Genomic DNA, 230,686 nt, shown 5'->3' on the forward strand with positions numbered 1-230,686 from the left:
GCCGCAGACGACGGCGGCATCGGGCTCGTGCTCGGCGCCGGCAACATCACCTCGATCCCCGTGCTCGACGTGCTGTACGAACTGCTGGCACACGACCGGGTCGTGCTGCTCAAGGTCAACCCGACCCAGGACGCGCTCGTGCCGGTGTTCGAGAAGGCCCTGGCGCCGCTCATCGCCCCCGGCCTCCTGCGGATCGTCCGCGGCGCCGGCGACGTCGGCGCGTTCCTCACCGCGCACGACGCCTTCGCACACGTGCACATCACCGGATCCGCCCCGACCTTCGATGCGGTCGTCTGGGGCACGGGGCCGCAGGGCAAGCGCCGCAAGCGGGAGAACCGCCCGCGGCTGAAGAAGCCGATCACCGCCGAGCTCGGCGGCGTCTCCCCGATCATCGTCGTGCCGGGCGAGTGGAGCGCCGAGGATCTGCGCTTCCAGGCGGAGCACGTCGCCACGATGCGGCTGCAGAACTGCGGACACAACTGCATCGCGGGCCAGGTCGTGATCCTGTCCGGCGACTGGGCGCAGAAGGACCAGTTCCTGATCGAGCTGCGCCGCGCCTACGCGCTCGCACCGGAGCGGCCGATCTGGTACCCGCGTTCGGACGAGCGGATGGCGCAGGCGGCCGAAGCGTACCCCGACGCCCTCGTACTCGCGGACCGGCTGCTCGTCGAGATCGGTGAGGGCGACGACCCGACCGCCCTGGAGCAGACCGAGTACTTCGCCCCGGTGCTGGGTGTCGAGCAGCTGCCCGGCACGGGCCAGGCGTTCCTGGACGCCGCCGTCGCGCACGCCAACGAGAAGCTGCAGGGCACGCTCGGCGCGAACGTGCTGATCGCCCCCGCCACGGAGGCGTCGCTCGGCGCCGGCTTCGAGCGGGCGATCACCGCACTGCGCTACGGCTCGATCGCGATCAACACCTGGACCGCATTCGGGTTCATCACCCCCACCGTGACCTGGGGCGCCTTCCCTGGTAACACGCTCTCCGATGTGGGCAGCGGGCTCGGCGTCGTGCACAACGCGCTGTTGCTGGCCGACGTCGAGCGCTCCGTGGTGCGCGGGCCGTTCCGCCCCTTCCCCCGGGCGGCGTCGATCGTGCGCGACGGCGGCCGGTTCACGATCCTGCCGAAGCCGCCGTGGTTCGCCTCCTCGCGGACCGCGGCCGAGGTCAGCGAGGGTCTCACCCGGTTCCGCGCCCAGGGCGGCGTGCTCGCGCTCGTGCGCACGCTCGTGCAGGCGATGCGGGCCTAGTCAACCGAGGCGCGGGCGCCGCCCCTCTTGGACGTCGAGCGACGACGTCCTCCCCTTGGACGTTGAGCGACGACGCCGCAGGCGACGGAGACGAAACGCGGTGACCTCGCGAGAGCACCGCGTTTCGTCTCGCTCGACCTGCGGTCGTGCTCGCTCAACGACCCCGGCGGGAGGCTACGGCGTGGCCACCGCGAACGTGTCGCACTGGCCCAGGCCGTTCTTGTAGCCGGTCGCGAACCAGTAGTCGCGCTGCTTGCTGGATCCGTGCGTCCAGCTCTCCGGGTTCGTGTATCCGGCCGACTGCTGCTGGATGTGGTCATCGCCGACGGCCGCAGCGGCGTTCAGCGCGTCCTTGATCTGAGCGTCGGTCGGCTTCTTCATGTAGGCGACGCCGTTCTTGTCCTTCTCCTGCGTCATGTCGGCGATGAAGGCGCCCGCATAGCAGTCGGCCTGCAGTTCCGTGCGCACGCCGTTGCTGGTGGGGCCGGTGCCGTTGTTCGGGTACTTGTTCATCGTGCCGGTGATGTTCTGGATGTGGTGCCCGTACTCATGCGCCACGACGTACACCTGGGCCAGGTCGCCCGCCTCGGCGCCGAACTGCTGCTTGAGCAGCTGGAAGAACGTGGGGTCGATGTAGACGGTCTGATCCGAGGGGCAGTAGAACGGGCCGACGTCGTTCGACGCGGTGCCGCACGGTGTCGAGGTTGCGCCGTCGACGTTGATCTGGCCCGGCTCGACATAGCCCTTCACGTGCTTCGCCCAGTAGTCGTTCAACACCAGCGACACCGCGGCGACCCGGCAGTCGACACTGTTGTTGGCATCCGTGCCGGTGTTGCAGCTCTGCACGGATCCCTCGGTCGATCCGGCGCCCTGCTGCTGGCTCTGGGAGGTGCCGGTCCCGCCCCCGAGGAGACCGGAGAGGTCGACGCCCGTGAACGCGCTGATCAGCAGCACCACGACCGCGCCGAGTCCGACCACGCCGCCGCCGGCGATCGCCGCCGTGCGGCCGCCGCTGCGCCGTTTGACCTTGTTGTCCGAGACATCGGCATCCGGGTTGAACGTCATGAGCACAGTTTTCCACGGTCCGCGCCCCGACGGCGAGGCATAGGCTCGCAGTGTGCGTCGCAATCGCGACCGAAGGGAGCCGAAAGTGACCACCACGGTGACTCTGACCGGCGCGGGCGGGCAGATCGGCTACGCGCTGCTGTTCCGGATCGCGGCCGGCGACATGCTCGGCCCTGAGGAGAAGGTGCGGCTGCGGCTGCTGGAGATCCCGGCCGGGATCGCCGCCGCCGAGGGGGCCGCGCTCGAGCTGCAGGACGGCGCGTTCGGGCTCCTCGAGCACGTCGAGGTGACCGACGATCCCGCGGTGGGCTTCGACGGCGCCGACCACGCCCTGCTCGTCGGCGCGCGCCCGCGCGGCCCCGGCATGGAGCGCGGCGACCTGCTCGCCGCCAACGGCTCGATCTTCGGTCCGCAGGGTTCCGCGATCGCCGCGCACGCCGCCGCGGGCGTGCGCGTCACGGTCGTGGGCAACCCCGCGAACACGAACGCGCTGATCGCCGCGGCCGCCGCCGACGGCGTCCCCGCGGAGCGGTTCAGCGCCCTCACCCGGCTCGACGAGAACCGCGCCCGCGGGCAGCTCGCCGCAGCACTCGACGCGCCCGTCGCAGACATCGCCGGCGTCACCATCTGGGGCAACCACTCGGCCACGCAGTTCCCCGACGTGGCGCACGCGACCGTCGCCGGGCGCTCGGTGCCGGAGGCGCTGGCCGCACGCGTCGGCGATGTGCGCGCCTGGCTCGACGACACCTTCATCCCCCGCGTGGCGAAGCGCGGCGCCGAGATCATCCAGGTGCGCGGTTCCTCGTCCGTCGCCTCCGCGGCGAGCGCGACCATCGACCACGTGCGCGACTGGGCGCTCGGCACCGGCGAGCGGCGCACCAGCGCCGCCGTCGTCTCGCACGGCGAGTACGGCGTGCCGGAGGGCCTGATCAGCTCGTTCCCGGTGCGCGCCGTCGGCGGCGAATGGCGGATCGTCGAGGGCCTGGATCCTGATCCGTGGGCGCGCGAGCGCATCGACCGCTCGGTCGCCGAACTCGTCGAGGAGCGCGACGCGGTCCGCGCGCTCGGCCTGATCTGACTCGTCGAGGGCGCCGCGTCTCGTCTCGCGACGGCTTCGCCGGTGCTCGCTCAACGACCAGCCTTCGAGGTCGTTGAGCGAGGACGCCGCAGGCGACCGAGACGAAACGCGGCCCCGAGCGAGCGTGCGACCGTCAGATCGTCGCGGCGTCGATCACGAAGCGGAACTTGACGTCCGAGGCGAGCACGCGCGTGTAGGCGTCGTTGATGCCGGCGGCGTCGATGAGCTCGATCTCGGCAGCGATGCCGTGCTCGGCGCAGAAGTCGAGCATCTCCTGGGTCTCCCTGATGCCGCCGATCGCGGATCCGGCCAGCGAACGGCGGCGTCCGAGCAACTGATTGATCGAGACGGACATCGGCTCCGGCGGTGCGCCGACGCAGACGAGCGTGCCGTTGGTGTCGAGCAGACGCAGGTAGTCGTCGAGCGGCAGCGGCGCGCTCACCGTGTTCAGGATCAGATCGAAGGCGAGGCGGTTGCCGGAGAACGTCTCCGGATCCGACGTGGCCAGATAGCGGTCGGCACCGAGACGGATGCCCTCGTCCTTCTTGCGCAGCGACTGCGAGAGCACGGTGACCTCGGCGCCCAGGGCGTGTGCGATCTGCACGGCCATGTGCCCGAGCCCGCCCAGGCCCACGACGGCGACGCGCGACCCTGGCGCCACGTTCCAGTGCCGCAGCGGGGAGTAGGTCGTGATGCCGGCGCACAGCAGGGGAGCCGCGCGGTCGAGCGGGATGGCATCGGGGATCCGCAGCACGAAGTCCTCCGTCACGACGACCTGACGCGAGTAGCCGCCCTGGGTGACGGTGCCGTCGCGGTCGATCGCGCCGTAGGTGCCGACCGCTCCCCCGGTGCAGTACTGCTCCTCGCCGCGCAGACAGGCGGCGCACTCGCGGCAGGAGTTGACCAGGCATCCCACGCCGACCCGGTCGCCGACGGCGAACCGCGTGACGTCGGATCCGATCGCCGACACCGTCCCCGCGATCTCGTGCCCGGGTGCCAGCGGATAGCGCTGCGGCCCCCAATCACCCTGCACGGTGTGGATGTCGGAGTGGCAGATGCCCGCGAAAGCGATGTCGATGACCACGTCGTGGGGGCCCGGCTCCCGCCGCTCGATCGTGGTCGGCGCGAGGGGAGCACCCTCGCTCGGTGCGGCGTAGGCGGCGACGACGGGCATGGCGCTCCTCGGGGTTCGGGGTGACGGACAGGGCGAGCGTACTCCGCCCGGTGATGGCGCAGCTCCATCCGCGCAGCTCCATCCGCACCGACGGCGGGCGCCGATGTCCGTGGGAGAAGGCACAATAGACACGGAGAGGCGGATCACATGGAAGCGACCACGCACGCGCACGGCGATGCGGACGGCACCACGGGTGCTCCGCTCGACGCCGCCCTCACCAGTCCACTGCACCTCCCGCACGCGGCTGCGGAGTGCCCCAAGTGCTTCACCGAGCTGCAGCAGAACCGCGACTGGTGGTCGGCCAAGCCCGACGGATCCCGTCTGGTCGGCCTCGTCGTCGCCCGCGACGGGATGCCTTCCGTGGTGCAGCAGCGCGACGACCTCACCCGCTTCGGCGTCCCGATCGAGGGCTTCCGCCACCCCGCGCCCGACATCCTGGAGAGCTGGACGGATCGCATCGGCCGGCTCATCGACACCCTCCGACCGGGTGATGTGCTGGTCGTGGCGAACATCCACGCCCTCGGCCGCGACATCGACGAAGAGGCGCGCACCGTCGCGGCTCTGCGCAAGCACGGCGTGATGGTGAAGGTGCTCAGCCACGACGCGCGCCACCTCGCCGACGCCGGGCGCTGACGCCGGATCAGGCGGGGGTGGCGGCCCCCGCGGGCACCCACGCCAGGCTGGACACGCACAGGTCGAACAGCGTGCGCATGGCCACCATCGGCGGATCATCCGCCGGCACGTCGACCGGCCGCATGATCACGAGCACGAGGCGCAGCGCCCTGCGTCGCTGCGATCCGGGGATCGGCGTCAGGTACATCACGGTCGTGACGGCGACCCGCTCCCCCTCCAGGGTCTGCACCTCGTCGGTCTCCATGCGCAGGAAGCGCTTGTCCTCGAGCAGCGCGGTCGCGCCGCGCTCGGCGATCGCCTCCCGCACCAGGTCGTCGAGGTTCTCGCCCGCCGGCGCACGTTGAATGCTGGCGGTCAGCGATGCCGGCAGGTACAGCGCCTCGGAGGCATCGGCGGACGGCACGAACATCGCCACGGCCTCGACGCGGCGCATCTGTGTGAACGCCTCGCGCAGCAGCCGGTCCATCTGCGCGTACAGGTCGGGGCGGTGCGCCTGCATCAGACGGCCGCGCATCGCGCCGAGCATGTCCTTCTCGACAGCCCCGTCGACGCTCCTGCGAGTCCATCCCGGGGGCAGCACGAGCGTGAAGTCCGGATCGGGGGCGCCGCCCAGCTGCGCACGCAGGCTGATCCGCTCCGTCGGTCCCTCGGGGGCGTCCATACGATCTCCTTCCCGGCCCGTGCCGGCGTCGGTCATGACGACATCCTCTGCGCGAGGAAGCCGGGTTCCGCCTCCAGCGCATGCTGCGCATCCGCCGGGGAGACGATCCCGCGCCGGCGCAGGATCCCGATCGCGTCGGCGAGCTCTGAGCGGATCCGCTCCCGCTCCCCCGCAGGGATCGCAGCGATCGCGGCGCGACGTCGCGCCACCGCATCGGAATCGGCTGCCGCCTCGGCCGTGGAAGTCCCGCGACGCCCGTCCGTCTGCGAGCGCCGCGTGCCGCGCCGGCCGCGCCGGGCCAGCGCCGCGACGGCCGCACCGAGCGCAGCCGCGAGCACGGCGACGGCGCCCCAGACCGGCCAGCCCGGCACCTGGTCGGCTGCTCCCCTCGCTCCGATCATCACGGCCGCGACGACGCCGACGACCGCGGCGATCCAGCCGCCGGCCTCCGACTCCGCGATGCTGCCGCCGAGCAGCCCGCGGACCAGCGTCACGGCCTGCCACGCAGCGGAGGCGAGCATCAGCCAGCCGGCCACGGAGATGGCGACGGCGGAGTCGGCGAGGACGAGCCCGAAGTCGCTGCCGCCGAGCGCCGTGAAGGCGAGCACCGGCAGCAGGACGAGCGCCAGCACGGGAAGCACGGCGAGGATCATCGCCAGCAGGAACCACGGGCTTCGCGCCTGTTCGCCGCGCCGCTGGAACGCCCCGGCGCCGCCGAGTTCGGCGAGCACCCCGGGTCGCCCGCGGAACACCCGCGCCTCGAGCTCCGCCCACGGCACCCGCGCCCCGGCGGGCAGGTCGTTCGCCCACGCGGTCGCGCTGCGGTCCGGCTTCATGCGCCCGCCCCCGGCCACGACTCGTCGGCCATGACCAGGCCGCGGTTCAGATCGCCGCCCTGCCACGGCTCGCCGTCCACGAGGATCCGCAGGTCGTCCACGAGCGCGGCGACGTGCGGCGTCGCGAGCAGGAACGCGTCGGCGAGCACCGGCTCCAGCGTCACGACGGTCATGACGGCGTCGTCGGCGAACACCGCCTGCCATCCTCGTGTCGCGATCTGCGCGGATCCGGGTGCCTCACCGTCGAAGATCCACTGGCACCCGCTGCCGAGATGCTCGGAGGCGGCGACCGCACGCCACGCCCCCGCGCCCTCGCGGATGCTGCGACGGACCTCCTCCAGTCCGGGGGACTCGTGCACGGAGACGCGGACGACGAACGGGAAGCCGTCCTCCGGCCAGAGCTGCAGCGCCAGCACGTCGTGCGGCGTCACGCTCGTGGCGGCGTGCGCGATGAACTCGGCGCGCAGCTCGGCCGGCATCGACGCGATGCCCTCGGCCTCGCCGAGACGCCCGGCCGCGGTCGCCACCCAGTCCGTGCCGCTGCGCCCGGTGAGCACCACCACGCGCCTCTCGTCGATCCCGACCTCGGCCACCGCTCTCATCCGCACCCCTCCGCCACCAGCATGTCATCCCGGCCGCGGCGCGGCGGACGCGCGCCCGGCGACGTCACTTGTCGCCGGCGATGGCGTGCACGATCGCGGAGTTGATGGATCCGCCGGATCCGGGGATGTTCCCGACGATCGTGTTGGCACGGGAGTACATGGTCCATCCCACGCTGATCAGGATGTCCGGCGCGCTGGACATGTTGCTCAGCGCGGTGGCGCCCTTGCCGGTGAAGAGCCGTGCGATCGAGTCGACGGCTCGGCCGTCCACACCGTGGTTCTGCAGCAGCGTGCCGAAGAAGTTGCGGGCTCCGGCGCCGAAGGATCCGGTGAACTTGAAGGCGGCGGTGCCGCTGCCGAAGACTCGGGCGAGCTCCTGACGGATGGGCGCGCGGCCGGCTCCGGTGAGCAGCCCGCCGAGCGCGCTGTCGGCGAAGCCGCGCAGGCCCTTCATCCCGCCGAACAGCTTGCCCATGCTGCCGAAGGGGATGACGCCGATCGCGGCGATGAGGACGTCCGTCAGCCCCGCGTCTCCGCGCGTCGCCTGGTAGATCGTGAGCGCCAGCGTCGCGATCGCGGCGATCGCTGCCAGGGCGCCGATGATCGGCCCTCCGATGATGATCGCGGCGACGGTGAGGATCAGGCCGACGACCTTCAGCACCTCCAGCGCCACGGCGACGTATCCGTCGACGTTGTCCCAGAAGCCGTCCTTGATCTTGCCGCTGGTCGCCGTGCTGATGCCGTCGACCGCCGTGTCGAAGGCGGTCTCCCAGGTGTCGTACTCGGAATCGAAGATGCGCGCCTCGGCGACGAACTCGTCGTGCTTCTGCTTCTTCGACGCGTCGTCGGCGGCGTTCTCGGTCGCTTCGTCCGAGCCTTCCTTGGGCGGCACGGCCCAGGACGGCCGGTCGCCCGGCATGTATCCCGGCAGCCCGGCGAAGGTCGTCCAGAGCTCCTCGCAGGTCTTCACCGCCGCATTGAGCCGGGGCTGGACCTGCGAGAGCGTCGCCGCGTACGAGACCAGCACCGGGCCGGTCGGCCGGTACAGCTCCCCGGCGAGCTTGAGCTGCTCGTGGGTGTCCCCCACGATCTCCTGCAGCTTCTCGATCGCCTCGCCCTTCTGCCCGGAGCTCTTGTCGTGCAGCGATTTCAGGAACGCCGCGCTCTCGCCCATCGCGTCGCCGAGCGAGGTGATCTCCGCGCCGCGCTTCGAGATCGTGTCCGCATTGCCCTTGAGGCGCTCGATGTGGCGCCCCTTGGGCGAACGTTCCATGTACATCAGGGGGTTCCGATCTTCCGCGGCGGGTTCTGTCCGGTGGCGTCGACTTCCATGCTCTTCGCCGTGTCCTCGTCCCACTTCTTGCAGCCGTCGAGCACACCCTGCACGTGCTCCTGGACCTTCCCGATGTCGCGGGCCAGGTCGCGGCGCTTGTCGTCCCAGCGCGACTCGAAGTCGCCGACCTCGTCCTTGAGCCTCGACCGACCGAACGGCGAGTCGATCGCGTCCTGCACGGCATCGGTGCGGGAGGACGCATCGCCCAGCTCCGTCACGATGTCCTTGAGCTTGAGGCTCACCGCGCTCAGCTCCTCGTACTTGATCCAGATGGCCTCGGCCATGCGATCCTCCCCCTCCAGTCCGACGACTCCAACCTATGGAATGTCGCCGCGCGCGTCGATGGGGAGCACTCCCCATGCGGATCCGCGACCCGCATCCACGACAGAGGGACCGGCGCCCGAAGCGGCCGGTCCCTCGAGATCGTGTGTGCGGTGTCAGCCGCCGGCGAGCTGCGTGTCGAGATCCTGAATCGCACGCATCATCCCCAGCAGCGACTCCGACATGTCATTGATGCCATCCACCGCCTGCTTCAGACCCGTCGTCAGCTCCCCATAACCCTCACCGAACTTCCCCGACGCATGCTGCGTCTTGAAATCCTCACCCAACAGGTTGTCCACCTGCCCCTTCAGAGTGTCCAACTGACCCTGAATATCATCACGAGCCTGCGACAACGACGACGCCACCTGCTCCATCTCCGCATAAGACGCACCGAAATCGGCCATCATCCACCTCCGGTAGAAAACGATTGGACCGGACCCCACCGGCCCGACAACCACAACCCTACGAAACCCCACCACACCCGTCGATGGGGACAACTACCCATCGCGCCGCACCAACGCCAGACCACCGGATCACCGGACCGGATCACTCCGCGTCAGCCGGATCCACCTCCGCGACATCCAGCAGCACGGTCGGCGCGTCCCTCTCGAGACCGCCGCCACCTCACTCAGGCCAGCGTCTCCCCCTCCACGAGCGGCAGCTGCACGATCACCTGGCGGCCGGCCTGCACGAAGATGCCGCGTCCCTCGGGGAAGTCGGTGCGCTTGACCTTCGGGAAGGGCACCTTGAACACGGCGTCGCCGTCGAAGGCGTCGGGCTTGAGCACGATGCCCTTGCGGCCGGCCTTGAAGTCGCCGATGTAGCCGAAGCCGCTCGTCGCCTGGGTCACGTCGAGATCGCCGATCAGCAGGTGGTCGCTGCGGTTGATCGCCTGGAACAAGGCCTTCATGTCGCGCTCCGCCGGGGTGTCCGCGAACTGCGGCACGTCCTCGACGACGACGAGCAGCCGCACCGGCATCGATTCGTCACCGGCGAGCTCTGCGAGCTCTGCGGCGAGCTCCTTGGCGGCCTCCGGCGTGGTGGCGCTGCGGGTCCAGTCGGCGTAGTCCTTGAGGACGGATCGACGTCCGCCGAAGTGGAACAGCTTGACCCCGGGATCGAAGCGGCGCATCGACGTGATGATGCCCTTGAGCGCGGTGGTCTTGCCCGAGAGCGGCGGCCCCGCCACGAGGAACGTCCCGATCGGGTCGAAGTCGCGCGCGGACAGCGTGTCCTCCGCCACGCCCAGCACCGGGAACTCCCCGATGCGGTCCGGCAGCGACGAGGGTGCGAGCCGGGTCGGCAGCGAGCCGATCTCGGCGACCTCGCGCGCCCCGGCGGCGCGGAGAGCCCCCGCCATCGCCTCCAGCAGCTTGGTCTGCTCGGCGACGTTCGGAGTGCCGCCGAGAGTCGCGATCTGCGTCTCCAGACCGTCCACGATCGCGCGTCCCGGCGCCGAGCGCTCGTCGAGCACGTCCTTCGGGGCGTTCAGCATGGCGTAGCCGGACTCGTCGCTCAGGCGCAGCACGACCTTGCGCGACACGTTCGCGCTGACCGCGGTGGGGACGGATCCGGAGCGGTCGGCGGTCGCGATCACGTGCACGCCGAGCGGGCGCCCCTCGCCGAGAATGCGCATGAAGGTCTGGTAGAACGGCATCCGCGCCGTGGTCGACTCCCATTCGCTGCGGAACTGCGGGAAGCCGTCGAGCAGGAACAGGATCCGCGGCTCGTCGATACCGGTGAGCTCGCGGTACTCGGTGAGGCTCGCGGCGTTCGCGGCGCTGAACCGCTTGCCGCGGTCGTCGAGCACCCGGGCGAGCGAGCGCAGGATCCGCTGCACCCGCTCGGCGTCGTCTCCCGAGATGACGGATCCGACCTGCGGCAGGATCTCCAGGCTCTTGAGCGCGCCCGAACCGAAGTCCAGCGCGTACACCTCGACGTTCGTGGCCGCGTCCGACCCCGCCGCGATCGCGAGGGTGCGCAGCACGGTCGACTTGCCCGCACCGCTCGTGCCGTAGACGAGCAGGGATCCGTCCCGGTCCGGCACGAAATAGGTGGGCTCCTGCAGCTGGCGGGACGGCACATCTGTCTTGCCGAGCAGGATCTGGCCGTCGCCGAGCGTCGGCAGGTCGCGGATGTCGACCGCGTGCTCGAGGTCGTCGAGCCACGGCCGGCGCGGCGCGGGGATGCCGGCGTGCGTCGCCGCGGCGACGAGCGTCGCCACGATGCGCTTCTGGTCGTTGGGCCCGAGGTCCTCGTCGTGGCTGTCGGATTCGGGCTCCTGATCCGGCTCCCAGAGCTGCGTGGATCCGAACCGCAGTTCGGCCACGCGCACATCTGCGACCTGCACCTCGTCGGTGGACCAGCCTCCCGCGTACGCCGACTGGAACGGCACGAGGCGCCCCGGGCCGGTCTTGGCGATGCCGCGGCCGGGGATCGACGGCGGGAACGAGGCGGCGACCGCGTCGTCCACCACGTCCTTGGAGTCGGACTCGTCGGCCATGCGCAGCGCCACGCGCAGGTTGGTGTTGGCGCGCAGGTTGTCCTTGATGACGCCGGCGGGGCGCTGCGTCGCCATGATCAGGTGGATGCCGAGCGAGCGGCCGCGCTGGGCGATGTCGACCACGCCGTCGACGAACTCCGGCACCTCGCCGGCGAGCGCGGCGAACTCGTCGATCACGAGCACGAGCGCGGGCGGGGTGTCCGGGTCGCGGCGCTTCTCGAGCTCGAGCAGGTCCTTGGCCTTCTTGCGGTTGAAGAGGTGCTCGCGATGGTGCAACTCGGCGCGGAGACTGGTGAGCGCGCGCCGTACCAGGTGCGGGCTGAGGTCGGTGACCAGGCCGACGGTGTGCGGGAGGTCGACGCAATCGGCGAACGCGGATCCGCCCTTGTAGTCGACGAACAGGAACGTCACCCGGTCGGGGCTGTGCGCGGCGGCCATGCCGAGCACCCACGCCTGCAGGAACTCGCTCTTGCCCGCGCCGGTGGTGCCGCCGACGAGGGCGTGCGGGCCCTGGGTGCGCAGGTCGAGGGTCATCGCGTCGGTCTGCGACTGGCCGATGATGGCGCGCAGGTTGCCCGCCTTCTTCAGCCGCGACTGGGGCGCGCCGGAGCGGTCGATGATCGTGTTGTTCTGCCGCCAGCGGTCGATCACGGAGGTCGGATCCGACGCCGTCTCGGATCCGACCAGCGACAGGAACATGACCGAGTTCGGGATGTCGGAGGAGTCCTCCACGACGGTGGAGGCGTCGACGACCGGGGCCAGGCGCTTCGCGAACATGGTCATGTAGGCGTGCGACACGCCCTCGACCTTCACGTCGGGGTAGCTCACGCCGTTGCGGACCGTGCCGACCCTGGCGTGCTCGAGGCCGGCCGACACGTCGATGAAGCTGCGGCAGGCGGCCGGCAGCGCCTCGACGACGGGCGCGACGAACAGGGCGTAGACGCCGACGTCGGCGCCGCGCTCGAGGATCTGGGTGAGCCGGGCGCGATCGACGGGGGCGTCGTTCGTGACGATGACGACCACCGCCGCCTGCCCCTCGAAGGTCGACTCCTCGGCGGCGCGCTTGACGTCGGTGCCGTAGCGCATCGGATCCCAGTCGTCGCCGTAGGGCAGCCGCTGCGACGCCGCGGCCTTGGAGCGGCGCATCACGATCTCCTCGAGGCCGTTCAGCAGCGCGGTGCCCGTGGATGCGGAGTCGGCCAGCGCCATCTCCTTGAACGGGTTGCGCTCGCTCGACGTGTGCGGCAGCCAGGTCAGCCAGTCCAGTTCGTTCGCCCATCCGGGCTCGGTGAGCGCGACGGCGACCAGCTCGTTCGGAGAGTGCATGCCGAACAGCTGCACGGCCAGTCCCCGCAGCGCATCGCCCGCGACCGAGGTCGGGCCGGCGACGCCGATGGATCCCACGCTCTGCAGCGACTCCAGGATCGGCACGTCCTCGATGATGCGGTAGCGCTCCTCGAGCCTGTCGACGCGCTCGACGAACTCGGGCAGCGCCTCGGCCGCCTCGGTGCGGGTGATCGTCGTGCGGGACAGATCGGAGCAGGTGCCCAGGCGCACCGCGAGGAAGTTCCAGTGCTCGGGACGGCGCGTCCACAGCAGGGGTCCGAGCTTCATGGCCTCGTCGAACACGACCGCGACCGCCGGTACCTCGTTGTTGCGGACCGCATGCTCGCGCGGACGCGCGTGGTACAGCTTCTCCTCGAGCCGCTCGAACTGGTCCTCGAAGATCTCGGCCTCCTTGCGCAGGCGCTGACCGAGATTGGTCTTCTGGGAGATGAAGTTGCCGAACATCATCATCGGGCTCGCGGCCGCCATGAGCAGCGAAAGGCTGCGCCCGGTGAACGCCCACATCGTCACGGCCAGCAGGATCGGCGCGACCAGCATGGGCCAGGGGAACAGCCGCTGCACCTGGTCCCGCGGGTAGCGCGGCTCGTCGACATCCTCGCCGGCGAAGCGCTCCTCGACCCTCGGGCTGCGATTGAACAGCAGCGCGCCGCCGCGCTCGAGCACCGGATCCTGGTCCGCGGCGCTGCCGTCGAAGTCGCTGACGACACGCACCACGATCTCGCTGTCGCCGAGCGTGAACGGCTGGCCGGGGATCACCCGCAGGCGCTGCACCAGCCCGCCGTCGACGAGGATACCGTTCGCCGAGTTCAGGTCGACGAGCTCGACGAACGTCCCCGCGACCTCGATGCGGGCGTGCTTCTTGGAGACGAGAGGGTCGGCGAGGTGCACGTCGGCGGAGACCTCGCGGCCGATCACGAAATGACCGATCGGCAGGGAGAACTCCTGGCCTGCGGCGGGGCCCGCGACCACGCGCAGGTGCGCGGCGGGACGGGCTCCTGCGGTGCCGGTCGCGATCCGGTCGGCGCCGAGATTCACGATCTCGGCGAGGAAGCCGGATCCGACCGGGGCATCGCCGATCGCGAGGTCGGGGTTGAGGGTCACCAGACGCTCGCTCGTGGGCGGCGCGACCGAGAGCGTGAGCGTCTCGCCATGCGCGGCCCGAACCGAGCGCAGCGGATCCGTCGTGGCGATGTGGTGTGCGACGTCGGCGACCGTGGCGGTGGAGTCGGCGGTGACGACGATGTCGGTGAGCGGTGCACCGGGGCGGCGCAGGGTGAGCTTGACCTTCATCGGTGATCCTCCGGGCGGCGCTCGCGCGCCGTCGTGTCTGTGGCGGCCGCGCGGGCGCCGGGGGTCATGCCTGCTCCACGCGCAGGCTGCGGTCGCCGAAGCGCAGCACATCGCCGGCGCGCAGCTCGGCGGGGTGCCCGGGAGTCAGCGGATGCTCCGCCCCCTCGCGGACGATCGAGCTGCCGTTGGTGGAGCCGCGGTCGACGGCGACCACGCCGCGACGGGAGAGCAGGATCGCGACGTGGGTCTTGGAGACCGAGCGTGTCTCGTCGGGCACGCGCACGAGCTGCGCCTCGCCCTCGCCGTCGCCGACTGCCGGCGCCCGCCCGATGAGCGTGGCGGCGCGCACCTCGACCCGCTCGCCGTTGTCGATCACGAGGACGGCGCGCGGGCCGTCGGGCGCCGGTGCCGCCGCCGGCTGCGGTGCGGACGCGGGGGCTGTCGGCTCGGCGGGTGCCTGTGCCGCGGCGGGTGCGGATGCGGAAGCCAGTGCCGGCACGGGTGCGGGTGCCTGCGCCTGGGCCTGGGCCGGGGCCGGGGCCTGGGCCTGTGTGACAGGAGCCGCCGCCGGAGCGACCGGAGCGATCGTCGGCGGCTGCCAGGGGGCGGCGGCGGGCTCTGCAGGCGGCGCGAAACGCTCTGCCGGAGCAGGGTCCGCGGGCGCGGGCGCCGCCGACACCGGAGCCATCGGCGCCGGGCCGGCGGGCGGTGTGGCCAGCGACAGCGCACCCATGACGGGAGCGGCGGGCGCAGCAGGTGCCGCGGGCGCCGGAGCAGTGGCGCGGTGAGCCCCCACGACACCGCCGGAGAAGCGTCCGGTCGGGACGTACACCGCGGGGGCGTCGCGGTCGGTGGGCGTGGCCAGCGACGGCAGCACCGGAGCGGCCTCGTGCACCTCGGTGGTGATCTGCTTGCGGGCGATGCGCATGCGCTTGCCGTCGTACGGGTTCAGGCCCCGACGCACATCCACGAGCCAGGTGGCCGCGACCCGGTCGGGCCAGCCTCTTCCCCGCCGCTCTGCGTCGAACAGCGGCGACAGCGCGATCACGAGCAGGGGGCCGATCAGCAGCACCAGGAAGGATACGGCGAGGATCAGGTAGCGCACCACGGCGCCGCGCCAGAAACCCGGCTTCTCCAGCGTGCGCACGTTGACGGTGCGGATGCCGAAGACGGCTTTGCCGAGCGTCACGCCCTTGAGACCGTGCAGGATGAGCTGCACGAGTGTGAAGACCAGCATGAGCACGTACGAGACGATCAGCGGGAGCAGGATCCAGATCAGATCCTTGCGAGCCAGAAGACCGGCCGGATCCGCCGCACTCGACAGGACCAGGTTCGTGCTGGCGATCGTTCCCGGGATGGCGATCACGAGGGCCACGACCAGTTCGAGGAGGGTCGACAGCACCCGCATGCCGGCGCGGGCCGGGACAAGGCCGATCGCCTGCGCGTAGGCCGGATCAGGGCGCCCCTGCGCGTCCAGACCCTCGATGTCGGTGATCTGGGCCGGAATCTCCCAGATGTCGTTCGACAGGCTCATATCCCCCCACGTTATCAATCCGGTATGCCGGATCCGAACGAAGCCGAGGGGCCGGTGTCGCGCACCAGCCCCTCGAGATCGTGTGTGCGGTATCAGCCGCCGGCGAGCTGCGTGTCGAGATCCTGAATCGCACGCATCATCCCCAGCAGCGACTCCGACATGTCATTGATGCCATCCACCGCCTGCTTCAGACCCGTCGTCAGCTCCCCATAACCCTCACCGAACTTCCCCGACGCATGCTGCGTCTTGAAATCCTCACCCAACAGGTTGTCCACCTGCCCCTTCAGAGTGTCCAACTGACCCTGAATATCATCACGAGCCTGCGACAACGACGACGCCACCTGCTCCATCTCCGCATAAGACGCACCGAAATCGGCCATCATCCACCTCCGGTAGAAAACGATTGGACCGGACCCCACCGGCCCGACAACCACAACCCTACGAAACCCCACCACACCCGTCGATGGGGACAACTACCCATCGCGCCGCGATCAGGTCCGGGCCGTGTGCGTCAGCCGCGATGCGGACGTCTGCTTACAGAACCCCCGGATGAACCCCGGGAGATCAGCCGACGGGGTCGTCACCCGAGGGAGCCGCCGGCAGCACGGGCTCCTCCCGCTCGCGCTCCCAGGTGAAGGTGGAGATCATGGCGTCGCTGAGCAGCTCCAGGGAGTCGACGACCTCGCCCGGCACGACGTCGCCGTCCGGGATCACGATCGTCGTCGTGAAGACGAGGGCCTTGCGCCGCTGGGTGCCCGGTGCCGGGATGACGTAGGTGAGGGTGCGGCCGCTCACCCCCTCGATCCGGCGCGCGTTCGCCGGCCGCTGCGGCTCGGACCGCCAGCGCACGATGTGCTGGGCATCATCGTCGAGGAACTGCGCGCCCTTGGTGCGGAACGCGTCCGACACCCAGCCATCGAGGTTCTCGCCGTCCGCCGCGCTGAGCGCCGACGCCGTGATCGACATCGGCAGCAGCTCGTCCATCTCCACTTGCTCCTGGCGGTAGATCGCGAACACCTTGGTGCGCGCCATCGCCTGGTTGGTCTGCGCCATCAGACCGCGGAACTCCGCATCCAGATCCGGACGGTTCGCCTGCCGGAAGATCGCACTGGCCCGCTTGACGTCGTCCTCCTGAGCGACGTTCGTCGGCACGTGCTGCACCCAACCGGGCGGCAGCACGAACCGGAACGCGGGAATGCCGAACCGCAGCTCGATCCCGAGATCGTTCATCGTTCCCATGTCAGTTCCCCCGTCGTCGATCCGTCGCCCGGATCATCTCACTCCACGCGGGCTGTGCCATGCCGAGGATGCGCGCGGTCTCGTCACGAAGTCCGGTCGCGCGCCGCAGGTGTCGACCCTCTTCGTCCGCCCGTGCCCCAGCCACGGCCTCGAGTCCAGGGACGGCGACGCCGAGATCAGCCGGTGATGTCACGATCGCCCTTCAGCGCGAGCGCCGCCAGTGCGGCGGCGCCGAGCCCGAGCTTGTCGGCACGTCGCCCTTCTGGGGGCAGGCTGGTCTGCAACGCCTTCGCCGTCAGCGCGGCCAGCTGCGACCAGCGCTCGGACGGCAGATCACCCGCAGCCGATATGAGAAGACGTCGGCCGGACCGCCGCAGCCGGCGCAATGCCCGACCGCCACGCGCGCGCTTCGATGCGACATCCGCGAACGGCGTCTCGCTGCGCAGTCCGATCTGCTTCTGCTGGCGCGCCTCCGCATCGACGAGGATCTCCTCGACCCGGGCGCGGTACTCCGGAACCATCGCCAGCAGCCGCAGCTCCTCGGCGCTCCACCGCCGCACCACGAGCTCCCCGCACTCGATGCACAGTCCCCTGCCGATGACTCCGCTCTCGGCATAGCCGCACCCGCAGTCGATGAACGCTCGATTCGGCACAGCAGGCCGGAAGCCCCACCTGTCACGGAGCAGGACGGCGCCAGCGGCGCTGCTGCGCACCTCGTCGACGAGGAGGCCGCGACCGGACCGCGTCAGCCCCTCGTCCACGAGCGCCCCCCATCGCGCGGCGTCGGCGGAATCGATGGATGCCGCGGCGCGACCGGCATAGTCCCGCAGAAGCGCGAACACTTCCGCCTCCAGGATCGCCTGCCGCATGCCGGACGACGATGTGATGCCCCGCCAGGGCGACGGCGCGCGCAACGCCGCCGCGTCCTTCAGCCGTGCTGCACCCGACGTCTGAACCAGACCATGCAGCTCGGCGAGCGACGCATTGCGTGCGAGGAGGTCGCGTTCGAACTCGGCCGCCGCCTCGAACCAGGGGGCGACGCTCATGGTGCGATGTCTGTGGGCAGCGTGATGCCGGCCAGTAGGCGCGGCAGGTGCTGCTCGAGGGCGGCGAAGGTCTCGAGCGTGGATCCCATGGCCTCCACGATAGTGACCCATTCGTCCTTTCGAAGGACCACGGTCCAATTCGCGACGGGCACCGCCGTATCGTCCACCATCGCCGCAGACGTGCGGCGCACCAGCACGCCGCTGCCGAGATTGTCGATGTCGACCCCGATCATGTCCGACGCGGTGGCATCGGGGAGCGAGCCGATCTCCGCGAGAAGCTGATCTGGATCCAGCCCTTCGACATCGCCGACCGTGATCCCGATCAGCACGTCGCTGTAGGCGCCGGATGGGACGAACCAGAGCTGCGTCGCCGCCGAATCGACCATGGCCAGCAGCCCTCGCGCCGTGAGGGCGAGCGCTTCACGGTCTCCCTCGGTCAGCGGGACGCGGTCGGCGTAGTGCGCGAGCACCCCATCCACCCACGCATCCTCGACGGTCGGATCCAGACGCAGTTTCTCGGGCGCAGGGAGGGGAAGGAACCACTCAGAGTCGTACGCCAGGTCCCAGGAGGCGGAGTCCGGCGTGCGCGTGACGATCGGAGTCATCCCACCAAGCCGTTCAGGATCTTCGCCGGCGACAGTCCACCCGACGGCTTCCCGTTCGACAACGCCACTCCCTTGTCCGCCCATTTGTAGACGTTCCAGGCCTTCTCCCAGGTCGACGGGGCCGAACCCTTCGCAAGGTCCTTCAGGGCGGTGGGAAGCTGGTTGACGAGCTGCTTGCCGTACCCCGTGCCCGCCTGCGCGGCGTCTTGGAAGGCGACCGTGAACGAACGGTTCGCTCCCCCGAGGAAACGCTGACCGAGGCCCGCCAGAGTGAACGGGCCAGTCATCTTCGTCTTGGAGACCTTGGTGACGAAGGCGGCGAAATTCGCCTTCGATCCCGCCTTCCATCCACCCTTCGCGACAGCGGTGATGCCACGAATGTTGCGGATCTGACCGAGCGGTCCGGTGAGCTGCTTGGGGATCGCCTTGAAGAATTTGCCGAAGCCCTGTCCGAGCTTGCCTATGGGCAGGACGCCGACGATCGCCCAGGCGAGATCGCCCCAGCCCTTCCTGCCGTCGAACATGAGCGCCACCGTCAGGGCGAGGGCGATGACGCCGACGACGAGAGCCGCGATCGCGAAGAACGGCCCGCCGATGATGAGCCCCAGGACGGCGATCGCCAGACCGATCCAGGAGACCCACTCCGAGATCACCGCGAGCACGCCCGCGATGTTCTCCCAGGTGCTGTCCTTGCCGATCTTGTTGGCGTCGCCGAGCCCGTTCACGGCGTGCTCGTAAGCCTCATGCCAGGTGTCGTACGCGGTGTCGAAGCGGTGCAGGTTGGCGTCGTGCTCCTTGTTCGCAGCGCCGAGCGTCGACTGCGCGGAGGTGGCGGCGCCGGAGAGGTTCTCCCCGGTCTTCTTGGAAGACGCCTCCTGATCCGGGGTCGGCGGGTGATCCGCCACCGCCGTCTCGTGCACGGCGAGCGCGTGGCTCGCCTGATCGGCATCCGTCTGCGCCGTGCTCAGAGCCTTCTCGCTCTTCTCACAGTCCGCGACGATCGTGTTCATCTGCGACTGGACCGTCGCCAGTACGTGGGCGTACTTCGACAGCGTCTCCCCCGCAGGCTTGTAGCGCCGCCCGGCCTCGTCCAGGTCGCCGTGAACGTCGCCGATGACGTCCTTGATCTTGTCCATCGCGTAGCCCTTGCCGACGAGCTTGCCGCTCTTGATGTCCTGCAGGGTCGACGCCGCCGTCGTCATCTGCGTGGCGAGCGTCGTGATGGTCGTGCCGCGATCGCCGATCGCCGCGGAGTCGCCCTCGATGACGGCGACCTCATGCCCCTTGTGCGTCTTCATCCCGCTCCCCCTCAGTTCGCCACGGCCCGGCCGTGGCCCCCGCCGGTGCCCTGGCCGGACTGCTGCATCGAGCCAGCCATGTCGGTGTCGGTCTTGGTGACCTCGTCGACGGTGCCCTTCACCCGGTCCGAGATCTCCTTGAGCTTGGAGAGCAGCTTGTCGCGGCTGTCATCCCAGTTGCCCTCGAAGTCGTGCACCCGATTCTTCAGGCGGTCGTCGCCGTCCGGGCGGCCCACCGCATGCTCGAGATCGTCCCGCCGCTTCGACGCCGCCTCGAACTCGTCGACGATCGCGATCAGCTGCGCGCTGGTCGTCTTCAGATCATCGATCGGGTAGAGAACCCCATCCCCCGCCATGTCCTGCCCTCCGTGTCATCGCCCTGCGGGCGCCTGCTGCGTCGCGGCCTGCGAACGCAGCGGGGGCGCCGTGCGGAGCGGATCCGACGCGGCGCCTCCTGGCTGCGTGATGCGTTGTGGTTCAGCCGCCGGCGAGCTGCGTGTCCAGATCCTGAATCGCACGCATCATCCCCAGCAGCGACTCCGACATGTCATTGATGCCATCCACCGCCTGCTTCAGACCCGTCGTCAACTCCCCATAACCCTCACCGAACTTCCCCGACGCATGCTGCGTCTTGAAATCCTCACCCAACAGGTTGTCCACCTGCCCCTTCAGAGTGTCCAACTGACCCTGAATATCATCACGAGCCTGCGACAACGACGACGCCACCTGCTCCATCTCCGCATAAGACGCACCGAAATCGGCCATCATCCACCTCCGGTAGAAAACGATTGGACCGGACCCCACCGGCCCGACAACCACAACCCTACGAAACCCCACCACACCCGTCGATGGGGACAACTACCCATCCCCCGCACCAACGCCAGACCACCCCACCGGATCACTCCACGTCAGCCGGATCCACCTCCGCGACATCCAGCAGCGCGAGGTCCGCCTTGGCGACCAGTCGTGAGGCGATCACGTGCTCGACGAGGCGCGCACGCCGGTTCGTGGCGGATCCGCCCGCGCCGCCGCGCATGCCCGGCACGCCGATGCGGTCGAACTTGTCGCACACGTTGTCGAGCTTGCGGTTGAAGCGCGTCACCGTCCAGCCCAGGCGCGCGGCGGCGTCGGCGCTGGAAGGGATGGCGCTCATGCCGGTGCCGTCGCGGCGCAGCAACGGCTCGGCGAGCGCGAGCAGGAGCTGCTTCTGACTGAGCGTGAGCGGAACCTCGCCGATCGTGGAGTCGCCGTCGACCTCGCGCTCGCGCCGGGTCTCCCGGAACGTGGGCTCCGAGGAGTGGATCGTGAACTCGTACGTCGTCGGTCCTGCCGAGAACACGACGCTCGTGGTCGCGAACACCAGCGGCAGTCGCGCGCCCGGCGCGAGCCAGGCCTGCACGCCACCGGTCGCATCCGTCACGGTCGCCTGCAGCCGCGCGCCGATGTTGGCCAGCCACCAGAGACCGCCGGATTCGGCGATCTCCAGGAAGTGCCGGTGCAGGAACAGGTTGTCGTCGATGGCGAGGTCGCCCTCACGCCCCACGACGAAGCGGCCGCCCTGCTGCAGCGGGAAGTACTCCCCTGCGAATTCGACCGTCACGCGCGCACGGGACGGGTCCTGCGTGATCTCGGGATCCTGCGTCATGGCTTCGTGCACCCCCGCACCGGCGATGATCCGGAGCCGTTCTCACGGCGCAGCACGACGTCGACGCAGGTCTGACCGCCGGCCTGCGCCGGAACCGTGATCTCAGGGTTGTCGACCTTCGTGGTCTCGCCGTCGCCGGCGAGGGTGATCACCGTCACGAGGTAGGAGTCGCGATCCTGCGGCTTCGGGTTGGTCCAGGTGAAGTGCACGCCGCCGGCGCCGTCGGGTGTCCCGGCCACGTCCTTCGGCGCCGCCGTCATGTCCCCGAGCGGATCCTGCGGATCGGCGGTCTCGAGCGCCGTCGGCTTGGGCTTCGGCGGATTCGTGTTGAGCAGGTTGACCGTCACGACGGATCCGCCGATGAGGACGACCGCGGCCACGGCGGCGACAAGGCCCCAGAGCAGTCCCTTGCGGGATCCCCGCGCGACGGGGGTCTGGGTCGCCGGGGTCTCGGCCGTGCCGTGGACCGGCGCCACGGGGACCCTGGACACGAGCGCGGGGCCGGCGTCGGGCGCCGCGGGGGCGCCGGACAGCGGGCTGACCGTGCGCGGAGCCCGCAGCAGGGTCGGGGCGTCGTCGCTCTGTTCCGCGGCAGACAGGGGAACCGGGGGCGCGATCGGGGCGGACGGAGCAGGCGGCGTCACGGCGTCCTGGGGCACCCGGATCATGGTCTGATCGGTGACGGACGGATCCCCCGCCGGAGCGGCGTCGAAGCGCGGGCCGGGGGCCGGCACGCCCGCGGGCGGCAGCACCGGGCTCGTCGTCGCCGACGGCCGGGTGGCGGTGTGGCTGGGGTCGATGCTGACGACCTCGCGCACCCGGGTCAGGCCGTCGTCGTCATCGTCGCGGTCTGGCTCCGGCTGGTGGTCGTCGACGATGTCGATCGGGGTGACCGAGTGACTCAGCTCGATCTGGATCTTCTGCAGAGCACGGGCGAACGCCACCGCGCTGCCGAAGCGGTCGTCGGGGTTCTTCGCCATGCCCCGATCGAGCACGCGGCCCAGGCTCTCCGGCACGTCGGCACGGCCGAGGGGCGGCAGCGGCTCCGATTCGATCCGCGCGATGAGATCGGCGCCGCTGTTGCGCTGGCCCGGCTTCTCGAACGGGCTTCGCCCCGTGAGCAGCGTGTACAGCGTCGCGGCGAGCGCATACACGTCGGAGCGCACTCCGCCCTGCGGCGGGTCGCCGAAGGACTCCGGCGGCGACCACGGGATCGACATGCCGGCGGCCTCGCTCACCGCACCCGTGGTCGAGGCGATGCCGAAGTCGGTCAGGGCGGGCCGGTTGTAGGCCGTGACCAGGATGTTCGCGGGCTTGATGTCGCGATGCAGCACGCCGGCGCGGTGCGCGGTCTCCACCGCTCCCGCGACCTGCACGCCGACGCGCAGGGCCTCGGCGACGCTGAACGGCTCCTTGCGGGCGCGCTGCTGCAGGTTCGGCCGCGGGCAGTACTCCATGACGAGGTACGGGCGCCCGTCGGCGGCGACGCCGGTCTGATAGATCGTGACGATGGCCGGATGCGTGGACAGCATCGCCATGACGTTGGCCTCGTCGGCGAACTCCTGGGCCGCGCCCGACGCCAGCCGGTCGGCGAGCAGCACCTTCACCGCGACGCGACGGCGCGGCTGCTGCTGCTCGTACAGGAAGACGTCGGCGAAGCCACCGGTGCCGAGCGGCTCGACGTAGTCGAAGCCGTCCAGCTGCGGCGGCGGGGACGGCGGACGACTCACGGCAGCTCCTCGAAGGCGACCGTGACGCCGTCGCCGAGATCGATCACGTCGCCGGTGACGACGATGGTCTGCTCGCCGGGGTGGAGCCGCACCGGGTCGGATCCGGGACGCAGCAGGGTGGATCCGTTCGTGGTGTGCAGGTCGAGGACGACGACCGCGTCCGCCTCGGGCCGGATCTCGAGGTGGCTGCGGGAGATGTCCTGCTGCGGGCTGTCCACCGCGACGAGGTGCGGCAGCGTGGCTCCGCTGGAGCGGGTCGCGCGCGGGCGGCGGCCGATCACGACCGTGCGGTCGAGGGCGAGGACCTGCCCGGAGGACAGCCGGATCCGCGGTCCTGTCCCGAGGTCCGGCGGCCGCACGGCGACCGGGTCCTCGGTGATGCCGGGGACCGACGAGACCGGCGCCGACGACACCGGCACGGCCGAGACCGGCTCCGGGACGTCTGCCGCGATCGTCGCGGGCTGCGCCGCGGCCGGAAGGTCGGCCACGAGGTCGCCGCGCATCGCACGGGCCTGGGCGAGGGAGATCGTGGCGCCGTCGTGGTCGCCATCGTCCGCGGCGATCGCCTGCGCGATCGACGGAGCGGGGACCGGCGCGGGCGAGAAGTCGAGCGTGTGCCCGCCGAGCGGGGCCGCGATGGTGTCGGCCGGCGGGAGGATCGTCTCGAGCGCGGCGGGCGGGCTGAGCACGGTGTCGTCGACGTCGTCGAGGTCGGCCGAGGACGGCACCGGATCCTGCGTCGTGGTCCCCACGAGAGCCTCGACAGGCTGGGAGGCCTCGGGCTGCGGTTCGGCCTCGGGCTGCGGCTCGGCTTCCGGTTCCGGCGCCGGCTCGGCTTCCGGTTCGGGCTCGGGCTCGGGGACGGCGACGGGCTCGGGCTGCTCCGCGACGTGCGGCGTTTCGTCTCGGTCGCCTGCGGCGTCCTCGCTCGACGACACCGGAAGGGCGGCGTCCTCACTCGACGCCCCCGGAAGAGCAGCGTCCTCGCTCGACGACCCCGACGCGGCGGCGCCGAGCGCGATGCTCGCAGCCCGGACGACGCCGGCGAGGATCGGCAGGGCCGGATCCTCACCCCCGTCCTCGACGCGGAACTCGATCCCGGTCATCGCGGGCACGAAACGCTCGCTCCACGTGGTGACCTCCGCACCGGTGATCTCGCGCTCGTCGTCGGCGGTGAGCACCCGGGCGAGCACGCGTCCGCGCACGGCGATGCGGGCGTTGTCGCCCTCTCGCACGACCGCGGCGAACGGCGGGATGGCGGAGAAGGACCCTCCTCCGGCCGCCGTGAGCACGTCGACCACGTCCGAGAACGCGACCTCGGAGGCGGCGATCTGCTGCCACAGCCGCTCCACGAGAGCGGCGCCGGAGTCCGGCGGCAGCGCCACCACTGCCTCCGGGCCGATCAGAGCGAACCAGGACCCTGCGCGGTAGACGGTGTTCATCAGCGCATCCCTCCCATGGCCTCGGCACGCGGTCGCGTGTCGGAGTCGATGTCCTCGTCGTCGATGCCGGTCGTGCCGTCGCTCCCGGGACGGGTGCTGACGTGGATCGCGTCCACGACGACCGCGGTCACGTTGTCGCGGCCGCCGTGATCCAGCGCACGGTCGACCAGGCGCTCGGCGGCGGTCTGCGGATCCTCGTGCACGGTGAGCAGGGTGCGGATCTCGTCGTCGCCCACCTCGCTGCTCAGCCCGTCCGAGCAGACCAGGATCCGGTCGCCGACGCGGGCGGGGATCATCCAGTAGTCGGCTTCCCCCGTGCTGCCGGCCCCGATCGCGCGGGTGATGATGTTGCGACGGCGGTCCTTCGGGGCGTCCGTCGCGAGCAGCTCGCCGGAGTCGATGAGCTCCTGCACCACGGAGTGGTCGACGGAGATCTGCTCCAGCACACCGCCGGAGAGCCGGTAGGTGCGCGAGTCGCCGATGTTCATCGCGAGCCAGTAGCCGACGCCGTCCACCGCCGCGATCGTCACGCCGCTGAGCGTGGTGCCCGCCTTCGAGATCCCCCCGTTCGAGAGGGGGACGCCGGCGATGGCGTCGACCGCCGCGCGCACGCGGGCCAGCGTGAAGCTGACGTCGTCGACGGTGAGCGCCGGACGGCCGTGCAGGGCGGCGAAGCCCTCGATCACGGTGCCGCTGGCGACATCGCCGGCCTGATGCCCGCCCATGCCGTCGGCGACGAGGAACAGCGGCGCGTGCGCGAGATGAGCGTCCTCGTTGAGGGCGCGGCGCAGCCCCGTGTGCGTGGCTGCGCCCGCGCGGGCGACGATGGGTCCGATCACGCGTAGCCTCCGACGGTCACGATCCGGTCGCCGATCTCGATGGCGTCGCCGAGGCGGATACGCACCCGCTCGCCCGGCGGGCAGGCGATCCGCACGCCGTCGCGCACGATCGTCATCCCGTTGGTGGAATGCCGGTCCATGACCCAGCCGCCGGCTGCCTCGGCCGCGGCCTCGAAATGCGTCTTGGACAGGGAGAGGGTCTCGTCCCGGACGACCACGACGATCGCGCCGGCCTCGGGGGCCGGATTGCGGCCGAACAGCGTGCGCCCCGAGACCGTGGCGCGGGCGCCGTCGTCCCAGACGAACTGCAGTCGATGACCCGGGATCGAGATCCGGGTCTCCTCGAGGTCTTCGTCCTCAGCGGGCTGCGCCACCGGCGGAATCGCCATCGCGGCCTCGACCGAGGCGGGTGGGGCCGCGGGAACCGGAGGCCGCGCCGGTGCCACCGTCTCCGGCCCCGAGACAGGAGCAGGCGCGGGGGCGGGCACGGACGGGCTGACGCCCGGCACCACGGTGATCATGGCGCCCTCGTGCGCGGCGTCGGCCGCGGCCTGCGCTGCGGGCGACAGCACGGTGGCGTCGTGCGGGTCGACTTCGGCCGGCACGGGAGGGCCGGACGGGACGCGTCCCGCAACGACCGGCTCGGATCCGGACGCGGCGGTGGCCGTCGGCGCTGCGCTCGGCGCGGGCGGCAGTGTGAAGCCCGTGTGCCCGTCCTGCGGGCCGACGGGCGCCACCGACGGCGGGAACAGGGCCCCGGGCTCGCGCGCCGGGAACAGGGCATCGGGCTGGGGCGGCGCGAAGGATGCGGGGGCAGCCGGGGCGGCGGTGGCCGGGGCGAAGGCGCCGACCGCTGCGTCGGGTGCGGGAGCAGCTCCGGGAGCGGGCGGCGCAGCCGGAGTCGCGGCCGGCGCGCCCGCCGCGGGCATCGGAGCCGACAGACCCCGGACGTCGCGCATGAGTGCGCCGGCGGCGCGATCGTGCCAGCCCTGGAACCGGCCGGATCCGTCGAACAGCGGCGTGAAGTAGCCGACGACGATCGCCGCGCTCAGCCCGAACACGATGTTGCGCAGCAGCGCCCGGCCGAGCCCCAGGGGCGCTTCGCTGCCGTCGCGCACGAGCCGCAGCTTCATGATGCGCATGCCGACGGATCCGCCGGACCCCTGCAGGAAGCTGCAGACGAGCAACCACGCGAGGGCCACCAGGCCGGTGAGGCCGAGACCCACCGCCATCGCGGCGAACGTCGCGGACAGGCCCTGGCCGTCTGCGGTCGCGGCGGCGACGACCGACGATGTCACCACGCCGATGCCGACCAGCAGCGACGCGATCGCGGCATCGATCACGTAGGCGATCGCGCGCCGCGGGATCGGTGCGACAGGCGCGGCGGCCGCACCTGCCCCGCTCGGGGCGTTCGTCATGGAGTCTCGCTCTCGGATCCGGGGCGTGCGGTTCGGGTGCCGCCCGTCTTGGCTGCAGTGCTCTCGATCGTGCCAGTTGCGCCGCCCGCGGCGCCAGAGCCGTTGCCGGGACGCCGGATGCGCTCGGCCGCCGCGTCGCGCAGACCCTGCACTCCCGCGGACAGGCGCGAGTCGCCGAGCAGCGAGCGCAGACTGAGGCGTGCGAGCATGCGCCGCCGCCAGCTGGACTGGCTGCCCAGCCCCGCGACGATGCCGTCGACCTCGCGCCAGAACGCATCCACGTCCTCCGCAGTGGGCTCGGTCGGGCCGAACACCTGCGCGTCGGCATGGTCGGCCAGAGCGGTCACGGCGGGCACGGTGAGGGCCGTCGCCACCGTCTGGGCCTCCTCGGCCCTGGTGCCCCCCGCGGGGATGCGGGCCCCGTAGTCCACGGCACGGTCGGTGAGCTCGTCCCAGCCGCCGCTGATGCGGTCGGCGGCGAGCGCCGCCGCACGACGCCGGCGCCGGCGGGCGGCCTTCCACGCGCCGATCACGATGAAGGGCGCGGCGAGGATGGCGAGCACCACCAGCACGCCACCGCCGATCGCCAGAATCGTGCCGAGGATGCTCCACAGGTTGTCCGGCCCGTCCTGGTTGCCGCGCTGGTCCGGCACGCTCGGCGGCAGGTCCACCGGCGCCTGCGGTGGGGGCGGCGGCTGCAGCACCTGCGGCTTGGGCACGACCTTCGGCTTGGTGATCTGGTCCTGCGGGACCTTGTCCTTCGGCGGAGTCGGGTCGAAGGCCACCCAGCCCGCCTTCTCGAAGTTCACCTCGACCCAGGCATGCAGGTTGTCGCCGTTGGCGGAGAACGTGCCCTTCTGGCCCTTGTCGGGGTAGAAGCCCATCACGACGCGGACCGGGATCCCCAGCGAGCGCGCCGCGAGCGCCATCGCGACGGCGTACTGCTCATCGTCGCCGATCATCTGCTCTCCGCCGATCAGCGTGGAGATGCGCTCCTCGGTGTGGCCGGCGCGGCTCAGCGCCTCGCCGTCCAGACCGTGACTGAAGAAGCCCTCCTCGGAGAACTTCTTGACCAGCGCCCGCACCTGGGCGATCGGGGTCTTCGCGTCGGCCACCGTGTCCGAGGCGAGCGCGGCGAGCTTCTCGGGCGCCTCCGCCTGCTTCGGAATGGCGACCGTCCCGAAGTCGAGACCCTCGAGCTGCTTATCGGTCCAGGTCTTCGGGATCGTCGTGTCGACGGTGTACGTGTCGCCCTTCTTCAGCTTCGTCGTCGCGACGGCTGTGCCGGTGGACTCGTTGTAGAAGGTGCCGCGACGCAGCGCGTCGGCGTCGGATCCGGCGAACGTGATGCTGCTCACCTCGCCCGCGTCGGGCACCCAGACCCCGGTGTACTGATCCATCGTGACGTCCAGCGTCGCCGGAGATCCGCTCGCGTCGGCCGACATGTTGTCGCGGATCGGGCTGAAGGCGCCGGACGAGCCGATGCCCTTGTCCGACACGTCGTAGACGACGCCGTTGTACGCGTCCATCGTGCCGACCCGGATCCTGGCGCCCTCCGGCAGCCCCTTCACCGTGAACAGGGTGTCCTTGCGGTGGTCCTTCACGTACCCGCGGTACGACTGCAGCGGGCTGGCGTACTGGTGCACGTCGAAGGGCGGCAGCACCACGTCCCGGAACACGTGCCGGGGCTCCGCGAGCGTGGTCGCGGCAGCGACGCCGGTGCCGGCCAGTCCCGCCACGACGAGCACGGCGGTGCCGGCCAGGATGCGACGGCGGCGCAGCGCGGAGGAGTGGGATCCGTCGGCCGCGACCGACACGGCCGCGTCGGCGCTCTCGCCGATCCCCCGCAGGGCGAGCCAGGCCACGGCGACGAGCGCGAACACGACGCCCTGCGCGATCGGCGCCGCCGGATCCGGCACACCCATCGCGATCACGAGCATCAGGTGCAGCGCGGCGGGGATGAGCGCCCACGCGACCCGGCGCAGCCGCAGCGCGAGCGCACCCGCGACCACGCTCGCCACGAGGGCGGACAGGAACGGCACCAGCGCATAGCCGTCGCCGACCGCGACGGGGGCGACCGTGGTGAGCATCGCCTTCCAGCTCGTGACGGCGCCGGCCGACAGTGCGCCGAGGGTCTCGCCGGTGGGCACGACGCCGAGCAGCGTCGTCTGCGGGAGGGCAAGAGCGCCCCCGAAGAGGAAGTACCCGAGCAGCGTGAGCCCGGCGGTGGGCAGAATGCCCCATCCGCGCCAGGCGCAGAGCAGCGCGACGCCGAGACCGAGCACCAGGCCGCCGATCGCGGCGGGCAGGTAGGAACCGCCGGCGAAGGAGGGCCACCAGCCCACGATGCCGACCCCGATGAGCAGGGCGACCGCGACGAGGTCGATCAGCACACGGCGCGGCGAGAGCCGGGCGCGCGGCGCCTTCGGAGCCTGGGCCTCCTTTGGGGCCTTCACCCGCCGGCCGGAGCGGGTCTCTGCGGGCGCGGTCATGCGAGCACCTTCCCGAGGGCGAGGGGCAGCTGCTCGAGAGCCCCCACGGTGATCACGTCGGCCTCGCCGATGCGGCGCAGCGAAGGCGCCTCACCGAGGTCGGCGACGATGGCGAGCACGCGCGAGCCGAACGGCAGCCGGGCGCATGCGGCGCGCAGCTCCTCCGGGGAGGTGCGGCTGCCGCCGACGAGCACCACCACGCTGGACAACGGCATGTGCGCGGCGACCGTGCCGGCCAGCGTCGCCAGTCCGCCGTCCTTGGCACGCCCCTCCTCGACGCCGGCGAGCGAGTCGAGCAGCTGCTTGCCCGTGCTCGACGGCAGAGCTCGTCCCTGCACGCGCAGGTCGACGTGCTGCGAGTCGCGGATCGCGCGCAGGCCGATGGATCCGGCCAGCGAGATCGCCAGCTCGAACTCATCCGGCTCGGCGTACTCGACTGCGTTGCGGCTCAACCCGATCACGAAGTGGGAGCGACGGGTCTCCTCGTACTGCCGCACCATGAGCACCCCGGTGCGAGCGGAGGAGCGCCAGTGCACGCGGCGCAGATCGTCGCCGGGCTGGTACTCGTTCAGCGCGTGGAAGGAGACGTCGTCGCGGGACAGATCCGAGGCCGGAAGGCCCTCGAGGTCGCGCAGGAATCCGAGCGACTGCCCGTCGAACACGATCGTGCGCGGATGCACGAACAGGTCGATCGGTTCGTCCCGTCGATGCGCGCGCTCGAAGAGCCCGAGCGGGTCACCGCGCACGACGCTGACGGGTCCGACTGAGACGACGCCCCGACGGTGGGTGGGGATCGCGAAGAGCTCCTCCGCTTCCTCGCCCGGGGCCAGCCGCTTGATGCCGAACTCGCCGCGCCCTGCGCCCACCGGCAGCACGACGCGGGAGGGCAGGATCGCCCGCGAGCCGCGGTTCGCGAGGGTGAGCGCCCCCACCGCGCGCTCCCCGACGACGACCCGGGTGCGGGCGAGGTCGAGGGTGACGTCGTAGGCGGTGCGCCCGATCAGGAACACGGCGCACAGGGCGAGCACCACGGCGATCACCAGCGCGATCACGACGACCTCGATCCAGCCCAGTGGCAGGGCGATCATGAGGCATCCCAGCGCGATCGCCCCGAGTACCCAGGCCAGGGGCCGCACCGCGGACGCGATCAGGCGCAGCCGCGCGCCGATGCGCGCGATCACCAGTGCGGCGATGTCGCGCCAGCCGGCCTCGCGGTCGGTGCCGCGCGCCTGGGCGGTCGTGGTCATGAATGCTCTTTCGGGGTCAGGTCGGTTGCGTGTCCGTGCGCGGGGTTCGCGCGGAGGGATCCGGAGGGGACCGCTCAGGCGGCGGCGCGCGCCTGAGGAGCGGCGATCTTCTCCACCACGCGGGCGATGACGGTCTCGGCGGTGGTGCCTGCGAACTCGGCCTCGGGGTCGAGCAGCAGCCGGTGCAGCCACACCGGGCGGGCGAGCGCCTTCACGTCGTCGGGCAGCACGTAGTGACGTCCGTGCGCGGCCGCCCACACCTTCGCGATGCGGACCATCGCCAGGGCGCCGCGCACCGAGACGCCGAGGCGGATCGCGGTGTCGGCGCGGGTCGCCTCGACGAGTTCGGCGATGTAGCGCAGCACGGCCGGCTCCACATGCACCGCGGCGGCGAGGTCGGCCATGTCGGCGACCGCGCTCGTCGTGATGACCGGCGAGAGCTTGGACGAGGGGTTGCGGTCGGCGGCTCCCGCGAGGATCGATGCGGTGACGTCGAGGTCGGGATAGCCGATCGAGGTCTTGATGAGGAAGCGGTCCAGCTGCGCCTCGGGCAGCTTGTAGGTGCCCGCCTGCTCGATCGGGTTCTGCGTCGCGATGACGAGGAACGGGCGGCCCGCCTCGTGCGCGACGCCGTCGACCGTGACGCGCGACTCCTCCATCACCTCGAGCAGTGCCGACTGCGTCTTCGGCGAGGCGCGGTTGATCTCGTCCGCGAGCACGATCGAGGCGAACACCGGACCGCGGTGGAACTCGAACGTGTGCGTGTTCTGGTCGTAGATCGTCACGCCCGTCACATCCGACGGCAGCAGGTCGGGCGTGAACTGGATCCGGGTGCTGGTGCCCTGCACGGTGGCGGCGAGCGCCTTGGCGAGGCTCGTCTTGCCCGTGCCGGGGGCGTCCTCCAGGAGCACGTGGCCCTCGGCCAGCATCGAGGCGAGCACGAGGCTCACCACGTCGCGCTTGCCCTGCACCGCCCGATCGACATTGTCGGCGAGGCGGGTGAAGGTGCCCTGGAACCAGGCCGCCTGTTCGGGGGTCATCGTCATCTCTTGTCGTTCCTCTGATCTGTGTTCGTCTGCAGTGCTGCGTGGCCGGGACCGAGCCCGGCTACGGTTTCGGCCAGAAGCTCTTCTCGGTGTCCACGCCGCCGCCCCAGCCGACGATGTCGACCCAGACGTCCACACCGTCGCGGCCCTTCCAGCAGGAGAGCTGCTGGCTGCCGGAGCCGTTGAAGTTGACGGTGTGGTTGCCGCCGATCTGGCCGTCGACGCTGGAGTGGCAGGTCACGGTGTAGTTGCCGATGTTCAGGTTCTGCCAGTTCACGACCATCAGACGGCAGCCGTTCACGCAGCCGCTGCCGGCGGCGGCGCCCTGCGTCACCCATACGCGAGGCGGCGGCGGGCTGTCGGTCTTGGCCCGATCCGAGACGACGTTCGACTGCTGCGTGTCCGTGAAGGCCTGAGCGTCGATCGTGTGCGTCTGGTCGTAACCGTTGCCGACGATGGTGGACCCGTTGTTCCCGACCGACTGCCAACCTCCGCCGTCAACCTTGATCTTCATCGTGACGGGCCGACCGTTCTCCGGCGGGGCGTTCCACGTCAGCGTGACGCTCTGGCCGTTGTTGCGGGCGTTGACCGCGGGATTGCCGATCGGGCCGAACGGCCGCAGACCGCCCTTCGAGCCGGCGGTACCCGGCTGGGATTCCTGCCCGCCGACCACGGAGTACGCGTGCACCGATACCGTGTAGGTGCCGTTGTTCGCCGCCGGGATGTTGTGTCCGTCCCAGTTGCGGTTCCAGCCGCCGCCGGTCGAGTACTCGTAGTGGATCTCAGACGCGCTTGCGCCGTTGGCGTCCGCAAGCGAGTACTCGACGTAGATGTTGTTGTTGCCCTCATCGGCGCGAGTGATCGTCGTCGCACCAGGCTGCCCGAACGCCCGCTGTGCATTCGAGACTCCCGACCATGCGCCCGGCGACGGAGACTTGTTCTTGCCCCGCACCTGGAACGTGTAGTCCGAGGTCGAGTTGCCCACCGTCACTGCCTGGCTGAGCGTGGTGCCCGCGACGGTGATCGTACGCACCACGGATCCGCCCTGCATCACCTGCAGCTCGTAACTGGAGATCGCATCTCCGTTCGGCCCTGCCGCCGTCCAGCTCACGTTCATCTGGGACTGGCTGCCCACCGACGGCGCGCTCTGCGCCTGCGGGGTGCCGGGCGCGGTCGGCGGGCCGGCCGGGATCTCCGAGGCGGACCAGCCCGACCAGCTGGAGGGCTCGGGGGCGCGGTTCACCGCCTGCACGCGCACCTGGTAGTTCGCGCCGTTCTCCAGACCGTCCCACTTCAGGCTGTTGCCGGTGACGCCGGTCTTCGTCGCCACTCCGCTGGGCGGGGCGGGCGAGATCTCCAGGTTGTACGACGACACCGGGGATCCGGGCGTCGTCGGCGTGGTCCACGACACGTCCAGCGATTTGTCGCCGAACTTCAGGGTCGGCGGGTTCGGGGTGTCCGGACGCGCGTCGGGGCGTGCGACGGCCGACGTCGGCGACGGCTTGCCCTCGCCCACCCGGTTCGTGGCGGTCACCGCGAACGTGTACTCGACGTTGTTGGTCAGCCCGTCCAGCGTGCACGTCGTCGACGTGCACGGCTTGGTGTAGCTGCCGCCGCTCGTCGCGCGCACGGTGTACCCGCTGATCTCGGCGCCGTTGTTCGACGGCGGGCTCCAGTTCAGCACCACGGTGCGGTCCTGCACGCTGGTCACCTGCGGGGCTCCCGGTGCATCGGGCACGCCCTGCACCGTGACGACGATGCGGCCGTCGACCTCGCGATCCGGATCCTTCGTCGCGTCCTGCACCCGGTAGGTCGCCACGACCTGCCCGACGAACTTGCCGTCGGGCGTGACCACGATCTTGTCGCCCTGCACGGACGCGTTCGCGTCTCCGGTCTGCACGCTCACGGAGCGGATCTTCAGCGGCTTGTCCGGGAACGGGTTGACGTCGTTCTCCAGCACGGGGATGGTCACGGCCTTGCCCTGGTCCGCCTGCGGCACCGTGTCCTCGTTCGCGACCGCGAGCGGTCGCGTGGACGCGGCGACCGTCACGGCGACCGTGCCGGAGACGGGATCCGTCTTGCCGTCGGTGATGCTCAGCTGCACCGTGGAGCCACTGCCCTTGGGAGTCGACGAATCCGCCTCGACCTTCAGCGTCGAGCCGTCCAGGCTGGCCTTGATGCCGTTCTCCGGCTGGCCGGTGATCTTGTAGCTGATCTTCTTCGCGTCGCCCGGATCCGGATCCTTCGTCAGCGCCGCGAGGTCGACCTTCTGCGCCTCCTCGCCCGGCGCGACCGACACCTGCGCGTTCGTGAACGCCGGCGGCTGGTTGTCCGGCGGCAGCACCGTGATCGGCAGGCTCAGCGTGCTCTTGCGCCCCTTGGGGTCGTCGGGTCCGGTGCCGTCGGTCACCTCGAAGGTGAGCGCGTCGTCGCCGAAGTAGCCCTGCTTCGAGGTGTACACGAGGGTGTGCTCGTCCTTCAGCAGCGGGGACCCGTTGCTGTTGACGGCGCTGACCTTGCCGGCCTCGGTGATCCGCACCTCTCCGCCGCCGGCGACGGCGACGTACTTCGAGAGCGGGATGTCGATGGTCTCGCCACTCTTCACCTCGACCGGCTTGGTCGAGCGGAGAGTCGGCGCGAGCTCGGAGAGCGCGGGCACGAAGATGAACGCCGAGGCGGTCTGATCGTCCTGATCGGTGACCGAGTACTGCACCAGCTGGCGCTGCTCCGTGACCGTGACCTGGATCTTGCGATCGGGCAGCACCTTCGCGCTGGGGTCGGAGACGCCGAGCTTCAGAGCATCGACCGTGCCGTCCGGATCCTCGTCGTTGTCCAGCACCGGCACCTCGACCTGCAGGCTCTCCCCCTTCACGTCGGAGGCCTGGATGCGGTCGTCGCGTGCGATCGGCGCCACGAGCGGGACGTCCTCGGCGACCGTGATCTGCACCGGCGCCGTGGCCGTCGCACCCTTCGAGTCGGCCACGGTGTACTGCACCGAGGTCTGCACGGGTTTGTTCGGCGCCGTGATGAGCACGCGGTCACCGGAGACGGTGGCCTTGAGCCCGTCGACCCCCGGGGGCACCTCGATCCCGTTCTTGACGAGGCCGATCGTGTCGCCGTCCGGATCCGAATCGTTCGTCAGCACCGCGACGGCGACCGTACGACCGGGCCGCATGACGATCGAGTCCTTGACCGCGTACGGCGCCTGGTTGATGTTGGCCCCGGGGGCGATGCCGACCCGGACCGTCGCGGTCGCCTCCTTGCCGAGCCGGTCGCGCACCTTGTACGTGAAGGTGTCGATGCCGCTGGCCTTGTCGAAGGCCTGGTACGTGAGGAAGTTGGCGCCGACCTCGGTGACCTGGCCCTGCTTCGGCGCGGAGTCGAGGCCCACCAGCTCGACCGAGTCGCCCTCGGCGTCCAGCCCGTCCAGCGGCACCGCGATGCGCACGCTGGTGCCGCTCAACGCTCGCACGGTGAGATCGTGCGGACGGGGCGCGGTGTTGGTCTTCTCGTCCACCGGCAGGATCTGGATCGTGATGTACCCGGCGGCCTTCTGCCCGTTCGAGTCCACCGCCTCGTACGTCGCGTAGACGGTGCGCGGAGTGTCCCCGGCACGGAACCGCACGGTGTCCTGCGAGACGAACGCCTCACCGAACTTCGGGTCCACCAGGGGGTCGATCAGCTTCGGCGCCACATGCAGGGTCGTGCCGGGCGCGTGCTTGTCGTTGTCCAGCACGGGGATCGTCACGACGTCACCGGCACGGACGACGGCCGTGTCGTCGTTCGCGGTCGGCGGGTCCAGCTTGGCGGGCGCCGGGATCGGGATCACGATCACGTCGCCGTCGGCGGACTTGGATCCGTTCGAGATGCGGTACTTGATCCGCACCTCCTGGTCGAGGTTGCCCTGATCCGTGATCCGCAGCGTCTCATGGTTGAGCACCGACACCGCCACGCCGCTGTGCGGCGGCACGGTGACCGACTGCACGACGAGGATGCCGCCGGCGGGATCCTCGTCGTTGTTCAGCACGCCCACCAGCACGTCGCCGCCGCTCGGCAGCAGCGCCACGTCGCGCACCGCGATCGGCGGCGCCGCCTCGGCGGACTTGTCCAGCACGTCCACGCGGACGAGGCCCGGCACGGCGTTCGGCCCCGCGCTCACGAGGTACTGCATGTAATAGGTGCCGGGCAGCTCGGCCTGGAACGTGAAGGTGCCCTCGCCGAAGTTCGGTGTGATCACGGCGCCCGGGGTCTCGTCCACCCGGGTGAGACGCAGCGGCTCCTTGCCGGAGCTGGAGTCGTTCCGCAGCGGCGACACGGTGACCTGCTCGCCGGCACGGGTCTGATAGTGGTCGGCGTTGGTCTTCGGCGCCGTGGTGCCGGCCGGACGGATGTCAAGACGGATGACACCACTCGTGAGCTCACCCATCGCATCGGCGACCTGGATCCGGATCTCCTTGCGGCCGGGCAGGCTGGCGACCGCGCGGTAGGTGAGCTGGCCGTCGGGGGTGAAGTCGACCTCGTCGCCCGGGGCCGCCTCGACGTCCTTCAGATACACGTCGTCGCCGTCGGGGTCGATCCAGTCGGGCAGCGCGTTGTAGCTCACGGCGCCGCCCGCCTCGACGAGCAGGCCGGGCGTGCGCTTCTGCTTCGGCGCGGCGTTCACGCTCCAGTCGTGCACGCTGACCGCGACGTTCGCGGTGGCCTTGCCGCCGCGGCCGTCGTCGGCCTGGTACTGGAACGCGGCGGATCCGGTGGCGTCGTCCGCCACCGCGATCTGCAGCGCGCCGCCGTTGTTGATGGGCTGCACGTCGCCGAGCGCGGGCTGCTCCTGCGCGAGCGATGCGACCAGCACGTCGCCGTCGGCGTCGGTGTCGTTGTCGAGCACGGGCAGCATCGTGGTGCGGCCGGGACGCACCCCGAACTCGTCGTCGTGCGCGATGGGCGGGGTGTTCTCGGGGGTGCGCTTGGGCAGCGTCGTCTCGACCTGGTCGTCGCTGGTCTCGTCCTGCTTCTCGGTGTCGCCCTCGGGCGGCACGATGTCCTGCCAGTTGTCCACGCGCTGCAGGTTGTCGGTGGCCATCCACGCCGCGCCGCTCGCGGTGTCGTTGAGCACGACCACGTCGCGGTTGACCCGGAACACGAGGGTGGTGCTGCTCTCGGCGCCCTCGATCGAGGACTTCAGGTCATTGGCGGATCCGATGCAGTCGCGGAGGAACTTCGCGGATCCGCCCCAGGCGCCGTAGGTGCAGCCGTTCAGGAAGACGGGCGCCGCGGGGGCGCCGGTGCCGCCGGCCTCCTGCGCCGAGGGCGCGGATCCGTCCAGCGGCACGGAGATCAGGGCATCGGCGGTCGCCAGGACAGCGGAGCCGTTCTCCGCCGACGGCTGCTGCAGCACGGCCGCGTCGAGGTTCTTCACCTCGGAGCCGCTGAGCTCGGTGCGATGCCCGGCCGCGAACACGGTCTTCGCGTCGGCGTCGAGCACGACGGGGGTCGTGCCGACGACGGTGATCGTGGGCTTCGCGTTCTCCGCGAGTTCGATCTTCTCGGTGGACGGCGGCTGCGGGTCGCCCTGCCCGTCCACGTGCACGGTGACGATGCTGCGGTCCTTGGCGGAGACGGCGTAGACGGTGCCGTCCTTGCCCACCGTGACGTCGGCTCCGGCGCCGAGGGTGGCGGAGGGCTTCGTACCCGCGGGCTTGAACCCGCTCAGGGACGAGGCCGCGCGCACCCAGAGCTTGCCCTCCTTGGGATCGAGGATCGCGACAGTGGTGCCGCCGAGCGCCGACTTCGCGCCGCCGGGGATGAGCACGGCGTCGCTGAGCACGACGCGCGCCGGATCCACGCTGGTCAGGGTGGAGGCCGAGCGGTCGTCGACGAGCACTGTGCCGCCGGACTGCAGCACGTCGTAGTTCTCGCTGCCGGTGCGCAGACCGCCGTCCAGCACGCGGGACTCGTTGTTGAAGTGTCCGACCATCAGGCTGGACGTCTTGGTGAGCCAGACTCCGCCGTCGTGCAGGTCGACCTCCGCGGTCGGGTTGCCTTCGTAGGCGAAGGCCATCCCGGCGACGGCGACGGCCGCGGCGGTGACGCCGGCAGCGGACGCGAGGGTCTTCGGTCGCATCCGCAACCACGCGAACGACTTCACCACGAATTCCCCCCGGATGCCTCACACAGCTGTCCCATGCGCATTTGCCAGGGGACTGTAAGAGTGTATGTCGCGATCCTGGGAGCCGCGATGGGGAGGAATCCCCATCCTGTCGTGCCGCCGGGCTCCCCAGATCGGGGTCGTTGAGCGAGGACGGCGAAGCCGACCGAGACGAAACGCGGTGGCCGCGCGGAGAGGCCCTGCGGGGCTCTCGCGAGGGAGCGCCACGGGTCGACACGCTCTCGCTGCGCTCGGTGCTCGCGCAGGTGAGTAACCGGTGGTCAGGCGATGTGTTCGGTGCGCGCTCTGCCGCCGAGGCGGGGTGGCGCCCCGGTGCCGGGTGGGGGCAGGAACCAGACTCTCGCGCGGATGCCGGTGCCGTCGACACGGATGTTCCAGCCGTTGTCGTGGATGAGGTGGTGGCAGGTCTCGCAGAGCAGCACACCGTTGGACAGGTCTGTTTTGCCGTGGTCGCGTTTCCACCAGTCGATGTGGTGGGCTTTGGTCATTCCGGGTGGGAGTCCGCAGAACGCGCACCCCCCGTCGCGTTCGGTGAGGGCGTGGCGTTGGGCGCGGGTGAAAAGGCGCCGGTCGCGTCCCCAGTTCAAGACCTCCCCGTCGTCCCCGCACACCCAGCTGGTCATGCCGCCCCCGCCTGCCATGCGGCGGACGGTGTCGATGCTGACCGGCTGCTCGATCCCGTCGATCAGCCCGAACCCGGTGCCGTGCTCCAGGTCGGTCGCGTTGACGCGGACGATCACGGTCGCCCCGTTCAACGTCTTGTTCCGCTGACAGGTGAGGGCATGTTCGGCGAAATGGACGAGAGCGTCGGCCTGGACCTCCTGCACGGTGCGCCGATCCGCATCCGGGGCGGCCGGGTCCCGGCCCTCACGTTTCGCGGCGAACTCGGCAGACACGAACCCCTCGATCGCCGTCTTCACCGCCGCCGCCCGTTCCGGATCCAGCACCGCGCTTAGGTGCAGCATCCCGTCCCGTTCGAACAGGGTCAGCGATGCCCGCGACCGCAACTCGTCCTCCCGCGGAGCGACACCATCCGGATCCAGATGCGCCTCCAACCGGGTCACCGCCCGTCGCACCTCGTCCAAAGACAGACCAGGAGCGAGCCCGGCGAGAACATGCTCTGCCTCTGCTGCGCGCTCGCGGCCGACCTTCGGGATCATCCGGTCCAGGAAGGAGATGATCATGGACGTCGCAGCCGCCCCGATCCGGCCCGCCACCAGCGCCTCACGCATCGCAGGGAACTTCGCCGGCAACTCCTCGCCGATCAGGTTCGAGCGCGGCGCGGTGGCCTCCCCCACCTTCATCAACCGGGCCGCGTCGCCCGTCGACGAACCCGTCGTGGTCGCGATCAGTTGCGCGGCGCCACGATAGCCCTGCTGCTTGGCCAGCGACTCGGGTCCGAGCTCGCGTCGCGACTCCCGAGCGATGCCGGCTGCGACTTCCGCGTGCACGGCGTCCGCCGCGCGCTTGAGCTGCCCGATCGCCGCGTTGGCGGCGACCAGACGAGCCCGGGACAGGCCGGCACCGGAATCGGCTCCGCCCCACACCTGCGCCAGAAGCCGGGTGGCTTCCAGGAGCGGATCAAGGGTGCCGGACATGCTCCGATCCTACCAAGGTTCGAAGATATGTTCCAACTTTGTCCACAGCAAATCCCTCTTCTGACCTGGGAATAGCCTGAGCCCGGCCGACGGATCCGGCGCCGCGTTTCCTCTCGCTCCTCGCTGCGCTCGGTGCTCGCTCAACGACCCCACGGAGTTACGCACGGGGCTTGCTCGACGACGCCGAAGGCCGTTCCCCTCCCTCCACCCTTCGATCGATTTCCCTGCGGACGGGCCAGGATCCGGCCGTCCGCACAGGCCATGGCCGTACTCTCAGGAGCATGTTCCTCGACCCCGTGCTGCGCCGTGTTGAGCCGCTGCTGCTGCGTGTGGACCGTCTCGCCGGCGGCCGCAACGCGCACGAGAAGATCGTCGAATCGGACCGCGACCACCACCGCACGGTCCGTGCGTTCCGCTGGGTGTTCTGGCTGCTCGCCGTGGAGCTGCTGATCGGCATCGCCGCGGTCGTCGTCGCCGTCGTGATCGCGGTGCAGGCCGGCTCGATCACCGCCGTGCCGTTCGCCGTGTGGATGCGCGCGCTGATCGTGCTCGCGATGACGGTCACGCTCTTCTACTTCGCGTGGCGCGCGGCACTGGGGTGGCGCTGGGCGTATCAGCGGCTGCGGCTGTTCGCGCAGATCTTCCCCGTCATCACCCTCGTGATGGCCGCGATCCCCGGGTTGTATCCGGCGTGGATGGTGACCGAGCAGATCGTGTTCAGCCTCATCATGATCGGTGTCGCCGACTTCCTCACCAGCGACCACATGCGCCAGGCGTTCCGCAAGCCGGATGCGGCAGCGGATCCCGGCTCCGCGCCAGCGGATCCGGCGTCCTGACGCCGACAGCGCCCGCGGCTCTCACGCCGCGCGCCAGCACCCCTCGAGGTGGTCGTCGACCATGCCGGCGGACTGCATGAGCGCGTACATCGTCGTGGGGCCGACGAAGCGGAATCCCCGCTTGCGCAGAGCCTTGCTCATCGCCTCGGACTCGGCGGTCACCGCGGGGACCTCGGACATGGTCCGCGGGCGCGCACCGATGCCCGCCGCCGGGGCGAACGACCACATGAGCGCGTCGAGCTCGCCGTCGGCCATCTCCCGCACGAGCGCGGCGTTGCCGATCGTCGCCTCGATCTTCGCGCGATTGCGGATGATGCCGGCGTCCGCCATGAGCCGGGCGATGTCGTCCTCGCCGAACTCCGCGACCACGTCGGGCTCGAAGCCCGCGAACACCTCGCGGAATCGCGGGCGCTTGCGCAGGATCGTGATCCAGCTCAATCCCGCCTGGAACCCCTCCAGCGCCATCTTCTCGAACAGCGCACGGTCGCCGTGCAGCGGCCGGCCCCACTCCTCGTCGTGGTAGCGACGGTACTCGGGATCGTCCCCCGCCCAGGCGCAGCGCGGACGGTCGTCATCGGCGAGGGGGGTCGTCATGGATCCAGGGTAGGCGCGGGCGCCGACACCGGGGCTCACTCGGCGGGCAGGTACTCCCCGAGCGCGGCGAGCAGCGGCTGCGACCGCGGATCCGCGACGGCGGCGGCACCCACCGCACAGGCCGCCGACAGGGCGCGCTGCGGAGCGATGCCGGAGGCGAGCCCGATCGTGAGGGCCGCGCAGAACGCGTCGCCGGCGCCGACGCTGTTCACGACCGTGGTCTTCACCGCGGGCGCCGAAGCGACGAGCTCCCCGTGCTCGAACAGCTTCGCCCCCTCTCCGCCGTAGGTCACGGCGACTCTGCGGGCGGTGCGCAGCACGGGCAGCAGCGCGTACTCCGTCTCGTTCACGATGATGAGGTCGGCACGCTCGACGACCGCGGCGGGCAGGTCGAGCGCCGGCGCGGCGTTGACCGCCAGATACCCGGGCGCGGTCGCGGCGAGCGCGGCGACCACGCCCATCGAGATCTCCAGCTGCGCGAGCACCGCCTCGTCGGATCCGAACACGACGCCGTCCAGGCTCACCTCGCCGTTGGCGCCCTCGCACACGGCGATCTGGTTCTCGCCCTCCGCGTCCACGACGATGAGCGCGACGCCGGTGGGCTCCGCGCCGCGGCGCACCGCGTGCGTGTCGACGCCCGCGGCCGCGAGCTCGTCGATCATCCAGGACCCGTCGGCGTCGGAGCCGACAGCGCCGACCATCCGCACCGCAGCGCCGAGGCGCGCGGCCGCGGCGGCCTGATTGGCGCCCTTGCCGCCGGCCTCGCGCGACAGCCGTCCGCCGCCGATCGTCTCGCCCGGCTCCGGCAGCCGGGTGGTGCGAGCAGTGAGATCGACGTTGATGCTGCCGACGACGGCGAGCGCGAGCGGTGCGGTCATGAGGACTCCACTTCCTGAGGGGCGGGGACGAGGCAGTGCGTCACTGCGCGGTCTGCACGACCGAGAGGACGCCCGCCTTGACGGAGACGATGCACTTGGCGAGGTAGACGGGGAGGCCCCCCGAGGAGACGGTCTGGGTGAGGATGAGCACGGGGTCGCCCGGTTTGAGTCCGAGCAGCACACCGCGGGTGCGGCCGACGACGTTGACCGTGATCTCGCACACGCCCGTCCCGAAGCCGACGCCGCGGGCCGCGAGCGCCGTCATGAGGCTCGTCGGGTCGCCGGTCGCCTCCTCGAGCACGGCCGCGATCTGCGGGCTCGCGTCGGTCAGGTAGCGTCCCGCGGGCAGGTGCTCCTGCAGGATGGCGATCGGCTCGCCGGCCCGCTCGATCACGCTCTCCCGGAACCAGGTGTTCGCCGCGTCGTCGAGACCCAGATGCCCCGACACGTAATCCGTGGTGGGCTGCACGACGAACTCGAGCTGCCGGACACCGACGTCCTCGCCGCCCTCGGCGAGCGCCGCTTCGAGGGGGCGCAGCTCTTCGAGACCGACGGTGGGGAGATCCTCCGCGACGAAGCGCCCGATCCCGCGGCGGGTGAGGATCAGCCCGTCCTCCTCGAGCAGCATGAGCGCTTCGCGGACGACCGTGCGCGACACTCCCAGCGAGACGCCGAGCTCGGTCTCACGAGGCAACGCGGATCCCAGGGAGAAGACACCGGACCGGATCCCCTCAGCCAGGCGGGAGTAGACGGCCACCCGCAGGGGCTGACCCACGGGGGCGGTCAGCGGCCGGGCCAGGAACTGCTCGACATCCGTCATCGGGTCTCCTCCACCGCCTGCCGGGCCTCCGGATTCGGCCGCGCTCGCCGATCATTCAAGCACGGAAGCGATCATTTGCAGATGTTCTACCTCAGAGGTATAACATCATATAACCCGAGGGAGCGATGCTCCCTTCCTTGACGAAGGAGTCACTGTGCAGCTCTCCCCCGCCCCCGCGGCGCTCGATCGCCCCGCGCCGATCCGCGGCGGCCGCTCCGTCCTGCTCGTGGCGACCCTGATCCTCACGGTCGTCGCCTTCCAGCTGAACTCGAGCATGATCAGCCCCGCCCTGCCCGACATCGCGAAGCAGCTGGGCGCCCCCATGGACGCGGTCTCGCAGGTCTCGTCGCTGTTCTTCCTCGCCGGAGCCGTCGGCGGCATCGTGCTCGCGCGCTGGAGCGACTTCATCGGCCGCAAGCGCGCCCTGCTGATCGTGCTCGCCCTCATCGGGCTCGGCACGGTGCTCTGCCTCGTCTCCCCGAACCTCCCCGTGCTGCTGCTGGGACGGGTGCTGCAGGGCGCGTCGAGCGCGGCGTTCCAGATCTCCTACGTGATCCTCGCCGAGACCCTGCCTGCTGCCGTGTTCCCGACCGTGCTCGGGATCCTCACCGCGATCAACGGCGGCGTGGGCGGCGTGGACGGCTGGATCGGAGGCCTCCTGGCCGACGCGTACGGATTCCGCTCGCTGTTCGTCGTGATCCTCGCGGTCGCCGTGATCGCGATCGTGAGCGTGGCCCTCGCCGTGCCGCGCGACGGCGCACCCTCCTCGACCGGGCGCATGGACTGGTGGGGCGCCGCCGCGCTCTCGATCGGTCTGATCTGCCTCACCTACTTCGTGTCGACCGGATCCGGCCAGGGCTGGTTCGCCCCGCTCACTCTGCTCTTCCTCGCCGGTACGATCGTCGCGCTGGTCGCCTTCGTGGCCATCGAGAAGCGCCGCCGCACGCCGCTCGTCGCCGTGCAGCACCTGCGTTCGCGCCAGGTGTGGCCGGTCATCGCCGTCACCGTGCTGACCCTGTCGAGCGTGTTCGCCGTGATCAACTTCACGATCGTGATCCTCAGCCAGAACCAGGCGGTCGGCTACGGTCTCAACGCGTCGACCTCCGCTCTGCTCTACCTCACCCCGCCCGCACTGATCGGCCTGGCCGCCGCCCCGCTGTCCGGCTGGCTCGCGGGCCGTTTCGGCTGGATCCGGATGCTGCGCCTCGGCCTCGTGCTCTCGATCGGGGCGCTCATCGTGGTCGCGCTGTTCCCGTTCAGCCCTTGGACCGTGTTCGCGATGTTCGCGGCGCTCGGCGTCGCGTACAACGGGGTCGTGCTCACGACCACGAACGGCCTCGGGGTGCTGCAGTCGCCGAGCGAGGCGCCCGCGATCCTGCCGAGCATGAACGGCACCGCCTTCGGCTTCGGCGCGAGCCTCGGCATCGCGATCGTCGCGCCGTTCGTCATGTCGGGCGACTTCGTCCTGGCACTCTGGATCTCGGTGGGGATCAGCGTGCTCGCGCTCGTCGCGAGCCTGTTCCTGATGCCCAAGACCGACTGACCGTCCCGCGGGCCGCACGGCCCGCGGTTCCCCGCCCCTGCGTCCGCATCCCGAGGAGGATCCGATGACCGACACCCCCGCCCCGCTGTACTTCGACTGCGACACGGGCATCGATGACTCACTCGCCCTGGCGTACCTGCTGGCTTCGCCCGAGATCGTGCTCGCCGGGATCGGCACGGTCAGCGGCAACACCTCCTCGGCACAGGCCGCGCGCAACACGCTGGGCCTGCTCGCCCTCGCCGAGCGCGACGAGGTGCCCGTCGCCGTCGGGCGCCACGACTTCCTCACCCACGGGTACGACGGCGGCGCACCGCACGTGCACGGCGACGACGGCGTGGGCGGGGTCGCGCTTCCCGAACCCTCTCACGCGGTCGAGGACGGCACGGCGGCCGACCTGCTCATCCGGCTCTCGCACGAGCACGCCGGATCCCTGGAGGTGCTCGCGGTCGGACCGCTCACGAACCTCGCCGCCGCGCTCGAGCAGGATCCGACCCTCCCCTCGCGGGTGGCGCGGGTGACCCTCATGGGCGGGGCGGCGCTCGTGCCGGGCAACATCACGGCGCTCGCCGAGGCGAACATCGGCAACGACCCCGAAGCGGCCGCCGCCGTGTTCGTCGCCGGCTGGCCGGTCGTGGTCGTGCCGCTGGACGTGACCATGGAGAACGTGTTCGAGGAGGCGCACCGCGACCTGCTGGCCGCGTCGGATTCCCCCGTGGCGCGTGCGGTCGCGGCGATGCTCGACTTCTACATGGAGTTCTACCGCGCGACCTACGGCCGCCGGTGCAGCGCCCTGCACGATCCGCTCGCCGCGGCGATCGCGGTCGGCCGCGTGCTCCCGACAGTCGCGCCCGCGGTGCCCGCCCTGGTCGACACGACCGACGGCCCCGGGCGCGGACAGACGGTCTTCGACCTGCGCGGCCAGCGCCTCGGCGCCCGCGACCACGACGGCGCCACCGTGCGCGTGGTGCTCGGCACCGACGCGCCGCTCGCGGACCACCTGGCGCAGCGCGTCGCCGGAGCCTGACGCGAAGGGGTCGTTGAGCGACGACGCCGAAGGCGATGAAGACGAAACGCGGTGCTCTCTCACAAGGGCACCGCATTTCGTCTCGCTCCTCGCTGCGCTCAGTGCTCGCTCAACGACCCCGAGCGGGAGTTACAGCTGGCGGGCCTTCTTCAGGGCCTTCTCGTCGACGGGCGCCTCGCCCGACGCCCGGAGGTCGGCGTAGTAGGCGCGGGCCTCGTCCTGACGGATCTGCTCCGCGCCCGAGGCGAGGGGTGCACGCAGGTGCTCGGGCTCGTAGCCGAACGCCTTCACCAGGTCGAGCGCGTGCGGACGCAGGCGGGCGCAGAGCCGGTCGATGTAACGAGAGACCGAGGCGGCGCGCTGCGCCGAGAGCCGGCCGTTGATGAGGTACCAGGCGAGGTGCTTCTCGACGAGCTGCAGACCGAACAGGTCGCGCAGCCAGGTCAGCACCGTCTTGCTGTCCTCGTCCTCGATGCGGCCCAGGGCGTCGGTGAACGCCTCCCACTGCAGCAGTTCGCCGTGTGCGCGCGCCGCCTCGATGAGCTCGGCCTGGTTCTCGTTGAACAGCTTCTCGCCGAGCACCTTGTCCTTGCCGGCCGCGCGCAGGCGTCCCGCGATGTCCGCGACCATCTGCTGCACGCGATCGGTCAACAGCTCGTGCTGCTGCTCGGCGCGCAGGCCGTTCTCGACCGATCGCGCCGTGGATCCGAGATCCGCGACGGCCTGCCCGAACTGGCGCAGACCCGCGCCGTGGAACACCCGACCCGCGGTCTGTCCGACGGCGTACTTCGCGAGCGTCTTGGCGTCGGCGCCCTTGAACTGCCGGGCGAAGTCGGTGAGCAGGCGCTTGCCGACCAGCTGCAGCAGGATGTTGTTGTCGCCCTCGAAGGTGACGTAGATGTCGAGGTCGGCGCGGAGGCCCACGAAGCGGTTCTCGAACATGAATCCCGCACCGCCGCACGCCTCGCGGCACTCCTGCAGCGTGTCCAGGGCGTGCCAGGTCGAGAGCGGCTTGAGCGCCGCGGCGAGGGTCTCCAGGTCCTCTCGGTCCTGCGGGGTGTCGGTGCGTCCGGAGAAGACGCCGTCGAACTTCTGCAGGAACTCGTCGTGCGCGAACAGCTGCGCGTACGTGGTGGCGAGGCGGGGCAGCAGGCGGCGCTGGTGCTTGCCGTAGTCGAGCAGCGTGGTCTCCTCGCCGCTGACGCCGTTGAACTGGCGGCGCTGGGTGGCGTAGGTGATCGCGATGTCCAGGCCGAGCGCCGAGGCCCACGACGCGGCGCCGTCGAGCGAGACCCGGCCCTGCACCAGCGTGCCGAGCATCGTGAAGAAGCGGCGGCCGGGGCTGTCGATGGCGCTGGAGTAGGTGCCGTCGGCCGCGACGTCGCCGTAGCGGTTCAGCAGGTTGGTGCGCGGGATCCGCACGTGGTCGAAGCTGAGCCGGCCGTTGTCGATGCCGTTCAGGCCGCCCTTGAGGCCGTCGTCCTCGCGGCCGATGCCGGGCAGATCCACCCCGTCCTCGCCGCGCAGCGGGACGTAGAAGCAGTGCACGCCGTGGTTCACGCCGTTCGTGATCAGCTGCGCGAACACGGTCGCCGCGATGCCGTGCAGCGCCGCGTTGCCGAGGTACTCCTTGGTCGCCGCGCGGAACGGCGTGTTGATTACGAACTCCTCGGCCTCCGGGTCGTAGGTCGCCGTGGTTCCGATCGAGGCGACATCGGATCCGTGCCCGATCTCGGTCATCGCGAACGCGCCGGGGATCTCCAGGCTCATGATCCCGGGCAGCCAGCGGTCGTGGTGCTCGGCGGTGCCGAGCTGCAGCACGGCGGATCCGAACAGCCCCCACTGCACGCCCGACTTGATCTGCAGGCTGGGGTCGGCCGACACGAGCTCCTCGAACCCGGCGATGTTGCCGCCGTTGTTCTCCTCGCCGCCGAGGCGCTTGGGGAACGCGCGGTGCACGGCCTTGTTCTGCACCAGGAGGTGCATCTGGCTCAGCACGCGCTCGCGGTGCTCATCCTTGCCGAGCGAGTCATCGCGCCAGAACGCCGGATCCTTGATCATCTCCCGCGCCTCGCGGCGGGTGTCCGCCCAGGTACCGAGCAGCAGATCGCCGACCGCGTCGACGTCGATGCGCGTCGTGGTGTCGTCCGAGCTGTTGTCAGCGCTGTTCGCGGCGTTCGTCCGAAGGGCGGCGTCGACCATGAGGATCCTCTCGTGAGGTTTCGGGGATGCCTTCATGGTAGATCTGTCACAACGTGGAGCGAAGGCGGCTGTGGACTTCCCCCAAGGCATCCTCGCCACGAGGGCCCACCCGCTTGTGGCGATGCCACAGCCGCACGGACGCAGCCCCGGACGGGCAGCCGCTACGAGCCCCCGCCCGTCAGGTCTCAGCGGATCAGGCGGTAGCCGCGGGCAGCGTCGTAGCCGTGGATCTCCCGGGTGTCGAGCGCGGCCATGAAGTCGAGCACCTCCGCCGTGACGATCTGCCCCGGTACGAGCACCGGGAAGCCGGGAGGGTACGGCGTCACGAAGCCCGCCGAGACCGGTCGCTCCCCGCGCGCGACCCGCTCGCGCAGCTCCTCGGGCGTCGCATACTCGATCAGGCCCCGCCGCTGTCCGTCGTAGAACGCCCCGCGCAGATCGCCGTCGGGCAGTCCCGAGGGATGCGCATAGGCGGGCGCGAACGCGCTGAAGTCCGGCAGCGGCGGCATCGCATCGTCGTCGGTGCGGGCCTCCGGAAGCCCGCGCGTCGCACGATCCCGCTCGAACCGCTCGGCGAGCTTGACGAGCACTTCGATCAGATACGCGATCGCGCTGCGCGAGGTGCCGATGTTCGTCATGAACAGCACCGTGTTGCGGCTGGTCTTGTTGACCTGGATCCCGTACTGATCCATGAGGTGCGTGTGCTTGAAGGTGTCGCCGTCGACGCCCGTGCGCGTGATCTCGATCGTGACCCGGCTCGGGTCGATCACGAACTCGTCGTCGCGCCACGCCCGCCACATCGCGGCGAGGCCGTCCCGCAGCGGCATCGGCCGGGTGCTGCGGCGATAGTCCGCCGGGATCAGGTCGCGCATCGTGAGCACGCGGAAGGTGCGACGCAGCAACGGATGCCGCGCGACGGACTGGGCGAGGCTGGTCGCGAGGTCGAGCTGGCGCTGCACGAGCTCGAAGCCCTCGAGCTCGACCTGGCGCCGACCGAGGTCGAGCGAGGCGAGGATCTGGTAGTTCGGCGAGGTCGAGGTGTGCGTCATGAACGCCTCGTGGAACGCGTACTCCGCCTCGAGCGCCCAGTCCTGGTCGTAGACGTGGATCATGGAGCCCTGGCGGAGCGCGGTCAGCGTCTTGTGCGTCGACTGGGTCGCATAGACCCTGATGCGCGCGTCGGGCGAGGGGATCAGCTCCTCCCGCATCCACGCCTCGTCGTCCTGCGGCTCCCCCGAGTCCGCATCGAACAGCCGCGCCCGCTGCGCACGGTACGCCGCCGCGTGCGCGGACGAGCGCAGCCGCTCCTCGAGGCGCTTGGCCGACGCCATCGCGGTGCGCTGCCGGGTCACCGGGTGGAACGCCGCGAACGCGAACCAGGCCTCGTCCCAGAGGAACACCAGGTCGGGCTTGATCGCGAGGCACTCCGACATCACCCGGTCCGGGTCGTACACGATGCCGTCGAACGTGCAGTTCGTCAGCGTGATCATGTGCACCTCGTGCAGTCGGCCCGCGGCACGGTAGTCGAGGAGCAGCCGCTTGATCCGCTCCAGCGGCACCGCCCCGTAGAACGCGAAGTCGTCGAGCGGGTACGCCTCGAGATAGGCGGTGCGCCCACCGGTCAGCATGAGCGCATGATGGTGCGACTTGTGGCAGTTGCGGTCGACGAGCACGACGTCGTCCGGCTCCACCAGCGCCTGATGCACGATCTTGTTCGCCGTGGACGTGCCGTTGGTGACGAGAAAGGTGCGCTGCGCCCCGAAGGCCCGAGCCGCCAGATCCTGCGCCTTCTTGATCGCCCCGGTCGGCGCGAGCAGCGAGTCCAGCCCGCCGGACGTCGCCGACGTCTCGGCGAGCAGGAGGTTCATGCCGTAGAAGTCGGCGAGGTCGCGGATCCACTTCGAGGTGACGACGGATCCGCCTCGTCCCACCGGCAGGGCGTGGAACACACCGACCGGGCGGCGGGCGTGGTTCTGGATCGCCGCGAAGAACGGCGCGTCGTAGAGGTGCGAGACCCGGCGCAGCAGCGACAGATGCAGCTCGAGCTGATCCTCGCGTCGGAACACCCGCCGGAACCGATGGGTCAGCGCCCCCGCCAGGTCCTCGATGTGCGCGCCCGCGACCAGGTACAGATCGACCTCCGGCCGCAGGGCGTGCAGGGTGTCGGCGAGGCGCAGTACGCGCTGCACCGAGGGGATCGAGCTGCGCGCCGCCGCGGGCGCCGTCGCCGCCTGATCGTGCGCGAGCGCGATCGTCTCGCGCAGGTCGCCGCTGAGCACCTGGTGGCTGCGATCGCTGAATCCGGGGCGCACGATGCAGGCGAGGATGTTCGGGTTCGTGAGCAGCGCCGCGATCGCGTCGTCGGCCGACGGCACGATCACGAAGTCGTAGATGAAGTCGTCCGCGTCGGTGCGCAGCCGTCGTCCCTCGGACACGATCGCGTCGCGATCCGCCGGGGTGGTCTCGTCGATCAGCAGCACCTCGAACCGCGTGCGCGGATCCGCATCGTCCTGCAGCTCGGCGAGGTCGGCCTCGTCGACGACCGGATCGGACCCGCCCGGGACGGACGTGCCACGGAGACGATGCACGACCCGCCCGATGCGCTCCAGCGCGGTGGTGGCGTCGTCCTGTTCGATCAGCTCCCGGATGTGCCGCACGTAGCGCTGCCCGAAACCGGCCCAGTACAGCTCGATCGTCTCCAGCGCCCGCAGCGAGCGCCGGATCTCGTCACGGTTGGCGACGGCGTCACGGGCGTCGGCCTCGACCGCGAGCCGCTTGACGGCGAAGCGCAGGAACTCCCAGGCGTCGCTGCGCAGCCGCCAGGTGCTCGCCGGCATGCCCGGTGCGTGCGCGGTGTCGATCGTGCTTGTCATCGGCGGATTCCCTTCCAGCGGGAGCGCCGAGGGCGGCGCGTGCATCGGCTGGCTCGGGCGCTGAGGTCGTCAGTGCACCGGCTGCCAGGGTCCCGCCGGGATATGGCGAGCCGTCGCGATCGGCGTCGATCGCGACGTGTGGAGCGGGCGGGTTCCGTCTCGCGGGCCCCGCCGGACTCCCATCGTGCCACTCCGCGGGCGGATCCGATCGCCTCGTGTCGGACCGCTCGTCTGGGATCCGAGATGGCGGACACGCGGGTCGCGCGCGCCGCGACACCGCGCACGGACCGCACCGGACGTGAGGATCAGCCCGCGGCGGCGATGACGTCGAGCACGGCCGCGCCGTACGCCTCGCGCTTCTTCTCACCGATGCCGCTGATGCCGACCAGATCCGAGGCCTGCGCGGGGCGATGCTCGGCGAGCGCGCGCAGCGTGGCGTCGCCGAACACGACGTACGCGGGCACGCCCTGCTCGCGTGCGGTCTGCGCCCGCCACGCCCGCAGCGCCTCGAACAGGTCGCGATCGCCCTCGGCGAGTGCCTCCGCGGCGCTCCTCTTCGCGGAGCGCCCACCCCCGGAGGATCCCGCACGGGTGACCACGTCGTGCCTCAGCTTCACAGGCGTCGTCCCCGCCAGCACCCCGCCGCTCGCCTCGCTGACCGCGAGCGTGCCGTACTCGCCCTGCGCCTGCATGAGCCCCTGTGCGAGAAGCTGCCGCACGACGGAGCGCCACTGCGCGTCGGCGAGATCGGATCCGATCCCGTACGTCGCGAGCTCGTCGTGCCGGAACTTGCGGATCTTCTCCGTGGAGGCGCCGCGGAGGATGTCGATGAGATGGCCCGCGCCGAACGACTGCCGGCGCTCGCGCTGCAGCCGCACGATCGTGGACAGCAGCTTCTGCGCGGGGACGAGTCCGTCCCAGCTGTCCGGCGGGGTGAGGCAGGCGTCGCAATTGCCGCACGGCCCGGAGGCCTGGCCGAAGTAGCCGAGCAGGTTCTGCCGGCGGCAGTCGACGGTCTCGCACAGCGCGAGCATCGCGTCGAGGTGCTGATTCTGCCGCTGCTTGATCGCACGGTCGCCCTCGCCCTGCTGGATGAAGCGGCGCTGCTGCACCACGTCGCCCAGGCCGTAGGCCATCCATGCCACCGAGGGGTCGCCATCGCGACCCGCGCGACCGGTCTCCTGGTAATAGCCCTCCACGGACTTCGGCAGATCGACGTGCGCGACGAAGCGCACATCCGGCTTGTCGATGCCCATGCCGAACGCGATCGTGGCGACGACGATCACGCCGTCCTCGCGGAGGAACCGGGACTGGTGCGCCGCCCGCATGCCCGCGTCGAGCCCGGCGTGGTACGGGATCGCGTCGAGGCCCTGCGCGCTGAGGTACTCGGCCGTCTGCTCCACGGAGGAGCGGCTGAGCGCATAGACGATGCCGGCCGACCCCTCCGGCTGCGAGCGGATGAAGGCCACCAGCTGCTTGCGGACGTCGACCTTGGGCTCGATGCGGTACTGGATGTTGGGCCGGTCGAAGCTCGCGACGAAGTGCTTCGCCTGTGGCAGCTGCAGTCGCTCGGTGATCTCGCGGTGCGTCTCGCGGGTGGCGGTGGCCGTGAGCGCGATGCGGGGCACGCCCGGGAAGCGCTCGGCGAGCCCGCCGAGGGCGAGGTAGTCCGGGCGGAAGTCGTGCCCCCACTGCGACACGCAGTGCGCCTCGTCGATCGCGATCACGCTGAGGGTTCCGCGCTGCAGCAGCCCCAGGGTCTGCGCGTTCGAGAGCCGCTCGGGGGCGACGTAGAGGAGATCGAGATCGCCCGCGAGGTACGCCCGCTCGACGTCGGCCCGATCGGCGGACGTCTGCGTGGAGTTCAGGTACGCGGCGCGCACGCCGTTGGCGCGCAGCGCGTCGACCTGGTCATGCATGAGCGCGATGAGCGGGCTGACCACGAGCCCCGTGCCGGCACGGACGAGCGCGGGGATCTGGTAGCAGAGGCTCTTGCCGCCACCCGTGGGCATGAGCACGACGGCGTCGCCACCGCCCACGATCTGATCGATGATCGCGGCCTGGTCTCCGCGGAACGCGTCGTAGCCGTAGACCGCGGTGAGCGCGGCCAGGGGCGTGGGGTACTTGCTCGGTGCCGGAGCGCCCGTCGCCGCCGGAACGGGGAAGCTCCCCTGCGGAACAGCCCCCGGCGTACCCGCCCACTCGCCCTCCTCGGGCGGGGGTGCCGCTTCCCAGGGCTCGTCCGCGTACGGCACGTCGGCGTACGGGTCGTCCAGCGGCGCATCGGACCACGGCAGATCCGCATACGGGTCGCGCGGATCGTTCTGGGGCATGCGTCCAGCGTAACGAGCGGAGCCGACACCGGAGGCCGCTGTCCACAGGCCGCGACCTCGCGAGGGCACAGCGTTTCGTCTCGGTCGCGCTGCGCGCGTCCTCGCTCAACGACCCGGGGATGGGACGCTCTCTCGCGCTGCGCGCGTCCTCGCTCCACGGCCCCCGGGCGCGCTCCGCCCCGGCGCGCGCGTCCGGGCGTAGGTTGGATCCGAACCGCCGCACCGCACGAAGGAGCACGATGCCCGAGATCGCCGTGAGCTTGAACGAGGCCGAGTCGCGCTACGAGATCACCAGCGACGGCGCGCTCGCGGGGTTCGCCGAGTTCCAGCGCCGCCCCGGGATGATCCTGTTCATCCACACGGAGGTGGATCCGGCGTTCCAGGGCCAGGGTCTCGCGTCGCAGCTCGCCGCCGGCGCGCTGGCCGATGCGGTCGCCACCGGCGACACGATCGTGCCGTACTGCCCCTACATCAACAAGTACCTCCGCACGCATGATGTCCCGGGCGCGAAGGTGCGTTTCCCGACGGCCCCGGACGGGTCGGCATGAGCGTGCACGGTCCGCGCGCGGCCGTGCTCGAGGCGCGCGAGGTTCCGCTCGGCGGCGTGCGCGCGATGAACGTGCTGCGCGTGCTGCCCAGCAAGGACGTGCCCACGATCGGCGCCTGGTGCTTCCTGGACCGGTTCGGCCCCGCCGAGGTGCGCATGCGCGTGGAGCCGCATCCGCACATCGGCCTGCAGACCGTGACCTGGCCGCTGGTCGGCGAGATCCGGCATCGCGACACGATCGACAGCGATGTCGTGCTGCGCCGCGGGCAGCTGAATCTCATGACCGCCGGGCGGGGCATCGCGCATTCCGAGTACTCGGTGGGCGAGGAGGCCGGCCCGCTCGACGCGCTGCAGCTCTGGGTGGTGCTGCCCGACGGCGCCGCCACCGGTGCGCCCGGCTTCGAACAGCACCTGTCGCTGCCGGGTCTGACGCTTCCCGCCGAGACCGGATCCGACGTCGACGTCACCGTGGTGATGGGCTCCTATGCGGGCGTCGACTCCCCCGCGACGGCCTATACGCCGATCGTGGGTGCGGAGATCCGCCTCGAGCGCGTCACATCCGTCGTGCTGCCGTTCGATCCGGCCTGGGAGCACGGTCTGCTGCTCGTCGAGGGCGACGCCCGTGTCTCCGGATCCGACCTGGCCGAGACCGCGCTCTCCACGGACGACGTGCTGTTCCTCGGCGACTCCCGCGAGGGCGTCACCGTGTCGAGCGAGAGCGGGGCGCTGTTCTTCCTCCTCGGCGGCGAGCCCTTCGAACAGGACCTCGTGATGTGGTGGAACTTCGCCGCCCGCAGCCACGAGGAGATCGCGCAGGCGCGCGAGGACTGGGAAGCCGGATCCGACCGGTTCGGTCACGTCGTCGGTCACGGCGACGAGCGGGTGCCTGCTCCGCCGATCCCGCCCGTGCACCTCATGCCACGGCGCCGGAGGATCTGACCGGGAGCGCTCCCGGCCGATCCGCCCGGGAGCGCCGGTACGCTGGACGGGTGCCCGCCCGCTCCCCGCTGCCCACGCGGATCCTGCTCGTCTGCGCCGCCATCGGGGTCGCCACGGGCCTGCTCGGCGCCGCGGCCGGCTGGGTGACGATCCCCGTGATCGCCGGCGCGCCGTTCGCCTACGGCCTGGTTCTGGGCTCCCATGTGCTGCCGGGGATCATCGCGCAGGAGGTGCTGCGCCGGCCGCTGGTCGCACTCCTCACGCATGTGCTCGCCGCGCTCGTCGCGAGCGCCTTCAACCCGATCTGGTTCCCGCGCTTCCTCGGCACCGCGCTGCTGTTCGGTCTCATCCAGGAGGGCGTCGCCGCCCTCACCCGGTATCGCGCCTGGGGTGCCTGGAGGTTCTTCGTCTCGGCGGCGATCATCGGCGTGATCATCGCGGTCGTGGTGTGGTTCGTCGTCGATCTGGAGAAGCTGCCGCTCTGGGCGCGGATCATCTACCTCCCGCTGGCCGTACTCGGCCCGATCGCCTGGACCGCGATCGGCCTGCGCATCGGCATCTCGCTGCGTCGCGCCGGCGTCGCCCCGCACTGAGCGCGCCCCCTCGCGAGCGCCCCCGCACGGCGTCGACCTTTCGCCGACGACACTGGCCGACGCCCTGCACCCCGAGGGTTCCAGCCCCACTAGGTTAGGCTTGCCTAAGCAGCCCTTCCCGAACGGAACCCCATGCCCTCCGCCCCGCTTCTGCGCGTGCGCGATCTCACGGTCACGCATCGCGGCGCGGGCGATCCCGCGGTCCGCGACGTCTCCTTCGATGTGAACGCCGGCGAGGTCGTACTCCTCCTGGGCCCGTCCGGATCCGGCAAGTCCACGCTCGCGCTCGCGCTCGGCGGGCTGATCCCGCACTCGCTCGACGCCGAGATCACCGGCACCGTCGCGGTCCGCGGCCATGAGACCGCCACCACGCCCGTCGCCGAGCTGAGCCGAGATGTCAGCACCGTGTTCCAGGATCCGGATGCGCAGATCGTCACCGGATCCGTCCTGGACGAAACGGCGTTCGCGCTCGAGAATCTGTGCCTGCCCGTGGACGAGGTGCTGGAACGCACCGAGCACGCCCTCCGCCGGATGGGCCTGTGGGAGCGCCGCGACGAGAACCCCGACCGTCTGTCCGGCGGAGGGAAGCAGCGTCTGGCGATCGCCGCCGCACTCGCGACGTCCGCCCCGGTGCTCATCCTGGACGAGCCCACGGCGAACCTCGACCCGTCCGGCACCGCCGAGGTGCATGCGGCGCTCGCGAGCCTCGCCGGGCCGACGCGCGCGATCGTCCTCGTCGAGCACGACCTCGACGCGGAGTGGTTCCTGAGCCCGCGGAGCACGGTCGAGGCCGGCTTCGCGACGCGCGCCATCGTGCTCGACGACGACGGAAGGGTCGCCTTCGACGGCCCCGCCGCGTCGATTCTGCGCGAGCACGCCGACGAGCTGGTGGCGCTCGGCGTGCGCCTTCCCACGGCCGCCCTCGCCGCGCGGCGGCTGAACGACCGGCTGCCGTCGCTCGGGGCGGATCCGATCGCCCCCCTTCCGCTCACGGCTACGGAGCTCGCGGCGGCGCTGCGGACTCTGGGGACGGACGCGCCGATGTCCGAGACCCCGTCGATTCCGGCAGCGCGACCCGGATCCGGCGTTCTCACGACCGGATCTGCGGAGCCTCATCCCGTCGATGCGCCGGAGCCGGTCATCGCCGTGCGCGGCCTGGACGTCGCCCGCGGGCGAACGCCGATCCTGCGCGGTATCGACCTCGACATCGCGCCCGCGTCGATCACGGCCGTGATCGGGCCGAACGGCGCGGGCAAGTCGACGCTCGTGCAGGCACTGGCCGGAGTGGTGCCACCGCCGCGTGGGCGTGTCCGGCTCCTAGGCCTCGACCCGGCGACCGCGTCACCGCGCACCCTGGCCGCGCACATCGGCTTCGTGTTCCAGAACCCGGAGCACCAGTTCATCGCGCACACGGTGTTCGACGAGCTGGCGCACGGCCTTCGGCTGCGTCGCACCCCGCCCGAGGAGATCGCCGAGCGCGTCGGGGCGATGCTCGATCGCTTCGGCCTCGCGGACAAGGCCGCCACGCACCCGTACCTGCTCTCGGGCGGCGAGAAGCGCCGGCTCTCGGTGGGCACCGCGCTCATCACGCGCCCCCGCATCCTCGTGCTCGACGAGCCGACGTTCGGTCAGGATCTGCGCCGCACCGACGAGCTGCTCGCTCTGTTCCGAGAGCTCCGCGCCGACCGCACGACGATCGTGCTCGTGACGCACGACCTCGACCTGGTGGTGCGACATACGACCCACACGGTGCTCGTCGAGGGCGGCGCGGTCGTCGCCGCCGGCCCCACCCCGGCGCTCGTGCGCGATGGCCTGATGCCGCTTCCGACGGCATACGCGGCGGTCCCGCCGGCGCTGCGCCGGCTGCTCGCCGACGAGGACGCGGCCGTCGCCGGAGCACCCCGCGCAGAGACGACCCAGGCCCCACCGGCCTCGGCGGCGGAATCAGCTCAGGCGACCCCGCCGGATCGCTCCTCCCCGACGGCCCCGACGGCCCCGGCGGATCCGTACGCCGAGCAGCCGTCGGCACCGGCGCGCGCCTGGCTGCACGGCCTGAACCCGCTCGCCAAGCTCGGAGCGGTGCTGCCCGCGATGGCGCTGCTGCTGTTCGTGCGGGACCTCGCGACGCCGCTCGCATTCCTGGTGCTCGCCTACATGGTGCTGCTGACGGGCGCGCGACTGACCGCGCGCATCTGGGCGGTACTGCTGCTCGCGATCCCCGCGGGGATCCTGGTGCTGGGGCTGTCCATGGCGCTGTGGACGGATCCGGCACAGGTCGCGGCGACCCCCACCGTGCTGCGGATCGGCGCATGGCAGCTGCACGCCGGCGCACTCGAGGCCGGGTTCGCGACGGGACTGCGGCTGGCGGCGATCCTCGCGCTCTCGCTCATCTCCGGCCTCACCACGACCGGGCCGGACGTGGTGCGTGCGGGCGTGCAGCAGCTGCGGATCCCGTACCGGATCGGCTACACGGCGCTCGCGGCGTACCGGTTCGTGCCGCGCTTCGGCTACGAGCTGAGCGTGATCCGGGCGGCGCACCGGGTGCGCGGCACGCATGGCGGGCGCGGCCCGTTCGCCCGGGTCGCACGCGGCTGGGGCTACATCGTGCCGCTGCTGGCGAGCGCGATCCGGCACGCCGAGCGGGTGGCGCTGGCCATGGACTCGCGCGCCTTCGGCGCGCATCCCACCCGCACCGAGCGGCACGAGGTGCCGTTCCGCGCGCGCGACCTCCTCTTCCTGATCCTGATGCTCGCCGCCTCCGCGGCTCTCCTGGTCCTGACGTGATCCGGATTCGAAGCGCGCAAATGGCTCCATACACGGCGATTTCGGAGCCATTTGCGCACTTCGAAACACAGATGAAAGGTTCCCGATGGCATACAGCAAGATGGTCAAGCCGGCCTCGGCCGGGCTCGTCCCCCTCACCGTGCTGCGGACCGAGCGGCTCGCCCCGCACTGGATCCGCGTCACCCTCGGCGCCGGCGAGATCGAACGGTTCACGCCGATGGGCTTCGACCAGTGGTTCCGGCTCTTCCTGCCTGTCGGCGGCGAGGCGGCGCTGAGCCGAGTGCCGGCCAAGGCCAACCACACCCTCGGGTACCTGAAGTTCCTCCGGATCCCCGACGGCGAGCGCCCGGTCATGCGCAACTACAGCGTGCGTGCGTTCCGCCCTGCCGCGGCCGAGGCCGAGGCAGAGCTCGACGTGGACTTCGTGCTGCACGGCTCCGCCGCCGACGGCACCGCGGGCCCGGCCTCACGGTGGGCCGAGACCTGCCGTCCGGGCGAGCACGTGCTCGTGATCGATGAGGGGCTCACCTTCAACCCCGAGCGCGGCACGGACCGGGTGGTGCTCGTCGGCGATGAGACTGCTCTGCCCGCGATCGCCGGGATCTGCGCGTCGCTGCCCGCGCACGCGACCGGATCCGTGCTGCTCGAGGCGCCGTCCGCGGAGGACGCGCTGGACTTCCCGCACCCCGACGGCATCGACGTGCAGTGGTTCGTGCGCGCGCCCTCCGACCGGCCCGGCGTGCTCGCTCTGGCGGCACTACGCGATCTGGCTCTCCCCGAGGCGCCGTTCCACGCCTATGCCGCGGGAGAGCAGGCGCTGGCTTCCGGTGCGCGCAAGCTTCTGGTCGGCGAGCGCGGCGTCGACAAGGGGCAGGTCAGCTTCTGCGGCTATTGGCGGATCGGCTCGTCCTCTCCCGCCTCCCGCGCGGCGCGCGAGACGGCGGCGGAACCGCTGGGCTGATTCCCTCCCGAACCGCCTCGAACCGCCTCCGGGCGCACGGGGCGCCGAAGGCGGTTCGATCCGGTTCGGACCGGCAGCGGACTCAGACATCGAGCCCGCTCAGCTGATCTTCTTCTTGTAGATGGCGATCGCGAAGCCGTAGGCGACCACGAGGATCCCGACCATCCAGGCGAGGGCGATCCAGATGCTGGATCCCACCGGCTGCTCGTTGAACAGCGCACGGATGGTGTTCACGATCGACGTCACCGGCTGGTACTCGGCGAACCAGGCCACCGGACCCGGCATCGATGAGGTGGGCACGAACGCCGAGCTGATGAACGGCAGGAAGATGAGCGGGTAGCTGAAGGCGCTCGCGCCGTCCACGGTCTTGGCGCTCAGACCCGCGATCACGGCGAGCCAGGTCAGCGACAGGGTGAACAGGATGAGAATCCCGACCACGGCCAGCCATGCCCCGACCGAGGCCCCGGTGCGGAAGCCCATCGCGAACGCGACGCCGACCACGATCGCCACGGACACGATGTTCGCGACGAGCGAGGTGAGCACGTGCGCCCAGAGCACGCTCGATCGGGCGATCGGCATGGACTGGAAGCGCTCGAAGATGCCCCCCTGCAGGTCCAGGAACAGCCGGTACGAGGTGTACGCGATGCCGGACGCGATCGTGATGAGCAGGATGCCCGGCAGCATGTAGTCGATGTACGACTGGTCGGATCCGGTGTGGATCGCCCCGCCGAGGACGTAGACGAACAGCAGCATGAGCGCGATCGGAGTCACCGCGGTGGTGATGATCGTGTCGGGGCTGCGCAGGATGTGCTTGAGCGAGCGGCCGGTGAGCGTACCGGTGTCGCTGAGGACGTGGCTGGTCATTTCACTGCCTCCTTCGTGGAATCAGGGGTGGTCGCGGAACCCGCGGACGGGCCGACCAGGGCGAGGAAGACCTCCTCGAGGGTGGGCTGCTTCTCGACGTACTCGACCTTCGCCTGCGGCAGGAGCCGCTTGAGCTCGGCGAGCGTGCCGTTCTGGATGATCGTGCCCTCGTGCAGGATCGCGATCCGGTCGGCCAGCTGCTCCGCCTCGTCGAGGTACTGCGTGGTGAGCAGCACGGTGGTGCCGCCGTTCGCGAGCTCCTTGACGGTGTCCCACACCTCGATCCGCGCCTGCGGGTCGAGACCCGTGGTCGGCTCGTCGAGGAAGATCACCGGCGGATTGCCGATCAGGCTCATCGCGATGTCGAGCCGGCGGCGCATGCCGCCGGAGTAGGTGCCCGCGCGACGCCCTCCGGCGTCGGTGAGCGAGAACCGTGCCAGCAGCTCGTCGGCGACGGATCCCGGATCCTTCAGGTGCCGCAGCTTCGCGACGAGCACGAGGTTCTCGCGTCCCGTGAGGATCTCGTCGACCGCGGCGAACTGGCCGGTGAGGCTGATCGCGTCGCGGACGTCGTTCGGCGCCGAGGCGACATCGAAGCCCTGGACGGTGGCGGCTCCGCCGTCGGCCTTCAGCAGCGTCGACAGGATCCGCACGAGCGTGGTCTTGCCGGCGCCGTTCGAGCCGAGCAGGGCGAAGATGCTGCCCCGTTCGACCTCGAAGTCGACGCCGCGCAGGACCTGCAGGTCCTTGAACGCCTTGGTGATGCCCCGCACGCGGATCGCGGGGGCGGTGAGGGTGGTCATGATCAGTTCTCCTTTCCTGCGACGTCGTCGATCGCCTTGTTGAGGCGGGTGCGCTCCTTGTCCAGCCACACCTTGCCGTTGTAGGCACGGGCGAACGTCTCGGCGAACTCCGCCGGGTCGTCGCCCACGATGTCGCGCACCGGGGTGCCGTCGGCGGCCGCGCGCTCCCAGAGGTCGGCGAGGTCGCTGAGCATCGTCACCATGGTGTCGCCGTCGACGATGCCGCCGGCGAGCATGAGGTAGCGATCCGTTGCCTTGGCGACGGTGCCGTAGGGCTGGGCGAGGGCCTCGATACGGGCCTTGTACTGCCGGTACTGCTTCTTCTGCTCGAGGGACCCGGTGAGGGCTTCGATCCACTTGGCGGCCATGTCAGGCTCCTTCATTCGTGTCGTTCGTGCTGATGTGGGAGGTGTGGCGGAGCTGTTCGATGTGCTCTGCGAGGAAGCTCCAGGTCCTCCAAAACTCGGCGAGCTGATCCCGCCCCTGCGTGTTGAGCGAGTACACCTTGCGCGGCGGCCCCTTCTCGGACGGGACCTTCTCCACATCCACGAGGCCCCTCTGCTCGATCCGCACCAGCAGCGCGTAGACGGTGCCCTCCGCGATGTCGGAGAACCCTCCGTCCCGCAGCCGCGTGGTGATCTCGTATCCGTAAGCCGATCGCTCGGCCAGGATCGCCAGGACGATCCCCTCGAGAGTGCCCTTGAGCATCTCGGTCATCTGACTCGCCATCGCGATCGCCTCCTTCTTCTACTCAGTGATGTTGACTACCGGTAGACAGTAACACTGAGTACCGGTACATAGCAACACTGAATACCGAACTTTTTTCTCCCCGGTTCCGGCGGCTCCCATCAGCCGCGCCGCTCATTCCTGGATCAGCGTCAGATCGTCCCGCGGCGCCGACGGGTTCGATGGCGCGAGCGACCCCCTCATCCCCGAGCCGACCTCTCGCCCACCGCATGACGAAACCCCCGGATCCGAGGATCCGGGGGTTTCGTCCGTCAGGCAGGCGCCAGGACAGCCGGGCGCCCCGACACCAGGGGCTTCGCGGGATGATCCGCTTCGACCGTGTCAGCACCTCTCAAGCCCAGTCATCGGCATGCAGCTGGCGGACGCCGCGGTCGTGCAGCAGGAACTGCGCCCGGAGGGGGATGCCGAGCGATGACGTCTGCCGCCGCAGCGCCCGGGCCCAGAGCCGCACATCGTCGTCCTCGCCGCCGACGGTCGCGTCGCCGATCCGCTCCCACACGAGCACGACGGCCGCATTGCCGGTGAGCTCGCGGAGCATCCCGATCCGGTGCGCGAGCACATGCGCCTGGGCGACGTCGCCGAGTTCATCGATCGACACCACCTCGAGCGGATCTGCCGGATAGTCGGCCATCGGCATGAGCGGCTCGCCGAGCCGTCCCCGGCCGTCGATGAAGAGCAGCCAGAACTGCCGCTGGTTCGCCCGTTGGAGCAGCAGCTCCAACGCATCGCGGAGGTCGTCGTCGCCGGTGAGCACGTGGTCGCGCAGAGTGTCGGGGTTCATGCGGTCAGCCTGCTCGTCCGGCGGGACCGGTGACCGGCCGATCACGCAACCGGTGCGGAACTGCGCCGGATCCGCGATTGTGGATAACCATCGACGGCCGTCGGACGCCCCGCGATTCCGGCCCGGAAACGCCCCGATCTCCGCGTCCGCGGAAGGATTCGGCGCGCGATCGGAACGCGGGTATGGTCGCCCCCATGAAGACCTCTGCGCGCAACCGCTTCACCGGATCCGTCTCCGGGATCGCCGTCGGCACCGTCAACGACGAGGTGGAGGTGACGCTGCCGGACGGTCGCACGATCGCCGCCATGGTCACCCGCAACAGCGCCGAGCGCCTCGGCCTCGCGATCGGCTCCGAGGTGGTGGCCTTGACCAAAGCCCCGTGGGTGATCCTGGCCACGGACACGGAGGGCTACCGGTTCTCGGCACGCAATCAGTTCGTCGGCACCGTCAGCAGACTCGACCGCGGCTCCGTGAACTCCGCCGTCGACGTCACCTCGGGCGATGTGGTGATCACCGCGGTGATCACCAACGAGAGCGTCGACGAGATGGGTCTCGAGGTCGGCGCCGCCAGCACCGCCATGTTCAAGGCCTCGAACGTCATCCTCGCGATTCCGAGCTGAGCGACCACTCAGCCGGCTCGCCACTCTTCCTTCCACGGCGAGCAGGCGGAGGACGATCCTGCAGTCAGCGGAGACGCCCCCGGATCCGAAGATCCGAGGGCGTACCGTGAGGCGTCAGGCGATCAGCGCTTGCCGGCGATCTGACGGCCGACGAGGTCGCGCATGATCTCGTTCGTGCCGCCGTAGATGCGGTGCACGCGGGCGTCGGTGAACGCCTTCGCGATCGGGTATTCCATGATGTAGCCGTAGCCGCCGTGCAGCTGGACACCCGTGTCGAGCACCTCCCACTCGCGCTCGGTCGTCCAGAACTTGACCTTCGCGGCGTCCTCGGCCGACAGCTTGCTGTCCTTGTAGGCGAGCAGCGCGCGGTCGACGTACGCCCACATCACCTCGGTGGTGGTGACCATGTCGGCGAGGCGGAAGCGGGTGTTCTGGAAGTCGGCGATGCGCTCTCCGAACGCCTCGCGATCCTTCGTGTAGGCGATGGTCCAGTTCGTGGCCGCCTCGGCCGCGGCAGCGGCGGCGACACCGATCGACAGGCGCTCGAGCGGCAGGTTCATCATCAGTTGGATGAAGCCCTGCCCCTCCTTGCCGCTGATGAGGTTCTCGTCGGGGATGAACACGTCGGTGAAGCTGAGCTCCGCCGTGTCCCAGCCGTGGAAGCCCATCTTGCTGAGCTTCTTGCCCTGGTCGAAGCCCTCCATGCCCTTCTCCACGATCAGCAGGCTGAAGGCGTCGGGCCGATTGCCCTCACCGGTCTTCACGAAGGTCACGACGATGTCCGCCGTGGTCCCCGAGGAGATGAACGTCTTCGCGCCGTTGAGGATGTACCCGCCGTCGACCTTCTTCGCGTTGGTCTTGATGCCGCGCAGGTCGGACCCCGCACCGGGATCGGTCATCGCGAGCGCGCCGAGCACCTCGCCGGTCGCCATGCGGGGCAACCACTTCGCCTTCTGCTCCGGCGTGCCCATGTGCACGAGGTACGGCACGGCGAGGTCGTCCTGGATCCCGAAGGCGCCGGCGAGCGATCCTGCGCCGGCCGCGATGACCTCCTCCATCACGATGGTGCGGAAGCGGTAGTCCTGCAGCATCCCGGCGCCGCCGAACTCCTCGGGCACGGAGAGACCGATCAGGCCGGCCTCGCCCGCCGCGAGCATGGTCGCGCGATCGATCTCGCCCGCCGCCTCCCAGCGCTCGATGGCCTCGTTCGTGACGTAGCGGCCGATGAAGTCCTTGACCAGGCCGCGGAAGGCCTCGTGATCCTCGTCGTAGATGTCGCGTTCCATCGCGCTCCTCCAGATCGTGTGTGCGTCTTCGCTCTCGCGATCCTACGCGGGAATTCGCGGATCTCGGCGCAGATTGTGGGAATGCATCCCACGGATCGTGAGACTCGGTGTCACGATTTGTGCAATCGCTCCAGCGGTGCGGAAATCGAGGGGATCACGCCTGCGCGGCCGCGCCCGCAGGCGTGACGGCATGCGCGGAGGAGGTCGATCAGCCGACGTACGCGGGAGCCGCGGCGAGTCCGAAGAACTGCTCGAGGGTGGCGTAGCCCCCGTCGTGATAGGCCGTCGCGAGGGGCACGCCGACGTAGCGGAGATGCCACGGCTCGGGATCGTAGCCGGTCACCGGGGTCTGCCCGGCGACGTAGCGGACGATGAAGCCGTACTGCCAGCCGTTCGCCGCGACCCAGGCGCCGGCGGCGGTGCCCCCGAAGGAATCGATGTCGCCGCAGCCGCCCGCGCACGAGACCACATCGGCCGCGAGCCCGGTCTGATGCTCGCTGTGGCCGGGACGGGCGGAGAGCGCATCGCCCTGCGCCTGGCCGTACTGGGCGATCTGCCCCGAGTAGGTCTGCACCTGGGTGTCGTAGGAGCGATAGCCGCTGGCGAGCGCGATCGAACCGACACCGGCCGCGTTCGCCGCGGCCGAGAGCTGGTCCAGGGCGTGAGACGTGTCGGAGCGCAGCGATCCCGCTCCGTCGACGGTGAGCGCCGGATCCCCGAAGGATGTGGGCGCGAAGGTCACCGGGTTGAGCGGCCGGGTCTTGTTGACGACGACCCAGTCCCGGTTCGGGTCCGCCAGGTCGATACACGGGGCGTTCCCCGCGGCGACCGCATCCCGGAACGCGGCACCACCGCCGAACGCCGCCACGACCGCGTCGTCGCCACCGGATGCGAGGGCCTGCTGCACGCCCGTCTGCGCACAGGGGTTCGCCGCGGGAGTCGCGTGCAGCTGCACGGACGGGAGGCTCGTGGCGGCCTCGGGCATCGTGACGCCGGCCGGCTTCGGGCCCGGATCCGCCGCGGCGAGGCCTCCGGGACCGGCCTTGGCCGAACCGTCCGCGAGGGCCCAGAGCGCGCCGATCAGCGCGACCGCCAGCCCGAGGGTGACGAACAGCCGGAACGTCACACGCGGATCCATGCGGCGCGCGCGAGTCGGGTGCCGCGGGTCTGCCACGGATCCATTCTCACCGGCGGACCTGGACATCCGCGACATTCGAAGTTCTCCACGATTCTTTCTTGACTCTTTATCGTTGTTATGTTCGAATATGGCCATGAGGTGGCAAGGGCAGAGGATCGACGAGACGGACGCGCTGGCGCTGCCCGGCATGGAGAACCGCACGGGATTCCTCCGCACCGTGACGACCCCCGAGTTCGCCGGAATGACCTTCCACGAGGTGCTGGCGAAGTCGGCCTTGAACCACGTGCCCGGCCCCTCGAAGATGCCGTTCGACTGGACGGTCAACCCCTATCGCGGCTGCAGTCATGCCTGTGTCTACTGCGTCTCTCCCGACACGTTGATCCTCTGCGGCGACGGGCGGCAGAGGCCGCTGCGCGATCTCGACGTGGGAGATGAGATCTACGGAACCGAGATCAACGGCGCCTATCGGCGATACGTCCGCACGCGAATCCAGGCGAAGTGGGCGACGCGCAAGCAGGCATACCGGATCACTCTGGCCGATGGCACCAGACTCATCGCCAGCGGCGATCATCGGTTCCTCACGGACCGTGGGTGGAAGCATGTCACGAATGCCGAGCAGGGGCAACGTCCGCACCTCACCACGAACAACCGCCTGATGGGGTTCGGCACAGGTGTTGTCGCTGCACCGAACCGCGACGGGGAGTCGTTCCGTCTCGGGTATCTCTCGGGGATGATCCGCGGCGATGGGATGGTCTTCCGGCGCGCATATGACGACGGTAAGCGGGTCCGGAAGATGAACATGTTCCGGCTCGCATTGGCCGACGCGGAAGCGTTGGAACGCTCGCGTCTCTTCCTCGACAAGGAAGGCGTCGAGGTCCGTGAGCGCGCATTCGCCGCGGAGACACCGACCAGGCGTGCGATGAACGCGATCCACACTGGTGTCGCTCACTCGGTCGATCGCATCGAGAGCATCGCGACGGGATCGCGGCCGTCTGACCACGAGTGGTGCGCAGGCTTTCTGTCCGGTGCCTTCGATGCCGAGGGAAGCTGCTCCCGAGGAGTGCTCCGCATCGCGAACAAGGATCCCGAGTTCCTTGATCTGCTCTCGACCGCGATGACCGCCTGGCAGATCCCCCACGTCATCGAGCCTCCGCGCCCCAACGAAGTTCGTTCGGCCCGCGTCGTCGGGGGGCTTCCGATGCGTCAGCGGTTCTTCGCCGTCACGCAGCCTGCAATCAGTCGAAAGCTCGACATCGAAGGCACCGCCGTCAAGACCGTCGCGGACCTCCGCGTGGTGTCGATCGAGCCGTTGGACAGGGAGCAGGACCTGCTCGACATCACGACGGGCACCGGCGACTTCATCGCCAACGGCGTGATCAGCCACAACTGCTTCGCCCGGGGGACGCACACCTATCTCGACCTGGACGCGGGGCGCGACTTCGACTCGCAGATCGTGGTCAAGGTGAACGTGGTCGAGACCCTCGAGAAGGAGCTGCGCCGCGGATCCTGGAAGCACGAGACGGTCGCACTCGGCACGAACACGGATCCGTATCAACGCGCGGAGGGGCGGTACCGGCTGATGCCGGGGATCATCCGGGCATTGGCGGATTCGGGGACGCCGTTCTCGGTGCTCACCAAGGGCACGCTGATCCGCCGCGACATCCCCGTGCTCGTCGAGGCCGCCGCCCGCGTTCCCGTGGACGTGCAGCTGTCGATCGCGATGTTCGACGAGACGCTGCGTGAGGCGATCGAGCACGGCGCCCCGTCCACGCAGGCTCGACTCGACACGGTGCGCGCGCTCAGCGACGCCGGATTCAGGGTCGGGGTGTTCCTGATGCCGATCCTGCCCCACCTCACCGACTCGGTGGACGCGATAGACGGCGCTCTGCGACGGATCAAGGAGTCCGGCGCCGACCACGTCATCTACGGGGCTCTGCACCTGCGGGCGGGAGTGAAGCCCTGGTTCGTGCAATGGCTGTCCGAGCACCGGCCCGACCTGATGTCGTCCTACCGGGTGCTGTACCCCGGGTCCGCGGCCGAGGCGCCGAAGGACTATCGCGCCTGGCTCGCACGGCGGGTCAGGCCGCTGATCCGGCTGCACGGGCTGGAGGCGCTGCACTCCGACGACCGGCCGGCGCGGGGCAGCAGAACGGCTCCGGCGCGCGCGGTGCGCACCCCGGAGCCGTCATCGACGCTGTTCTGATCGCCCTCGCCGAGCATCACGTCGCCGATTGCACGGGATTCCGTCGACTGGACGGGAGAGCCGCGCGAACAGGCCGTGCACTCGGCGGCAAGCCGTGCACTCGGCGGCAAGCCGTGCAGTCGGCCTGCGATTCACCGGTGCGGAGGCTCAGTACCAGTTCGTGGCCTGCGAGTGACCCCAGGCCGAGCACGGGGTGCCGTAGACGCTGGAGATGTAGCCGAGTCCCCAGCGGATCTGGGTGGTGGCGTTGGTCTGCCAGTCGTCACCGGCGCTGGCCATCTTGTCGCCGGGCAGCGACTGCGGGATGCCCGTCGCGCCGGACGAGTTGTAGGCCTGGTAGTTCCAGCCGGACTCCTTGTTCCAGAGCGAGTTCAAGCACTGGAACTGGTCATCGCCCCAGCCGTACTCGCCGGCCATGATCTGCTGCGCGGCGGCACGTGCGCCGTCCGGGGTGTTCGCCGCGGCCTGCGCCTCGGCAGCGGCCTGATCCGCAGCGGCGGCCTGCGCGGCAGCCGCATCCGCCGCCTGCTTCTGCGCGACGGCGTTGTTCAGGTTGGTGCGCACTTCGGCGACCTGCGACTCCACCTTCTCGGAGTAGTCGGTGACGGCCACGGCGAGGGCGGTGTGCACGGCGCCCTTCTCCGCAGTCCCGGCCGACAGTACATCGTGCGCCGAGGTCAGGCCGGTCACGTCGACGAGCTTGCGGCCCTGGCCGAGGTCGAGGCCGGACGCCTTCACATCGGCGTTCACGGTGGCAGCGTCGGCCATCGCGGTCTTGGCAGTGTCGAGTGCGGCACGCACCTGCACCCGCTGGTTGTAGGCGGTCACATCGTCGACCTGTGCCATGGCCGGAGAGGCGGCGGCGACGGTCGGTGCGATGAGCACGGCGCCGCCGACGACGAGGGCGCCGAGCACGGCGGTCGCGCTCAATGCGGCGACGGTCTTGCTGCGGGCAGAGCGGAAGAGCGGAGTTCTCGACATGACGAAGTAACGATCCTTGAAGTCTTCGGCGCCACTCGGGTAGCGACGCCAACGCCCTCGGGTCGGGCGTACAAGGTAACGATCCTGCATCACTGTTCCTGAGAGCCCACCGAAGATCCCGGGATCCTGCAAAATACTTTGTCCGAATTCTCAGGTTCCGATTTCGCCGCCGATCCCGGGCCGCATCGCGCTCTTCGCGCCTCTCACCCCCGTCATGTCAGAGGTTCCGGATAGCGTCGCGGCATGGTCACACTTCGCCCTTGGCTGCCCGAGGACCGGCCGTTGCTCGACGCCTTCAACACGCCCGCGATGACGGCGCATCTCGTCGCTCCCGAGAGCACGGCGGAGCTGGAGCAGCGCCATCTCCGCTATCTGAAGGAGGACCTTCCCGGGCGGATGCTCGTGATCCTCGACGGGTCAGAGCCCGTCGGATCGATCGGCTATTGGGAGACCCTCGACGGCGGAGAGGTCGTCTGGGAGACCGGGTGGGGAGTGCTTCCGCAGCATCAGGGCCGAGGCCTCGCAGGGCTGGCGCTTCAGGAACTCATCGCCGTCGTCCGCGCTGACGGGCGGCATGGCGAGATCCACGCCTATCCCGCCGTCGACAACGAGCCCTCGAACGCGCTCTGTCGTCGTGCCGGGTTCTCGCTGCGCACAACCACGTCGTTCCCGTTCCGCGGCGAGGAGCTGCTCAGCAACGACTGGGTGCTCGTGCTCTGAGGCAGTGCCGCCGGTGCGCGAAGGGCCGGGAGCGCGAATCCGGAATGATCCGGATCCGGCGCCCGGCCCTTCACCGCGACAGCTCGCCGCGTGGCCGCGTGACGGTCAGGAGGTGAGATCCGCCGCGGACGGCATACGTCCGGCGATCTCCTCGATGATGTCGTCGCCGAGGCGGGCCTCCTCGAAGGGGGCGTCGATCTCGGCGCGGTTCAGCAGCTCGGTCATGCGACGACCGCGCGGGCGGGTGATCAGGGTCACGACGCGTCCGGCGTTGCCGGCACGACCGGTGCGGCCGGCCCGGTGCAGGTACGTCTTGTACTCGTCCGGCGCATCGGCCTGCACGACCAGGTCGATGTCGTCGACGTGGATGCCGCGCGCGGCGACGTCGGTCGCGACGAGCACGTTCACCCGGCCGGAGGTGAGCTTCTGCAGGTTGCGCGTGCGCTTGGCCTGGTTCAGGTCGCCGTGCAGCGAGACCGCGGGGATCCCCGCGTCCTCAAACGCCTCGGCGAGCTGCTCCGCGTAGGCGCGGGTGCGGGAGAAGACGAGCGTCCTACCGTCGCGGTCGACGAGCGAGGTGAGGATCTCGCCCTTGTCGCGGTGCTCGATCACGAGCACGCGGTGCTCGATCGTGCCGGAGTCCTGAGTCTCTCCGGCGACCTCGAAGACCGCCGGCTCCACGAGGAACTCGTCCACGAGCGCGGCGACTTCACGGTCCAGCGTGGCCGAGAACAGCAGCTTCTGGCTGCCCTCCCCCGTCGCGCGGAGGATCCGCTGCACCGGCTCGACGAACCCGAGCTCGCACATGTGGTCCGCCTCGTCGAGCACGGCGATCCGCACATCGGAGAGGTCGAGCTTGCCCTGGTTGATCAGGTCCTCGATGCGGCCGGGCGTGCCGATCACGATGTCGACGCCCTTCTTCAGCGCACCGACCTGGCGTGCCTGGGGCACGCCGCCGTAGATCTGCGTGGTGAAGAGGCCGACGCTGCGCGCGATCGGCTGCACGGTGCGGTCGATCTGCAGCGCGAGCTCACGCGTCGGAGCGAGGATGATCGCCTGCGGCGCACGACCGAACTCGCGCTTCTTGCCCTTCTGCGCCTTCAGGATGCTCTCCACGAGAGGAGCGCCGAACGCGATGGTCTTGCCGGATCCGGTGCGCCCGCGGGCGAGCACGTCGCGCCCCTCGAGCACGGCGGGGACGGAGGCCGCCTGGATCGGGAACGGCGTCGCCGCACCCATGTTCGTCAGCACCTCGACGATGTTCGACCCGAGCCCGAGGTCGCCGAAGGTCACATCCGCGACCTCTTCGGCCTGCACGGTCTGCGCCTCGAGGCGCTCATGCACGACGTCCTCGACCTGCTCGTGCTTCGGACCGCGGTCCGCCGTGCGGTTCCAGTCGCTGCGGCTCGGTCCGTCGGCACGGCGGGGACGGTCATCCCGGCGCGGACGGTCATCCCGGCCGAAGCGCGGGCGCTCAGCACGATCGTCCCGGCGGGGACGGTCGTCCCGGTCATACCGCGGACGGTCGAAGGACGGACGGCCGGCGCGGTCGTCACGCTGCGGGCGGTCGGCGCGAGAGCGGTCATCCCGGTCGTACCGCGGACGGTCATCCCGCTGGGGGCGATCGTTGCGGTCGAAGCGCGGACGCTCGGTCCGGCCGGCGCGGTCGTCGCGCTGCGGACGATCGTTGCGGTCGAAGCGGGGACGGTCGTCACGCTGCGGGCGATCATTGCGGTCGAAGCGGGGACGGTCATCCCGCTGGGGACGGTCACTCCGGTCGAAGCGGGGACGGTCGTCACGCTGCGGGCGATCGTTCCGGTCGAAGCGCGGACGGTCATCCCGCTGCGGACGGTCACTCCGGTCGAAGCGCGGACGCTCGGTGCGACCGGAGCGGTCGTCGAACCGGGGACGGTCATCGCGACGGGGACGGTCGTCCCGATCGAAACGCGGGCGGTCATCCCGGCGGTGCGGGGCGTCGATACGGCCCGACTCGGCACGGTTGCGGATCGAGCGCGACTCATCGCGGCCGGCGCGCTCCTGCGCGGACCAGCGCTGCTTCGGCGCGCGCTCGCCCGCGGCGGGCTCGGGGCGGTAGCCCCGGTGGTTCGGGGAACGGCTGCCGGGACGCGAGTCCACACGCCGATCGTCGCGGGCCGGACGGGCATCGCGGTCATATCCGCCGCGGCCGGACTCGCCATCGCGGGACGGTCGCCCCTGATTGTGACGATCGTGGAAGGAGGTCTTCTTCGCGTAGCGCGGCTCGAAGTTCGCCGAGGGGCGTCCGCCCTTGGGCTTGTGGTTCTTGGGCACGGGTATGTCCTTGTCTGGTTCTCGCACGAGAACAGCGCCCCGCCGCCCTCGTGGGGCGCGGGGAAACCCGGGCAGTCGTCGGCCGGGGGCCATTCATGTGATGGATGAAGCGCTCGACGACGTCCGCCGAACTCACCATCGGCCCCTGGGCTCACACGTTCGCACACATCCGCGCCCGACGGGGATCCCGTGGGGCTGCGGTTGCCCGAAGCCGACTCCCCTACTCTATCGGAGTCGCCTGGGAGCCCGCCCGGCACTGCGCCGCTCTACGATGGCGGCATGACCACTCCGACCGGCGTCCAGGTCCACCTCGAGGCGAATGGCGTCCGCGCGCAGATCTCGCAGGTCGGCGCATCTCTCCGGCACCTCCTCGTCGGCGACACCACGGTCGTTCCGCCCTACCCCGACGACAGCCCCGCCCCCTCCTGCTCCGGGGTCGTTCTGGTGCCATGGCCGAACCGGATCCGTGATGGGATCTGGGTCGACGGCGACGAAACACGGGCGCTGGCCATCACCGAGCCGAAGCTGAACAACGCGATCCACGGGCTGCTGCGCTACACCGCCTACGAGATCGCCGAGCAGAGCGACGCGACCGTGCTGCTGCGCGCGGACGTGGTGCCGCAGATCGGCTATCCCTACCTGTTGGAGACGAGCGTGCGCTACACGCTCGGCGTCGACGGCGTCACCGTCGAGCACACGATCGTGAACCGCTCCGAGGATCCGGCTCCCGTCGCACTCGGCACGCATCCCTTCCTCACCGTCTCGGACGTGGATCCGAAGCAGCTCCTCTTGCGCATCCCCGCCGAGACCTTCTTCGAGACCGACGACCGGCTGCTGCCGGTCGGCGAGTCCCCGGTGTCCGGCGGCACCGATCTGCGCATGCCCCGGCGCCTCGCCGACGTGCAGCTGGACACCGGCTTCGCCACTCTCCGCCGCGAGGAGGACGGGCGCGTGCACAGCACGCTCACCGCCCCCGACGGTCGTGTGGTCACGCTCTGGCAGGGCGCGGGGCTGGACTATCTCCAGGCCTACACGAGCACGAGCTACCCCGGGCAGGAGCTCGTGGTCGCCCTCGAGCCGATGTCCGCACCCGCCGAAGCGTTCAACTCAGGCCGCGGTCTGCGACATCTCGCACCGGGCGAGACCTGGACCGCGCAGTGGGGCGTGACGCTCACCAATTCGTGAGGCGCACCAGTTGAGGGCGGCTTCTGACCACTCGGCTGAACGCGCCGGCGGCGACTGCCACCTGCCGTCGGAACGACGGCGGCTTCCCGGTCGGGTGATCGGTCAGAACGGCGCATCTGAGACGGGCGGTGGGTCGGGGTCGGGGTCGGGGTCGGGGTCGGGGTCGGGTTCGGGTTCGGGTTCGGGTTCGGGTTCGGGTTCGGGTTCGGGTTCGGGTTCTTCGATGGTGAAGGTCACGGGCGAGGGTGGCCGACCCTGAAAGAACCAGATCAGATCAAGAAACGATCACGAACAGATCACAGAATTCTGCCGACCACGTCCCCGCGGCCCGAGCACCACGAACAGACGGAGCAACCCGCCCGGCGACCTCCGCGGGCCTACGAATCGCGCGGCGTCGGCCCGCTTCGCCAGGCGTGGGATACTCTGCTCGGGAATCAACTTTCCGGCATGCGGATAATCGCGCCCGGATCTTGAGTGAGAGGATCCGCATGGCCGCTGAGAGCTCCGTCGGTGTCAAGTCGGTCTCGCGTGTCTTCGATCTGCTCGAACTCATCGCCGACGCCGGCGGCGATGCCACGATCAGCCAGCTGTCCACCGCGGCCGAGCTGCCCCTGCCGACGATCCACCGACTGCTGCGCACCCTCGTCGCAGAGGGATACGCGCGCCAGCTCGCCAATCGCCGCTACGCCCTCGGGCCCAAGCTCGTGCGCCTGGGCGAGGTCGCGAACCGCCAGTTCGGCCTGATGGCGATGCCGCAGCTCAAGTCGCTCGTGGCGCGCCTCGGCGAGACCGCGAACCTGGCGACCATCGACGGCGACGGCGTCGTGTACGTCTCGCAGGCTCCGTCGCCGCACGCGATGCGCATGTTCACAGAGGTCGGCGGGCGCGCGCCGCTGCACTCCACGAGCGTCGGCAAGGCGATCCTCGCTCAGCTCGGCGACGACCAGGTGCGAGAGATCATCACCCGCGCGGGCATGCCGCATTCCACGCCGCGCTCGCTCGACACGATCGACGCACTGCTCGCGGATCTCGCACTGAGCCGCGAGCGCGGATACGCGGTCGACGACGGCGAGCACGAGATCGGTGTGCGCTGCTTCGCGATGGCCGTGCCGAACATGCCCGTGCTCACCGCAGTCTCGGTCTCGGGACCCATGTCGCGCGTCGGCGAGGACTTCGCGGAGCAGGCGATCCCGGTGCTGCGCGAGGTCGTGGCCGACATCTCGGCCGTGACGAACGCGAGCTGACCCCACCGGATCCCGCGCGCTCCGGCGCGCCATGCCTTGACGGATGGCGGCCCGTCGTCTTAGGCTGTCGATGTTTTCGGAACACGGTTTCCGTATATCGGAAACAGCGCGAATCTACTGGCGGTAAGGCCAAGGCGACGACGCCTGACCACACAGCGTTGCGCTCCTGAACAGGAGAATGCTCCCCAGCGGGCAGTCTCCGGGCCTAGGCTCCGTCTCACAGCGAGTCGGCACGGCCTGAGCCGCATCGCACACTGTCGCCGGAATCGAGGAGATTCGCATGACCGACATCGCCGTCACCGTCAACGGGCAGCAGCGTCCGCTCGCCGGAACGCCCGCCCACGCCACCGCTCTGGACTGGCTGCGCGACAACGGCCTGTCCGGCAGCAAAGAAGGCTGCGCGGAGGGCGAGTGCGGCGCCTGCGCGATGCTGCTCGCCACGCCGACCGCCGACGGCGGCACCGCCTGGACTCCGGTCAACGCCTGCCTGGTCCCCGTCTACGCGCTCGACGGACAGGAGTTCATCACCGCGGAGGGTCTCGGATCCCCCGACGACCTGCACCCCGTCCAGGCGAAGCTCGCCGAGGCCGGCGGATCCCAGTGCGGTTACTGCACCCCGGGCTTCGCCTGCAGCATGGCGGGCGAGTACTACCGGGCCGATCGCACCCCCGCGGACGACGCCCACGGCACCGACGACGACACGTGTCCCGTCCATGACCCCGAGCACGGCCCGAACGGCTTCGACCTGCACGCGCTGAGCGGCAACCTGTGCCGCTGCACCGGCTATCGACCGATCCGCGACGCCGCCTACACGCTCGGCTCGCCCGAATCGGACGATCCGCTGCAGCAGCGGCTCGCCCGGCCCGCCCCGGAGCCGGTCGCGACCGACGCCGAGGTCGACGGCGCGCGCTTCGTCCGCCCCGCGACGCTCCCCGAGGTTCTGCGGATCCTGCACGACGAGAAGGACGCGCTGCTCGTCGCCGGATCCACCGACTGGGGTGTCGAGGTGAACATCCGCGGCCGCCGTGCCCCGCTCGTCGTCGCGATCGAGCAGCTCCCGGAGCTGCGCACCCTGACCCTCGCCGACGAGTACGTCGAGATCGGCGCCGCACTCCCGCTCTCCGAGATCGAGAAGCGACTGGACGGGCGGATCCCGCTGCTCGCGCAGCTGTTCCCGCAGTTCGCCTCGCGCCTCATCCGCAACCGCGGCACGCTGGGCGGCAACCTCGGCACGGGGTCCCCGATCGGCGACACCCCGCCGGCACTGCTCGCCCTGCGCGCGAGCGTCGTGCTCGCCTCGGTCGACGGCGAGCGCGAGGTCGACCTGGCGGAGTACTTCACCGGATACCGGCAGACCGTCAAGCGCCCCGATGAGCTCATCAAGACGATCCGGATCCCGCTGCCGCTCGCGACCACGACCGCCTTCCACAAGATCGCCAAGCGCCGCTTCGACGACATCTCCAGCGTCGCCGTCGCGTTCGCACTCGACATCGACGGCGGGATCGTGACCGCCGCGACCATCGGCCTGGGCGGGGTCGCCGCCACCCCGCTGCGCGCCCGAGCCACCGAGGACGCGCTGATCGACAAGCCCTGGAACATCGCCACCGTCAAGGCGGCCGCCGAGATCCTGCGCGGTGAGGGAACCCCGATGTCCGACCATCGCGCCAGCAGCGAGTACCGCTCGCTCATGCTCAACACCGCGCTGCTCAAGCTCTACAGCGCGACCGTCATCGACTCGAAGGAGGTGTCGGCATGAGCACTCTCGCCGACCGCCCGGAGAACCCCGTCGTCGGCCTGCGGGCCGCGCACGAGAGCGCCGCACTGCATGTCACGGGCGCGGCGATGTACACCGACGACATCGCGGAGCAGACCGTGGGCGTGCTGACCGCCTGGCCGGTGCAGTCCACGAACGCGCACGCGAAGGTCACGATCGACGTGTCGGGCGCCTATGAGGTGCCCGGCGTCGTGCGCGTGCTCACCGCCGAGGATGTCCCCGGCCTGAACGACGCGGGCATCCGCAACGACGAGCCGCTGTTCCCGAGCGAGGCCATGTTCTACGGCCATGCCCTGGTCTGGGTGCTCGGCGAGACGCAGGAGGCCGCGCGCCTCGGCGCCGAGCGCGTCACCGTCGAGTACGAGCCGCTGCCCTCGCTCATCACGGTGCAGGACGCACTCGACGCGCAATCGTTCCAGGGCACCCCGCGCACGGTGCAGCGCGGCGATGCCGCCGCAGGACTCGCGTCCTCGGCGCACGTCTTCGAAGGCGTGACCGAGTTCGGCGGTCAGGAGCACTTCTACCTCGAGACGCACGCGTCGTTCGCGATCCGCGACTCGGAGGGGCAGTACTTCATCCAGTGCTCCACGCAGCACCCCACCGAGACCCAGGATCTGGTCTCCCACGTGCTCGGGATCCCGGCGAACGAGGTCACGGTGCAGTGCCTGCGGATGGGCGGCGGGTTCGGCGGCAAGGAGATGCAGCCGCACGGCTTCGCGGCGATCGCCGCCCTCGGCGCCAAGCTCACCGGGCGCCCGGTGCGTCTGCGCCTGAACCGCACGCAGGACATCACGATGACCGGCAAGCGGCACCCGTTCCACATCGCGTGGAAGGTCGGCTTCGACGAGAACGGTCTGCTGCAGGCCCTCGACACCACGCTGACCTGCGACGGCGGCTGGTCGATCGACCTGTCCGAGCCGGTGCTCGGCCGCGCCCTCTGCCACCTGGACAACTCCTACTGGATCCCCAACGTGCACGCCTACGGGCAGATCGTGAAGACCAACAAGACCTCGAACACGGCCTACCGCGGATTCGGCGGCCCACAGGGCGTCTTCCTCATCGAGGACATCCTCGGCCGGATCGCCCCGGTCCTCGGTATCGACCCCCTCGAGCTGCGCCGCAGAAACTTCTACAAGCCCGGGCAGACGACGCCCTACGGCCAGCTCGTGAAGGACGCGGACCGTCTCGAGACCATCTGGGGCCAGCTCTCGGACGAAGCCGAGGTGGACGCACGCCGCGCAGAGATCGCCCGCTTCAACGAGACCAGTCCGCACGTCAAGCGCGCCCTGTCGATGACGCCGATCAAGTTCGGGATCTCGTTCAACTTCGCGGCGTTCAACCAGGCCGGCGCTCTCGTGCACATCTACAAGGACGGCTCGATCCTCATCAACCACGGTGGCACCGAGATGGGGCAGGGCCTGCACACCAAGATGCTGCAGGTCGCCGCGACCGCGCTCGGCGTCGACCTGCACCAGGTGCGCCTCGCCCCGACCCGCACCGACAAGGTGCCCAACACCTCGGCCACTGCGGCGTCCTCGGGCGCCGACCTCAACGGCGGCGCCGTGAAGAACGCGTGCGAGCAGCTCCGCGACCGGCTCGCGAAAGTCGCGGGGCGCATGCTCGGTGTCGACGAGCGCGACGTGCGCTTCGGCGGCGGCTTCGTGACCGCGCTCGGCGCGCCCGTGAACCGCGTCTCCTGGGGCGAGGTCGTCAAGGCGGCGTACTTCCAGCGCGTGCAGCTCTTCGCCGCGGGCTACTACCGCACCGAAGGCCTGCACTGGAACCCGGAGATCATGCAGGGGTCCCCGTTCAAGTACTTCGCCTACGGCGCCGCGGCCACCGAGGTCGAGGTGGACGAGTTCACCGGCGCCTATCGCGTGCGCCGCGTCGACATCGTGCACGACGTGGGCGACTCGCTCTCGCCGATGCTGGACATCGGCCAGATCGAGGGCGCCTACGTGCAGGGTGTGGGCTGGCTGACGCTGGAGGAGCTGCGCTGGGACACCAGCGACGGCCCGCACCGCGGCCGGCTGCAGACCCAGTCCGCGTCGACGTACAAGCTGCCGAGCTTCTCCGAGATGCCGGAGGAGTTCCACGTGCGGCTGTTCGAGAACGCGCGCGAGGAGGGCGCCGTCTACGGCTCCAAGGCCGTGGGCGAGCCGCCGTTCATGCTCGCGTTCAGTGCACGCGAAGCGATCCGCGACGCCGTGGCGGCCTTCGGGCCGGCCGGCCACTCGGTCGATCTGGGCTCCCCCGCGACGCCGGAGGCCGTGTTCTGGGCCGTCCGCGCCGCGCAGGAGGCCGGCGCCGCTGATCTCACTGCGCCCACCGCCCGCGCAGAACGTCCCCTCGTCACCGCCGCCGGCGACTGACCGCACCACCGCCTTCGAGTCGTCCCCCTCAGCACGGACCCTGGGCCCCCTGAGGGGGACGGCGCGAACAGAAGAGGAACACCATGGACTGGCTGGACGCGCTGCAGGATCTGCGGTCGCGGCGGATCCCGGCCGTGATCGTGACCCTGGCGACCGTCCGCGGCCACGCGCCACGCAACGGCGGCGCGAAGATGGTCGTCTCCCCCGACGCCGTGCACGGCACGGTCGGTGGAGGCAACCTCGAGCAGACCGCGATCGAGCAGGCGCGGCGGATGCTCGCCGACGGCTCCGCCGAGCCCGAGCTGCTCGCGCTCACGCTGAGCGACAAGGCCGTGACCGAGTACGGCGTGCAGTGCTGCGGAGGAGAGGTCACCATGCTGCTCGAGCCGATCCGGGTCACCCCGGCCGTCGCCGTGTTCGGCCTCGGCCACGTCGGTCTCGAGCTCGCGCGCATCCTCGCACGGCACGAACTGGAGCTGACCCTCGTCGATTCGCGCGCCGAGATGCTCGCCGAGGAGCGGATCGGGATCCCCGGAATGCGCGGCCCGCTCGGCGACGCCGTCGCGCGGGTGCGTGTGGTGCACGCGCCCGTCCCCGAGGCGGCTCTCGCAGATCTCACGCCCGGCGCACACGTGCTGGTCATGACGCACGACCATGTCGAGGACCTCGCGATCGTCGATCAGGCGCTGCGCACCACGGGACTCGGATCCGTCGGCCTGATCGGATCCGCGTCGAAATGGGCGCGTTTCCGCAAGAAGCTGCACGAGCTGGGCCAGACCGACGACGATGTGGCACGGGTGACGACCCCGATCGGGATCCCCGAGGTCGCCGGCAAGCAGCCCGCCGTGATCGCGGTGAGCGTCGCGGCCCGCATCCTGCAGCTCATCGACGAGGCGGCGGTCGCCCACTGACGGTCGGGGCGGGTGTCGGCCGCGGTCCGCATACTGGTCGGATGACACGCGATCGCTTCCTGCCCATCCACGAACCGGAACTGCTCGCGGCCGGCGAGCGCGTGCTGGGCGCCGATTTCCGGGCGATGAGCGAGCGCGTCCTCGAGGTGACGGCGCTGACCTCCCGCCTCAACGTGCTGCCCTTCGACGACGACGACGGCAGAGCCGCCCTGCTGGAGCAGATCCTCGGGCGGCCGCTTCCCCCGCGCCTCACGATCTACCCCCCGTTCTATACGGACCACGGACTGCGCCTCGAGCTGGGCGAGCGCGTCTTCATCAACCAGGGATGCACGTTCCTCGACTTCGCGGGGATCCGGCTCGGCGACGGGGTGATGGTCGGACCGAAGGCGACGTTCATCACGGTGGGGCACCCGGTCGATCCCGAGGAGCGGCGGCAGTACCTCTCGGGTGCGCCGATCCTCATCGAGGACAACGTCTGGATCGGCGCAGGCGCCACCGTTCTGCCGGGCGTCACGATCGGCCAGGATGCGGTGGTCGCCGCGGGCGCGGTCGTGGCCGACGACGTCCCCGCGCGTTCGCTGGTCGCAGGCCCGAAGGCGGCCGTGCTGCGAGAGTGGTGACGAGGCGCGTGCAGCGCCGAGCGCGCCGGCCCGTTCAACGGCAGGCCCCTGCGGCGTTCACCAGGGGTGCGACGAGCACACGCAGAGGCCGACGTCCTCCGCCGTGAGACAGATGCCACCCGCCGAGTTCGCGGTGGTCGCCAGCTGCGCGAGATACTCCCGGCTCAGCTCGGGCGACTCCGGCGTCTGGAAGACGAACCTCAGCTCGACGGCCGGGTTCAGCCAGATCGTGCTGCGTCCGGGCGGTCCGTCCTCCGGGTGCGGCCACGACACCGTGAAGCTCTCCCCCCGGCGCAGCTTCGTCGCGATCACGATCTTGAGATGCGCCAGGACGCGATCCTCGATGTGAATCGGAGATGCGGATCCGCCGTAGTAGATGGTTCCCACGCGGCGCCTATCCCTCACGCCGGGAAGGATGCGTCTCGGCCGATGCGAGATGAGGGATCGGGATCGGCCGCGTGCCGCGCGCGAGCGTCACGCGACGCTCCCGTCGGCTTCGGTCCCATCCGCGGTCGAGGGGATCTCCGGGTCGCGCACCCGCATCCGGTCCGGGCGGAAGCCGTGCTCCACACCCCAGAGGACGGCTTCGGTGCGAGACGTCGCGCCGATGCGTCGGTATGCGGATCGGATGTAGGTCTTGACCGAGTTGATCGAGAGGTGGGTGCGGTCGGCGATCTTCGCGTTGGACAACCCTTGCGTGATGAGCGCCAGAACTTCGGACTCTCGGGCCGTGAGCCCTTCCTCGCGGCCGGGCCAATCGCCCACCGTGATCGCGGCCCGCCCCTGTGCATCGATCCAGACCTGCGGCCCCCCGGCACAGATCTGCTGCAGGGCCGTCACCAGCTGGCTCGCGGGCATCCCCTTGGAGACATAGCCGCCGACGCCATTGGTGATCGCGGCGTCGATCAACCCGTCGTCGAGGTTCCACGAGTACACCACCACGCGTCCGACTCGCGGATTCGCAGCGAGGTCGTGGACATCGGCGCGGTCGCCCTGCGTCGACGCGAACGTGTCGTACAGGGCGACGTCGACCGCTTCCACGACGGGCTTGTTCAGATCCAGCTCGACGATCTGGATCACGTCCTGGTACGCGTGCAGCATCGCGGCGAGCCCGCGAACGACCACCTCGTAGTCGTTGACCAGCGCGACCCGCAACGCCTCGGCGCCTCCGACCGGGGGACGGACCATCTCCCACCCTCGCTTCTCGCGTGACAACGGTCAGCCGATCCACATCGGTCCGCTGCCTTGAACGCTCTCAACGCTATTCATCCATCGGGCAGCTGTCTTCACCCTTAGGGGTGAATCGCCCTCACCGTGCGAGGGTGCGGCAGAAGGATGCTGACTGCTCGTGACGGTCACGATGATCCGCGGTTCGCCGCATCACATTATTGAACATGTTCAGTTCAAGCGGTATCGTCGTCGCATGACCGAGATCCCGGAGAGCGCCACGGTTGCCTGCCGCGTTCCCGCACCCACAGACCCCCTCTACGATCCCGCGGACGTGCGCCGGCTCTTCGACCGCATGGCCGCCTCGTACGACCGGATGAACATCGTCCTGTCCCTGGGTTTCTCGGCGCTCTGGCGACGACAGCTGCTCGGCTTGGTCCCCGCCGCCGGATCACCCCGGACCGTGCTGGATCTGATGAGCGGGCGAGGTGAGACCTGGGCGGAGATCGAGCGTCGATTCCCGCAGGCGGAGATCACCGCGGTCGACTTCTCCGCGCAGATGATGACACAGGCGCAGGTGCGCAGTCACGCCCGATTCGGCGGACGCGTGCGACTGCGCGAGGAGGACGCCCTGGCGGGGACCACGCAGGACGCCACGGTCGATGTCGTGGTCAGCGCCTACGGCCTGAAGACCCTCGACGCCGCGCAGCTCGAGCGGCTCGCTTCCGAGGTCGTGCGGACGCTTCGCCCGGGCGGCTCGTTCGCCTTCATCGATGTCACCGAGCCCGGATGCCGAGCATTGCGGTTCCTCTATCGGACGCACCTGCGCTGGATCGTGCCGCTCGCAGGGATCCTGCTGCTCTCGAATCCGACGGAGTACCGGATGCTGCATCGCTATCTCGCCGGCTTCGGCGACGGCTCCCGTGCCGTCGAGGCCTTCCGCTCGGAAGCGGGCCTGCGCGTCGAGGTGCGCCGACACTTCTTCGGCTGCGCCATGAGCATCAGCGGCCGACGGATCTGACGACGCCGGACCGCTCCCGCGGAACGCGGACGTCGCGAGGCGCCGTCGCGTCGTCGCCCGGACGACACGGACGGACACCTCGTGCATCGACCATCAAGTTCGTACAGCGGAAACTCAAATCCGCATGACGGATGTTTTTCTTGCGACTCGGACGATGGTCCCGTAGAATCACCTCAGGCCTAGGCGGGTTACGACAGTGAACCATCTACCGGGCATCCCAGGCGGTGACGCCGTGGATTGTGACCCGGGGTTCCTCCTCGCCAGGAAGGTCCCTCACGCACGAGGCTCTCCGGCACAGTCCCGACGCACCGTCCTGATCAGGTGCCGATGGCCGGCACCTGGATGAGGAGGTGCCCCATGCTGGATCGTGTCGACGAGTACGGCGAGTGCTTCGCCGAACCCGACCGCTGGGCGATCGCGACGATCGTCGAGGTGTCCGGATCCGTCCCGCGCCCGGCGGGCACGTCGATGGCCGTGCGCGACGACGGCCGCACGATCGGATCCGTCTCCGGCGGCTGCGTCGAGGGCGCCGTCGTCGATGCCGCACTCACGTGCCTGGATTCCGGCGCGACCGAGCTGCACTCCTTCGGCTACGCGGACGACGACGGCATCTCGATCGGCCTCATGTGCGGCGGCGACGTGCGCGTGCTCGTGCAGCCGGTGCGGGCGCTCGGCAGGGTCGACCCCGGCGCTCGCGCGCATCTGGTGCGCGACCTGCCCCTGCACGACACCACGGCCGGCGCTCTCCTCACTGCGGAGGGTCTCGGCATCGCACTCGGTGCGGACGCGGTCTGCGCCGCGTTCGACGGGGAACAGCTCCCCGCCGAGGTCGCTCGTGCCGCGGGGCGTTCGGCCGACCGCGTCCGCGCCGCGCTGCGCGCCGGCGGCACGCACGTCATCGACGTCACCGACCGCACCGCGACGGAGTGCCCGGTGGTGCGGCGCCTGCTCGTGGAGTCCACGGCGACGCCGGCGCGGCTCCTCATCTACGGCGCGAACGACTTCTCCGCGGCGCTCGCACAGGCCGCCGCAGCGCTGGGCAGGCACGTCACCGTGTGCGACGCGCGGCCGGTGTTCGCCACCCGGGATCGCCACCCGGGCGCGCATGAGGTCGTGCTGATGCACCCGGCCGAGCACTTCGCGCAGGAGGTCGCGGCAGGGCGCGTGGACGGGCGGACCGCGATCGTGATGCTCACGCACGACCCGCGCTTCGACCTGCCCGTGCTCGATGCCGCCCTCCGCCGCGAGGTCTCGTACGTCGGCGCGATGGGATCCCGCGTCACGCACGAGAAGCGCGAGCAGGAGCTGCGCGCGGGCGGGCTCACCTCCGCCCACCTCGGCCGGCTGCACTCCCCGATCGGGCTGGACCTGGGCGCGCGCACCCCGGCCGAGGTCGCGGTCTCGATCCTCGCCGAGCTGATCCTCGTGGAGTCCGCCGCGCGAGCCGGATCCGGATCCGCGGCCGCCAGCTCCCCCGCCGAAGCCGGGAACCGTGCGCTGCCCGCCCGTCTCCGTGACACCGCCGGCGACGTGCACGACGATGCGCGGCGCGGAGCCGAGCCGGTCGCGACGACCGTCACCGCCGAGCGCGGCAGCGGAGCGGCGTCTGCCGGCCGCACCTGCGCGGCCGCCCCGCGACTCTCCGCGACCCCGAAGGAGGCCCTGGCATGGACGTGACGAGCGTCGACGAGGTGCTGATGTGCGCCGACCCCGGGCTGTGGCGTCCGGGGGATTCCTGGCTCGCAGGAGGCACCGTGATCTTCTCGTACGGCACCGACATCACCCGCGGCGCGCCCACCCGGCTGCTCGACATCACGGGAGCCGGATGGGCGCCGCTGACCTGGCACGGCACCGGCGACCGTCTGGGGTCGCTGGAGCACGGCACGCTGGAGATCGCCGCGACGTGCCGCATCGCGGATCTGCGCGCCCTCGCCGACGAGCCCTTCCCCGGCGGGATGCCGCGCAGGAGCCTGCCCGGGCTGGATCTGATCCCGCCGGCCTGCGACTCCTTCGTCGCGTCATGGAAGATCTGGAACGTCTCGACCGTCGGCGGCAACGTGGCCACCGCGCTGCCGGCCGGGCCGATGATCTCACTGCTGAGCAGCTGGGACGCGACCGCCGTGATCCTGTGCCCGGACCGATCAGAGCGGCGCACACCCGTGGCCGACCTCATCGTCGGCCCCGCCCGCACCCGCCTGGCCGACGGCGAGCTGATCCGCGGCTTCCTCGTGGCCGTCCGCGCGCTCGCGCAGGAGTCCGCCTTCCGCCGCATCTCCCTCACCGAGCGCGGGCGCTCGGCCGCCCTGCTGATCGGACGCCGCACCTCGACCTCGGCGCTGCGGCTCACGGTGACGGCCTCGACGTTCCACCCCCTCGTGCTCGACCTGACGGCGGATCCCGATGCTCAATCCGCGGGGACGGGCGACGGGTTCGCGACACGTGCGGACGGCCCTGCCTGGCGCGCCGCCGTCGACGCCGCGGTCGACCGCACCCGCGGCTGGTATGACGACATCCACGGCGAGCCCGCCTGGCGACGGCGGATGACGCATCGCCTCGGCGAGGAGATCCTCGCGGAACTGCTGCCGGGCCTCGCGACCGGCGTCGACGACGCGATCGGGCGGGTCACGGGCGACCTGCGCATCGAGAGGAGTGCACGATGACCGCCGGGAACATCGGGACCGTCCGGCCCCCGCAGCGCGAGACTCCGGATCCGGCACGAGACTCCGCACAGAGCGGGGAGTCTCAGGCAGGACACGGAGACCCACGAGGGGCGATCTGCGGAACCGGCGCTTCCCGCACCGCGACCGCGACGCTCGACGGTCGCGCGGTCGCCGTCGATCCCGAGCCCGGGCAGTGCCTGCGCACCTGGCTGCGCGATCAGGGCTCGTACGGCGTGAAGAAGGGCTGCGACGGCGGCGACTGCGGCGCCTGCACGGTGATCGTCGACGGCGAGGCGGTGCACAGCTGCGTGTACCCCGCGCACCGCGCCGCCGGCCGCGACATCGTGACGGTCCAGGGCCTCGGCACCCCCGAGGATCCGCACCCCGTGCAGGAGCGGTTCCGCCGCGCCGCCGGCTTCCAGTGCGGGTTCTGCACCGCGGGCATGGTGTGCACGGTCGCCTCGATGCCCGCCGGCGCCGAGGAGGACCTCGGCCGCACCCTCAAGGGCAACATCTGCCGCTGCACCGGATACCGCGCGATCGAGGATGCCGTGCACGGCACCGTGAACATCGATGACCGCGCCGGCGGCGTCGGCCGTGCCACCGGAGCCCCTGCTGCGACCGGGGTGGTGACCGGGACCGTCCGCTACACGATGGACATCGACCCGGCCGAGCTCCCCGGCCCGCTGCTCTACGCCGCCGTCGTGCGCAGCCCGCACCCGCATGCGCGCGTGGTCCGCGTCGATGCGACGCGCGCCCTCGCCGCGGAAGGCGTCGTGCGCGTCCTCGGCCGCGACGACGCTCCCTCGACGGTGTTCTCCACGGCGCAGCACGAGATCGAAGCCGACGATCCGTACGACACCCGCGTGTTCGACGAGTACGTCCGCTTCGTCGGGCAGCGCGTGGCTCTGGTCGTGGCGGAGTCGCAGCGGGCGGCAGAGCGCGCCGCCCGTCTCGTCGACGTCGAGTACGAAGTCCTGCCCGCGAACACGGATCCGGAACGCGCCGATCGCCCCGGCACGCTCGCCCTGCACGGACCGGCCTCGCCGGGCGGTCAGCGCGATCGGGCCGCGGGCCGCGAGGCATCGAGTCCCGAGGGGGTCGCTCGCCCCGATGACAACATCGTCATGGAGCTGCACACCGAGGTCGGCGACCTCACGGCCGAGCTCGCCGCGAGCCACGTCGTCGAGGACCGCACCTTCCACACCCACCGCGTCTCGCACACGGCCCTCGAGACGCACGGATCCATCGCCTGGCAGGATCCGGACGGCCGTTTCGTCGTGCGCAGCAGCACTCAGGTGCCGTTCCTCGCCCGGCGCACGCTCGCCCGCATCTTCGGCATCGATCGGGAGCAGCTGCGCGTCTACTCCGCCCGCGTCGGCGGCGGCTTCGGCGGCAAGCAGGAGGTGTTCACCGAGGATCTGGCGCTGCTGGCGACCATGGCGACCGGGCGACCGGTGCGCGTCGAGTTCTCCCGCAAGGAGGTGCTGACGGCGACCAGCGTGCGGCACCCGTTCCGCATCCGGGTGCGCATGGGCGCGACGAAGGACGGCCGGATCACCGGCATCGGCGTGGACGTGCGCTCCAACACGGGCGCCTACGGCAACCACGGCCCCGGCGTGATGTTCCACGGCGTGGGCGAGTCCATCGCGGTCTATCGCGCAGACGCGAAGAAGATCGACGCCGACGTCGTCTACACGAACACCGTGCCCTCCGGCGCGTTCCGCGGCTACGGCCTGAGCCAGATGATCTTCGCGATCGAATCGACCGTCGACGAGATCGCGCGCCGGCTGGGGATGGATCCGCTCGCATTCCGGACCGCGAACCTCATCGGTCAGGACGACGCGATGATCGCCGCGCACGAGGAGCCCGACCTCATCATCGGCAGCTACGGTCTGGACGAATGCGTGCAGATCGTGCGCGACGGCCTCGCGCGGGATCGGGAGACGGACCGCGCCGGACTCGCGCCGGGATGGCGTCTCGGGGAGGGATCCGCCGTCGCGATGATCGCCACGGTCCCCCCGCGCGGGCACCATTCGCACACCGTGATCCGGCTCGAGGCCGACGGGGCGTTCGGGCTGGACGTCGGCACGGCGGAGTTCGGCAACGGCACCTCCACGGTGCACCAGCAGATCGCCGCGACCGTGCTGCAGACGACGACGCGCGCCGTGCGGCTGCGCCAGTCCGACTCGGATCTGGTGCCGCACGACACCGGCGCCTTCGGATCCACCGGGACCGTCGTCGCGGGCCGGGCCACGCACGCCGCCGCCACCGCGCTCGCCGGGCGCATCCTCGCCCGGGCAGCGTCGCTGCTCGACGCCCCCGTCGACGAGTGCGTGCTGACCGGAGGACGCGTGATCCGCGGCGAGCAGTCGGTCGCCCTCGCCGACATCGCCGCCGACGCGGAGCTTCACGGCGGGGCGCTCGAGGAGAAGGGGTACTGGGGCGGCACGCCGCGCTCGGTCGCGTTCAACGTGCAGGGGTTCCGCGTCGCGATCGACGAGGCGACCGGAGAGCTGCGGATCCTGCGATCGATCCACGCCGCCGATGCCGGTGTGGTCGTGAACCCGGAGCAGTGCCGGGGCCAGGTCGAAGGCGGCATCGCACAGGGCATCGGCGCCGCGCTGCATGAGATCGTGCGCGTGGACGACGGTGGCACCGTCGTGTCGGACATCCTGCGCCAGTACCACGTGCCGACGTTCGCGGACGTCCCGCGCTCGGAGGTGCACTTCGCACAGACCTCGGACGTGCTCGGCCCGCTCGGGGCCAAATCGATGAGCGAGTCGCCGTTCAACCCGATCGCGCCCGCGCTGGCTGCGGCGATCCGCGACGCGACCGGCATCCGGATGACCGTGACGCCGTTCACGCGGGACCGGATCCACGCGGCGATCCTGGCTTCCGACGCGTCCGGCGCGGGGCGCGACGCGGAGCAGGCCCGGTCATGACCACCCGCTCACGCCACGCGATCGTGCTCGCCGCGGGCAGCGGCACTCGCCTCGGACGCGGCCCCAAGGCCCTGCTGCCGTGGAACCGCGAGGTGCTGGTCACCCGCGTCGCGCGCGCCGCGGCCGACGCCGGCTGCAGCGTCGCGGTCGCGGTCGGTCCGGGTGGTCGCGCAGCACGGAGCTGGCTGCGCGACCGCTGCCCCGCGGCGCACGTGGTCCAGGTGCACGACGCGCAGCTGGGCATGTCCGCCTCGCTGCGCGCCGCCGTGCTGCCGCTGGTCGTGACCGATGCTCCGCCGCACGCCGTGATCGTGCTGCTCGTGGATCAGCCCGGCGTCGACGCGCACGTGATCCGCCGCCTGTTCGCGGCGCACGTGCCGGGGCGGGTCACCCGCGCGGTGTGGCACGGCGCGCCGGGGAACCCGGTGGTGTTCGACACCGGCGACCTGTGCGCGGCCGCGGCCCTCGCCGAGGGCGATGCTGCGGCGCGCACCTGGATCGCGCGCAACCGGCACCTCGTCGACGATGTCGAATGCGGTGATCTCGGCCGCGGCGACGACATCGACGAGCCCGCCGACCTCGCGTCCTGGCCCGAGCTGCGCGTCCCGCGCTGATCCCCGCTCCCGGGCTCCCGCCCCTTCCGCCCCTTCCGGGGCGCAAGCACGCCGAAGCCCCCGACCGCAGTGCGGATCGGGGGCTTCGGATCGTCCGGGCTCAGTGCCCGAGCAGCTGCTCCACGGGGCCGCGCACGAAGTAGAGCGCGAAGCCCGCGGCGACCACCCACATCAGCCAGTGCACCTTGCGCGCCCGGCCCGAGGCGGCGTTCACGAGGGCCCAGGAGATGAAGCCGACGCCGATGCCGTTGGCGATCGAGTAGGTCAGCGGCATCGTCACGATGGTGAGGAAGGCCGGCAGCGCCACCGCGAACTTGTCGAACTTGATCTCGCGGATCTGAGCCATCATCATCGCGCCGACGACGACCAGCGCCGCGGATCCGACCTCGATCGGCACGACCAGCGTGAGCGGGGTGACGAACATCGAGAGCAGGAACAGCGCGCCGACCACGAGCGAGGCGAGCCCCGTGCGGGCGCCCTCGCCGATTCCGGAGGCACTGTCGACGTAGACCGTGTTCGACGAGGTGGAGGTCACGCCTCCCGCGACGGCGCCGAAGCCCTCGACGACGAACGCGGAACGCAGCCGCGGGAAGGTGCCGTCCTTGTAGGCCAGGCCCGCGTTCTTCGCGAGACCGGTCATGGTGCCCATGGCGTCGAAGAAGTTCGAGAACACGAGGGTGAAGACGAGCATCGTGGCCGACAGCGCACCGATCCGGCCGAAGGCTCCGAACAGGTCGAACTGACCCACCAGCCCGAAGTCGGGCACCGTGATCCAGGTGCTGGGCAGCTGCGGGATCGTCATGTGCCAGCCGTTGGGGTCCTTGAAGGACGGTCCGAGGTTCAGCACGGCCTGCGCGATGAGCGCGACCACGGTCGTCGCCACGATGCCGATCAGGATGCCGCCGGGCACCTTGCGCGCCACGAGGATCGCGATGATCACGACGCCCAGCAGGAAGATCAGAGTGGGGACCGAGGTGAGCGATCCGCCGTTCCCGAGCTGGACCGGGGGCCCCGCCGGTGTGCGGTTCACGAAGCCCGAGTCGACGAAGCCGATGAAGGCGATGAAGAGGCCGATGCCGACCGTGATCGCGGCCTTGAGCGCCTGGGGCACGGCCTTGAAGATCGCGGTCCGGATGCCGGTGGCTCCGAACAGCACGATCAGCACGCCGTTGATCACGACCAGGCCCATGGCCTCCTGCCAGGTCACCTGACCGACGACCGAGACGGCGAGGAAGGAGTTGATGCCCAGTCCCGCGGCGAGCGCGAACGGGAGGCGGGCGATCACGCCGAACAGGATCGTCATCACGCCGGCGGTGAGGCCGGTCGCGGCGCCGATCTGCGCGGCCTGCAGCGCGTGGCCGACGACGTCCTTGGTGCCGCCGAGGATCAGCGGGTTGAGGATCACGATGTAGGCCATCGTGACGAAGGTCACGATGCCGCCTCGGATCTCGCGGCCGACGGTCGAACCGCGACGCGAGATCTCGAAGAACCTGTCGAAGGCGTTCTTCGGCTCGGCGTCGACGGTGGTGCTGGTGCCGGTCTTCAGCGGCGGCAGGTCCTGCGCCGTGCGGGAGAACACGTCACCGCCGGAGACGGTGGGCATGCCCTCGGTCTCGGGGCTGGGAGTGGATGACGTCATTGTCTGCTCCTGATTCCTTCGGGTCGTCAGTACTCGATGCGGGTGGTGGTGTGGCTCCACTCGGTGAAGGGCGCGACGCGCTCCTCAGCCGGCAGGGCGATGTCGGAGACGGGCATGAGGGCCTTGTCCTCGGGCCCGCCCTCGAAATAGCGGTAGAACACCGCGTCGTCGAAGCCGGCGTCGGCGGCGTCGTCGCGGTTCGCCGCGAAGTACACGCGGTCGACGCGCGCCCAGAGCGACGTGGCGAGGCACATCGGGCACGGCTCGCAGCTCGTGTAGAGGGTGGCGCCGGAGAGGTCGAACGTGCCGAGCTGCTGGCACGCGTTGCGGATCGCGGTCACTTCGGCGTGCGCCGAGGGATCGAGGTTCGCGGTGACCCTGTTGACGCCCTCGAAGACCCGGCCGTCGGCCGAGACGATGATGGCGCCGAACGGACCTCCGGCGTTTCGGACGTTGTCCGTGGCGAGGGCGACGGCCTGAGCGAGATACTCGGCGGGCGTCGTCGCAGCAGCGGACGAAGGCGCACTGGTGCTGTTCATGGAGAGCTTCCTTGCTGTCGTCGCAGTGATACGGCTTCCGGTCGAGCCCTTCGTCGGGCCCTTCCTCGAGATAAGTACGTCGAACCGCTAGGTTGTCATCCCACCCGAGACGGCTGTTGCGGCCTCGGGCTGGAATGACGATAACAGCGATCCCTGTCCGCGTCCATGATTTTTTGGAACTCACATTCCACATTGCGGTAAAGATGGTCACAACTCCGCATTCGCGGCGCTATCATCCCTTCCATGACGCATTTTCGGATCAGTGAGGCAGCACGCCTTCTCGACGTCAGCGACGACACCATCCGCCGCTGGGCGGCCGAGGGGATCCTCACCGTCTCCAAGGACGATTCCGGACACCAGATCGTGCCCGGCGCGGAGCTCGCCGAACGAGCCCAGGCGCTTGCCGGCCAACCCGATCCGGGCGGCAACGTGCTGCGCAGCGCGCGCAACCGCTTCGTCGGTCTCGTCACCGCCGTGCGCGTGGAGGGCCTCATGGCGCAGATCGAGCTGCAGAGCGGACCGCACCGCATCGTGTCGCTCATGAGCGCCGAGGCTGCGACCGAGCTCGGCCTCGAGGTCGGAAGCAAAGCCGTCGCCGTCACCAAAGCCACCATGATGATCATCGAAACCGAAAGGACCGAGTCACGATGACCCGCTCCCCCCTGCCGTTCCGCCTTTCCGCGCTCGCCGCCACGGCCCTCGCCGCGGCGCTCGCCCTGACCGCGTGCTCGGGCTCGTCGCCCGCCGCGACGCCGACGCCCACCCCGACCGCCGCGGCCTCGACGGTGAGCGGCGAGCTGACCGTGTTCGCCGCCGCCTCGCTGAGCAAGGCCTTCGACCAGATCACCACCGAGTTCGAGGCGGAGAACCCGAAGGTGCACGTCAACCCGATCACCTACGACGGGTCCTCGACGCTCGCGACGCAGATCATCGAGGGCGCCCCGGTCGACGTGTTCGCCTCGGCCGATCAGAAGAACATGGACAAGGTCACCCAGGCGGGGCTCGCAGGTGACGCCCCGATCTTCACCACGAACGTGCTGCAGATCGCTGTCGCACCCGGCAACCCGCTGAAGGTGAAGGATCTGACCTCGCTCGCCGACCCGGCGCTCAAGCTCGTGCTGTGCGCGCCCGCGGTGCCCTGCGGGAACGCCGCGAAGACGCTCCTCGACGCCGCGGGAGTGACGGCGACCCCGGTCAGCGAGGAGCAGAACGTGACCGCGGTTCTCGCCAAGGTCAAGGCCGGCGAGGCCGATGCGGGCCTGGTCTACACCACCGACGTCAAGGCCGCAGGCTCCGCGGTGACCGGCATCGCGATCGCCGGCGCCGACAAGGCGATCAACAAGTACCCGATCACGGTGCTGAAGGCCTCGAAGAACGCCGAGGCCGCGACCGCGTTCCAGAAGTTCGTGCAGTCCGACAAGGGGCAGAAGATCCTCAAGGATCTCGGGTTCGGCGGCGCATGAGAACGGGGGGCCGGAGGGACCCGCGCGCGGTCGTGTCGTCGTCGACGACGGCCGCGCGCGGCGACTCCCCGACCCCGCACACCGCATCGGCGGTTCTCCCGTCCGCCCAGCGCCGGCGCGGCGAGAGCCTTCCCGCCTGGCTGCTGATCCCCGCGATCGTCGCGGGGCTGCTGCTGGTGCTGCCGTTCATCGCACTGCTGGTGCGGCTGGATTGGGCGACGGTCCCGGCGGCGATCACCTCGCCGGCCGCGCTGCAGGCGCTCGGGCTCTCGCTGACCACTGCCGCGATCGCGACCGTGATCTGCGCGATCCTCGGGGTGCCTCTCGCGATCGCCATGGCGCGCAGCCCCGGATGGCTGGCCTCGGTGCTGCGCACGCTGACCACGCTGCCGCTCGTCCTGCCCCCGCTCGTCGGAGGCATCGCGCTGCTCGCCCTGCTCGGGCGCAACGGCCTGCTCGGCGGAGCCCTCGCCGTCGCAGGCATCAGGATCCCGTTCACGACCACGGCCGTGGTCATCGCGCAGGCGTTCGTGGCGCTGCCGTTCCTGGTGATCTCGATCGAGGGCGCGCTGCGGGCGATCGGCACCGAGCACGAGCGGGTCGCGGCAGGGCTCGGGGCCAGCCGGTTCACCGTGTTCCGCCGGGTGACGCTGCCGCTCGCCGCCCCCGGGCTCATCGCCGGCACCGTGCTGTGCTTCGCGCGGGCGCTCGGCGAGTTCGGGGCGACCGCGTTGTTCGCCGGCAACGCCGCCGGGGTGACTCGCACCATGCCGCTCGCGATCTACACGGCGTTCAACGGCGCCGGGGTCGAGGAGGACACGGCGATCGCGCTCTCGCTCCTGCTGATCCTCGTCGCCCTCGCGGTGCTCGTGCTGGTGCGCGGGTGGCGAGCGGGGAGCGTGCGATGAAGGTCGATGTGCACACCCGTCGCGGCGCGTTCGCGATGTCCGCGGCCTTCGAGGCGCAGCCGGGTGAGATCCTCGCCGTGATCGGACCGAACGGATCCGGCAAGTCGACGCTGCTGAACGCGATCGCCGGACTCCTGCCCGCCGCGGGCTCCGTCGTCGTCGGCGACCGCGTGCTCGACGCCCCTGCCGGTCCCGGTGCGCCGCGCGGGACTCACGTGCCGCCGTCCCGGCGCCGCATCGCGCTGCTCGGCCAGCGCCCGCTGCTGTTCCCGCACCTTTCCATACGCGAGAACGTCGCGTTCGGACCGCGCGCACAAGGGGTTCCGCGGGCCGAGGCCCGTCATCGCGCTTCGCTGCGGCTGGAGGAGGTCGGGCTGGGTGGTCTCGCCGCGCGTCGCCCGGCCGAGCTCTCCGGCGGACAGCAGCAACGGGCCGCGATCGCGCGCGCCCTCGCCGCCGAGCCCGACGCCCTGCTGCTGGACGAGCCGTTCGCCGCGCTCGACGCCCCCTCCGCCGCACAGGCGCGGCGGCTCATCGCCGCGCAGCAGGGCCAGAGCCCCGCTATCCCGATCCTGCTCGTCACGCACGACCCGATGGACGCGCTGATCCTCGCCGCGCGCACGCTGGTGATGCACGACGGCGCTGTGGTGCAGGGCGGCAGCACCGCCGAGGTGCTGGGGCACCCACGCACGGAATTCGTGGCGGCGCTCGCCGGCGTGAACCGCCTCGAAGCGGTCGGCGCCGACGGTGACGTCGTGCACGTGGGCGGGCTCGTGCTGCGCGGGCACGGCGATGCGCTGGGCGTCGGCGAGACCGGCAGCGCCGTGTTCGCGCCGGGATCCGTGCGGACGGAGCCGCTCCAGGAGCGCGCCGATGCCGGATCCGCCACCGATCCGAACCACTGGACAGGTCGGGTGACGCAACTGGATCCCATCCCCGGCGGGATCCGTCTGCGCACGGCCGAGTACCCCGGCGTCGCCGTCGACTGCCCGTCCACGCATGCCGTCGCACTCGGGCTGCACCCCGGGCAGCGCCTCGCGTTCCGCATCGACGATGCCGATGTGTCGGTGCGCGCCGAGGCCCCTCGGGGTCGCTGAGCGAGCACCGGCGAACCCTCCCGGGGGCGTTGAGCGAACACCGACACTTCGACTCGCTGCGCTCGCTCAGTGCGGGTCTGCGCGAGGAGTGAGACGAAACGCGGTCCCCTGCGAGATCGCCGCGTTTCGTCTCGGTCGCCTGCGGCGCCCTCGCTCAACGACCCCGAAAAGCCTTCATCCGGATCCTGCTCCCTCACGCCGGTGCTACGGTTGCCCCTCGAAAGGGGACAGATCGATGACGACCGCGTCGCGAACGCACGGGACCGATGCCGCTCCGGCGCGCAGCGGTGCTCGGCGGCTGCCGTCGTCCGGTGTCCTCGACGCCCGCGATCGCCCGTTGCGCGACCTGCGGATCTCGGTCACCGACCGGTGCAACTTCCGCTGCGTCTATTGCATGCCGCGCGAGGTCTTCGGTCGCGACTATGCATTCCTGGAACGGCATGAACTGCTCAGTTTCGAGGAGATCGAGCGGATCGCCCGGGCCGCGCTCGCGAACGGCGTCCGCAAGCTGCGCCTCACCGGCGGGGAGCCGCTGCTGCGTCGCGGGATCGAGGATCTTGTCGCCCGGCTCGCGGCGTTGCGCACCCTCGACGGCACCAAGCCCGAGATCGCGCTGACGACGAACGGATCCGCCCTCGCCGTCAAGGCGGAAGCTCTCAAGGACGCGGGCGTCGATCGCATCACCGTCTCCATCGATTCTCTGGATGATCAGCTGTTCCGGCGGATGAATGACGTCGAGTTCCCTGTTGCGCGCGTACTGCAGGGTATCGACGCGGCACAGGCCGCCGGCATGCCCGTGAAGCTCAACACCGTGGTCAAGCGCGGCGTCAACGACAGCGAGATCCTGAGCCTCGCCGAGCACTTCCGCGGCACCGGTCACGTGCTGCGTTTCATCGAGTACATGGACGTCGGCGCCACGAACGGCTGGAGCCTGGACGAGGTCGTCCCCTCGGCTGAGATCGTGGCGACCATCGATGCGCGCTTCCCGCTCGAGCCCATCGCTCCGGCCGCCACCGGCGAGACCGCGAAGCGCTGGCGCTATGTCGACGGATCCGGTGAGATCGGCGTGATCTCATCGGTCACGAACGCGTTCTGCGGCACCTGCAACCGCGCCCGTCTCTCCACCGAGGGACGCCTGTTCACGTGCCTGTTCGCGACCGAGGGGCATGACCTGCGCGCACTGCTGCGCGGCGGCGCCGACGACGCCGAGCTCGCGGCGACCCTCGCGCGGATCTGGGGAGTGCGCGACGACCGCTACTCCGAGATCCGCGGGAGCCTCACTCCCGAGCTGCGCGCCGACCGGCACCGCATCGAGATGAGCTACATCGGAGGCTGAGCCTCCCCAGCCCCGGGGTCGTTGAGCGAGGACGGCGAAGCCGACCGAGACGAAACGCCGCACCCTCGCGAGAACACCCCGTTTCGTCGCGCTCCTCGCTCCGCTCGGGGCTCGCTCAACGACCCCGGGAGCGATGACCCCGGGAGCACCGCCCCAGCCAGCACCGACGGCGGGAGTGACCGCGCCGGAATCGGCTCAGAGCCCGACCCACTCCGACACGCCGTCGACGTAGTGCTGGCGCTTCCAGATCGGCACCCCGCGCTTGATCTCCTCGACCAGGTGCTCGCACGCTTCGAACGCCTCCTTGCGGTGGCCCGCCGATGCCGCGGCGAACAGGGCGACGTCGCCGATGCGGAGGTCGCCGACCCGGTGCGCGGCCGCGACGAGCAGCCCCGTCTCCGCCGTCACGCGCTCCACGATCTCCTCGAGGAAGCGCTCCGCGTCGGGGTGCGCGCGGTAGTCCAGCGAGCGCACGGACTGACCCCCGTCGTGATCGCGCACGATGCCGCAGAACATCACCGTCGCTCCGTGGGCCGCGTCGCCCACCGCCGCACGGATGACCGCCTCGTCCAGCGGCTGGTCGCTGATGATCGCGCGTTCGCTCATGCGCCCGCCCCTTCCGTCGTTCCGCCCACGGCGGCGAATGCTCCGATCCCGCCCACGAGGTAGCGCGCCTCGATGCCGCGCTCGCGCAGCATCTGCACCGCACGCCGCGAGCGCGGATCCTTCTCGCAGAACACGACCAGCGGCCCCGCGCTCGACTCGGGGAACGCGGGGATCGCGGCGCCGCCCTCGAGTGCACCGAGCGGCAGCGTGCCGGCCCCGGGGATCCCCCGCAGCAGAGTCTCGTGCGGCTCGCGCACGTCGAGCAGCCGCACGCCGTCCTCGCGCTGCAGCCGCAGCACCTCGGCAGCCGACAGCGCCGCTGTGTCCTCGGCGTCCTTGTCGGGGCCGGTGCCGCAGAACAGCTCGTAATCGACGAGATCGGTGACGGCCGGGGCGTCCTCGGCCCGATCGAACTCGATCTCACGGGTGCGCGCGGTGAGCGCGTCGTAGAACAGCACGCGGCCGACCAGGGGCTCGCCGATGCCCGTGATGAGCTTCACGACCTCGGTCGCCATGAACGATCCGATCGCCGTGCACAGGCTCGCGAGCACCCCGCCGAGCTCGCACGAGAGCACCTCGCCCGCGGCCGGCGGCGCGGGGAACAGATCGCGGAAGCCGACCTCGGGCACGGCCACACCCACCTGGCCCTGGAAGCGCAGAATGGATCCCCAGACCAGGGGCTTCCCCGCGAGGCGCGCGGCGTCGTCCGCGAGGTACCGGGTCGGGAAGTTGTCACTGCCGTCGACGAGGAGGTCGTACTCGGAGAGTATCCCCGGCAGCGTCTCGGCGGTCGCACGTTCCCGGTACGGGCGCACCAGGATCCCTGGATCGATGTCGCGCACGGTGTCGGCGAGTGAGCCGACCTTGGACCGCCCGATGTCGTCCACACCATGGCTGAGCTGGCGATGAAGGTTGGACAGCTCCACGACGTCGTCGTCGATCACGCCGATCGTGCCGACGCCGCTTCCGGCGAGCGCGGGGACGAGGGCGCTGCCGAGGCCGCCGGCACCGATCACGAGCACGCGGGCCGCGCGCAGACGTCGCTGCGCCGTCTCGCCGAAGCCGGGCAGCATGAGCTGGCGGCTGTACCGGGCGATGTGTTCGGGCGGCAGTTCCGGCCCCGGCTCGACGAGCGCGATCATAGGATCGAGTGTACGCGGGGAACCCCTCGCTGGACCGCCCGCTTTCCATGATGCGGATGCCGTTTTCCGCGATACGGGTAAGATTGAGGACATGGCCACCATCACCGTGCGGTACTTCGCCGCGGCCGCCGAGGCAGCAGGACGCGATCAGGAGCGGCTGACCGTCGATGCCGGCGGCGCCCTGTCGACGGTGGGCGCCCTGCGCGCGGAGCTGCTCGGACGCTATGGCGCTCCGATGGCGAAAGTGCTGAAGTCCGGTTCGTTCCTGGTCGACGGCACCGTCAGCCGCGACGACTCCCGCCCCCTCGGCGAGACCGTCGACATCCTGCCGCCGTTCGCCGGTGGCTGAGTTCGGCGAATCCGTTCCGCCGACGCACCCCGGGACGCCCATGCCCGTCTGCATCCCGCGGATCGGGTCCCGAATCGCCGACGATGTCCCGTCTGGCCGAGATTTCCGGCGGATCCGTCGGCGAAACGTGACAAGCTCGGTGATCTGGGGCCGTGGCAGGAAGACAAGAGCCGGAGGAGACGAGCATGAGCGATCTGACCCACCTGCGGGCCGATGGATCCGCGCACATGGTGGACGTGACCGACAAGGCCGTCACGCGCCGTGAAGCGCGAGCACAGGCCGTGCTGCAGACGACGGCCGACGTCGTGGCGAAGATCGCGGACGGCACGCTGCCCAAGGGCGAGGCGCTCGGCACTGCCCGCATCGCAGGGATCATGGGGGCGAAGCAGACCTCGACGCTCATCCCGCTCTGCCACCCGCTGCCGCTGAGCCGTGTAGAGATCGACCTCGTGCCCGAGGGCGATCGGGTGCGCATCCTCGCCACGGCGGTCACGAAGGGCGTCACCGGGGTCGAGATGGAGGCGCTCACGGCCGCCAGTGTGGCGGCGCTCACCCTCTACGACATGATCAAGGCCGTCGACAAGCACGCCGTGATCGGCGACATCCGCGTGCTCGCGAAGTCCGGCGGCAAGAGCGGCGACTGGACCGCGGAGTGACAACGGAGCCGTCGTCCACCAGGTCCGCGACCGTGCTCGTGGTGTCGACCCGAGCCTCGGCGGGCGTGTACACCGATGAGACCGGGCCCGTCATCCGCGCGTGGCTGGCCGAGCGCGGATTCGCGGTCGGCGATCCGGTCGTCACCGCCGACGCCTCCGTGGCGGAGGCGCTCGCGGCCGCACTCGACGGTGCTCCGGATCTGCTGCTCACGACAGGAGGCACCGGGCTCTCGCCGGATGACCGCACCCCCGAGGCGACCGCCGCGCTGCTCGACCGGGAGATCCCCGGCCTCATGGAGGAGCTGCGTCGCCGTGGCCTCGCCGCGACCCCGATGGCCCTACTCACCCGCGGAGTCGCCGGAGTCGCGGGGCGCACCGTCGTGATGAACCTCCCCGGCTCGCGCGGCGGCGTGCGCGACGGCCTCGCGGTGCTGGATCCGATCCTGGATCATCTGCTGGCCCAGCTGAGCGGCCGCGGCGACCACCGCTGATACGGGCCGGGACGACCCGCCCCGCGCCACCGAAGTCGTGCGAGGCCCGTCCGGTCCGAGCACGACACGGTGGATCGATCCGCCGGGAACCATGGCACTCCGCCATCGACGCAGCCCGCGCGCACCCCCTACAGTGTGCTCAGAGGGCAGCGCTGGGGCACCGCTCTCAGCGATGAGGGGCGGTCTCTCCCATGATCGACGCGCAGCACCTGCACGCCAGGGCACCACGACTCCACCATCACGGGCGCGCAGCTCTCCTGGCGGTGCTGGTGGGCGCCCTGCTCACCGTGACCGGGTGCACCGCGAACGGGACGACGCCACCGCCCTCCACCCGTCCGCCGTCTTCACCTGCGGTCGATCCCTCGGCGTGCGTCCCGGATCCCGGATCGGTGATCGACCGTACGCAAGTCGCCGCAGCCACCGGGAAGCTGCCTTCGGCGCAGTCCACGTCGCTCGACACTGCGGCCGCTGCGGCGTTCGTGGCGACGGCTGCGCCCGGCGCGGTCGTCGCGGTGCGCTCCCCGCAGGGCACCTGGGTCAGCGCCTACGGCGTCTCGGACCTGACGACGAAGGAACCCCTGACCCCCGACGTCTACCACCGCATCGGATCGGTGACGAAGACGTTCACGACCACGGTGATCATGCAGCTGGTCTCGCAGAAGAAGCTGTCTTTGAGCGATCCGATCAGCGACTACGTGCCGAATGTGCCGCACGGATCCGAGATCACGATCCTCGAACTGGCGAACATGACCAGCGGCATCGCCAACTACACCGACGATCTCGAGTTCATGAAGCTGTACCTGACCGACTACAGCATCATCTGGACGGTCGATCAGCGGCTGGCGACGGCGTTCGCGATGCCGCGCACCTCGGCACCCGGCGCCGAGTTCCACTACTCCAACACCAACACCGTGCTGCTCGGTGAGGTCATCGAGAAGATCACCGGGCACCCTCTCGCCGAGGAGCTTCAGCGGAGGATCTTCGATCCGCTCCGGCTGACCCACACCTCGTACCCGCTGGCCTCCGCCGTCCTGCCCGAGCCGCACGCGCACGGATACACCAGCCTCGGAATCGTCGACGACACCATCAGCGGAAACGCGCCGACACGGGACTCCACCGCATGGAACGTGTCCCAGGCGGGCGCCTCCGGCGAGATCGTCAGCACCGTCGACGACCTGCTCGTGTACGGCCGCGCCCTCGGCACCGGACAGGACCTGCTCCCCCGGGATGCGCAGATCGCGCGTCTTTCCTCCTTCCCCACCCCGGCGGGATACGGCATCGGGCTGAACTGCGTGCAGGGCTGGCTCGGTCACAACGGACAGGTGCCCGGATACAACACGGCGCTGTACTACGACACCCGCACGGACACGACGGTGGTCGTCGAGGTCAACGGCGATCATCCCGTGGGGGCCGCCGGGATCACCCCCGCGGACTCGATCTTCTACGCCGTGGCCGCAGCCCTCGGACGCGCCGTCGAGGGAGCCCCCTGAGCCCGGCCGCGTAAGGTGGGACGCCTATGGCTATTGGGGCGACGATCCACACGTTCGACGTGCAACTGGCGGACACCGACCGCGGCGTCTACGAGGACTACTCGCTGCGCGTTGCGCGGCACCCGTCGGAGACCGACGCCTACATGCTGACCCGGCTGCTCGCCTACGGGCTGGAGTTCGCCGAGGGCATCGCCTTCAGCGAGGGGCTCTCCAGCACGGAGGAGCCCGCCGTGGTCGTGCGCGACCTCACCGGGCGCACCACCGGCTGGATCGAGGTCGGCGCCCCCGATGCCGAGCGCCTGCATTACGGATCCCGGCTGGCCGAGCGCACCGTCGTGTACACGCATCGGGATCCGGCCAAGGTCATGGCGCCGTGGGAGGGCAAGCGGATCCACCGAGCCGAGCACATCCGCGTCTACAGCTTCGATCCGGGCTTCATCGAGTCAGCGGTGCCCCTGCTGGAGCGCCGCAACAGCGTCACCATGACCGTCACCGAGCGCACGCTCTACCTCGACCTCAACGGCACGAGCCTGACGACGGCGATCCACGAGCACGAGCTCGGCTGAGGTCCTGCCCCGCGTCGCGGGCTCAGACGTCGGACAGGCCGTGCTCGCGCAGCTCGCGCCGGGTGGGGTGATGCGCGGGGGATTCCGCGCCTTCCACGTAGGCCGCCGCGATGGCGGACAACTGCGAGGTCGAGGTCGGCGGTTCCGACGGATCTGCCGCAGGCGCCGCCACGGGGGACGCCGCGGCGACCGCTTCTCCTGCTGCTTCGTCCGCGACCGCGGACGGCTCGCTCCCCTGCTCCGCCGCGGCCGGAGACCCGTTGCCCGAGGGCGCTTCCGGTGCCGTCGGGGTGCCCGGATCCGAGGTGTCCGTGCCGTCCGGTGATCCGCCGGCCTTCGCCGCGCGCCTCGCCGCCCGGCGCTCCTTCGCCCCCTCGACGAGGTTGTAGAGCGTCGGCAGCACGAGCAGCGTCAGCACGGTCGAGGACACGAGACCGCCGATCACGACGATAGCGAGCGGCTGCGAGATGAATCCGCCGTGCCCGGTGATGCCGAGGGCCATCGGGGTGAGCGCGAAGATCGTGGCGAGCGCGGTCATCAGGATCGGGCGCAGACGCCGGGATCCGCCCGCGATCGTGGCGTCGTGCGCGTTCATCCCCTTCTCGCGGTACTGGTTCACGAGATCGACGAGCACGATCGCGTTCGTGACCACGATGCCGATGAGCATGAGCACACCGATGAGGGAGGCGACGCCGAGCGGCACGCCGGTCGCGATCTGCAGCAGGATCGCGCCGGTCGCCGCGAACGGCACCGAGCTCAGCAGGAGGATCGGCTGGCGCAGCGACTTGAAGGTCGCCACCATCACGATGTAGACGATGAGGATCGCCGCGAGCATCGCCAGTCCGAGCTGGCCGAACGCGTCCTGCTGCTGCGTGACCACGCCGCCGAGCGAGGCGTCGGCCCCCGAGGGGAGCTTGGCGTTCGTGATCGCCTTCGACACCGAGGCCGAGGCGCTCGCCAGGTCGTTCCCCTTCGGGGTGACCGAGACGGTCGCGGTGCGCTGTCCGCGCTGGGTCGTGACCGACGCCGGGCTCTCGCTCTGCTGCACGGTCGCGATCGCATCGAGCCGGATCAGGCCCGCGCGACTCGGGACGGTGAGCGCCTTCAGTTCGTCGACCGTGGTCGGCGGGTTCGCACTCTGCAGGTAGACGGTGAGCGAGGATCCGTCGATCTCCACGGATCCGATCTGCTGCGGGCGCATCGCCTGCGAGACGATCCCGCCGACCGCGACCTCGCTGAGCCCCGCCTTCGCCGCGGCAGCGCGGTCGACCTGCACGGAGATGTACGGGAGGGAGGCGGAGAGGTTGCTGGTGACCTGGTTCACACCGGCCGAGCCCTTGAGCTCGGTCACCAGCGCATCGGTCGCCGTGGTGAGGGTCTTCTCGTCCGGCGCGGTGATCTTCACCTGGATGTCGCTGGATCCGAAGCCCTCCGAGGCCGCGATCGTGATGTCGCCGACACCGTCGAGCTTCTTCACGGCGGCGCGGACATCGGCCTGCACGGTCTCCTGATTCGCGGACGGATCCGTCGTGATCGAGTAGGTGATGCCGGCGCCGCCACCGGAGAACGCGTCCCGCAGGGCGGATCCGCTGGATCCGATCGAGACCTGCACGGTCTTGATGCCGTGGATGTCCTTGATCGCCTCCTCGACCTTCTGCGCCGCGGTGTCCTCGGCGGCGAGGCTCGGCGCCTGGCCCAGAGACTGGGTCATCGTGAAGGTGTTCTGGCCGCTGGATCCGAGGAAGTTGATCTTCATCAGCGGGGCGGCCGCCATCGTGCCGATGAGCACGACGACCGCGAGCACCAGCGTGGTCCACGAGTGCTTGAGCGTCCAGCGCAGGATCGGCAGATAGCGGCGCTGCAGCCAGTTCGGCGGGGCGTCCTCGTGCTCGGGGTCGATCGCGTGGCCGTCCGGGCCGAGCAGCGGCTTGCCCGGGCGCAGGAACCAGTACGCGAGCACCGGCACGATCGTGAGGGCGACGAGCAGCGACGCCGTCATCGCGATGGTCACCGTGAGGGCGAACGGTCGGAACAGCTCCCCGGTCATGTCGCCGACGAAGGCGATCGGCAGGAACACGGCGACCGTGGTGATGGTTGAGGCGGTGACCGCCATCGCGACCTCGCGCACGGCGCTGAGGATCGCGGTCTTCTTGTCGGCGCCCTGCACGTAGTGCCGCTTGATGTTCTCGATCACGACGATCGAGTCGTCGACGACGCGGCCGATCGCGATCGTGAGCGCGCCGAGCGTGAGGATGTTGAGCGAGTAGCCGAAGGCCTGGATTCCGATGAACGTGATGAGCACGCTGGTCGGGATCGAGATCGCGGTGACCAGGGTCGAGCGCACCGAGAGCAGGAAGACCAGGATGATGAGCACGGCGAAGAGCAGGCCCAGCAGCCCCTCCTGAGCGAGCGACTCGATCGACTGCTGGATGAACGGCGCCTGGTCGAACACCGTGGTGAACGTCGCGCCCGGCAGGTCCTTCTTGAGCTGCGGGATCAGCGCGGTGACGGCCTTCGACACGTCGACCGTGTTCGCCGACGGCAGCTTGGTCACTGCGATCGTGAGGGCGGTCTTGCCGTCGACACGAGAGAGCGAGGTGACCGGATCCCCGTCGATCTCGACCTTCGCCACGGCACCGATCGTGGTGGGGGCCGCCGCGGGTGCGCCGGGCGTCGCCGCCGTCGGGATCAGCGGGATCGCCTGCACCTGCTCGACGCTGGTGAGCTTCTCCCCCGTCTGCACGGTGAGCGTGTTGTCGTTCTCCGTGATCGACCCGCCCGGGAACAGGGTGCCGTTCTGCTGCAGCGCATCCTTGATCGCGCTCGAGGAGAGCCCCGCCGCCAGCAGGGCGGTGGTGTCGGGCGTGATCGTGAGGCGCTTGCCCTGGCCGCCGACGAGCGAAGCCGCGTTGACGCCCTTGAGTCGCTCGATCTTCGGAATGATCGTGTTCGTGAGGCGCTGCTGCGCCGCCTCCGCGTCGGAGAAGCCGGTGACCGCGACCTGGATCACTGGGAAGTCGTCGATCGACGCCGTGATGACCTGCGGATCCACGCCGTCGGGCAACTGCGACTTGATCCGACCGATCGCCTGGTTGATCTTCTGCTCGGCCGTCGCGAGGTTGGTCCCGTAGGCGAAGGACGCCTGGATCACGGAGGAGTTCGTCGTGCTCGTCGCGGTCGAGGTGTCCAGGCCAGGGACGCCCTGGATCGCCGTCTCGATCGGGGTCGACACGTCGTGCTCGACGACCTCGGGCGAGGCGCCGGGGTAGCTGGCGACGATCGCGAGCTGCGGGAACTCGATCGACGGGATCAGCTCCTGCTTCAGGTTCGTGAGCGCGAGGCCGCCGAACACGGCGGCGACGATCGTGATGAGCGCGATCAGGGCGCGGTTGCGCAGGCTCAGGACGGCGAGTGTGGACACGTCGGATCCTCTCGATCAGTGCGTGCGGACGGCCGGTGCGCAGCCTGCGGCACGGGGTGACCCCGAATACGTGATGAGTCTAGATGCGTTCGTGTATCGAGATCTCCCGTCCGACCGCCCCGTCTATTCTGGGACGATGTCGCGCCTCCTCGTCCGCCGTCCTTCGCCCCGCCTCGCCGAAGGCGAGCTCACGCACCTCGAGCGGGTCCCGGTGGATCCGGAACTCGCGCTGCGGCAGTGGGAGGCCTACGTCGAGGTGTACCGCTCCCTCGGCTGGGACGTGATCGACATCGAGCCCGACGACGCGCACGCCGACGGGGTGTTCGTCGAGGACACCGTGGTCATGTTCGGCGACATCGCCCTGCTCACCCGGCCCGGCGCCGACTCGCGGCGCGGCGAGATCGACACGACCCGCGCGGCCCTCGAGAAGGCGGGCATCGAGTTCGCCGCGATCGAGGCGCCCGGAACGCTCGACGGCGGAGACGTGCTCAAGGTCGGCCGCACGGTCTACGTCGGGCAGACCCTGCGCACGAACGCCGAGGGGATCCGGCAGATGGATGCGTTGCTCGCCCCGCGCGGCTGGACCGTCGTGCCCGTCGAGGTCACCAAGGTGCTGCATCTGAAGAGCGGCGTCACCGCCTTGCCCGACGGCACCGTGATCGGCTATCCGCCGCTCGTCGACGACCCGACGATCTACCCGCAGTTCCTCGCGGTGCCGGAGGAGCACGGCACGGCCGTCGTCGTGCTCGACGAGAACACGGTGCTGATGTCGGCCGATGCCCCGCAGAGCGCGCAGCTCTTCCGGGATCGCGGCCTCACGGTGATCGAGACCCCCGTCTCCGAGTTCGAGAAGCTCGAAGGCTGCGTGACCTGCCTGTCGGTGCGCGTGCGGGACTGAGCCGGACCCGGCCTCAGCCGGCGATGGCCGCGCCGAGCGCGAGCCCGGCGATCGCGGCGAGGATCCCGAGCAGCAGCATCCCGGCGGCGTTGAACGCGGCTGCGCGCGAGGATCCGTCCCGCCAGAGCGCGACGGTGTCGAGCATGGCGGTGCTGAACGTGGTGTAGCCGCCGAGCAGACCCGCGCCGACGATGAAGGCGGCGCCGGGGAACCCCCCGGTGATCAACCCGAGCGCGAACGATCCGGTGAGGTTGATCACCAGGACACCCCAGGGGTACCGCGAGCCGACGAGGCGGGCGACCCCGAGGTCGACGAGATAGCGCAGCCCCGCGCCCGCGCCTCCGGCGAGAGCGGCGAACAGGAAGGTGAGCGGGGTCATCCGTGTGCCTGTGTGTGCGCCGCGCGGGGGCGTGCAAGGTCGAGACCGAGCGCCGCGGCACCGATGCCCAGCACGACGCTGCCGATCGCAAACGCCGCGGCGAGCCAGGGCTGTGCGTGCCACAGCGTCACCGTGCCGACGGCGAACGCACTGTAGGTGGTGAACCCGCCGAGCACACCGGTGCCCAGCAGCACCCGCACCGCATGCGAGCCGGGCAGCCGCGCGGCGAGCACGCCGATCAGGAAGGCGCCGACCACGTTGGCGATGAGTGTGGCCCAGGGCACGGCGGACAGCCCGTGACCGCTCGGCGTCGGCAGCGCCAGCCCCAGACCGAGCCGTGCGGCGGTGCCGATCACGCCCCCGGCCACCACGAGCGCGAGGCGGAGGGGGACGGGCGAGTTCACGCCCGTCAGCCTAGACCTCGCGCCCCCGGCGCACTCGACGAACGGCATGCGGTTGGCCCTGCTGCCAGCCCGGTTACGTAGACTCGGCCGGGTGGCGGGGGACCTGCCCGGAGGATCCGCCCTGCCGATGCGGCCGAGGAGGACGATGCACGCGTGACTATGAGGTCGGCCTTCGGCTGGTCGCGGCTGCTGACCGCGGCCGTGTGCGGAGTCGCCCTCGTGGACCGTCTGTTCTGGGGTCTGGGCTCGCAGACGATCGCCGGGCAGAACTTCCTCGCGTACCTCACGATCGAGTCGAACATCGTGTTCGCCGTGCTCGCCCTGATCGCCGGGATCATCGCGCTGCGCATGCCGGAGGATCCCGCCTGGCTCACCACCGCCCGCGCGGTCGTGCTCAGCTGGACCATCACGGCGGGGCTCGCGTTCGCCCTCATCGTCTGGCAGGCGGGACTGCACGGCATCCCGATCTGGGTGCCGTGGTCGGACGTGGTGCTGCATTTCGTGCTTCCGGCCTGGACCGTCATCGCCTGGGTCTTCGGCCCCGGCCGGCGCACGGCCTCCTGGCGGATCGTGCCCTACGTGCTGCTGTACCCGGCCGCCTGGGGCGTCTTCACGATCTGGCGGGGCGGCGTGGTCGGCTGGTACCCGTATTACTTCCTCGATCCGCGGCAGGTGTCGGGCCTGCCCGAGATGATCGTCACCTGCCTGATCGCGCTGGCGATCTTCGCCCTGGTCGCGAGCGGTCTGGTCGCGCTGAGCCGGTTGCCCACCATGGCGCGGACGGATCTGGCGAGACCGTCGCGGGCGGACGCCGAAGGATCGGATCCGCCTTGAGGTCAGGGCGTGGGCGTCGCCGCGACGAAGACCCGCAAGGACTCGCGGACGACGGCCTCCGCATCGCCGTCTCCGAGCTTCGCGAAGGCCTCCGCCTCGGGGCCGCCGACGAGACCCACGAGCACGGGCCTGCCGGTGACGGGCTGGAGGTTCAGCCAGGTGCGGACAGAGGCGTCACCGCCCACGACGTGCCACAGGTCGGCGTCGACGTTCCAGAACGCCTCGTCGAACTGCACCCACACCGTCTCCACGTATCCCGAGGCGAGGGCCGCGATCGCACCCCGGTGCGCGAACGGCAGCGGCGGGGCGAACTCGATCGCCCCGTGCTGCAGCACGCCGAGCGGGGCCGTCACGATCACACGATCGAAGGACAGCGACTCGCCGGTGCCCAGGCGCAGACTCACTCCCGAGTCGTCGTAGGCGATGCGCGTCACCGGCGACGCGAGTGTGACCTTGATGCCGTCGAGGGGAGTGTTCACGAGCACACCGACGTCGCCGTCGGCACCCACGAGGGAGTCGGGCACGAACGTCGGCGGGAACCAGCTCGACGCCTTCTCCACATCCGCGCCCGTGGTGGCCTGCAGCCACGCGAGCGCCGCGGCGAGCGCCGGATCGGCGGGGTCGGCGCCGGCTGCTTTGAGTGCGGCGTCGACCGGCATGTCGGCCGGTGCGTTCGCCGCCTGCTCGATCGCGTGCCGCAGCGGCGCCTCGTCGACCGCGGGCGCCGCCCCGTCCTTCGACCAGCCCGTGGGGGTGTCGAACGTCAGCCGGTGGATGCCCTGCGCGGCCAGCTCGCCGCCCAGCGTCCCCGCCTCCTCGCCCGCGGAGAGCCACGCGCCCAGTTGCACCGGGATCGGCCACTTCTTGTCCGCGACCGAGTGGATCCGCCCGCCGGTGCGCTCGCGCGCCTCGAACACCGTCACCGTGCGCCCCGCGTCGGTGAGAGCGCGTGCGGCGGCGGCCCCGGCGGCACCGGCGCCGACCACTGCGACGCGCTCGCCGCTCGTCGAGGCGGCGATGAGCAGGGCGGCGGCCCGCTGCCCCGCGTCGATCGCGCCCGGGACGGTTCCGGGATGATCCGGATCCGTCGTCTCGCCGGAGAGGAACACGCGATCGCCGATCGGCTCCGCGAGATCCGTGCGCAGTTGAGGCGTCGCCCCGGCCGGCAGATAGCTCATCGCGCCGCGCGAGTACGCGTCCGTCGACCAGGTGCTGCGCATCCACGCGGTGGGCTCCGGCGCGGCGCCGGGCGGCACCGTCGGCGTCGGCGAGGGCGGGGCGGTGGTGGGCGACCTCGTGGGCTGCGGCCCGGGGGTGCAGGCCGCGAGGACGACCGCGACGGCACCGGCTCCGGCGCCGACGAGCAGGGTTCGCCGCGAGATGCCCATCGTGGTGCCAGCCTATCCCGGGCGTCGGTAAGGTCACCCGGGTCGTTGAGCGAGCAGCGGCGAAGGAGCAGCGAGACGAAACGCCGTGCCCTTGCGTGAGCGCCGCGTTTCGGCTCGGTCGCCTGCGGCGTCCTCGCTCAACGACCCAGGGGATCCGGATCCGACTACAGGTTGCCGTCGGCGTAGATGCGGAGCGCGTCGCGGACGAACTCCGCGCCGGCGGTGCCCGTGGCTCCCCGCTCCGTCCCGGCGCGGTCGGCATCGGTGGCGTAGTTCGCACCGAAGCGCGGGTCCGCCACGTACATCTCGCCGAGTCCGATCACGTAGGCCTTGCGGGCGCCGGCAGCCCCGTAGGCGGGCGTGCCGGGGATGCCGGTAAGCCACTCGACGTGACGGCGCGCCACGTCCTGCGCCTCGGGCGAGGCCGGGTCCGCGCCCGCCTCGGCGAGCGCGATCCAGCTCCGGTTGAGGTCGGCGACGACCGCCTTCCACGCCGCCTTCTCCTCCGCGCTCAGCCCGCGCCACCAGCGGTCGCCGTCGGCGTAGGCCTTGGTGCCCCAGCGGGTCTCGACCTCGTCCTGGTACTGGGTGTGGTCGAAGCCGTCGAACATGTTCTCGGGCATGAGGTCCTCTCCTTCTCTCAATGTGGTGATGGTGTTCTCGACCGACGCGATCTGCCGCGCCAGCCTGGTCTGCTCCGCGCGCAGCAGCGCGAGGTGCTTCTCGAGGGCGGCCGCCTCGATCGCGATGTTCGCCGACCGAGGGGGTCCGGATCCCTCCGCGACCTCCCCGACCGCCTCGGCGATCGCCGGCAACCCCAGCCCCAGCTCGCGCAGGAGCAGGATGCGCTGCAGCCGCAGGAGCGCGCCCTGGTCGTAGTGCCGGTAGCCGTTCGAGGCGACCCGCGTCGGCGGCAGCAGGCCGATGTCGTCGTAGTGCCGCAGCGTGCGGCTCGTCGTGCCGGTCAGCCGCGCGATCTCCTGGATCGACCAGTCCCGGTACGTCATGGGCTCCTCCTTCCGTTGTCGATATGATCACCGTAGAAGTTGACGTTGCGTCAATGTCAAGAACATCGGGAGGACGGAGTGAAACCCTGCGGTACGTTCGTCGCGTGACCACCGCAGACGCCACGTCCCCGAACGCGCCCGTCCCCGCGCTCGACCTTCCGCCCACCGCAGAGGGTTTCACCGCGCAGTTCCTGCGCAACCTGAACTTCACCGGCGGTGTGACGCTGGCCGACGCCAGCACGAACGATCGCTATCTCGCGCTGGCGCGCACCGTGCGCGACTACCTGATGGTGCACGGGCTGGCCGACCAGCACCGGCAGGCCGACCTGCAGGCCAAGACCGTCTGCTATCTGTCCGCGGAGTACCTGCTCGGCAATCAGCTCGACAACGACCTGCTCGCCGGAGGCCTCGCCGACGTCGCGGCCGATGCGATGGCCTCGTGCGGCATCGACCTCGACGAGCTGCGCCGGCACGAGATCGAGCCCGGGCTCGGCAACGGCGGTCTCGGACGCCTGGCCGCGTGCTTCATCGACTCGCTGGCCACGCTCGGCGTGCCCAGCATCGGCTACGGGATCCGCTACGAGTACGGCATCTTCCGGCAGACCTTCGAGGACGGCCAGCAGGTCGAGCAGCCGGACGCCTGGCTCACGCTCGGTGCTCCGTGGGAGCAGCCCCGGCCCGAGGCCGCGCAGACCGTGTCGTTCGGCGGGCGCACGGAGACGTTCGACGACGGCGGCACCGTCCGCTCGCGATGGATCCCCGGCTGGGACGTCAGCGCCGTGCCCTACGACTACCTCGTGCCCGGGTTCGAGAACCAGCGTGTGAACACCCTGCGTCTGTGGCGCGCCAAGGCCACCGACGCCTTCGATCTGCGCATCTTCAACTCCGGCGACTACGAGCAGGCGGTGCGGGCGCAGACCTTCGCGGAGAACATCTCCAAGGTGCTCTACCCCGAGGACTCCACCCCGCAGGGCAAGGAGCTGCGCCTGCAGCAGCAGTACTTCTTCGTCGCCGCGTCGATCCGCGACTTCCTCGCGCAGCTTCCGGAGGGCTTCGACCTCTCCCGTCTGCCCGAGCGGGTGATCTTCCAGCTCAACGACACCCACCCGGTGATCGCCGTGCCCGAGCTCATGCGCGTTCTCGTCGACGAACGGAACATGGCGTGGGACGCGGCCTGGGCGGTGACACAGCAGTGCTTCGCCTACACCTGCCACACGCTGCTGCCGGAGGCGCTCGAGGTCTGGCCGGTCGAGCTGCTCGGCCGGCTGCTGCCGCGGCACCTGGAGATCGTCTACCGGATCAACGAGGAGTTCCTCGCCGCCGTGCGCGACCGCTTCGGCGACGACGAGATGCGGATCCGCGACATGTCGATCATCGCGGAGTTCCCGGTGCGCGCCGTGCGCATGGCATATCTCGCCACAGTCGCCGGCAGCAGAGTCAACGGCGTCGCCGAGCTGCACTCGCAGCTGCTGCGCGAGAAGGTGCTGCCCGCATTCGCCGAGTTCTTCCCGCAGAAGTTCACCAACGTGACCAACGGCGTCACTCCGCGCCGCTTCCTGCGCCTCGCCAACCCGGGCCTGTCCGCCCTCATCACCGACGCGATCGGCGACGGCTGGATCACCGATCTGGAGCGGCTGCGCGAGCTCGAGCCGTTCGCCGACGACGCCTCGTTCCGTGCGTCTTTCGCCGCCGTGAAGGCGGACAACAAGCGTCGCCTGAACGACGTGCTGCACGCGCGCGACGGGATGCGGGTCGGCGACGGCCATCTCGTCGATGTGATGGTCAAGCGTCTGCACGAGTACAAGCGGCAGCTGCTCAAGGTGCTGCACGTCGTGAGCGAGTACGAGGGCGTCGTGTCGGGCCGCCTCCCGCTCGAGCAACTGCAGCCGCGCACCGTGCTGTTCGGCGCGAAGGCCGCCCCCGGCTATGCGATGGCGAAGCGCATCATCCACCTGATCAACGCGGTCGGATCCGTCGTCAACGCGGATCCGCGCCTCGACGGCCGCCTGCAGGTGCTGTTCCCGCCGAACTACAACGTCACGCTGGCCGAGAGCGTGATCCCCGCGGCGGATCTCAGCGAGCAGATCTCGCTGGCCGGCAAGGAGGCGTCGGGCACCGGCAACATGAAGTTCGCGCTCAACGGCACCCTCACGATCGGCACGGACGACGGCGCGAACGTCGAAATCCGCGAGCTCGTCGGCGACGAGAACTTCTTCCTGTTCGGCATGACCGAGCCCGAGGTCGACCGGCTCGGCCACGACGGCTACCACCCGGCCGCGTTCTACCAGGCGGATGCCGGCCTGCGTCGTGCGATCGACCTCATCGCATCCGGGGCGTTCTCCGGCGGCGACCGCTCGGTGTTCGAGCCGGTCGTCTCGAACCTGCTCTACGACGACCGGTTCATGGTGCTCGCCGACTACGCCGCCTACGTCGCCGCCCAGGCGCGGGTCGACGCCGCCTATGCCGACCAGGACGCCTGGACCCGCGCCGCGATCCTCAACGTCGCCCGCTGCGGCTTCTTCTCCTCCGACCGCTCGATCCGCGACTACATCGACCGGATCTGGCACACACCGCCGACGAGCTGAGCCGCGCCCACCCCTCCCTCCTCTGGGCGCCCGAGGCACGTTTCCCTCCCTGCAGCACGTTTCCCTCCCCACAGTGACGCCCACACGGGGAGGGAAACGCGGCGCGGGGAGGGAAACAGGGGAGGTGAGGGGACGCGCGAAGGGCGATCTCGGAGATCTCCCAGGAAAGACCTCTTGACGGAATCGAGATATATCGTGTTACGCTCTCAATCACGATATATCTCGATCTGTGGAGGTCGGGATCCCCCAACTCAGGAGAACAGATATGACCGAGAAGTGGCTCATCGCCCCGGGGCAGGAGCGCGTGATCGACATCGAGCGCGCGTCGAAGCTCAAGATCGGACTCGTCGGCGGACAGGTCGACGTCATCGCGCACGACGAGCCGGGCATCCGGATCGAGGTGCACAACGTCACCGTCAAGGACCTGCGCGTCGAGTCCGACGGCACCCAGATCGAGATCGACCACCCGCAGATCGGCTGGGACAACTTCCTCGAGGTGTTCCGCAACTTCGGCGCGGGAGGCCCCAAGGCCGAGATCAGCGTCGCCGTCCCCCGGGACATCGCCCTCAACCTGGGCGTCGTGAGCGCGGGCGCCCTCGTCTCCGGCCTCACCGAGGACGCCCGTCTGAACACGGTCTCCGGCGACCTCATCGTGGACACCCACACCGGCGACCTGAACGTGAACACCGTCTCGGGCGACGTGCAGGTGCGAGGACTGGCGGGCACCGCCATGGCGAACACCGTCTCGGGCAGCGTCGCGCTGACCGGCGAGGTGCGCAAGGCCACGATCGACAGCGTCTCGGGCGCGATGCTCATCGACGCGACCGGTCCCGTCAACACGGTGTCGCTGAACAGCGTCTCCGGCGACGCCACCGTGCGCCTGGACGAGAACCTCGCCGCGAACTACGTGGCTCGCGCGCTGAGCGGCCGCATCATGATCGACGGCGTACCGCGCGGCTCCTCCGGGCCGTCCACGTTCACGGGCTCGCGCGGCGAGCTGTCCGGATCCTTCGCGGATGTGCGGGTGAACACGGTGTCGGGCGACATCACGGTGCTGCGCCGCGACGCCGCCGAGGCCCCGGTGTCGTTCACCTCCGACGGAGAGGACCTGCTGTGAGCCCCGCCGTCTTCTCCCACGGCGATCTGCGCCTGTACCTGCTCGCGCTGCTGGCCGAGTCGCCGCAGCACGGGTACGGCATCATCCAGGCGCTGACCGACCGCACCGGGGGCACGTACACGCCGAGCGCGGGCACTATCTACCCGCGCCTCGCGAAGCTCGAGGAGGAGGGCCTCGTCACCAAGACCGTCGACGGCCGCACCACGATCTACGCGATCACCGAGGCCGGCCGCGCCGAGCTCGCCTCCCGTGAGGGCGACCTGCAGGGCATCGAGGCCGGGCTCAACGACTCGGTGCGCCTCATCGCGAACGAGGTGCGCCAGAGCGTGCAGGAGGCCATGAAGAGCCTCCGCGCCGACCTGGCCGCCGCGGCTCGCGAGGAGCAGCAGGGCGCGTCGTCCTCGTCCTATCGCGAGGCCTCCGCCCGCGCCGACGAGCGGATCGCCAGCCGCGAGGAGCTGCGCCGGGCGGACGCCTCGATCAACGAGTTCCGTGCCAGGGTGCGCGCCGACCTGCGCACGCACGTCGCACGCGGCGGCACCGTGCCGTCGTCGCTCGTGTCGCAGCTGGACACGGCGCTCGACGACGCGGCGCGCGCCGTGACCTCGGCCCTGGCGGCGCTCACGCATTGACCCCTCGGCCCGGGTCCGGCCCGATCCCGCGCACTGACCCCGCGCACTGACCCCGGGCACTGACCCCGGGCACTGACCGCGAGACCGAACCTGCGTCCCGAGACCGAGGATAAGAACGTCGGTCTCGGGAACGAAGTTCGGTCTCGCGGTCGCCTGGGGGCACGATCGGCGCGGTCGGCGAGGCGGGTCGGCGAGTCGCGGTCGGCGAGTCGCGGGCGCCGAAAGCGGGTCAGGGAGTCGCGGCTACTCGGCCCAGGGATCCTTCTTGTCGTCGGCGATCGGCTCCTCGAGCGGGACCACCAGGATCGGCCGGGACTGGCGGTGGGAGAGTCGGGCTGCGACGGATCCGGTGAAGAACTCGCGGATCGACTCGCCGAGACCCCGGCTGCGGGTGCCGACCACGATCAGCTGCGCATCCAGCGCGCCGGCGAGGTGCTTGATCGCGAGCGCCGGATCGCCGACGAGTTGACGCGCGGTCCAGGTGAGCCCGGATCCGGCCAGCACCTTCTCGACCTCCCGACGCAGCTCGGCGAACTCCTCCGCGCCCGTGTCGATGTTCAGATCGATGGGCGCCGAGTGCACCATCCCGTCCGGATCCTCGAACGTCACGAACCGGGTGACGTCGACGTGCACGACGACCAGCGGCGCCTGGAGCAGACCGGCGTAGCGGATGGCCTCGGCGAGCACGCGCGGCGGCTGCCCCGGCCGGAGCGCCACGATCACGGCCTTCTGGAGCTGGGGATCCTGCAGCTCCTGATCCTCGGGAGTGGGGGCGTTGTCGCTCATCTCGTCGTTCCTCTCGGTGCGGCGGTGCCGGGGACCCGTCACGGCGAGGTGAGGTGGCCCGCGTGCTATCCTGGATGCTACTCTTACCGGCCGCGAGCCGGTGCCGGAAATAGACAGCGGGCCCCGTTTCGCCCACTGCTTACAGTAAGGGGGTCTCGCGCATGGGCCGTGGCCGTCAGAAGGCAAAGCACACCAAGATTGCCCGCGAACTCAAGGCGTACAGTCCGGATGTGAACTACTCCGCGCTGGAGCGCGAGCTGGGTCATCCTGAGACCGAAGACCAGTACGTCGACAAGTGGGCGGATCAGTACGCCGACGAAGACGAGGACGAGCTCGAAAAGGCCTGAGCCTCGTCGTCCGAAACCCCGCCCGAGTCCACTCGTGGCGGGGTTCGTCGTTGGACTACGCCGCGGTGCCGTCCGCGATGCCCCGGCCCTGGAGCAGGTCCTAAGCGCCCGTGCGGCCCTGCGAGGATGGAGACATGCCTCACGTCGTCGCGCTCTACCGTCACCCCGTCAAGGGGTTCACGCCCGAGAAGCTGCCCGCCCTCACGGTGCAGGCGGACGGGCGGATCGCCGGTGACCGCGTGCTCGCGTTCCGCTTCGCCGATGCGGCGGCTCCCGAGGAACGCGACGGGCTGGACCACTGGCCGAAGTCGAAAGGACTCGCGCTCGAGACCTTCCCCGGGCTCGCCGCACTGCAGCTGAGCTACGACGAGACGGCGCAGCGCATGCGGATCGACCATGCCGGGGCGACGCTCGTCGAGGCGGGCCTGGACGAGGAGGGCCGGGCCGAGCTCGTCGAGGCCGTGACCGCCTTCGTGCTCGACTCCCCGGACGGCAAGCGCCTGCAGCGGCCGGGGCAGCTGCCCCTGGCGCTCGTCGGGGACGGCGTGAGCTCGCGGTTCCAGGACCGAGGCCGGGGCTACGTCTCGGTGCACAGCGACGCGAGCGTCGCCGCACTCGGCGCCGCGCTCGCGCAGGAGGTCGACGACCGCCGGTTCCGCTCGAACGTCGTGATCGGCGGCGTCGACGCCTGGGACGAGCTGGACTGGCAGGGCGAGGTCGCGATCGGCAACGTGCACCTCGCCACCGCCGGGCCGATCGTGCGCTGCCTCGCGACCCACGCCAACCCTGACACCGGCGAGCGCGACGCGAGTGTGCTGAAGACGCTCACCGGCTCCCTCGGACAGGACGAGCCGACGCTCGGCCGGCTGCTGATCCTCCCCGGGGTCAGCGGCGCCGTGGGCGACGACGCGGGCGTCGGCGGCACGATCCGGGTGGGCGACGAGGTCAGCCTCGGCTGAGCCGGCCGCACCGTTCTCAGGATCGTTCCGCCCATCGCCCCTGTGCGCCCGTCGACACGACGCGGCCCAGCGAATCCGTCCTGAGAGCGGACGTGCCGAGTGCGGCGCTCAGCCCACCGCTGTCGCGCGCACGATGAGCGCCGTCTCGGGGTGGACGGAGGGCATGACGATGCCGATGCGCCCGAGGACCCGGCCGGTCAGCACCACCCCTTCCCCCTGCCAGGCCGCGAGGTTGCCCTTCAGCCCGCGAAGGCTGAGCGGCTCGATCTCCACCCGGTATCGCCGGTCGTCGTCGAGCCCCGGCAGCCGGAAGCGCCCGGCGCTGGCGGTCGCTCCGACGGCCAGCGCCGTGAACAGGTAGAGGGCGCGGCCGGCGTCCTCGGCGATCACGCCCTGCAGCGCGAACGCCGGGTCGGGCGTCTCCGCCCGCACCATCCGGCCGCTGTGCAGCAGCGCGCGCTCCCGCTTGTGCAGGGCGATCCAGCCCGCCAGCTGTGCGCGCTCGTCGTCGTCCCAGCCCCGGATGTCGGCCTCCACGCCCAGGTGCCCGAACAGCGCCACGGACGCGCGGAACGCGAGCGTGTGCGTGCGACCGGTGACATGCGACGGCGCCGAGGCGATATGCGCGCCGATCAGCTCGGGCGGGATCAGTTGCGCGGTCCACGCGTTGATCCGCTGCCGCTCGAGCGGGTCGTTGTCGTCGGATCCCCACACTCGATCGGTGCGCTCCAGCACACCCAGATCGACCCGGCCGCCCCCGGACGAGCAGGATTCGATCTCGAGCCCGGGGTGATGACTCTTGAGGTCGTCGACGAGACGGTAGAACGCCGCGGTCTGGCCGTGCACGCCGGGAGCGCGGCGCGGCCCAGAACCCGCCTCGACGAGATCCCGATTGTGGTCCCACTTGAGGTAGGCGATGTCGTACTCGTCGAGGAGGGCCAGCAGCGCATCGCGGATGTGGGCGTAGCAGTCGGGGTTCGCGAGGTCCAGCACCTGCTGATGGCGCCCCGTGAGAGGCCACTCCGAGCGGGCCGACATGATCCACTCGGGATGCGCGCGAGCGAGATCCGAGTCCGGGTTCACCATCTCCGGCTCGACCCAGAGCCCGAACTGCATGCCGAGACCGCGCACGTGATCGATGAGCGGGTGCAGCCCGTGCGGCCATACCTCGGCGGAGACGGTCCAGTCGCCGAGCCCCGCACGGTCGTTGCGACGGGCGCCGAACCAGCCGTCGTCGAGCACGAAGCGCTCGACGCCCACGGCGGCGGCCGCGTCTGCGAGCTCGATGAGGTCTTCCTCGTTCTGATCGAAGTAGACGGCCTCCCACACGTTGAGCGTGACCGGGCGGGCGGTACGGGGATGCTGCGGGCGGGCGCGCAGCATCCGGTGCGACTGCACGGCCAGCGCATCGAGGCCGCCCCCGTAGAACCCGTACAGCCACGGGGTCGCGTACTCCTCACCCGGCGCGAGGCGGCCCTCGCCCGGCAGCAGCAGCTCGCCGCCCGCGAGCACCTGCCGCCCCTCGGCGACCCTCTCGACCTGATGCACGTGGTTGCCGGACCAACCCACATGGATCCCCCACGCCTCCCCCGAGGAGAAGTCGAAGCCGTGGCGTCCCACGATCAGCGCCATCGCGGCGCCGAGCCCGGTGCGGCCGCGGCGATTCTCCCTGCGGTGAGCGCCGACGCCGAGCCGCCGGCGCTGTGGAACCCGCTCGACCGCCCAGCGGCCCGCGAAGTCCAGCGCCTCGTCCGCATCCAGGGGCACGGGCAGCGTCGGCATCAGGGACTCGAGCCGGTACACGTCGTCGCCCCTGTTGCGCACGGCGGCCCGGGTGCGGATCGCACCGGATCCGGTGAGCTCGATGTCGAGTGCGAGAGCCAGCCGCGCCTCGTCGTCCAGGGCGGTGACGCGTACCGAGGCCGGACCCGACGAGAGGATGAGGCGCCCGCCCGACGAAGGATCCGACGGGCCCTGACCTCCGACGGGAGCACCGTCGAGCGCGACGCCGGTCACCCGGAAGCGCGGTGACCAGTGCGCGCCGTCCCGGGATCCGCTGATGCCGGGGGTTCCGCTCCAGCCTCGGGAGAGCTCGGGGAGCACCGACACCGGCACGACCGCATCCACCTCGCTGCCCGCATCCGGGAACACGCCGGAGAGGGCGAGCGCCTCGAAGCCGGCGTCGTCGAGCGGACCGCAGGACGCGCCCCAATGCACGACCACGGGAAGCCCTCCGTCCCGGATGTCCAGGACCAGGGCGACGCCGCCCGTCTCCAGCACGATGCCGAGATCCACGGTTCCGGCGCTCGCCTCATGGCCGTCGAGAGTCAGTGACGACATGATTCCCCTTCCTGGGCGGTTCGAGTATTGTTTACGTTGCCATGCAAGGGACCAACGTGCAACGGATCAAGGACGGCGCGCCACGCGCCTCGATCAAGGACGTCGCCCAGCGTGCAGGTGTGTCGCCGCAGACCGTGTCGCGGGTCGCCAACGGGTACGTGCATGTGCGACCCGAGAAGCGCGAGAAGGTGCTCGCCGCGATGAAGGAGCTCGGCTACCGGCCGAACAGCGCGGCCCGCAACCTGAAGTCGGGCCGGTTCCGCAGTCTCGGGGTCGTCACCTTCAACATCACGACGCTGGGCAACGAGCGCACGCTCGAGGCCGTCGCGGAGGCGGGCGCGGCTGCGGGCTACACGACGACCCTGATCCCCGTGACGGATCCCACCCGCATCTCGGTGGCGGGCGCCTTCGGGCGCCTCGAGGAGCAGGCCGTCGACGGCATCATCCTGATCATGTCCGCCGAGTTCGGCTCGCCGGACGACTACGCCCTCACGGCAGGGCTTCCGCTGGTCATCGTCGATTCGACCGCGACGGCGGATCACACGCTCGTCGACACCGATCAGGAACAGGGCGCTCGCACCGCGATGCGGCACCTGCTCGACCTCGGGCATCGACGCATCGCCCACGTCGCCGGGCCGCTCAAGTCGTTCTCCGCGCATCGACGCGAGGACGCCTACGCGCGCGTCTGCCAGGAGCACGCCCTCGCCACCCCCGCCCGGCACCGCGGCGACTGGTCCGCGGCGTCGGGCTACGCCGCCGGCCGGGAGATCCTCGCCGAGGAGCCGCGACCCACTGCCGTCTTCGCCGCCAACGATCAGATGGCGCTGGGCGTGATGCGCGCCGCGCACGAGGCGGGCCTGCGCATTCCGCAGGACCTCAGTGTCATCGGCTTCGACGACAGCGACGACAGCGGCAGCTACTGGCCGCCGCTGACCACCATCCACCAGCATTTCGACGTCGTCGGCCAGCGTGCGACCGAACTGCTCATCGCGATGATCGACGGGGAGCCGCTGCCCGAGAACCCGCTGATCCCGACCCGGCTCGTGGTCCGCGACAGCACCGGCCCGGTGCCGGCTCAGGACTGACCGCACCTCAGAACTCGGTCGGGCCGAGCCGCGGCTCCGGAGCGAACCGGACCGTGGGTCGCTCCAGGCCGCGCAACTCGAGCACGAGGATCTCGTTGCCCTCCCCGCGCAGCAGCGGAGCCGGCACGTACAGGGTCTCCTGCGGCCCCCGCGCCGAGTAGCGGCCCAGCGCGAAGCCGTTGATCCAGACCGCGCCGGATCCCCACCCCCGCACGTCGAGGTGAAGATCACCTGATGCGTCCGCATCGAAGCTGCCGGCCAGCAGCACGGGCCCGCCGAGCGGGACCCCCCGCAGCACCGGCGTCCCGTGCGCCGCGAGCGCGGCGCGGACTCCGTCGGCCTCCAGCTCCAGGGGCGAGACGAGCCAGCCGTGCAGCTCCTCGCCGTCCAGGCGCACCGGGCCGATCACACCCTTGGCCTCGCCGATCCTGGGTCCGTAGTTCACGCCGCCCAGGTGCTCGACCAGGATCGACAGCTCCCCGCCCGAGGGCAGCGCGAGCACGCGGTCGTGCGCCTCACGATCGAGGATGCCGACCGCGCGACCGTCGAGCAGCACGTGCGCGCGGTCGCGCACCTCTGCCACGGTGAGCGCGCCACCGTGCGGGATCTCGATCGCGTAGCGCGAGTATCCGCGCGGCGACCCGAAGGCGGTGGCGGCGGGAGCCGTGTCGTGCGCGCTCCAGCGCTCGAGTCCGGCGTCCGCGAGCGCAACGGCGCGTTCCAGCGGCGCCTCCAGCACGCGCGAGGGCGAACGCGGGGCGGGACGGTCATCCGGCACCGGCGCGTGCGTCGCGATCACGTCGCGGAACCGCCAGTACTTCTCGGTGGGTGTCCCGTCCTCGGCGATCGGCGCGTCGTAGTCGTACGAGGTCGCGATCGGCCGGTAGACGCCCTTGTCGTTGGCGCCGGCCATGTACCCGAAGTTGGTGCCGCCGTGCACCATGTAGATGTTCACGCTCGCGCCCGCGGCGAGGATCGCCTCGAGCTCGGCCGCGCTGTCGGCCGCCGACGTCGTGTGGTGCGGCTCGCCCCAGCTGTCGAACCAGCCGCACCAGAATTCGGCGCACATGAGCGGCCCGCTCGGCTGATGCCGCCGCAGTGCCGCGAGCCTTTCGACCGCGCGCGACCCGAACGACGCCGTGCTGAGCAGCTCGGGCAGAGTGCCGTCGTCGAGCATCGCATCGGTCGGCTGATCGACCGTGGTCAGGGGCACGTCGATGCCCGCCGCCCTGGTCATCTCGGTGAGCGCGCGCAGATAGATCTTGTCGGATCCGTACGCGCCGTACTCGTTCTCGATCTGCACCAGGATCACGCCGCCGCCGTGCGTGAGCTGGCGCGGCCGGACGATGTCGTACACCGCACCCAGATACCGCTCGACCTCGGCGAGATAGCGCGGATCGCGCGAGCGCACGGCGATCGTGCCGTCCTCGATGAGCCACTCGGGAAGGCCGCCGTTGTGCCACTCGGCGCAGATGTAGGGGCCGGGTCGCACGATCGCGAACATGCCCTGGGCCTGGACCAGGTCGAGGAAGCGTCCGAGATCGAGGCCGTCTTCGGCGGCGAACGCCCCGCGCCGTGGTTCGTGCGCGTTCCAGGGCACGTAGGTCTCGATCGTGTTGAGGCCCATCTGCCGTGCGGTGCGCAGCCGGTCCTCCCACTGATCCGGATGGATGCGGAAGTAGTGCATGGCCCCGGAGATCACCTGGAACGGTGCTCCGTCGAGGAGGAAGTCGGTCTCGCCGATGGCGAAGGCGGGCATGAGGGCTCCGGGGTTCGTGAGGATCGGCGTCGGAGGACGCCGGACGGAAGGGGTGCGGGATCCGCTTCGGCGGACCCCGCACCCCGAGGGCGGATCCGGGTTACTTGTTGACCTGGAAGCCCTGCTGGTTGCCGTAGTCGACGAGCGTCTTCTGCCACTCCTTCAGCGCCGCGTTCAGATCGCCCTTGGCGCCGATGGCCTTGCCGACCGAGTCGCCGAAGACATTGTTCGCGTAGCCCTGGAAAGGCAGGTACTGCCAGCCCGTGATGACCGACTTCGCCGAGGCGGCGCCGACCTGGTTCGCCTTCTGGCCGTCCACGAAGGCGGGGAAGGTGCGGTTCGCCCATGCCTGGTCGTCGAACGTGGCGACGGTCGAGGGGAATCCGTTCTTGTTGACGAGGTCGCGCCCCTTGCCGTCGGCGAGGAACTGCAGCACGGCGGCGGCGAGGGCCTTGTTCTTGCTCTGGTCCGTGACGGAGATCCCGCTGCCGCCGTTCTCAGCGGAACCGGGAGTGCCGTCCCACGTCGGCATGGGCGCGACCTTCCACTTGTCCACGCCGTAGTCCTCGCCCATGTCGATCATCCACGAGCCCATCATCAGCGTGCCGAGCTTGTCCTGCGCGAGCGCCTTGGTCCACTCGTCGGACCAGGTGGCGAGCGGGGAGAGTTCGCCCTTCTGCAGCATGCCGCCCCACATGTCGGCGAACTTCTTGCTGCCGGTGTCCTGCAGGTCGATCGTGACCTTCTCCCCTTCGGTCTTGAACGGGTGCCCGCCCGAGGCCCAGATCATGCTGGTGAAGAAGCCGGCGTCGCCGCCGGTGGCGATGTAGGCGTCCGGGTTCGCCGCGTGCAGCTTCGCGCTGTCGGCGACGAACTCGTCCCAGGTCTTCGGCGCCTCGGTGATGCCGGCGGCGGCGTAGAGCTTCGTGTTGTAGATCATGACCATGGGGCCCGAGTCGAGCGGGATGCCGACGAGCTTGCCGCCGACGTTGACCGCGTTCCAGGTGGAGGCGGTGAACTTGTCCTTGTATCCGTCCAGGCCGTAGGGGGTCATGTCCGCGAGCGCACCGCTCATCGTGAGCTGCGGCATCGTCTGGTACTCCACCGGCACGATGTCCGGAGCACCGGATCCGGCCTTGACCGCGTTCTGCAGCTTGGTGACCGTCGCGTCGGGGTTGTCGAGCTTGACGACCTTGATCTTGACGTTCGGGTGCTCCTTGGTGAAAGCGTCCGCCCAGCCCTGGGTCGTGTCGCCCCAGGTCCACCAGGTCAGCTCGCCGCCCTTCTTCAGCGCGGCGTCGATGTCGGCCTTCGAGCCGCCGGAGGCGGCGTCGCTGCCGCTCTGACAGCCGGCGAGGGCGCCCATCATGAGCGAGGCGGCGCCGACGACGACGGCGGCGCGCATCCAGATGTTCTTCTTCACTGCGGGTTTCCTTTCGGGAGGTGATGCAGAGATCTTTCGTGCGTGGGATTCGTGATGCGGGGAAGGTGGATCGAGGCGCAGCTACTTGACGCTTCCGGCGGCGAGGCCGGACTGCCAGTACCGCTGCAGGTAGAGGAACGCGGCGGAGATGGGCAGCACCGTGAGCAGCGAGCCGGTGATGACCAGCTGCGGGATCGGCGCCGTTCCGATCGAGGCGGACGCGGACGCCCACTGACTGAGCCCCACCGTGAGCGGATACCACTCGGGGCTGGAGAGCATGATCAGCGGGAGGAAGTAGTTGTTCCAGGTCGCGACGACCGCGAACATCAGCACCGTGATGAATGCGGGGGCGAGCTGGCGCAGCGAGATCGAGAAGAAGATCCGCAGCTCCCCCGCGCCGTCCAGACGCGCGGCCTCGATGAGCTCGTCGGGGATCGCCTCGGCGGCGTAGACCCACACCAGGTACAGGCCGAACGCGCTCACCAGCGACGGGATGATCACCGCCGCAGGCGTGTTCGTCAGACCGAGCTTGCTGAACAGCAGGAACTGCGGCACCGCGAGCACGGATCCCGGGATGGCGAGCGCGCCGAGGATGATCGCGAACACGGCCTTGCGCCCGGGGAAGCGGTACTTCGCGAGGCCGTAGCCGGCGAGCGTGGCCAGCAGGGTGGCTCCGCCGGCCCCGACCACGACGTACAGCACGGTGTTCAGGAACCAGCGCAGGAAGATGCCGTCGTTGTAGGTGAAGGTGTCCGCGATGTTCGAGAACAGCGAGAAGGTCGGCCCGAACCACAGTCCCGGCGTCGTGTAGAGATCGGACTTCGACTTGGTCGCGTTGACCACCAGCCAGAACAGCGGCCCCAGGCTGTACAGCAGCATGAGGGTCATCACGATCATCAGCGTGATCGAGGTGCGGGTGCGACGCGGTGAGCTGCGCCGCGTGCGCCGGGCCGGGCGGTGCGCGATCCGTCCACTCGCGAGCCGGCTCGGACGCCGTCCGGTGACGACGGCCTCGGTGTCCATCGAGTCCGCGCTGTTCGAGGTCATGACGCTCATCACTTCTGCTCCTTCGAGCCCATGGACTGCGCGACGAAGGCGATGATCATCGTGATCACACCGGAGATGATCGCGATCGCGGCGGCGTAGTTGAACTGGGATCCGGCGAACGACAGGTTGAACGCGTACATGTTCGGCGTGAAGTAGCTGGAGATCGAGTTCGGCGCGATCTTCTGCAGCACGGCAGGCTCGTTGAACAGCTGGAAGCTGCCGATGATGGAGAAGATGGTCGCGACCACGATCGCGCCCCGGATGGCCGGCAGCTTGATGCTGAACACCGTGCGCAGCGCACCGGCGCCGTCGATCTCGGCCGCCTCGTACTGCTCCTGCGGCACCGCCTGCAGCGCGGAGAAGAAGATCAGCATGTTGTAGCCGACGAACTCCCAGGTGACGATGTTGCCGATCGCGGGGAGGATGAACGTCGCCGACAGCGGGGAGGGCACGACGTCGCCGAGCCAGCGGTTCAGGTCGGCGACGAGACCGAACTGGTCGCCGTACATGTAGCCCCAGATCATCACGGCGACGACGCCGGGCACCGCGTAGGGCAGGAAGATGCTGAGCCGGTAGAACGGCACGAAGCGCAGTCGCGCGCTGTCCAGTGCCAGGGCGGCGACGAGTGCGAGGATCAGCATGATCGGCACCTGCACCACGAGGAACAGCACGACACGGCCTGTGGCGTCCCAGAACTTCGGATCCACGATCGCCAATGCGTAGTTCTCGAAGCCGACGAAGTGCGTGCCTCCGATCAGGGAGTCGCGGAACAGGCTGAGATAGATCGCGTACAGCAGCGGCGCGATGAGCACCAGCGTGAACACGAGCATGAAAGGACCGACGAACCACCAGCCGGCCCAGGACCGCCGGGAGCTTCGGAGCCCCGTCATCGCCATCGACATCAAGTCACTTCCTCGTGATTGGTTGCGTTACCAAGAGCACTATAGGCACACTATGGTTACGTAAACAACTCACGGTTCGGAAACGTGATGTTTACGTTGCCAATCCGTCGAAGTTCCACCGTATGGACGATGTGCGGAGGCAGACGGAGGCCGACCAGATGGACAGAAGACGAAGGAGTTGGATCCATGCAACGACGACGATGGATGCAGGGGGCGATCGCGCTGAGCGGCGCGATCCTCACCCTTGCCCTCGCCGTGCCGGCTCAGGCCGCCACGACCTCGACGCGACCGGGCGCCGGCCCCACGCCGACCCAGATCCCGCAGCTCACCGGTGCCGAGCTCTCCGCGAGCTGGACGGCGCCGCTGAGCACGCGCGGGCGCTACGTGGTGGACGCGGACGGCGACCGGTTCAAGCTCATCTCCGCGAACTGGGATGGCGCGCAAGGGCATTGGAGCGGGAACGGATCCAAGTCCGACCCGACCACGCACAACAGCGGCGACAGTTACGACATCCCGATGGGCCTGGACCGGGTGGCGCTGCCGACCCTGATGAGCGACTTCCACTCGATCGGGATCAACAGCATCCGCCTGCCGTTCTCGAACGAGATGCTCGGGATGACGGCGGCCGTGCCGGACGCGGCGGTCGCGGCGAACCCGCAGCTGCGCGGCAAGACGCCCCTGCAGGTCTTCGACGCCGTGATCGACGCGCTCACCGCCGACGGCTTCGCCGTGATCCTGAACAACCACACCACGACGTCGCTGTGGTGCTGCGGCGTGGACGCCAACACCAAGTGGTACAGCAGCCAGACCACCGAGAAGTGGATCTCGGACTGGGTCATGCTGGCCCAGCGGTACCGGACGAACCCGCGTGTCGTGGGCATGGATCTGCGCAATGAGGTGCGCCGAGATGTGACCGACGACGCGAACTGGGGCATGGGCGACGGCAACGACCTGTACAAGGCGTACCAGCAGGCGGCCATCGCGATCCAGAAGGTGAACCCGGACGTCCTCATCGTGATGGAGGGCATCAACTGGCAGGGGGCGCCGATCGACGGCTTCTTCCACGACCGGCCGATGCTGAAGCCGGTCGCGAACACGTCGAACACGATCCTGCACCCGGACAAGCTCGTCTACTCGGCGCACGTGTACGCGTACACCGGCCCGCAGCACACCGGCGCCACGGGCCTCGGCGAGACGCACGACCTGCGCTATCGGGACATGACGGCGGCGCAGCTCGCCGATGCCGTGATGCAGGAGGCGCTGTTCGTCACCACCGCCGGGCAGCACTACACGGCGCCGGTGTGGATGAGCGAGTTCGGCATCCGCGGGGCCGGGGAGACGGATCAGAAGAACATCGACTGGTGGAACAACTTCACCGACCTGCTCGCCGCCAACGACACCGACTTCGCGGCATGGCCGCTGGTCACGCAGGCAGACGCTGCCGGCACGTTCGCCGACACCTACGCTCTGCTCGGATACCGGCCGGATGGCAGCAGGATCAGCATCGCCGATGACTGGCGATACGCGGGGTGGCAGAAGCTCGTGACCTCCGTCGGCAAGACCGGGCACGTCGACACCCCGACGCGCTGGAACATGCTGGGCAGCGACAGCTACCTGCCCGACACGAACGCCTCGGCGCTCATGCAGGATCGTCCCGACTGGGATCCGGGCCAGTGGAAGGGCGTCTGCCCGGACACCGAGCGCCTCCAGGGCGTGTCCCGCAGCAGTAACCGCGCCCTGTGCACCGACGCCGGGCAGCCGTCCCTCACGACCGTGCGCCACGTCGTCGGCAATGAGGTGAACGTGCAGTCCGACTGGGCCGGCGGCTACAGCAAGCTGCAGTGCGCGAACGGCGAGCTCGCCGTGGGCCTCAGCCTGACCATCGGCACGGTCAACCGCTGGGCCACGTCCACGCTGCTCTGCGCGCCGAGCACGACCACACTGCCGCAGAGCAACGGCCGCACCCTCTGGTTCGACCGCGCCGACAACCGGCCCGTAGGCGGAGGGTCGACCGCGAGCGACTGGGCGCCCGGACGCTTCAAGGGGCAGTGCGCGGACGGCGAGTACGTCGCGGGCATCGCCTACACCTATCAGCGGGTCCAGGGCGGCGTGCCGAGCGCTCTGCTCTGCAAGCCGCTGCACTGACCCATGCGCCTGTCCCGGACGGCGTACCGTCGCTCCGGGACAGGCGCACGATCCTGCGCGACGCGACAGCGCCCCTCGACCCGACCCCCTGCACCGCATTCCCCACCCCGGAAGGATCCGCCGTGATCGACACGATCCACGTCGTCTTCAAGACCCACCTCGACATCGGCTTCACCGCGCTCGCGCGCGACGTGATCGCCGGGTACACCGAGCGCTACCTGCCGCGCGCGATCGAGCTCTCCGAGGAGCTGGAGCGCCGCGGCGGTCCCGCCCGGTTCGTCTGGACGACCGGGTCCTGGCTGATCGATCACGTGCTGCGGGCCGGCACACCCGCCCAGCAGGACCGGCTGGACGCCGCCCTGCGCGAGGGACGGATCCACTGGCACGCACTGCCGCTCACGACGCACACCGAGCTCATGGATCCGTCGCTCGCCGCGTTCGCCGCGTCGATCGCACAGGGGCTGGACGCCCGATACGGCCGGCGCACCATCGCCGCGAAGATGACCGACGTGCCGGGGCACACCATCGGGTTCGTGCCCGTGCTCGCCGCGGCGGGGATCGAATACCTGCACCTGGGCGTGAACGGCGCCTCCGCGGTGCCGGACGTGCCGGAGTTCTTCGTGTGGCGCGCACCCGACGGCGCCGAGGTCGTGGTGAACTACGCCCGCTCCTACGGCTCGGAGGGGCTCGACCTCGCCGTCGTGCCGGGCGGATCCGACGCGCTGCACCTCGCGCACACCGGAGACAACAACGGCCCGCCCTCGGCTGCCGAGGTCGAGGAGCTGTTCGCCGCCCTGACGGCCGCGCACCCCGGCGCACGGATCGTCGCATCGAACCTGGACGACTTCGCCGCCGCCGTGCTCGCGCACCGCGACGCCCTCCCCGTCGTGACCGCGGAGATCGGCGACACCTGGATCCACGGCGCGGGCGCCGATCCCCTGCTCACGGCGGGACTGGGCGTGCTGCAGGGGCTGCGGACCACGTGGCTGCGCGACGGCGCGCTGGATCCGTCGTCCGCGGAGCACCACGACTTCGGCGTCGCCCTGCTGCGCATCGTGGAGCACACCTGGGGCGAGGATCTGAAGACGTACCTCCCCGACTACGTGAACTACGCCAAGGCCGACTTCCGTGCTGCGCGCGCCCGCGATGTCGTGGATCCGTCCGCGAATCCCGCGGACACCCGCGCCTACGACTGGGCGTGGGCGGAGCATCCGTCGCCGCAGGGCCTCACCTACTCCGGCTTCGAGGCGTCATGGGCCGAGCAGCGCGCGCACCTGGATGCCGCTCTCACCGCCCTCGCCCCTGAGCGCGCCGCCGCGGCGCGCTCGGCGCTGGCCGAGCTGCGTCCGTCGGCGGATACCGGCGCCGGCCCCGCCACCCCCGAGGCCGAGGCCGAGGCCGAGGTGAGCGTCGGCGAGGAGGTCGCGCTGGGGCGGTTCCGGGTGACGTTCGGGGCGGACGGCGCGATCACCGGGCTGCGCGACGAGCGCGGGGCCGTGTGGGCGGATCCGGAGCACACGCTCGGCGCCTTCCGGCATCAGACCTTCGACGAGCGCGACGAGGAGCGCTGGCTGCAGCAGTACTGCCGCGATCTCGGACACACCGGCGTCTGGGCGATCCCCGACCAGGCGAGCCCCGGACTCGCGATCGCCGACACCCTGCCCGCACGCGTGACGGCGCCCGAGCTCCGCGGCGTCACGATCCGCACCGCTCCGGAGGGCGACGGCACGGCGCTTCTCGAGCTGACCCTCCCGGAAGAGCTCGTCGCCGAGACCGGGGCGCCGCGGCGGGCCCGCATCGAGTACCGGTTCCCGCAGGGCGAAGGGCCGATCCGGATCCTGCTCGACGTGTGCGGGCGAGAGGCGTCGCGGCTGCCCGAGGCGAGCTGGTTCGGCTTCCGTCCGGCGCCGGCCGAGGAGGCCGCCGCCGACGCCTGGGCGCTGCGCAAGCTCGGCGTGCCGGTGCACCCCGGACGCGTGGTGAGCCGCGGCAACCGCACGCTGCACGCGGTGACGGCCGTGGAGCGCCGCGGATCCCGTCCGCTGCGCCTGCGCACCATCGACGCCCCGCTCGTCGCGGTCGGCACCCCTGCGCTGCTGCGCTTCGACGACGAGATCCCGGATCCGGCCGACGGATTCGCCGTGAACCTGCACAACAACGTGTGGGGCACGAACTTCCGGATGTGGTTCGATGACGATCTGCGCTACCGGTTCGAGCTGGACCTCGACGGCGCAGCCGCCTTCGCAGAGGAGAACCGATGACCGACGTCCGCCGCGCGTCCGCCGCAGATGACGCACTCGTGACGAGCCCGCTGGTGATCATGGCCGTGCGTCCGGACGGGTTCGAGGCGGTGTGGGCGGTGAGCCGGCTCAGCCGCGGACGGCTCGAGTGGCGCACCGACCGCGCCGAGGGTGAAGCGCGGATGGATCCGTTCGGCATGACGCCCCAGGACGAGCAGGTGCTGCGGGTGCGCGCCGAGGGGATGCACCCCGGCACGACGGTGCAGGTGCGCGCGGTCACCGAGGCGGTCGGCGACCCCGGCGCGCAGCACGTGAGCGCATGGAAGACCGTGCGCCTGCTGGATGCGTCCGCCGCACACGCCCGGATCGCGGTGTGGAACGACACGCACCGGCGCGACGACACGATCCGCGCCCTCGACGAGCAGACTCCGGCGGTCGACCTGCTGGTGTGGAACGGCGACCTCTGCAACGACTGGAAGACCCCCGGCCAGTTCGTGAGCACCGTGCTCTCCCCCGCCCAGCGCGACATCAGCGCCGACCGGCCGCTCGAGATCACGATCGGCAACCACGACGTCCGCGGGGACTGGGCGTTCCAGTTGCAGGACTACGTGGCGACCAGGGACGGCCGGCCCTTCTCCGCCGCGCGGATCGGGCCTGTGGCGTGCCTCTTCCTGCACACGGGCGAGGACAAGCCCGACGCGCACCCCACCTTCGAGGGTCGCGTCGCGTTCGAGCCGCTGCGTGCCGAGCAGGCGCTGTGGCTGCGCGAGGCGATCGCGCGGCCGGAGATCCGCGACGCGCCCTACCGCCTCGTGTTCTGCCACATCCCGCTGCGCTGGACCGATGAGACCCCGGCCGACTACGACGCGGAGGGCTACGACTGGTTCAGCCGGTTCAGCCGCGACGCCTGGCATGACGCCCTCGTCGCCTGGGGCGCGCAGCTCATCGTCTCCGGGCACACGCACGAGCCGGCGCTGATCCCCGCCGACGCACGGTTCCCGTATGCTCAGGTCGTCGCGGGCGGGCCCGACATCGACGCCTCCTCGGCGGAGGCCGCGACCTGGATCGACATCCAGGCGGATCCGGGGTCGCTGCGCCTTCGGATGCGCACCCTCGACGGGGCGATGCGGATCGAGGAGACCCTGCTCCCTTGCGCTGGGAGCCGGGGCGCTGCGCCGGATCCGAAGACCGCCGGGTGAGTGCTCCCCGGTCAGCTCATTCGATCGGGGTTTCCGGGGCTGGCGGCGGTTGCACGCCCCCCACACACGCCAAGGACCGGCGCTGGTGCCAGCGCCGGTCCAAGTCCTCGTCTCGACTACTTGGTCACAGGCGAGAAGCGACTTGTGAGATTCGAACCGATGAGAAAAGCGACGACGCCGATCAAGAGGTAAAGCGCGAGATCTTGAACCACCGGGCCGTCGAGTTTGCCCGTGAGGCCGAACCATCCCAGCACGCCGAACCAGGCCAGCACGAGCACACCCGCAATGGCGGTGCCCAGCTTCCGACCGACTCGCCCCACGATGGCGCCGAGTACAAGTGGGGATATCCCTGCAATGGCAATGCCCATCATCTTCGCTGCTCCTAGCAGTCTCGCACCGTGTCAGCGGGCTGTCAGCTCACCAGCGCCGGCCGTGGCGGCGCTCCCAGGCGGCCTCGACGGTGACCGGGCGCCCGGCGTAGACACCGGCGGGGATCGACGCCACGAGCAGCGCGGTGAGCACGATCAGCGGCACCTGCCAGCCGCCGGTCGCGGTGTGCACGACCCCGAGCAGGAAGGGGAAGACCGCGGCGAGCACGTAGCCGCAACTCTGCACGAACCCGCTCAGCGCGACCGCGGTCTCCGATTCGCGCGCGCGGATGCTGATCAGCACGAGCGCGAGCGGGAAGAGCAGGCCGGCGAGCCCGTACAGCAGCACCCACAGCCAGACGATCGACGGGGCGGGGAACAGCAGGAGTCCGAGCAGACCCGTCACCGCGCCCACCGCGCCGATCACGTAGAGCGCGGTCGTCGCCTGGAACCGCACGATCAGCACGGGCACGATGAGGGATGCCGGAAGTCCGGTGAACGCGAACAGCGAGAGCAGGAAGCCGGCCTGCTGCGGGGTCGTCCCGGCGTGCTCGACGAGCATCGTCGGCAACCACGCGAACGCCGTGTACGCCATGCTCGCGGAGGTGCCGAAAACGCCCGCGAGTACCCAGGCCAGCGGAATGCGCGCGAGGCGCGAGAACGCGCGGGAGCTGGACGGGGCGGTGACGATCGGGCCGGTCGAGAGGGCCGTGGCGTCCTCGAACGAGAGACGATCGGTTCCTGCCGCGGCCGCGTCCTCGGTCTCCGCGGGCGGGGCCGTGGCACCGACGGCCGTGGCCTCGGCCCGCGCGCGCAGCAGCATCACGATCCACGGGATCGTCCCGGCGAGCGCGAACACGGCCCACATGGCCAGCGACACCCGCCAGCCGGCGACGTCCGCCGCCGGGACCGCGATCAGCGGGGGCAGGAACGTCGAGAACGCCATCACCGTCGTGTACAGCGTCATCATCAGGCCGAGCCGGTCGGGGAAGTACTTCTTCACCAGCGGGGGCATCAGGATGTTCGCCATGCCGACGCCGGCGAAGACGAGCGCCGTGGCGATCAGCAGCGTGGTCGCGTCGACCGCGAGCCCGCGCGCGACCAGCCCCACGGTGACGGCGCCCAGGGCGATCACCGCGACCCGCTCGAGGCCGAGCCGTCGCTCCATGAGCGGCGTGAGCAGCCCGAACAGCGCGAAGCACACCGGCGGTGCGGTGCCGATCAGGCCGACGACGGCCGCCGGCATCGGGAAGTCGCGCGCCACATGGTCGACGACCGGGGACAGCGACGCCACGGCCGAACGCAGCGAGAACGCGACGAGCACGATGCCGAGCACCGCCAGGACGCGCCCGCGCCAGAGCGGGCGGACCTCGGGGCCGCCCGCCGTCACGAGCTCTGCGACCCCTCGAGCCAGCCCAGGTACTCCTCGGTGACGGTTCCGGTGACGTACCGGCCGTCGAAGGGGCTCAGATCGAGATCGGTGAGCTCGGATCCCTCCATGATCGCGGCCTTGAGGTCCTCGACCTCCTGGAAGACCATTCGATCCGCGCCGAGCACCTCCGCGATCTCGGGGATCGTGCGGCCGTGGGCGATGAGCTCGTGCTTGGACGGCATGTTGATGCCGTACACGTGCGGGTGCCGGATGGGCGGCGCTGCGGACGCGAAGATCACCGACTTCGCCCCGGCGTCGCGGGCCATCTGGATGATCTGCTTCGAGGTGGTGCCGCGCACGATCGAGTCATCGATGAGCAGCACGTTCTTGCCCTTGAACTCGGTCGACATCGCGTTCAGCTTCTGCCGCACGCTCTTCTTGCGCACCGCCTGCCCCGGCATGATGAAGGTCCGGCCGACGTAGCGGTTCTTGTAGAAGCCCTCGCGGTACTCGATGCCGAGCTTGCGGGCGACCTCCATCGCGGCGGGGCGCGACGAGTCGGGGATGGGCATGACCACGTCGATCTCGTCCAGCGGCACGTGCTTCGCGATCGTGTCGGCGAGGCGATCGCCCATGCGCAGCCGGGACTCGTACACGGAGATCCCGTTCATGACCGAGTCGGGCCGGGCCAGATACACGTACTCGAAGGCGCAGGGCGCGAGAACCGGATCCGCCGCGCACTGCTTCGTGAACAGCTCGCCCTCGTTGGTGATGAACACGGCCTCACCCGGCTCGACCTCGCGGACGATCTCGTAGTCGCCGTTCTCGAGCACGAGCGACTCGCTCGCGACGACCCACTCCTCCCGATCGATCCCGGAGGCCCCCGACGGTCGCACGCGCTTGCCGAGGATCAGCGGCCGGATCCCGAACGGATCGCGGAACGCGAGCAGTCCGTACCCGGCGAGGATCGCGATGACGGCGTAGGCGCCCTCGATCCGCTTGTGCGTGCGGGCCACGGCCTCGAAGATGCGCTCGGAGTCGAGATCGACGGTCGAGGTCGTGGTCTGCAGCTCGTGCGCGAGCACGTTCAGCAGCAGCTCGGTGTCGCTCGAGGAGTTCAGGTGACGGCGGTCGCGGTGCGCCATGTCGGCGGTGAGCTCGCGCGTGTTCGTGAGGTTGCCGTTGTGGATGAGGACGATGCCGTAGGGCGCGTTCACGTAGAACGGCTGGGCCTCCTCCTCGCTCGACGCGGTGCCCTTGGTGGCGTAGCGGACGTGGCCGAGGCCGACGTTGCCGAGCAGCGAGCGCATGTCGCGGGTGCGGAACGCCTCGCGCACCATGCCCTCCGCCTTGGCCATGTGCATGACGCCGCTGGGCTCGGCCGTGGCGATGCCGGTCGCGTCCTGCCCGCGGTGCTGCAGCAGAAGGAGCGCGTCGTAGATGTCCTGGTTGACCGGGGCGTGCCCGACCATTCCGACGATGCCGCACATGGGTGTCAGTTCGCTCCGTCCGCGTAGGCGCCGACCAGGCGCACGGCACCGCCGTCGACGCCCTTGGCGCCCTGTTCGAATTCGCCGGCCGGGCGCGCGGCGACGGAGTCGAGCCGCACCGTCCCGACCTGCCAGGTGTCGATGCCCCCGGCCGTGAGCGCGTCGGCGATCGCAGTGGCGGAGGAGGCGTCGACGACCGCGAGGAAGCCGATGCCGAGGTTCCAGGTGCCCTCGCTGGACTCCAGCGTGGTGCCGGCGAGGTCGCTCAGCACGCGGAACACCGGAGCCGGCGACCACGTGGAGCGGTCGACCTCGGCCCAGGACCCCTGCGGCAGCACTCGGGCCAGATTCGCGGCGATGCCGCCGCCGGTGACGTGGCTGAGCGAGTGCACGGCGCCCTCGAACCGGTCGGTCAGCCCGAGCAGCGGGGTCGTGTACAGGCGGGTGGGGGTCAGCAGCGCCTCGCCCCAGGTCGCGCCCAGGTCGTCGGCGCGGTCCCCGTAGCCGATGCCGGCCTTGGCGAGGATGTGCCGCACGAGGGAGTATCCGTTGGAGTGCAGGCCGCTGGAGGCGAGGGCGAGCACGACGTCGCCGTCCTGCACGCGCTCGGACCCGAGGATCCGATCCGCCTCGACGATCCCGGTCGCCGCGCCCGCGACGTCGTAGTCGTCGACGCCCAGCAGACCGGGGTGCTCGGCCGTCTCGCCGCCGACGAGGGCGGTGCCGGTGAGCTCGCAGGCCTCGGCGATGCCGCGCACGATGTCGGCGATGCGCTCGGGGAACACCTTGCCGCAGGCGATGTAGTCGGTCATGAACAGCGGCTTGGCTCCGACCACGACGATGTCGTCGACGACCATGCCGACCAGGTCGTGCCCGATCGTGTCGTGCTTGTCGATGGCCTGCGCGATCGCCACCTTCGTGCCGACGCCGTCGGTGCTCGACGCGAGCAGCGGCCGGCGATAGCCGAGCAGGGCGGAGGCGTCGAAGAGACCGGCGAATCCGCCGACCCCGCCGAGCACCTCGGGTCCGTGCGTGGCACGGACGGCGGACTTCATGAGTTCGACGGCGCGATCGCCGGCTGCCGTATCGACGCCGGCCTCAGCATAGGTGCGGGAGGACACCCGACAATCCTACCGGCGGGCGGCTGTGCGAAGACCCGGCGGAGACCGCCGTCATCTGGACCGGACCGCACGTCCGGGACGGCCCGGATCCGAAATGTCCTGGTGCATCGTCGGCGGACCTGGTAAGACTTGACTCCCCCGATCCTGAGAGACCCCTGAAGGTGCATGGACGCACCGGAAGCGAGATCGCACGGCGACGATGCCGTGCCCTCGAGAATGGAGAGGACGATCGTGGCACGCACGCAGAAGGACAAGGGATCCGCCCCTGCTCCGGCGGAGGAGACGCCCGCCGCGAAGAGGCCCACCCCTCGACGCCGCGCGTCGAGCGACGCGGTCGCCCAGGATCCGCTCACGCCGGCGGCGAAGACGACGAGCGGGTCACGATCGCGCGCACGCAAGCCGGTGCCGATGCCCGCCACGTCGGCGAACACGGGTCCGCTGCCGGTGGCCGCACCCACGCTCGATCCCGAGATCGCGGCCGGACAGGCTCCGGCCCGCCGTCACGGGCTGAGGAACATGTCGGAGATCCGGCACTACTTCCGCACCAACCGCACCCCGATCTTCTTCGTGGGCGCCTCGTCGTTCAACCTGCTGGGGCTGGACCGTTGGGTGCGGGGGTTCTCCTACATCGCCTACTACGACAGCTGGCAGGGTGCTCATCCGCGGGTGTTCAGTCCGATCCACAAGCCGTACGTCGAGTGGGAGAGCGGAGAGCAGATCAACAACTGGCTGCTGCGCCATCACGAGGTGCGCGCGCACATCGCCCGGCTCACTCCGGCCGGTGAGAAGCCGCGCATCGCGCTGGTGTTCTTCGACGAGGAGACCGAGGCGATCTGCGAAGAGCTCGGCTACGAGCTGATCCTGCCCAAGGCGTCGCTGCGGGAGCGCCTCGACTCGAAGATGGTGACCACCCGGATCGCCGACTCCGTCGGCGTGCCCAGCGTGCCCAACATCATCACGACCGTGAGCTCGTTCGAGGACCTGCAGGAGCAGGCCGAGAAGGCGGGACTCGGATCCGATCTCGTCGTGCAGACCGCTTACGGCGACTCCGGCAAGACCACGTACTTCATCACCGATCCCGCCTCGTTCGGCAAGAACGCGAAGGAGATCATCGGATCCGAGCTCAAGGTCATGAAGCGGATCAACAACCGCCCGATCGCCGTCGAGGCGGTGCTCACCCGGCACGGCACGATCGTCGGCCCCTTCATGACCGAGATCACCGGGCACAAGGAGCTCACGCCGTATCGCGGCGGCTGGGCCGGCAACGAGATGTTCCCGGATGTGCTCGACGACGCGACCCGACGCACCGCCACCAGCCTCGTGCGCAAGCTCGGCGACGCGCTGAGCGCCGAGGGCTACCGCGGATTCTTCGAGGTCGACGTGCTGCTGGACACCGACACCGGCGACGTGTACCTCGGCGAGCTGAACCCGCGCATCTCCGGGGCTTCGGCGATCACGAACGTGACGGCGGGCGCCTACGCCGACGTGCCGCTGTTCGTGTTCCATCTCCTCGAGTACGCCGGGGTGGAGTTCGATCTCGACGTCGACGAGATCAACGACCGCTGGGAGGAGCTCGCCGCCGCCGACCAGTGGAGCCACATGATCATCAAGCACACGGATCCGACCGTGGAGCACATCGACGTGGCTCCGCCCACCGGGAGGTATGTGCTGGACGCCTACGGCCGCCTCGCGTTCTCGCAGGGCGACCTGGACTGGCACCTGCTCGGCAGCGAGTCGGAATCGTTCTTCCTGCGGATCTACGGCCCGGGCGACTACCGTTGGAAGGGCGCGGATCTGGGGATCCTGGTCACCAAGGGCCGGCTGCAGACGCCCACGGGGCGCCTGTCCATCCGCGCGAAGCACCTCATCGAGTCCATCCGGGCGATGTACGCGGCCACGCCGCTGCCGCCCGCGGCGGAGATCGACGAGCACGAGCGCGAGCAGATCGGAACCGAACCGACACCATGAGCGGTGATGTGACACCCCCGTCGACGGACACCTGGAACGGCACGATACCGGCGACGGGCGGTGCACCGGACGGCCCGCGGCCGATCGACGGGTTCATCCCCCCGCTCGAGGCCTGGCAGCAGGAGCCCAACCTCCGCTGGTCGATGCAGCACATGGCGGACTTCCTGCCGGTGCACGAGATCTCCTCGCGAGGACGCACGCTCGCGCTGCCCTCGGTTCCGGCGGACCTCAGCCACATCGACGTCCCGCATCCGTGGGAGCAGCGCTCGGCGCCGTTCGAGGACGTGATGGCTTCGACCTTCACGGACGGCTGGATCGCCTGTCGCGACGGCGCGGTCATGGGCGAGCAGTACGTCGGCACGATGTCCCCGAGTGTGCTGCACCTGCTGATGTCGGTGAGCAAGTCGCTCACGACGGCGGTGGCCGGCACCCTCATGGGCGCCGGCGCGCTGGATGCGGGCGCGCAGGTCACCGCCTACGTCCCGGCGCTGATCGGATCCGGCTACGACGGCGCACGCGTGCGCGACCTTCTCGACATGCGCACCGGTGTGCGGTTCTCGGAGGCGTATCTGGATGAGAACGCCGAGGTCCGCCTGCTCGAGGAGGCCATCGGCTGGGCGCCCCGCCGGCACCCCGACACCCCGGGCACGCTTCGCGACTTCCTCGCCACGCTGGGCGCGGACGGGCCGCACGGCGGCCGTTTCGACTACAAGTCCTGCGAGACGGACGCGCTCGCGTTCGTGCTCGAGGGCGCGACGGGGATGCACGCGGCCGATCTCATGTCCGAGCGGCTGTGGGGGCCGATGGGGGCGGAGTCCGGCGCCAACGTCGGCGTGGACGCGGTCGGTGCGGGCATGTTCGACGGCGGCGTCTCGGCGTCGCTGCGGGATCTGCTGCGCTTCGGCACGCTGTTCCTGCGCGACGGGGCGGCGATGGACGGGAAGCAGGTTCTCCCCTCGTCCTGGATCGCCGAGACGATGACCGGCGCACCGGACTCCCGGGCGGCCTTCGCCAACGCCGCGGAGCCGACGCTCATGCCCGGCGGCATGTACCGCAACGGGTTCTGGTTCCCGTACCCGGGGTCGGACGTCTTCCTCGCACTCGGCATCCACGGCCAGATGATCTACGTCAACCGCCCGGCGAACGTCGTTGCCGCCAAGCTCTCCAGCTGGCCCACCCCGCAGGACGCAGAGCGGCTGCTGTGGACGATCAAGGCCTTCGACGCCGTCGCCCGCACGATCCGCTGACCGAGTCGACCCGGCCGAATCTCTCGGTCGGGGAGCGATGTCTGTCGCGTTTCGGATCCGAACCCGACAGACATCGCTCCTCGAACCCGGAATCTCCACGCCCGGAGCCCCCCGGAATCCGTACGATGGGGCCATGGTCGACAAGCCGCAGTGGCTGGTGCGCGAGGAGGCCGGGATCCCGGTGCTCGTCGCGCTCGCGCTGCGCCAGCGACTCGGGATACGGACCCCCGCCGAACTCCCCACGCTGAGGGATCATCCGCTGCGCGCGTTCGACGACGCCGGGGCGGACGACGCCCTCGAACGTCAATGGCGGGCGTACTGGGACATGACGGTCGAACCGGAGACGCACCCCTCCGCCGCTCCGCTCGAGCTCATCCACGGCTTCGACACGATCGTCGCGCTGCCGGCCGTCGGAGCCGAACGGCTGCGCGCGGCCATCGCACCGCTCGCCGCAGAGGTGGTGCGCTACGCGAACGAGGCGCAGCAGCGCTATTCGAAGTCGGTCTCGGGCACCGGTGACCCGTACCGGGCCTACGCCGCGGCGCTCGCGGAGTTCGAGCGCGACACCGGGCGCCGGGCGCACTCCTTCGAGCTCAACGTGCACGTGCTGCCGCTCGCGCAGCGCGGGATCTGGCGCATCGGGGCGTTCAGCATCGCGGTGACCGACAGCCTCCGGCACGACCCGGTCGACTTCGACAGCGCCATCCGCCCCGTCATCGCCGAAGTGGCCTGAACGGCGCTCACGCGGTCGGCGCGTGGAGCTGCTCCGCCCCTTCAGGACGGGAGGTTGCTCGGCCTCCGGTGCTCGCGTGGTCCCGTTTGGGGCGCGATCTGGCCGTTTGGGGCGCGCCACCACCGCCAAACCCGGCGCGAGGCGCCCCAAAACGTGGAAACACGCCCCGAAACGGCCGCGCGGGTGCTCGCGCAAGGCCAGCCGCCCCCTGCGCCCACGTGCTCGAACGGGGCCAGCCGCGCCCGGTGCTCGCGCTTCCGCGCGGGCTATTCGGCGATCGTCTCGTGGTCGACGCGCACCACGCGCTCGCTGCGGCGGGCCACTCGCTCGAGCAGCAGCGCGAGGACGCCGAACACGGCGACGCCGGCCGGCACCGTCCACAGCAGCAGGAAGCCGAACACCTGCCCGAACGGGTAGGCGACCTGCGTGGCCTCCGAGGCGTCGAAGTTGCCGAACACGGTCAGCAGGAACGCGAGCACCACGCCCAGCCCTACGCCGATGCCGAGGAAGACGCCCCAGCGCGGTGCACGACGAACGCGTGCCTCGACGATCTCGGGCGTGCGGTGCGGCTGCGACGTGCTCATGGATCCATTGTCCCACGCGCACCTGTGCGCGTCCCCGAGGGCGATCAGGGCCGCAGCGGCAGCAGCGCGGTGAGGTCGGCGCGAGTGCCGGAGGCGTGTATGCGGCCCGCCTCGAGGGCGGCGGCCCAGGTCTCGGCTCCGGTCGCGACGGCGATCCACGTGGCCGGATCCAGCTCGACGACGTTCGGCGGGGTGCCGCGGGTGTGCCGCGGCCCTTGCACCACCTGCACGGCGCCGAACGGCGGGACCCGCACCTCCACGCTGTTGCCCGGAGCCTTCTCGTCGAGCAGCTGCAGCAGATAGCGCACGCCCATGGCGTAGTCGGAACGCGCGGGCCTCTCCCCGGCGGCGAGCGCGGCACGGGCCGCGTCGAGCGCCGCGCGCCCCGCCGCCGTGTCGATCCTGCTCGCCATGCATCCAGCGTAGGCGGGTGGCGGGGTTCCCGCGCCTGCCGGGTGGGGCGGGCGTAGGCTCGGAGCGATGACCGCGGACACACAGACCCTGCGCGGCGCGCGCGCCGAGCTCCTCGCCGCCGTGCAGCGCGGCGAGTCGTGGCTGCCGCCGTACCCGCAGATCGTCAACGAGCCCGTGCCCGCGGCGGTGCTGATGCTGTTCGGCCGACTCGACAGCATCCCGGCGCGCGCCGACGAGGCGACGGTCGCCGCCGACCTGGACGTGCTGCTGCAGCGCAGGGCGCGCACCCTGAACTCGCACCCGGGCCAGGTGTCGTTCCCCGGCGGACGCAGCGAGCCGGAGGACGTGGACGCCGCGGCCACGGCGTTGCGCGAGGCCCAGGAGGAGACCGGCCTGGATCCGTCCGGGGTGGAAGTGCTCGCCTCGCTGCCGGATCTGCCGCTCGCCGCGAGCAACCACCTGGTCACGCCGGTGCTCGCCTGGTGGCGAGTGCCGTCGCGCGTCGCTGCGGTCGACCACGCCGAGACTGTGGAGGTGTTCCGGGTCCCGGTCGCGCAGCTGCTCGACCCCGCCAGCCGGTTCACCTCGACGCTGAGCCGCGCTGGCGCGACCTATCGCGGGCCGGCGTTCGACATCGACGGCACGATCGTGTGGGGTTTCACCGCCGGCGTGCTGGACGGCCTGTTCGAGGCCGCCGGGTGGACGATCCCGTGGGATCGATCCGTGGAGCGCCCGATCACGCTGTGAGGCGCGGCCGCATCGTGCCGTGATGCCGTGATGCCGTGATGCCGGCGCATCCTGCCCGGATCCGCGGCGCCGTCTGCAGGATCACGCGACGGATGCAGGACGGTTCCGGCGATCCGGCCCTGCATCCGTCGCACGGTCCTGCATCCGTCGCATCACCCGACCAACCCGCCGCCGAGCCGGTGTCCGTCGCACCGCCCGGCCACCCCGCCGCACGGTCCTGCATCCGTCGCACCGCCCGGGCATCCGTCGCCGACCGTCATCCGCATGCGCCCGCTCGGTAGGCTTGCGGGGTGAAGATCCTCGTCCTCGGTTCCGGTGCCCGTGAGCACGCGATCATCCTCGCCCTGCGCGCCGAGCGCAAGGGCCACGAGATCCTCTGCGCCCCCGGCAACGCCGGCATCGCGCAGCACGCGACCCTGGTCGAGGTGGATCCGATGGACGGCTCCGCCGTGCGCGCCTTCGCCGACGAGCACGCCGTCGACCTCGTCGTCATCGGCCCCGAGGCGCCGCTCGTCGCGGGCGTCGCCGACGTGGTCCGCGAGCACGGGATCCCCGTCTTCGGCCCGGGTCGCGCAGCGGCACAGCTGGAGGGGTCCAAGGCGTTCGCGAAGCGGATCATGGAGGCGGCCTCCGTGCCGACCGGTCGCGCCGTGCGCGCGGCCACGACGGCGCAGGTCGAGGCGGCGTTCGACGATCTCGGTGCGCCGTACGTCGTGAAGGCCGACGGCCTGGCCGCGGGCAAGGGCGTGATCGTCACCTCCGACCGCGCCGCCGCCCTCGCGCACGCGGAGCACTACCTGCCGCACGGGCCGGTGCTCATCGAGGAGTTCCTCACCGGAGCCGAGGTCTCGCTGTTCTTCCTCAGCGACGGCGACACGGTGCGCGCCCTGAGCCCCGCGCAGGACTTCAAGCGCGCCCTCGACGGCGACGAGGGGCCGAACACCGGAGGCATGGGTGCCTACTCCCCGCTGCCCTGGCTCGACGAGCAGTTCGGCAGCGAGGCGGCATTCGTCGAGGAGGTCACCCGCACCGTCGCCCTCCCCGTCGTGAAGCAGCTCGACGCCGAGGGCACGCCGTTCATCGGCCTGCTCTACGCCGGCCTCATCCTCACGCCCGCCGGCGTGCGCGTGATCGAGTTCAATGCGCGCTTCGGCGACCCCGAGACCCAGGTCGTGCTGCCGCGCCTGCGCACCCCGCTGTCGCAGCTGCTGCTCGCCGCCGCGACCGGCACCCTCGAGGACCAGCCGCAGCCGCAGTTCTCCGGCGACGTCGCGATCACCGTGGTGCTCGCGAGCGAAGGCTACCCCGAGGCGCCGCAGACCGGCCGCCCGATCGAGGGCCTGGCCGAAGCGGCGGCCGTCGAGGGCGTCGGCATCGTGCACGCCGCGACCGCGGGCCCCGACGCACCGGGCGGCAACCTCATCGCCACCGGCGGCCGGGTGCTGAACGTGGTCGCGACCGGATCCGACTTCGCCGACGCCCGCGCCCGCGCCTACGAGGCGATCGGCCGGATCCGCCTCGACGGTGCGCAGTACCGCACCGACATCGCCGCCCGCGTCGCACAGTAGGCGGGGGCGGGCCGGACTCCGTCCGCCGCGGACGTCGACCCACGCTCAACGTCGAAACCCCCTCGCGGCGCCGATACCCCCTCGCACGGACGTCCGTGCGAGGGGGTATCGGCGCTCAGAGGGGGTATCGGCGAGATGAGCCCGCGCCAGGTGGGCCAGTCCGCGGCGACACCGACCTCAGCGCTTCACGAGGTGCTCCGGACGCTGCATGAACAGGATCCCGATCACGCCGAGGAACAGCACGACGGCGGGCAGGATCATCGACTGCGCCATGGCCGTGGAGAACCCCGCCACCACGAACTCGGGCAGCTTGCCGGTGCCGAAGTCGCCGCCGTGGCTGGCGGCCCCCGGGAGGTTCGCCTCGAGCCGGCCCTGCATGAGCGCGGCGATGGCGGCCGATCCCAGGACGGATCCGATGGTGCGGGTCGTGTTGTAGATGCCCGCACCCGCGCCCGCCTGCCGCGGCGCGAGGTTGCGCGTCGCGGTGGTGGCCAGCGGGCCCCACATCCCTGCCTGGCCGATGCCCATCAGCGCGGACGGCAGCAGGAACATCCAGATCGGGGTGTCCGGGTTCATCAGCAGGCCGTACCAGATCAGCGCGAGCGTGGTGAGCCCGAGGCCCGGTACGAGCAGGATCCTCGGATCCACCCGGTCGAGGATGCGACCCGCGATCGGAGCGAGCACACCCGACAGCACGGCCATCGGGATCAGCAGCAGCGCCGCCTGGGTCGGCGTGAGACCGCGGGCGAGCTGGTAGAAGAACATCATCGGCAGGGACATCGACGTCACGGTGAACCCGACGGCGGCGATCCCGAAGTTCGCGACCGAGAAGTTGCGGTCGCGGAACAGGCCGAGCGGCACCAGCGGCTCGCTGCGGGTCTTCGCCTGCTGCCAGATGAAGACTCCCATCACGACGACGCCGGCCCCGATCATGACCCAGATCCATCCGGCCCAGTCGTAGTGCTGGCCCTCCTGCAGCCCGAACACGATGAGGAACAGCCCGAGCGCGCTGAGCACGACGCCGACCATGTCGAACCGGTGCTCGTGCGTCTTCAGGCGCGGGACGAGGATCCAGGCCAGCACGAAGCCGATCACGCCCACCGGGAGGTTGATGAAGAAGATCCACTCCCATCCGAAGGCGTCCACCAGCAGGCCGCCGGCGAGCGGGCCCACGAGCGTCGCGACGCCCGCCGTCGCGCCCCACAGCCCCATCGCGGCACCACGGCGCTCGGCCGGGAAGGTGCGCGTGATGACCGCCATGGTCTGCGGTGTCATCAGCGCGGCGCCAAGACCCTGCACCGCGCGGAAGGCGATCAGCATCCCGAGGGAGTTGGAGAGACCGCAGCCGAGCGAGGCCAGGGTGAAGATCGTCAGGCCGATCAGATAGATGTTCTTCGGACCGAACCGGTCACCGAGACGGCCGGTGATCAGCAGCGGCACGGCGTAGGCGAGCAGGTAGGCGCTGGTCACCCACACGACGTTGTCGAGGTTGTTCGTCGACGGGTCGAGGGCGGCCTTGATGGCCGGGTTCGCGACCGAGACGATCGTGGTGTCCACGAGGATCATGAAGAAGCCGATGACCAGCGCCCAGAGGGCGGGCCACGGGCTCTTCGGCTTGTGGCCGGCGGCGTAGGCGCCGGTCGACGTGCCGATGGTTTCAGCCATTCTGGTGTGCCTTTCGTTTGGCAAGAAGGTGGTCGGGATCGGGCCCCCAGGAGAAGTCGGAGGAGGCGATCCGGGGGATCAGCGTGCCGAGCCAGTCGATCTCCGCCTGCAGCATCAAGCGGTGCCGGAAGGGCTCGAGGAGATACTGCTCGGGGACCTCGCGGGTCTCGGCACCGTCCAGCACGCCGTCCAGCGTCTCGAGCTCCTCGCGGAGCAGCGCGAGCCGCTGGGTGAGCAGGTCGACCGCCTCGTCCCGGTCGAGGTTGTGCGCCTCGGCCAGCGCGACGCGGAAGGGCGTCTGCCGCCGGCTGCCGCCGAGCTCGCGGCGCACCCACTCGCGCACCGCATCCGCGCCCGCCGGGGTGACCGCGTAGGTGGTGCGCTCGGGGCGGTTGCCGTCGCGATCGACGCCGACCTCCTCGAGCAGTCCCTGTCCGTGCAGGCGGGACACGGTGTGGTACAGCGTGCCGTGGGAGATCGGGATGATCCGGTCGTCGCGGCGGGCGCGCAGCAGCCGCGCCATCTCGTAAGGGTGCATGTCGCCCTCGCTCAGCAGTGCGAGCACCATCACCCCCAACGGGGTGAGCGCCGGATCCTTCACTTCACTCCATCCCGACTAGTCCATGTGGACTAGTCGAATTGGACTATACGCGACTTCGACCATCCCCACCAGCCCCGCGGGGCTCGCGCCTCCAGGACTCCACGGCGCCCGCTCGCTGTCGGGTTCACCGCAACGCCGTCTCCTGCTGCGCCGGCGTCAGCGCTCGGTCCGCGTAGACGAGCCGCATCACGGCGGGATCCGGGTTGTCCGCATCGGGAGCGCGGTGCACCAGACGCAGCCCGACCTTCTCCGCCACCGCGGCCGAGGCACGGTTGTGCTCGACGAGGAAGGCGATCACCGGGATCTCCGGAGCGACCTGCGCCGCCGCGACGAGCGCGGCCCGCGACACCTCGGTCGCGTAGCCATGACCGTGGTGGTCCGCGGAGAGGCGATAGCCGAGGTTCCACACGCGGGCGGAGTCGCCGGAGTCCGCACCGGGATGCCGCACCCCCGACTCATGCACCCCCGGCTCGTGCACCGGGAGCATCGTGCAGCCGCCGTTGCCGATCACCTCGCCGGTGTCGCGGAGCCGCACGATCCAGGATCCGAGTCCGTGGATCCGCCAGCTGTCCGCCCACCGCCCGAGCATCGCGGCGATGCGCTCCGGATCCGTCGGCCGCAGACTCGGGAAGTGCGTCCACACGCGGGGGTCGCTGTAGATCGCGAACATCGCATCGAGGTCGTCCGACTCCGGCCGGCTCAACCGGAGGCGGTCCGTCAGGATCTCGTGGGGGAGGTCGGCGCTCACCCGGGCAGGCTACGCCGAGCCCCGGACATCGCGCCCGCCGTGCGCGAGGGCCGTCGGCACGCCCGCGATAATGGACGCGTGAGCACACCCCTCGAACTCTCCGGCTGGCGTCACCTCTACTCGGGCAAGGTCCGCGACCTGTACGCCCCCGAGGATCCGGCCGATCGGCGCCTGCTCGTCGTCGCGAGCGACCGCGTGAGCGCCTTCGACTTCGCCCTCGAGCCGGGGATCCCCGAGAAGGGCGCCCTGCTCACGGCGCTCAGCCGCTGGTGGTTCGACCGGCTCGCAGAGGGACCGGATCCGATTCCGAACCACCTGGTCGTCGGCGACATCCCGGGCGAGGTCGCCGACCGCGCGATGCTCGCGACGTCGCTGGAGATGCTGCCGATCGAGTGCGTGGTGCGCGGTTACCTGACCGGATCCGGCTGGGCGGAGTACCAGCAGAGCGGGACCGTCTGCGGCATCCCGCTGCCCTCGGGCCTGCAGAACGGCGACCGGCTGCCCGAGCCGCTGTTCACGCCGGCGTACAAGGCGCCGATGGGCGAGCACGACGAGAACATCACGTTCGAGCGCACGGCGGAGCTCGTCGGCGCCGAGCGCGCGGCCCAGCTGCGGGACGTGTCCCTGGCGGTGTACCGCCGTGCCGCCGCGATCGCGGAGGAGCGCGGGCTGATCCTCGCCGACACGAAGTTCGAGTTCGGCGTCGACGCGGACGGCGTGCTGCGCCTCGCCGACGAGGTGCTCACCAGCGACTCCTCCCGGTACTGGGACGCCGCGTCGTGGCGCACCGGATCCACCCCTGCCGCGCGGATGGCGAGCTTCGACAAGCAGATCGTGCGCGACTGGCTGAGCGCCCACTGGGACAAGCAGGGCACCCCGCCCGTGCTGCCCGACGAGGTGGTCGCGCAGACCGCCGCGCGCTACGCCGAGCTGCTGGAGCGGCTGACAGCCTGACAGCCTGACGGCAGCCGAGGTCAGGACAAGGGACTGAGAATCCGGGGACGCGGTGCCACCGGAACGCGGACCAAGCCCGGCCCGGTCGGTCACGTGAGGGCGCCTCGCTCTCAGGGAACGCCCAGGATAGGGTTTTCTGCGACCACCCCACCCCCGATCCGAGGAGCCCGCATGGCCCTGTGGAAGATCCACGGCGACGGACGCACCGTCGAACCCGGCGCCGTCGTCCGCCCCGATGAGCGCCTGAGCTGGCCCGCCACGATCGCGATCGGCGTGCAGCACGTCGTGGCGATGTTCGGAGCGACGTTCCTGGTGCCGATCCTCACCGGCTTCCCGGTGCCGACGACCCTCCTGTTCAGCGGCGTGGGCACGATCCTGTTCCTGCTCATCACGCGGAACAAGCTGCCCAGCTACCTCGGGTCCTCGTTCGCGTTCATCGCCCCGGTGACCGCCGCCACCGCCGCTCATGCCACCGGCGGCGACAGCGGGATCGGCGCCGCCCTGGCCGGCATCGTCGCGGTCGGCGTGCTGCTCGCGATCATCGGCGTCGTCGTGCACGTCGCCGGCGTGAAGTGGGTGGACCGGTTCCTCCCGCCGGTGCTGGCGGGAACGATCGTCGCGCTCATCGGGTTCAATCTCGCCGGCGCGGCCTACGGCAACTTCGCCAAGGCGCCCGTCACGGCGACCTTCACCCTCGCGATCACCATCGTCTTCGCGGTGCTGTTCCGCGGCTTCCTGGGCCGGATCTCGATCTTCCTCGGTGTGATCGCGGGGTACATCTTCGCCGGCTTCCGTGGCGAGCTCGACTTCTCCGCGGTCGACAAGGCCGCCTGGGTCGGCCTTCCCACGTTCCACTTCCCCGACTTCGGCACCCCCAGCGTGTGGAGCGGTATCGCGATGTTCCTCCCCGTGGTGCTCGTGCTCATCGCCGAGAACGTCGGTCACGTGCGCGGCGTCGCGACCATGGTCGAGGATCCGCAGATCAACGCGCAGACCGGCAAGGCGCTCATCGCCGACGGCGTCTCGACCACGATCGCCGGCCTCTTCGGCGGATCCGGAACGACCACCTACGGCGAGAACATCGGCGTCATGGCGTCGACCAGGGTGTACTCGACCGCGGCGTACTGGGTCGCCGGCATCGCCGCGATCCTGCTGAGCCTCTCGCCCAAGTTCGGCGCGATCATCAACTCGGTGCCGGCGGGCGTGCTCGGAGGCATCACGACCGGGCTCTACGGCCTCATCGGCGTGATCGGCATCAAGATCTGGGTGGACAACCGCGTCGACTTCTCCCGTCCCGTGAACCAGTACACCGCCGCAGTCGCCCTCGTCATCGCGGTCGGAGGCTTCTCGATCGCGGTCAAGGACTCGGGCTTCGTCCTCGGCGGCATCGTCATCGCCACGGTGGCCGCGATCGTGATCTACCACGGCGGGAACGCCATCGCGCGACTGCGCAAGTCCGGTGCCGACGACCCCCGCCCGCTCGAAGCCGTCGGCCCGATGGGCGGCGACCCCGCCTGATCAGCGCGAAGGGGCCGCGAGACCGAACCCGCGTCCCGAGCCCGACGATGATTTCGTGGGTCTCGGGCGGCAGGTTCGGTTTCGCGGTCCAGCGGCGCGACGCCAGCACCAGCCGGCGCCAGTCGATCAGCGCGAGGCCCGCGCGCGCGGCTCCGATTCCGAGCCCGGCGCGGGCTTCGTCATTCCGGGAAGGGGTGCATCGGGCTCCGGCAGGCCGTACCGCCGGTGCACCCAGCGGCGCGCCTGCTCGAGCGGATACGAGTCGCCGTAGACGATCCGCTGCCCGACGATCCCGTCGAGCACGCTGCGCAGCATGATCTCCTCGAGCGCCGGATCCGCGTCGCCGCGCTCGCGGAAGATCGATCGGACCGCATCCTCCGCCGCGACGACCCCGGCCATGTGCCGGCGCTCCCCCTCGGCGAACAGCGCCCGCGTGGTCGGCTGCTGCTGCAGGGCGACGACCACGCGCTGCAGGGGGAGGGCGACCGCCGTCATGCCGAGGGCGGTGTCGATGATGGCCGCGAGCCGGACCTCGGGGGGAAGCGACGCGGCGGACGGCGGCCGGGCCTGCTCCTCGGCGGGCCGGGCGACGGCTCCGTCGACCCCGGGGGTGCGGCCCTGCGCCGGCGGCGGGCCACTGTGCGCGATGCCGAGCAGCATGTCGAACCAGCGGTCGATCACGGCCTGGACGAGTTGCTCCTTGCCGCCGAAGTAGTAGTTGACCAGGCCCTGGGCGACACCCGCGCGCCCGGTGATGTCGGCGATCGTGGCACCGTCGATCCCCCGCTCGGCGAAGACGTCGATCGCCGCCTCGAGCAGGCTCTCGCGCGAGCGCTCCCGGGCCATGCGGTTCTGCTCCGGGGAGCGTGCCATGCGCCGTGCCTTCCGGATCCGTTTTCCGGGTGACGGATCCTTTCGCTACATTAATCACTGAACATTCGTTCAACCTACGTTTCCCCTCATACCGGAGGCACCTTCATGCACGGCAGCGCCCGCGTGGATCTGAACGACCTCGGCAGCCTCATCGGCTGGCTCTTCGCCCAGTGGTGGGTGTGGGTGATCGTCGGGGTCGTCGTGCTGTTCTTCCTCGTCGTCTGGATCATGCCGGCCGCGAAGGTGAAGCCCTCCGAGGCCTTCTCGACCGACGACCGCGAGGCGAACGAGATCGCCCTGGGCTTCCTGCAGATCGTGAACCAGCCCTCCGGCCCGTGGAACGACCCGACAGCATCGGCACTGAGCGAGGGCGAGAAGAAGCGGCTCGTCGAGATGTGGGGCGTCGCGACGCGCGAGGAATGGCTCGCCGGCATCGAACGGCTCGTCACGGTCCGTCGCCGGCGCGACGTGTGGGTGACCTGCCTGGCCATCCGCTCGGAGCTCGCGGGACGCCTCGGCCGCGTGCCGAAGAGCAAGGAGTGGATCGCCGCGATCATCGAGGCCGGCGGCGACAAGCGCGACGCCCGCACCTTCGTCGCCGCGATCGAGGGCGTCGAGGGACAGGTGCGCAAGCTCGTCGGCAAGGACATCGTCACGCCCGACGTCTATGTCCGCACGCTCGACGGCTATGCGCTCGGCCAGGCCGTCGCCCTCGCGACCTGGGGCGTCGCCCTGGGCCACGCCGACGTGCCCGAGGCGCGAGCGATCATCCACCGCATCAACGAGGAGGGCCGCCCGGCGTTCTCCTCCTGGGCCGACTTCGGCCTGAGCTACATCACGGGCCGCGTGATGCACTGGAGCGACGGCGTGATCGGCGAGAAGACCTTCGACAAGTTCGGCGACGGCTGGTCCGAGTTCAAGGCCGCGTCCACCGCGAAGCGCAACGGGCCGTGGGCGTCGCTGCCCTGGCAGGTCGGGTGAGCGAGGGCCACAGCGGCACGGATCCGCGCGCCGCGGAACCGATCAGGGTCGACCTCTCCGCGCTGCGGACCCCGCCCGGCATGCGCACGCTGCTCGCCTACGAGCGTGCGGCCGGCATCCCCCTGCATCGGCGGTTCTTCGCCGTGCTCACCGGGGTGCTGCTGCTCACGGCGGCGATCATCGCCGCGCTCTGGTGGCTGGGCTCGATCGGGATGCTCGCCCGAGTGCCGCTGATCGCCGTGTTCGGCGCGTTCTACGGCGTCATGGGCGCGGCGGGCTTCGTCTGGTACGCCGTGGGGCTGTCCCGCCGCGCGCGCCTGGCGATGTTCGCGTGGTCCAACGGGTGGGCGTATGCGGACCTGCTGCAGGGCACTCGCCGACCGGGCTCCGCGTTCACGCGCATGCGCCGCTCGGTCGAACGCGGCGTCGTGGCGTCCGAGGACGAGCGCATCCCGTTCGAGCTGGGCATCGCACGGTCGGTCGGCACGCGCGACGAGGGGGCGACCGTGCAGCGCCCCTTCGCCTTCGTCGAGCTCCCGCTGCCTGCGAAGGTCCCGCACATCGTGCTGCGCAACCGGCGCCGCAGCATCGTGCCCACACTGGGCCTGGGCGGCGCCCGGATGGACCTGGAGGGCCACTTCGCGTCGACCTTCCAGCTGCTCGTGCCGGAGGGCTATCAGCGCGACGCCCTCTACATCTTCACGCCCGACCTCATGGCGCGGATCCTGGATCTCGGCGCCGGCGCCGAGCTCGAACTGGTCGAGGACCGCGCCTACGTGTACCTGCCCGGCAGCACCCGGTTCGACCGACCGGACGTGATGCAGGGCACCGTGCAGATCGCCGAAGAGCTGCACCGACGCTTCGCGGCGCGGACGGGCCCGTACCGCGACGAGAGCACCGGCCCGATCGTACGACCGGAGGGCGTGGCGATCGGGCTGGGCGGACAGCGCCTCGGCGGGCAGGGCGTCTCCCTGCTGGCCGTGGCCGGCGTATCGGCGGCGATGATCCTCTCCGCAGGGATCACGGCGTTCGCGCTGTTCGGCGGGGCGATCCTGCGATCAGGGGGTTGACCGCAGGGCGCCGATCTCTTGGGGGGATCGGCGACCGACGCCCCGTCTCCTGCGCTGTGCACGGCAGGGAGACGGGGCGCTTCGGTGCCTGCGGTCAGCGCCGGATGATGCGCTGCTCGATCGCGGCCGCGACGGCGCCGGCCCTCGTGTCGACGCCGAGCTTGCCGTAGATGTGCGAGAGGTGCGACTTCACCGTCGCCTCCGAGACGAACAGGGCCTTCGCGAGCTCGCGATTGCCGAGTCCGTCGGCGAGCAGTTCGAGCACCTCGACCTCGCGCTCGGTCATGCGCGGCTCGGGCGAGGCGGCGCGGCGCATGAGCACCGCGGCGACCGAGGGCGCGAGCGCCGGCTCGCCCCGGAAGACCGCCTGAATGCCGGCGAACAGCTGATCCGGCGGAGAGTCCTTCAGGAGGTACCCGGCGGCGCCGGCGTCCAGGGCGCGCAGGATGTCGGACTCGCTGTCGTAGGTGGTCAGCACGAGCACGGCCGGCGGCTCCGGCAGCGCGCGGATCCGGCCGGTCGCGGCGATCCCGCCCTCGCCGTCGCCCAGGCTGAGGTCCATGAGCACCACGTCGGGCCGCTCGGCCTCGACCACGCGCAGAGCGTCGGCGGCGTTCGACGCCTCGCCGACGACGACGAGCTCGTCCCTCGACTCGAGCAGGGCGCGCACGCCGGCGCGCACCACGGGATGGTCGTCCACGAGCACGATCCGCAGGGTCATCGGTTCTCCTTCTGCGGATCCGCGCCGGATCCGTTCCTCGTGTCGGATCCGGTCGCGGGATCGGCCCCGTCGCGCGCAGCGGATCCCGGATCCGCCCCGGCCTCGTCGTCGCCGAGCGGGAAGACGAGCGACAGCGTGGTCCCCTCCCCCGGGGTGCTCTCGACCTGCAGCTCCCCGCCGAGCTGCGCGACCCGCTCCGCCATGCCGGGGATGCCCTGGCCGCGACCGGCCGCGCGCCGCTGAGCCGCCCGGGCCGACATCGCGGCCGGCCGCGCGTCGAAGCCGACGCCGTCGTCACGGATGTCCAGGCGCAGCTCGTCCGGCTGCGCGGTCAGGCTCACCACGGCCCTGGTGGCGCGGGCATGCTCGGCGACGTTCGCGAGGGCGCCGCGCACGGTGCGGATGATGGCCGACGCCACCGGCAGCGGCACCTCCGTGGCCGTGCCATGGCTGCGGAACTGCACGTCGACGCCGCGCCCCGATGCCTCCTCGACCACGCGGGCGAGGGCGGCGGGGAGGGATCCGGCGGCGCCCTCGAGCTCGCCGGGCGCGAGGTCGCGCACCACCCGGCGCACCTCGTCGAGGGCGGACCGCGCCGTGCCGGCTGCCGAGCGCACCTGCTCCCGGGCGGCGTCGGGGCGGCGCTCCCAGCCCTGCTCGGCCGCCTGCAGCAGCAGGTTGATGCTGGACAGGTCCTGCCCGACGGAGTCGTGGATCTCCCGCGACAGGCGGGCGCGTTCGGCGAGCGCGCCCGCGCGGTGCTGCGCGGCGGAGAGGTCCGCCTGGGTCGCGGTGAGCTCGTCGAGCAGCTGCTGCCGGGCGCGCGCCTCGCGGTCGAGTGCGCGGTAGGCGACGATCGTGGCGAACGCGATGCCGATCGGGCCGGCGACGAGTGTCGGGTCGAACAGTACGGCCAGACGCAGCTCGGCGACGATCACGACCGCGGTCATCGCCGTGATGGCCGCCGTCGCCGGCCAGAACGGCAGGATCTGCAGCACCGCGAAGGCGAGCGGCACCGCGCACCACCCGAACGACGGCGCGACCAGCGTCAACACCGCCCAGAGCGCGCACACCACGAGCGCCCACGCGGCAGGCCACGCGCCGCGCCGCGGCACCAGCCCCTGCAGCACGGCGGTCGCGGCGAGCACCGCGGCACCGGCCAGCACCAGCACGGCGTTCTCGCCCTCGCCGTGCCGGAGCAGGTAGCGGATCGCGCTCACCACGATCAGCGCGATGAGCACGACCTGCAGCGCACGCCCGAACCGCACCGGGGCGAGGATGCCCCGCACGCCGTCGCCGAGGGACGTCCCGTCCTGCGCCTCGGTCCGCGGTTCCATGCGCTCAGCCTACGAACGCCGCGCCCGGAACCGCATCATCCGATCGGCTAGGGCTCAGCCGCGCACCACGGGTGCCGCCACATCCGCCTCAGATCCCGCACCGTCTTCAGGACGGATCGCTCGTGTGCACATCCCATGCCGCGTTTCCGGCTCCTGAGCCGGGTCCCACCTGAGTTCGGCCCGCCGCGTCACGCCGACCCGCGCACCACCAGTTCGGTGCCGAGGGTCGTGCGGGGCGGCGGGACGGATCCGGTGAGCCGCTCGATGAGCACGCCCGCGAGCGCTTCGCCCTGGGCGTGCATGGGCTGGCGGACCGTGGTGAGCGGCGGGTCGGTCGACAGCGCCACGGGCGAATCGTCGAAGCCGACGATCGCGACGTCGTCGGGGATCCGCACCCCCGCGCCGCGGAGCGTGCGCAGCACCCCGCGGGCCATGAGGTCGCTGGCCGCGAAGACCGCGTCGGGCAGCTCGCCGCCGGGTCCGGCGGCCCGGCTTAGCAGCTCCTGCGCGGCACGGACGCCGCTGGCCTCGGAATAGTCCCCGGCGATCTCGGCGAACGGCTCCAGCCCGCCCTCCGCGAGGCGGTCGCGGAAGCCGGCGAGCCTGTCCACGGCTCCGGCCATCGACTGCGGCCCCGTCACGGTCGCGATCCGGCGGCGCCCCGTCGACAGCAGGTGCCCGACCGCCTGCCGGCCGCCGGTCACGTTGTCCACGTCCACGAACCAGTCATCGCCGCGGCCGTTCGTGCGGCGTCCGCCGAACACGACCGGCACGGCCTCGACGATGCCGTCGACGAAGGCGTCGCTGTTGTGGTGCGACAGGATGATCGCGCCGTCCACGCCGCCGTTGCGCACGAAGCCCGTCATCCGGCCCCCGGGGTCGTCGCTCGCGATCAGCAGGTTCAGGATGTAGTCCGAGCGCGCGATCCGGTCGCTGATCCCCGCGACGACGGCGCCGAAGTAGGGGTCTCCGAAGAAGCGCCGGGTGTCCTCCGGCACGACGAGGGCGATCGCGTGCGTCTGACGCAGGGCGAGCGAGCGCGCCGCACGGTTCGGCACGTAGCCGAGCCGCGCGATCGCGTCCTGCACCGCCGCGAGCGCCTGCGGGCTCACCGCGGTCGATCCGTTCACGACCCGCGACACCGTCGACCGGGAGACACCCGCGGCAGCCGCGACCTCCTCGATCGTGGCGCGTCCGGACGCGGGTGGATCCGGCACCCGATCCTCCGTCCGCGCGGCTGCGGGCGTCGATCCGCCGCGCGCGACGCTCAGGTCCGACCCGCCGACCACGTCAGACCGCCCGGGCGGCGATGATCCGGGCGTACTCGCGCCCGGAGTCCTTCACGATCCGCTCCTGGGTGTCGTAATCGACGCGCACGATCCCGAAGCGCTTGCCGTAGCCGAACGACCACTCGTAGTTGTCCAGCAGCGACCACGCGAAGTAGCCGCGAACGTCGACGCCCTCCTCGATCGCGTCATAGGTCGCTGCGACGTGCTCGCGCAGGAACATCGCCCGCTCGGAGTCGTGCACGGCGCCGCCCGTCGTCGCTCCCGTGGACGGGTCGGACCGCCCGCCCTCGAGCACGTCGTCATAGGCCGCGCCGTTCTCGGTCACGTAGAGCGGCAGGCCCGGTGCGTACTCCGTGCCGATGCGCCGCAGCAGCCGGGTGAGGCCCTCGGGCTGCACCTCCCAGCCCATGCCCGTGCGGGGCAGCCCGCGCTCGACCCAGTGCACGTCGTCCGCGGCGGGGAACGGAGACCGGGTGCGGCGCGCGTTCTCGCCCTCGACGCCGCCGTCGTGCGGCGTGCCGTCGCTGCCCTGCTGCGGCGTGCCGGAGAGAAGCTCGCCGTGGTAGTAGTTGATGCCCAGGCAGTCCAGCGGAGCGGCGATCGTGTCGAGATCGCCGTCGTGGATCGCGGCGGCCCAACGGCGCACCGCGACCGGATCCACCTCGCGGATGTCGGAGACGACGTCGGCCGGATAGGCGCCGCGGAGCACCGGATCCAGGAACCACCGGTTGAACTGCCCGTCGATGCGGCGGGCGGCGTCGACGTCGGCGGGGTCGCGCGCATCGGCGGGATCCGCGACCGTGAGGTTCAGCGTGATGCCGAGGTCGAGCTGCGGGTCCCGCTCGCGCAGCGCCCGGATGGTGCGGCCATGGGCCAGCAGCAGATGGTGGGCCGAGAGCATGCCGTCCTCGATGCTGATCCGGCCGGGCGCGTGCACCCCCGCCGTGTAGGAGAGGAACGAGGAGCACCACGGCTCGTTCAGCGTCGTCCAGTGCTGCACGCGATCGCCGAGGGCGTCGTGCACGCTGAGCGCGTACTCGACGAAGCGCTCGGCCGTGTCGCGCGAGGTCCAGCCGCCCTTCTCCTCGAGCGCCTGCGGCAGGTCCCAGTGGTACAGCGTGAGCCACGGCACGATCCCACCGTCGAGGAGCTGGTCCACGAGGCGGTCGTAGAACGCGAGGCCCGCGGGGTTGACCGCGCCGCCGTCCGGGCGCACGCGCGCCCACGATGTGGAGAAGCGGTAGGCCTGCAGACCCAGCTCGCCCATGAGCCGCACGTCGTCGGCGTAGCGGTGGTAATGGTCGCACGCGACGTCGCCGGTGTCGCCGTTCTGCACCGCGCCCGGCTCACGGGAGAAGGCGTCCCAGATCGACGCGGTGCGGCCGTCCTCGAAGGCGGCGCCCTCGATCTGATAGGCGGCCGTCGCGGCGCCGAACAGGAAGCCGTCGGGGAATCGGCGGGCGGACGTGTTCAAGGGCGCTCCTTCGCTCGGTGCGCCGTCGGGTCGGCGCGATGGTGGCTCGCCGCAGTCAGGTCGGCGAGGAGATGCTCGTGCCGGGGCTCGTGGTGCGCTCGCGTCCCCGGCGATCCGGATCAGGCTATGGGAGCGCTCCCACGATGTCAACAGGCGGGCGACCCCGTCGATCCGCAGAGGAGGACGCCGTCGATGCGTGAACGCGTGACCCGTTGGGCGACCGGCAACCCCCGATTCGGCCGAGTCGGGCACACCACGCACCTGAGACCGCACCGCGTACCCTGGATCAGTGACCTCCTCGCCCGCGCTCGTCCGCGCCGAATCGCTCATCCGCTCGATCCCGGACCACCCGGAGCCGGGCATCCTGTTCCGCGACATCACACCACTGCTGGCCGACCGGGAGGCGCTGCAGGCGACGACCGAGGCGCTCGTCGCACCGTTCCGCGGGGCCTTCGACGTCGTCGCAGGGATCGAGGCGCGCGGCTTCATCCTCGCCGGCGCCGCGGCGATCGAGGCGGGGACCGGCTTCGTGCCGATCCGCAAGGCGGGCAAGCTGCCGCTGCCGGCCGCGTCGGTCGACTACGCGTTGGAGTACGGCACCGCCACGATCGAGATGCACGACGACCTCCCCGCCGGATCCCGGATCCTGCTCATCGACGACGTGCTCGCCACCGGCGGCACCCTCGCCGCGGGCCGGCAGATCGTCGAGCAGCTCGGCTACACCGTCGCCGGGATCTCGGTGCTCTTCGAGATCGACGGGCTGGGCGGCCGCGAGGTCGTCGGCGACGTGCACACCGTCTTCCGCAGCTGACCGCCCCGGCGCCCTCGGACGTCCGGCCGGACGGGCGGCGACCGGGCGGTAGACTGATGGCGCCCCCGCCCGCGACTTCCCGGAGCCACGTATGCCCACCATCGTCGTCGACGTCATGCCCAAGTCCGAACTTCTCGACCCGCAGGGCAAGGCGGTCTCCGGGGCGTTCGCCCGCACCGGCGTGACCGCGTTCAGCGATGTCCGCATCGGCAAGCGCTTCGAGCTCACGGTCGATGGCGAGGTCACCGAAGAGGTGCTCGCCGAGGCCCGGCGGATCGCCGAAGAGGTGCTCTCCAACTCCGTGATCGAAGACGTCGTCGGCATCGAGGTCGCCGAATGACGGTTCGGATCGGGGTCGTCACCTTCCCCGGTTCTCTCGACGACCGCGACGCGCAGCGTGCGGTGCGCATCGCCGGCGCCGAGCCGGTCGCCCTCTGGCACGGCGCGCACGACCTCGAGGGCGTGGACGCCGTGATTCTGCCGGGCGGGTTCAGCTACGGCGACTACCTGCGCTCCGGCGCGATCGCCGCGCTCTCGCCGATCATGACCGAGATCAAGGACGCGGCCGCCAAGGGCATGCCGATCCTGGGCATCTGCAACGGCTTCCAGATGCTCGTCGAGGCGCACCTGCTGCCCGGCGGCCTGATCCGCAACGACCACCAGCACTTCGTGCGTCGCGACCAGAAGCTCACGGTCACCAACGCCGACACGGCCTGGACCAACGAGTTCACGCGCGGGCAGGAGATCATCATCCCGCTCAAGAACGCCGAGGGGGGCTACATCGCCTCCGACGAGACGCTCGACCGCATCGAGGGCGAGAGCCTCGTCGCCTTCCGCTATGCGGGCGTGAACCCGAACGGATCCCTCCGCGACATCGCCGGCCTCACCAACCCCGGCGGCAACGTCGTGGGCCTGATGCCGCACCCCGAGCACGCGACCGAACCCGGTTTCGGCCCCGACACGACCGCTGCCATGCGCAGCGGCGTCGACGGCCTGCCGTTCTTCACGAGCGCGATCGCCGCGGTCGCCCGCGTCGCGGCGTAACACCAGCCACCCCGTCCCCGGCGAAGGCTGCCGCAGACGACACGTCGCGCAGCCGCGGATGCAGGACCCCGCAACGCCTGCATGATCGGATCCGCGTTCTCGTCCTGCAGACGTCGCGCGCTCCTGCAGACGTGTCACGACCCCGCGCGTCGCCGGGATCCGTTGCACCCCGCCGTACCGCGGTCTAGCGTCGAATCGACGACGCCGAGGAGCGGAGGATCCCATGGGCCGGTTCGTGTACTGGATGAACGTGTCCCTCGATCTGCGGATCGAGGCAGCCCCCGGCGAGGACGGCGGAGGCGACTGGATGCGGATCGACGAGCCGCTGCATCGCGAGTTCAATCGTCGGGCGGCAGACCTCGCCCTCATGGTGCAGGGCCGGCGCGTGTTCGAGATCATGGAGTCGTTCTGGCCCGCGGCCCGCGACGACCGCTCGCTGCCGCAGTTCATGCAGGAGTACGGCGCGATCTGGACGGACAAGCCGAAGATCCTCGTCTCACGCACCCGCACCGAGGCGCCGTTCCACACCACGGTCATCGGCGAGGACGCGGTCTCCCGGCTCGCCGAGGTCCGCGCCGGGACCGAGGGCGCCATCGGCGTCGGCGGTGCGACGCTCGCCACGGCGCTGCTCGACGCCGGCCTGCTCGACGAGCTGCTGCTGTTCACGCACCCGGCGATCCTCGGTTCGGGTCGTCCGCTGTTCGACGAGCCCCGGCCGGGCGAGACCAGGCCTCCGGTGATCCTCGACCTGCTCGAACAGGCCTCCTACGATCAGGGCGTCACCCTGCACCGCTACGCCATCCGGCGCTGAGACACGGCGCAGAGCGGGCGACGAGTCAACCGAGGGCGGGCGGCCAGACGCCGATGAGCACGGCCATCACCACGACCGTCACGAGCTCGTGCGCGATGTTCAGCACCGTGAGCGAGCTGGGGCGCCCCTCGAAGGCGTCGTGCGTGATGAACCTCGCCGCAGTGAACCCCATCCACAGCGTGATCGCGGTGACCAGCGCCGAGACGAAGAACGATCCGCCGTAGAAGTGCCAGGCGATCGCCGTGGCCCCCGCGAGCACCCACGCCGTGACGAAGCTCACGATCACCGTCGCGATGATGGCCAGCACCGGGTTGCCCTTGGGGTTGTCGAGGTCCACCCCGGCCAACCGCGCCCAGCGCGTGCCGAGCACGCCCCGGGCGTACCAGATGGATCCGACGACCATGCTCGACGCGGTCGCCAGCAGAACGGCCCAGTAGTTGATCTCGGGAACCATCACAGCCTCCTCGGGTCGGTACCGGACGCGAGAGGCGAACCGGTGCGCTCAGGGTACCGCCGGACATCGCCGCCCGTGGATCACCGACGCGGGTGCATCACCAGGGGCTGGGCTCGTAGTCCTTCAGGAACACGCCGTGGACGTCCTCGCCGGCCTCGCCGCGCACGATCGGGTCGTACACGCGGGCGGCGCCGTCGACCAGGTCGAGCGGGGCGTGGAAGCCCTCCTCGGCCAGGCGCACCTTCGTGTAGTGCGGGCGCTCGTCGGTGATCCAGCCGGTGTCGACGGCGGTCATCAGGATCCCGTCGGTCTCCAGCATCTCCCCCGCGCTCGTGCGGGTGAGCATGTTCAGCGCCGCCTTCGCCATGTTCGTGTGCGGGTGGCCGGGGCCCTTGTACCGCCGCGAGAACTGCCCCTCCATCGCCGAGACGTTCACGATGTGCTTGCGCCGCGCGGGCGACGCTGCCATCGCCGGGCGCAGTCTGCTGATCAGCAGGAACGGCGCCGTCGTGTTGCACAACTGCACCTCGAGCATCTCGAGCGGATCCACCTGGTCCACGCTCTGCACCCAGCTGTTCACCCGGTTCACGTCGGGCACGAGGCCGCCCGCGTCGATCGCCGTGCCGTCGGCGTGCTTCGCGAGCGAGGAGGATCCGGGCGCCATCGCGAGCCGTGCGAGCTCTTCGGCGGTCAGCGCCTGCCCGCCCTGCTCGGCGATCGTCCCGCCCAGCGACGCGATCGACAGCAGCGGGTGCGCGTCGACCGAGGCCTGCAGCGCCTCGGGGTGCGGATCCGCGGTGTGCCCGAAGGTCTCCATCTCGGGAAGCGGCCCGTTCGGCAGCGGCTGCAGCTCGGCGTCGGCGAGCAGCGAGTACGCACCGGGCGAGCGGCGCACGGTCTGCGCGGCGTTGTTGATGAGGATGTCGAGCGGCCCCTGCGCGGCGACCGAGTCGGCGAGCGCGATCACCTGGGCGGGGTCGCGCAGGTCGATGCCGACCACGCGCAGGCGGTGCAGCCAGTCGGCCGAATCGGGCAGCGCGGCGAACCGGCGCACCGCGTCGCGCGGGAACCGCGTGGTGATCGTGGTGTGCGCGCCGTCGCGGAGCAGCCGCAGCGCGATGTGCATGCCGATCTTGGCGCGGCCTCCGGTGAGCAGCGCGCGCTTGCCGGTGAGGTCGGTGCGGGCGTTGCGCTTGCCGTGGCTGAACCGCGCGCAGTCCGGGCAGAGCTGGTGGTAGAACGCGTCGACCGTCGTGTACAGCTGCTTGCAGATGTAGCAGTTGCGGGGCTTCAACAGCTCGCCCGCCGTCGGGGCATCGGTCACGCTGCTCGCGAGGTCGAGTCCGCGGGTCTCGTCGTCGATGCGGTCGGGGGCGCCCGTCGCGGTCGCCGCGATGACGGCGCGGTCGGCCTCGGCGATGGCATCGCGGATCTCCCGGCGGCGCACCCGCTTCGCCGCCTTGAACATGGCCGACGTCGCTCGCCGCACGGCGATGAAGTCGGGATGGTCCTGATCGAGCCCGTGCAGCTCGGCGAGCACCCGGAGCGTGGTCGCGAGGTCGGTCGGGTCGATGCCGGATCCGACGGCGTCGCCGCCTGTCGTGGCGCTGCGGTCGCTCTGCGTCGACGGGGCGTCGGAGGGGGCGTCGGTCATTGTCACGATTTTACGCGAGCCGGCTGGATGAGGGCCCGGGGCTTCTCGCACCGCGTTCCGCCAGCACTGCCGGGGCGTCGGGACTCATCGCCTCCACCCCCGAGCTCGCCGAGACCCCCGCGGAGCGCCGAAACCCCCATGCACACGCGACTCTCCGTGGGGGTCTCGGCGACCCGAGGGGGTTTCGGTTGCCCGACCGCGGCCCCGTGGGGGTCTCGGCGAGGGGAGTGGGAGCGGGCGACGCCCGAGAGAACCGAAGCTCGGTCTCAGGCGATGCCGCCGCCGTCGACGACGAGGGCGGATCCGGTCACGTACGACGACTCGTCGCTGGCGAGCCAGACCACGGCCGCGGCGATCTCGGAGGGCTGTCCCATCCGGTTCAGCGGACGCTCGGCGGCCTCGGCGAGGAAGCCGGCCTGGTCCTGACCGAGCTGGCGGGCCTCGTCGCGCAGCATGCCGGTGTCGACGTCGCCCGGGTTCACCGAGTTCACGCGGATGCCCTGCGGTCCGTGGTCGATCGCCAGCGCGCGGGTCATGTTCACGACCGCGCCCTTGGATGCGCAGTAGGAGATGGCCTGGCCGCCGCCCTTGAGGCCCCAGCCGGAACCGGTGTTGACGATGGATCCTCCGCCGTTCGCCGCCATGACCGGCACGACGTGCTTGCACATCAGGAAGATCGCGCGCACGTTCACGCCGAACACGCGGTCCCACTCCTCGACCGTGGTCTCGACCGCCGTGGTGCGCCGGATGATTCCGGCGTTGTTGAAGACCACATCGACACCGCCGAACCCGTCGACGACCGAGGCGACGACCCGCTCGATGTCGGCCTCGCTCGAGACGTCGGCGGCGATCGCGACCGCGGTGCCACCGGCCGCGCGGATCTCCTCCGCCACGGCCTCGGCGGCCTCGGCGTTCAGGTCGACGACGGCGACGTTGGCGCCCTCGGCGGCGAAGGCGAGAGACGTGGCGCGGCCGATGCCGCCGGCGCCTCCGGTGACGATGGCGTTCTTGTTCTGCAGTCGCATGGGGATTCCTTCGGGTCGGTGTGCGGTCGTAGCGGGGTCGGGATCCGGGCCGGCGAGAACTCTCGGGGACCGGTGGATGCGGATCAAGGGACGAGGACTTCGGGTGCGGCGACAGCGTAGAACGCGGTTGCCGAGGCGCCGGTGAGGACGCGGAGGTGCCCGACGAGGGAGGCGTCGACCTCCGGATCGCCGGTGTCGACGAGGAGCGGGCGTCCGCCGAGGTCGACGAGCTTCTGCTCGGGGGCCACGACGAGGAGCGGATCCGGTCCGAGCGCGCGGATCACGCGCGCGGAGAGCTGCTGGTTGCCGCGGCCGAGCAGGAATCCCTGCCCGCCGATGACGGTCACCACGGCCTGCGCGGGGCCGGCCGCGGCTTCCTCGAGCAGCCGGTGCTCGTCGGCGCCCGCGGCGACGAGCCGACCGTCGAGCACGACATCGACGCCGAGCGGCGTCTTCGCGACCCCGAGCTCAGCGGCGATCCTCGCGGTGGTTCCCCCCGGGCCGAGAAGGTATCGCACGCCCGGCCGCATCGCGGCGACGGCCGCGCGCGCCGCTGCCGCGACGGCGGCCTCCTCGCTCGCCGGCATCGGGGCCTTGCGCGCCTGGGTGCGTCCGAGGCGCTGCGGCACGCGGAGAGTGCCGTAGAGCACCGGCTCGACACGAGCCCGGCGCAACGCCGCCTCGTCGACGTCGAGAACCTCGCGCTCGGCGGTGGGGACCGGATCCGGGCCGAGCCAGTCGGCGGCGAGGGCGCCCGCCGCGACCGGACTCACCGCGAAGACGGGCGAGTACATCTTGACGCCGGCGGGGATCCCGAGCACGGCCGGCTCGGCACGTTCGGGGCGCGCTCCCGCGTTCTGGGGCGGGCCATGACCGTGATCACCGGCGTACGGCGCCCCAAGAGGAGTAGGTGCGCCCCAAACCCCGTCCGGAGAACCCGAACCCGGAGAACCCGAACCCGGATCCCCCGCGCCGAGCCCCCGCACGGCGTCGCGCAGGGTGCCGTCGCCGCCGGCGACGAGCACGAGCGATGCGCCTGCCGCGGCCACCGCAGCGACCGCGGCGGCGGTGTCGTCGGGCGCGGTAGCCTCCGACGACGGCGCGAACACCACGACCGGCTCCAGCCCCGCTGCCGAGACCGCGGCCTCCCCCATAGCCCCGGCAGCGGTGAGGATCCGCTCCCCCGGGTGCGAGCGCGCGACGACCGCCAGTGCCTGTGCCGCGCGGACGCCGGCCCGCGGGACGGAGCCGTGCTCCGCCGCGCGGGCCTGCACGGCCGCGCCGTCGGAGCCGGCGAGGCCCGCGGGCCCGCCGACACCGGCGACAGGGTTGACGACCAGTCCGATCACGCGATCAGGCTCCGACCGCGACCGGCTCGGCGACGACGAGCTCGGCGTCCGGCAGTGCACTCGCCGCGGGTCCGGCCGGCACCTCGCCGAAGTACTTGCGGCGGTAGGCGCGCCAGGTGATCGCCCAGCGCTCCGGGGCGTCCAGATCGTCGTGGCGCGTGTGGTGCACGGTCTGGTTGTGCGGGGCGGTGCGCACGAGTTCAGGGGTCTCCCGTGCCTCCTGCGCGACCTGCGCGAGCGCCGCGACGTACTCGTCGATCTCGGCCTTCGAGTAGCACTCGGTGGGCTCGAGCGTGAACGGCTGCGGCACGACGTAGGGGTGGTGGCTCGTCCAGTAGTGGAAGCCGTAGTCGGCCATCCTGATGCCGATCTCCTCCGAGGAGATCCCGGTCTCCTCGAACAGCTCCTGCCACGAGTAGCGCACCTGCTCGATGCGGCGGCGACCCGTCGCGTAGGGCGCGGACGCCCCCGGGATCTCCAGCACCTTCTTCAGCAGGTAGTTGTTGTTTAGCACCGCGATCCGGGAGGCCTCGAGCATGCCCTCGGCCCCGAGCGCCATGATCCAGGCGTACGCCCGGACGACGTGCAGGATGACGCCGTGCGCCGGAGCGACGTGCCCGATGGACAGCGCGCCCGGCTCGCGGACCACGAAGCGTGCGTCGACCTGCTCGACGCGGGGGCCGGGCAGGAACGGCGCCAGGGCCGCGCTCACGGCGTTGGCGGCGGCCCCCGGGCCGCCGCTGCCGTGCGGGGCGGAGAACGTCTTGTGCAGGTTGAACTGGCACACGTCGAAGCCGGCGTCGCGAGCACGCGTGATCCCGAGGATCCCCGCGGCGTTGGCCTGATCGTAGGAGGCGAGGGCGCCGACCTCGTGCGCGGCGTCGACCCACTCCTTGATCGCGGGGTTGTAGATGCCGGTGTCCTCGGGGTTCGTCACCATGATCGCCGCGGTGCGCTCCGAGAGCGCGGCCTTGAGCGCGGCGAGGTCAGGGTAGCCGTCGGCATCCGGGTAGATCGTGATGACCTTGTATCCGGCGACCTTGGCCGCGGCCGCGTTCGAGGGGTGGCTGAAGATCGTCGTGATGACCTCGTCGCGCTGCTCCGCCTCGCCGCGGGACGCGTGGTACGCGCGGATCATCGCGATGTTGGTCCAGATGCCCGCGGACCCGCCCGGGGATGCGAGCGAGACCGCGTCCATCCCGGAGATCTCGGCCATGAGCCGCTCGAGGCGCCAGATCGCCTCCAGCGCGCCCTGGGTGTCGGCCGGATCCTGCGCCGGGTGCAGCGCACGCAGCTGTGGCACCTCGATGAGCTGGTCGTTGATCTTCGGCGAGTACTTGATCGTGCACGTGCCCTGGCCGATGTCGACGTTGAGGTCGGATCCGAGGTTCTCCTGGGAGAGGCGCAGGTAGTGCTTGAGCACGCGCATCTGCGCGATCTCGGGCAGCGCGGGCGGGGTCGGCCGGCGCATGCCCTCGGGGAGGGCGGCCACGACATCGCCGACCGCCTCGCGCACGGCGGGCTCGACGGGCGTCACGAGCACGCCGCGCTCGCCGGGGGTGGACAGCTCGAAGACGATCGGCTCGTCCCAACTGGCCTGGTGGAACCGGCGCGGGCTCTGCTTGGGGGCGACGGGGAGGCTCATGCGGTCTTCTCCTCGGGGTGGATGGCCGCTGCGAGCGCGGCGGCGAGGCGGTCGATGTCGGATGCGGAGGTGGCCTCGGTCACGCAGACGAGCAGCGTCTGCTCGTCCACGACGACGCCGGGCTCGATGCCCTCGGCGCGCAGCGCGGTGACGACGTCGGCCGCACGGGCGCCGTCGAAGCGGATCGTGAACTCGCGCAGGTGCAGCGCGTCGTCGCCCAGGGCGACGCCGGCGATCGCGGCGAGCCGCTGCCGGGCGTACGCGGTGCGGGCGAGCAGCAGTTCGCCGAGGTCGGCCATGCCCTGCGGCCCCATGAGCGCGAGGTGCACGCCGGCGGCGATGCCCCACAGCGCGGCGGCGGTGCCGACCCATTCCTTGCCCTCTTCGCGGTGCGCGAAGGAGGTGCGGTCGTAGGCGACGTCGCCGAAGCCGTACTCGCCGGGTACGTCGGTGGACTCCAGGCCGAACAGGCGCGAGGGCATCTCCATCACGAACCGCGGCTCGTCGTGTACGGCGATGAAGCCGGCGTGCGCGCCGCCGAACCACTGGTGCAGACCGAGCGACTGGATGTCGCCGGTGACGATGTCCGCGCCCTGGAGCGCGGGCGGGGTCAGCACCCCGTAGCCGACCGGGTCGGTGCCGACCACGACCACGGCGCCGGCGGCGTGCGCCGCATCGGCGATCTCGCGCAGCTGCGTCTCGACGGCGCCGGTGAAGCTCGGCGTCTCGATCCAGACGGCCGCGACGTCGCCGGAGAGCCGGGCGCGCAGGGCCGCGACGTCCGCGATGCCGCCGGCGGTGGGGATCCGCTCGATCTCGAGGCCGGCGCGCGTGTAGTCGCGCACCTTCGAGTCCTTCTCCGGCAACACGTCGCTCACCGCGAGGACGCGACCGCGTCCGGTGAGGCGCCCGGCCATCGAGAGGCCGGTCGCGGTGGCCTGGTAGCCGTCGTAGGTGGGCACGTTCACGACGTCCATGGCGAGCAGCTCGGCCATGAGCGACTGGTACTCGAACAACGCCTGGAACCGGCCGTGGTCCTCGTAGGGCTCGCCGGCGTAGGCGGTGAGGAACTCGCTGCGGCGGATCACCTCGTCCACCACCGCCGGCACGTAGTGGTTGTACGTGCCCGCGCCGAGGAAGCTCAGACGCTCCTCGGTAGTGCGGTTCTGCGCCAGGATCCCGCGCACATGCCGGGCGAGATCCTGCTCGGCCGGCAGCGGCGCGGGCACGTCCAGCGGACGGCGCAGGCGCAGCTCCTCCGGCACGTCGGCGTAGAAGTCCTCGATCGAGGCGGCGCCGACGGCGGCGAGCATCTCGGCGTGGACCTCGGGCGCCGTGTTCGGGATGTACGGGTGCACGAACGTCTGCGTCATGCCAGCTCCTTCGACGGGGTGGTGAGGGCGAGGGTGAGGAAAGGGATCTGCGCGGCGCGCGGCGTGGCGACGACGGCGACGCCGTAGGCATCCAGCGTCACGACGTCGCCCGTGTCGGATCCGGTGATCAGATCGACACCGGCGAGCGGCAGGTGGAAGGTCACGGGGTCGGCCGCATGGTTCAGCAGGAAGGTGTAGTCGGTCGTGTCGTCCGAGCGGGTCACCGCCTCGGCCTGCACGGACACCTCGTCGCGGGCGGGCAGGCCCGCGGTGCGCATGATGTCGCGGAACACGGCGACGAGCCCCTCGGGCTGCAGCATCGCACTGACGTACCAGGCGGATCCGGAGCCGTGCGCGCGACGGGTGACCGCCGGCAGGCCCGCGAGCTCGCCCGAGGCGTAGGCGCCGCGGATCTCGACGTCCGCGTCGGCCTCGATCCATTCGCTCCAGCTCAGCACCTCGAGCTCCTCAGCGCCGTAGGCCAGGGCTTCGGTGCGCCCGTCGGCGATCGGCCACTGCTCGTCGACCTCCACGCCGAGCAGGTCGCGCAGCGGGCCGGGGGCGCCGCCGTCGTGCACCTTCTCGGTTACATCGACGACGCCGGAGAACGGCCCGACGACGAGGGTGCCGCCGCGCTCCACGAACGCGCGCAGGGCGTCCGCGTGCTCCTCCTCCAGGATGTACAGGTTCGGCGCCACGATCACGTCGTAGCCGTCGAAGGGCGTCCCTGCGTCGGCGCCGCCCACGCGCACGGCGTCGACCGGATGCCCCAGGGTGTAGAGCGCGCGATGCCAGGCGCGGGCCTGCTGCGCCCACTGCAGCCGCTGCGACGGCAGCGATTCGATCGCGCTGGACCCCCACCAGGAGTCCCAGTCCACGACGAGCCCCACGCGCGAGCGCACCCGGCTGCCGCGCACCGCCTCGAGCCGGCGGAGCTCGTTGCCGAGCGCCTTCGTCTCCCGGAAGCTGCGCGAGCGCTCGCCGCGGTGGCCGAGCATCGACGAGTGGAACTTCTCCTGGCCGTACTTGGCCTGGCGCCACTGGAAGAACATGACCGCGTCGGATCCGTGCGCGACGGCCTGCAGGCTCTCCACGCGGATCTTGCCGGGAGCCTTGGGCACGTTGATGTCGCGCCAGCTGGTGGCGCTCGCCGACGACTCGAGCAGCAGCCAGGGCCGGCCGCCCTTGAGGGAGCGCATGAGGCCGTAGTTGAGCGCGGCGCCGACGTGCGACGTGGGGTCCATCGGGTCCGGATACGCGTCGTCGGTCACCACGTCCTCGCGCTCGGCGAAGCGCCAGTAGTCGAGGTCGCGGAACATGCTCATGAAGTTCGTGGTCACGGCGATGTCGGGGGTGACCTCGCGCAGCACGTCGATCTCGACCTGGAAGAGCTCGAGCATCGCGTCGGAGGAGAACCGCTCGAAGTCGAGGAGCTTGGTGGGGTTGATCGGGCCCGGCGCCTTCTTCGGCGTCTCGATGTGCTCCCACGACGTATAGCGCTGGCCCCAGACGTTCACGCCCCAGGCCTCGTTCAGCCCGTCGAGGTCGCCGTAGCGGGCCTGCAGCCAGCGCCGGAAGTGCCGGGCCGACTCGGGGCACCAGCACCGCGAGACATGATCGCCGTACTCGTTCGAGATGTGCCACATCGCGAGCCCCGGATGCGCGCCGTAACGCTCGGCGATCGCGCGGGTCATGCGGGCCACGTTCTCGCGCCAGATCGGCGAGGAGGGGCAGTACGTCTGCCGGGAGCCGAACTCCAGACGGTGCCCGTCGGAGTCCCACGGCGCCATCTCGGGGTGCGCCCGCAGCAGCCAGGAGGGCGGGGTGGCGGTGGCCGTGGCGAGGTCGATCCTAATGCCCGCCTCGTGCAGCAGATCGAGGATGCGATCGAGCCAGGCCCAGTCGTAGACGCCGGGCTCGGGCTCGAGCTGCGGCCAGCTGAAGATCGGCAGGCTCACCATGTTCACACCCGCGTCGAGCATGAGGCGGATGTCCTCGCGCCACACCTCCTCCGACCACTGGTCGGGGTTGTAGTCGCCGCCGAACGCCAGGGCGTCGATCCGGACCTCGCGGATCCGCTCGTCGTCGAGATGCTGGGCCACCAAGGCTCCTCCCTGAGTCTGTACAGAAACGCTGTTCAATGTATTCTGTATACAGCAAGGGTATGGCGAATGCCGGATCCGGTCAAGCCGTAGGCTGACCGCACCGGCCGAAGGGGAGAACGAATGGCTATCGAACGCAAGAACCTGCGTTCCCAGGTGCGCGAGGAACTGCTCACCCGCATGCGCGCCGGACAGGTCAGGCCCGGCGAGGGCATCAACGAGGTCCAGCTCGCCGCTGAGCTCGGCGTCAGCCGCACACCCCTGCGAGAGGCGCTGATCGCCCTGGAGTCCGAGGGGCAGATCAGCAGCGAGAACGGCAAGGGATTCCGTTTCGTGCCGCTCAGCGCGGGCGAGTTCGAGGACCTCGCGCCGGTGATGGCGACGCTGGAGAGCCTCGCTCTCGAGCTCAGCCCCGTCGAGGACCTGAAGAAGGTCGGAGTGCGTCTCGTCGAGCTCGCCGACGCGTTCACCGACGAGCACGTCGAGCACGCTCTCGTGATGACCAAGGACGACGAGTGGCACGCACTCATGCTGTCCGTGTGCCCGAACCGGCGCCTGCTCGATGTGATCGAGAGCGTGCGCGGATCCTTCCATCGCTATGAGGCCCTCCTCGTCGCGGACGACGTGAAGATCGACCGGGTCGCGGCCGAGCATGCCGCGATCGCGCATGCCCTGGCGGACGGCGACGTCCCTGCCGCCGTCGAAGCGCTCAAGGTCAACTGGACCCACGGCATGCAGCGGATCCTCGACAACTCCTCGAGCGCCTACTTCTCGGCCTGAGCCCCGCCCGGTCACGCGACCGTCTGCACGACCCAGGAACAGATGCACGACGGATCGGGTGATCCCATCGTGCATGCGTCCCCGAGTCGTGCAGACGGCACGGCCACCGCACGGACGGCACGCCCGCCGGCACGGCCGGACCGGCCCCAGGCACGCCCGGGCCGGCCTGGCCGGGTGCACTCAGCCCTTGACGGCTCCCCCGAGCAGGCCCGCCACGAACTGCTTCTGGAACACGAGGAACAGCACGAACAGCGGCAGCGTCGCCAGCAGGGATCCGAGCATCAGCCCCGAGTAGTCGACCCGGCTGAGCCCGATCATCGTGTTCAGCGCGACCGGAACCGTGTACCTGTCCTCGGAGTTGAGCATGAGCAGCGGCCAGATGAACGAGTTCCACTGGCTGATGAACGTGTAGATCACGAGCGCCGCGATCTGCGGACGGGCGACCGGCAGCACGATCCGGTAGAAGGTGCGCAGCTCGCTCGCTCCGTCGATCCTGGCCGCCTCGATGAGCGAGGTCGGGAAGTCCAGGAAGCCCTGCCGCATCAGGAAGATGCCGAACGCGTTCGCGAGGAACGGGACGATGAGCGCCTGGTAGCTGTCGATCCATCCCGCGCTGGCCATCATCTGGAACAGCGGCACGAGCAGCACCTGCATCGGGATCATCATGGTGACGAGGATCACGCCCAGGAGAACGCCCCGGCCGCGGAACCGGTAGGTCGCGAGACCGTAGCCGCACATGATGCTGATCAGCGAGCTGAACACCGTGTAGACCACGGCGACGAGCACGCTGTTGAGCATCACCTGTCCGAACCCGACGCTCTCCTGCAGCCGTCCGAGGTTCTGCCAGAACTCGCCACCCGGCAGGAGCGGCAGCGGAGTGACGAAGAGGTCGCTGGTCTTGTGCGTGGAGGCGATGACCATCCACAGGAACGGGATGAGCGCGAGCACGCTCGCCACGATCATGACCGCGTAGACCGGCGCCCGCAGCACGATCCGGCGCAGCAGCGGCTCACCGGCGCGGGTCGTGGGCTGACCGGCGCGCCGGCCGCGGCCGGTGGTGATCAGCTGGGTCGTCATGGCTTCTCCCTCATGATGCGGAACTGGATCACCGCGATGATCCCGGTGAGGATCACGAGCATCCAGGCGATCGCGCTCGCGTAGCCGAAGTCGAACTGCTGGAAGCCGATCTTGTACAGGTAGAGCACCGGGGTGAGCGTCGCGTTGTTCGGCCCGCCGCCGGTGAGGATGAAGTTCTCGTCGAAGAGCTGCAGCGCGCCGATCGTCGACGTGACGCTGGTGAAGATCAGCACGGGCCGCAGCTGGGGCACGACGATGTGCCGGAAGGTCTGCCAGCGTCCGGCGCCGTCGATGCGGGCCGCCTCGTACAGCTCGGGCGGGATCGACTGCAGGCCGGCGAGGATGATGACCATGTTGTAGCCGGTCCAGCGCCAGGTGATCGAGGCGATCACGGCCACTCTCGCCCACCACTCGTTGTTGAGCCAGTCGATGGGTCCGGCCCCGAACAGGGCGAGCACCTGGTTCAGCATGCCGCCGTCCGTGGTCATGATCACGCGGAACACGACGGAATAGGCGACGAGCGTCGTGATGGACGGCAGGAACGTGAGCAGACGGAACCCCGCCCGGAAACGCAGCCATGCCTGATTCAGCAGATAGGCGAGCCCGACGGCGAGCGCCATCATGATCGGCACCTGCACGACCAGGATCAGCAGCGCATTGCCCAGGCTCTTCAGCACCAGCGGATCCCGGAACATCCGCGCGTACTGGTCGAGTCCGACGAAGGTGCTCACCCCGCCCGAGGTGCGGAAGAAGCTCTGCAGCAGCGACACCACGAGCGGGTAGGCGAAGAACAGCGCCAGCAGCACGGCCGCTGGAAGGGCGAACCACAGTCCGGGGCGCTGCATGCGAGCGGCGAAGCGCCGGCCCTTCGGAGGGGAGTCGCGACGGTTCTCGTCGTGGCTCCCCTCCGCGGAAGGCCGCCGCACAGTGGCGACCGTCATGTCAGCCCGCGATCTTGCGACCGGTCGAGTTCGCGATCTGCGCGGCCGCGTCGTCGAGCGCCTTCTTCGGATCCTCGCCGTTCAGCACGGCGGCGCCGACGGCGTTGATGACCGCGTCGCTCGCGACCGACTGGTCGGACGTGAAGGCGACGGACGGGATCTTCGGCGTCAGCTCCGCGAACGTCTGGAACACCTTCTGCCCGCCGAAGTAGTCGCTCGGCTGCTCGAAGAAGTCGGCCTTCAGCGCCGGCAGATACGCCGGGAACAGGCCTTCCTTCTGCATCATGCTCGACTGGTTGTCGGTGTTCGCCAGCACGTAGGCCATGAAGTCGGCCGCGAGCTGCGGGTTCTTCGCCTGGGAAGGGATCGCGAGCCCGGATCCGCCGTTGTTCGAGGTCGGCGCGCTGCTGTCGTCGAAGACCGGAAGGTCGCGCACGGCGTACTTCCCGCTGAGCTCGGGGGCCTCGCCCTCGAGCGTGCCGATCCACCAGACCGCCTCGGGAGTGACGGCGGAGTCGCCGTCCTTCGCGCTCGTGACGCTCGCGTCCCAGCCCTTGGCGTTCTTGATGAGCCCCTTCTGCTGCATGGTCTGCAACAGGGTGAGCGCACGCACGGCGTCCGGCGAGTTCACCGTGATGTCGCCCTTGTCGTCGAAGTAGCCTGCGCCCTGCTGTTGCAGATACATCGAGAGGGATCCGCCCGAGGCGAGATCGGCGGTGAGCAGCGTGTGCCCGGTGGCGGCCTTGATCTTCTCACCTGCGGCGACGAGGTCGTCCCAGGTCTTGATCGAGGCGGGATCCACGCCCGCGGCCCGGAAGTAGTCGGTGCGGTAGTAGAGGCCGACGGTCCCGGAGTCCCACGGCGCCATGCGCAGCGCGCCGTCCTTGCCGGTGCCGGTCGACCACTTGAACGGGTCGAAGTCGGCCTTCTTGTCGCCGAGCACGGGTGAGAGGTCGACGAAGCCCTTGGGGAACTGCGTGAGGTAGCTCTGGTTGTGATCGGTCTCGAGCGTGATCAGGTCCGGAAGGCCGGTGCCGGCCTGCAGCCCGACCGAGATCTTGTCGTAGGCGTTGTCGTAGCCGATGTCGACGACCTTGATCGTGGTGCCCTTGTGCGCCTTCTCGTAGTCGGCGCCGAGCCGCTTGAGCGCGGTCGCGGCGACGTCCCACGACCAGATCGTGATCGTGCCCGTCGCCTGGGCATCCGGCTTGAGAGCCTCACCACCGCTCGGCGCCCCGCCTCCGAACGCGCACCCGGACAGGGCGATGGTCGCCACAGCGCCGATCGCCAGCGCGAGCATGCCGCGTCGCTTCATCATGACCTCCTCGTCAGAATTGGATACTGCATACAGTACACATGTGTTCACGTGAACACCAGACCCGTCGAGAACCCCGGAGCGGGGCACCCGGGCAGGGCCGTCCGGCGCGCACCCACCCTCTCGGAACACCGAAACGCCCTCTCCGCCGCGGCCGCTCGGCGCCCCGAAACCCCCACGAAACGCCGAGACCCCCTCTCCGCCGCGCAGGCAGGAGGGGGTCTCGACGCTCCGAGGGGGTCTCGACGCTCTGGAGCGGGTGCGCCCGCCTCAGCGGCTGAGGGTGACCGCGAGATCCAGGAACAGCGCGGCCGACCAGCCGAATGCCGTCGTCGCGCGCTCGGCCTTGAGACCCGTCCGCGGATTGAAGTACTCGTGCGGTCCGCCGCCGTGGATCACCAGGCGCACGGTCTGCTCGCGCAGCTCCCTGGCACGCTCCGGCCGGCCGGCGGCGTCCAGCCCCTCGGCGATGAGCGCGCTGGTGTTGATCCAGATCGGGCCGCGCCACATCCGTTCCGGGGAGAAGTCCGGATCCGACGCCGACACGGTCGGCAGCCCCCACTCCAGCGCGTACCGTTCCGGGTCGTCGATCGCTGCGAGCAGGGCAGCGCGGGCGTCCTGCGGCAGCCCTTCCACGCGCAGCGGCATGAGCCCCACCACGGTGTCGCTCGCGATGCGCTCCCCGTCGTGGTCCGACGCGGGCCCGCGCGCGATGAAGCGCCGTTCGACCGGATCCCACAGCTTCTCCATCAGGAGCGCGACCGTGCGGTCGGCGCGAGCGAGGTGCGGCGCGATGTCATGACCCGGCAGGTAGCGCGCCGCGAGGGCGGCGATCTCGCGATCCTGCTGCACGAGGTAGGCCGCGAGATCGGGCGCTGTGGTGGGGATCGGCCCGTCGAACACCGGGCTGTCGTCGAGGCCGGAGGAGTACGGGTGGCCGTACTCCGGCAGCCCGTCGCCGTCGAGGTCGGATCCGTTCTGTTCGGGCCCCGCGAACCACCAGTCCTGCGAACGGATCACCCGCTCCAGCTGGTCCGCGGCCCATTCCGGCGCATCCTCGACCTCGAGCACCTTCCGCAGCGCCCACGCGGCGAGCGGCGGTTTGGTCAGTGGCACGGGAGCGGTCGGATCCGCCACCTGCGAACCCGCACGCCGCAGCGTCGCCCGATCCGACTCGGGCAGGTCGTCGCTCGTGGCGAGCACGCCCTGCTCGTGCACGACGTCGGGCAGCTGCCCGTTGGTGCGCGGGAACCGGAACGCGAGCTCGAGCTGCTCCCTGGCGAGCTCCGGGTCGCCGTGGCGCAGCCCGACCGCGATGAAGTACGCGTCCCACTGCCAGAGCCCGACGTAGCCGATCTTCGACGGCACGATCGCCCGAGCCCCCTCGAGTGCCGGCAGCTCCACGATGTTGGCGCCGAGCACCCACCAGCAGAACGCCGCCATGTCCTGCAGATCCTCGCGCACCCGCGGGCAGCGGTCGAACCATTCCTCCCACAGCACCCGCAGAGCCGCCACGGCCTCACGATGCGCGCCATCGGCCTGCGTCGCGACCGCGACCGTCCGGTCGGCGGCGACGTCGATGCGCAGACCGGATCCGATCTCGTGCCGGGACTGGGTGGCGTCCGGCAGCGTGAGGAGCACCGACGCCGAGGGGTCGCCGCCGATGCTGAGCGCGCGCAGGCCGTCGAAGGCGAGGGTGACGCTCCCGAACGAGATCCGGTGCGGTTGCACGTCGACGACCGGGAGTACCCGGCCGGCCACGTCGTGCACGACGAGCCCGTCCAGCACGCGGCACTGGTCGAGCCGCCGTTCGTATTCGGAGGTGTGCACGCGCACGCCGTCGCCCTCGCGGAAGACCAGCAGGCGCGAACGGGGCATCGTGAACGGGGCGGTCACCAGATCGAGGTGCCCGCCCGCGGCGAGCGCGAGCTCCGCAGCGGACGGCGTGGACGACACGGACGGCGGGGACGACGCAGCTGAGGTGCGGGGATCCGTCACGTCAGCGCCCGCCGAGGCCGGACGCGGCCATGCTGTTCAGGATCCGGCGCTGTCCGATCACGAACACGATCAGCATCGGCACGGTCGAGATCGCCGAGGCGGCCATCACCAGACCGTAGTTCACCGAGCCGAACTGCCCCTGGAACGACTGCAGCAGCAGCGGGACCGTGAACAGATCGGGCGTGTTGAGCAGCACCAGCGGGAACAGGAAGGAGTTCCACACGTCGAGGGCGACGATGATGCTGAGCGCGGCGAGCCCCGGCTTGAGGTTCGGCAGGATCACCTGGAAGAAGGTGCGGATCCGTCCCGCGCCGTCCACGAGCGCCGCCTCCTCGAGCTCCCGCGGCAGCGAGAGCACGAACTGGCGCATCAGGAACACGGCGAAAGGGTTGGCGATCATGCCCGGGATGATGAGCGCGAGGTGCGAGTCCACCCAGCCCAGCTGCGACATCAGCAGGTAGAACGGGATGAGCGTGACCTGCTTGGGGATCATCTGCGTGGCGAGGAAGACGATGAACAGCACCTTGGACCCGCGGAAGCGGATGCGCGCGAACGCGTAGCCAGCCATCGACGCGGTGATGAGCGTGCCGATGACGACCAGCACCGCGATGTAGGCACTGTTCAGGTACGCCTGCGCGAACGGCACCGCGTTCCACGCCTGGACGTAGTTGTCGACCGTCCACGGGCTCGGCAGCAGCGACAGCGGGTTCTTGAGCAGCTGCGGCAGCGTCTTGAACGAGGTCAGCAGCATCCACACGAACGGGAAGACCATGCCGAGCCCGGCGACGATCAGCACCACGTGCAGGACGGTGGCGGACAGCTGGCGACGGCCCTTGCCCGCGGGGCGCGGACGGATCCGCCTGCCGGGCGCGACGAGCGCGATCGTGGAATCGGTGGCGGGCGCACGGTCGCCGGTGGCGAGGCGCGGGGTGTCGACGCTCATGCGGGGTCATCCTCGTAATGGACGAACTTCTTCTGCGCGGCGAACTGGATCCCCGTGATCACGAGGGTCAGCAGCAGCAGGATGATGCTCGCGGCCGATGAGAGTCCGAAGTCGAACTTCTTCATGCCGAGGTCGTAGATGTGGTAGACGATCGTGCGGGTGGCGTTGTCGGGTCCGGCGTTGTGCACGAGCACGTACACCGTGTCGAAGGTCTGCAGCGACGAGATGAAGGCGATCACCGAGGAGAAGAAGACGATCGGAGACAGCAGCGGCAGCCGGATCGCGGTGAACAGCCGCCAGGCACCGGCTCCGTCGATCCGCGCGGCCTCGATCACCGACGGCGAGATGTTCTGCAGCCCGGCGAGGAAGATGATCACGTTGAGACCCAGCGACGACCAGATCGTCACGATGCACACGGCGATCAGGGCGAGTCGCGGATCCTGCAGCCAGTCCGGCGGCGCGACGCCGAAGATCTTGGAGATGGCCGACGACAGGATGCCGTCCGCGCGGAACATCTGCTGCCACATCATCGCGACCGCCACCGTCGAGGTGACCACCGGCGCGAAGAAGAGCACCAGGTACAGCGTGCGGGTCTTCAGCTTCTCGAGCGCGACCGCGATGGTCACGGCCAGTGCGAGGCCGATCGGCACCGTGATGATCGCGATGAGCAGCGTGTTCAGGATCGCGCGGCCGAAGAGCGGATCCGCCAGTTCGGTGCCGAAGTTCTCGAAGCCGACCCAGCTGAGGTCGGTCAGGCCGTCCCAGTGCGCGAACGCGAGCACGAGGCTCGCGAGGAACGGCACGAGCACGAACAGGCCCATGCCGATCAGCTGCGGCCCGACGAAGGCGTAGCCCCAGCGCCGGTCGCGGCGCCGCCAGGCGGCCTCGCGCCGCCACCCGGGCGCCGTCGACGACGCCCGGGTGCTCACCGACGGTGCGCTCATGCTCACTTGCCGTCCTGGACCAGCTTGCCGACCGCGTCGAGCGTGGCCTGCGCGTCCTGCTTGCCCTGGTAGAGGGCGAGGAACTGATCGCCGATGCCACCGCGGATGCCCGGAAGGCGCGCCTCGGTCGGGTAGTTGACGAAGCCGATGTCGCGCATGTCGAGGAAGCTCTGCGCGTGCGCCGGGTAGCCGTCCAGCACCACCTTGTCGGCGCCCTTGATGGACGGCACCGCGTTGCCGCCGCCCTGCAGGCGGAGGGTCTGCCCCTCGGCCGAGAGGAACTCGGTCCAGAAGGTGAACGCCGCGTCCTTGACCTTGGTCCCCTTGTTGATCGCGAGGAACGAGGTGGCGACGCCCGTGGGCGCGGCCTTGCCGTCGGGCGTCGGCCACGGTGCGATGTCGTACGAGTCCTTCACACCGGCGGCCTCGACGGTGCCGATCGTGTAACGCCCCTGCACGAAGAACCCGGCCTTGTGCGAGACGAAGACGCTGTCGGCGCCCGCCCCATCGGGAAGGGTGTCGGCGACGAGGAACGTCTTGTCCTGGAACAGGGATCCGAACTGATCGAGCGCCTTGACGGCGTCGGCGTCCTTGTTCGCGACGAACTTCCCGCTCTTGTCGTAGGGGGCGGAGACGCCCTGAGAGCTCAGCCAGCTCCACTGCGTGGCCCAGTAGTTCCAGAACATCGTGCCGGTGAGCCCGGCGTCGTGGAGCTTCTTGTTCATGTCCACGAACGCGCTCGTGGTCCATTTGCCCTCGGCGGCGAGGGTCGCAGGGTCGTCGGTGACACCTGCGGCCTTCAGCGCCTCCTTGTCGTACCAGAACACGTCGGGGTTCGAGTCGTTCGGTGCGGCGTAGATCTCGCCGTCCTTCTCCGCCGCACCGAACAGGCCCGGCGAGAAATCGTCGACCTTGCTCTGGCTCTTGGGGCCGTTCATCAGGCTCTTGAGCGGCATCAGTCGATTCGATCCGACGAACTGGCCGATCATGTCGTCGCCGACGTAGAAGACGTCGGGCGCCGTGTTGCTGGTGAGCTGCGCGAGGAGCTTGGAGTGATAATCGTCGTAACCGGCGACGGGCTGCAGCTTGACGGTGATGTCGGGGTGGCGCTTCATGAACTCCTTGTCGAAGTCCTGATAGCGCTTGAGCTCGTCGGCGCTGCCCCACGTGGACCAGACCACGGTGGTCTTCCCGCCGGCGGCACCGCCGGACGCGCCACCGCTGCACGCGGCGAGACCGAGCATCAGGGCGCCGGCGGACACTGCCGCGAGCGTGCGCAGGAGTCGAGGGTTCGAGCGGGGCATGGCGCCACCTCTTTCGTCGTTGAAGGGCAGATCAGAGGGTCGGGACGCACTCAGTATTATGTATACAGATGACATTTGTCAACGCCTGCCCGGCCAGGTCGGTCTGCGTCGGGCCCGGTCGGGCCACGCACTGTCGAGTGGTCCGATCCGGAGTCGCGCCGCGGGGCCTACGCTCGAGGGGTGAGCCTGCTCGTCACCGTCCCCACCGCCGAACTCGCCGCCGACATCGCCGCCCAGGGCCCGCTGCCCGAGGGCGTGGCGGTGCAGGTCTGGGACATGACCACGCCCCCGCCCGCACCTCGGATCGACATCGTCGTGCCGTCCTACCTCGGCCGGCAGCGCTTCTCCGCGCTGGACGGCGTCGACGTGGGCCTCGTGCAGGGGCAGATGATCGGCTACGAAGCCGTGATCGACCGGGTGCCTGCGGGCGTGCCGTTCGCCAACGCCGCCAGCGTGCACGAGCCGGCGACCGCCGAGCTCGCGCTCGCCCTGACCCTCGCGGCGCAGCGCGAACTGCCGAGGTTCGTGCGCGCGCAGGATGCCGGAGTGTGGGACAGGGCGTTCACCTCGAGCCTCGCGGACCGGCGCGTGCTGCTGGTCGGCATCGGCGGAGTGGGCAAGGCCGTCGCCCGGCGCCTCGCCGGCTTCGAGACCACGATCACCGCCGTCGCGCAGACCGCCCGCACCGAGGTGATCGACGGCGTCGGCGAGATCACCGTGCACGCCCTCGCCGACCTGCCCGCGCTGCTCCCCGGCGCCGAGATCGTCATCCTGTCGCTGCCGGGCGGATCCGCCACCCATCGGCTGTTCGACGCCGGCATGCTCGCGCACATGGCCGACGGAGCACTGCTCGTCAACGTGGGCCGCGGCACGCTCGTCGACACGGAGGCACTGGTCGCCGAGAACGGCCGGATCCGCGCCGCGCTGGACGTCATGGATCCGGAGCCGCTGCCCGAAGGCCACCTGCTCTGGACCACCCCCGGAGTGCTGTTCACCCCGCACGTCGGCGGCGCCTCGACCGCCATGAGCCCGCGCATCGCCGCGCTGGTGCGCACCCAGATCGACCGCATGCTCGCGGGCGAGGAGCCGGTGAACCTCATCGCCCGCTGAATTCCGAGCGAAGACGGATCCGCTTCCGCTCGAACCGATTCGATCCGCGCGTTTCCGGGATTCACCGGGTCCCGGTACCCTGATCGCATGGCCGAGATCGAGCAGCAGTCCGCCCCCGGATCCGAGTGGTGGCGCACCGCCGTCATCTACCAGATCTACCCGCGCTCCTTCGCCGACGCCGACGGCGACGGCATCGGCGACCTGCCCGGCATCACCTCCCGGCTGGACGCACTGCAGGAGCTCGGCGTCGACGCGATCTGGCTGAGCCCGTTCATGCCCAGCCCGCAGAAGGACGCCGGCTACGACGTCTCGGACTACCGGGGCGTCGATGCGCTGTTCGGCACGCTCGACGACTTCGACGCGATGCTGGCCGCCGCGCACGCCCGCAGCATCCGCGTGATCGTCGACCTGGTGCCGAACCACTCCTCCGACCAGCACCGCTGGTTCCAGGAGGCGCTGACCGCGGCCCCGGGCAGCCCCGAGCGAGCGCGCTACATCTTCCGCGACGGCAAGGGCGAGCACGGCGAGCTGCCGCCGAACAACTGGCAGAGCGTTTTCGGCGGCGGCATGTGGACCCGGGTCACCGAACCCGACGGCACGCCCGGCCAGTGGTACCTGCACATCTTCGATGAGAGCCAGCCCGACTTCGACTGGACGAACGAGGAGGTGCGCGAGGAGTTCCGCGGCGTGCTGCGCTTCTGGCTCGACCGCGGCGTCGACGGCTTCCGGGTGGATGTCGCGCACGGCATGATCAAGAAGGCGGGGCTGCCCGACTACACGCCCGGCGACGGGGCCGACTCGATGGGCGGCGATCAGGAGGACGTGCCGTACTGGGGCCAGCCCGGCGTGCACGAGATCTACCGCGACTGGCACGAGGTGCTCGCCGGTTACGACGGCGACCGCGCCCTGTGCGCAGAGGCGTGGCTGCCCACGCTCGATCAGATCGCGCTGTGGGTGCGCCCCGACGAGATGAACCAGGCGTTCAACTTCAACTACCTGATGACGCCGTGGGACGCCGCCGAGCTACGCGCCGTGATCCGCGACTCCCTCGACGCGTTCGGCGCGGTCGGCGCGCCGAGCACCTGGGTGCTGTCCAACCACGACGTCGTACGTCACGCCTCGCGGCTCGCGCTCACCTGGGACAACCCTCAGGGCGAGGGCATCGGCCCGCGGGACGAGCCGAAGCCCGACCGTGCCCTCGGCCTGGCGCGCGCCCGCGCCGCGACCACGGTGATGCTGTCGCTGCCCGGATCCGCCTACCTGTACCAGGGCGAAGAGCTGGGCCTGCCCGAGGCGATGGAGATCCCCGACGAGTTCCGGCAGGATCCGACCTGGTTCCGCACGGACGGCGAGCGCTACGGCCGCGACGGCTGCCGCGTGCCGCTGCCGTGGAGCGGCACGACCCCGTCGTACGGCTTCAACGACACCGGCGCCTCATGGCTGCCGCAGCCCGCCGAGTGGGCGGAGTATGCGCGCGCCGCCGAGGAGGGCGCGGGCGGGTCCACTCTGGAGCTGTACAAGACGCTGCTCCAGCTGCGCAAGGAGCGCGGGCTCGGATCCGGCTCCCTCGTCTGGGAGGAGCTCGGATCCGACGCGGTCGCGTTCCGGCGCGGCGACCTGCACGTCGCGGCGAACCTCGGCGAGACGCCCCTGCCGCTCCCGCCGGGTGCCGCGGTCGTGGTGCACAGTGCCCCGGAAGCGGGGACGGTATTGCCGCCGAACTCCGCCGCCTGGTACACGATCGGCTGAGGCGCCGACGATCGTCGGGTCGTCGAACACGACTTTCCCCCGGGGTCGTTGAGCGAGGACGCCGAAGGCGACCGAGACGAAACGCAGCGGTCTCGCGAGAGCGCCGCGTTTCGTCTCGCTCCTCGCTACGCTCGGTGCTCGCTCAACGACCCCGGGAAGCGACCCCTCAGGCGGGCTCGACCGCGCCGATCGGCGGCTCAGCGGGCCCGACCGGACCGGAGCCGAGGGGGCCGACTTCGACATGCGCTCGGGCGCGGCGCCGGTGCCCCACCGCCGTGGCGACCTGCACCCCGAGCGTCACCGCGAGCACGACGCCCGACAGCAGCAGGAGCTGATCCGGCAGGGCACCCTCGGCGAGCGCGAGTCCGCCGAGGGCGCTGCCCAGCGCGCTGCCCAGCATCATGGCGCTGTTGTTGAGCGCGAGCACGAGCGCGGCCACTGCGGGCGGCACCATCGTGGCCAGCCGCGTCTGGGCGGCCACGCCCGATCCGCCGTTGAAGAACGCGCAGACCAGGAACCAGGCGAGCCCGGCGACCGCGCCTGCAGCGCCGGGGAGCATGAGCCCCGCCCAGCCGAGCAGAGCGGCGGCGAGCACCGTGGCGACGATGACCGTGAGCACGGCGACGGGTCCGCGGCGGTCGGTCACGCGACCCGACACGATGTTGCCGGTCAGGCTCACGATGCCGTAGCCGAACAGCGCGCCGATGATGGGGTACCCCTCACCGATCCGCGGGCCCAGGATGAGCGTGGCGTAGGTGAAGCAGAGATAGCTCGCGCACATGAGACCCATCGGCACCAGCAGCACCGCCAGGATCGCCGGGCGCGTGAGCGGGCTGAGGGCCTCGCGCAGCGACAGCGGCGGCAGGTGCAGCGGACGCACCTTCGCCAGGATCCCCACGAGTGCGGCGGCGCCGACGCCGACGACGAGGAACAGCGGGATCCGCCAATCGCTCTGCCCGATCACGAGCCCGACGGGCACGCCGAGAGCGGTCGCGAACAGGAATCCGCCCATCACGAGCGAGAGCGCGCGACCACGGTACTGCTCGGGGGTGCGCGCGATGACGTAGGAGCCGATCACGGCGTTCAGCAGAGCGCCGCCGAGGGCCGAGACCACCCGGCCGCTCATCGCCCAGAAGTAGGTGGGCGCGAGCCCGACCATCAGGTTGCCGAGCACGAACACGCTGAGGGACAGCACGATCGTGGACTTGCGCTCCCACCGTCCCGTGAGCGCACCGAGCACGGGACCGGCGATCGCGCCGGTCGCCGCGAACACGCTCATGAGCTGCCCGGCCGCCGCCGCGTCCACGTCGAGGTCGGTCGCGATCTGGGGCAGCAGCCCCGCCAGCACGTAGCCGTCGATCCCCATCGAGAAGGTCGCGACAGCGAGCCAGATCAGCGCTCCGGGCTGGAAGCGGGTGTCGTCAGCAGTCGTTCGCACCAGGTCATCCAACCAGAGCGGATCCGGTCCCCGCTCCCCTTTTGCAAGGATTCCGGACGAATCGTCGGATCCGCCTCAGCCCACCACCTCGAACGCGGCCGACAGCAGGGTCTCCTCACGCGAGGACGGGCCGACCAAGAGCTCGAACGCGCCGGGCTCGACGCGGCGGATCCCCTCCGCATCGACGATCGTGCAGTCGCCGACCGGCAGCTCCAGCCGCACCCGAGCGGACTCCCCCGGCGCGAGCTGCACTTGGCGGTACGCCTTGAGCTCCTTGTCGGTCCAGCTCGCACTCGTCACGACGTCGCGCACGTACACCTGCACGGTCTCACGGACCGGGCGGGATCCGGTGTTGGCCACCGTCACCTCCGCGATGATCGTGTCGTCCGCGCCGAGCGCAGAGGACACCAGCCCGAGCGCGGAGTACTCCACGGTCGTGTACGAGAGCCCGTCCCCGAACGTCCACGCCGGCGCCTGGGTCAGGTCGGCATACCGCGTGCCGTGCTGCCCGCGGATCTGGTTGTAGTAGGTCGGCTGCTGACCGACATGGCGTGCGAACGAGATCGGCAGGCGCCCGGATGGCTCGATCGCTCCGGTGATGAGCTCGGCGATCGCACGCCCTCCGCGCATGCCGGGGTTCGCGGCCCAGATCACCGCGGCGGCCTTCGCCGTCGAGGCGGGCAGCACGAGCGGCTTGGAGGCAAGGAGCACCACCACCACGGGCGCGCCCGTCGCGATCAGCGCGTCCAGCAGGGCGTTCTGGCCGCCGATGAGCTCCAGGGTCGCGGTGGAGCGCCCCTCGCCGACGAGCTCGATCCGATCCCCGACCACCGCGACCACGACGTCTGCGGCCTCCGCGGCCCGCACCGCTTCGGCGAGGAGTCGCGGATCGGATGCGGCCGGCACCACGACCGGCGGCCGGGGCTGCCCGTCCGGGAAGGTCGCACCGAGCGGGTCGTCCTCGAGTGTGAGGATGTCCGCCCCGTGCGCGTGGCGCACCGCAAGTCCGTCGACGGCGCGGAGTCCGTCGAGCACGGTGGTGATCATCTCGCGGGGTTGCCCGTCGAGCCAGCCCGCCTGGCCGGATCCGCCGGCCCAGTCGCCGAGCTGCGTCTGCGCGTCGTCGGCGAGCGGGCCCACCACGGCGACGCGGATCGGATCCGCCGACGTCAGCGACGCGGCCCCGCCCAGCGGCAGCACCCCGTCGTTCTCCAGGAGCACGAGGGAGCGCCGCGCCACCTCGAGGTTGAGGTCGGAATGAGCTCCGCTGCCCACCACGGCGTCCAGCCCGGGCGAAGGCAGACGCGGGTCTTCGAAGAGGCCGAGGTCGAACTTCAGCGTGAGGATCCGCGCGACGGCGGCGTCGAACGCCTCGGGCTCGAGCATGCCCTGCTGCACGGCCTCGAGCGCGCCCTCGTAGAAGTGCGGTGTCGTCATGACCATGTCATTGCCCGCGGTGACCGCGGCGGCCGCCGCGTGCGCGTAGTCGGGCTGCACACGCTGTTCCCAGACCATGCGGCCCACGTTGTCCCAGTCCGTGATGAGGGTGCCCGTGTATCCCCACTCGCCGCGCAGCACATCCGACAGGAGCCAGTCGTTGACCGTGATCGGCACCCCGTCCGTGGTCTGATACCCGAGCATGAACGTCCGGCAGCCCTCCCGGGCGACCCGCTCGAACGGCGGCAGGAACCAGGACCGCAGCTTGCGGCGGGAGATGTCCGCCTCGGACGCGTCCCGCCCGCCCTGCGTCTCCGAGTACCCCGCGAAATGCTTCGCTGTCGCCAGCACCGCCGTCGGATCCCCCAACCCGTCCCCCTGGTACCCGCGCACCATCGCGGACGCGAGCTCCCCGATCAGGAACGGATCCTCCCCGAACGTCTCACTGATCCGCCCCCACCGCAGATCCCGGGCGATGCACAGCACGGGCGAGAACGTCCAATGGATCCCGGTCGCCGCGACCTCCTCGGCCGTGGCGCGGGCCACCCGCTCGATCAGGGCCGGATCCCAGGTAGCGGCCATCCCCAACTGGGTCGGGTAGATCGTCGCCCCCGGCCAGAACGAATGCCCGTGGATGCAGTCCTCGCCCACCAGCAGCGGGATCCGCAGCCGCGTCTCGGCGGTCAACCGATTCGCCTCGAGGACCCGCTCGGGCGACGTGTGCAGGATCGAGCCGACATGACGCCGCAGCACGTGGTCGCGCAGGTCGTCGCGCGCGTCGAGCTGCAGCATCTGACCGACCTTCTCCTCCACGGTCATGCGGCCCAGGAGGTCGGCGACCCGCTCGGCCGTGCCGAGGCTCGGGTCGCGGAAGGGCAGGAGGTCGCTCATACGGGGGTTCTCTCTTGATCGGATCCGGTCGTCGCCGGGGAGGGGACGGTCCGCACGGCGGTCACTGCGGCGTTCGCGTCGATGCCGCGCTTCTTCAGGGCGCGGGCCCGCTCACCGGCGGAGCGCAGGCGCGGGTTGACGTACTCGTCGATGCCGAAGTTGATGAGGGCAAGTGCGACGCCGAGCAGCGCGATGCACAGACCCGCCGGCACGTACCACCACCAGTAATCGGGGAACGCGCTGTTCTGCTGCGCCCAGAACAGGATGGTGCCCCAGTTCAGGTTCGACACCGGGATCACCCCGATGAACGCGAGGGTCGTGAGCCCCAGCACCGCGGCGGTCATCGTTCCGACGAAGCTCGAGGCGATGATCGCCATCAGGTTCGGCAGCATCTCGACCAGGATGATCCGGTGCAGCGGCTCGCCGTTGGCGCGCGCGGCCTGGATGAAGTCCCGGTTGCGCAGCGACATGGTCTGCGCGCGCAGGACCCGCGCTCCCCACGCCCATCCGGTGAGTCCCAGCACGGCCGCGATGACGGCCAGCGGCGGATCCTCGAACTGCGAGGCGATGATGATCATCAGGGGCAGGCCGGGCAGCACGAGGAACACGTTCGACAGCGCCGACAGCGACTCGCTCTTCCACCCGCGCAGGTAGCCCGCGGTCACCCCGACGACGATCGCGACGACGGTGGCCATGATCGTGGCGAGGAAGCCGACCACGAGCACGCCGCGGGTTCCGTACACGAGCTGGCTGAACACGTCCTCGCCGATGTGCGTCGTCCCGAGCGGATGCTGCCAGGACGGGGGCTGCAGCGTCGCATCGAGGTGCTGCACGCTCGGTCCGTACGGGGCGATCCACGGTGCGAAGACCGCCACGAGGATGAAGACGCCGAGGATGATCAGCCCGGCAGCCGACTTGCGGTTGCCGAACATCGCGAGCGAGGCCCCCAGCTGGGTCCAGAACGTCTTGCGAGGCGCGGGGGCGCGCTCCGCGGTGAGAAGGACGGCGGTGGCGGGGACGCCGGCACCGGTCGGGTCGTCTGCGGGAATCGTCATGATCAGGCCTCCGTCTGGCGGGTGCGGGGGTCGAGGATGGCGTACGCGATGTCGGCGATGATGTTCGCGACGAGAACCGCCATGACGAGCACGAGGAAGATGCCCTGCATGAGTGCGTAGTCCTTCGCATTGGTGGCGCTCAGCAGCAGCAGGCCGATGCCCGGATAGGAGAACACCATCTCCATCACGATCGTGCCGCCCACGATGAAGCCGAGGGAGAGCGCGAAGCTCTGGATCTGCGGCAGCACCGCGTTGCGCGCGGCATAGCGCCAGAGCACGCGGCGGTTCGGCATGCCCTTGGCCTGCGCGACCGTGATGTAGTCCTCGTCGAGGACGGTGAGCATCATGTTCCGCATGCCGAGCACCCAGCCGCCCACCGATGCGATCACGATCGTGATCATCGGGAGCGCGCCGTGCGAGAGCACCTGCCCGATGAAGTCGGCGTTCCAGCCCGGATCCACACCGACCTCGTACGCGTGTCCGGCGGGGAACCAGCCGAGCACGGTCGAGAACACGGCGATGAAGATCAGCCCCAGCCAGAAGTAGGGCACGGTGCCGAGGAACGTCGTCACCGGGACCAGCACATCGAGACGTCCGCCGCGCCGCCATCCGACCACGGCGCCGAGGCTCGTGCCGACGAGGAAGGAGACGATCGTGGCGAAGCCGACCAGCCCCAGCGTCCAGGGCAGCGCCGCGGCGATCGCGTCGCCCACGGGCGCCATGCCGGTGGAGATCGAGACGCCCAGGTCGCCGCGCAGCAGCATGCCCCAGTAGTCGAGGTACTGCTGCCACAACGGCACCGAGGAGTCGAGGCCGAACATGAGGCGCAGAGCCTTCTCCGCCGCCGGCGTGAGCTGCCCCTGGCTGCGGGCCATGTAGGAGTCGACCGCATCGCCCTTCATCATGCGGGGGATGAAGAAGTTGATCGTGATGGCCGCCCACGCGGTGAACAGGTAGAACGCCGCGCGACCGCCGATGAACCGCCACGGCACGCGGATCCGTCCGCCGCGTTCGGCCTTCGTCGCCGTGGTCCCGACGAGGGTCGGGTCGACGGCCGTCGGGGCGACGGCCTCCCGCTCGGTCGCGGGCGCGGACGTGTCGGCGCTCATCGCGCACCTCCGGGGGTCTGAACCGACCGGGCGCGGAAGAACGCTTCGGGGTCGGGGGATGCGGCGCGCAGCTCCCGGGTGTACGGGTCCTGCGGGGTGAGGATGACGTCGTCGGCGGGGCCGCGTTCCACGACCCTGCCCTGGTTGAGCACCATGATCTCGTCGCTGAAGTGTCGCGCGGTGGCGAGGTCATGGGTGATGTAGAGCACTCCGAGCCCCTCTTCGCGCTGCAGGTCGGCGAGCAGGTTCAGCACCCCGAGGCGGATCGACACGTCGAGCATCGACACGGGCTCGTCGGCCACGAGCAGCGCAGGGCGGGAGGCGAGCGCGCGGGCGATCGCGACGCGCTGGCGCTGGCCGCCGGAGAGCTCGTGCGGGCGGCGCTCCATCACCGCGTCCGGATCCAGGCGCACCCGCTCGAGCAGACGGCGCACCTCGCCCTCGATCTCCCTGCTCGGCACGACGTGGTCCAGGCGCAGCGGACGCTCGACGTGATGCCGGATCGAGTGGTACGGATTCAGCGACGCGAACGGATCCTGGAACACCATGCGCAGCTGCTGCCGATATCTGCGCAGTCCCTTCCCGCGGCGCGGGATCGGAGCGCCGTCGAGCAGCACCTCGCCGTGCGTCGGCGTCTCCAGCTGGGTGAGGATCTTCGCGATCGTGGACTTGCCGCTGCCCGACTGGCCGACGAGCCCGATCGTCCGGTGCGACTCGAGCGTGAAGCTCACATCGTCCAGCGCCTTCATCTGGCCGGAGCCGCGGACGTTGTAGATCTTGGTGACGCCCCGGAACTCGAGCGTGGTCATCGCACCACCACCCCCCGCTCGCCGGTCAGCCGCGGGAACGAGCGCAGCAGGTCGCGGGTGTACTCGTGCTGCGGATCGGTCCACAGCCGTTCGGCGTCGGCGAGCTCGACGATCTCGCCCTCGCGCATCACGGCGATGCGATCGCTGATCTCCAGCAGCAGCGGCAGGTCGTGGGTGATGAACACGACCGAGAAGCCGAATTCGTGGCGCAGCTGGGAGATCTGCTTCAGGATCTCGCGCTGCACGAGCACGTCGAGCGCGGTGGTCGGCTCGTCCATGACCATGAGCTGCGGTCGCAGGGCGAGCGCCATCGCGATCATCACGCGCTGACGCATGCCGCCGGACAGCTCGTGCGGGTAGGACCGGATCCGCTGCCCGCCCACCTTCACGATCTCGAGCAGGTCGATCACGTCGGCCCGCCGCTGCGCGCGGCTCATCCCCGGCCGGTGCACGCGGAACACGTCGTCCAGCTGCGCGCCGATCGTCGCCACGGGGTTCAGGGCGTTCATCGCGCCCTGGAACACCATCGACACCTTGTCCCAGCGGAACCGGCGCATCTGCTCGGCGTCCAGCGCGTGCAGGTCGATGTCGGAGCCGTCGGCGTCGTGGAAGACGACGCTGCCGCCGGTGATCACCGCCGGCGGCTTCAAGAGTCGCTGCACGCCGTAGGCGAGGGTGGTCTTGCCGCTGCCGCTCTCACCGGCGAGGCCGACGATCTCACCACGGCGGATGTCGATCGTGACGTTCTTCACCGCCTGCACGGGCGGATCCACGTCGTACACGACGGAGAAGTCGCGCACCGAGAGAAGGGGGTCTGTCATGAGGTGCTTTCGTGCTCGAGCGGGCAGGATCCGCGGGGTGAGGGGCCGCCGGCCCCTCACCCCGCGTGCGTCGTGCGACCTACTTGGCCGGCTTGAGGTTCATGATCACCTGAACGGCCGACGGCTGCGTCGGGTCGGCGGTCGCGTACTGATCCTTCTCACTCGGCCATCCCGTGTAGGTGCGCGTGTTGTACTCGCCCAGCTGCGGGTGCGTGCCGATCGGAATGGCCGGGACGTCCTCGACGAAGATCTTCTGCAGCTTCTCGAGGGCCGCGGTGCGGGTCGACTCGTCCGAGGCCTGCGCGTACTCCTTGAGCAGCGCCGTCGCGTCGGGGTTGTCGTACCGGCCGAAGTTGTCGGAGACCTTGCCGTCGGCGGCCTGCTCCAGGTAGGAGCCGTTCATGACGTCGTCATAGATGTGCCACGGGTTGGATCCGGAGCCCGTCCAGTGCAGTGCCGCGTCGAAGTTGCCGGTCGCCATGTTCGTGAACCACGTGTCCGCGTCGGGCGTCGCCACCTTGGCATCGGCGCCCAGCGTGCTCTTGATCTGCGTGGCGACCAGCTGGATGCCGGTGACGTAGTCGTTCCAGCCCTGCGGATCCTGCAGCGTGAACGACACCGGGTTACCGGAGGGATCGATCAGCGCGCCGTCCTTCCAGGTGTACCCGGCGTCGGTGAGCACCTTCTTGGCGCCGTCGACGTCGATGCTGAAGGTCTTGTCCTTGTACTCCGCGGCGATGTACTGGTCCCCCGTCGGCTGGGGGATGCCCGTCACGCTGGTGAGCTCGGGACCGGCGTTGCTGCGGGCCTTGTCCGCGTGCGCCTTGCGGTCGACGACCATGTTCACGGCCTTGCGGAAGGCGACGTCGTTGAACGGGGCCTTCGTGGTGTTCACGAGGATCATGTCGGGGCTGAGCACGTTGGCACCCCAGAACACGTTGTGCGCCGGATCCTTGTCGACGTAGTTCGTCTTGTAGTCGGTGATGAAGATCTGCGCCCAGTCGGCCTCCTTGCTCTGCAGTGCGCGCAGCAGTCCGGTGTTGTCGTTGTACTCGAGGTACTTGAGCTGGCCCACCGGGACCTTGCCGCCCCAGTAGTCGGTGCGGGATTTCAGCACGACGCCCTGCGAGGAGAAGCTCTTGATCGTGTACGGACCGGTTCCGACGGCTTCTTTGACCGGATCCTTGGTCGGATCGGCGATGCTCTTCCACTGGTGCTCGGGAACGATGCTCACCTGCAGCACATCGCCCTGCTTGACGAACTTGGACTCGCTGAAGGAGAGCACGACGTTCTCGCCGTCCTTCTTGACGTCGGCGAGCTTGAGCCCGCCGAGATCGAGGGCGGGCGTGTTCTTGATGAGGTTGTAGGTGAAGACGATGTCATCCGCGGTGAAGGGCTTGCCGTCGCTCCACTTCACGTCGGCGCGAGGGGTGACGGTCAGCTGCGTGTAGTCGGCGTTCCACTCGACCTTCGATGCCAGCCAGGGTGTGGTCTCGTTCTTGCCGACCGGGTTCACCATGGCGAGCGGTTCGTAGATCATGCGGTCGTAGCCGAGGGACATGCCGGATCCGGTGGAGATGAACGGGTTGTTCGTCTGGGTCGAGAGGATGGCGGCGCCGTCCGGTTTCGCGACCGTGAGCGAACCGCCGCTCGAACCGGAGGCGCTGGCGCCTCCCGACGAGCAGCCGGTCAGCGCCACCGCGCTGATCGCCGCGAACGCCGTCACCGCGATCAAGGTCTTCCTGAGCCTCATTGCTTCTCCTTCTGGTGGGGCACGGCCGTCGTGCGCCCATCTGGTGCGGGGTCCCGCTCCTGGGGGAATTAACTTACTAGCGGGAAAGTAAGTAAAGGTGAGGTTACCGATCAGTAAGCTGGATGACAAGCAGGGGAGGGAAACGGAATGGTCACGACCACATCGAGCCGCGTGAAGTCGCGGCCGGAGACCGAGCGCAAGCGGACCGAGATCCTGAAGGCGGCGATCGAGATCTTCGGCGCCAAGGGATCCACGAACGGCACCCTCGCCGACATCGCCGAGCAGGTCGGCATGACGCACGCCGGAGTGCTGCACCACTTCGGATCCAAGCAGAAGCTGCTGCTCGAGGTGCTCGCCTACCGCGACGAGAGCGACGTCGCAGGACTCGCCGAGAAGCACATCCCCGACGGCCCCGCGCTTTTCCTGCACCTGGTCAAGACCGCCTTCGCCAACGAGCTGAGGCCCGGCATCGTGCAGGTCTACACCGTGCTCTCCAGCGAATCCGTGACCGACGACCACCCCGCTCGCGGATTCTTCGAGCACCGTTATGCGAAGCTCCGGGCCGAGGTGTCCGCTGCATTCGGCGAGCTGTGCGCCCAGGAGGGCGTGACCGACACGTCGATGATCCCGCGCGCATCCGCCTCGATCCTCGCGGTCATGGACGGCCTGCAGCTGCAGTGGCTGCTCGACCCGTCGGCCGTGGAACTCGCCGAAGCCAGCGCGTTCGCGATCCAGGCGATCGTGAACGGGGTCCTCCGCCCGGGTCCGGCCCTCGAGACCTACGTCGGGGAGGCCGCGGCCGGCGGCACCGCTCCCGCCGAACCTGCTTCGCGCACCGCCCGGGCGGACCGCACGTCCCGCTGACGGCACCAGGGCGTCATGCGACGAATCAGGACCGATGGCGGATCCGCGTAGGCTCAGCCCTATGACGATCGACCTCGAAGCGCTCTTCATCGACCTGCACCGCAACCCCGAGCTGTCGTTCCAGGAGGTGCGCACCGCGGGCATCGCCGCCGGGCACCTGCGAGACCTCGGGCTGGAGGTCACCGAGGGCGTCGGGCGCACGGGCGTCATCGGCGTGCTGCGCAACGGCGACGGCCCCGTGGTGTGGGCGCGCGCCGACATGGATGCGCTTCCCGTCGTCGAGGAGTCGGGCCTGCCCTACGCCAGCACCGCGACCGGTGTCGACGCCGAGGGGCACGAGGTCGGCGTCATGCACGCGTGCGGCCACGACATGCACGTGACCGCGATGATCGGCGCGGCGGAGGAGCTGGTCAGGACCGAGGACGAGTGGTCCGGCACGCTGGTCGTGGTGATCCAGCCCGCCGAGGAGTTCGGCGCCGGCGCGCGCGCCATGCTCGACGACGGCGCCCTCGATCGCTTCCCCCGCCCCGACGTCGTGATCGGCCAGCACGTGACCCCGTTCCCGGCCGGCATGATCGGCGTGCGGCCCGGACCCCAGATGTCGGCCTCCGACGGCCTGCACGTCGTGCTGCACGGCCGCGGCGGGCACGGCTCGCGTCCGCACTCCACGATCGATCCCGTCGTCATGGCCGCGGCGACGGTGATGCGCCTGCAGACCGTGGTCTCGCGAGAGGTGGACCCGCACGATCTCGCCGTCGTCACCGTCGGTGCGATCCACGCCGGCACCAAGAACAACATCATCCCGGCCGAGGCGACGCTCGACCTCAGCCTGCGCTATCCGGACGACGCGCTGCGCACCAGGGTGCTGGCGAAGGTGGAGCGGGTGATCAAGGCCGAGGCGATGGCGAGCGGCGCGACCCAGGATCCGACGATCGAGACGCTGCACACGCTGCCCGCGACGATCAACGACGACGCCGCGACGGAGCGCGCGACGCAGGCCTTCCGTGCCGCGTTCGGCGAGGAGAACGTGATCGATCCGGGCCTGTTCACCGGCAGCGAGGACGTGTCGTGGTTCGCCCGGGATGCGGGCGTGCCGCTCGTGTTCTGGTTCTGGGGCGGCATCGCGCCGGCGCGCTACGCCGCCGCGGTGGCGCAGGGCACTGTCGACAGCGACATCGCCACCAACCACTCCCCGTTCTTCGCCGTCGAGATCCACCCCACGATCGAAGTGGGGGTCAGGGCGCTCACGGTCGCGGCCCGGGAGTTCCTGGACTGACGGACGCCCCTGCGACCGCGTCTGCTCCGCGGTCGGAGTCACGGCGAGGGCGCCCGGCGGCCACGACGACACCGGCCAGCAGAACAAGAGCGGAGCCGATCACGACCGTCCACCAGGGGAACCCGGGGATGTCCGGCGGCGTTCCGGCGGCGTCGAGGTCCTTCTGCGGGGTCGGCGTCACGCGCTCACCCGTGACCAGGATCCTGTGGCTGTTGATGCCGAGCGGGGTGCACGTCACGAGAGTGACGAGGTCTTCTCCGGGCTGCGCGCTCAGGGTCTGCGTCTCCTCGGGGAGCACGACCTTGGTGTCGCGCACCCGATAGGTCAGCACCTGCCCGAACACCTCGACCGTGAACGTGTCTCCGACCTTCAGCTGATCGAGGTTGTCGAACAGGGTCGCGCCGGCCAGGCCTCGATGCGCGGTGAGAACGGAGTGCTGATCGGCACCGCCGATGGGCAGAGAGGTGCCCTCGAGATGTCCGACGCCCTTGGTCAGGGTGGAGTCGGACGTGCCGTGGTAGATCGGGAGGTCGACGCCGATCGAGGCGATGCGCAGGCGGCCCATGACGCCATCCGCGTCGGCCCGGAGGATGCGGGGATAGTCGAATCCGGGCGCTGCTGCGGTGCTCGTCGGGATGCGCGAGCCCGGCGCGACGAGCGCCCCGCCGACGAGGGCCCTGTTGTACGCCCTCGCCTCCTCGAGCGCCTTGTCGCGCGCATCGGCCGCGGAGCCGCCGACTTCGGAGCCCACCTTCACGATCAGCTGCGACTGGTTGTACTGCGACCACCAGCTCGCCACCGTCGGGTACATCAGCACGAGGACGCCGACGAAGGCGATGGCGGCGAGGATCGCCGTCGCCCAAGGCATCCGCCATCGCCGGCGGGGTGCGGGCCTCGCGTCGCGGCGACGCATCGGCGCGGTCTGGGACACGACTGCTCCTCTCAGCCTCGATGTGCTGGGGCTAACGGATCCCGACTCCGGCCCCGGACAGCACCGGGAAGGGGCGGGAAGAAGAAGAGGAGGGCAGGAGCCTGGGGGCTCCTGCCCTCCTCGGGTCCGTGAATGCGCCTTGTGGGAAGGATCACTCACGGACGACGGATCAGTGGCGACGAGCGCGCACGCGGCGCACCAGGATCGCACTGACACCGGCCACGACCAGCAGACCGCCGACGACGGCGAACAGCGTGCTGCCCGCACCACCGGTCAGCGGCAGGTTCGGGCCGAACTGCTGGGTGTTGGAGATCGTGATGCTGGTCGGGTTGGCCTGACCGTTGGCGGTCACCGTGACCTGCGTCCACGGGTCGGCAGGGAGCACGTAGCCGGCCGGAGCCTGGGTCTCCTTGAGCCAGTAGTCCTTGCTCTTCACGTCGTTGTTTCCGACCCACAGGCCGTCGATCAGGATCTGGCCGTTGGCGTCGGTCGTGACGGGGCCGGCGACCTTGGTGCCGTTCTTGGCGTCGTAGACCTCGAAGATCGCACCCTGGAGCGTGTTCTTCGTGGTGCCGTCCTGCTTGACGACCTTCAGCGGACCCCAGTTGGTCTGCGGGGTGTTGGTCGTGCGGTCGGAGCCGTTGGTGTTGACGACGGCCGTGTTCAGGATCTGGCCATCGGCACCGAGCGAGGTCACGGTCGTGGTGATGTCCGCGGTCACGGCGGTCTTGCCGGCGAGCTTGCCCAGTCCGGTCGCCGTGAAGGTGATCACGGTGTTGCCGGAGACGGTGTAGTCCGTGCCCTCCACGAGGGTGGTGCCGTCGACCTTGACCACGGCGCCGACGTAGGTCAGGCGCGGGTCGAGGTTGTCGGTGATCGAGAAGCTGCGGTAGGTGTCACCTGCGGCCAGGGCGGGGATCGGCGCGTTGACCGTCCACACGATCTGCGAGCCCAGCACCGGCGCCTTCGGGTCGGCGACGGTCTTGGTCGGCTCCGTGGAGTTCAGCTTGTTCTTCGGGTAGACGTGCACGTTGTAGAGCCAGGTGCCCTGGTTCGGGTACGGGACCGACACGAGGAACGGCTGCACCGGCGAGACGATCGGGTTCGCGCCGGGGCTGGTCTCGGTCACCAGGTACAGGCCGTACGGCAGGTTCGAGACCACGGCCTGGCCGGAGGCGTCGGTGGTCGCCGTGGTGCCGGCGGCGAGGGAGAACGGCGCCGACGACACGTTCGCGGGCGTCGCGGTCTTCGCCTGGTCCCAGCCTGCGGCAGTGGTGAGGTCGATCGGGGTGCCGTTCGCGCTCACGCGCTGAACGCTGAACTGCACACCCTCGAGGCCCTGCCCGAGTGCGGCGATCTTCGCGGGGTCGGTGATCTGGGTGCCGTCACCCGCGGCGCCGGGGTCGCCGGCGTGCTTGTGGATGGTGATGCTGCCCGTGGTGCCCGTGATGTTCGACGGGCTCAGGGTGTCGGCGGCGTTCGCGGCCGGCGACACGGCGAGGGCGCCGAGGGCGGCGAGAGCCGCGACTCCGAGCCCGGCTGCGAGCTTGCGCAGCCCGAGAGACCTGCTGGTCATTTCCGTTCCTGCTTTCTTTGTCGTTCGTCGACCGACACCCGTCGGCCGACAGTTGTCCTGCTGTCGGTTGAGGCGGGTGATGGGTCAGGAGGCGCGACGCGTGCTGCGGCGCAGGCGGAGGATGCCGAGGAGCGCGAGCGCGGCGAACACGATGGCGCCGCCCGCGAGGAGGAACGCGTCGCTTCCGACGCCTCCGGTCAACGGCAGCACCGCGCCGGGCTGCTGCTCGTTCGGCTGAGCACCGATGTCGAGCGTGGTGCCGGCATTGGCGGCGTTCACCGTGAAGGTGAAGGATCCGGCTGCGATGTAACCGGCGGGAGCCAGCGTCTCCTTGGCGGAGTAGGTTCCCCAGGCGAGCTTGTCGAGGCGGAAGGCGCCCGGCGCCGGGTCGAGGTCGGGGCCGGCGCAGGGCGCTGTGGTGCAGTCCTTGACGACGAGCCCCTGGGCGGGCAGGCCGGGGCCGGTGAGCGTCCACTCGGATCCGGCGAGCTGGGCGCCGGTCGCCTTCGACGTCTTGGTCCAGGCCACGGATCCGGGCTTGCTCGCGTTCGTGATCGTGCAGACCGCGTTCGCGTTCGCCGCGACGGTGACGGAGGATCCGGTCGCGGTCGCGCCGGTGCAGGTCCAGGCCCCTGCGGCATAGCCCGCGGGGCTGCCGCTCTCCGAGAGCGCGTAGGTCCCCGGGGTCACGACCGCGCTCGTCACGCTCGCGTCTCCGGTCTTTCCGGTGATCGTCTGCGTTCCGCTCGCGGTGAGCGTCCAGTCCGAGACCACGGAACCGCCGCCGTAGGTGTTGTCGACCTGCTTCTTCAGCGTCAGCGTCGCCGCCGACGGCTTGTTCGTGATCGTGCAGGCCACCGCATCGCCGGGGGCGACGCCGGTGACGTCCGCACCCGCGGCGCCGGGCAGGGTCACGGCGCGCTGCGAGCCGCCCAGCGACGTGACGGTGCAGCTGCCGTTGACGAAGTCCCACCCGCTCTTCTGCGTCTCGGAGACGCGCACGGTCGCCCGCGACGTCGTCTTGTCGAACGCGACGGTCCAGTTCACATCACCCGAGGTCGGCGTCGTCTGCGCGGTCGCGGAGGGCGTGGAGGTGGCAGTCCCGGTGGTCGCGGTGGTCGCCGCGCCGAGGCTCCATCCGGCACCGGGTGCCGGGTTCTTGCCGGTGATGTCGAGCACGGTCTTGTGCACGACGACGGTCGCGAGCAGCGGCGCGTTCGTGATGGTGCACACGACGCTGGCGCCCGAGCGGTTCGGGATCGTGAGCTGGCCCGCGGCGTTGGTCGGCACCGTCGCACCGGTCTCGTCGACGCAGGCGAGCGAGCTCGCGTAGTCGGCCAGCGTGCCGGGCGACCCGGAGGCGATCGCCTCGGACACCGTGTACGCGTTGTTCTGGATCACCGGCAGCGGACCGATCTGGGCGGCCTGGACCCCCGTGGCGTTCCCGGTCGTCGTCGCGGTCGCGGACTCGGTCGTGCCGCTCTTGACGGACAGCCGGAACTGGTCGCCGACGTGGGCGCGGGCGACGACGTTCTTCTTGACCGTGAGGTTCGCGGGCGAGTTGCAGCTCGCCAGATCCGTGCTGGAGAGGTTGTTGGTGACGTCGCCGCCGATCTGGGCGCCGGTCGAGGCGTTGTACTCGCGAACGGTCGATGCGTTGCCGAGGTACATCGAACCGGTGGTGTTGAACGCCATGCCGTTGATGTTGGAGAACCCGGACGGCGTGAACGAGAAGGACGGCGACGACGCGAGCAGCCCGCCGTTGCCGGAGGCGAGCGCCGCCGCGGTGACCGAGTACACGGTCGTCGTGGACGCACTGCCGACGACGTACAGGTTGCCGTTCGCGTCGAAGGCCATGTCGCCGTTGGTGCCGCCCGCGGCCGAGGTGTCGATCGTGCCGACCAGCGAGAACGTCCCGGTGCTCAGCACGTACTTGTAGATGTAGAAGCTGCCGGAGGCGAACCCTCCGAAGAAGTAGTCACCGGTCTTCAGGTCGATCGCGCCGGCGATGAGCGTCGCAGACGTCGTGTAGCTGTCGCCCGTGGGCTTCCACGCGGATCCGTCGAAGTACCAGATGGTCGCGGTGCGGCTGCTGTTCGTCCGCTCGTACGCGATCGCCGTGGCGCCGTTCGCGCCGATGCCCAGACCGTTGAACGACGAGACCCCGGTGGCCGCGGTGCCGACCGAAGAGACGGCGCCGTTCGCGACGCGCTGCAGCTGTCCGGTGCCCGACAGCGCGTAGAAGGTTCCGGTCGCGCAGACCAGGCCGGCACTGGTCGCCGGTGCGACGCGCGCCGGCACCGGAGCCAGCGCGGCGGAACGCACCGAGGTCGCCGAGGGCGAACCGCTCAGCGAATGCGAGGCGGTTGCGGCCTGCGCGGCGGGCGTCGCGACGAATGCGAGCGCGATCGTCGTCCCCAGCGCCACGACGGCGCGCGCGAAGTGGTCCCCAAGCTTCATTGTGCTCCCCAGCCACAGAAGAAGGTCGCCCGCTCCCCGCGGAACGTCCTTCAGGAGGGCCGATCGCTCGACCCTCTCCTCCCCATCGGACCATCCCCTGGCCCGTTGTTCGGGAACCCATTTCCCGTGAGTCCCCTACGGCCGCCAATTCCCCTGACGAACCTGGATCCCGTCTTCGCCCGCATCCGGCCCCAGGGTCGGATGCACGACCGCGCGCGGACAGTGGATCTGATCAAGACGCTACGACACGTTCGGTCGATTCACAAAATCGACCTCCGCACGGCACCTCGCACGAGCACGCCGTCGCGACCGCGGTCCGACGCGATGCGTCGCCCTGGATCCCTCGTGCCCGCCCGCGTGGGGAAGGAATCGGTTTCAGCCGCGACCCCGGATTCTCATGGGCGGCTGATAGCAATCGGCAGAAGGATGGCAGCTGCTCGAAGGGGGAGCCATGTCCACACCGTCAGAGGAGACGACGACCGACAAGCATGCGGGCGGCGGTGCCGTCCTCGAGGTCGACGGACTCGTGGTGAGGTACGGCTCCCGCACGGCGGTCGACGGCGTCGCGTTCCGGATCGCGCGCGGCGAGATCCTGGGCCTCCTCGGGCCGAATGGTGCGGGCAAGACGACGACGCTGAGCGTGATCGAGGGCCTGCGCAGGCCGGCGAGCGGATCCGTGAACGTGGACGGGATCGACGCTCTGCGTCATCCGATCGATGCCCGCTCCCGGCTCGGCGTGCAACTGCAGAGCTCAGGCTTCCAGCCCGAGCTGAGCATCGAGCAGCTGCTGCGGCTCTACGCGGGGCTGTACGGAGTGCGCCTGACCCGCGCGGCCGCCCGGGAGGCGCTCGACGGCGTCGGACTGGAGCAGGAGGCGTCGAAACGCCTCAAGGGCCTGTCCGGCGGCCAGGCGCAGCGCTTCTCCCTCCTCATCGCGACGCTCCACGACCCCCCGCTGCTCCTGCTGGACGAACCGACGAGCGGTCTGGATCCGCAATCGCGGCGCAGTCTCTGGCAGCGCATCGAGGCTTCCCGACGGCGCGGCGGCAGCATCCTGCTCACGACCCATTCGATGGAGGAGGCCCAGGCCGTGTGCGACCGCATCGTGATCATCGATCATGGCCGGATCGTCGCGACGGGCAGCCCCGCCGAACTCATCGCCGCGCATCGCGAGGATCCGCGCGTGCTCGCGATCGCACATGGCGAACCGACACTCGAGGACGTCTTCATCGCCCTGACGGGAAGTGACCTTCGTGACTGACACCACCATCACCCGGCCGCCACTCGGGCTGACTCTGCGCTCGCTCGTGGGCGCCGACTTCACCGTCCTCGTGCGCAGCAAGCAGACCCTGATCCTGAATCTCGCCGTGCCGATCCTGATGCTGATCATCACGAACCAGGCCGCCCGCCGGGGCGGCAGCGGATTCGGCGCCGCGGGGCCGGCCCTGATGATCGCCCTGGCGCTGAGCTACGGCCTGTTGTCATCGTCGCTGCTGGGCTACTCGATCATCGTCGCACGCGATCGCGAAGCGGGTGTGTTCCAGCGGCTGCGCGTCACGCCGACGCCGACCTGGGCGATCATGCTGAGCCGTCTGCTCGTGCAGTTCGCGGCGGCGATCGCGACGGCGGTCGTCGTGATCATCGTCGGCGGCATCATGCACGGGCTGAGCTACGGCGTGGGCACGTACCTGCTGATCTTCGTCGTCGCGATCTACGGCGCCGCGATGTTCCTCGGAATCGGGCAGGCCGTGGTCGGGCTGCTCCGTTCCTCCACCGCCGTGAACGCCCTCGGCCGGGTGCTGTACGTCGTGCTGCTCCTGCTGGGCGTCCTCGGCATCTCGGGCGTCCTCGGCGACACCTTCACCGCCATCGCGAAGTGGTCACCCGTCGGCGCCCTGATGACTCTGTTCACCGCGGTGCAGTCGGCATCGGCCTGGACGAGCGACGACACCTGGGCGATCGTCGCGATCGGCGCCTATCTTGTGGTCTTCGCCGGGATCGGGATCCGCTGGTTCCAGTGGGAGGCGAGTTGAGCGGATCCGCACGTCCCTGGCGCGGATCCGTCTCCGGCCGGCTCGGATCCGCACGCCGGCGCTGCCACGATCAGCACAGGTTGTGACGATCGGCACACGGATCCCCGGCGACACGCGTGCTGATCGTCACAGGGTGTGCTGATCGTCACACACCCCGCGAGCTCGCGCACGCGCACCCGAGCCCGCGCCGCGCCGCGTCAGACGTCGAGGGGCACCGGCGGGAGTGCTGCGAGCGGAGCGTGCGCTTCGTGGTGCAGCCGCTCCATGCGATCGTCGAGCTCGCTCGCGGCGTCGGCCGCCGCGGTGAGGTCGTCCACGAGGCGGGCGGGCACCTGGCCCTGGAACTTGTAGTGGATCTTGTGCTCGAGACTCGCCCAGAAGTCCATCGCGATCGTGCGGAACTGCACCTCGACCGGCACCATGATCGGGCCGGAGGAGAGGAACACCGGCACCTCGAGGATCGCGTGCAGGCTGCGGTACCCGTTGGCCTTCGGCGTCGCGATGTAGTCCTTCACGATGCGCACGGTGATGTCGTCCTGTGCGGTGAGCAGATCGAACAGGCGGTACACGTCGGCGACGAAGCTGCAGGTCACGCGCACGCCCGCGATATCGGTGATGTGCTCGCGGATCGTGTCGAAGTCGGGCTCGATCCCCCTTCGGGCCACCTTCTCGACGATGCTGTCGGGCGACTTCACCCGGCTCTTCACGTGCTCGATCGGGTTGTAGGAGTGATGGTGGGTGAACTCGTCGCGCAGGATCGAGATCTTCGTCTCGATCTCGCGCATCCCGAACTCATACTCGTGCAGGAAGCGCTGGAACTCGTCTCGCAGCTCTCGCGCCTCGGACAGGGTCTGGTTCAGCGCATCGTCATCGAGAGGGACCGTGCTCATGCCTGCGACGCTACGCAACAGGTGTTCGGATCTCCTGTGTGTTCGTTCTGGGCGGACCTCCGAACGCGCAGAGAGCGCTCTCCGCGAGTGCGCGGATACCCGATCCGGACACGCCCGGGATCCGTCGGCGGCAAAGAGTGATGGAACAGTGATGCAACAACCCGCGCGCGAAATTGCATCCGCGCCGTTCCAGGCGTAGTTTTGCCGCTCGTGGCAAATGACAGCCGTGAGAGCGCCGACGCCCCGCAGGTAGCCAAACGCATCCTGCTCGGCGAGCCGCTCAGCACAGAGAAGGCGAACGAGCAGCTCCTCCCGAAGCGGATGGCGCTGCCGATCTTCGCATCCGACGCGCTCTCCTCCGTGGCCTACGGTCCGCAGGAGATGCTGATGACCCTCGGCCTGGGCGGTCTGGCGTTCCTCACCTTCGCCCCCTGGGTCGCCGCGGCCGTGGTGCTGCTGCTGATCGTCATCGTGCTGAGCTACCGCAAGCTCATCCAGGCCTACCCCTCGGGCGGCGGCGACTACGAGGTCGCGTCGAAGAACCTCGGTGAGATCCCCGGCGTCGTGGTGGCTGCCGCGCTCCTCGTGGACTACATCCTGACCGTGTCCGTGTCGATCGCCTCGGGCGTGGACAACATCATCTCCGCGGTGCCGCAGCTCGACCCGTGGCGCGTGGAGCTCGCCGTCGGCTTCGTGATCCTCATCGTGATCGTGAACCTGCGCGGCGTGCGCGAGGCCTCGACGTTCTTCGCGGTCCCCACCTACATCTTCATCGGATCCGTCGGCGTCATGATCGTCACGGGTCTGGTGCGCACCTTCCTCGGCGACGCGCCGATCGCCGAGAGCTCGCAGTACGCGATGCACGGCGACCAGCTCGCGAACGCGGCGGTCATCCTGCTCGTGCTGCGCGCGTTCTCCAGCGGCTGTTCCGCGCTGACCGGCGTCGAGGCCGTCTCCAACGGCGTGCAGGCCTTCCGCATCCCGAAGATCGGCAACGCGCAGGCGACCTTGGCGATGATGGGCGGCATCGCCATCCTGCTGTTCACCGGCCTCACGGCGCTCGGCCTGATCACGCAGGTCCACTACGCGGAGGACCCGTGCCGCGACCTGGTCGGGTTCGCCTGCGGAACCCCGCAGCAGAGCCTCATGGCGCAGATCGCCTCGGCGGTGTTCGGCGGCGGATCCCTGCCGTTCTTCATCATCCAGGCGGCGACCGCCTGCGTCCTCCTGCTCGCCGCGAACACCGCGTTCAACGGCTTCCCCCTGCTCGGCGCGGTGCTCGCCCGCGACGGCTACGCCCCCAAGGCGCTGAACACGCGCGGCGACCGCCTCGTGTTCTCGAACGGCATGATCCTGCTCGGCATCGCCGCGATCGGCGTGCTGGTGCTGTTCCAGGCGAATCTGACGAACCTGATCCAGCTCTACATCATCGGCGTGTTCGTGTCGTTCTCGCTCGGCCAGGTCGGCATGGTGCGGCACTGGCGACGACTGCTCGCCGGCACCAAGGTCATGAGCGTGAAGGACGCGCAGCCGGTGCGCCGCACGGCCTACACGGGTCTGGCGATCAACTCCCTCGGTGCGTCCATGACGATCGCCGTGCTCGTGATCGTCACGGTCACCAAGTTCACGCACGGCGCATGGATGGTGTTCATCGCGATCCCGGTCCTCGCCCTGCTCATGATGGGCGTGAAGCGCTACTACCGCGACGTCGAGCACGAGATCTCGATCGACGACACGACCCACTTCGGATCCGAGGGCGACGTCGCGATCATCCTCGTCAACCGGCTGCAGAAGCCGGTGATCAAGGCGATCGACTACGCCATCGCGGCGAAGCATCAGAAGACCATCGCCCTGCACGTCGCCGCCAATCCGGAGGACGGCGTGCAGCTGCAGAAGGACTGGCAGCAGCACCGGATCCCGATCCCGCTGGTGATCGTCGAGTCGCCGTTCCGGCACTACGCGGCCCCGGTCGAGGCCTACATCAACAAGTACCGGCAGAAGCACGGTCCGGCGGTCGTCACCGTCTACCTGCCGCAGTACATCGTCGGGCACTGGTGGGAGTCGATCCTGCACAACCGCCGTGCGCGCCGCGTGGCGAACCAGCTGATGATGGTGCACGGCGTCACCATCACGCTGGTGCCCTGGCTGCTCGACTCCTCCGAGCTCATCTACGGCCGCCGCTCCCGACCGGTCCCCGGCCAGCAGCGTGCGGGCCGCCCGCTGTACGGCGAGGACACCTCCAAGCCCGCACGTCGGGTGCAGCGTCCGGCGGGCCCGCCCGAGCTGGGCTGACCCCGCCCGGCCGACCCGTTTCGAAGCGCGCACTCTGCGGGATCCGCGCCCGAGACACCGCCACGTGCGCGCTTCGAAACGGGCATCCTTGGCGGGTCCTTGGTGACGGCTTCCTAGCGTCGAAGCATGACGACGACGAGCACGGCGAGAGCGGCGACCGCGGGACGCCTGCTGAACAAGGTCCCCGAGGTCACGATCTGGTTCTGGATCATCAAGATCCTGTGCACCACGGTCGGCGAGAGCTTCGCGGACTGGATCAACCTCACGCTCGGCGTGGGCCTGAGCAACACCGCGTGGATCTTCACAGGCGTACTCGTGGTGGTCCTCGCGGTGCAGCTGAGCCTCAAGCGCTATTCGCCGTTCCCGTACTGGTTGACGGTCGTGGTCATCTCGATCACGGGCACCCTGTACACCGACATCCTGACCGACCAGCTCGGCGTGCCCCTGTGGGTGTCCTCGGCGGTGTTCTCGGTGCTGCTGGCGGTCGTGTTCGCGATCTGGTGGGCGCGTGAGCGCACACTGTCGATCCACGCGATCGACACCCGCCCGCGTGAGGGCTTCTACTGGCTCACCGTGCTCGTGACCTTCGCCCTCGGCACCGCCACGGGGGACTGGACGCTGGAGCTGACCGGCTGGAGCCCGGGCGTCGCCGTGCTGCTCCCGCTCGGACTGATCCTCGCGATCACCGCGCTGTGGCGCGGCGGCGCGAACCCGGTGCTCTCGTTCTGGCTGGCCTACATCCTCACCCGGCCGCTCGGCGCGAACATCGGCGATTTCCTCGGATCCCCGACGCAGCCCGCCAACCCGGGGGACCCCGTCGGCCTGGGTCTCGGCACCTTCGCGACCAGCATGATCTTCCTCGGCCTGATCCTGGCCACGGTGATCTATCTCGCCGTCAGCCGCCGCGACGTCGTGGAGACCTACGACGCCACGCACGCCTCCCGGGTGATCACGAGTCCGGGCCGCGAGCGCGCCGGACTGATCGGATTCGTCGTCCTCGCCGTCGTGACCGCGGCGATCCTCACCGTGGCCTCCCTCCTTCCGCACCAGACCGCCGCGGCCGCCGACGACGGGGCTTCGAACGGTCCGGTCGCGGCCCTCACTCCGCAGCAGGTCACCGCGCACCTGCCGAAGGATGCCGTCGCGAAGTACGTGACCCTCGCGCAGACCGCCGTGCAGCAGGACAAGGCCGGCGACACGGCCGGATCCCACGCGACCGTTCAGAAGATGCGCGACGCGTGGGATGCCGACCAGAGCGCACTGCAGGCGGCGGACTCCACCGCATGGACGTTCCTCGACCAGGAGATGGATGCCGTGCTTCGGGCGTACGCGATCGATCACCCCGGAGTGAAGGCGGCCGCACCCGCGGCCCAGGAGGCCGAGCTCGCCGTGCTGCTGAAGGATCTCGGCGCCTGAGCCGGAGGACGACGCCGTGCACCTTCTCGCCTCCTCCGTCCTGGCACCGACAGGACTCCTCCCCGATGCCTCCTCGATGCTGCACGCCTTCGGCCCGTGGGTGCTCGCGGGCATCGCGCTGCTGATCTTCATCGAGTCCGGCGTGCTGTTCCCGTTCCTCCCCGGCGACTCCCTGCTCGTCACGGCGGCGATCCTGGCCGGCCCACTCGGGATCCAGCCGTGGCAGGTGCTCCTTGTCGGCATCCCGGCCGCCGTGCTCGGCGACCAGGTCGGGTACGTCCTGGGCAAGCGCTTCGGTCGACGGCTGTTCCGCGACGACGCGCGTGTGCTGCGCACCAGTCGCCTGGTGGAGACGGAGCGCTTCTTCGAGCGTTATGGCCCGCTGTCCCTCGTGCTCGGACGGTTCGTCCCGATCGTGCGGACGTACGTGCCGCTGGTCGCAGGAACCGCGCGCCTGCCGTACCGCCGGTTCCTGCCCTGGAACGCGATCGGCGCGGTGGCATGGGTGTGCGGGATGACGGCGATCGGCCTGCTGCTCGGCGGGATCCCCGGCGTCGTCGACAACATCGACCTGCTCATGATCGCGATCGTCGTCGTCTCGGTCGTGCCGGTCGCGATCGGCGGGGTGCGCGGGATGCTCCGCGCCCGCCGACAGCGGGAGGGCGCGGCCCAGGCCTCGCATCAGGACCGCGTGCAGACGGCGGCCGACCCGGATCAGGCCGGCGTCCCCAGCCGGTAGCCGGATCCGCGGACCGTCTGGATGAGGTCCCGATCGGTCTTGCGGCGGAGGTAGTGCACGTAGGTCTCGACGGTGGTCAGGCTCTCGCCGCGGGCGAACACCGCCTCGAGCAGGTACTCGCGGGAGAAGGTGCGCTCGGGCTCGGAGGCGAGCACCGCCAGGAACGCCGATTCGGCCTCGGTGAGCAGGATCCGGCCGGCATACGGCGAATCGATGCTGTGGTCGTCGGGATGGAAGGTCCAACTGCCGATCGCCGTCCCCGCGACCGGTGCGGCGTAGTCGCGCGTGAGGGCGCGCAGCCGGGCGCTCAGCTCCTCGAACTCGAACGGCTTCACCAGGTAGTCGTTGGCGCCGGCATCAAGTCCCTCGACCCGGTCGCGCAGCTCGCCGAGGGCGGTCAGCATGAGGATGGGCGCGCCGACCCTGCGCCGGCGCAGCTCGCGCACCAGCTCCTCGCCGCTCATGCCGGGCAGGCGCCGGTCCACGACGATCGCGTCGAAGCCGCGCGCCAGCACGGCATCGAGCCCTTCCTCCGCCGAATCGCACAGCTGCACCGACCACCCGGCCGAGAGCACGTCTCGCATGATCGGGCCGAGGCGGGGATCGTCCTCGACGATCAGCAGCCGGCCGCTCATCGATCCGCTCCCTCGTCGGCGAACGGCACGACGAGCTCGAACACCGTGCCCCCAGGCCCGGTCCGCGCCACGCGCACCGCGCCGCCGTGGCGCTCCGCGAGCTCGGCGACGAGCGCGAGTCCGATGCCGAACCGGGTGCGCGGCCCGCTCATGCCCCCGGCCGACCCGGTGGACATGCTTCCGGCCACGGGAGATCCGTGCGCGAAGCGGTCGAACACCCGGGCCGGATCGATCCCGGTGATCCCGGATCCGCTGTCGGCCACCGCGATGCGGGCGACGGCGCGCTCCGCGACGGCCGCCACGGACACGGTGCTGTCGGCCGGCGCATGGTCGACGGCGTTGTCGATCAGCGCGACCAGGCATCGGCGCAGGTCGGCGGCGGGGAGCGCGACCTCACGGGACAGGGGCGACGTGGCGATCCGCACCCCGCGGCCTTCCGCGAGCAGCGCCAAGTCCGCGGCGGCGGCGTTCATGACCTCGGCGAGCGCACAGCTGCCGCGCTGCGGTGCCGTCCCGGTCGCTGCGGCCAGCATGTCGTCGACGATCCCCGACATGATCCCGGCGTCTTCGCGCAGCGCATCGAGGACCTCTCGACGCGGGTCGCCCGCAGGGGTGAGCAGCGCGAGCTGCTGCACACGCGCGTTGAGCACAGCCAGAGGCGTGCGCAGCTCATGACTCGCGTCGGCGACGAAGCGCTGCTGGATCCGCGCCGCCTCCTCGAGGGGGCGCACCGCCCGCCGGGCGATGAGCCACGCGGCGGCGCCGGCGCAGACGATCGCTCCGAGCCCGACCACGACCCCGCCGAGCACGAGATCCGCCGGGTCCAGGAAGATCCGCACGGAGCCCGGTTCGGGCGGCCCATTCACCTCGGCCGACCTGGTCTGCCAGAACATGTATGCGAGGGCGAGCCCCGCGCCCAGCAGCACCAGCCCGGCGCATACGGCGGCGACCTGCCAGCCGATCGCCCTGCTCGAGCGCCGAAACTCCGCCTGCGTCTCCACCGTCCCATCTTCGCGCCCGCGGCTGTCCTCGCGCTGCAGGCGGGGAGCGAGGACCCACCACCCCACCGGTTTCGGGGAGCGATGTTCGCTCGATTCCGACCCCCAGGCCGACAGACATCGCTCCCTGAAAGCGGGGATCCGATCGCCAGGTCGTGTGGGACCCGCATGGGTTCCCGGCGCGCGGCGTGAGCAAACCGTGAGGAAGCCCCGCCCGCGGCGAGGGAGCCGGTTCGATCGGATCCGTGCTCGACATCATCTACGTCGCGGGAACGCTCGCGCTTTTCGCCCTGGTCGCGCTGATCGCGAAGGGGGTGGAGAAGCTGTGATCGTCATCGAGATCGTGGCCGCCGCCCTCGCGATCGCCGCGATCGGCTACCTCGTGGTCGCCCTCGTCGCCCCGGAGAAGTTCTGATGGGCGCGGCAGGCATCTGGCTCGGCGTGCTCCAGGCCGCCACCCTCATCGCCGTCCTCGTGCTGTTGTACCGCCCTCTCGGCGACTACATGGCCCGGGTCTACACCGGCTCCCGTCATCTGCGCGTGGAGCGCGGCATCTACCGCCTGATCGGCGTGGACGCGTCCTCCGAGCAGACCTGGCGGGCCTACGCACGCAGCGTCCTCGCGTTCTCCGTCGTCGGCATGCTGCTGCTGTACCTGCTCCAGCGCGTGCAGCAGCTCCTGCCGCTCTCGCTCGGCCTGCCCGCCGTGCCGGAGGGGCTGGCGTTCAACACCGCCGCCTCGTTCGTCGCCAACACCAACTGGCAGTCCTACTCCCCCGAGCAGACCATGGGCCACCTGGTGCAGCTCGCGGGCCTCGCCGTGCAGAACTTCACCTCGGCCGCAGTCGGGATCGCGATCGCGATCGCCCTCGTCCGCGGCTTCGCCCGCCGCGGCAGCGCCACGATCGGCAACTTCTGGGTCGATCTCATCCGCGGCCTGATCCGGCTGCTGCTGCCCCTCGCCGTGCTCTCGGCCCTTGCGCTCATCCTGGGCGGCGTGGCTCAGAACCTCTCCGGGTTCACCGACGTGCACACGATCGCGGGTGCCGCGCAGTCGATCCCCGGCGGGCCCGTCGCGTCGCAGGAGGCCATCAAGCTCCTCGGCACGAACGGCGGCGGCTTCTACAACGCGAACTCCGCGCACCCCTTCGAGAACCCGACCCCGTGGACGAACCTGCTCGAGATCCTCCTGATCCTCGCGATCCCGTTCGCACTGCCCCGCACATTCGGCCGGATCGTCGGCGACCACCGCCAGGGCTACGCGATCGCCGCGGTCATGGGCACGATCTTCCTGGTCTCGCTGTTCGCGCTCAGTGCCCTCGAGATCGGCGGCGGGGGCACCGCCACGCAGGCTGCGGGAGCAGCGATGGAGGGCAAGGAGCAGCGCTTCGGGATCCTCGGATCGGCCCTGTTCGGCACCGCGTCCACCCTCACCTCCACCGGCGCCGTGAACGCCATGCACGATTCGTTCACGCCGCTCGGCGGGATGATGCCGATGATCAACATGATGCTCGGCGAGGTCGCCCCCGGCGGCGTCGGATCCGGGCTGTACGGCATGCTCATCCTCGCGGTGATCGCCGTGTTCGTCGGCGGCCTGCTCGTCGGCCGCACCCCGGAATACCTGGGCAAGCGCCTCGGCCCGCGTGAGATCAAGCTCGCCAGCCTCTACATCCTGGTCACGCCGACCCTCGTGCTCGCCGGTACCGCGCTCAGCTTCGCGATCCCGCCGATCCGTGCCGACGTGGAGAAGACGTCGATCCTCAACCCAGGCCCGCACGGGCTCAGCGAGGTGCTCTACGCCTTCACCTCGGCGGCGAACAACAACGGATCCGCCTTCGCCGGCCTCACCGCGAACACGCCCTGGCTGAACACGGCGCTCGGCGTCGCGATGCTGCTCGGACGGTTCATCCCGATCATGTTCGTGCTCGCGCTGGCCGGATCCCTGGCCCAGCAGCAGCACGTGCCGGAGACGGCGGGCACCCTGCCCACCCATCGCCCGCAGTTCGTGGGGCTCCTCATCGCGGTCTCCGTCGTGGTCACCGCCCTCACCTACTTCCCCGTGCTCACGCTCGGGCCGCTCGCAGAAGGACTCGTCCGATGACCGTCGTCGACACTCCGCTCACCCACCCCGCTCCCGAACCCGCATCAGGCAACGGATCACCGAAGCGCCCGCAGCGCGCCTTCGGCTGGAGCCAGCTCGTCCAGGCACTGCCCGGAGCCCTGCGTCGGCTGAACCCCGCCCGGCTGCTGCGCAACCCCGTGATCCTGCTCGTCTGGGCCGGGGCCGCGGTCACGACCGTGCTCGCGATCGCCGAGCCGTTCCTGGGATCCGGGGCCGCCGAGTCCGGCGGAACCCCGGTGCCGAACGGGTTCACCTGGTCGATCGCGGTGTGGCTCTGGCTCACCGTGCTGTTCGCGAACCTCGCCGAGTCGGTCGCAGAGGGGCGCGGCAAGGCGCAGGCGGCGACGTTGCGCAAGACCCGTACGAGCACGATGGCCCGCCGCGTGACCGGCTACGACGCGGCGGTGGATCCGTCCGCCGAACGCGCCGCGACCGAGGAGGTCTCCTCGTCCGACCTGCGCCGGGACGACGTCGTGGTCGTGGTCGCGGGTGAGTCGATCCCCGGAGACGGCGACATCGTCGCGGGCATCGCGACCGTCGACGAGTCCGCCATCACTGGGGAGAGCGCCCCGGTGGTGCGCGAGTCGGGCGGCGACCGCAGCGCGGTCACGGGCGGCACCCGGGTGCTGTCGGACCGGATCGTGGTGCGGATCACGTCCAAGCCCGGCGAGACGTTCGTCGACCGCATGATCGCCCTCGTCGAAGGGGCGGACCGCCAGCGCACGCCCAACGAGATCGCGCTGAACATCCTGCTCTCGAGTCTGTCGATCGTGTTCCTCGTGGTCGTGCTGGCCCTCAACCCCATCGCGTCCTACTCGGCGTCACCGGTGAGCATCCCCGTGCTGATCGCCCTGCTCGTCTGCCTCATCCCGACCACGATCGGCGCCCTGCTGAGCGCGATCGGCATCGCCGGTATGGACCGGCTCGTGCAGCGCAACGTGCTCGCGATGTCGGGCCGCGCGGTCGAAGCCGCCGGCGACGTCACGACGCTGCTGCTCGACAAGACCGGCACCATCACCTACGGCAACCGCCGCGCCACCGACGTGCGACCGGTCGGCGGGGTCTCCGCCGAGGAGCTGCTGCAGGCCGCCGCGCTGTCCTCGCTCGCCGATCCGACGCCCGAGGGAGCCTCGATCGTCGAGCTCGCCGCCGCCCGCGGCATCGCCGTCGCCACCCCCGAGGGAGCGGAGACCGTGCCCTTCACCGCCCAGACCCGCATGAGCGGCGTCGACCTCGCCGACGGATCCCGGATCCGCAAGGGTGCGGGCTCGGCGATCCGCGCCTGGATCGAGGCGGAGGGCTCCGGCGACGCCGCGGCCGCCGCTCAGGCCGCGGGAATCGCCGACGAGATCGCCGCCTCCGGCGGCACCCCCCTCGTGGTGGCCGTCGCGTCGCCGTCATCCGACACCAGGATCCTCGGCGTCGTGCATCTCAAGGACGTGGTCAAGGAGGGACTGGCCGAGCGCTTCGGCGAGCTGCGCAGCATGGGCATCCGCACCGTGATGATCACGGGCGACAACCCGCTCACGGCGAAGGCGATCGCCGCCGAGGCCGGTGTCGACGACTACCTCGCAGAGGCCACCCCGGAGGACAAGCTCGCCCTCATCCGCCGCGAGCAGGAGGGCGGCCGCCTCGTCGCGATGACCGGAGACGGCACGAACGACGCCCCCGCGCTCGCTCAGGCCGACGTCGGCGTCGCGATGAACACCGGCACCTCGGCGGCCAAGGAGGCCGGGAACATGGTCGACCTCGACTCGGATCCGACCAAGCTCATCGACATCGTGCGCATCGGCAAGCAGCTGCTCATCACCCGCGGGGCACTCACCACGTTCTCGCTCGCGAACGACATCGCCAAGTACTTCGCCATCATCCCGGCGATGTTCATGGGTGCGTTCCCGGGGCTCGCGGCGCTCAACATCATGCAGTTGCACTCGCCGGCGTCCGCGGTGACGAGCGCGATCGTCTTCAACGCGATCGTGATCGTCTTCCTCATCCCGCTCGCCCTGCGCGGCGTCAGGTACAAGCCGGCCAGCGCCTCGCAGATCCTGCAGCGCAACCTGCTCGTCTACGGCGTCGGCGGCGTGATCCTCCCGTTCGTCGGCATCAAGCTCATCGACCTCGTCGTCGCCCTCATCCCCGGCTTCTGACCCTCAAAGGAACGCACACCATGTCGAACCTCCGCGGCACCGTCCGCCTCACCGGCGTCGCCGTCCGCGCGATGCTCGTGCTCACCCTCGTCCTCGGGGTCGGGTACACCCTCGCGATCACCGGCATCGGCCAGCTCGCGCTGCCCTGGCAGTCGAACGGATCCCTCGTCGACGCGAAGGGGAATCCCACCGGCGGCTGGGCCGGCGGCGAAGCCGCAGCCGGCAGCGCGCTGATCGGGCAGTCCTTCACCGATGCGAAGGGCGATGCGCTGCCGCAGTACTTCCAGCCCCGTCCGTCCGCCGCGGGCAAGGGCGGCTACGACCCCACGGCGTCGGGCGGCAGCAACCTCGGACCGAACAACCCCGACCTGGTGAAGGCGATCAGCGAGCGCCGTGCGGCCATCGCCGACCGTGAGCACGTCGCCGAGTCCGCGATCCCCGCCGACGCCGTCACCGCCTCGGCGTCGGGTCTGGATCCGCAGATCAGCCCGGCCTACGCGCTGCTGCAGGTGAACCGGGTCGCCGAGGCGCGCGGGCTTTCCGCCTCCGCCGTGCGCTCGCTGGTGGAGTCTAGGATTCAAACGCGCGATGCGGGCTTCCTCGGCGAAGAGCGGGTGAACGTGCTCGCGCTGAACCAGGCCCTCGACGCCCTGCCGCGGTGACACGCGGCGACGAGAGGGCACGTGCAGTGAGCGAGGCGATGATGGGCGCGAGGCGCGAGGGCGGATCCGGCTCCCGCGGGCGCCTGCGCGTGCTCCTGGGCGCGGCGCCCGGCGTGGGCAAGACCTACGAGATGCTCGGCGAGGGCCGACGCCTCGCCGAGGCCGGGCGCGACGTGGTGATCGGGATCGTGGAGACGCACGGCCGCGAGGCGACGCTCGCGCAGACCCGCGGCATCGAGGAGGTGCCGCGCCGAGCGGTGTCGCACCGCGGGGTGCAGCTCGACGAGCTCGACGTCGACGCGGTGCTCGCCCGCCGGCCCGCACTCGCGCTCATCGACGAGATGGCGCACACCAACGCGCCCGGATCCCGCAACGGCAAGCGCTGGCAGGACGTGCAGGAGCTGCTGGACGCCGGCATCGACGTGATCACCACCGTGAACGTGCAGCACATCGAATCGCTCAACGCCGTGGTCGAGAAGATCACGGGCGTCGTGCAGCAGGAGACCGTGCCGGACGCGGTGATCCGCGACGCGGACGAGGTGGAGGTCGTCGACCTCGCCCCGCAGACCCTGCGCGACCGGCTGTCCGCAGGCCAGGTGTATCCGGCCGAGCGCATCGACGCGGCGCTGTCGAACTACTTCCGCCTGGGCAACCTCACGGCGCTGCGCGAGCTGGCGCTGCTGTGGCTGGCCGACGAGGTGGACAGCGCTCTGCGCAGCTACCGCACCCAGCACGGCATCGACAGCGCCTGGCAGGCCCGCGAGCGCGTGGTCGTCGCCCTCACCGGCGGCCCCGAGGGCGAGACCCTGCTGCGCCGGGGCGCGAGGATCGCGGCGCGCTCGGCCGGCGGAGAGCTGCTCGCGGTGCACGTCACCACGCAGGACGGCCTGCGCGGCGATCGCCCCGGTGCCCTCAGCGCCCAGCGCGGTCTCGTGGAGTCGCTCGGCGGCAGCTATCACCAGCTCGTGGGCGACGACGTGCCGGGCACCCTGGTCGAGTTCGCGCAGTCGGTCGACGCGAGCCAGCTCGTGATCGGCGTGAGCCGGCGCTCGCGCCTCTCCGCGGCCCTCACGGGGCCCGGCATCGGCGCGGAGATCATCCGCCGTTCCGGTGACATCGACGTGCACATCGTGACCCACGCCGCGGCCGGACGTCGGGGACCGCTCCCGTCGATCAGCGGCGGGGCGCTGGGATGGCGCCGCCAGCTCATCGGCTTCGCCGTGGCACTGGTCGGCGGACCGCTGTTGTCCTGGCTGCTGTTCGCGCTCAAAGCACCCGGATCCATCACCACCGACGTGCTCAGCTACCAGCTCCTGGTCGTCGTGGTGGCCCTCATCGGCGGGCTGCGCCCCGCGCTGTTCGCGGCCGTGCTGAGCGGATTCACGCTGGACTTCCTCTTCGTCGAACCGCTTTTCACGGTCACGATCGCGGATCCGCTGCACGCCCTCGCGCTCGCCCTCTACGTCGTGATCGCGGTGCTCGTGAGCATCGTCGTGGACCAGGCGGCTCGACGCGCCCGCGCCGCTCAGCGTGCGGCCGGTGAGGCCGAGCTGCTCGCGGCCGTCGCCGGCAACGTGCTGCGCGGGGACAGCGCCCCCACCGCCCTCGTCGCGCGGGCGCGCGAGGCGTTCGGGCTGAGCGGCATCCGGCTGCTCTCCCCCGACGGTGCGGTGATCGCCGCGGACGGAGAGCCGCTCGGCGGAAATGTCGCCGGAGGGGATCCGGACCACGCCGCGGACGACGCAGACGACGTGGCGCACCCTTCGGTCGACCGCGAGACCGAACCTCGGTCCCGAGACCGAGGTGCGGATCGTCGGTCTCGCAACGGAGGTTCGGTCTCGCGGTCATCCGGCGCGCCGGCCGGCGGCGGCCGACAGGATCCGCAGGTCGAGACCGTGCCCGTCGGCATCGGCGCGGACGGACAGCCGCGCGCGGTCCTCGAGCTGCACGGGGCGGATCTCGACGCCGCGGGCCGCCGCCTGCTCGACGCGATCGTGGCGCAGCTCGCCGCCGCGATCGAGCACACCGATCTGCGCGAGACGGCGAGCCACGCCGCGGTCCTCGCCGAGACGGATCAGGTGCGCAGCGCCCTGCTCTCCGCCCTCAGCCACGACCTGCGTCGGCCTCTCGCCGCCGCCGTCGCCGCCGTCGGCGGGCTCCGCAGCGCGCACCGCCTCTCGGCGGAGGACCGCGCCGAGCTCGTCGAGACCGCCGATGAGAGCCTCGCCACGCTGTCGCGCCTGGTCACGGATCTGCTCGATGTCAGCCGTGTGCAGGCCGGGGTGCTGGCGGTGTCGCTGGGCCGGGTGGACGCCGCAGGCGGCGTGGTCTCCGCGCTCGACGAGCTGTCGCTCGGGCCCGCGGACGTCGAGCTCGCCCTGGATCCGGCGCTGCCCGGCCTCCGCGCGGATCCGGTGCTGCTGCAGCGCGTGCTCGTGAACCTGCTCACCAACGCGGTGCGCCACTCCCCGGCCGGCGAGCGCGTGATCGTGTCGACGAGCCGGCTCGGCGAGCGCGCCGAGATCCGGGTCGCGGACCGCGGCGAGGGCATCCCCGAGGATCAGCGCGAGAGCGCGTTCCTGCCCTTCCAGCGGCACGGCGACACCGACAACACGACCGGCCTCGGTCTGGGTCTCGCCCTGTCCCGGGGTTTCGCCGAGGGCATGGGCGGTACGCTGACGGCCGAGGACACCCCCGGCGGCGGTCTCACGATGGTGGTGTCGCTGCCGCTCGCCGAAGCCCCCGCCGGTTTCGAGGAGCAGAGTCTGCTCGGTTTCGACGCCGGAACGGACGAATATCGCTCCTCGAACACTGACAGCGCCAGCCCCGCGACGGACGGAGACCCGCGATGAAACTGCTCGTGGCCGACGACGACCCGCAGCTCGTGCGCGCCCTGCGGATCACGCTCGCCGCGCACGGCTACGACGTGATCGCCGCTGGAGACGGCGCCGCCGCGATCGCGATGGCCGCCCAGGCCCACCCCGACATCGTGCTGCTCGATCTCGGGATGCCGAAGCTCGACGGGATCGCGGTGATCGAGGCGCTGCGCGGCTGGAGCGACGTGCCGATCCTGGTCGTGTCGGGACGGACCGGATCCGCCGACAAGGTCGAGGCGCTCGACGCGGGCGCCGACGACTACGTGACCAAGCCGTTCCAGATCGACGAGCTGCTCGCGCGACTGCGCGCCCTCGCCCGCCGCCGCGGCGGAGCACCGGCCGAGTCGTCGGTGGCGTTCGGCGAGGTCGAGGTGGATCTGGCGGCAAAGGCCGTGACGCGCGGCGGATCCCGCGTGCACCTCACGCCGACGGAGTGGCAGATCCTGGAGCATCTGGCCCGCCACCCCGGCGCGCTCGTCACCCGGCAGGAGCTGCTGCGCGAGATCTGGGGCACCGAGCAGATCACCGACACCGGATATCTGCGGCTGTACCTGTCACAGCTGCGCAAGAAGCTCGAGCGCACCCCCAGCGCGCCGGAACACCTGCTCACCGAGCAGGGCATGGGCTACCGCCTGGTGCTGGACCCGGCCTGATCCGCGCGCACTGACAAGCGACCGAGCCCGGCAGTCTGAGATCCCAGACAGCCTCCTTCGGAGAGCCGTTGGTATCGCTCTCGTCGAGTGCCAGCATGAGGCAACGGCGGTCGAAGACGCCCGCCACCGGCCTTTGGGAGCCCCATGTCCACCAATCACACCCCGTCCTTCGGACGACAGCTGGTGCGTCGCAAGCCGATCATCTTTCAGCGCCGGCACCATCAGGGCGAGGAGCTGTCCCGCAATCTGGGCACGTTCCAGCTGACGATGTTCGGGGTCGGCGCCACCGTCGGCACCGGTGTCTTCTTCGTCCTCAGCAGCGCGGTCCCCCTGGCGGGACCGGCGGTCATCCTCTCCTTCCTGCTCGCGGCGATCGCCGCCGGGTTGTCAGCGCTGTGCTATGCCGAGCTCGCCTCGGCGATCCCGGTCAGCGGATCGAGCTACTCGTACACGTATCACGCGCTGGGCGAGGGGGCGGCGGTCCTGGTCGGCGGCGCGGTGCTGCTCGAGTACGGCCTCGCCGTCTCGGCCGTCGCGGTCGGCTGGAGCGGCTACTTCAACGAGCTGCTGCTCCAGCTGTTCCATTTCGAGCTGCCGACGGCGCTGTCACTGACGTTCATCCCGAACCCCGACGGATCCCCGAACGGCGGGTTCATCAACCTGCCCGCCGTGGTACTGATCGGCCTGTGCATGCTGCTGCTGATCCGGGGCGCGTCGGAGTCCGCGACGGTGAACGCGATCATGGTGTGCATCAAGCTCGGCGTGCTGCTGCTGTTCGTGGTCCTCGCGTTCACCGCGTTCAACTCCGACCACTTCGCGAACTTCTTCGGGCAGGCGTCCGGGATCAGCGGCGCGGCGGGTGTGATCTTCTTCTCCTACATCGGACTCGACGCGGTCGCCACCGCGTCCGAGGAGGTGCGCAACCCGCAGAAGGCGATCCCCCGCGCGATCATCGGCGCGCTGCTGATCGTCACCGTGATCTACGTCCTGGTTTCCGTCGCGGGCCTCGCCGCCGAGCCCGCCGGCTGGTTCGCGACGAAGGAGGCCGGCGAGGCCGGCCTGGCGAAGATCCTGCTGAACGTGACCGGGAACCCGATCTGGCCGATCATCCTGTCCGCGGGTGCGGTGATCTCCGTGTTCTCGGTGACGCTGGTCACCCTCTACGGCCAGACCCGCATCCTGTTCTCCATCTCCCGCGACGGCATGGTCTCGAAGAAGTTCGAGCGCGTCAGCCCGCGGTTCGGCACCCCGGTCTTCAACACCCTCACGGTGTCGATCATCGTCGCCCTCGTCGCCGGGTTCGTGCCGGCGGACTACCTGTGGGACAGCGTCTCCTTCGGCACGCTGGTCGCGTTCAGCATCGTCGCGATCTCCCTGATGGTCCTGCGCCGCACCCACCCCGAGATCGAACGGCCGTACAAGGTCCCGTTCGGCCCGTGGGTCGTGCCGATCCTCACCGTCCTGGTGTGCGTGTACGTGCTGACCCAGCTGCAGCCCATCACCTGGATCATCTGCGTGAGCTGGCTCGTGATCGTGTTCCTGTTCTATGTGCTCTACGGGCGCCGCAAGGCCACACTGAACACCTACACCTCCGACGAGGAGATCTCCGAACCCATCCACCCCGAACTCGAGGATCAGAGCAAGTGACCTACCTCGTCGGCTACGGCCCCCACAACAACGACCGCTCCGCCATCGAACTCGCCTGCCAGTTCGCACGCTCCGAGCCACAGCCGGTCCGCGCCGTGTCCGTCGTCCCCCAGGGATGGCGCACCCCGCTCGCCGGCGGCACGGACCGGGAGTTCGAGGACTGGGCGGCGAGCGAGGGCGAGATCACCGCCGAGGAGGCGCGCGCCGACCTCGCCCAGCACCCCGGCGTCGACGGCACCGCGGTCTGGGTGAGCGGGCGCTCCGTGCCGCAGGCCCTCGTCGAACAGGCGACGGAACACGAGGCGCGGATGCTCGTCGTCGGCTCGAGCGGCGACGCCGAGCCCGGCCGCATCAGGCTCAGCTCGAAGACCGACCGGCTCGTGCACTCGTCGCCGATCCCCGTGGCCATCGCGCCGCGGGGCTACCGCACCGACAGCGGCGTGAACCGCGTCACAGTCGCGTTCCGCGACGACGACGCGAGCTGGTCGCTGCTCACCGGCGTCGCCGAGATCTGTCGGCGCACAGGGGCGCGGCTGCGCGTGGTGACCTTCGTCGTCGCTCCGCCCCGCCGTCCCGTGACGTCCCGGATGGGCCACGCCGAGACCCAGGTGATCGATCTGTGGCGGATGCAGGCGGGCAACGCTCAGCACGATGCGGAGGAGTTCCTGCGCTCGCAGGGCTTCGACGACGACACGCTCACGTTCACGATCGCCGAGGGATCCGATTGGGCCCGCGCGATCCGCCGGCTCGACTGGGAGGAGGGCGACATCCTCGCCATCGGCTCCTCGTCGACGCATCCGATCGCCCGCGTGTTCCTGGGATCCAGTGCGGCCAAGATCATCCGCTATGCGCCGGTCCCCGTCGTCGCCGTGCCCGGTGCGGCGACGACCGAGTGAGCCGGATCCGCCTGTCCGCCGCGACGAACGAGGACCTCCCATGCCCGACGACAAGACCCCCGACTACGACGCCGTCATCGTCGGAGGGGGCCACAACGGACTGACCGCCGCGGCCTATCTGGCCCAGGCCGGCTGCCGCGTGCTCGTGCTCGAGCGCGACGACCACGTCGGCGGGGCGGCCGTGTCCGCGCAGGCGTTCGAGGGCGTCGACGCGCGGCTGTCCCGCTACGCGTACCTGGTGAGCCTGCTGCCGCAGCGGATCATCGACGATCTGGGCCTGGACATCAGCCTCGTCCGGCGGCGCTACTCGTCGTACACGCCGGATCCGCTCGACCCGACCCGCGGCCTGCTCGTCGACCGCGCGGCGGACGCCGAGGGGGCCAGGGCCGACTTCGCCCGCGCCGGGGTCACGGCCTCCGACCTGGCCGCCTGGGACGAGTTCTCCGACGAGACCCGGCGGATCGCGGAGGCGCTGTTCCCGACCCTGACCGAGCCGCTGCCGACGCGCGCTGCGGCGAAGGCGCTCCTCGGCGACGACGAGGTGTGGGACGCGTTCATCGAGCGCCCGCTCGGCGCGACGATCGATGCTCGGTTCCGCAGCGACCTGGTGCGCGGTGTCGTCGCGACCGACGGGCTGATCGGGACGTTCACGAGCCTCGACGATCCGGCGCTCGACGCGAACCGGTGCTTCCTGTACCACGTGATCGGCGGCGGCACGGGCGATTGGGACGTGCCGGTCGGCGGCATGGGGGCGGTCTCGGGCGAGATCGCCCGGGCCGCCGCGTCCGCCGGCGCGACCGTGCTGACCGGAGCCGAGGCGCTGTCCGTCGTCCCCGCGTCGGAGGCCGGCCTCGCGACCGTGCAGTACCGCCACGACGGCGAGCTGCGCACCGTCGCCGCCCGCACGATCCTCTCGAATGTCGCGCCCGCCGTGCTCGACCGGCTGCTCGGCGACGCCGCGGCGATCGACAGGCCCGGCTTCGCGGATGGCGCCGCCGTCGTCCGCCCCGAGGGCGCACAGGCGAAGGTGAACCTGTTCCTGACCCGGCTGCCGAAGCTGCGCGACGAGACCGTCGCGACCGAGGCGGCGTTCGCGGGGACCTTCCACATCAACGAGCTCGGCGTGCAGCTGCAGGCCGCCTTCGAGCGCGCGGAGGCGGGTGAGCTCCCGGATCCGATGCCGTGCGAGATCTACTGCCACACGCTGAGCGATCGGACGATCCTGGGCGAGTCGCTCCGCGACACCCCCGCGCAGACGCTCACCCTGTTCGGCCTGCACGTGCCGGACCGCCTCGTCGACCGGATCGGCAACGACGAGCTGCGGGACCGGATCCGCACCGCGGTGCTCGCCTCGCTGAACTCGGTCCTCGCGGAGCCGATCGAGGACGTCCTCGCCATCGACGCGACGGGGAAGCCGTGCATCGAGGTCAAGACGACGCGCGACCTGGAGGAGGCGCTCGCGATGCCGGGCGGCAACATCTTCCACGGCCCGCTGTCCTGGCCCTGGGCCGAGGACGACGCGGAGCTCGGCACCCCCGCTCAGCGCTGGGGTGTGGCGACCCGCTTCCCGGACGTGCTGCTGTGCGGATCCGGCGCGGTCCGCGGCGGCGCGGTCTCGGGCATCGGCGGGCACAACGCCGCGATGGCGGTGCTCGAGGCCGACGCCGCGGGCTGAGCCGACCGGAAATCGTTGAGCGAGCACCGGCGCAGCCGGCGCGAGGCGAAACGCCGCACCCTCGTAGGTGACCGCGTTTCGTCTCGGTCGGCTTCGCCGTCCTCGCTCAACGACCCCGGAGGGGGGAGGCCCGGCCTCACACGTCGCGGGAGCGCCAGAGCAGCCAGACGAAGTACGGGGCGCCGAGGACCGCGACGACGAGCCCGGCGGGCAGCTGCGCCGGCGCGATGACCGTGCGGCCCACCGCGTCCGCGAGACCCACCAGCACCGCCCCCAGCAGCACCGCGACCGGCACCACGCGGGCGTGTCGGCCGCCGACCAGGGCGCGCGCGGCGTGCGGGGCGACGAGCCCGACGAAGCCGATCACGCCGACGGCCACCACGCTGAACGCCGCGAGGAGCGCGGCCACCGCGAGGATCAGCAGGCGCGAGCGCTCGAGCTTCACGCCGAGCGTGCGCGGGGTGTCCTCGTCGAGCGCGAGCAGATCCAGTTCCCGATTGCGCATCATCACCACGGGCAGCGCGATCAGTAGCACGACGGCCAGCGGCACGACCTGCTCCCAGATCCGGCCGTACGTCGTACCGCTCAGCCAGGTGTAGATCTTCGGTGTGTCGAACGGGCTCGCCCGCAGCAGCACGAACGAGGTGAGCGCGACCGCCGCTGACGAGACGCCGATCCCGATGAGGATGAACCGGTCCGCGCTGAGCCCGCCACGCCAGGCCAGCAGGTACACGAGTGCGAACGCCGCGATCGCGCCGACCACCGCCGCCACGAGCATGCCGAACGTCGAGGCCGCAGCGCTCGTCACCACGAGCACCGCGCCGAGCCCCGCGCCGCCCGTGATGCCGAGCAGGCCCGGATCGGCGAGCGGATTGCGGCTCACGGCCTGCGTCAGGCACCCGGCGAGCGCGAGCGCCGCACCCGCCGTGACGGCGGCGATCACCCGCGGCGCCCGCTCGTCCAGCGCGAAAGCGATCTGCGGCGGCGCCTGACCCTGCAGCCAGAGCAGCACGTCGCCGGTGAGCAGCGGCGTCGCACCGAGCAGCAGGCCGCCGACGCTGACGGCGACAACCAGCACGGCCGAGATCGCGAGCACGAGCCGGAAGTGCAGCGGCCCTCGTACCCCGAACCGGATCGACGGCGGCCGCCGTGTGGGCCCGGAGTCGCGCAACCGGCGCGCCATCACCACGAGCACGACGGATCCGAGCACCGTCGTCGCCACGCCCGTGGGCACGGCGATCGCACCCTCGGCCCCGATGACGAGCCGCAGCAGAGCGTCGGCGAGGATCACCACGAGCGCGCCGATGAGTCCGGAGGCGGGCAGCAGCAGTGCGTGTCGGCCGAGCCCCGGCACGACCCGCACCAGCAGGCGGGCGAGCACGGGCGCGCACAGTCCGACGAACCCGAGCGGACCGGCGAGGGTGACGGCGGTCGCGGTCAGCAGCACCGCCAGCAGGATCCCGAGGATGCGCGTCGAACGGATCCGCACGCCCAGGGATGCGGCCAGGTCGTCACCGAGCGCGAGGACGTCCAGTCGGCGGGCGAGCAGCAGCGCCAGCAGTCCGGCGACCACGACGACCGGCGCCGCGCGCAGGAACGCCTCCAGCCCGAGTTGGGACAGGCTGCCGCTCCCCCAGGCGAGCAGTCCCTTGGTCTGCTCGCTGAACAGGATCAGCAGCGCCGAGGTCGCGGCCTGGAACGCCAGGGCCAGCGCGGATCCGGCGAGCACCAGCCGAGTCGTCGAGGATCCGGCGCCTCCCGCGAGCCCCAGCACGATCACCGCGGCGACCAACCCGCCGGCGAATGCGACGATCCCCGACGCCCAGAACGGGATCGAGATCCCGAACGCGGCGACCGCGGTGATCGCGAGGTACGAGCCCGCGGTCACACCGAGCGTGTCGGGAGAGGCCAGGGCGTTGCGCGCCAGCGACTGCATGAGCAGGCCGGCCATGCCGAGCGCGATGCCGACGGCCACGCCGGCGGCGAGCCGGGGCAGGCGCGCGCCGAGCAGGATGTCGGGGTTCGCCCAGACCGCGCCGCTCGTGCCCTGAGTGAGGTGCCAACCCGCGGTGGCGGCGAGCGCGATGGCGAGCAGGACCAGCACCCCGACGGCACCGAGGCGCGCCCGGACGCCGGACGCGGGGCTCCCGCCCGCTCCGGTCGTCGCCCGCGCGTCCGCGCGCGCCCCGGCCGGCGATCCCGGCGCCTCCGCCGTGATCGCCGACCCCTGCTCTACCACCCGCATCGCGCTCACCGCCACCCGCTCACTTGCGGAACGCGTCGACGTACGCGTCGGCGATCTTCTCGGCCGAGCGCGGTCCGCCGAACGTCCAGATCCCGGTCGGGAACGCGTGGATCCGCTTCTCCTTGACCGCCGGGATCGAGGCCCAGGCCGGGTTCTTCTCGGCTGCGGCGATGAAGCTGTCGCTGTCGGGATCGTCGGTGCCGGTGTGCAGCAGAGTGGCGGATCCGACCGTGGTCATGCCCTCGATGTCGGTGCTGCCGAGTCCGTATGCGGGATCGGTCTCGCCCTTCCAGACGTTCGTGAGACCCAGCTCGCCGCCGATCGCGCCGATCAGCGATCCGGTGCCGAACGGACGCAGCGACACCGTGCCGCCGTCCACCCAGCCGTCGAAGTAGACGAAGTCGGTGCTGGAGGGCTTCGCCGCGGCGAGCGTCTTCTTCGCCTCCGCGAGGTGGTTCTTCATCTCCGTCGCGACGTCCGCGGCCCGCTCGGTGCGACCGGTGGCCTGCGCGATGAGGTCGAAGGTCGCGAGCAGCTGCTTCACCGGATCCTTCGCGTCGGCGCCGACCGTGACGAGCACCGGCACGCCGTACTTCTCGAGCTGGCCGATGATCGCGTCGTCGCGGGTCTGCGCCTCGACGATGACGAGGTCGGGCTTGGTCTGGAACAGCGCGTCGAGGTTCGGCTCCTGGCGGGTGCCCACGTCCTTCACGCCCTCGGGGAGAGTCTCGGCCTTGTCCCACTGTCGATAGCCGGCCGCGTCGGCCACGGCGACGGGGGTCACGCACAGGGTGAGCGCGTCCTCGACCTGCTGCCACTCCAGCACGGCGACACGCTCCGCGGGCTTGTCGAGCTTCACGGTGCGGCCGAGGGCGTCGGTCACGGTGACGGGCCCCGTGGACGTCGCCGTGGCATCGGTCGCGCACTCGGCGCTCGCGGCGGGGGCGGCGCTGCCGGTGGGCGCGGCGACGGAGGTCGTTCCGCAGCCGGCGAGGGCGAGGGTGCTCGCGGCGAGCAACGAGAGGACGGCGAGGGGCTTGCGCATGGTTCTCCAGGGTCGGTGGGGTGCGGGGTCGAGGGTGGTCGAGGACAGAGGCCCGGTTCGGCGGATCCGACGCCCGGGCCGCGAGGCGGCGGCGCGGTGCAGTGAGGCGGCCCGGCGGCGGACGCGGTGCCGGGGCCCGGCCCGCGTCAGGCGAGTTGCGGTTCGCGGGCGGGGCGGCGGGCACTGTGCCGGCCTCGCGGTATCACCCGCACGCGGCCGTCGTCGTCGAGCGCGGTGTCGATGCGCAGCCCGTAGGCGGCCGACAGGTTCTCGCCGGTGAGCACTTCGGCGGGGGTGCCGAAGGCGCGCACACGACCGTCGTGCAGGAGCACGACCCGGTCCGCGACCGCGGCGGCGTGGTCGAGGTCGTGCAGCACGACGCCCAGCGCCGTGCCCGCGTCGGCGAGGTCGCGGATGAGGTCGAGCGTCTCGATCTGGTAGCGCAGGTCGAGGTGGTTGGTGGGTTCGTCGAGCAGCAGGATCGGCGTGGTCTGCGCGAGCGCAGTGGCCAGCCAGACGCGCTGCAGCTCCCCTCCGGAGAGCTCGTCCACCGGGCGGGCGCCCATGGCGCCCAGGCCCGTGAGCGCCAGCGCACGGTCGATGGCGGTGCGGTCCTCGTCGCGCAGACCCGAGAACCGGCCCCGATGCGGGTGCCGGCCGAAGGCGACGACGTCGCGCACCTCCAGGCCGGAGGGGTGCGGCCGCGACTGCGACAGCATCGCGACGGTGCGCGCGAACTCCTTCGCATCTAGTGCGGCGGCGTCCCGGCGGGTGCCGTCGGCGTCGATGTGCACGGATCCGGCCTGCATGCGGTGCAGCCGCGCGATGGCCCGCAAGGCCGTCGACTTGCCGCTGCCGTTCGGACCGATGAGCGCCGTGACGGTCCCCGGACGAAGGGCCAGCGCGACGTCGTGCACGACGGGTGTGCGGCCGTAGTGCAGCGTGAGGCCCTCCGCCTCGAGCCCGGACGGGGCGGAGGCGACGGAGAGGATCCGATTCGTCATGTTAGGGGAGCCTAACCTATCCTTGAGGGCGTGTCACATCATCCCTACCGGACCTACCGCACCACCGTCGCCCGCCGCGAGCAGCTGTCTCCGAACTTCCTGCGGATGACGCTGACCGGCCCCGATCTCGTGCATTTCGGCACGGCGGGCCTCGATCAGCGCATCAAGCTCGTGCTGCCGCTGCCCGACGGATCCTTCACCGATGTCGGCCAGTTCGACGAATCGGTCGGCATGATGGAGTGGTATCGCCGGTGGCGAGAACTCCCCGATGAGACGCGCAATCCGATCCGCACCTACACGATCCGCGCGGTACGGCCGCAGAGTCGCGAGATCGACGTCGACTTCGTGCTGCACGGCACGGAGGGGCCCGCGTCCGCCTGGGCCTCGGCCGCCGCGCCGGGCGCACCGCTGGTCGTGATCGGTCCCGATGCGCGCGCCGACGAGACCGGAGGGCTGGAGTGGAATCCGGGTGACGCCGACTCCGTTCTCATCGCCGGCGACGAGACCGCCGTGCCCGCGATCTGCGCGATCGTCGAGTCGCTGCCCGCGCACGTCACCGGATCCGTCTACATCGAGGTGCCCACCGAGGCCGACGCCCTGCCGCTCGCCGCACCCGAGGGCGTCGCGGTCCGGTGGCTGGCCCGCGGGAGCGCGGCGCACGGGCTGCGCCTGAGCGCTGCCGTGCACGCCTGGGGTGAGACACGGGCCGTCGAGAGCGCGCCGCCGTCCGGCGCCGCAGCCACGTCCGGCGCCGCAGGTCCCGCCGCGCCCGGAGCGGGGCTCGACGCGGCCGCGGGGGCGGAACTCGCGGATCCGAACGAGGACGACGTGCTCTGGGAGGTTCCGGAGACCGCCATCGGATCCTGCTACGCCTGGCTCGCCGGGGAGGCGTCGACGATCACCGCACTGCGCCGGCATCTCGTGCGCGGCCTCGGCATCGACCGCCGTTCCGTCGCGTTCATGGGCTACTGGCGCCGGGGCCGGGCCGAGGCGGCCTGAGAGCGACGCCCCATTCCGACGCCGGCGTCCGCCTCATGATCGCCCCATGCCCGCGAGACCGAACCTCCGTCCCGAGACCGACGATCTGAGACGCGGTCTCGGGGTGGAGGTTCGGTCTCGCGGTCGGAGCGCGAGCCGAGGGCGCGGCGCGGATCCGCGGGGCGTCAGGCGGAGACGGCGCGCTGGATGAGGCGGTCGAAGACCCGCGTGGGCAGGATCCGGCGCGCGAGTACGAGCGGCTTCGCACCGAACCCGATGCGATAGCGAGGGCGCGGACGCCGCGCCGTCGCCGCCCTCACGATCGCCCGTGCGACGACATCGGGCGAGGAGGTCAGACGAGCATCCGGGCGCGAGCTGTTGCCGAGGGCGTTCGCGACCGCCTCCGCCTGCGCCCGGTACGGACCGTCGCCCGAGGTCTCGAGCACGGTGGCCGCGGCGATCGCGCCCCACTCGGTGCGGATGGATCCGGGCTGAACCACGACGACGTCGATGCCGAACGGCCCGAGCTCCATGCGCAGCGCGTCGCTGATCGCCTCGACCGCGTACTTGCTGGCGTGGTACCAGGCTCCGAGCGGTGTCGTGAAGTTCCCGCCCATCGAGGAGATGTTGATGATCGTCCCGCTGCGCTGGGCGCGCAGCTGCGGCAGCACGAGCCGCGCCATCCGGGCGAGGCCCAGCACGTTCACGTCGAGCTGCGCCTGCGCTTCGGCGAGCGGCACATCCTCCAGCGCACCGTACGATCCGTAACCCGCGTTGTTCACCAGGACGTCGATCCGCCCCTGCTCGGCAAGGATCCGCTCGACCGCGACGCGCGCGGAGGCGTCATCGGTCACATCGAGGGCGATCGTGCGGATGCCCGCCCGCTCCAGCCCGGCCATCCGGTCCACTCGTCGCGCGGCCGCGTAGACGATGAACCCGGCGTCCCTCAAGTGGCGCGCGGCGGACTCCCCGATTCCGGACGAGGCCCCCGTGACCAGTGCGACCTTTGCTCCCATGGCGACTTCTCCCGCTCTCCTCGCGTCCGCGTTCGTATCGGACCGATGGTCTCTAAGATAAAGAACCATCGGTCCCTTGTCAAGAGACCGCCAGTCTGTAGAATCGCGGGATGACCACGTTCCAGCGCGCGCGCACTGAGGAGCAGCGTGAGGTCCGGCGGCGGGCGATCCTCGACACGGCCGCCGCGATGCTCACGGAACTGCCCCTGGCCGACGTGAGCCTGAACGAACTGAGCCGCCGGGTGGGCCTGGCCAAGTCGAACGTGCTGCGTTATTTCGAGTCGAGGGAGGCGGTGCTCCTCGACCTGCTGGGCGAGCAGGCGGCGGAGCTGTTCGCCGAGGTACACGCCTCGCTCCCGGCGGCGATCAACGCCCGCGACGACGTCCGGCGCCGTGTCGCCGCCACGGCGTCCGTGCTCGCATCCGCATTCGCCCGGCACGAGATGCTCTGCGAGCTCATCGCTGCGCAGGCCGGGGTCCTGGAGCATAACGTCACCACCGACACGATCGTCAGGTTCAAGCGGAACGGCTATGAAGCGCTCGCGCGCTTCGGGGCACTGGTGCGTCAGGTGATCCCGGAGCTGACCGGGCCGCAGGCGGATGAGACGGCGCGATCGATCCTGATCGCCGTGGGCGGGTACTGGACGCACACGCATCCGCCCCAGGCCGTGCACGACGCCTACGCGCTCGATCCGTCGCTGGTGTTCCTCCCCGAGCAGTTCCAGGGATCCCTCGCCCGGATCATCGAGGTGCTGATCCTCGGGACGCTCGCCGCCTGACGTTCGCCGCCTGACGCACGCGGCCGGCCTCAGCGGGCGCGCTGGGCGACGGCGGCCTCTGTGCGGCTGGAGACGCCGAGCTTGCGCAGGATCGCGGAGACGTGCACGCTCGCGGTCTTGCCGCTGATGAACAGCCGCTCGCCGATCTGACGGTTGCTGAGCCCCTCGGCGATGAGGTCGAGCACCTGCTGCTCGCGCGCGGTGAGCTCGATGCTCTCCGCGGTGTGCGCACCGCGCGTCGCGGCGCGGTTGAGCCCCGCCGCGTCCATGAACTCCGTGGTGCGGCGGCGCAGCCGGTCGTGGCCCAGCCCCTCCGCGATCGCGGCGGCCTCGGTCACCAGCTCGACGGCGGCCGTCCTGTCGCCCTCCGCCACGAGCACTCGGGCGCGCTCCAGCCGGACGAGCGGGCGGAAGACAGCGGGCACGTCCTCACCGTCGACGAGCACGACGGCCGCCTCGAGCCGTTCCGGATCCGCGTCCAGCAGAGCCGTGAGCACGGCGGCCCAGTGCGGGTGCTGCAGCTCGGCGGGCAGGGAGAACCACCGTGCGCGCACGAGCTCGGCCGTCGCGTCGGCGAGCGCGCCGTGTCCGTCGGCGCGGAGGTCGGCGACGACCCGGCCGCCCTCGAGCAGGATCCGCCCCATCAGGGCGAGCCGCTGACCCGGATCCTCGATCACCATGCGCAGTTCCGCGGCGGCGCGCACCGAGTCGCCGAGTCCGAGAGCGATGAGGATCTCGACGTCGTGCAGCGAGTACCAGACCTGCCGCTCCACGGCCGCGACGCCCTCGGCGATCGAGCGCCACTCGCCGAGCACGCGGACGGCCTCATCCATCTCGCCGCGCCAGACCAGCGCCCGGATGCGCGACATCGTCGAGTACATCCGGAAGACCTGCAGCGTGCGCACGGCGAGGTCCCGCGCGGAGATCTCCTCCACCCGGTCGATCTCGCCGAGCTCGAGGAGGGGTTCGACCATGTTGTGCGACAGGATCGCGCCGGTCGACCGCTCGACGCCGAGCGTCCGCGAGTGCGCGACACCGGCCTCGGCCACCTCGACCGCCTCACGGAAGCGACCGAGCATGTTGAGGCTGTCGGCGTAGTTGACGCGATAGCGCAGCTGGGCGTCGTGATCGGCCGCGTGCTCCCAGGACAGCCGGAAATCGGCGAGACCGGCCGCGACCTCTCCGAGATGGATCCGGCTGCAGCCGCGCAGATTCGCGGCGACGGACATCACGTTGTCGAAGCCGATCGACTCCGCCAGCCGGAACGCCTCGTCAGCGGTCGCGACCGCGTCCTCCAGCCGTGCGCCGATGAGGTAGCGGCCCGCGAGATAGCCGAGCAGGGCGGCCCGCAGCCGCTCCTGGCCCGGCTCGGACTCGACGATCGCGAGCGCCTCCAGGAACAGGTCGGCAGACCCACCGCGGCCGAGATTCTGCAGGTAGAGCGCCTTGTCGCGCAGCAGCCGCGCATGCACCGAACGGTCGACGACCGCGGGGTCGATCTCGTCGAGGGCGAGCGAGACCACGGCGAGCGCGCGCTCCCCGTCCCCGCCGTTGCGCAGGATGGATCCGACCTGGGCGAGCAGGGGGATCCGCTCGATGCCGGCGACCTCCGCCGGGTCGGGCACCTGCTCCCACAGTTCCAGGGCGAGTTCGCCGAAGCGTGCCGCGGTCGAGAAGGCGTAGCTGTTCTTCGCCTCCTGCATCGCGGTGACCGCCGCCGCGAGCGCACGCGGGGAGTCGTGGGCTCGGTGCCAGTGGAACGCGAGGGTCGACGGCGCCGCGCCGGCCGCCTCCAGGGCGTCGGCATAGGCCCAGTGCAGGCGAGCGCGCTCACCGGGCAGCAGGTCGTCGTGCACGGCTTCGCGCAGCAGCGCGTGCCGGAACCCGTAGCTCTCCCGATCAGCGACCCCGACGATGCCGGCTCCCATCGCCTCGCGGACGGCCTCATCGAGGCGCTCGTCGCCGAAGCCGGCGAGCGTGGCCAGCAGGTCGTGGGAGATCGCCCCGTCGGATCCCGAGGCGACCCGCACCACGCGCTTCGCGTCGTCGCCGAGGGCGTCGAATCGGGCGAGGAGGACGTCCCGCAGGGTGTCGGGCATCGGGCCCTGCACGTTGCAGAGCAGCTCTTCGACGAAGAACGGCACGCCCTCGCTGCGCTCCATGAGCTTGGCCAGGCCGACGTCGCCCACCGGTCCGCGCAGGCGCTGCACGAGATCGCGCACGGCGTTCGCGTCCAGGCGGTCGAGGGTCACGCGGTCGAGGAGGCGGGCGCGCTCGGCCTCGGCGAGGAACGTGCGCACCGCTCCGCCGCGGCGCACCTCGTCGATGCGGCAGGTGAGCAGGAACAGCACGGGGCGGCCTGCGAGGGCTCGGAGCAGGAAGGACAGCATCGACAGGGTCGCGGCGTCAGCCCAGTGCAGGTCTTCGATCACGACCACCACCGGACGGACGGACGCGGCCGCCTCCAGCAGGTTCGCGATCGTCTCGCGCAGCCCCTCGGGGCGGATCGTCGAGCGATCGACCGGACCGACGGCGCGCTCGGGCAGCAGCAGCTGCAGGGCGTCGCGGCCCGGCCCAGCTGCCTCGTCGGCGCGGTCGCCGAGTTCGTCGAGCACCCCGCGCAGGATCGCCGGAAGCGGGCCGAAGGGCGCCGGCGTGGATCCGTAGTCCAGGCACCAGCCGGTCAGCACCGTGGCCTCGTCCGCCACGCGGCGGCGGAACTCCGCCGTCAGCCGGGACTTGCCGATGCCCGCCTCACCGCCGATTAGCACGGAGGCGGACTCGCCGGCACCGGCACGGCGCAGAGCGTCGTCGAGGAGCGCGAGTTCGGCATCGCGCCCGACCATGGCGGCCGACGTGGTGGCGAGGGACATGTCTTCATCGTGCCATCCGCCACGGACATCGGGCGCCGCCGTGCGGGCGGCGCCGCTCTCGGCAGAACCGGCGGCGTCGGCGGCGGACGCGGAAGAGCCTCCCGGCGGCAGCGGATCCTGTGCCGGATCCGTCGTCGGGAGGCTCTTGCGTTCGGGGGCGCCCGCAGTCGATGACAGGGCGGGCGCCGTGGCGGTGGGCGCCGGGACGGGCGCCGCTGCGCTCATGCGGCGTGCGAGACGCAGCCGACGAGCTCGCGGTCGCGGGTCTCGTCCGACGCGGAGACGAGCTCCGCGATCTGCGTGGTGGGGGCGACCGCGGAAGCCGCGGGGGCGGCCACGGCCGTTTCGGCCTCGCGCGTCTCGACCGCGGGGGCCGGCACGACCGCGGCACGGCGGGCCTGCAGACGACGCAGCGCGCGGCGCAGGATCCCGTCGCGGCGGACGATCAGGTCGGCGTTCTCCGCGGCCATCCTGGCGCGCTCGGCGCGGATCGCGGCCTGCTCGAGCTCCAGCGTGGTGATGCGGTAGCTCATCGCGTAGTTCAGTTCCATGATGTCTCCTTCTCCGGTACTCATACGCTCGTCGCTAAGGCCCCCTGCCCCCATCGGGCAGATGCCCTAACTTCCGACGCGGGTACCTCAGATCGCGGACTACCGTGGGTAGCATGCGTCCGCTCGCCGCCCTCCGCGCCGCCCGACGCGCGCCGCTGCTGCAGGTGGCGAAGTCGGCGGCGGCGACGATCGCGGCCTGGCTCGTCGCCGGCTGGCTCGTGCCGGGACACCTGCCCGTGTTCGCGGCGATCGCCGCGCTGCTCGTGGTGCAGCCGAGCGTGAACCAGTCGTTCGCGAAGGCCGTCGAGCGCAGCATCGGCGTGATCGCGGGCGTCGTGATCGCGGTGCTGCTGAGCCTCGCCCTCGGCGGCCTCAGCTGGGTCGTGCTGCTCGCGGTCGTGGTGGCGATGGTGGTGGCGTGGTCGTTCAAGGCCACTCCTGGCACCGCGAACCAGGTCGCGATCTCGGCGATGCTCGTGCTCGCGCTCGGATCGGCGAGCCCCGACTATGCAGTCGACCGGATCCTGGAGACGCTGATCGGCGCCGCGATCGGCTTCGTGGTCAACGTCGCCGTGGTGCCGCCCGTGCTGGTCGCCCCGGTGCGGCGCGATCTGGCTCTGCTCGGCGGGGAGCTCGCGGCCACCCTCGACCGCCTGGCCGACGCGATCGCCGTGGAGCAGAGTCCCGCCCGCCTTCAGGAGCTCATGCTGGAGGCCCGGCTGCTGCGCCCGATGAAGGATGCCGCCGACGCCTCGCTCACCGCCGGCGAGGAGTCGCTCACCCTGAACCCCCGCGGATCCCGCCATCGCGCGGAGTTCACCGCGATGCGCGCGCTGCTCGAGCGCCTCGGCCCGATCGTGACGCAGGTGATCGGCATGACGCGCGCCTTCGTCGACCAGTGCGACGACACGCTCCCGGCCGAGCCCTCGGTCGCTCCGATCGCCGATCAGCTGCACCGCGCGGGCCACGACGTGCGCCTCGCCGTGCAGCTCGCCGAGGTGGTTCCCGAGCCCGAGGCGCTCACCTCGGCGATCCCCGCACTCACCTCACCGCTGGACATCCGCCCGCCGTCGTCGCGCAACTGGGTGCTGATCGGATCCCTCACCGAGGACCTGCGCCGGATCCGCGCCGGCCTGCGCGACGAGGCCTGAGCAGCGGGCGTACCCGGCCTCGGTCAGGATCCGATGAACTCCTCCACCGGGCCGAAATCGGGCTCCTCGCGGATCTCGACGGCGGACCCGATCCCGTCGGTGTCGAGCACGCGGATCTCGTTGCGTCCCTCCCGCCACAGCGGGCTGGGGGCGTAGAGCGTGACCTGCGGGCCGACCGCGCGGTGGCGCCCGAGCAGGAACCCGTTCAGCCACACCAGGGCGTTGACGGCGCCGGGGAACGCGAGCCAGGCGTCGGCCGGGTCTGCGACGTCGAACACGGCGACCGCGAGGCCGTCGGCCGGCGCGGCCGCGGCGAGGGGGTCGCCCGCGACCGTGCCGGCCGGCGCGTCCTGCGGGATCACCCGATGGGTCCAGCCGTGCGCGAAGCGGCGTCCGACCCTCACCCCCGCCATGATCCCCTTGCCCTCGCCGGTGAGCGGTCCGTAGTTGACGCGCCCCTGGCTCTCCACGACGAGGGTGAGCAGGCCGGATCCGCCTGTCCCGGGAAGGTCGAGCGTCCGCTCGCCGTCGCGCTCGAGCACGCCGAGGCGCACCCCGTCGAGGAACACGACCGCCCGGTCGTGCAGCACGTCGACGGTCAGCGCAGCGCCCGGAGCGAAGGAGATCTCCGCTTCGTAGGCGACCAACCCGTCCTCGGCGCCGAGCTCCTCGAAGGTGAGCGGCATCGGCGCCGTGGCGCCGGCGGGGACAGCCCGCACAACGTCGAGCAGCGCGGTCACCGGCACCAGCGGCGTCGAGGCGGCGGGCTGCCGGCGGGGCGCTGCCGGGATCGGCGGCAGGTCGCCGTCGTGGAACGGGGCGAACGCGGCCCGCAGCGCATGGAACTTGTCGTTCAGGGATCCGTCCTCGCCGATCGGCGCATCCGAGTCGTAGCTCGTGACGGTCGGCTGCAGCACGCGATCGTGGTTGGCTCCCGCCCAGAGGCCGAAGTTCGTGCCGCCGTGCGCCATGTACAGGCTCACGGATCCGCCCTCGGCCAGCAGCTCCTCGACCGTGCCGATCATGCTCGCCGCCGAGCGCACGTGGTGCTGCTCGCCCCAGTGATCGAACCAGCCGCCCCACAGCTCGGCGCACAGCAGCGCCTGGTCCGGCACGCGCAGGCTCTGCGCCTCCGCCACGCCGGTGCCGAACGTGAACGACCCCATCGCCCCCTCGACGCTGCCGTTTCGGACCATGTCCGCCGTCGCGCCGTCGGCGGTGGTGAGCAGCTCGACGATGCCCCGCGCACGCAGCCCGTCGCGCAGGTGCACGAGGTAGTCGTGGTCGCTGCCGAAGGATCCGTACTCGTTCTCGATCTGCACCGCCGTGATGGGGCCGCCGTGCGCGGCCTGCAGCGGCGCGAGCCGCGGGATCAGCGCGTCGTACCAGGCGTCGACGGCGGCGAGGAAGACGGGCTCGCTCGTGCGCAGCGCGCGGGTGCGTCCGCTCAGCCAGAACGGGATCCCGCCGTTCGACCACTCGGCGCAGATGTACGGGCTCGGGCGAACGAACACGTCGAGCCCGACCTCGCCGGCGAGCCGGATGAACCGCTCGGCGTCGCGCCAGCCGCTGAAGTCGACGGCGCCCTCGACCCGCTCGTGGAAGTTCCATGGGATGTAGGTGTCGACCGTGTTCGCGCCCATCGCGGCGAGACGGCGCAGCCGGTCCTCCCACTGGTCGGGGTGGATCCGGAAGTAGTGCACCGCGCCGGAGAGCATCCGGAACGGCCTGCCCTGGCGCTGCAGTACGCCGTCCTCGTAGGTGAGCGCGGCGCGCAGGGACTCGGTCATGGCTCTCCTCGGGGTGCGGCACGATGTTTGCGTCACCATTGTCGCATCCCGGGTCCCTCGCGCTGCTGCGCCATAGGCTGGCGGCATGTCCACGACCCTCGCCCAGGCGCTCGCCGATCTGGCCGCCCTGGAGGATCCCAAGGCCCGCGCCGTCAATGAGCGGCACGGCGACGCGCACGGCGTGAACCTGTCGCAGTTGCGTGCGCTCGCGAAGCGGATCGGCGCCGATCCGGAGCTCGCCCGCGAACTGTACGACTCCGGGGATGTGGCCGGACAGCTCCTCGGCATCCTGCTCGCGAAGCCCCGCGGCCTCGACACCGACGACCTCGACCGCATGGTGCGCGCGACGCAGAGCGCCAAGGCGCACGACTGGCTCGTGGCGTACCTCGCGAAGAAGTCGTCGCACGCCGAGGAGCTGCGCCAGCGCTGGCTGGACGACGCGGATCCCGACGCCCGCGCCGCGGCCTGGTCGCTCACCTCCGCGCGCGTCGCGAAGGACCCCGAGGGCCTCGACCTCGACAGCCTGCTCGACCGGATCGAGCGCGAGCTCGCCGCCGCACCGGCCCGCGAGCAGTGGGCGATGAATGAGACGCTCGCCTACATCGGGATACACCACCCGGCACTGCGCGACCGCGCGATCGCGATCGGCGAGCGGCTGCAGGTGCTCGCCGATTACCCGACGCCTCCGAACTGCACCTCGCCGTTCGCGCCGTCGTGGATCGCGGAGATGGTGCGCCGCCAGGGCTGAGCCATGCAACGGGCAGGGCCGGTCGGACCGGTGCCCAGTGGCATTCGGCCAGCGGCCCCCGTGAACGGCGAACGGGGCCCATTGCGCAGCCCCGGGGCTGCGGCGGATAGACTCCTATCCAGGTCGACCTGCCCGACCGATAGCGAGGTTTGGTATGCCAGAGGCTGCTCCGCACCTGGACGAAGAGATCGACGTCGATCACGACACCGCCCTCGACGCACTCGCGTACGAGTGGATCCGCGACCGCATCATCGACGGCACGATGAAGCACGGATCCCGCGTGCGCGAACGTGACATCGCCGCTCAGCTCGGCGTCTCGCGCAACCCGATCCGAGAGGCACTGCCCCGGCTCGAGGCCGAGGGGTACATCCGCACGCTGCACCGGCGCGGCGCGGTGGTCACCCCGATGCGCGTGCGGGAGATCATCGAACTGTTCTCGGTGCGCGCCGTACTGGAGCCGCTGAGCGCCCGCGAGGCCGCGCAGCGCTGCGCCGAGGGCGCCTCCGCGGAACCGTTGCTCGCCTGCCTGGCTGCGGCGGAGGAGGCGATGAGCAGCGGCGACGCGCACCGGATCGCGGACGCGACGGCGGCGTTCCACGACGTGATCGTCGAGCTGAGCGGCAACG

The 230,686-nt window shown here is 70.7% G+C and carries 190 protein-coding genes (2 of these 190 cut by a window edge); 83 read left to right on the plus strand and 107 right to left on the minus strand.

The window, feature by feature from the left end; translation table 11 throughout:
- On the plus strand, positions 1–1,248 hold the 3' portion of the coding sequence (locus tag ACFWCK_RS04625; protein WP_378804784.1) for an aldehyde dehydrogenase family protein. It extends 477 nt beyond the left edge of the window; only the last 1,248 of its 1,725 coding nucleotides appear in the window; its start codon lies off the left edge, out of view; the stop codon is at positions 1,246–1,248.
- A gap of 174 nt (positions 1,249–1,422) precedes the next feature.
- Here ACFWCK_RS04625 and ACFWCK_RS04630 read toward each other — a convergent pair whose 3' ends face one another.
- A complete protein-coding gene (locus tag ACFWCK_RS04630; protein ID WP_378804785.1) occupies positions 1,423–2,313 on the minus strand; it encodes a neutral zinc metallopeptidase in 891 nt (296 codons plus the stop codon).
- Between the two features lie 85 nt (positions 2,314–2,398).
- Here ACFWCK_RS04630 and ACFWCK_RS04635 point away from each other — a divergent pair, with 85 nt between their 5' ends.
- Positions 2,399–3,391 (plus strand): malate dehydrogenase, encoded by a 993-nt coding sequence (locus ACFWCK_RS04635; protein ID WP_378804786.1) that lies wholly within the window; start codon positions 2,399–2,401, stop codon positions 3,389–3,391.
- Positions 3,392–3,524: 133 nt separating this feature from the next.
- Here the strand turns inward: ACFWCK_RS04635 and ACFWCK_RS04640 are convergent, their stop codons facing one another.
- The gene (locus tag ACFWCK_RS04640; protein ID WP_233312920.1) at positions 3,525–4,565 is read right to left on the minus strand and encodes an NAD(P)-dependent alcohol dehydrogenase; all 1,041 of its coding nucleotides are present in this window, start codon (positions 4,563–4,565) and stop codon (positions 3,525–3,527) included.
- Between the two features lie 147 nt (positions 4,566–4,712).
- Between ACFWCK_RS04640 and ACFWCK_RS04645 the strand changes: the two genes are divergently transcribed.
- Positions 4,713–5,198: a recombinase family protein gene (locus ACFWCK_RS04645; protein ID WP_233312919.1), complete on the plus strand. Its 486-nt coding sequence runs from the start codon at positions 4,713–4,715 to the stop codon at positions 5,196–5,198.
- Positions 5,199–5,205: 7 nt separating this feature from the next.
- Here ACFWCK_RS04645 and ACFWCK_RS04650 read toward each other — a convergent pair whose 3' ends face one another.
- The 25 genes from ACFWCK_RS04650 to ACFWCK_RS04770 form a co-directional block, all read right to left on the minus strand.
- Positions 5,206–5,895, minus strand: coding sequence for a hypothetical protein (locus tag ACFWCK_RS04650; protein WP_378804787.1), 690 nt, complete (start codon positions 5,893–5,895; stop codon positions 5,206–5,208).
- Complete coding sequence (locus tag ACFWCK_RS04655; protein ID WP_378804788.1) at positions 5,892–6,695, minus strand: hypothetical protein; 804 nt, start codon at positions 6,693–6,695, stop codon at positions 5,892–5,894. Before ACFWCK_RS04655 ends, ACFWCK_RS04650 begins: the two co-directional genes overlap by 4 nt.
- The gene (locus ACFWCK_RS04660; RefSeq protein WP_378804789.1) at positions 6,692–7,297 is read right to left on the minus strand and encodes a hypothetical protein; all 606 of its coding nucleotides are present in this window, start codon (positions 7,295–7,297) and stop codon (positions 6,692–6,694) included. Before ACFWCK_RS04660 ends, ACFWCK_RS04655 begins: the two co-directional genes overlap by 4 nt.
- A 64-nt stretch (positions 7,298–7,361) precedes the next feature.
- Positions 7,362–8,570, minus strand: coding sequence for a hypothetical protein (locus ACFWCK_RS04665; protein ID WP_378804790.1), 1,209 nt, complete (start codon positions 8,568–8,570; stop codon positions 7,362–7,364).
- A 5-nt stretch (positions 8,571–8,575) separates the two neighbouring features.
- Entirely contained in the window at positions 8,576–8,914 is a 339-nt protein-coding gene (locus tag ACFWCK_RS04670; RefSeq protein WP_378804791.1) for a hypothetical protein, read from the minus strand.
- A gap of 153 nt (positions 8,915–9,067) precedes the next feature.
- A complete protein-coding gene (locus tag ACFWCK_RS04675) occupies positions 9,068–9,358 on the minus strand; it encodes a WXG100 family type VII secretion target (RefSeq protein ID WP_378804792.1) in 291 nt (96 codons plus the stop codon).
- A gap of 221 nt (positions 9,359–9,579) precedes the next feature.
- The gene (locus ACFWCK_RS04680; RefSeq protein WP_378804793.1) at positions 9,580–14,091 is read right to left on the minus strand and encodes an FtsK/SpoIIIE domain-containing protein; all 4,512 of its coding nucleotides are present in this window, start codon (positions 14,089–14,091) and stop codon (positions 9,580–9,582) included.
- A gap of 64 nt (positions 14,092–14,155) precedes the next feature.
- A complete protein-coding gene (locus tag ACFWCK_RS04685; protein WP_378804794.1) occupies positions 14,156–15,625 on the minus strand; it encodes an RDD family protein in 1,470 nt (489 codons plus the stop codon).
- 92 nt (positions 15,626–15,717) lie between these two features.
- Positions 15,718–16,008: a WXG100 family type VII secretion target gene (locus ACFWCK_RS04690; RefSeq protein WP_378804792.1), complete on the minus strand. Its 291-nt coding sequence runs from the start codon at positions 16,006–16,008 to the stop codon at positions 15,718–15,720.
- A gap of 181 nt (positions 16,009–16,189) precedes the next feature.
- Positions 16,190–16,864, minus strand: a complete 675-nt coding sequence (locus ACFWCK_RS04695) for a hypothetical protein (protein ID WP_378804795.1) — start codon at positions 16,862–16,864, stop codon at positions 16,190–16,192.
- 176 nt (positions 16,865–17,040) lie between these two features.
- Positions 17,041–17,910: a hypothetical protein gene (locus tag ACFWCK_RS04700; protein ID WP_378804796.1), complete on the minus strand. Its 870-nt coding sequence runs from the start codon at positions 17,908–17,910 to the stop codon at positions 17,041–17,043.
- Positions 17,907–18,515, minus strand: coding sequence for a hypothetical protein (locus ACFWCK_RS04705; protein WP_378804797.1), 609 nt, complete (start codon positions 18,513–18,515; stop codon positions 17,907–17,909). The genes ACFWCK_RS04700 and ACFWCK_RS04705 overlap by 4 nt, the downstream gene beginning before the upstream one ends.
- Complete coding sequence (locus tag ACFWCK_RS04710) at positions 18,512–19,813, minus strand: hypothetical protein (protein WP_378804798.1); 1,302 nt, start codon at positions 19,811–19,813, stop codon at positions 18,512–18,514. Before ACFWCK_RS04710 ends, ACFWCK_RS04705 begins: the two co-directional genes overlap by 4 nt.
- 11 nt (positions 19,814–19,824) lie before the next feature.
- On the minus strand, positions 19,825–20,169 hold the full coding sequence (locus ACFWCK_RS04715; RefSeq protein WP_378804799.1) for a hypothetical protein: 345 nt from the start codon (positions 20,167–20,169) through the stop codon (positions 19,825–19,827).
- A gap of 121 nt (positions 20,170–20,290) precedes the next feature.
- The gene (locus tag ACFWCK_RS04720) at positions 20,291–20,581 is read right to left on the minus strand and encodes a WXG100 family type VII secretion target (protein ID WP_378804792.1); all 291 of its coding nucleotides are present in this window, start codon (positions 20,579–20,581) and stop codon (positions 20,291–20,293) included.
- A gap of 130 nt (positions 20,582–20,711) precedes the next feature.
- Positions 20,712–21,458, minus strand: a complete 747-nt coding sequence (locus ACFWCK_RS04725; RefSeq protein ID WP_378804800.1) for a hypothetical protein — start codon at positions 21,456–21,458, stop codon at positions 20,712–20,714.
- Positions 21,455–23,188, minus strand: a complete 1,734-nt coding sequence (locus tag ACFWCK_RS04730) for a serine/threonine-protein kinase (protein WP_378804801.1) — start codon at positions 23,186–23,188, stop codon at positions 21,455–21,457. The genes ACFWCK_RS04725 and ACFWCK_RS04730 overlap by 4 nt, the downstream gene beginning before the upstream one ends.
- Positions 23,185–24,630 carry an FHA domain-containing protein gene (locus ACFWCK_RS04735; protein WP_378804802.1) on the minus strand — a complete coding sequence of 482 codons (1,446 nt, stop codon included), beginning with the start codon at positions 24,628–24,630 and terminating at the stop codon, positions 23,185–23,187. Before ACFWCK_RS04735 ends, ACFWCK_RS04730 begins: the two co-directional genes overlap by 4 nt.
- Positions 24,630–25,469: a PP2C family protein-serine/threonine phosphatase gene (locus ACFWCK_RS04740; protein ID WP_378804803.1), complete on the minus strand. Its 840-nt coding sequence runs from the start codon at positions 25,467–25,469 to the stop codon at positions 24,630–24,632. Before ACFWCK_RS04740 ends, ACFWCK_RS04735 begins: the two co-directional genes overlap by 1 nt.
- The gene (locus ACFWCK_RS04745; protein WP_378804804.1) at positions 25,466–26,887 is read right to left on the minus strand and encodes an RDD family protein; all 1,422 of its coding nucleotides are present in this window, start codon (positions 26,885–26,887) and stop codon (positions 25,466–25,468) included. The genes ACFWCK_RS04740 and ACFWCK_RS04745 overlap by 4 nt, the downstream gene beginning before the upstream one ends.
- The gene (locus ACFWCK_RS04750) at positions 26,884–29,379 is read right to left on the minus strand and encodes a transglutaminaseTgpA domain-containing protein (RefSeq protein WP_378804805.1); all 2,496 of its coding nucleotides are present in this window, start codon (positions 29,377–29,379) and stop codon (positions 26,884–26,886) included. The genes ACFWCK_RS04745 and ACFWCK_RS04750 overlap by 4 nt, the downstream gene beginning before the upstream one ends.
- On the minus strand, positions 29,376–30,626 hold the full coding sequence (locus tag ACFWCK_RS04755; protein WP_233312420.1) for a DUF58 domain-containing protein: 1,251 nt from the start codon (positions 30,624–30,626) through the stop codon (positions 29,376–29,378). Before ACFWCK_RS04755 ends, ACFWCK_RS04750 begins: the two co-directional genes overlap by 4 nt.
- Positions 30,627–30,700: 74 nt before the next feature.
- The gene (locus ACFWCK_RS04760; protein ID WP_233312421.1) at positions 30,701–31,672 is read right to left on the minus strand and encodes a MoxR family ATPase; all 972 of its coding nucleotides are present in this window, start codon (positions 31,670–31,672) and stop codon (positions 30,701–30,703) included.
- Between the two features lie 61 nt (positions 31,673–31,733).
- Positions 31,734–37,817, minus strand: coding sequence for an Ig-like domain-containing protein (locus ACFWCK_RS04765; protein ID WP_378804807.1), 6,084 nt, complete (start codon positions 37,815–37,817; stop codon positions 31,734–31,736).
- A 281-nt stretch (positions 37,818–38,098) separates the two neighbouring features.
- Positions 38,099–39,436, minus strand: coding sequence for a DUF222 domain-containing protein (locus ACFWCK_RS04770; protein WP_378804808.1), 1,338 nt, complete (start codon positions 39,434–39,436; stop codon positions 38,099–38,101).
- Between the two features lie 281 nt (positions 39,437–39,717).
- Between ACFWCK_RS04770 and ACFWCK_RS04775 the strand changes: the two genes are divergently transcribed.
- Positions 39,718–40,272, plus strand: coding sequence for a hypothetical protein (locus ACFWCK_RS04775; protein ID WP_233312423.1), 555 nt, complete (start codon positions 39,718–39,720; stop codon positions 40,270–40,272).
- Positions 40,273–40,293: 21 nt separating this feature from the next.
- Here ACFWCK_RS04775 and ACFWCK_RS04780 read toward each other — a convergent pair whose 3' ends face one another.
- From ACFWCK_RS04780 to ACFWCK_RS04790, 3 genes are read right to left on the minus strand one after another with little or no spacing between them, the layout of a single operon-like run.
- On the minus strand, positions 40,294–40,866 hold the full coding sequence (locus ACFWCK_RS04780; protein ID WP_378804809.1) for a DNA-3-methyladenine glycosylase I: 573 nt from the start codon (positions 40,864–40,866) through the stop codon (positions 40,294–40,296).
- 35 nt (positions 40,867–40,901) lie between these two features.
- Positions 40,902–41,744, minus strand: coding sequence for a PfkB family carbohydrate kinase (locus ACFWCK_RS04785; protein WP_378804810.1), 843 nt, complete (start codon positions 41,742–41,744; stop codon positions 40,902–40,904).
- 40 nt (positions 41,745–41,784) lie between these two features.
- Entirely contained in the window at positions 41,785–42,564 is a 780-nt protein-coding gene (locus tag ACFWCK_RS04790; RefSeq protein ID WP_378804811.1) for a GntR family transcriptional regulator, read from the minus strand.
- 154 nt (positions 42,565–42,718) lie between these two features.
- On the opposite strand from ACFWCK_RS04790, the gene ACFWCK_RS04795 reads away from it, so the two are divergent.
- The gene (locus ACFWCK_RS04795; protein WP_378804812.1) at positions 42,719–44,107 is read left to right on the plus strand and encodes an MFS transporter; all 1,389 of its coding nucleotides are present in this window, start codon (positions 42,719–42,721) and stop codon (positions 44,105–44,107) included.
- Between the two features lie 64 nt (positions 44,108–44,171).
- The gene (locus tag ACFWCK_RS04800; RefSeq protein WP_378804814.1) at positions 44,172–45,131 is read left to right on the plus strand and encodes a nucleoside hydrolase; all 960 of its coding nucleotides are present in this window, start codon (positions 44,172–44,174) and stop codon (positions 45,129–45,131) included.
- A 129-nt stretch (positions 45,132–45,260) separates the two neighbouring features.
- Here ACFWCK_RS04800 and ACFWCK_RS04805 read toward each other — a convergent pair whose 3' ends face one another.
- The 3 genes from ACFWCK_RS04805 to recQ form a co-directional block, all read right to left on the minus strand.
- Positions 45,261–47,333, minus strand: coding sequence for an acyl-CoA dehydrogenase (locus ACFWCK_RS04805; protein ID WP_378804815.1), 2,073 nt, complete (start codon positions 47,331–47,333; stop codon positions 45,261–45,263).
- A 185-nt stretch (positions 47,334–47,518) separates the two neighbouring features.
- Positions 47,519–50,206 carry an aminotransferase class I/II-fold pyridoxal phosphate-dependent enzyme gene (locus tag ACFWCK_RS04810; protein ID WP_378804817.1) on the minus strand — a complete coding sequence of 896 codons (2,688 nt, stop codon included), beginning with the start codon at positions 50,204–50,206 and terminating at the stop codon, positions 47,519–47,521.
- Between the two features lie 305 nt (positions 50,207–50,511).
- Complete coding sequence (recQ, locus tag ACFWCK_RS04815; RefSeq protein WP_378804818.1) at positions 50,512–52,539, minus strand: DNA helicase RecQ; 2,028 nt, start codon at positions 52,537–52,539, stop codon at positions 50,512–50,514.
- 239 nt (positions 52,540–52,778) lie between these two features.
- On the opposite strand from recQ, the gene ACFWCK_RS04820 reads away from it, so the two are divergent.
- The 5 genes from ACFWCK_RS04820 (at position 52,779) to ACFWCK_RS04840 (ending at position 58,363) form a co-directional block, all read left to right on the plus strand.
- A complete protein-coding gene (locus ACFWCK_RS04820; protein WP_233312432.1) occupies positions 52,779–53,087 on the plus strand; it encodes a GNAT family N-acetyltransferase in 309 nt (102 codons plus the stop codon).
- A complete protein-coding gene (locus ACFWCK_RS04825; protein ID WP_378804820.1) occupies positions 53,084–54,025 on the plus strand; it encodes a pirin family protein in 942 nt (313 codons plus the stop codon). The genes ACFWCK_RS04820 and ACFWCK_RS04825 overlap by 4 nt, the downstream gene beginning before the upstream one ends.
- 50 nt (positions 54,026–54,075) lie before the next feature.
- Entirely contained in the window at positions 54,076–54,618 is a 543-nt protein-coding gene (locus ACFWCK_RS04830) for an ECF transporter S component (RefSeq protein ID WP_233312434.1), read from the plus strand.
- A gap of 132 nt (positions 54,619–54,750) precedes the next feature.
- On the plus strand, positions 54,751–57,402 hold the full coding sequence (locus ACFWCK_RS04835) for an ATP-binding cassette domain-containing protein (protein WP_378804821.1): 2,652 nt from the start codon (positions 54,751–54,753) through the stop codon (positions 57,400–57,402).
- An 85-nt stretch (positions 57,403–57,487) separates the two neighbouring features.
- The gene (locus ACFWCK_RS04840; RefSeq protein ID WP_378804822.1) at positions 57,488–58,363 is read left to right on the plus strand and encodes a siderophore-interacting protein; all 876 of its coding nucleotides are present in this window, start codon (positions 57,488–57,490) and stop codon (positions 58,361–58,363) included.
- Positions 58,364–58,462: 99 nt separating this feature from the next.
- Here ACFWCK_RS04840 and ACFWCK_RS04845 read toward each other — a convergent pair whose 3' ends face one another.
- The 5 genes from ACFWCK_RS04845 to ACFWCK_RS04865 form a co-directional block, all read right to left on the minus strand.
- Positions 58,463–59,227 carry an ABC transporter permease gene (locus ACFWCK_RS04845; protein ID WP_378804823.1) on the minus strand — a complete coding sequence of 255 codons (765 nt, stop codon included), beginning with the start codon at positions 59,225–59,227 and terminating at the stop codon, positions 58,463–58,465.
- Entirely contained in the window at positions 59,224–60,030 is an 807-nt protein-coding gene (locus tag ACFWCK_RS04850) for an ABC transporter ATP-binding protein (protein ID WP_233312437.1), read from the minus strand. The genes ACFWCK_RS04845 and ACFWCK_RS04850 overlap by 4 nt, the downstream gene beginning before the upstream one ends.
- Before the next feature lie 2 nt (positions 60,031–60,032).
- Positions 60,033–60,398 (minus strand): DUF1048 domain-containing protein, encoded by a 366-nt coding sequence (locus ACFWCK_RS04855; RefSeq protein WP_233312438.1) that lies wholly within the window; start codon positions 60,396–60,398, stop codon positions 60,033–60,035.
- A 1-nt stretch (position 60,399) separates the two neighbouring features.
- Entirely contained in the window at positions 60,400–60,759 is a 360-nt protein-coding gene (locus ACFWCK_RS04860; RefSeq protein WP_378804824.1) for a PadR family transcriptional regulator, read from the minus strand.
- 349 nt (positions 60,760–61,108) lie between these two features.
- Positions 61,109–61,558, minus strand: coding sequence for a hypothetical protein (locus tag ACFWCK_RS04865; RefSeq protein ID WP_233312440.1), 450 nt, complete (start codon positions 61,556–61,558; stop codon positions 61,109–61,111).
- Between the two features lie 194 nt (positions 61,559–61,752).
- Here ACFWCK_RS04865 and ACFWCK_RS04870 point away from each other — a divergent pair, with 194 nt between their 5' ends.
- Positions 61,753–62,178: a molybdopterin-binding protein gene (locus ACFWCK_RS04870; protein WP_233312441.1), complete on the plus strand. Its 426-nt coding sequence runs from the start codon at positions 61,753–61,755 to the stop codon at positions 62,176–62,178.
- Between the two features lie 122 nt (positions 62,179–62,300).
- On the opposite strand, the gene ACFWCK_RS04875 is transcribed toward ACFWCK_RS04870, so the two are convergent.
- Both ACFWCK_RS04875 and ACFWCK_RS04880 read right to left on the minus strand, forming a co-directional pair.
- Positions 62,301–63,464, minus strand: coding sequence for an acyl-CoA dehydrogenase family protein (locus tag ACFWCK_RS04875; protein WP_378804825.1), 1,164 nt, complete (start codon positions 63,462–63,464; stop codon positions 62,301–62,303).
- A 208-nt stretch (positions 63,465–63,672) separates the two neighbouring features.
- The gene (locus ACFWCK_RS04880; protein WP_378804827.1) at positions 63,673–64,638 is read right to left on the minus strand and encodes a D-alanyl-D-alanine carboxypeptidase family protein; all 966 of its coding nucleotides are present in this window, start codon (positions 64,636–64,638) and stop codon (positions 63,673–63,675) included.
- A gap of 97 nt (positions 64,639–64,735) precedes the next feature.
- On the opposite strand from ACFWCK_RS04880, the gene ACFWCK_RS04885 reads away from it, so the two are divergent.
- Positions 64,736–66,805 carry an intein-containing Rv2578c family radical SAM protein gene (locus ACFWCK_RS04885; RefSeq protein ID WP_378804828.1) on the plus strand — a complete coding sequence of 690 codons (2,070 nt, stop codon included), beginning with the start codon at positions 64,736–64,738 and terminating at the stop codon, positions 66,803–66,805.
- Positions 66,806–66,952: 147 nt separating this feature from the next.
- Here ACFWCK_RS04885 and ACFWCK_RS04890 read toward each other — a convergent pair whose 3' ends face one another.
- Positions 66,953–67,786 (minus strand): phospholipase, encoded by an 834-nt coding sequence (locus ACFWCK_RS04890; RefSeq protein ID WP_378804829.1) that lies wholly within the window; start codon positions 67,784–67,786, stop codon positions 66,953–66,955.
- 243 nt (positions 67,787–68,029) lie between these two features.
- Here ACFWCK_RS04890 and ACFWCK_RS04895 point away from each other — a divergent pair, with 243 nt between their 5' ends.
- The gene (locus tag ACFWCK_RS04895; RefSeq protein ID WP_378804831.1) at positions 68,030–68,506 is read left to right on the plus strand and encodes a GNAT family N-acetyltransferase; all 477 of its coding nucleotides are present in this window, start codon (positions 68,030–68,032) and stop codon (positions 68,504–68,506) included.
- Positions 68,507–68,611: 105 nt separating this feature from the next.
- Here ACFWCK_RS04895 and ACFWCK_RS04900 read toward each other — a convergent pair whose 3' ends face one another.
- Positions 68,612–70,816, minus strand: coding sequence for a DEAD/DEAH box helicase (locus ACFWCK_RS04900; protein WP_378804832.1), 2,205 nt, complete (start codon positions 70,814–70,816; stop codon positions 68,612–68,614).
- 279 nt (positions 70,817–71,095) lie between these two features.
- Here ACFWCK_RS04900 and ACFWCK_RS04905 point away from each other — a divergent pair, with 279 nt between their 5' ends.
- From ACFWCK_RS04905 to ACFWCK_RS04930, 6 genes are all read left to right on the plus strand, one after another.
- Complete coding sequence (locus tag ACFWCK_RS04905) at positions 71,096–72,001, plus strand: aldose 1-epimerase family protein (protein WP_378804834.1); 906 nt, start codon at positions 71,096–71,098, stop codon at positions 71,999–72,001.
- A 488-nt stretch (positions 72,002–72,489) separates the two neighbouring features.
- Complete coding sequence (locus tag ACFWCK_RS04910) at positions 72,490–73,245, plus strand: IclR family transcriptional regulator (RefSeq protein WP_233312449.1); 756 nt, start codon at positions 72,490–72,492, stop codon at positions 73,243–73,245.
- Positions 73,246–73,525: 280 nt separating this feature from the next.
- Positions 73,526–75,001 carry a xanthine dehydrogenase small subunit gene (locus ACFWCK_RS04915; protein ID WP_378804835.1) on the plus strand — a complete coding sequence of 492 codons (1,476 nt, stop codon included), beginning with the start codon at positions 73,526–73,528 and terminating at the stop codon, positions 74,999–75,001.
- A complete protein-coding gene (gene xdhB, locus ACFWCK_RS04920) occupies positions 74,998–77,391 on the plus strand; it encodes a xanthine dehydrogenase molybdopterin binding subunit (protein WP_378804836.1) in 2,394 nt (797 codons plus the stop codon). Before ACFWCK_RS04915 ends, xdhB begins: the two co-directional genes overlap by 4 nt.
- Before the next feature lie 83 nt (positions 77,392–77,474).
- Positions 77,475–78,302, plus strand: coding sequence for a xanthine dehydrogenase accessory protein XdhC (gene xdhC / locus ACFWCK_RS04925; RefSeq protein ID WP_378804837.1), 828 nt, complete (start codon positions 77,475–77,477; stop codon positions 78,300–78,302).
- Positions 78,303–78,343: 41 nt separating this feature from the next.
- Positions 78,344–78,922, plus strand: a complete 579-nt coding sequence (locus ACFWCK_RS04930) for a DapH/DapD/GlmU-related protein (RefSeq protein WP_378804838.1) — start codon at positions 78,344–78,346, stop codon at positions 78,920–78,922.
- Positions 78,923–78,979: 57 nt separating this feature from the next.
- On the opposite strand, the gene ACFWCK_RS04935 is transcribed toward ACFWCK_RS04930, so the two are convergent.
- Both ACFWCK_RS04935 and ACFWCK_RS04940 read right to left on the minus strand, forming a co-directional pair.
- The gene (locus ACFWCK_RS04935) at positions 78,980–79,309 is read right to left on the minus strand and encodes a hypothetical protein (RefSeq protein WP_378804839.1); all 330 of its coding nucleotides are present in this window, start codon (positions 79,307–79,309) and stop codon (positions 78,980–78,982) included.
- An 87-nt stretch (positions 79,310–79,396) separates the two neighbouring features.
- Positions 79,397–80,110, minus strand: coding sequence for a DNA-binding response regulator (locus ACFWCK_RS04940; protein WP_378804841.1), 714 nt, complete (start codon positions 80,108–80,110; stop codon positions 79,397–79,399).
- Between the two features lie 235 nt (positions 80,111–80,345).
- On the opposite strand from ACFWCK_RS04940, the gene ACFWCK_RS04945 reads away from it, so the two are divergent.
- The 5 genes from ACFWCK_RS04945 to ACFWCK_RS04965 all read left to right on the plus strand — a co-directional run bounded on the left by ACFWCK_RS04945 (position 80,346) and on the right by ACFWCK_RS04965 (position 87,329).
- On the plus strand, positions 80,346–81,110 hold the full coding sequence (locus tag ACFWCK_RS04945; RefSeq protein WP_233312455.1) for a class I SAM-dependent methyltransferase: 765 nt from the start codon (positions 80,346–80,348) through the stop codon (positions 81,108–81,110).
- 357 nt (positions 81,111–81,467) lie between these two features.
- Positions 81,468–82,787: an XdhC family protein gene (locus tag ACFWCK_RS04950; RefSeq protein WP_378804842.1), complete on the plus strand. Its 1,320-nt coding sequence runs from the start codon at positions 81,468–81,470 to the stop codon at positions 82,785–82,787.
- Complete coding sequence (locus ACFWCK_RS04955; RefSeq protein ID WP_378804843.1) at positions 82,778–83,770, plus strand: FAD binding domain-containing protein; 993 nt, start codon at positions 82,778–82,780, stop codon at positions 83,768–83,770. Before ACFWCK_RS04950 ends, ACFWCK_RS04955 begins: the two co-directional genes overlap by 10 nt.
- Positions 83,767–86,715 carry a molybdopterin-dependent oxidoreductase gene (locus ACFWCK_RS04960; protein ID WP_378804844.1) on the plus strand — a complete coding sequence of 983 codons (2,949 nt, stop codon included), beginning with the start codon at positions 83,767–83,769 and terminating at the stop codon, positions 86,713–86,715. Before ACFWCK_RS04955 ends, ACFWCK_RS04960 begins: the two co-directional genes overlap by 4 nt.
- Complete coding sequence (locus ACFWCK_RS04965) at positions 86,712–87,329, plus strand: NTP transferase domain-containing protein (protein WP_378804845.1); 618 nt, start codon at positions 86,712–86,714, stop codon at positions 87,327–87,329. The genes ACFWCK_RS04960 and ACFWCK_RS04965 overlap by 4 nt, the downstream gene beginning before the upstream one ends.
- A gap of 100 nt (positions 87,330–87,429) precedes the next feature.
- Here the strand turns inward: ACFWCK_RS04965 and ACFWCK_RS04970 are convergent, their stop codons facing one another.
- Complete coding sequence (locus tag ACFWCK_RS04970; protein WP_233312460.1) at positions 87,430–88,968, minus strand: NCS2 family permease; 1,539 nt, start codon at positions 88,966–88,968, stop codon at positions 87,430–87,432.
- 26 nt (positions 88,969–88,994) lie between these two features.
- Positions 88,995–89,507 carry a nucleoside deaminase gene (locus tag ACFWCK_RS04975; RefSeq protein WP_233312461.1) on the minus strand — a complete coding sequence of 171 codons (513 nt, stop codon included), beginning with the start codon at positions 89,505–89,507 and terminating at the stop codon, positions 88,995–88,997.
- A gap of 243 nt (positions 89,508–89,750) precedes the next feature.
- Between ACFWCK_RS04975 and ACFWCK_RS04980 the strand changes: the two genes are divergently transcribed.
- The 5 genes from ACFWCK_RS04980 to moaA all read left to right on the plus strand — a co-directional run bounded on the left by ACFWCK_RS04980 (position 89,751) and on the right by moaA (position 94,311).
- A complete protein-coding gene (locus tag ACFWCK_RS04980) occupies positions 89,751–90,158 on the plus strand; it encodes a molybdopterin-binding protein (protein ID WP_233312462.1) in 408 nt (135 codons plus the stop codon).
- Positions 90,155–90,970, plus strand: coding sequence for a molybdate ABC transporter substrate-binding protein (gene modA / locus ACFWCK_RS04985; RefSeq protein WP_378804846.1), 816 nt, complete (start codon positions 90,155–90,157; stop codon positions 90,968–90,970). Before ACFWCK_RS04980 ends, modA begins: the two co-directional genes overlap by 4 nt.
- Positions 90,967–91,878, plus strand: coding sequence for an ABC transporter permease (locus ACFWCK_RS04990; protein ID WP_378804847.1), 912 nt, complete (start codon positions 90,967–90,969; stop codon positions 91,876–91,878). Before modA ends, ACFWCK_RS04990 begins: the two co-directional genes overlap by 4 nt.
- Positions 91,875–92,975 carry a sulfate/molybdate ABC transporter ATP-binding protein gene (locus ACFWCK_RS04995; RefSeq protein WP_378804848.1) on the plus strand — a complete coding sequence of 367 codons (1,101 nt, stop codon included), beginning with the start codon at positions 91,875–91,877 and terminating at the stop codon, positions 92,973–92,975. Before ACFWCK_RS04990 ends, ACFWCK_RS04995 begins: the two co-directional genes overlap by 4 nt.
- A gap of 235 nt (positions 92,976–93,210) precedes the next feature.
- Positions 93,211–94,311, plus strand: coding sequence for a GTP 3',8-cyclase MoaA (moaA, locus tag ACFWCK_RS05000; protein ID WP_378804849.1), 1,101 nt, complete (start codon positions 93,211–93,213; stop codon positions 94,309–94,311).
- 195 nt (positions 94,312–94,506) lie between these two features.
- On the opposite strand, the gene ACFWCK_RS05005 is transcribed toward moaA, so the two are convergent.
- Complete coding sequence (locus ACFWCK_RS05005) at positions 94,507–94,917, minus strand: molybdenum cofactor biosynthesis protein MoaE (protein ID WP_233312466.1); 411 nt, start codon at positions 94,915–94,917, stop codon at positions 94,507–94,509.
- Complete coding sequence (locus ACFWCK_RS05010) at positions 94,914–96,059, minus strand: ThiF family adenylyltransferase (RefSeq protein ID WP_378804850.1); 1,146 nt, start codon at positions 96,057–96,059, stop codon at positions 94,914–94,916. Before ACFWCK_RS05010 ends, ACFWCK_RS05005 begins: the two co-directional genes overlap by 4 nt.
- Before the next feature lie 91 nt (positions 96,060–96,150).
- On the opposite strand from ACFWCK_RS05010, the gene ACFWCK_RS05015 reads away from it, so the two are divergent.
- The 5 genes from ACFWCK_RS05015 to ACFWCK_RS05035 all read left to right on the plus strand — a co-directional run bounded on the left by ACFWCK_RS05015 (position 96,151) and on the right by ACFWCK_RS05035 (position 99,611).
- Positions 96,151–96,408, plus strand: a complete 258-nt coding sequence (locus ACFWCK_RS05015; RefSeq protein ID WP_378804851.1) for a MoaD/ThiS family protein — start codon at positions 96,151–96,153, stop codon at positions 96,406–96,408.
- A 185-nt stretch (positions 96,409–96,593) separates the two neighbouring features.
- Positions 96,594–97,064 carry a cyclic pyranopterin monophosphate synthase MoaC gene (gene moaC / locus ACFWCK_RS05020; RefSeq protein WP_378804852.1) on the plus strand — a complete coding sequence of 157 codons (471 nt, stop codon included), beginning with the start codon at positions 96,594–96,596 and terminating at the stop codon, positions 97,062–97,064.
- Positions 97,061–97,555: a MogA/MoaB family molybdenum cofactor biosynthesis protein gene (locus ACFWCK_RS05025; RefSeq protein WP_233312470.1), complete on the plus strand. Its 495-nt coding sequence runs from the start codon at positions 97,061–97,063 to the stop codon at positions 97,553–97,555. The genes moaC and ACFWCK_RS05025 overlap by 4 nt, the downstream gene beginning before the upstream one ends.
- 191 nt (positions 97,556–97,746) lie before the next feature.
- The gene (locus ACFWCK_RS05030) at positions 97,747–99,045 is read left to right on the plus strand and encodes a serine hydrolase domain-containing protein (RefSeq protein WP_378804853.1); all 1,299 of its coding nucleotides are present in this window, start codon (positions 97,747–97,749) and stop codon (positions 99,043–99,045) included.
- A gap of 26 nt (positions 99,046–99,071) precedes the next feature.
- Positions 99,072–99,611: a YaeQ family protein gene (locus tag ACFWCK_RS05035; protein WP_378804854.1), complete on the plus strand. Its 540-nt coding sequence runs from the start codon at positions 99,072–99,074 to the stop codon at positions 99,609–99,611.
- 22 nt (positions 99,612–99,633) lie between these two features.
- On the opposite strand, the gene ACFWCK_RS05040 is transcribed toward ACFWCK_RS05035, so the two are convergent.
- Positions 99,634–103,032: an efflux RND transporter permease subunit gene (locus tag ACFWCK_RS05040; RefSeq protein WP_378804855.1), complete on the minus strand. Its 3,399-nt coding sequence runs from the start codon at positions 103,030–103,032 to the stop codon at positions 99,634–99,636.
- Between the two features lie 136 nt (positions 103,033–103,168).
- On the opposite strand from ACFWCK_RS05040, the gene ddaH reads away from it, so the two are divergent.
- Positions 103,169–103,930: a dimethylargininase gene (gene ddaH / locus ACFWCK_RS05045; protein ID WP_378804856.1), complete on the plus strand. Its 762-nt coding sequence runs from the start codon at positions 103,169–103,171 to the stop codon at positions 103,928–103,930.
- 13 nt (positions 103,931–103,943) lie between these two features.
- Here ddaH and ACFWCK_RS05050 read toward each other — a convergent pair whose 3' ends face one another.
- Both ACFWCK_RS05050 and ACFWCK_RS05055 read right to left on the minus strand, forming a co-directional pair.
- Positions 103,944–104,309: a fluoride efflux transporter FluC gene (locus ACFWCK_RS05050; RefSeq protein WP_378804857.1), complete on the minus strand. Its 366-nt coding sequence runs from the start codon at positions 104,307–104,309 to the stop codon at positions 103,944–103,946.
- Entirely contained in the window at positions 104,306–104,713 is a 408-nt protein-coding gene (locus tag ACFWCK_RS05055) for a fluoride efflux transporter FluC (RefSeq protein ID WP_378804858.1), read from the minus strand. The genes ACFWCK_RS05050 and ACFWCK_RS05055 overlap by 4 nt, the downstream gene beginning before the upstream one ends.
- Positions 104,714–104,872: 159 nt before the next feature.
- Here ACFWCK_RS05055 and ACFWCK_RS05060 point away from each other — a divergent pair, with 159 nt between their 5' ends.
- The gene (locus tag ACFWCK_RS05060; RefSeq protein ID WP_378805037.1) at positions 104,873–105,547 is read left to right on the plus strand and encodes a Pr6Pr family membrane protein; all 675 of its coding nucleotides are present in this window, start codon (positions 104,873–104,875) and stop codon (positions 105,545–105,547) included.
- 2 nt (positions 105,548–105,549) lie between these two features.
- Here the strand turns inward: ACFWCK_RS05060 and ACFWCK_RS05065 are convergent, their stop codons facing one another.
- Both ACFWCK_RS05065 and ACFWCK_RS05070 read right to left on the minus strand, forming a co-directional pair.
- A complete protein-coding gene (locus tag ACFWCK_RS05065) occupies positions 105,550–106,935 on the minus strand; it encodes an FAD-dependent oxidoreductase (protein ID WP_378804859.1) in 1,386 nt (461 codons plus the stop codon).
- 164 nt (positions 106,936–107,099) lie between these two features.
- Positions 107,100–107,942 carry a TipAS antibiotic-recognition domain-containing protein gene (locus ACFWCK_RS05070; protein ID WP_378804860.1) on the minus strand — a complete coding sequence of 281 codons (843 nt, stop codon included), beginning with the start codon at positions 107,940–107,942 and terminating at the stop codon, positions 107,100–107,102.
- A gap of 53 nt (positions 107,943–107,995) precedes the next feature.
- On the opposite strand from ACFWCK_RS05070, the gene ACFWCK_RS05075 reads away from it, so the two are divergent.
- From ACFWCK_RS05075 to ACFWCK_RS05085, 3 genes are all read left to right on the plus strand, one after another.
- Entirely contained in the window at positions 107,996–110,527 is a 2,532-nt protein-coding gene (locus tag ACFWCK_RS05075; protein ID WP_378804861.1) for a glycogen/starch/alpha-glucan phosphorylase, read from the plus strand.
- A 265-nt stretch (positions 110,528–110,792) separates the two neighbouring features.
- The gene (locus tag ACFWCK_RS05080; protein ID WP_233312481.1) at positions 110,793–111,644 is read left to right on the plus strand and encodes a DUF4097 family beta strand repeat-containing protein; all 852 of its coding nucleotides are present in this window, start codon (positions 110,793–110,795) and stop codon (positions 111,642–111,644) included.
- On the plus strand, positions 111,641–112,276 hold the full coding sequence (locus ACFWCK_RS05085) for a PadR family transcriptional regulator (protein ID WP_233312482.1): 636 nt from the start codon (positions 111,641–111,643) through the stop codon (positions 112,274–112,276). Before ACFWCK_RS05080 ends, ACFWCK_RS05085 begins: the two co-directional genes overlap by 4 nt.
- A gap of 243 nt (positions 112,277–112,519) precedes the next feature.
- On the opposite strand, the gene ACFWCK_RS05090 is transcribed toward ACFWCK_RS05085, so the two are convergent.
- Complete coding sequence (locus ACFWCK_RS05090; protein ID WP_233312483.1) at positions 112,520–113,062, minus strand: universal stress protein; 543 nt, start codon at positions 113,060–113,062, stop codon at positions 112,520–112,522.
- A 161-nt stretch (positions 113,063–113,223) separates the two neighbouring features.
- On the opposite strand from ACFWCK_RS05090, the gene ACFWCK_RS05095 reads away from it, so the two are divergent.
- On the plus strand, positions 113,224–113,409 hold the full coding sequence (locus tag ACFWCK_RS05095; protein WP_233312484.1) for a DUF3073 domain-containing protein: 186 nt from the start codon (positions 113,224–113,226) through the stop codon (positions 113,407–113,409).
- A 134-nt stretch (positions 113,410–113,543) separates the two neighbouring features.
- A complete protein-coding gene (locus tag ACFWCK_RS05100; protein ID WP_378804862.1) occupies positions 113,544–114,368 on the plus strand; it encodes an MOSC domain-containing protein in 825 nt (274 codons plus the stop codon).
- 108 nt (positions 114,369–114,476) lie between these two features.
- On the opposite strand, the gene ACFWCK_RS05105 is transcribed toward ACFWCK_RS05100, so the two are convergent.
- Positions 114,477–116,708: an alpha-galactosidase gene (locus tag ACFWCK_RS05105; RefSeq protein ID WP_378804863.1), complete on the minus strand. Its 2,232-nt coding sequence runs from the start codon at positions 116,706–116,708 to the stop codon at positions 114,477–114,479.
- 41 nt (positions 116,709–116,749) lie between these two features.
- Here ACFWCK_RS05105 and ACFWCK_RS05110 point away from each other — a divergent pair, with 41 nt between their 5' ends.
- A complete protein-coding gene (locus tag ACFWCK_RS05110) occupies positions 116,750–117,793 on the plus strand; it encodes a LacI family DNA-binding transcriptional regulator (RefSeq protein WP_233312487.1) in 1,044 nt (347 codons plus the stop codon).
- Positions 117,794–117,800: 7 nt separating this feature from the next.
- Here ACFWCK_RS05110 and ACFWCK_RS05115 read toward each other — a convergent pair whose 3' ends face one another.
- From ACFWCK_RS05115 to ACFWCK_RS05130, 4 genes are all read right to left on the minus strand, one after another.
- On the minus strand, positions 117,801–119,552 hold the full coding sequence (locus tag ACFWCK_RS05115) for a beta-galactosidase family protein (RefSeq protein ID WP_378804864.1): 1,752 nt from the start codon (positions 119,550–119,552) through the stop codon (positions 117,801–117,803).
- Between the two features lie 100 nt (positions 119,553–119,652).
- A complete protein-coding gene (locus ACFWCK_RS05120) occupies positions 119,653–120,975 on the minus strand; it encodes a sugar ABC transporter substrate-binding protein (RefSeq protein WP_233312489.1) in 1,323 nt (440 codons plus the stop codon).
- An 81-nt stretch (positions 120,976–121,056) separates the two neighbouring features.
- Complete coding sequence (locus ACFWCK_RS05125) at positions 121,057–122,022, minus strand: carbohydrate ABC transporter permease (protein WP_378805038.1); 966 nt, start codon at positions 122,020–122,022, stop codon at positions 121,057–121,059.
- Positions 122,023–122,030: 8 nt separating this feature from the next.
- Entirely contained in the window at positions 122,031–122,918 is an 888-nt protein-coding gene (locus ACFWCK_RS05130; RefSeq protein ID WP_378805039.1) for a carbohydrate ABC transporter permease, read from the minus strand.
- Positions 122,919–123,110: 192 nt separating this feature from the next.
- Here ACFWCK_RS05130 and ACFWCK_RS05135 point away from each other — a divergent pair, with 192 nt between their 5' ends.
- The 3 genes from ACFWCK_RS05135 (at position 123,111) to ACFWCK_RS05145 (ending at position 128,508) form a co-directional block, all read left to right on the plus strand.
- Positions 123,111–125,069 (plus strand): glycoside hydrolase family 5 protein, encoded by a 1,959-nt coding sequence (locus ACFWCK_RS05135; protein ID WP_378804865.1) that lies wholly within the window; start codon positions 123,111–123,113, stop codon positions 125,067–125,069.
- A 122-nt stretch (positions 125,070–125,191) separates the two neighbouring features.
- Positions 125,192–127,330: a DUF5054 domain-containing protein gene (locus ACFWCK_RS05140; protein ID WP_378804866.1), complete on the plus strand. Its 2,139-nt coding sequence runs from the start codon at positions 125,192–125,194 to the stop codon at positions 127,328–127,330.
- A complete protein-coding gene (locus ACFWCK_RS05145) occupies positions 127,327–128,508 on the plus strand; it encodes a metallophosphoesterase family protein (RefSeq protein ID WP_378804867.1) in 1,182 nt (393 codons plus the stop codon). Before ACFWCK_RS05140 ends, ACFWCK_RS05145 begins: the two co-directional genes overlap by 4 nt.
- Positions 128,509–128,624: 116 nt before the next feature.
- Here ACFWCK_RS05145 and ACFWCK_RS05150 read toward each other — a convergent pair whose 3' ends face one another.
- Genes ACFWCK_RS05150 through purM form a run of 4 tightly spaced genes read right to left on the minus strand, consistent with a single transcriptional unit; the run spans position 128,625 to position 132,859 of the window.
- The gene (locus ACFWCK_RS05150; RefSeq protein WP_378804868.1) at positions 128,625–128,879 is read right to left on the minus strand and encodes a hypothetical protein; all 255 of its coding nucleotides are present in this window, start codon (positions 128,877–128,879) and stop codon (positions 128,625–128,627) included.
- A 46-nt stretch (positions 128,880–128,925) separates the two neighbouring features.
- Complete coding sequence (locus ACFWCK_RS05155; RefSeq protein WP_378804869.1) at positions 128,926–130,266, minus strand: MFS transporter; 1,341 nt, start codon at positions 130,264–130,266, stop codon at positions 128,926–128,928.
- Entirely contained in the window at positions 130,263–131,738 is a 1,476-nt protein-coding gene (gene purF, locus ACFWCK_RS05160; protein WP_233312495.1) for an amidophosphoribosyltransferase, read from the minus strand. Before purF ends, ACFWCK_RS05155 begins: the two co-directional genes overlap by 4 nt.
- A 5-nt stretch (positions 131,739–131,743) precedes the next feature.
- Positions 131,744–132,859 carry a phosphoribosylformylglycinamidine cyclo-ligase gene (gene purM, locus ACFWCK_RS05165; protein ID WP_378804870.1) on the minus strand — a complete coding sequence of 372 codons (1,116 nt, stop codon included), beginning with the start codon at positions 132,857–132,859 and terminating at the stop codon, positions 131,744–131,746.
- A 231-nt stretch (positions 132,860–133,090) separates the two neighbouring features.
- On the opposite strand from purM, the gene ACFWCK_RS05170 reads away from it, so the two are divergent.
- From ACFWCK_RS05170 to ACFWCK_RS05180, 3 genes are all read left to right on the plus strand, one after another.
- Positions 133,091–134,827, plus strand: coding sequence for a biotin carboxylase (locus tag ACFWCK_RS05170; protein WP_378804871.1), 1,737 nt, complete (start codon positions 133,091–133,093; stop codon positions 134,825–134,827).
- Complete coding sequence (locus ACFWCK_RS05175) at positions 134,824–136,074, plus strand: serine hydrolase domain-containing protein (protein WP_378804872.1); 1,251 nt, start codon at positions 134,824–134,826, stop codon at positions 136,072–136,074. The genes ACFWCK_RS05170 and ACFWCK_RS05175 overlap by 4 nt, the downstream gene beginning before the upstream one ends.
- Positions 136,075–136,207: 133 nt before the next feature.
- A complete protein-coding gene (locus tag ACFWCK_RS05180; protein ID WP_378804873.1) occupies positions 136,208–136,807 on the plus strand; it encodes a zinc-binding alcohol dehydrogenase in 600 nt (199 codons plus the stop codon).
- Between the two features lie 266 nt (positions 136,808–137,073).
- On the opposite strand, the gene ACFWCK_RS05185 is transcribed toward ACFWCK_RS05180, so the two are convergent.
- Together ACFWCK_RS05185 and ACFWCK_RS05190 are read right to left on the minus strand one after the other, a co-directional pair.
- The gene (locus tag ACFWCK_RS05185) at positions 137,074–137,391 is read right to left on the minus strand and encodes a potassium transporter Trk (protein WP_233312499.1); all 318 of its coding nucleotides are present in this window, start codon (positions 137,389–137,391) and stop codon (positions 137,074–137,076) included.
- Between the two features lie 44 nt (positions 137,392–137,435).
- On the minus strand, positions 137,436–137,804 hold the full coding sequence (locus tag ACFWCK_RS05190) for a sterol carrier family protein (protein ID WP_233312500.1): 369 nt from the start codon (positions 137,802–137,804) through the stop codon (positions 137,436–137,438).
- A 67-nt stretch (positions 137,805–137,871) separates the two neighbouring features.
- On the opposite strand from ACFWCK_RS05190, the gene ACFWCK_RS05195 reads away from it, so the two are divergent.
- A complete protein-coding gene (locus ACFWCK_RS05195; protein WP_378804874.1) occupies positions 137,872–138,552 on the plus strand; it encodes an NUDIX hydrolase in 681 nt (226 codons plus the stop codon).
- A gap of 290 nt (positions 138,553–138,842) precedes the next feature.
- On the plus strand, positions 138,843–140,120 hold the full coding sequence (gene purD / locus ACFWCK_RS05200; protein WP_378804875.1) for a phosphoribosylamine--glycine ligase: 1,278 nt from the start codon (positions 138,843–138,845) through the stop codon (positions 140,118–140,120).
- A 177-nt stretch (positions 140,121–140,297) separates the two neighbouring features.
- Here purD and ACFWCK_RS05205 read toward each other — a convergent pair whose 3' ends face one another.
- From ACFWCK_RS05205 to ACFWCK_RS05215, 3 genes are all read right to left on the minus strand, one after another.
- Complete coding sequence (locus tag ACFWCK_RS05205; protein ID WP_378804876.1) at positions 140,298–141,785, minus strand: DHA2 family efflux MFS transporter permease subunit; 1,488 nt, start codon at positions 141,783–141,785, stop codon at positions 140,298–140,300.
- Positions 141,778–142,386, minus strand: a complete 609-nt coding sequence (locus ACFWCK_RS05210; protein WP_378804877.1) for a PadR family transcriptional regulator — start codon at positions 142,384–142,386, stop codon at positions 141,778–141,780. Before ACFWCK_RS05210 ends, ACFWCK_RS05205 begins: the two co-directional genes overlap by 8 nt.
- Before the next feature lie 124 nt (positions 142,387–142,510).
- Positions 142,511–143,134, minus strand: a complete 624-nt coding sequence (locus tag ACFWCK_RS05215) for a GNAT family N-acetyltransferase (protein WP_378804878.1) — start codon at positions 143,132–143,134, stop codon at positions 142,511–142,513.
- A 78-nt stretch (positions 143,135–143,212) separates the two neighbouring features.
- On the opposite strand from ACFWCK_RS05215, the gene ACFWCK_RS05220 reads away from it, so the two are divergent.
- Entirely contained in the window at positions 143,213–144,088 is an 876-nt protein-coding gene (locus tag ACFWCK_RS05220; protein ID WP_378804879.1) for a phosphoribosylaminoimidazolesuccinocarboxamide synthase, read from the plus strand.
- Between the two features lie 171 nt (positions 144,089–144,259).
- On the plus strand, positions 144,260–145,606 hold the full coding sequence (locus ACFWCK_RS05225; RefSeq protein ID WP_378804880.1) for a uracil-xanthine permease family protein: 1,347 nt from the start codon (positions 144,260–144,262) through the stop codon (positions 145,604–145,606).
- A 126-nt stretch (positions 145,607–145,732) separates the two neighbouring features.
- Here ACFWCK_RS05225 and ACFWCK_RS05230 read toward each other — a convergent pair whose 3' ends face one another.
- A complete protein-coding gene (locus ACFWCK_RS05230) occupies positions 145,733–146,479 on the minus strand; it encodes a TetR/AcrR family transcriptional regulator (protein ID WP_233312508.1) in 747 nt (248 codons plus the stop codon).
- A 105-nt stretch (positions 146,480–146,584) separates the two neighbouring features.
- Between ACFWCK_RS05230 and ACFWCK_RS05235 the strand changes: the two genes are divergently transcribed.
- Complete coding sequence (locus ACFWCK_RS05235; protein WP_378804881.1) at positions 146,585–147,460, plus strand: DUF1266 domain-containing protein; 876 nt, start codon at positions 146,585–146,587, stop codon at positions 147,458–147,460.
- Positions 147,457–148,530: a hypothetical protein gene (locus ACFWCK_RS05240; RefSeq protein WP_378804882.1), complete on the plus strand. Its 1,074-nt coding sequence runs from the start codon at positions 147,457–147,459 to the stop codon at positions 148,528–148,530. The genes ACFWCK_RS05235 and ACFWCK_RS05240 overlap by 4 nt, the downstream gene beginning before the upstream one ends.
- 94 nt (positions 148,531–148,624) lie before the next feature.
- Here ACFWCK_RS05240 and ACFWCK_RS05245 read toward each other — a convergent pair whose 3' ends face one another.
- From ACFWCK_RS05245 to ACFWCK_RS05260, 4 genes are all read right to left on the minus strand, one after another.
- The gene (locus ACFWCK_RS05245; RefSeq protein WP_233312511.1) at positions 148,625–149,251 is read right to left on the minus strand and encodes a response regulator transcription factor; all 627 of its coding nucleotides are present in this window, start codon (positions 149,249–149,251) and stop codon (positions 148,625–148,627) included.
- The gene (locus tag ACFWCK_RS05250; protein ID WP_378804883.1) at positions 149,248–150,588 is read right to left on the minus strand and encodes a sensor histidine kinase; all 1,341 of its coding nucleotides are present in this window, start codon (positions 150,586–150,588) and stop codon (positions 149,248–149,250) included. The genes ACFWCK_RS05245 and ACFWCK_RS05250 overlap by 4 nt, the downstream gene beginning before the upstream one ends.
- 188 nt (positions 150,589–150,776) lie before the next feature.
- Positions 150,777–151,805, minus strand: coding sequence for a LacI family DNA-binding transcriptional regulator (locus ACFWCK_RS05255; protein ID WP_378804884.1), 1,029 nt, complete (start codon positions 151,803–151,805; stop codon positions 150,777–150,779).
- A gap of 73 nt (positions 151,806–151,878) precedes the next feature.
- Entirely contained in the window at positions 151,879–153,351 is a 1,473-nt protein-coding gene (locus tag ACFWCK_RS05260; RefSeq protein WP_233312514.1) for a glycoside hydrolase family 1 protein, read from the minus strand.
- Between the two features lie 289 nt (positions 153,352–153,640).
- Here ACFWCK_RS05260 and ACFWCK_RS05265 point away from each other — a divergent pair, with 289 nt between their 5' ends.
- The 4 genes from ACFWCK_RS05265 to ACFWCK_RS05280 all read left to right on the plus strand — a co-directional run bounded on the left by ACFWCK_RS05265 (position 153,641) and on the right by ACFWCK_RS05280 (position 156,017).
- Positions 153,641–154,162: an adenine phosphoribosyltransferase gene (locus ACFWCK_RS05265; RefSeq protein ID WP_233312515.1), complete on the plus strand. Its 522-nt coding sequence runs from the start codon at positions 153,641–153,643 to the stop codon at positions 154,160–154,162.
- A 91-nt stretch (positions 154,163–154,253) separates the two neighbouring features.
- Complete coding sequence (gene purS, locus ACFWCK_RS05270) at positions 154,254–154,502, plus strand: phosphoribosylformylglycinamidine synthase subunit PurS (protein ID WP_233312516.1); 249 nt, start codon at positions 154,254–154,256, stop codon at positions 154,500–154,502.
- Positions 154,499–155,206 (plus strand): phosphoribosylformylglycinamidine synthase subunit PurQ, encoded by a 708-nt coding sequence (purQ, locus tag ACFWCK_RS05275; RefSeq protein ID WP_378804885.1) that lies wholly within the window; start codon positions 154,499–154,501, stop codon positions 155,204–155,206. The genes purS and purQ overlap by 4 nt, the downstream gene beginning before the upstream one ends.
- 223 nt (positions 155,207–155,429) lie before the next feature.
- On the plus strand, positions 155,430–156,017 hold the full coding sequence (locus ACFWCK_RS05280) for a dihydrofolate reductase family protein (protein ID WP_233312518.1): 588 nt from the start codon (positions 155,430–155,432) through the stop codon (positions 156,015–156,017).
- Positions 156,018–156,042: 25 nt separating this feature from the next.
- Here ACFWCK_RS05280 and ACFWCK_RS05285 read toward each other — a convergent pair whose 3' ends face one another.
- From ACFWCK_RS05285 to ACFWCK_RS05315, 7 genes are all read right to left on the minus strand, one after another.
- Positions 156,043–156,471, minus strand: a complete 429-nt coding sequence (locus ACFWCK_RS05285; protein ID WP_233312519.1) for a DUF1761 domain-containing protein — start codon at positions 156,469–156,471, stop codon at positions 156,043–156,045.
- A 97-nt stretch (positions 156,472–156,568) separates the two neighbouring features.
- On the minus strand, positions 156,569–158,125 hold the full coding sequence (locus ACFWCK_RS05290; protein WP_233312520.1) for an SDR family NAD(P)-dependent oxidoreductase: 1,557 nt from the start codon (positions 158,123–158,125) through the stop codon (positions 156,569–156,571).
- A gap of 266 nt (positions 158,126–158,391) precedes the next feature.
- Positions 158,392–159,150 carry an SDR family NAD(P)-dependent oxidoreductase gene (locus tag ACFWCK_RS05295; protein WP_233312521.1) on the minus strand — a complete coding sequence of 253 codons (759 nt, stop codon included), beginning with the start codon at positions 159,148–159,150 and terminating at the stop codon, positions 158,392–158,394.
- 83 nt (positions 159,151–159,233) lie between these two features.
- A complete protein-coding gene (locus ACFWCK_RS05300) occupies positions 159,234–160,499 on the minus strand; it encodes an ATP-NAD kinase family protein (RefSeq protein WP_378804886.1) in 1,266 nt (421 codons plus the stop codon).
- A gap of 4 nt (positions 160,500–160,503) precedes the next feature.
- A complete protein-coding gene (gene gcvPB / locus ACFWCK_RS05305; RefSeq protein ID WP_378804887.1) occupies positions 160,504–162,144 on the minus strand; it encodes an aminomethyl-transferring glycine dehydrogenase subunit GcvPB in 1,641 nt (546 codons plus the stop codon).
- Complete coding sequence (gcvPA, locus tag ACFWCK_RS05310) at positions 162,141–163,517, minus strand: aminomethyl-transferring glycine dehydrogenase subunit GcvPA (RefSeq protein ID WP_378804888.1); 1,377 nt, start codon at positions 163,515–163,517, stop codon at positions 162,141–162,143. The genes gcvPB and gcvPA overlap by 4 nt, the downstream gene beginning before the upstream one ends.
- Positions 163,514–165,619, minus strand: a complete 2,106-nt coding sequence (locus ACFWCK_RS05315) for a beta-galactosidase (protein ID WP_378804889.1) — start codon at positions 165,617–165,619, stop codon at positions 163,514–163,516. Before ACFWCK_RS05315 ends, gcvPA begins: the two co-directional genes overlap by 4 nt.
- A 123-nt stretch (positions 165,620–165,742) precedes the next feature.
- On the opposite strand from ACFWCK_RS05315, the gene ACFWCK_RS05320 reads away from it, so the two are divergent.
- Entirely contained in the window at positions 165,743–166,399 is a 657-nt protein-coding gene (locus ACFWCK_RS05320) for a GntR family transcriptional regulator (RefSeq protein ID WP_233311567.1), read from the plus strand.
- 180 nt (positions 166,400–166,579) lie between these two features.
- Here the strand turns inward: ACFWCK_RS05320 and ACFWCK_RS05325 are convergent, their stop codons facing one another.
- From ACFWCK_RS05325 to ACFWCK_RS05355, 7 genes are all read right to left on the minus strand, one after another.
- Positions 166,580–167,476 carry a carbohydrate ABC transporter permease gene (locus ACFWCK_RS05325; RefSeq protein ID WP_378804890.1) on the minus strand — a complete coding sequence of 299 codons (897 nt, stop codon included), beginning with the start codon at positions 167,474–167,476 and terminating at the stop codon, positions 166,580–166,582.
- Positions 167,473–168,417, minus strand: coding sequence for a carbohydrate ABC transporter permease (locus tag ACFWCK_RS05330; protein ID WP_378804891.1), 945 nt, complete (start codon positions 168,415–168,417; stop codon positions 167,473–167,475). Before ACFWCK_RS05330 ends, ACFWCK_RS05325 begins: the two co-directional genes overlap by 4 nt.
- 1 nt (position 168,418) lies before the next feature.
- The gene (locus ACFWCK_RS05335; RefSeq protein ID WP_233311570.1) at positions 168,419–169,735 is read right to left on the minus strand and encodes an ABC transporter substrate-binding protein; all 1,317 of its coding nucleotides are present in this window, start codon (positions 169,733–169,735) and stop codon (positions 168,419–168,421) included.
- Positions 169,736–170,002: 267 nt separating this feature from the next.
- Positions 170,003–171,730 carry an amylo-alpha-1,6-glucosidase gene (locus ACFWCK_RS05340; protein ID WP_378804892.1) on the minus strand — a complete coding sequence of 576 codons (1,728 nt, stop codon included), beginning with the start codon at positions 171,728–171,730 and terminating at the stop codon, positions 170,003–170,005.
- A 1-nt stretch (position 171,731) separates the two neighbouring features.
- Positions 171,732–172,673 carry a carbohydrate ABC transporter permease gene (locus tag ACFWCK_RS05345; protein ID WP_378804893.1) on the minus strand — a complete coding sequence of 314 codons (942 nt, stop codon included), beginning with the start codon at positions 172,671–172,673 and terminating at the stop codon, positions 171,732–171,734.
- Positions 172,670–173,617, minus strand: a complete 948-nt coding sequence (locus ACFWCK_RS05350; protein ID WP_378804894.1) for a carbohydrate ABC transporter permease — start codon at positions 173,615–173,617, stop codon at positions 172,670–172,672. The genes ACFWCK_RS05345 and ACFWCK_RS05350 overlap by 4 nt, the downstream gene beginning before the upstream one ends.
- Before the next feature lie 2 nt (positions 173,618–173,619).
- Complete coding sequence (locus ACFWCK_RS05355; RefSeq protein ID WP_378804895.1) at positions 173,620–174,921, minus strand: ABC transporter substrate-binding protein; 1,302 nt, start codon at positions 174,919–174,921, stop codon at positions 173,620–173,622.
- 180 nt (positions 174,922–175,101) lie between these two features.
- Between ACFWCK_RS05355 and ACFWCK_RS05360 the strand changes: the two genes are divergently transcribed.
- Both ACFWCK_RS05360 and ACFWCK_RS05365 read left to right on the plus strand, forming a co-directional pair.
- Entirely contained in the window at positions 175,102–176,031 is a 930-nt protein-coding gene (locus ACFWCK_RS05360) for an NAD(P)-dependent oxidoreductase (protein WP_378804896.1), read from the plus strand.
- A gap of 87 nt (positions 176,032–176,118) precedes the next feature.
- On the plus strand, positions 176,119–177,780 hold the full coding sequence (locus ACFWCK_RS05365) for a glycoside hydrolase family 13 protein (protein ID WP_378804897.1): 1,662 nt from the start codon (positions 176,119–176,121) through the stop codon (positions 177,778–177,780).
- Between the two features lie 166 nt (positions 177,781–177,946).
- On the opposite strand, the gene ACFWCK_RS05370 is transcribed toward ACFWCK_RS05365, so the two are convergent.
- From ACFWCK_RS05370 to ACFWCK_RS05400, 7 genes are all read right to left on the minus strand, one after another.
- Positions 177,947–179,218 carry an MFS transporter gene (locus ACFWCK_RS05370; protein WP_378804898.1) on the minus strand — a complete coding sequence of 424 codons (1,272 nt, stop codon included), beginning with the start codon at positions 179,216–179,218 and terminating at the stop codon, positions 177,947–177,949.
- A gap of 75 nt (positions 179,219–179,293) precedes the next feature.
- Positions 179,294–181,546 carry a glycoside hydrolase family 3 N-terminal domain-containing protein gene (locus ACFWCK_RS05375; protein WP_378804899.1) on the minus strand — a complete coding sequence of 751 codons (2,253 nt, stop codon included), beginning with the start codon at positions 181,544–181,546 and terminating at the stop codon, positions 179,294–179,296.
- Complete coding sequence (locus tag ACFWCK_RS05380) at positions 181,543–182,601, minus strand: ABC transporter permease (protein WP_378804900.1); 1,059 nt, start codon at positions 182,599–182,601, stop codon at positions 181,543–181,545. Before ACFWCK_RS05380 ends, ACFWCK_RS05375 begins: the two co-directional genes overlap by 4 nt.
- A gap of 2 nt (positions 182,602–182,603) precedes the next feature.
- Positions 182,604–183,710 (minus strand): ABC transporter permease, encoded by a 1,107-nt coding sequence (locus ACFWCK_RS05385; protein WP_378804901.1) that lies wholly within the window; start codon positions 183,708–183,710, stop codon positions 182,604–182,606.
- Entirely contained in the window at positions 183,707–184,519 is an 813-nt protein-coding gene (locus tag ACFWCK_RS05390; protein ID WP_378804902.1) for an ABC transporter ATP-binding protein, read from the minus strand. Before ACFWCK_RS05390 ends, ACFWCK_RS05385 begins: the two co-directional genes overlap by 4 nt.
- Positions 184,516–185,340 carry an ABC transporter ATP-binding protein gene (locus ACFWCK_RS05395; RefSeq protein WP_378804903.1) on the minus strand — a complete coding sequence of 275 codons (825 nt, stop codon included), beginning with the start codon at positions 185,338–185,340 and terminating at the stop codon, positions 184,516–184,518. Before ACFWCK_RS05395 ends, ACFWCK_RS05390 begins: the two co-directional genes overlap by 4 nt.
- A 79-nt stretch (positions 185,341–185,419) precedes the next feature.
- Entirely contained in the window at positions 185,420–187,093 is a 1,674-nt protein-coding gene (locus tag ACFWCK_RS05400) for an ABC transporter substrate-binding protein (RefSeq protein WP_378804904.1), read from the minus strand.
- 147 nt (positions 187,094–187,240) lie between these two features.
- Between ACFWCK_RS05400 and ACFWCK_RS05405 the strand changes: the two genes are divergently transcribed.
- Together ACFWCK_RS05405 and ACFWCK_RS05410 are read left to right on the plus strand one after the other, a co-directional pair.
- Positions 187,241–187,957: a TetR/AcrR family transcriptional regulator gene (locus ACFWCK_RS05405; protein ID WP_378804905.1), complete on the plus strand. Its 717-nt coding sequence runs from the start codon at positions 187,241–187,243 to the stop codon at positions 187,955–187,957.
- Between the two features lie 61 nt (positions 187,958–188,018).
- Positions 188,019–189,233, plus strand: coding sequence for an amidohydrolase (locus tag ACFWCK_RS05410; protein WP_378804906.1), 1,215 nt, complete (start codon positions 188,019–188,021; stop codon positions 189,231–189,233).
- Here the strand turns inward: ACFWCK_RS05410 and ACFWCK_RS05415 are convergent.
- From ACFWCK_RS05415 to ACFWCK_RS05425, 3 genes are all read right to left on the minus strand, one after another.
- Positions 189,202–190,164 (minus strand): class C sortase, encoded by a 963-nt coding sequence (locus tag ACFWCK_RS05415; protein ID WP_378804907.1) that lies wholly within the window; start codon positions 190,162–190,164, stop codon positions 189,202–189,204. The genes ACFWCK_RS05410 and ACFWCK_RS05415 overlap by 32 nt on opposite strands.
- A 169-nt stretch (positions 190,165–190,333) precedes the next feature.
- On the minus strand, positions 190,334–191,740 hold the full coding sequence (locus ACFWCK_RS05420; RefSeq protein ID WP_233311584.1) for a SpaH/EbpB family LPXTG-anchored major pilin: 1,407 nt from the start codon (positions 191,738–191,740) through the stop codon (positions 190,334–190,336).
- A gap of 84 nt (positions 191,741–191,824) precedes the next feature.
- Entirely contained in the window at positions 191,825–194,200 is a 2,376-nt protein-coding gene (locus tag ACFWCK_RS05425) for a SpaA isopeptide-forming pilin-related protein (RefSeq protein ID WP_378804908.1), read from the minus strand.
- A 451-nt stretch (positions 194,201–194,651) separates the two neighbouring features.
- On the opposite strand from ACFWCK_RS05425, the gene ACFWCK_RS05430 reads away from it, so the two are divergent.
- Positions 194,652–195,461: an ABC transporter ATP-binding protein gene (locus ACFWCK_RS05430; protein ID WP_378804909.1), complete on the plus strand. Its 810-nt coding sequence runs from the start codon at positions 194,652–194,654 to the stop codon at positions 195,459–195,461.
- Complete coding sequence (locus ACFWCK_RS05435; RefSeq protein WP_378804910.1) at positions 195,454–196,233, plus strand: ABC transporter permease; 780 nt, start codon at positions 195,454–195,456, stop codon at positions 196,231–196,233. Before ACFWCK_RS05430 ends, ACFWCK_RS05435 begins: the two co-directional genes overlap by 8 nt.
- Positions 196,234–196,430: 197 nt before the next feature.
- Here the strand turns inward: ACFWCK_RS05435 and ACFWCK_RS05440 are convergent, their stop codons facing one another.
- Complete coding sequence (locus ACFWCK_RS05440) at positions 196,431–197,123, minus strand: GTP pyrophosphokinase family protein (RefSeq protein WP_233311588.1); 693 nt, start codon at positions 197,121–197,123, stop codon at positions 196,431–196,433.
- A gap of 210 nt (positions 197,124–197,333) precedes the next feature.
- Here ACFWCK_RS05440 and ACFWCK_RS05445 point away from each other — a divergent pair, with 210 nt between their 5' ends.
- The 3 genes from ACFWCK_RS05445 to ACFWCK_RS05455 all read left to right on the plus strand — a co-directional run bounded on the left by ACFWCK_RS05445 (position 197,334) and on the right by ACFWCK_RS05455 (position 201,570).
- Entirely contained in the window at positions 197,334–199,415 is a 2,082-nt protein-coding gene (locus ACFWCK_RS05445; RefSeq protein ID WP_374107830.1) for an APC family permease, read from the plus strand.
- 126 nt (positions 199,416–199,541) lie between these two features.
- Positions 199,542–200,831: a hypothetical protein gene (locus tag ACFWCK_RS05450; RefSeq protein ID WP_378804911.1), complete on the plus strand. Its 1,290-nt coding sequence runs from the start codon at positions 199,542–199,544 to the stop codon at positions 200,829–200,831.
- A 16-nt stretch (positions 200,832–200,847) separates the two neighbouring features.
- The gene (locus ACFWCK_RS05455; RefSeq protein WP_378804912.1) at positions 200,848–201,570 is read left to right on the plus strand and encodes a DedA family protein; all 723 of its coding nucleotides are present in this window, start codon (positions 200,848–200,850) and stop codon (positions 201,568–201,570) included.
- On the opposite strand, the gene ACFWCK_RS05460 is transcribed toward ACFWCK_RS05455, so the two are convergent.
- Both ACFWCK_RS05460 and ACFWCK_RS05465 read right to left on the minus strand, forming a co-directional pair.
- Positions 201,546–202,205, minus strand: a complete 660-nt coding sequence (locus ACFWCK_RS05460; protein WP_233311591.1) for a response regulator transcription factor — start codon at positions 202,203–202,205, stop codon at positions 201,546–201,548. The two genes, ACFWCK_RS05455 and ACFWCK_RS05460, sit on opposite strands and share 25 nt — an antisense overlap.
- Complete coding sequence (locus ACFWCK_RS05465; protein WP_378804913.1) at positions 202,202–203,206, minus strand: sensor histidine kinase; 1,005 nt, start codon at positions 203,204–203,206, stop codon at positions 202,202–202,204. The genes ACFWCK_RS05460 and ACFWCK_RS05465 overlap by 4 nt, the downstream gene beginning before the upstream one ends.
- Before the next feature lie 322 nt (positions 203,207–203,528).
- On the opposite strand from ACFWCK_RS05465, the gene ACFWCK_RS05470 reads away from it, so the two are divergent.
- From ACFWCK_RS05470 to ACFWCK_RS05510, 9 genes are all read left to right on the plus strand, one after another.
- On the plus strand, positions 203,529–203,618 hold the full coding sequence (locus tag ACFWCK_RS05470) for a potassium-transporting ATPase subunit F (protein WP_233311593.1): 90 nt from the start codon (positions 203,529–203,531) through the stop codon (positions 203,616–203,618).
- Positions 203,618–205,303, plus strand: a complete 1,686-nt coding sequence (gene kdpA / locus ACFWCK_RS05475) for a potassium-transporting ATPase subunit KdpA (RefSeq protein WP_378804914.1) — start codon at positions 203,618–203,620, stop codon at positions 205,301–205,303. The genes ACFWCK_RS05470 and kdpA overlap by 1 nt, the downstream gene beginning before the upstream one ends.
- The gene (gene kdpB, locus ACFWCK_RS05480) at positions 205,300–207,471 is read left to right on the plus strand and encodes a potassium-transporting ATPase subunit KdpB (RefSeq protein ID WP_378804915.1); all 2,172 of its coding nucleotides are present in this window, start codon (positions 205,300–205,302) and stop codon (positions 207,469–207,471) included. Before kdpA ends, kdpB begins: the two co-directional genes overlap by 4 nt.
- Positions 207,472–207,491: 20 nt before the next feature.
- Positions 207,492–208,133, plus strand: coding sequence for a potassium-transporting ATPase subunit KdpC (gene kdpC, locus ACFWCK_RS05485; RefSeq protein WP_378804916.1), 642 nt, complete (start codon positions 207,492–207,494; stop codon positions 208,131–208,133).
- A gap of 41 nt (positions 208,134–208,174) precedes the next feature.
- The gene (locus tag ACFWCK_RS05490) at positions 208,175–210,985 is read left to right on the plus strand and encodes an ATP-binding protein (RefSeq protein ID WP_378805040.1); all 2,811 of its coding nucleotides are present in this window, start codon (positions 208,175–208,177) and stop codon (positions 210,983–210,985) included.
- Positions 210,982–211,662, plus strand: coding sequence for a response regulator (locus ACFWCK_RS05495; RefSeq protein WP_378804917.1), 681 nt, complete (start codon positions 210,982–210,984; stop codon positions 211,660–211,662). The genes ACFWCK_RS05490 and ACFWCK_RS05495 overlap by 4 nt, the downstream gene beginning before the upstream one ends.
- Positions 211,663–211,806: 144 nt before the next feature.
- Complete coding sequence (locus ACFWCK_RS05500) at positions 211,807–213,309, plus strand: APC family permease (RefSeq protein ID WP_378804918.1); 1,503 nt, start codon at positions 211,807–211,809, stop codon at positions 213,307–213,309.
- A complete protein-coding gene (locus ACFWCK_RS05505) occupies positions 213,306–214,205 on the plus strand; it encodes a universal stress protein (protein WP_233311599.1) in 900 nt (299 codons plus the stop codon). The genes ACFWCK_RS05500 and ACFWCK_RS05505 overlap by 4 nt, the downstream gene beginning before the upstream one ends.
- Positions 214,206–214,245: 40 nt before the next feature.
- A complete protein-coding gene (locus ACFWCK_RS05510; RefSeq protein ID WP_378804919.1) occupies positions 214,246–215,880 on the plus strand; it encodes a phytoene desaturase family protein in 1,635 nt (544 codons plus the stop codon).
- Positions 215,881–216,016: 136 nt separating this feature from the next.
- Here the strand turns inward: ACFWCK_RS05510 and ACFWCK_RS05515 are convergent, their stop codons facing one another.
- From ACFWCK_RS05515 to ACFWCK_RS05525, 3 genes are all read right to left on the minus strand, one after another.
- On the minus strand, positions 216,017–218,125 hold the full coding sequence (locus ACFWCK_RS05515) for an iron ABC transporter permease (protein ID WP_378804920.1): 2,109 nt from the start codon (positions 218,123–218,125) through the stop codon (positions 216,017–216,019).
- A 19-nt stretch (positions 218,126–218,144) separates the two neighbouring features.
- Positions 218,145–219,170, minus strand: coding sequence for an ABC transporter substrate-binding protein (locus ACFWCK_RS05520; RefSeq protein ID WP_378804921.1), 1,026 nt, complete (start codon positions 219,168–219,170; stop codon positions 218,145–218,147).
- A 146-nt stretch (positions 219,171–219,316) separates the two neighbouring features.
- A complete protein-coding gene (locus ACFWCK_RS05525; RefSeq protein ID WP_378804922.1) occupies positions 219,317–220,174 on the minus strand; it encodes an ABC transporter ATP-binding protein in 858 nt (285 codons plus the stop codon).
- A gap of 30 nt (positions 220,175–220,204) precedes the next feature.
- Between ACFWCK_RS05525 and ACFWCK_RS05530 the strand changes: the two genes are divergently transcribed.
- Positions 220,205–221,173, plus strand: coding sequence for a siderophore-interacting protein (locus ACFWCK_RS05530; RefSeq protein WP_378804923.1), 969 nt, complete (start codon positions 220,205–220,207; stop codon positions 221,171–221,173).
- A gap of 164 nt (positions 221,174–221,337) precedes the next feature.
- On the opposite strand, the gene ACFWCK_RS05535 is transcribed toward ACFWCK_RS05530, so the two are convergent.
- Positions 221,338–222,168 carry an oxidoreductase gene (locus ACFWCK_RS05535; protein ID WP_378804924.1) on the minus strand — a complete coding sequence of 277 codons (831 nt, stop codon included), beginning with the start codon at positions 222,166–222,168 and terminating at the stop codon, positions 221,338–221,340.
- A gap of 110 nt (positions 222,169–222,278) precedes the next feature.
- Between ACFWCK_RS05535 and ACFWCK_RS05540 the strand changes: the two genes are divergently transcribed.
- Positions 222,279–222,947 carry a TetR family transcriptional regulator gene (locus ACFWCK_RS05540; protein ID WP_378804925.1) on the plus strand — a complete coding sequence of 223 codons (669 nt, stop codon included), beginning with the start codon at positions 222,279–222,281 and terminating at the stop codon, positions 222,945–222,947.
- Positions 222,948–222,976: 29 nt separating this feature from the next.
- Here the strand turns inward: ACFWCK_RS05540 and ACFWCK_RS05545 are convergent, their stop codons facing one another.
- Positions 222,977–225,820 carry an AAA family ATPase gene (locus ACFWCK_RS05545; protein WP_378804926.1) on the minus strand — a complete coding sequence of 948 codons (2,844 nt, stop codon included), beginning with the start codon at positions 225,818–225,820 and terminating at the stop codon, positions 222,977–222,979.
- Positions 225,821–226,041: 221 nt separating this feature from the next.
- On the minus strand, positions 226,042–226,371 hold the full coding sequence (locus tag ACFWCK_RS05550) for a hypothetical protein (protein WP_378804927.1): 330 nt from the start codon (positions 226,369–226,371) through the stop codon (positions 226,042–226,044).
- Between the two features lie 113 nt (positions 226,372–226,484).
- Here ACFWCK_RS05550 and ACFWCK_RS05555 point away from each other — a divergent pair, with 113 nt between their 5' ends.
- The gene (locus ACFWCK_RS05555) at positions 226,485–227,522 is read left to right on the plus strand and encodes an aromatic acid exporter family protein (RefSeq protein ID WP_378804928.1); all 1,038 of its coding nucleotides are present in this window, start codon (positions 226,485–226,487) and stop codon (positions 227,520–227,522) included.
- A gap of 23 nt (positions 227,523–227,545) precedes the next feature.
- Here the strand turns inward: ACFWCK_RS05555 and ACFWCK_RS05560 are convergent, their stop codons facing one another.
- Positions 227,546–229,312 (minus strand): beta-galactosidase family protein, encoded by a 1,767-nt coding sequence (locus tag ACFWCK_RS05560; RefSeq protein WP_378804929.1) that lies wholly within the window; start codon positions 229,310–229,312, stop codon positions 227,546–227,548.
- An 85-nt stretch (positions 229,313–229,397) separates the two neighbouring features.
- Between ACFWCK_RS05560 and ACFWCK_RS05565 the strand changes: the two genes are divergently transcribed.
- Positions 229,398–230,060: a DNA alkylation repair protein gene (locus ACFWCK_RS05565; protein WP_378804930.1), complete on the plus strand. Its 663-nt coding sequence runs from the start codon at positions 229,398–229,400 to the stop codon at positions 230,058–230,060.
- A 154-nt stretch (positions 230,061–230,214) separates the two neighbouring features.
- A protein-coding gene (locus ACFWCK_RS05570; protein WP_233311610.1) for a GntR family transcriptional regulator crosses the window boundary here: on the plus strand, positions 230,215–230,686 show its 5' portion. 221 nt of this gene lie beyond the right edge of the window; 472 of the gene's 693 nt are visible here — the first part of the coding sequence; it begins with the start codon at positions 230,215–230,217; its stop codon lies off the right edge, out of view.

This window comes from Microbacterium sp. NPDC060117 (genome assembly GCF_042729315.1).
Lineage (GTDB): Bacteria > Actinomycetota > Actinomycetes > Actinomycetales > Microbacteriaceae > Microbacterium.

Bases quoted from the DNA above. Each gene is read 5' to 3' on its own strand.
- ACFWCK_RS05030 (WP_378804853.1), top strand. From the start codon at position 97,747: ATGATCGACGCGCAGCACCTGCACGCCAGGGCACCACGACTCCACCAT.
- ACFWCK_RS05385 (WP_378804901.1), bottom strand. From the start codon at position 183,710: ATGAGCGCCGACACGTCCGCGCCCGCGACCGAGCGGGAGGCCGTCGCC.
- ACFWCK_RS05130 (WP_378805039.1), bottom strand. From the start codon at position 122,918: ATGGCGATGACGGGGCTCCGAAGCTCCCGGCGGTCCTGGGCCGGCTGG.
- ACFWCK_RS05355 (WP_378804895.1), bottom strand. From the start codon at position 174,921: ATGCCCCGCTCGAACCCTCGACTCCTGCGCACGCTCGCGGCAGTGTCC.
- ACFWCK_RS04955 (WP_378804843.1), top strand. From the start codon at position 82,778: ATGGACGTGACGAGCGTCGACGAGGTGCTGATGTGCGCCGACCCCGGG.
- ACFWCK_RS04750 (WP_378804805.1), bottom strand. From the start codon at position 29,379: ATGACCGCGCCCGCAGAGACCCGCTCCGGCCGGCGGGTGAAGGCCCCA.
- purF (WP_233312495.1), bottom strand. From the start codon at position 131,738: ATGTGCGGCATCGTCGGAATGGTCGGGCACGCCCCGGTCAACCAGGAC.
- ACFWCK_RS04735 (WP_378804802.1), bottom strand. From the start codon at position 24,630: ATGAACACCGTCTACCGCGCAGGGTCCTGGTTCGCTCTGATCGGCCCG.
- ACFWCK_RS04950 (WP_378804842.1), top strand. From the start codon at position 81,468: ATGCTGGATCGTGTCGACGAGTACGGCGAGTGCTTCGCCGAACCCGAC.
- ACFWCK_RS04675 (WP_378804792.1), bottom strand. From the start codon at position 9,358: ATGATGGCCGATTTCGGTGCGTCTTATGCGGAGATGGAGCAGGTGGCG.
- ddaH (WP_378804856.1), top strand. From the start codon at position 103,169: ATGTCGCGCCTCCTCGTCCGCCGTCCTTCGCCCCGCCTCGCCGAAGGC.
- ACFWCK_RS04855 (WP_233312438.1), bottom strand. From the start codon at position 60,398: ATGGCCGCCAAGTGGATCGAAGCCCTCACCGGGTCCCTCGAGCAGAAG.
- ACFWCK_RS05520 (WP_378804921.1), bottom strand. From the start codon at position 219,170: ATGCGCAAGCCCCTCGCCGTCCTCTCGTTGCTCGCCGCGAGCACCCTC.
- kdpC (WP_378804916.1), top strand. From the start codon at position 207,492: ATGTCGAACCTCCGCGGCACCGTCCGCCTCACCGGCGTCGCCGTCCGC.
- ACFWCK_RS04845 (WP_378804823.1), bottom strand. From the start codon at position 59,227: ATGACCAGCCACGTCCTCAGCGACACCGGTACGCTCACCGGCCGCTCG.
- recQ (WP_378804818.1), bottom strand. From the start codon at position 52,539: ATGCCCCAGAACGATCCGCGCGACCCGTATGCGGATCTGCCGTGGTCC.
- ACFWCK_RS05205 (WP_378804876.1), bottom strand. From the start codon at position 141,785: ATGGCTGAAACCATCGGCACGTCGACCGGCGCCTACGCCGCCGGCCAC.
- ACFWCK_RS04725 (WP_378804800.1), bottom strand. From the start codon at position 21,458: ATGACGCAGGATCCCGAGATCACGCAGGACCCGTCCCGTGCGCGCGTG.
- ACFWCK_RS04890 (WP_378804829.1), bottom strand. From the start codon at position 67,786: ATGTCGAGAACTCCGCTCTTCCGCTCTGCCCGCAGCAAGACCGTCGCC.
- ACFWCK_RS05420 (WP_233311584.1), bottom strand. From the start codon at position 191,740: ATGACCAGCAGGTCTCTCGGGCTGCGCAAGCTCGCAGCCGGGCTCGGA.
- ACFWCK_RS05490 (WP_378805040.1), top strand. From the start codon at position 208,175: ATGGGCGCGAGGCGCGAGGGCGGATCCGGCTCCCGCGGGCGCCTGCGC.
- ACFWCK_RS04775 (WP_233312423.1), top strand. From the start codon at position 39,718: ATGTTCCTCGACCCCGTGCTGCGCCGTGTTGAGCCGCTGCTGCTGCGT.
- ACFWCK_RS05550 (WP_378804927.1), bottom strand. From the start codon at position 226,371: ATGGAACTGAACTACGCGATGAGCTACCGCATCACCACGCTGGAGCTC.
- moaC (WP_378804852.1), top strand. From the start codon at position 96,594: ATGAGCGATCTGACCCACCTGCGGGCCGATGGATCCGCGCACATGGTG.
- ACFWCK_RS05035 (WP_378804854.1), top strand. From the start codon at position 99,072: ATGGCTATTGGGGCGACGATCCACACGTTCGACGTGCAACTGGCGGAC.
- ACFWCK_RS05540 (WP_378804925.1), top strand. From the start codon at position 222,279: ATGACCACGTTCCAGCGCGCGCGCACTGAGGAGCAGCGTGAGGTCCGG.
- ACFWCK_RS04945 (WP_233312455.1), top strand. From the start codon at position 80,346: ATGACCGAGATCCCGGAGAGCGCCACGGTTGCCTGCCGCGTTCCCGCA.
- ACFWCK_RS04755 (WP_233312420.1), bottom strand. From the start codon at position 30,626: ATGACCACGACCGCCCAGGCGCGCGGCACCGACCGCGAGGCCGGCTGG.
- ACFWCK_RS05050 (WP_378804857.1), bottom strand. From the start codon at position 104,309: ATGACCCCGCTCACCTTCCTGTTCGCCGCTCTCGCCGGAGGCGCGGGC.
- ACFWCK_RS04720 (WP_378804792.1), bottom strand. From the start codon at position 20,581: ATGATGGCCGATTTCGGTGCGTCTTATGCGGAGATGGAGCAGGTGGCG.
- ACFWCK_RS04700 (WP_378804796.1), bottom strand. From the start codon at position 17,910: ATGAGCGTCGCCCCCTGGTTCGAGGCGGCGGCCGAGTTCGAACGCGAC.
- ACFWCK_RS05495 (WP_378804917.1), top strand. From the start codon at position 210,982: ATGAAACTGCTCGTGGCCGACGACGACCCGCAGCTCGTGCGCGCCCTG.
- gcvPA (WP_378804888.1), bottom strand. From the start codon at position 163,517: ATGACGCAGACGTTCGTGCACCCGTACATCCCGAACACGGCGCCCGAG.
- ACFWCK_RS05295 (WP_233312521.1), bottom strand. From the start codon at position 159,150: ATGCGACTGCAGAACAAGAACGCCATCGTCACCGGAGGCGCCGGCGGC.
- kdpB (WP_378804915.1), top strand. From the start codon at position 205,300: ATGACCGTCGTCGACACTCCGCTCACCCACCCCGCTCCCGAACCCGCA.
- ACFWCK_RS04685 (WP_378804794.1), bottom strand. From the start codon at position 15,625: ATGAGCCTGTCGAACGACATCTGGGAGATTCCGGCCCAGATCACCGAC.
- purQ (WP_378804885.1), top strand. From the start codon at position 154,499: ATGACGGTTCGGATCGGGGTCGTCACCTTCCCCGGTTCTCTCGACGAC.
- ACFWCK_RS05390 (WP_378804902.1), bottom strand. From the start codon at position 184,519: ATGACCACGCTCGAGTTCCGGGGCGTCACCAAGATCTACAACGTCCGC.
- ACFWCK_RS05410 (WP_378804906.1), top strand. From the start codon at position 188,019: ATGACGATCGACCTCGAAGCGCTCTTCATCGACCTGCACCGCAACCCC.
- ACFWCK_RS05060 (WP_378805037.1), top strand. From the start codon at position 104,873: ATGAGGTCGGCCTTCGGCTGGTCGCGGCTGCTGACCGCGGCCGTGTGC.
- ACFWCK_RS05135 (WP_378804865.1), top strand. From the start codon at position 123,111: ATGCAACGACGACGATGGATGCAGGGGGCGATCGCGCTGAGCGGCGCG.
- ACFWCK_RS05500 (WP_378804918.1), top strand. From the start codon at position 211,807: ATGTCCACCAATCACACCCCGTCCTTCGGACGACAGCTGGTGCGTCGC.
- ACFWCK_RS05375 (WP_378804899.1), bottom strand. From the start codon at position 181,546: ATGAGCGACCTCCTGCCCTTCCGCGACCCGAGCCTCGGCACGGCCGAG.
- ACFWCK_RS05510 (WP_378804919.1), top strand. From the start codon at position 214,246: ATGCCCGACGACAAGACCCCCGACTACGACGCCGTCATCGTCGGAGGG.
- ACFWCK_RS04915 (WP_378804835.1), top strand. From the start codon at position 73,526: ATGACCGACATCGCCGTCACCGTCAACGGGCAGCAGCGTCCGCTCGCC.
- ACFWCK_RS04860 (WP_378804824.1), bottom strand. From the start codon at position 60,759: ATGGCGAGTCAGATGACCGAGATGCTCAAGGGCACTCTCGAGGGGATC.
- kdpA (WP_378804914.1), top strand. From the start codon at position 203,618: ATGGGCGCGGCAGGCATCTGGCTCGGCGTGCTCCAGGCCGCCACCCTC.
- ACFWCK_RS04895 (WP_378804831.1), top strand. From the start codon at position 68,030: ATGGTCACACTTCGCCCTTGGCTGCCCGAGGACCGGCCGTTGCTCGAC.
- ACFWCK_RS04650 (WP_378804787.1), bottom strand. From the start codon at position 5,895: ATGACCGACGCCGGCACGGGCCGGGAAGGAGATCGTATGGACGCCCCC.
- ACFWCK_RS05110 (WP_233312487.1), top strand. From the start codon at position 116,750: ATGCAAGGGACCAACGTGCAACGGATCAAGGACGGCGCGCCACGCGCC.
- ACFWCK_RS04710 (WP_378804798.1), bottom strand. From the start codon at position 19,813: ATGAAGACGCACAAGGGGCATGAGGTCGCCGTCATCGAGGGCGACTCC.
- ACFWCK_RS05100 (WP_378804862.1), top strand. From the start codon at position 113,544: ATGCCTCACGTCGTCGCGCTCTACCGTCACCCCGTCAAGGGGTTCACG.
- ACFWCK_RS05515 (WP_378804920.1), bottom strand. From the start codon at position 218,125: ATGCGGGTGGTAGAGCAGGGGTCGGCGATCACGGCGGAGGCGCCGGGA.
- ACFWCK_RS05075 (WP_378804861.1), top strand. From the start codon at position 107,996: ATGTCAAGAACATCGGGAGGACGGAGTGAAACCCTGCGGTACGTTCGT.
- ACFWCK_RS04840 (WP_378804822.1), top strand. From the start codon at position 57,488: ATGGCATACAGCAAGATGGTCAAGCCGGCCTCGGCCGGGCTCGTCCCC.
- ACFWCK_RS05425 (WP_378804908.1), bottom strand. From the start codon at position 194,200: ATGAAGCTTGGGGACCACTTCGCGCGCGCCGTCGTGGCGCTGGGGACG.
- ACFWCK_RS05400 (WP_378804904.1), bottom strand. From the start codon at position 187,093: ATGAGGCTCAGGAAGACCTTGATCGCGGTGACGGCGTTCGCGGCGATC.
- ACFWCK_RS04990 (WP_378804847.1), top strand. From the start codon at position 90,967: ATGAGAACGGGGGGCCGGAGGGACCCGCGCGCGGTCGTGTCGTCGTCG.
- ACFWCK_RS04850 (WP_233312437.1), bottom strand. From the start codon at position 60,030: ATGACCACCCTCACCGCCCCCGCGATCCGCGTGCGGGGCATCACCAAG.
- moaA (WP_378804849.1), top strand. From the start codon at position 93,211: ATGACGACCGCGTCGCGAACGCACGGGACCGATGCCGCTCCGGCGCGC.
- ACFWCK_RS04800 (WP_378804814.1), top strand. From the start codon at position 44,172: ATGACCGACACCCCCGCCCCGCTGTACTTCGACTGCGACACGGGCATC.
- ACFWCK_RS05325 (WP_378804890.1), bottom strand. From the start codon at position 167,476: ATGACGACCCAGCTGATCACCACCGGCCGCGGCCGGCGCGCCGGTCAG.
- gcvPB (WP_378804887.1), bottom strand. From the start codon at position 162,144: ATGAGCCTCCCCGTCGCCCCCAAGCAGAGCCCGCGCCGGTTCCACCAG.
- ACFWCK_RS04770 (WP_378804808.1), bottom strand. From the start codon at position 39,436: ATGTCCGGCACCCTTGATCCGCTCCTGGAAGCCACCCGGCTTCTGGCG.
- ACFWCK_RS05430 (WP_378804909.1), top strand. From the start codon at position 194,652: ATGTCCACACCGTCAGAGGAGACGACGACCGACAAGCATGCGGGCGGC.
- ACFWCK_RS04885 (WP_378804828.1), top strand. From the start codon at position 64,736: ATGAGGTGGCAAGGGCAGAGGATCGACGAGACGGACGCGCTGGCGCTG.
- ACFWCK_RS05175 (WP_378804872.1), top strand. From the start codon at position 134,824: ATGAGCGGTGATGTGACACCCCCGTCGACGGACACCTGGAACGGCACG.
- ACFWCK_RS04805 (WP_378804815.1), bottom strand. From the start codon at position 47,333: ATGGTCGACGCCGCCCTTCGGACGAACGCCGCGAACAGCGCTGACAAC.
- ACFWCK_RS04655 (WP_378804788.1), bottom strand. From the start codon at position 6,695: ATGAAGCCGGACCGCAGCGCGACCGCGTGGGCGAACGACCTGCCCGCC.
- ACFWCK_RS04905 (WP_378804834.1), top strand. From the start codon at position 71,096: ATGACCACTCCGACCGGCGTCCAGGTCCACCTCGAGGCGAATGGCGTC.
- ACFWCK_RS05125 (WP_378805038.1), bottom strand. From the start codon at position 122,022: ATGACCTCGAACAGCGCGGACTCGATGGACACCGAGGCCGTCGTCACC.
- purS (WP_233312516.1), top strand. From the start codon at position 154,254: ATGCCCACCATCGTCGTCGACGTCATGCCCAAGTCCGAACTTCTCGAC.
- ACFWCK_RS04640 (WP_233312920.1), bottom strand. From the start codon at position 4,565: ATGCCCGTCGTCGCCGCCTACGCCGCACCGAGCGAGGGTGCTCCCCTC.
- ACFWCK_RS05450 (WP_378804911.1), top strand. From the start codon at position 199,542: ATGACGACGACGAGCACGGCGAGAGCGGCGACCGCGGGACGCCTGCTG.
- ACFWCK_RS05005 (WP_233312466.1), bottom strand. From the start codon at position 94,917: ATGAGCGAACGCGCGATCATCAGCGACCAGCCGCTGGACGAGGCGGTC.
- ACFWCK_RS04835 (WP_378804821.1), top strand. From the start codon at position 54,751: ATGCCCTCCGCCCCGCTTCTGCGCGTGCGCGATCTCACGGTCACGCAT.
- ACFWCK_RS05115 (WP_378804864.1), bottom strand. From the start codon at position 119,552: ATGCCCGCCTTCGCCATCGGCGAGACCGACTTCCTCCTCGACGGAGCA.
- ACFWCK_RS05090 (WP_233312483.1), bottom strand. From the start codon at position 113,062: ATGAGCGACAACGCCCCCACTCCCGAGGATCAGGAGCTGCAGGATCCC.
- ACFWCK_RS04810 (WP_378804817.1), bottom strand. From the start codon at position 50,206: ATGACAAGCACGATCGACACCGCGCACGCACCGGGCATGCCGGCGAGC.
- ACFWCK_RS05460 (WP_233311591.1), bottom strand. From the start codon at position 202,205: ATGAGCGGCCGGCTGCTGATCGTCGAGGACGATCCCCGCCTCGGCCCG.
- ACFWCK_RS04825 (WP_378804820.1), top strand. From the start codon at position 53,084: ATGAGCGTGCACGGTCCGCGCGCGGCCGTGCTCGAGGCGCGCGAGGTT.
- ACFWCK_RS04645 (WP_233312919.1), top strand. From the start codon at position 4,713: ATGGAAGCGACCACGCACGCGCACGGCGATGCGGACGGCACCACGGGT.
- ACFWCK_RS04875 (WP_378804825.1), bottom strand. From the start codon at position 63,464: ATGGAACGCGACATCTACGACGAGGATCACGAGGCCTTCCGCGGCCTG.
- ACFWCK_RS04690 (WP_378804792.1), bottom strand. From the start codon at position 16,008: ATGATGGCCGATTTCGGTGCGTCTTATGCGGAGATGGAGCAGGTGGCG.
- xdhC (WP_378804837.1), top strand. From the start codon at position 77,475: ATGGACTGGCTGGACGCGCTGCAGGATCTGCGGTCGCGGCGGATCCCG.
- ACFWCK_RS04965 (WP_378804845.1), top strand. From the start codon at position 86,712: ATGACCACCCGCTCACGCCACGCGATCGTGCTCGCCGCGGGCAGCGGC.
- ACFWCK_RS05380 (WP_378804900.1), bottom strand. From the start codon at position 182,601: ATGACGATTCCCGCAGACGACCCGACCGGTGCCGGCGTCCCCGCCACC.
- ACFWCK_RS05010 (WP_378804850.1), bottom strand. From the start codon at position 96,059: ATGATCGCGCTCGTCGAGCCGGGGCCGGAACTGCCGCCCGAACACATC.
- ACFWCK_RS04870 (WP_233312441.1), top strand. From the start codon at position 61,753: ATGAAGACCTCTGCGCGCAACCGCTTCACCGGATCCGTCTCCGGGATC.
- ACFWCK_RS05555 (WP_378804928.1), top strand. From the start codon at position 226,485: ATGCGTCCGCTCGCCGCCCTCCGCGCCGCCCGACGCGCGCCGCTGCTG.
- ACFWCK_RS04660 (WP_378804789.1), bottom strand. From the start codon at position 7,297: ATGAGAGCGGTGGCCGAGGTCGGGATCGACGAGAGGCGCGTGGTGGTG.
- ACFWCK_RS04980 (WP_233312462.1), top strand. From the start codon at position 89,751: ATGACGCATTTTCGGATCAGTGAGGCAGCACGCCTTCTCGACGTCAGC.
- ACFWCK_RS05290 (WP_233312520.1), bottom strand. From the start codon at position 158,125: ATGACCGACGCCCCCTCCGACGCCCCGTCGACGCAGAGCGACCGCAGC.
- ACFWCK_RS04930 (WP_378804838.1), top strand. From the start codon at position 78,344: ATGACACGCGATCGCTTCCTGCCCATCCACGAACCGGAACTGCTCGCG.
- ACFWCK_RS05230 (WP_233312508.1), bottom strand. From the start codon at position 146,479: ATGGCACGCTCCCCGGAGCAGAACCGCATGGCCCGGGAGCGCTCGCGC.
- modA (WP_378804846.1), top strand. From the start codon at position 90,155: ATGACCCGCTCCCCCCTGCCGTTCCGCCTTTCCGCGCTCGCCGCCACG.
- ACFWCK_RS05350 (WP_378804894.1), bottom strand. From the start codon at position 173,617: ATGAGCGCACCGTCGGTGAGCACCCGGGCGTCGTCGACGGCGCCCGGG.
- ACFWCK_RS05330 (WP_378804891.1), bottom strand. From the start codon at position 168,417: ATGACGGTCGCCACTGTGCGGCGGCCTTCCGCGGAGGGGAGCCACGAC.
- ACFWCK_RS04760 (WP_233312421.1), bottom strand. From the start codon at position 31,672: ATGACGATGACCCCCGAACAGGCGGCCTGGTTCCAGGGCACCTTCACC.
- ACFWCK_RS04975 (WP_233312461.1), bottom strand. From the start codon at position 89,507: ATGAACAGCACCAGTGCGCCTTCGTCCGCTGCTGCGACGACGCCCGCC.
- ACFWCK_RS04940 (WP_378804841.1), bottom strand. From the start codon at position 80,110: ATGGTCCGTCCCCCGGTCGGAGGCGCCGAGGCGTTGCGGGTCGCGCTG.
- ACFWCK_RS05190 (WP_233312500.1), bottom strand. From the start codon at position 137,804: ATGGCGAGCAGGATCGACACGGCGGCGGGGCGCGCGGCGCTCGACGCG.
- ACFWCK_RS04865 (WP_233312440.1), bottom strand. From the start codon at position 61,558: ATGAACCCCGACACTCTGCGCGACCACGTGCTCACCGGCGACGACGAC.
- ACFWCK_RS05320 (WP_233311567.1), top strand. From the start codon at position 165,743: ATGGCTATCGAACGCAAGAACCTGCGTTCCCAGGTGCGCGAGGAACTG.
- ACFWCK_RS05065 (WP_378804859.1), bottom strand. From the start codon at position 106,935: ATGGGCATCTCGCGGCGAACCCTGCTCGTCGGCGCCGGAGCCGGTGCC.
- ACFWCK_RS05565 (WP_378804930.1), top strand. From the start codon at position 229,398: ATGTCCACGACCCTCGCCCAGGCGCTCGCCGATCTGGCCGCCCTGGAG.
- ACFWCK_RS05365 (WP_378804897.1), top strand. From the start codon at position 176,119: ATGGCCGAGATCGAGCAGCAGTCCGCCCCCGGATCCGAGTGGTGGCGC.
- ACFWCK_RS05150 (WP_378804868.1), bottom strand. From the start codon at position 128,879: ATGATGGGCATTGCCATTGCAGGGATATCCCCACTTGTACTCGGCGCC.
- ACFWCK_RS05105 (WP_378804863.1), bottom strand. From the start codon at position 116,708: ATGTCGTCACTGACTCTCGACGGCCATGAGGCGAGCGCCGGAACCGTG.
- ACFWCK_RS04680 (WP_378804793.1), bottom strand. From the start codon at position 14,091: ATGAAGGTCAAGCTCACCCTGCGCCGCCCCGGTGCACCGCTCACCGAC.
- xdhB (WP_378804836.1), top strand. From the start codon at position 74,998: ATGAGCACTCTCGCCGACCGCCCGGAGAACCCCGTCGTCGGCCTGCGG.
- ACFWCK_RS04910 (WP_233312449.1), top strand. From the start codon at position 72,490: ATGGCCGCTGAGAGCTCCGTCGGTGTCAAGTCGGTCTCGCGTGTCTTC.
- ACFWCK_RS04790 (WP_378804811.1), bottom strand. From the start codon at position 42,564: ATGACGGATGTCGAGCAGTTCCTGGCCCGGCCGCTGACCGCCCCCGTG.
- ACFWCK_RS05345 (WP_378804893.1), bottom strand. From the start codon at position 172,673: ATGAGCGTCGACACCCCGCGCCTCGCCACCGGCGACCGTGCGCCCGCC.
- ACFWCK_RS05405 (WP_378804905.1), top strand. From the start codon at position 187,241: ATGGTCACGACCACATCGAGCCGCGTGAAGTCGCGGCCGGAGACCGAG.
- ACFWCK_RS05535 (WP_378804924.1), bottom strand. From the start codon at position 222,168: ATGGGAGCAAAGGTCGCACTGGTCACGGGGGCCTCGTCCGGAATCGGG.
- ACFWCK_RS05545 (WP_378804926.1), bottom strand. From the start codon at position 225,820: ATGTCCCTCGCCACCACGTCGGCCGCCATGGTCGGGCGCGATGCCGAA.
- ACFWCK_RS04785 (WP_378804810.1), bottom strand. From the start codon at position 41,744: ATGACCGCACCGCTCGCGCTCGCCGTCGTCGGCAGCATCAACGTCGAT.
- ACFWCK_RS05395 (WP_378804903.1), bottom strand. From the start codon at position 185,340: ATGACAGACCCCCTTCTCTCGGTGCGCGACTTCTCCGTCGTGTACGAC.
- ACFWCK_RS05235 (WP_378804881.1), top strand. From the start codon at position 146,585: ATGCACGGCAGCGCCCGCGTGGATCTGAACGACCTCGGCAGCCTCATC.
- ACFWCK_RS05280 (WP_233312518.1), top strand. From the start codon at position 155,430: ATGGGCCGGTTCGTGTACTGGATGAACGTGTCCCTCGATCTGCGGATC.
- ACFWCK_RS05015 (WP_378804851.1), top strand. From the start codon at position 96,151: ATGGCCACCATCACCGTGCGGTACTTCGCCGCGGCCGCCGAGGCAGCA.
- ACFWCK_RS04665 (WP_378804790.1), bottom strand. From the start codon at position 8,570: ATGGAACGTTCGCCCAAGGGGCGCCACATCGAGCGCCTCAAGGGCAAT.
- ACFWCK_RS04670 (WP_378804791.1), bottom strand. From the start codon at position 8,914: ATGGCCGAGGCCATCTGGATCAAGTACGAGGAGCTGAGCGCGGTGAGC.
- ACFWCK_RS05095 (WP_233312484.1), top strand. From the start codon at position 113,224: ATGGGCCGTGGCCGTCAGAAGGCAAAGCACACCAAGATTGCCCGCGAA.
- ACFWCK_RS04705 (WP_378804797.1), bottom strand. From the start codon at position 18,515: ATGACTCCGATCGTCACGCGCACGCCGGACTCCGCCTCCTGGGACCTG.
- ACFWCK_RS04820 (WP_233312432.1), top strand. From the start codon at position 52,779: ATGCCCGAGATCGCCGTGAGCTTGAACGAGGCCGAGTCGCGCTACGAG.
- ACFWCK_RS04745 (WP_378804804.1), bottom strand. From the start codon at position 26,887: ATGACGAACGCCCCGAGCGGGGCAGGTGCGGCCGCCGCGCCTGTCGCA.
- ACFWCK_RS05440 (WP_233311588.1), bottom strand. From the start codon at position 197,123: ATGAGCACGGTCCCTCTCGATGACGATGCGCTGAACCAGACCCTGTCC.
- ACFWCK_RS05195 (WP_378804874.1), top strand. From the start codon at position 137,872: ATGACCGCGGACACACAGACCCTGCGCGGCGCGCGCGCCGAGCTCCTC.
- ACFWCK_RS05180 (WP_378804873.1), top strand. From the start codon at position 136,208: ATGGTCGACAAGCCGCAGTGGCTGGTGCGCGAGGAGGCCGGGATCCCG.
- ACFWCK_RS05335 (WP_233311570.1), bottom strand. From the start codon at position 169,735: ATGATGAAGCGACGCGGCATGCTCGCGCTGGCGATCGGCGCTGTGGCG.
- ACFWCK_RS05070 (WP_378804860.1), bottom strand. From the start codon at position 107,942: ATGACGTACCGGGACTGGTCGATCCAGGAGATCGCGCGGCTGACCGGC.
- ACFWCK_RS04715 (WP_378804799.1), bottom strand. From the start codon at position 20,169: ATGGCGGGGGATGGGGTTCTCTACCCGATCGATGATCTGAAGACGACC.
- ACFWCK_RS05560 (WP_378804929.1), bottom strand. From the start codon at position 229,312: ATGACCGAGTCCCTGCGCGCCGCGCTCACCTACGAGGACGGCGTACTG.
- ACFWCK_RS05525 (WP_378804922.1), bottom strand. From the start codon at position 220,174: ATGACGAATCGGATCCTCTCCGTCGCCTCCGCCCCGTCCGGGCTCGAG.
- ACFWCK_RS04995 (WP_378804848.1), top strand. From the start codon at position 91,875: ATGAAGGTCGATGTGCACACCCGTCGCGGCGCGTTCGCGATGTCCGCG.
- ACFWCK_RS05285 (WP_233312519.1), bottom strand. From the start codon at position 156,471: ATGGTTCCCGAGATCAACTACTGGGCCGTTCTGCTGGCGACCGCGTCG.
- ACFWCK_RS04780 (WP_378804809.1), bottom strand. From the start codon at position 40,866: ATGACGACCCCCCTCGCCGATGACGACCGTCCGCGCTGCGCCTGGGCG.
- ACFWCK_RS05225 (WP_378804880.1), top strand. From the start codon at position 144,260: ATGGCCCTGTGGAAGATCCACGGCGACGGACGCACCGTCGAACCCGGC.
- ACFWCK_RS05185 (WP_233312499.1), bottom strand. From the start codon at position 137,391: ATGAGCACGTCGCAGCCGCACCGCACGCCCGAGATCGTCGAGGCACGC.
- ACFWCK_RS05245 (WP_233312511.1), bottom strand. From the start codon at position 149,251: ATGACCCTGCGGATCGTGCTCGTGGACGACCATCCCGTGGTGCGCGCC.
- ACFWCK_RS05250 (WP_378804883.1), bottom strand. From the start codon at position 150,588: ATGGAACCGCGGACCGAGGCGCAGGACGGGACGTCCCTCGGCGACGGC.
- ACFWCK_RS04970 (WP_233312460.1), bottom strand. From the start codon at position 88,968: ATGACGTCATCCACTCCCAGCCCCGAGACCGAGGGCATGCCCACCGTC.
- ACFWCK_RS05080 (WP_233312481.1), top strand. From the start codon at position 110,793: ATGACCGAGAAGTGGCTCATCGCCCCGGGGCAGGAGCGCGTGATCGAC.
- ACFWCK_RS04695 (WP_378804795.1), bottom strand. From the start codon at position 16,864: ATGGGAACGATGAACGATCTCGGGATCGAGCTGCGGTTCGGCATTCCC.
- ACFWCK_RS04630 (WP_378804785.1), bottom strand. From the start codon at position 2,313: ATGACGTTCAACCCGGATGCCGATGTCTCGGACAACAAGGTCAAACGG.
- ACFWCK_RS05145 (WP_378804867.1), top strand. From the start codon at position 127,327: ATGACCGACGTCCGCCGCGCGTCCGCCGCAGATGACGCACTCGTGACG.
- ACFWCK_RS04960 (WP_378804844.1), top strand. From the start codon at position 83,767: ATGACCGCCGGGAACATCGGGACCGTCCGGCCCCCGCAGCGCGAGACT.